This is a genomic window from Georgenia sp. Z2081, from assembly GCF_055326445.1.
The window spans coordinates 1-170,505 of the sequence record NZ_JBUZNK010000008.1 but is presented as its reverse complement, the minus strand read 5'-3'; the positions used below and the strand labels follow the sequence as shown (position 1 = coordinate 170,505).

At 73.0% G+C, this 170,505-nt stretch carries 146 protein-coding genes, 4 tRNA genes, 1 rRNA gene, 3 pseudogenes and 1 riboswitch; of the genes and pseudogenes, 90 read left to right on the top strand and 64 right to left on the bottom strand.

What is annotated here, in order from left to right:
- From rrf to ACZLKG_RS12095, 14 genes are all read left to right on the top strand, one after another.
- Positions 1-79 (top strand): 5S ribosomal RNA (gene rrf, locus ACZLKG_RS12160); the annotation flags it as partial.
- 313 nt (positions 80-392) lie between these two features.
- Positions 393-2,096 (top strand): dihydroxy-acid dehydratase, encoded by a 1,704-nt coding sequence (ilvD, locus tag ACZLKG_RS12155; RefSeq protein WP_425709862.1) that lies wholly within the window; start codon positions 393-395, stop codon positions 2,094-2,096.
- Between the two features lie 133 nt (positions 2,097-2,229).
- A complete protein-coding gene (locus tag ACZLKG_RS12150) occupies positions 2,230-3,642 on the top strand; it encodes a hypothetical protein (RefSeq protein WP_425709861.1) in 1,413 nt (470 codons plus the stop codon).
- Between the two features lie 401 nt (positions 3,643-4,043).
- A complete protein-coding gene (locus ACZLKG_RS12145; RefSeq protein WP_425709860.1) occupies positions 4,044-6,092 on the top strand; it encodes an acetolactate synthase large subunit in 2,049 nt (682 codons plus the stop codon).
- Between the two features lie 10 nt (positions 6,093-6,102).
- Positions 6,103-6,627, top strand: a complete 525-nt coding sequence (gene ilvN, locus ACZLKG_RS12140) for an acetolactate synthase small subunit (RefSeq protein WP_425709859.1) — start codon at positions 6,103-6,105, stop codon at positions 6,625-6,627.
- Between the two features lie 136 nt (positions 6,628-6,763).
- Positions 6,764-7,792: a ketol-acid reductoisomerase gene (gene ilvC, locus ACZLKG_RS12135; protein WP_425709858.1), complete on the top strand. Its 1,029-nt coding sequence runs from the start codon at positions 6,764-6,766 to the stop codon at positions 7,790-7,792.
- A 123-nt stretch (positions 7,793-7,915) separates the two neighbouring features.
- On the top strand, positions 7,916-8,995 hold the full coding sequence (locus ACZLKG_RS12130; protein WP_425709857.1) for a 3-isopropylmalate dehydrogenase: 1,080 nt from the start codon (positions 7,916-7,918) through the stop codon (positions 8,993-8,995).
- A 122-nt stretch (positions 8,996-9,117) separates the two neighbouring features.
- Positions 9,118-10,245 carry a branched-chain amino acid aminotransferase gene (locus ACZLKG_RS12125; protein WP_463648887.1) on the top strand — a complete coding sequence of 376 codons (1,128 nt, stop codon included), beginning with the start codon at positions 9,118-9,120 and terminating at the stop codon, positions 10,243-10,245.
- Between the two features lie 16 nt (positions 10,246-10,261).
- On the top strand, positions 10,262-11,851 hold the full coding sequence (gene cimA, locus ACZLKG_RS12120; protein ID WP_463648881.1) for a citramalate synthase: 1,590 nt from the start codon (positions 10,262-10,264) through the stop codon (positions 11,849-11,851).
- A 118-nt stretch (positions 11,852-11,969) separates the two neighbouring features.
- Positions 11,970-12,548, top strand: coding sequence for a winged helix-turn-helix domain-containing protein (locus ACZLKG_RS12115; protein WP_463648880.1), 579 nt, complete (start codon positions 11,970-11,972; stop codon positions 12,546-12,548).
- A 285-nt stretch (positions 12,549-12,833) separates the two neighbouring features.
- The gene (locus ACZLKG_RS12110) at positions 12,834-14,234 is read left to right on the top strand and encodes an MFS transporter (protein ID WP_463648886.1); all 1,401 of its coding nucleotides are present in this window, start codon (positions 12,834-12,836) and stop codon (positions 14,232-14,234) included.
- Positions 14,235-14,402: 168 nt separating this feature from the next.
- A complete protein-coding gene (locus ACZLKG_RS12105) occupies positions 14,403-15,098 on the top strand; it encodes a DUF998 domain-containing protein (protein WP_463648879.1) in 696 nt (231 codons plus the stop codon).
- A gap of 4 nt (positions 15,099-15,102) precedes the next feature.
- A complete protein-coding gene (locus ACZLKG_RS12100; protein ID WP_425709850.1) occupies positions 15,103-15,759 on the top strand; it encodes a TetR/AcrR family transcriptional regulator in 657 nt (218 codons plus the stop codon).
- 277 nt (positions 15,760-16,036) lie between these two features.
- Entirely contained in the window at positions 16,037-16,657 is a 621-nt protein-coding gene (locus tag ACZLKG_RS12095) for a 2'-5' RNA ligase family protein (protein WP_463648878.1), read from the top strand.
- Here the strand turns inward: ACZLKG_RS12095 and ACZLKG_RS12090 are convergent.
- Complete coding sequence (locus ACZLKG_RS12090) at positions 16,624-17,451, bottom strand: hypothetical protein (RefSeq protein ID WP_463648877.1); 828 nt, start codon at positions 17,449-17,451, stop codon at positions 16,624-16,626. The genes ACZLKG_RS12095 and ACZLKG_RS12090 overlap by 34 nt on opposite strands.
- A 57-nt stretch (positions 17,452-17,508) precedes the next feature.
- On the bottom strand, positions 17,509-18,873 hold the full coding sequence (gene aceA, locus ACZLKG_RS12085) for an isocitrate lyase (RefSeq protein ID WP_425709847.1): 1,365 nt from the start codon (positions 18,871-18,873) through the stop codon (positions 17,509-17,511).
- Between the two features lie 133 nt (positions 18,874-19,006).
- Between aceA and ACZLKG_RS12080 the strand changes: the two genes are divergently transcribed.
- Complete coding sequence (locus tag ACZLKG_RS12080) at positions 19,007-20,593, top strand: helix-turn-helix domain-containing protein (RefSeq protein ID WP_425709846.1); 1,587 nt, start codon at positions 19,007-19,009, stop codon at positions 20,591-20,593.
- 119 nt (positions 20,594-20,712) lie between these two features.
- Positions 20,713-21,765 (top strand): lipoate--protein ligase family protein, encoded by a 1,053-nt coding sequence (locus tag ACZLKG_RS12075; RefSeq protein ID WP_463648875.1) that lies wholly within the window; start codon positions 20,713-20,715, stop codon positions 21,763-21,765.
- A gap of 9 nt (positions 21,766-21,774) precedes the next feature.
- Here ACZLKG_RS12075 and pdxS read toward each other — a convergent pair whose 3' ends face one another.
- On the bottom strand, positions 21,775-22,728 hold the full coding sequence (gene pdxS / locus ACZLKG_RS12070; protein ID WP_463648874.1) for a pyridoxal 5'-phosphate synthase lyase subunit PdxS: 954 nt from the start codon (positions 22,726-22,728) through the stop codon (positions 21,775-21,777).
- A gap of 86 nt (positions 22,729-22,814) precedes the next feature.
- Between pdxS and ACZLKG_RS12065 the strand changes: the two genes are divergently transcribed.
- Positions 22,815-24,176, top strand: coding sequence for an aminotransferase class I/II-fold pyridoxal phosphate-dependent enzyme (locus tag ACZLKG_RS12065; RefSeq protein ID WP_463648873.1), 1,362 nt, complete (start codon positions 22,815-22,817; stop codon positions 24,174-24,176).
- Positions 24,177-24,192: 16 nt separating this feature from the next.
- Here the strand turns inward: ACZLKG_RS12065 and ACZLKG_RS12060 are convergent, their stop codons facing one another.
- Positions 24,193-24,993: a UbiA family prenyltransferase gene (locus ACZLKG_RS12060; RefSeq protein ID WP_463648872.1), complete on the bottom strand. Its 801-nt coding sequence runs from the start codon at positions 24,991-24,993 to the stop codon at positions 24,193-24,195.
- A 64-nt stretch (positions 24,994-25,057) separates the two neighbouring features.
- Here ACZLKG_RS12060 and ACZLKG_RS12055 point away from each other — a divergent pair, with 64 nt between their 5' ends.
- From ACZLKG_RS12055 to ACZLKG_RS12035, 5 genes are all read left to right on the top strand, one after another.
- Entirely contained in the window at positions 25,058-26,155 is a 1,098-nt protein-coding gene (locus ACZLKG_RS12055; RefSeq protein WP_463648870.1) for a type III polyketide synthase, read from the top strand.
- On the top strand, positions 26,152-26,709 hold the full coding sequence (locus tag ACZLKG_RS12050; RefSeq protein WP_463648869.1) for an isoprenylcysteine carboxyl methyltransferase family protein: 558 nt from the start codon (positions 26,152-26,154) through the stop codon (positions 26,707-26,709). The genes ACZLKG_RS12055 and ACZLKG_RS12050 overlap by 4 nt, the downstream gene beginning before the upstream one ends.
- The gene (locus ACZLKG_RS12045; RefSeq protein ID WP_463648868.1) at positions 26,706-27,752 is read left to right on the top strand and encodes an NAD(P)/FAD-dependent oxidoreductase; all 1,047 of its coding nucleotides are present in this window, start codon (positions 26,706-26,708) and stop codon (positions 27,750-27,752) included. The genes ACZLKG_RS12050 and ACZLKG_RS12045 overlap by 4 nt, the downstream gene beginning before the upstream one ends.
- Before the next feature lie 139 nt (positions 27,753-27,891).
- Positions 27,892-28,659: a GolD/DthD family dehydrogenase gene (locus tag ACZLKG_RS12040; RefSeq protein WP_463648867.1), complete on the top strand. Its 768-nt coding sequence runs from the start codon at positions 27,892-27,894 to the stop codon at positions 28,657-28,659.
- Between the two features lie 175 nt (positions 28,660-28,834).
- Positions 28,835-29,098, top strand: coding sequence for a hypothetical protein (locus tag ACZLKG_RS12035; RefSeq protein WP_463648866.1), 264 nt, complete (start codon positions 28,835-28,837; stop codon positions 29,096-29,098).
- Here ACZLKG_RS12035 and uidA read toward each other — a convergent pair.
- On the bottom strand, positions 29,089-30,897 hold the full coding sequence (gene uidA / locus ACZLKG_RS12030) for a beta-glucuronidase (protein ID WP_463648865.1): 1,809 nt from the start codon (positions 30,895-30,897) through the stop codon (positions 29,089-29,091). The two genes, ACZLKG_RS12035 and uidA, sit on opposite strands and share 10 nt — an antisense overlap.
- Before the next feature lie 112 nt (positions 30,898-31,009).
- Between uidA and ACZLKG_RS12025 the strand changes: the two genes are divergently transcribed.
- Both ACZLKG_RS12025 and ACZLKG_RS12020 read left to right on the top strand, forming a co-directional pair.
- Positions 31,010-31,768 carry a hypothetical protein gene (locus tag ACZLKG_RS12025; protein ID WP_463648864.1) on the top strand — a complete coding sequence of 253 codons (759 nt, stop codon included), beginning with the start codon at positions 31,010-31,012 and terminating at the stop codon, positions 31,766-31,768.
- 108 nt (positions 31,769-31,876) lie between these two features.
- A complete protein-coding gene (locus ACZLKG_RS12020; RefSeq protein WP_463648885.1) occupies positions 31,877-34,135 on the top strand; it encodes an alpha-glucosidase in 2,259 nt (752 codons plus the stop codon).
- Positions 34,136-34,225: 90 nt separating this feature from the next.
- Here the strand turns inward: ACZLKG_RS12020 and ACZLKG_RS12015 are convergent, their stop codons facing one another.
- The gene (locus ACZLKG_RS12015; protein ID WP_463648863.1) at positions 34,226-34,987 is read right to left on the bottom strand and encodes a YggS family pyridoxal phosphate-dependent enzyme; all 762 of its coding nucleotides are present in this window, start codon (positions 34,985-34,987) and stop codon (positions 34,226-34,228) included.
- A gap of 93 nt (positions 34,988-35,080) precedes the next feature.
- On the opposite strand from ACZLKG_RS12015, the gene galT reads away from it, so the two are divergent.
- Positions 35,081-36,193, top strand: coding sequence for a galactose-1-phosphate uridylyltransferase (galT, locus tag ACZLKG_RS12010; protein ID WP_463648862.1), 1,113 nt, complete (start codon positions 35,081-35,083; stop codon positions 36,191-36,193).
- A complete protein-coding gene (locus ACZLKG_RS12005; RefSeq protein ID WP_463648861.1) occupies positions 36,186-37,334 on the top strand; it encodes a galactokinase in 1,149 nt (382 codons plus the stop codon). The genes galT and ACZLKG_RS12005 overlap by 8 nt, the downstream gene beginning before the upstream one ends.
- 34 nt (positions 37,335-37,368) lie before the next feature.
- Here the strand turns inward: ACZLKG_RS12005 and ACZLKG_RS12000 are convergent, their stop codons facing one another.
- The 4 genes from ACZLKG_RS12000 to ACZLKG_RS11985 all read right to left on the bottom strand — a co-directional run bounded on the left by ACZLKG_RS12000 (position 37,369) and on the right by ACZLKG_RS11985 (position 44,076).
- Positions 37,369-37,962 carry a hypothetical protein gene (locus tag ACZLKG_RS12000; protein WP_425709831.1) on the bottom strand — a complete coding sequence of 198 codons (594 nt, stop codon included), beginning with the start codon at positions 37,960-37,962 and terminating at the stop codon, positions 37,369-37,371.
- A 122-nt stretch (positions 37,963-38,084) separates the two neighbouring features.
- On the bottom strand, positions 38,085-40,862 hold the full coding sequence (locus ACZLKG_RS11995; RefSeq protein WP_463648859.1) for a DEAD/DEAH box helicase: 2,778 nt from the start codon (positions 40,860-40,862) through the stop codon (positions 38,085-38,087).
- A 157-nt stretch (positions 40,863-41,019) separates the two neighbouring features.
- Positions 41,020-42,240 carry an APC family permease gene (locus tag ACZLKG_RS11990; RefSeq protein ID WP_463648884.1) on the bottom strand — a complete coding sequence of 407 codons (1,221 nt, stop codon included), beginning with the start codon at positions 42,238-42,240 and terminating at the stop codon, positions 41,020-41,022.
- A gap of 105 nt (positions 42,241-42,345) precedes the next feature.
- Complete coding sequence (locus tag ACZLKG_RS11985; RefSeq protein ID WP_463648858.1) at positions 42,346-44,076, bottom strand: heparan-alpha-glucosaminide N-acetyltransferase domain-containing protein; 1,731 nt, start codon at positions 44,074-44,076, stop codon at positions 42,346-42,348.
- A 331-nt stretch (positions 44,077-44,407) separates the two neighbouring features.
- Here ACZLKG_RS11985 and ACZLKG_RS11980 point away from each other — a divergent pair, with 331 nt between their 5' ends.
- Together ACZLKG_RS11980 and ACZLKG_RS11975 are read left to right on the top strand one after the other, a co-directional pair.
- Positions 44,408-47,995, top strand: coding sequence for a metallophosphoesterase (locus ACZLKG_RS11980; protein ID WP_463648857.1), 3,588 nt, complete (start codon positions 44,408-44,410; stop codon positions 47,993-47,995).
- A 377-nt stretch (positions 47,996-48,372) separates the two neighbouring features.
- Entirely contained in the window at positions 48,373-52,092 is a 3,720-nt protein-coding gene (locus ACZLKG_RS11975) for a metallophosphoesterase family protein (protein WP_463648856.1), read from the top strand.
- Positions 52,093-52,520: 428 nt separating this feature from the next.
- On the opposite strand, the gene ACZLKG_RS11970 is transcribed toward ACZLKG_RS11975, so the two are convergent.
- From ACZLKG_RS11970 to ACZLKG_RS11900, 15 genes are all read right to left on the bottom strand, one after another.
- On the bottom strand, positions 52,521-53,369 hold the full coding sequence (locus ACZLKG_RS11970) for a fumarylacetoacetate hydrolase family protein (protein WP_463648883.1): 849 nt from the start codon (positions 53,367-53,369) through the stop codon (positions 52,521-52,523).
- Positions 53,370-53,374: 5 nt separating this feature from the next.
- Entirely contained in the window at positions 53,375-53,752 is a 378-nt protein-coding gene (locus ACZLKG_RS11965) for a RidA family protein (RefSeq protein ID WP_463648855.1), read from the bottom strand.
- Positions 53,753-53,764: 12 nt separating this feature from the next.
- Entirely contained in the window at positions 53,765-54,877 is a 1,113-nt protein-coding gene (locus ACZLKG_RS11960) for an alanine racemase (protein WP_463648854.1), read from the bottom strand.
- A 58-nt stretch (positions 54,878-54,935) separates the two neighbouring features.
- Complete coding sequence (locus tag ACZLKG_RS11955) at positions 54,936-55,781, bottom strand: PIG-L deacetylase family protein (protein WP_463648853.1); 846 nt, start codon at positions 55,779-55,781, stop codon at positions 54,936-54,938.
- A 124-nt stretch (positions 55,782-55,905) separates the two neighbouring features.
- Positions 55,906-57,561 (bottom strand): ABC transporter ATP-binding protein, encoded by a 1,656-nt coding sequence (locus ACZLKG_RS11950; protein WP_425709821.1) that lies wholly within the window; start codon positions 57,559-57,561, stop codon positions 55,906-55,908.
- Position 57,562: 1 nt separating this feature from the next.
- On the bottom strand, positions 57,563-58,468 hold the full coding sequence (gene opp4C / locus ACZLKG_RS11945) for an oligopeptide ABC transporter permease (RefSeq protein ID WP_463648851.1): 906 nt from the start codon (positions 58,466-58,468) through the stop codon (positions 57,563-57,565).
- On the bottom strand, positions 58,465-59,424 hold the full coding sequence (locus tag ACZLKG_RS11940; RefSeq protein WP_425709819.1) for an ABC transporter permease: 960 nt from the start codon (positions 59,422-59,424) through the stop codon (positions 58,465-58,467). Before ACZLKG_RS11940 ends, opp4C begins: the two co-directional genes overlap by 4 nt.
- Positions 59,425-59,428: 4 nt before the next feature.
- Complete coding sequence (locus ACZLKG_RS11935) at positions 59,429-61,048, bottom strand: ABC transporter substrate-binding protein (protein ID WP_463648850.1); 1,620 nt, start codon at positions 61,046-61,048, stop codon at positions 59,429-59,431.
- A gap of 71 nt (positions 61,049-61,119) precedes the next feature.
- A complete protein-coding gene (locus ACZLKG_RS11930) occupies positions 61,120-61,965 on the bottom strand; it encodes a fumarylacetoacetate hydrolase family protein (protein ID WP_463648849.1) in 846 nt (281 codons plus the stop codon).
- Between the two features lie 13 nt (positions 61,966-61,978).
- On the bottom strand, positions 61,979-62,491 hold the full coding sequence (locus ACZLKG_RS11925) for a hypothetical protein (RefSeq protein WP_463648848.1): 513 nt from the start codon (positions 62,489-62,491) through the stop codon (positions 61,979-61,981).
- Positions 62,488-63,501, bottom strand: a complete 1,014-nt coding sequence (locus tag ACZLKG_RS11920) for a Gfo/Idh/MocA family protein (protein WP_463648847.1) — start codon at positions 63,499-63,501, stop codon at positions 62,488-62,490. Before ACZLKG_RS11920 ends, ACZLKG_RS11925 begins: the two co-directional genes overlap by 4 nt.
- Positions 63,501-65,060 carry an N-acyl-D-amino-acid deacylase family protein gene (locus ACZLKG_RS11915; protein WP_463648846.1) on the bottom strand — a complete coding sequence of 520 codons (1,560 nt, stop codon included), beginning with the start codon at positions 65,058-65,060 and terminating at the stop codon, positions 63,501-63,503. The genes ACZLKG_RS11920 and ACZLKG_RS11915 overlap by 1 nt, the downstream gene beginning before the upstream one ends.
- Position 65,061: 1 nt before the next feature.
- On the bottom strand, positions 65,062-66,387 hold the full coding sequence (locus ACZLKG_RS11910) for an aspartate aminotransferase family protein (RefSeq protein WP_463648845.1): 1,326 nt from the start codon (positions 66,385-66,387) through the stop codon (positions 65,062-65,064).
- Positions 66,384-67,283, bottom strand: coding sequence for an amidohydrolase family protein (locus tag ACZLKG_RS11905; RefSeq protein ID WP_463648844.1), 900 nt, complete (start codon positions 67,281-67,283; stop codon positions 66,384-66,386). The genes ACZLKG_RS11910 and ACZLKG_RS11905 overlap by 4 nt, the downstream gene beginning before the upstream one ends.
- Positions 67,280-68,086, bottom strand: coding sequence for an IclR family transcriptional regulator (locus ACZLKG_RS11900; RefSeq protein WP_463648843.1), 807 nt, complete (start codon positions 68,084-68,086; stop codon positions 67,280-67,282). The genes ACZLKG_RS11905 and ACZLKG_RS11900 overlap by 4 nt, the downstream gene beginning before the upstream one ends.
- A gap of 236 nt (positions 68,087-68,322) precedes the next feature.
- Here ACZLKG_RS11900 and ACZLKG_RS11895 point away from each other — a divergent pair, with 236 nt between their 5' ends.
- Both ACZLKG_RS11895 and ACZLKG_RS11890 read left to right on the top strand, forming a co-directional pair.
- Positions 68,323-71,439, top strand: coding sequence for a sialidase family protein (locus tag ACZLKG_RS11895; protein ID WP_463648842.1), 3,117 nt, complete (start codon positions 68,323-68,325; stop codon positions 71,437-71,439).
- 344 nt (positions 71,440-71,783) lie between these two features.
- Positions 71,784-75,788 (top strand): sialidase family protein, encoded by a 4,005-nt coding sequence (locus ACZLKG_RS11890; RefSeq protein WP_463648841.1) that lies wholly within the window; start codon positions 71,784-71,786, stop codon positions 75,786-75,788.
- 407 nt (positions 75,789-76,195) lie between these two features.
- Here ACZLKG_RS11890 and ACZLKG_RS11885 read toward each other — a convergent pair whose 3' ends face one another.
- Positions 76,196-77,107, bottom strand: coding sequence for a 3-methyladenine DNA glycosylase (locus ACZLKG_RS11885; RefSeq protein WP_463648840.1), 912 nt, complete (start codon positions 77,105-77,107; stop codon positions 76,196-76,198).
- 75 nt (positions 77,108-77,182) lie between these two features.
- Here ACZLKG_RS11885 and ACZLKG_RS11880 point away from each other — a divergent pair, with 75 nt between their 5' ends.
- From ACZLKG_RS11880 to ACZLKG_RS11860, 5 genes are all read left to right on the top strand, one after another.
- Positions 77,183-77,941 (top strand): fumarylacetoacetate hydrolase family protein, encoded by a 759-nt coding sequence (locus tag ACZLKG_RS11880; RefSeq protein WP_463648839.1) that lies wholly within the window; start codon positions 77,183-77,185, stop codon positions 77,939-77,941.
- 167 nt (positions 77,942-78,108) lie between these two features.
- Positions 78,109-79,629, top strand: a complete 1,521-nt coding sequence (gene gltX / locus ACZLKG_RS11875) for a glutamate--tRNA ligase (RefSeq protein WP_425708433.1) — start codon at positions 78,109-78,111, stop codon at positions 79,627-79,629.
- Positions 79,630-79,913: 284 nt separating this feature from the next.
- Positions 79,914-79,988 (top strand) — tRNA-Gln (locus ACZLKG_RS11870).
- 42 nt (positions 79,989-80,030) lie between these two features.
- A tRNA-Glu gene (locus ACZLKG_RS11865) sits at positions 80,031-80,103 on the top strand.
- Positions 80,104-80,222: 119 nt separating this feature from the next.
- Positions 80,223-80,295, top strand: a tRNA-Glu gene (locus tag ACZLKG_RS11860).
- Between the two features lie 149 nt (positions 80,296-80,444).
- On the opposite strand, the gene ACZLKG_RS11855 is transcribed toward ACZLKG_RS11860, so the two are convergent.
- Entirely contained in the window at positions 80,445-81,176 is a 732-nt protein-coding gene (locus tag ACZLKG_RS11855; protein ID WP_425708432.1) for an IclR family transcriptional regulator, read from the bottom strand.
- Between the two features lie 81 nt (positions 81,177-81,257).
- Here ACZLKG_RS11855 and leuC point away from each other — a divergent pair, with 81 nt between their 5' ends.
- From leuC to ACZLKG_RS11815, 8 genes are all read left to right on the top strand, one after another.
- Positions 81,258-82,697, top strand: coding sequence for a 3-isopropylmalate dehydratase large subunit (leuC, locus tag ACZLKG_RS11850; protein WP_463648838.1), 1,440 nt, complete (start codon positions 81,258-81,260; stop codon positions 82,695-82,697).
- A 13-nt stretch (positions 82,698-82,710) separates the two neighbouring features.
- Positions 82,711-83,367: a 3-isopropylmalate dehydratase small subunit gene (leuD, locus tag ACZLKG_RS11845; protein WP_425708430.1), complete on the top strand. Its 657-nt coding sequence runs from the start codon at positions 82,711-82,713 to the stop codon at positions 83,365-83,367.
- Between the two features lie 281 nt (positions 83,368-83,648).
- Positions 83,649-84,986, top strand: a complete 1,338-nt coding sequence (gene murA, locus ACZLKG_RS11840) for a UDP-N-acetylglucosamine 1-carboxyvinyltransferase (protein WP_425708429.1) — start codon at positions 83,649-83,651, stop codon at positions 84,984-84,986.
- Positions 84,987-85,298: 312 nt separating this feature from the next.
- Complete coding sequence (locus tag ACZLKG_RS11835) at positions 85,299-86,288, top strand: ABC transporter ATP-binding protein (protein ID WP_463648836.1); 990 nt, start codon at positions 85,299-85,301, stop codon at positions 86,286-86,288.
- Between the two features lie 47 nt (positions 86,289-86,335).
- The gene (locus tag ACZLKG_RS11830; RefSeq protein ID WP_463648835.1) at positions 86,336-87,235 is read left to right on the top strand and encodes an ABC transporter permease; all 900 of its coding nucleotides are present in this window, start codon (positions 86,336-86,338) and stop codon (positions 87,233-87,235) included.
- 145 nt (positions 87,236-87,380) lie between these two features.
- The gene (locus tag ACZLKG_RS11825) at positions 87,381-88,841 is read left to right on the top strand and encodes a sensor histidine kinase (protein WP_463648834.1); all 1,461 of its coding nucleotides are present in this window, start codon (positions 87,381-87,383) and stop codon (positions 88,839-88,841) included.
- Positions 88,838-89,443 (top strand): response regulator transcription factor, encoded by a 606-nt coding sequence (locus ACZLKG_RS11820; protein ID WP_463648833.1) that lies wholly within the window; start codon positions 88,838-88,840, stop codon positions 89,441-89,443. The genes ACZLKG_RS11825 and ACZLKG_RS11820 overlap by 4 nt, the downstream gene beginning before the upstream one ends.
- 23 nt (positions 89,444-89,466) lie before the next feature.
- Positions 89,467-90,264, top strand: coding sequence for a lysophospholipid acyltransferase family protein (locus tag ACZLKG_RS11815; protein ID WP_425708424.1), 798 nt, complete (start codon positions 89,467-89,469; stop codon positions 90,262-90,264).
- 108 nt (positions 90,265-90,372) lie between these two features.
- Here the strand turns inward: ACZLKG_RS11815 and ACZLKG_RS11810 are convergent, their stop codons facing one another.
- The gene (locus ACZLKG_RS11810; protein ID WP_463648832.1) at positions 90,373-91,143 is read right to left on the bottom strand and encodes an AMIN-like domain-containing (lipo)protein; all 771 of its coding nucleotides are present in this window, start codon (positions 91,141-91,143) and stop codon (positions 90,373-90,375) included.
- Between the two features lie 137 nt (positions 91,144-91,280).
- Between ACZLKG_RS11810 and ACZLKG_RS11805 the strand changes: the two genes are divergently transcribed.
- The gene (locus tag ACZLKG_RS11805; protein ID WP_425708422.1) at positions 91,281-92,459 is read left to right on the top strand and encodes a D-alanine--D-alanine ligase family protein; all 1,179 of its coding nucleotides are present in this window, start codon (positions 91,281-91,283) and stop codon (positions 92,457-92,459) included.
- Positions 92,460-92,486: 27 nt separating this feature from the next.
- Here ACZLKG_RS11805 and ACZLKG_RS11800 read toward each other — a convergent pair whose 3' ends face one another.
- Complete coding sequence (locus tag ACZLKG_RS11800) at positions 92,487-93,098, bottom strand: DUF3515 family protein (RefSeq protein ID WP_463648831.1); 612 nt, start codon at positions 93,096-93,098, stop codon at positions 92,487-92,489.
- Positions 93,099-93,136: 38 nt separating this feature from the next.
- Here ACZLKG_RS11800 and ACZLKG_RS11795 point away from each other — a divergent pair, with 38 nt between their 5' ends.
- Positions 93,137-94,219 (top strand): thiamine-phosphate kinase, encoded by a 1,083-nt coding sequence (locus tag ACZLKG_RS11795; RefSeq protein ID WP_463648830.1) that lies wholly within the window; start codon positions 93,137-93,139, stop codon positions 94,217-94,219.
- Between the two features lie 92 nt (positions 94,220-94,311).
- On the opposite strand, the gene rpmB is transcribed toward ACZLKG_RS11795, so the two are convergent.
- Positions 94,312-94,509 (bottom strand): 50S ribosomal protein L28, encoded by a 198-nt coding sequence (rpmB, locus tag ACZLKG_RS11790; RefSeq protein ID WP_425708419.1) that lies wholly within the window; start codon positions 94,507-94,509, stop codon positions 94,312-94,314.
- 363 nt (positions 94,510-94,872) lie between these two features.
- On the opposite strand from rpmB, the gene ACZLKG_RS11785 reads away from it, so the two are divergent.
- The gene (locus tag ACZLKG_RS11785) at positions 94,873-97,062 is read left to right on the top strand and encodes an ATP-dependent DNA helicase RecG (protein WP_463648882.1); all 2,190 of its coding nucleotides are present in this window, start codon (positions 94,873-94,875) and stop codon (positions 97,060-97,062) included.
- Between the two features lie 257 nt (positions 97,063-97,319).
- Here ACZLKG_RS11785 and ACZLKG_RS11780 read toward each other — a convergent pair whose 3' ends face one another.
- Both ACZLKG_RS11780 and ACZLKG_RS11775 read right to left on the bottom strand, forming a co-directional pair.
- Positions 97,320-98,939: a DUF6297 family protein gene (locus ACZLKG_RS11780; RefSeq protein ID WP_463648829.1), complete on the bottom strand. Its 1,620-nt coding sequence runs from the start codon at positions 98,937-98,939 to the stop codon at positions 97,320-97,322.
- A gap of 74 nt (positions 98,940-99,013) precedes the next feature.
- The gene (locus tag ACZLKG_RS11775; RefSeq protein WP_463648828.1) at positions 99,014-99,685 is read right to left on the bottom strand and encodes an ABC transporter ATP-binding protein; all 672 of its coding nucleotides are present in this window, start codon (positions 99,683-99,685) and stop codon (positions 99,014-99,016) included.
- Between the two features lie 117 nt (positions 99,686-99,802).
- Between ACZLKG_RS11775 and rsmD the strand changes: the two genes are divergently transcribed.
- The 7 genes from rsmD (at position 99,803) to ACZLKG_RS11740 (ending at position 104,964) form a co-directional block, all read left to right on the top strand.
- On the top strand, positions 99,803-100,384 hold the full coding sequence (rsmD, locus tag ACZLKG_RS11770) for a 16S rRNA (guanine(966)-N(2))-methyltransferase RsmD (RefSeq protein ID WP_425708415.1): 582 nt from the start codon (positions 99,803-99,805) through the stop codon (positions 100,382-100,384).
- Positions 100,381-100,947 (top strand): pantetheine-phosphate adenylyltransferase, encoded by a 567-nt coding sequence (coaD, locus tag ACZLKG_RS11765; RefSeq protein WP_425708414.1) that lies wholly within the window; start codon positions 100,381-100,383, stop codon positions 100,945-100,947. Before rsmD ends, coaD begins: the two co-directional genes overlap by 4 nt.
- Positions 100,944-101,531, top strand: a complete 588-nt coding sequence (locus ACZLKG_RS11760; protein ID WP_463648827.1) for an ATP synthase subunit B family protein — start codon at positions 100,944-100,946, stop codon at positions 101,529-101,531. Before coaD ends, ACZLKG_RS11760 begins: the two co-directional genes overlap by 4 nt.
- Positions 101,528-102,199: a YceD family protein gene (locus ACZLKG_RS11755; RefSeq protein ID WP_463648826.1), complete on the top strand. Its 672-nt coding sequence runs from the start codon at positions 101,528-101,530 to the stop codon at positions 102,197-102,199. The genes ACZLKG_RS11760 and ACZLKG_RS11755 overlap by 4 nt, the downstream gene beginning before the upstream one ends.
- Complete coding sequence (gene rnc, locus ACZLKG_RS11750) at positions 102,196-103,062, top strand: ribonuclease III (protein ID WP_463648825.1); 867 nt, start codon at positions 102,196-102,198, stop codon at positions 103,060-103,062. Before ACZLKG_RS11755 ends, rnc begins: the two co-directional genes overlap by 4 nt.
- Positions 103,062-103,961 carry a bifunctional DNA-formamidopyrimidine glycosylase/DNA-(apurinic or apyrimidinic site) lyase gene (gene mutM, locus ACZLKG_RS11745; protein WP_463648824.1) on the top strand — a complete coding sequence of 300 codons (900 nt, stop codon included), beginning with the start codon at positions 103,062-103,064 and terminating at the stop codon, positions 103,959-103,961. The genes rnc and mutM overlap by 1 nt, the downstream gene beginning before the upstream one ends.
- Positions 103,962-104,052: 91 nt before the next feature.
- Positions 104,053-104,964 (top strand): helix-turn-helix transcriptional regulator, encoded by a 912-nt coding sequence (locus ACZLKG_RS11740; protein WP_425708409.1) that lies wholly within the window; start codon positions 104,053-104,055, stop codon positions 104,962-104,964.
- 58 nt (positions 104,965-105,022) lie between these two features.
- On the opposite strand, the gene ACZLKG_RS11735 is transcribed toward ACZLKG_RS11740, so the two are convergent.
- Entirely contained in the window at positions 105,023-105,379 is a 357-nt protein-coding gene (locus ACZLKG_RS11735) for an SDR family NAD(P)-dependent oxidoreductase (RefSeq protein WP_425708408.1), read from the bottom strand.
- Positions 105,380-105,439: 60 nt separating this feature from the next.
- On the opposite strand from ACZLKG_RS11735, the gene ACZLKG_RS11730 reads away from it, so the two are divergent.
- Complete coding sequence (locus tag ACZLKG_RS11730) at positions 105,440-106,420, top strand: aldo/keto reductase (protein WP_425708608.1); 981 nt, start codon at positions 105,440-105,442, stop codon at positions 106,418-106,420.
- Positions 106,421-106,520: 100 nt separating this feature from the next.
- Positions 106,521-107,168, top strand: coding sequence for a response regulator (locus tag ACZLKG_RS11725; RefSeq protein WP_425708407.1), 648 nt, complete (start codon positions 106,521-106,523; stop codon positions 107,166-107,168).
- Positions 107,169-107,339: 171 nt separating this feature from the next.
- Here the strand turns inward: ACZLKG_RS11725 and ACZLKG_RS11720 are convergent, their stop codons facing one another.
- The 6 genes from ACZLKG_RS11720 to ACZLKG_RS11695 form a co-directional block, all read right to left on the bottom strand.
- Positions 107,340-107,774 (bottom strand): DUF4260 family protein, encoded by a 435-nt coding sequence (locus ACZLKG_RS11720; RefSeq protein ID WP_463648823.1) that lies wholly within the window; start codon positions 107,772-107,774, stop codon positions 107,340-107,342.
- Positions 107,775-107,971: 197 nt separating this feature from the next.
- Entirely contained in the window at positions 107,972-109,723 is a 1,752-nt protein-coding gene (locus ACZLKG_RS11715; RefSeq protein WP_463648822.1) for a sensor histidine kinase, read from the bottom strand.
- Positions 109,724-109,773: 50 nt separating this feature from the next.
- Positions 109,774-111,699, bottom strand: coding sequence for a thiol reductant ABC exporter subunit CydC (gene cydC / locus ACZLKG_RS11710; protein ID WP_463648821.1), 1,926 nt, complete (start codon positions 111,697-111,699; stop codon positions 109,774-109,776).
- Positions 111,696-113,360: a thiol reductant ABC exporter subunit CydD gene (cydD, locus tag ACZLKG_RS11705; RefSeq protein ID WP_425708403.1), complete on the bottom strand. Its 1,665-nt coding sequence runs from the start codon at positions 113,358-113,360 to the stop codon at positions 111,696-111,698. The genes cydC and cydD overlap by 4 nt, the downstream gene beginning before the upstream one ends.
- Positions 113,357-114,514: a cytochrome d ubiquinol oxidase subunit II gene (cydB, locus tag ACZLKG_RS11700; protein ID WP_463648820.1), complete on the bottom strand. Its 1,158-nt coding sequence runs from the start codon at positions 114,512-114,514 to the stop codon at positions 113,357-113,359. Before cydB ends, cydD begins: the two co-directional genes overlap by 4 nt.
- Before the next feature lie 31 nt (positions 114,515-114,545).
- Positions 114,546-116,057 (bottom strand): cytochrome ubiquinol oxidase subunit I, encoded by a 1,512-nt coding sequence (locus ACZLKG_RS11695; protein WP_425712861.1) that lies wholly within the window; start codon positions 116,055-116,057, stop codon positions 114,546-114,548.
- A 483-nt stretch (positions 116,058-116,540) separates the two neighbouring features.
- Here ACZLKG_RS11695 and ACZLKG_RS11690 point away from each other — a divergent pair, with 483 nt between their 5' ends.
- Positions 116,541-120,512, top strand: coding sequence for an Rne/Rng family ribonuclease (locus ACZLKG_RS11690; protein WP_463648819.1), 3,972 nt, complete (start codon positions 116,541-116,543; stop codon positions 120,510-120,512).
- Between the two features lie 99 nt (positions 120,513-120,611).
- Here ACZLKG_RS11690 and ACZLKG_RS11685 read toward each other — a convergent pair whose 3' ends face one another.
- Positions 120,612-121,994 carry a DUF4921 family protein gene (locus ACZLKG_RS11685; protein WP_463648818.1) on the bottom strand — a complete coding sequence of 461 codons (1,383 nt, stop codon included), beginning with the start codon at positions 121,992-121,994 and terminating at the stop codon, positions 120,612-120,614.
- Between the two features lie 213 nt (positions 121,995-122,207).
- Here ACZLKG_RS11685 and rplU point away from each other — a divergent pair, with 213 nt between their 5' ends.
- The 5 genes from rplU (at position 122,208) to ACZLKG_RS11660 (ending at position 127,366) form a co-directional block, all read left to right on the top strand.
- Positions 122,208-122,525 carry a 50S ribosomal protein L21 gene (gene rplU / locus ACZLKG_RS11680; protein ID WP_425708399.1) on the top strand — a complete coding sequence of 106 codons (318 nt, stop codon included), beginning with the start codon at positions 122,208-122,210 and terminating at the stop codon, positions 122,523-122,525.
- Between the two features lie 83 nt (positions 122,526-122,608).
- Positions 122,609-122,866, top strand: a complete 258-nt coding sequence (rpmA, locus tag ACZLKG_RS11675; RefSeq protein WP_425708398.1) for a 50S ribosomal protein L27 — start codon at positions 122,609-122,611, stop codon at positions 122,864-122,866.
- Between the two features lie 130 nt (positions 122,867-122,996).
- Positions 122,997-124,520, top strand: a complete 1,524-nt coding sequence (gene obgE / locus ACZLKG_RS11670) for a GTPase ObgE (RefSeq protein ID WP_463648817.1) — start codon at positions 122,997-122,999, stop codon at positions 124,518-124,520.
- A gap of 89 nt (positions 124,521-124,609) precedes the next feature.
- A complete protein-coding gene (gene proB, locus ACZLKG_RS11665; RefSeq protein WP_463648816.1) occupies positions 124,610-125,758 on the top strand; it encodes a glutamate 5-kinase in 1,149 nt (382 codons plus the stop codon).
- Positions 125,759-125,974: 216 nt separating this feature from the next.
- Positions 125,975-126,086, top strand: a riboswitch (SAM riboswitch).
- Positions 126,087-126,370: 284 nt separating this feature from the next.
- Positions 126,371-127,366 (top strand): hypothetical protein, encoded by a 996-nt coding sequence (locus tag ACZLKG_RS11660; RefSeq protein ID WP_463648815.1) that lies wholly within the window; start codon positions 126,371-126,373, stop codon positions 127,364-127,366.
- Between the two features lie 236 nt (positions 127,367-127,602).
- Here the strand turns inward: ACZLKG_RS11660 and trxA are convergent, their stop codons facing one another.
- Positions 127,603-127,980 (bottom strand): thioredoxin, encoded by a 378-nt coding sequence (gene trxA, locus ACZLKG_RS11655; RefSeq protein WP_425708394.1) that lies wholly within the window; start codon positions 127,978-127,980, stop codon positions 127,603-127,605.
- Between the two features lie 114 nt (positions 127,981-128,094).
- Here trxA and ACZLKG_RS11650 point away from each other — a divergent pair, with 114 nt between their 5' ends.
- The 8 genes from ACZLKG_RS11650 (at position 128,095) to ACZLKG_RS11615 (ending at position 134,075) form a co-directional block, all read left to right on the top strand.
- On the top strand, positions 128,095-129,381 hold the full coding sequence (locus ACZLKG_RS11650; RefSeq protein WP_425708393.1) for a glutamate-5-semialdehyde dehydrogenase: 1,287 nt from the start codon (positions 128,095-128,097) through the stop codon (positions 129,379-129,381).
- A 177-nt stretch (positions 129,382-129,558) separates the two neighbouring features.
- A complete protein-coding gene (locus ACZLKG_RS11645; RefSeq protein ID WP_425708392.1) occupies positions 129,559-130,167 on the top strand; it encodes a hypothetical protein in 609 nt (202 codons plus the stop codon).
- Positions 130,167-130,967, top strand: a complete 801-nt coding sequence (locus tag ACZLKG_RS11640; RefSeq protein ID WP_425708391.1) for a PspA/IM30 family protein — start codon at positions 130,167-130,169, stop codon at positions 130,965-130,967. The genes ACZLKG_RS11645 and ACZLKG_RS11640 overlap by 1 nt, the downstream gene beginning before the upstream one ends.
- Before the next feature lie 60 nt (positions 130,968-131,027).
- Entirely contained in the window at positions 131,028-131,183 is a 156-nt protein-coding gene (locus ACZLKG_RS11635) for a hypothetical protein (RefSeq protein WP_425708390.1), read from the top strand.
- A gap of 1 nt (position 131,184) precedes the next feature.
- Positions 131,185-131,808, top strand: coding sequence for a nicotinate-nucleotide adenylyltransferase (gene nadD / locus ACZLKG_RS11630; RefSeq protein WP_425708389.1), 624 nt, complete (start codon positions 131,185-131,187; stop codon positions 131,806-131,808).
- Positions 131,808-132,827, top strand: a complete 1,020-nt coding sequence (locus ACZLKG_RS11625) for a hypothetical protein (RefSeq protein WP_425708388.1) — start codon at positions 131,808-131,810, stop codon at positions 132,825-132,827. The genes nadD and ACZLKG_RS11625 overlap by 1 nt, the downstream gene beginning before the upstream one ends.
- Positions 132,828-132,903: 76 nt before the next feature.
- Entirely contained in the window at positions 132,904-133,338 is a 435-nt protein-coding gene (rsfS, locus tag ACZLKG_RS11620) for a ribosome silencing factor (protein WP_425708387.1), read from the top strand.
- Positions 133,335-134,075 (top strand): histidine phosphatase family protein, encoded by a 741-nt coding sequence (locus ACZLKG_RS11615; protein ID WP_463648813.1) that lies wholly within the window; start codon positions 133,335-133,337, stop codon positions 134,073-134,075. Before rsfS ends, ACZLKG_RS11615 begins: the two co-directional genes overlap by 4 nt.
- Positions 134,076-134,078: 3 nt before the next feature.
- On the opposite strand, the gene ACZLKG_RS11610 is transcribed toward ACZLKG_RS11615, so the two are convergent.
- Entirely contained in the window at positions 134,079-134,819 is a 741-nt protein-coding gene (locus ACZLKG_RS11610; RefSeq protein WP_463648812.1) for an SDR family NAD(P)-dependent oxidoreductase, read from the bottom strand.
- A gap of 200 nt (positions 134,820-135,019) precedes the next feature.
- On the opposite strand from ACZLKG_RS11610, the gene ACZLKG_RS11605 reads away from it, so the two are divergent.
- A tRNA-Ala gene (locus ACZLKG_RS11605) sits at positions 135,020-135,092 on the top strand.
- 87 nt (positions 135,093-135,179) lie between these two features.
- Here the strand turns inward: ACZLKG_RS11605 and ACZLKG_RS11600 are convergent.
- Positions 135,180-136,034: a helix-turn-helix domain-containing protein gene (locus tag ACZLKG_RS11600; protein ID WP_463648811.1), complete on the bottom strand. Its 855-nt coding sequence runs from the start codon at positions 136,032-136,034 to the stop codon at positions 135,180-135,182.
- Positions 136,035-136,115: 81 nt separating this feature from the next.
- On the opposite strand from ACZLKG_RS11600, the gene ACZLKG_RS11595 reads away from it, so the two are divergent.
- Together ACZLKG_RS11595 and ACZLKG_RS11590 are read left to right on the top strand one after the other, a co-directional pair.
- Positions 136,116-136,526, top strand: coding sequence for a DUF6157 family protein (locus ACZLKG_RS11595; RefSeq protein WP_463648810.1), 411 nt, complete (start codon positions 136,116-136,118; stop codon positions 136,524-136,526).
- Between the two features lie 66 nt (positions 136,527-136,592).
- Positions 136,593-137,081 (top strand): RidA family protein, encoded by a 489-nt coding sequence (locus tag ACZLKG_RS11590; protein ID WP_463648809.1) that lies wholly within the window; start codon positions 136,593-136,595, stop codon positions 137,079-137,081.
- Positions 137,082-137,116: 35 nt separating this feature from the next.
- On the opposite strand, the gene ACZLKG_RS11585 is transcribed toward ACZLKG_RS11590, so the two are convergent.
- Genes ACZLKG_RS11585 through ACZLKG_RS11575 form a run of 3 tightly spaced genes read right to left on the bottom strand, consistent with a single transcriptional unit; the run spans position 137,117 to position 138,989 of the window.
- Positions 137,117-137,893 (bottom strand): alpha/beta fold hydrolase, encoded by a 777-nt coding sequence (locus ACZLKG_RS11585; RefSeq protein WP_463648808.1) that lies wholly within the window; start codon positions 137,891-137,893, stop codon positions 137,117-137,119.
- Complete coding sequence (locus tag ACZLKG_RS11580; protein WP_463648806.1) at positions 137,890-138,438, bottom strand: hypothetical protein; 549 nt, start codon at positions 138,436-138,438, stop codon at positions 137,890-137,892. The genes ACZLKG_RS11585 and ACZLKG_RS11580 overlap by 4 nt, the downstream gene beginning before the upstream one ends.
- A gap of 2 nt (positions 138,439-138,440) precedes the next feature.
- The gene (locus ACZLKG_RS11575; RefSeq protein ID WP_425710249.1) at positions 138,441-138,989 is read right to left on the bottom strand and encodes an HXXEE domain-containing protein; all 549 of its coding nucleotides are present in this window, start codon (positions 138,987-138,989) and stop codon (positions 138,441-138,443) included.
- Between the two features lie 51 nt (positions 138,990-139,040).
- Here ACZLKG_RS11575 and ACZLKG_RS11570 point away from each other — a divergent pair, with 51 nt between their 5' ends.
- Complete coding sequence (locus tag ACZLKG_RS11570) at positions 139,041-139,646, top strand: TetR/AcrR family transcriptional regulator (protein WP_463648805.1); 606 nt, start codon at positions 139,041-139,043, stop codon at positions 139,644-139,646.
- A gap of 37 nt (positions 139,647-139,683) precedes the next feature.
- On the opposite strand, the gene ACZLKG_RS11565 is transcribed toward ACZLKG_RS11570, so the two are convergent.
- The 3 genes from ACZLKG_RS11565 to ACZLKG_RS11555 all read right to left on the bottom strand — a co-directional run bounded on the left by ACZLKG_RS11565 (position 139,684) and on the right by ACZLKG_RS11555 (position 142,515).
- Positions 139,684-140,493 (bottom strand): hypothetical protein, encoded by an 810-nt coding sequence (locus tag ACZLKG_RS11565; RefSeq protein WP_463648804.1) that lies wholly within the window; start codon positions 140,491-140,493, stop codon positions 139,684-139,686.
- A gap of 81 nt (positions 140,494-140,574) precedes the next feature.
- Complete coding sequence (locus tag ACZLKG_RS11560) at positions 140,575-141,414, bottom strand: PaaX family transcriptional regulator C-terminal domain-containing protein (protein ID WP_425710246.1); 840 nt, start codon at positions 141,412-141,414, stop codon at positions 140,575-140,577.
- A gap of 24 nt (positions 141,415-141,438) precedes the next feature.
- Positions 141,439-142,515 (bottom strand): NADH:flavin oxidoreductase/NADH oxidase, encoded by a 1,077-nt coding sequence (locus ACZLKG_RS11555; RefSeq protein ID WP_463648803.1) that lies wholly within the window; start codon positions 142,513-142,515, stop codon positions 141,439-141,441.
- A 127-nt stretch (positions 142,516-142,642) separates the two neighbouring features.
- Here ACZLKG_RS11555 and ACZLKG_RS11550 point away from each other — a divergent pair.
- From ACZLKG_RS11550 to ACZLKG_RS11525, 6 genes and pseudogenes are all read left to right on the top strand, one after another.
- Positions 142,643-143,176: pseudogene (locus ACZLKG_RS11550) on the top strand (N-6 DNA methylase); the annotation flags it as partial.
- Positions 143,177-143,644: 468 nt separating this feature from the next.
- Complete coding sequence (locus ACZLKG_RS11545) at positions 143,645-144,127, top strand: pyridoxamine 5'-phosphate oxidase family protein (RefSeq protein WP_425710243.1); 483 nt, start codon at positions 143,645-143,647, stop codon at positions 144,125-144,127.
- A 68-nt stretch (positions 144,128-144,195) separates the two neighbouring features.
- The gene (locus ACZLKG_RS11540; RefSeq protein ID WP_425710242.1) at positions 144,196-144,489 is read left to right on the top strand and encodes a biopolymer transporter Tol; all 294 of its coding nucleotides are present in this window, start codon (positions 144,196-144,198) and stop codon (positions 144,487-144,489) included.
- 2 nt (positions 144,490-144,491) lie between these two features.
- Positions 144,492-144,733: pseudogene (locus ACZLKG_RS11535) on the top strand (N-6 DNA methylase); the annotation flags it as partial.
- Positions 144,734-145,030: 297 nt separating this feature from the next.
- Positions 145,031-145,354, top strand: coding sequence for a nucleotide pyrophosphohydrolase (locus ACZLKG_RS11530; RefSeq protein WP_425710256.1), 324 nt, complete (start codon positions 145,031-145,033; stop codon positions 145,352-145,354).
- A gap of 70 nt (positions 145,355-145,424) precedes the next feature.
- Positions 145,425-147,038, top strand: coding sequence for a DNA/RNA helicase domain-containing protein (locus tag ACZLKG_RS11525; protein WP_463648802.1), 1,614 nt, complete (start codon positions 145,425-145,427; stop codon positions 147,036-147,038).
- 63 nt (positions 147,039-147,101) lie between these two features.
- Here ACZLKG_RS11525 and ACZLKG_RS11520 read toward each other — a convergent pair whose 3' ends face one another.
- Together ACZLKG_RS11520 and ACZLKG_RS11515 are read right to left on the bottom strand one after the other, a co-directional pair.
- Positions 147,102-147,662 carry a hypothetical protein gene (locus ACZLKG_RS11520; protein WP_463648801.1) on the bottom strand — a complete coding sequence of 187 codons (561 nt, stop codon included), beginning with the start codon at positions 147,660-147,662 and terminating at the stop codon, positions 147,102-147,104.
- Positions 147,662-148,234, bottom strand: a complete 573-nt coding sequence (locus ACZLKG_RS11515) for a hypothetical protein (RefSeq protein ID WP_463648800.1) — start codon at positions 148,232-148,234, stop codon at positions 147,662-147,664. Before ACZLKG_RS11515 ends, ACZLKG_RS11520 begins: the two co-directional genes overlap by 1 nt.
- 162 nt (positions 148,235-148,396) lie before the next feature.
- On the opposite strand from ACZLKG_RS11515, the gene ACZLKG_RS11510 reads away from it, so the two are divergent.
- From ACZLKG_RS11510 to ACZLKG_RS11500, 3 genes are all read left to right on the top strand, one after another.
- Positions 148,397-148,690, top strand: coding sequence for an antibiotic biosynthesis monooxygenase family protein (locus ACZLKG_RS11510; RefSeq protein WP_425709915.1), 294 nt, complete (start codon positions 148,397-148,399; stop codon positions 148,688-148,690).
- Between the two features lie 95 nt (positions 148,691-148,785).
- Positions 148,786-149,409, top strand: a complete 624-nt coding sequence (locus ACZLKG_RS11505; protein WP_463648799.1) for a ClpP family protease — start codon at positions 148,786-148,788, stop codon at positions 149,407-149,409.
- Positions 149,406-149,993 (top strand): ClpP family protease, encoded by a 588-nt coding sequence (locus ACZLKG_RS11500; RefSeq protein ID WP_463648798.1) that lies wholly within the window; start codon positions 149,406-149,408, stop codon positions 149,991-149,993. Before ACZLKG_RS11505 ends, ACZLKG_RS11500 begins: the two co-directional genes overlap by 4 nt.
- A 100-nt stretch (positions 149,994-150,093) precedes the next feature.
- On the opposite strand, the gene ACZLKG_RS11495 is transcribed toward ACZLKG_RS11500, so the two are convergent.
- The gene (locus tag ACZLKG_RS11495) at positions 150,094-150,528 is read right to left on the bottom strand and encodes a helix-turn-helix domain-containing protein (protein WP_425709918.1); all 435 of its coding nucleotides are present in this window, start codon (positions 150,526-150,528) and stop codon (positions 150,094-150,096) included.
- Between the two features lie 157 nt (positions 150,529-150,685).
- On the opposite strand from ACZLKG_RS11495, the gene ACZLKG_RS11490 reads away from it, so the two are divergent.
- Together ACZLKG_RS11490 and ACZLKG_RS11485 are read left to right on the top strand one after the other, a co-directional pair.
- Positions 150,686-151,375: a GOLPH3/VPS74 family protein gene (locus ACZLKG_RS11490; protein WP_463648797.1), complete on the top strand. Its 690-nt coding sequence runs from the start codon at positions 150,686-150,688 to the stop codon at positions 151,373-151,375.
- A 141-nt stretch (positions 151,376-151,516) separates the two neighbouring features.
- Entirely contained in the window at positions 151,517-152,401 is an 885-nt protein-coding gene (locus ACZLKG_RS11485; protein ID WP_425709920.1) for a fructosamine kinase family protein, read from the top strand.
- A gap of 169 nt (positions 152,402-152,570) precedes the next feature.
- On the opposite strand, the pseudogene ACZLKG_RS11480 reads toward ACZLKG_RS11485, so the two are convergent.
- Both ACZLKG_RS11480 and ACZLKG_RS11475 read right to left on the bottom strand, forming a co-directional pair.
- Positions 152,571-152,954: pseudogene (locus ACZLKG_RS11480) on the bottom strand (RidA family protein); the annotation flags it as partial.
- A gap of 64 nt (positions 152,955-153,018) precedes the next feature.
- Entirely contained in the window at positions 153,019-153,357 is a 339-nt protein-coding gene (locus tag ACZLKG_RS11475; protein WP_425709921.1) for a hypothetical protein, read from the bottom strand.
- 439 nt (positions 153,358-153,796) lie between these two features.
- Here ACZLKG_RS11475 and ACZLKG_RS11470 point away from each other — a divergent pair, with 439 nt between their 5' ends.
- The 4 genes from ACZLKG_RS11470 (at position 153,797) to ACZLKG_RS11455 (ending at position 157,177) form a co-directional block, all read left to right on the top strand.
- Complete coding sequence (locus ACZLKG_RS11470; protein WP_463648796.1) at positions 153,797-154,798, top strand: DMT family transporter; 1,002 nt, start codon at positions 153,797-153,799, stop codon at positions 154,796-154,798.
- A 107-nt stretch (positions 154,799-154,905) separates the two neighbouring features.
- Positions 154,906-156,396, top strand: coding sequence for an NAD-dependent succinate-semialdehyde dehydrogenase (locus tag ACZLKG_RS11465; RefSeq protein WP_463648795.1), 1,491 nt, complete (start codon positions 154,906-154,908; stop codon positions 156,394-156,396).
- A gap of 137 nt (positions 156,397-156,533) precedes the next feature.
- Positions 156,534-156,797: a type II toxin-antitoxin system Phd/YefM family antitoxin gene (locus tag ACZLKG_RS11460; protein WP_425709923.1), complete on the top strand. Its 264-nt coding sequence runs from the start codon at positions 156,534-156,536 to the stop codon at positions 156,795-156,797.
- A complete protein-coding gene (locus ACZLKG_RS11455; protein WP_425709924.1) occupies positions 156,794-157,177 on the top strand; it encodes a PIN domain-containing protein in 384 nt (127 codons plus the stop codon). The genes ACZLKG_RS11460 and ACZLKG_RS11455 overlap by 4 nt, the downstream gene beginning before the upstream one ends.
- A 58-nt stretch (positions 157,178-157,235) precedes the next feature.
- Here ACZLKG_RS11455 and ACZLKG_RS11450 read toward each other — a convergent pair whose 3' ends face one another.
- From ACZLKG_RS11450 to ACZLKG_RS11410, 9 genes are all read right to left on the bottom strand, one after another.
- Entirely contained in the window at positions 157,236-158,231 is a 996-nt protein-coding gene (locus tag ACZLKG_RS11450) for a LacI family DNA-binding transcriptional regulator (protein WP_425709925.1), read from the bottom strand.
- Positions 158,228-159,379 (bottom strand): N-acetylglucosamine-6-phosphate deacetylase, encoded by a 1,152-nt coding sequence (locus ACZLKG_RS11445; protein ID WP_463648794.1) that lies wholly within the window; start codon positions 159,377-159,379, stop codon positions 158,228-158,230. The genes ACZLKG_RS11450 and ACZLKG_RS11445 overlap by 4 nt, the downstream gene beginning before the upstream one ends.
- Positions 159,369-160,106, bottom strand: coding sequence for a 6-phosphogluconolactonase (locus ACZLKG_RS11440; RefSeq protein WP_463648793.1), 738 nt, complete (start codon positions 160,104-160,106; stop codon positions 159,369-159,371). Before ACZLKG_RS11440 ends, ACZLKG_RS11445 begins: the two co-directional genes overlap by 11 nt.
- Before the next feature lie 19 nt (positions 160,107-160,125).
- Positions 160,126-160,872, bottom strand: coding sequence for a sugar isomerase domain-containing protein (locus ACZLKG_RS11435; protein ID WP_463648792.1), 747 nt, complete (start codon positions 160,870-160,872; stop codon positions 160,126-160,128).
- Between the two features lie 72 nt (positions 160,873-160,944).
- Positions 160,945-162,234 carry a TRAP transporter large permease gene (locus ACZLKG_RS11430; protein ID WP_463648791.1) on the bottom strand — a complete coding sequence of 430 codons (1,290 nt, stop codon included), beginning with the start codon at positions 162,232-162,234 and terminating at the stop codon, positions 160,945-160,947.
- On the bottom strand, positions 162,231-162,770 hold the full coding sequence (locus ACZLKG_RS11425) for a TRAP transporter small permease (RefSeq protein ID WP_463648790.1): 540 nt from the start codon (positions 162,768-162,770) through the stop codon (positions 162,231-162,233). Before ACZLKG_RS11425 ends, ACZLKG_RS11430 begins: the two co-directional genes overlap by 4 nt.
- 93 nt (positions 162,771-162,863) lie before the next feature.
- Positions 162,864-163,916 carry a TRAP transporter substrate-binding protein gene (locus tag ACZLKG_RS11420; RefSeq protein ID WP_463648789.1) on the bottom strand — a complete coding sequence of 351 codons (1,053 nt, stop codon included), beginning with the start codon at positions 163,914-163,916 and terminating at the stop codon, positions 162,864-162,866.
- Between the two features lie 184 nt (positions 163,917-164,100).
- The gene (locus ACZLKG_RS11415; RefSeq protein ID WP_463648788.1) at positions 164,101-164,514 is read right to left on the bottom strand and encodes a YccF domain-containing protein; all 414 of its coding nucleotides are present in this window, start codon (positions 164,512-164,514) and stop codon (positions 164,101-164,103) included.
- 104 nt (positions 164,515-164,618) lie between these two features.
- Positions 164,619-168,179: a hydantoinase B/oxoprolinase family protein gene (locus ACZLKG_RS11410; protein ID WP_463648787.1), complete on the bottom strand. Its 3,561-nt coding sequence runs from the start codon at positions 168,177-168,179 to the stop codon at positions 164,619-164,621.
- A 217-nt stretch (positions 168,180-168,396) separates the two neighbouring features.
- Here ACZLKG_RS11410 and ACZLKG_RS11405 point away from each other — a divergent pair, with 217 nt between their 5' ends.
- Positions 168,397-169,110 carry a hypothetical protein gene (locus ACZLKG_RS11405; RefSeq protein ID WP_425709934.1) on the top strand — a complete coding sequence of 238 codons (714 nt, stop codon included), beginning with the start codon at positions 168,397-168,399 and terminating at the stop codon, positions 169,108-169,110.
- Between the two features lie 75 nt (positions 169,111-169,185).
- On the opposite strand, the gene ACZLKG_RS11400 is transcribed toward ACZLKG_RS11405, so the two are convergent.
- On the bottom strand, positions 169,186-169,620 hold the full coding sequence (locus ACZLKG_RS11400; protein WP_463648786.1) for a protein-tyrosine phosphatase family protein: 435 nt from the start codon (positions 169,618-169,620) through the stop codon (positions 169,186-169,188).
- A gap of 189 nt (positions 169,621-169,809) precedes the next feature.
- On the opposite strand from ACZLKG_RS11400, the gene ACZLKG_RS11395 reads away from it, so the two are divergent.
- Entirely contained in the window at positions 169,810-170,385 is a 576-nt protein-coding gene (locus ACZLKG_RS11395; RefSeq protein ID WP_463648785.1) for a hypothetical protein, read from the top strand.
- The last annotated feature ends 120 nt before the right edge of the window (positions 170,386-170,505 follow it).

Here is a 170,505-nt window from a genome sequence, read left to right as displayed (position 1 = left end):
TCCGAACCCGGAAGCTAAGCCCCTCAGCGCCGATGGTACTTCACGGGCGACCGTGCGGGAGAGTAGGACACCGCCGTACACACCATTCTGAAGGCCCCCACCAACACCGGTGGGGGCCTTCAGCCATCCCTCGAGCGCACATCGAGCGGACGAGCACCGTAAGCCTCGCGCGTCAAGCGTGTCGATGACCTGCGTGACCGGTCGTCCAGCCCCGTGCCGGCCCGGAAACAGGTGATGGCGGCGCGTTGAAGACATCGCCGAACGCATCCGTGCGCCGTCGCTGCGCCGCGTCGGACCGAGAGACGTCGTATCGCACCGTCCGCACCCCCGTCGCCCGTCCTCGGTTCCGCGCGCCGAGCGTCTGCTTCGTCTCGCGTCCTAGACTCGCTGGCATGAGCTCCGACGGCGCACCCGACATCAAGCCTCGCTCCAGGCAGGTCACGGACGGCATCGAGGCCACCGCTGCGCGCGGCATGCTGCGTGCCGTCGGGCTGGGCGACGACGACTTCGCCAAGCCCCAGATCGGTGTGGCCAGTTCGTGGAACGAGATCACCCCCTGCAACCTCTCCCTCGATCGGCTCGCCAAGAAGTCGAAGGAGGGCGTGCACGCCGCCGGTGGTTACCCGCTCGAGTTCGGCACGATCTCCGTCTCGGACGGCATCTCTATGGGCCACGAGGGCATGCACTACTCGCTCGTGTCGCGCGACATCATCGCGGACAGCGTCGAGACAGTGATGATGGCGGAGCGCCTCGACGGTTCCGTGCTGCTCGCCGGCTGCGACAAGTCCGAGCCCGGCATGCTCATGGCGGCCGCACGCCTCGACCTGGCCAGCGTCTACGTCTACGCGGGCTCGATCATGCCCGGCTACGCCCGCCTCTCGACCGGGGAGGAGCGGGAAGTCACCATCATCGACGCCTACGAGGCGGTCGGCGCCTGCGCCCGCGGCCTGATGTCCCGCGAGGACGTGACGGCGATCGAGAAGGCCATCTGCCCGGGCGAGGGCGCCTGCGGCGGCTTCTACACGGCGAACACCATGGCCTCCGTCGCCGAGGCCATGGGCATGTCGCTGCCCGGTTCGGCGGCCCCGCCCGCGATCGACCGGCGCCGGGACACCGCCGCCTTCGAGGCGGGCGAGGCGGTCGTCGAGCTGCTCCGCCAGGGGATCACGGCCCGGGACATCATGACTCGTGAGGCGTTCGAGAACGCCATCGCCGTCGTCATGGCGTTCGGCGGCTCGACCAACGCGGTCCTCCACCTGCTGGCCATCGCGCACGAGGCCGACGTGGACCTCGAGCTCGCGGACTTCCAGCGCATGAGCGAGAAGGTCCCGCACCTCGGTGACGTCAAGCCGTTCGGCCGGTACGTCATGAACGACATCGACAAGGTCGGGGGAGTCCCCGTGGTCCTCAAGGCGCTTGACGAGGCCGGGCTGCTCAACCGCGACTGCATGACGGTCACCGGCAGGACGATGGCCGAGAACCTCGAGGCCGTCTCTCCGCCGGACCCCGACGGCAAGATCATCCACCACATGTCCGAGCCGATCGCCAAGCGCGGTGGCATCACCATCCTCAAGGGCTCCCTCGCCCCCGAGGGCGCCGTGGTGAAGTCCGCCGGGTTCGAGTCCGACGTCTTCGAGGGCACCGCGCGCGTGTTCGAGCGGGAGCGGGCCGCCATGGACGCGCTCTCGGACGGCACCATCACCGACGGCGACGTCGTCGTCATCCGGTACGAGGGCCCCAAGGGCGGACCCGGTATGCGCGAGATGCTGGCCATCACCGGCGCGATCAAGGGGGCGGGCCTCGGCAAGAGCGTGCTGCTCATGACGGACGGCCGATTCTCCGGCGGCACCACCGGCCTGTGCGTCGGGCACGTCGCCCCCGAGGCCTCCGACGGGGGGCCGATCGCCCTCGTCCACGACGGCGACCGCATCCGTCTCGACGTCGGCACCGGCACCCTCGACCTGCTCGTGGACGACGACGAGCTCGACCGCCGCCGCGGAACCTGGGAACCAGCTGCCCCGCGGTTCACCACCGGCGTGCTCGGCAAGTACCAGAAGCTCGTCCAGTCGGCCTCCCGCGGCGCGATCCTCGAGTAGACGACGCCGTGGTGCGCCGGCACCGACGGCAGGTGAGAACGCTGTCACTGCGGACTCACTCGCGCGGACTCATCTGTTCCCTAGCGTGGAGGCAGCGCCGGGAGGTTCCCGGCCGACGTGAGGACGCGTAGCCATGACCGACACCCCCGCTCGCCCCGTGCGTTCCGCCGCCGCCCGCATCGCCGCGCGGTACTCGCCGCCGGTCGAACGCCCCACCCGGCCCCTCCGCCCGGTTACCGACGCCCAGGTCGCCACCACCTCGCTCCCGGTTACCGACGCCCAGGCGCCCACCAGCTCGCTGCCGGTCAGCGACCCGAGGGCAGCGACGCCCGCCGAGCCGGACGACGGCCGCGGCGCGGAGCTCGTCGAGCTGTCGCCCCGCGCGGTCGATGTGCCTGTGCGCGGGGACCATGCCACGGCCGCCGAGGGACCTACCGCCGGTCCGACCGCCGCCGACCGGCAAGACCTCGGCCCGTCGGTCGCGCTGCCCCGCCTCGTCGCCGGCGCACGGCTCCTGCACGTGCTCGGTCTCCTCGGGGTCGGGCTCCTCGCCGTCGCGGCCCTCGTGCTCGTCGCCCCCGTCGTCGCTGACCTGACCTCGGCCTCGACGTCGCGTGCGTTCGCCGGCAGCGCCCTCATGGGCGCAGGCGCGATCGCCCTCCTGGGTGTCGCCCGCTGGCTGGACCACCTCCTGTCCGACCGCATCGCCCGCCACTACGCGGAGTCGCTCCTGCACCGGGTGGTCGAGCGGAGCGTCGACCACCCGGCCGCCGTGTCGCGGCTCGGTGCCCACTCGGTCCGTGCGATTCGGGACGCGACCGCCCATCTCCACGCCCGGCTCGTCCCGCTCGCCGTCGTGCTCGTCGGCGCCGCCGTCGCGCTCACGATCGTTCACCGCAGCCTCGCGCTCGTCGCCGCCGCGCCGCTCATCATGCTGGGCGCCGTGGCGGCCGCGACGGCCGCGTCGGCATCCCGCGCCACGCGCGCCGAGCGTCGCGCCAGGCACGAGCTCACCACGGCGCTCGGCTCCGCCCTCTCGCCCCCGGACACCTACGAGGTCGAGCCGGTCGCGTCCCACGTGGTCGTCGCGGGTGCCGAGCACGAGCCGGACGCGGGGGAGGACGCCGTGGCCGACACCCTGGACCCCGACGACGACGAGCTGGCCGGCGCCCGGACGCGCGACCCGGCCGCCCGCGGTGGTGCCGCTGGCGCTGGTGACTCAGCTGGTGCCGAGGCGGACCGTCCCGGCGACCTTCCGGCCGACGTCCGGACCGCGCTCGGGCGGCTCGCCGAGGCCCAGGCCGGGTCGGCCGAGGCGCTGGGCACGCTGCGCGCGGTCGGGCTCGTCGTCGTCGGTTTCGCGCTCGCCGCGGTCGCCGTCGCCGGCCACGCCGCGGGTGTGCCGGTCGGCGAGCTCGCCGGGGCGCTCGTGGTCACCGCTATCGCGGCGACGTCGGCCCTCGACGTCGCCGAGGGAGCCCGGTTCGTCCCGGCGACCGTCGACGCGCGCCGAGCCCTCGGGCGCGCCCTCGCCCACGACGAGTGAGGGCGCCTCGCCCACGACGAGTGAGGGCGCCTCGCTCACGACGAGTGAGGGCGCCTCGCTCACGACGAGTGAGGGCGCCTCGCTCACGACGACGGAGCGCGCTGCCGGCCGGGTGGACGGCCCGCAGGCCCCCGTTCCCCAATTCGTCTCACTGATCGGGAACGTGAACCACGATGCAAGACGACTGGCGTCCGCGCGGGCGGCGGGCGTACAGTGCACGTGTGCTCAGGATCAGCATTCTCGTAGTCGGCCGCGCGGCCGACGCTCGTTGAGAGCTGGTCCGGCCGCGCCCCTCGACACCCGCCGGGTCGAGGGGTTTTTGCATGCCCGGCGACACGGCTGACCCGGACCAGGGTCGTCCACGAACCGGCCCCGCGGGCCGGAGAGGCGAAGGAGGGACCATGACGAGCACGTCGCACAGCGCGCCGAGCCATTCCGCGCCCGACGACGAGGCCGCGCGCCACGACGTCGGCGCGGCCGGGACCGGGACCGACGACGCCGTACTCGGGGACGAGGTCGGCGCGCGGCGCAGGGCCGTGCCCGCCAGGGGAGCCACGCCCGGCATCGACCCGGTCGAGGCCGACATCCTCGCGACGGCGGCCGTCGCCGAGCGCACGCTCGCCCACGGTGGCACGGGCGGGACCGGCGTCGTCCTGCGGGGCGGCCGCATCGAGACAGTCGCCCAGGACGCGGAGATCACCGAGCCCTCGACGGGCGCCCGCAACATCGTCCGCGCCCTCGAGGAGCTGGGCGTCGACACGATCTTCGGGATCCCTGGCGGCGCGATCCTGCCGACGTACGACCCGCTGTTCCAGTCGGACAAGGTGCGGCACATCCTCGTCCGCCACGAGCAGGGCGCCGGCCACGCGGCCGTGGGCTACGCGGCGGCGACCGGCCGGACGGGCGTCTGCATCGCCACCTCGGGGCCGGGGGCGACCAACCTCATCACGGCCATCGCGGACGCCAACATGGACTCCGTCCCGCTCGTGGCCATCACCGGCCAGGTCGGCGCGGCGGCGATCGGGACGGACGCCTTCCAGGAGGCGGACATCGTCGGCGCCACGATGCCGCTGACCAAGCACTCCTTCCTCGTCACGGACCCGGACGAGATCCCGGCCCGCATCGCCGAGGCGTTCCACCTCGCCGCCACGGGCCGACCGGGCCCGGTGCTGGTCGACGTCGCCAAGTCCGCCCAGCAGGCCGAGGCGGACTTCGTGTGGCCGCCGGTGATGGACCTGCCCGGCTACAAGCCGACGGTCAAGCCGCACGGTCGTCAGGTCAAGGAGGCGGCCCGGCTCATCGCCTCCGCCTCGCGCCCCGTCCTCTACGTGGGTGGCGGCGTCATCCGTGCGCAGTCCACCGACGCGCTCGCCGAGCTCGTCGAGGTCTCGAACGCCGCGGTCGTCACGACGCTCATGGCCCGCGGCGCGTTCCCGGACTCGCACCCGAACAACGTCGGCATGCCCGGCATGCACGGCACCGTCGCTGCGGTGGCGGCGCTGCAGAAGGCCGACCTCGTCGTCGCGCTCGGGGCCCGGTTCGACGACCGCGTGACCGGCCGCCTCGACAGCTTCGCCCCGCTCGCGAAGATCGTGCACGCGGACGTCGACCCGGCGGAGATCTCGAAGAACCGTCGCGCCGACGTCCCGATCGTCGGGGACCTGTCCGAGACGATCCCTGCCCTCACGGCGGCGCTGCGCGACGCCCAGGTCCAGCACGGCGAGCCCGAGGTCGCGGCCTGGTGGGACCAGCTCACCGACCTGCGCACCCGCTACCCGCTGGGCTGGGCGCCCACGGCCGACGGCCAGCTCGCGCCCCAGCACGTCATCTCGCGCCTCGGCGAGCTCGCCGGACCGGACGCCGTCTACGCCGCGGGCGTGGGGCAGCACCAGATGTGGGCCGCCCAGTTCATCAGCTACGAGAAGCCGCGCACGTTCCTCAACTCCGGCGGCCTGGGCACGATGGGCTACGCGGTCCCGGCCGCCATGGGAGCCAAGGCCGCCCTGCCGGACACGCCGGTCTGGGCGATCGACGGCGACGGCTGCTTCCAGATGACCAACCAGGAGCTGGCCACCTGCGTGCTGGACCAGATCCCCATCAAGGTCGCGATCATCAACAACTCCTCGCTCGGCATGGTCCGCCAGTGGCAGACCCTGTTCTACGAGAGCCGCTACTCGTCGACCGACCTGCACACCGGGCACGACACGGTGCACATCCCGGACTTCGTCAAGCTCGCGGAGGCCTACGGATGCGTGGCGATCCGGGTGACCAAGGTCGATGAGATCGACGCCGCGATCGAGCGCGCGATGGAGATCAACGACCGCCCGGTGGTCATCGACTTCGTCGTCAGCCGCGACGCGATGGTGTGGCCGATGGTCGCCTCCGGCGTCTCCAACGACGAGATCCAGTACGCCCGTGGGCTCACGCCCGACTTCGAGCACGAGGACTGAGGGGAAGGACATGAGCACCAGGCACACGCTGTCCGTTCTGGTCGAGAACAAGCCCGGCGTCCTCACGCGCGTCACCGCGCTGTTCGCCCGTCGCGCGTTCAACATCCACTCGCTCGCGGTGGGTCCCACCGAGCGGGAGGACGTCTCGCGCATCACGGTGGTCGTCGACGCCGCCGAGCTCCCGCTCGAGCAGGTCACCAAGCAGCTGAACAAGCTGATCAACGTGCTGAAGATCGTCGAGCTCGAGCCGGGGAACACCGTCGAGCGCGAGCTCCTGCTCGTCAAGGTCCGCGCCGACGACGCCTCCCGCACCGCCGTCCTCCAGGTCGTCGAGCTGTTCCGCGCGCACGTCGTCGACGTCGCGCCGGAGGCCGTGACGATCGAGGCCACGGGCGGCGACGCCAAGCTCGACGCCCTGCTCACGGCCCTCGCGCCGTACGGCATCCGTGAGATCGTGCAGTCGGGCTCCGTCGCGCTGGCGCGCGGCTCGCGCTCGCTCACGGACCGCACGCTGGACCGCGTGCGCAGCGCCTGACCGGGCGCCCGGCGCACCGCACGCACACGCGCGCACGCACCACCCGCGCGTGATGCCGGCGCTCCCGCACCGGCGCCCGCACGACCGACGACCTGCACGAACACGACCGAGCACCAACGAACGAAGGAGGGCCCTCGTGGCCGAGCTGTACTACGACGACGACGCCGATCTGTCGATCATCCAGTCCAAGAAGGTGGCCGTCATCGGCTACGGCAGCCAGGGGCACGCGCACGCGCTGAACCTGCGGGACTCGGGCGTCGAGGTCGTCGTCGGCCTGCGCGAGGGGTCCTCCTCCCGCGCGAAGGCGGAGGAGCAGGGCCTCGCGGTCGCCACCGTGGCGGACGCCGTCTCCGGCGCCGACGTCATCATGGTCCTCGCCCCGGACCAGCACCAGCGCACGATCTACTCCGAGGACATCGAGCCGAACCTCAAGGACGACGCGGCGATCTTCTTCGCCCACGGCTTCAACATCCGGTTCGACCTCGTCACGCCGTCCGCCGGCCACGACATCGCCATGGTTGCCCCGAAGGGCCCGGGCCACACGGTGCGTCGCCAGTACGAGGACGGCCGCGGCGTGCCGGTCCTCCTCGCGGTCGAGCAGGACGCCTCGGGCACGGCCTGGGACCTCGCGGCCTCCTACGCGAAGGCGATCGGCGGCCTGCGCGCCGGCGGCATCAAGACCACCTTCACCGAGGAGACCGAGTCCGACCTGTTCGGCGAGCAGACCGTGCTCTGCGGCGGCGTCAGCCAGCTCGCGCAGTACGGCTTCGAGGTCCTCACCGAGGCCGGCTACCAGCCGGAGATCGCCTACTTCGAGGTCCTGCACGAGCTCAAGCTCATCGTCGACCTCATGTACGAGGGCGGCATCGCCAAGCAGCGCTGGTCGGTCTCGGACACCGCCGAGTACGGCGACTACGTCTCGGGCCCGCGGGTCATCACCCCCGAGGTCAAGGACAACATGGTCGCGGTGCTCGCGGACATCCAGTCCGGCGCCTTCGCCGAGCGCTTCATCGCGGACCAGGACGCGGGCGGCCCCGAGTTCGCCGCGCTGCGCAAGAAGGGCGAGCAGCACCCGATCGAGGCGACCGGCCTCGAGCTGCGCAACCTGTTCTCCTGGGTCGAGACCCGGGACGCGGACTACACCCAGGGCCAGGTCGGTCGCTGACCGGCTGCCCGCACGAGGAGCTCGACCCGGCCCGGCCCGTCGCCCCGCGCGGCGGGCCGGGCCGGGTCGGCCCGGCATGATGAACGGGGCCGCCAGGCCCGCACGGACGTGGAGAGGACAACTGTGAGCGAGCAGCGCGAGATCGACCTGGGTGTCGTCGGTGGCGACGGGATCGGCCCGGAGGTGGTGGCCGAGGCCCTCAAGGTCGCGCGCGCCGCGCTGGACGGGTCCGGCGTCACCCTGCGGGAGACCCCGTACGACCTCGGCGCCGCCCGCTGGCACCGCACCGGGGAGACGATCACCGACGCCGAGGTGGCCTCCCTGCGTGAGCACGACGCGATCCTGCTCGGGGCCGTCGGCGACCCCGGTGTCCCCTCCGGCGTCCTCGAGCGCGGCCTGCTGCTGCGCCTGCGCTTCGAGCTCGACCACTACGTCAACCTGCGGCCCGCGAAGCTGCTGCCCGGGGTCGCCACCCCGCTGGCCGACCCCGGTGCCATCGACCTCGTCGTCGTGCGGGAGGGCACCGAGGGCCCGTACGTGGGCAACGGCGGCGCGTTGCGCGTGGGCACGCCCAACGAGCTGGCCACCGAGGTCTCCGTCAACACCGCGTTCGGGGTCGAGCGCGTGGTCCGCGACGCGTTCGCCCGCGCGCAGGCCCGGCCCCGCAAGAAGCTCACCCTGGTCCACAAGCACAACGTCCTCGTGCACGCCGGCCACCTGTGGCGGCGCACGGTCGACGCCGTCGCCGCCGAGTACCCCGAGGTCGCGGTCGACTACGCCCACGTCGACGCGACGATGATCTACCTCGTCACGGACCCGTCGCGGTTCGACGTCATCGTCACCGACAACCTGTTCGGCGACATCGTCACGGACCTGGTCGCCGCCGTCACCGGCGGCATCGGCCTGGCCGCGTCGGGCAACGTCAACCCCGACCGCACCTCGGCGTCGATGTTCGAGCCCGTCCACGGCTCCGCCCCGGACATCGCGGGCACCGGGAAGGCCGACCCGACCGCCGCGATCCTGTCGGCCGCTCTCATGCTCGAGCACGTCGGCCAGGGCGCGGCCGCCGCGCGCATCGAGGCGGCCGTCGAGGCCGACGTCGCCGCCCGCGCCGGCGCCACGCGCACCACGAGCGAGATCGGCGACGCCGTCGCCGCCGCCGTCACCTCCGACGCGCTGGCCACCACCGGGGGCGAGCGATGAACGCCGAGGAGCCCACCGCCGTCGGCCAGGAGGTCGGCGACGCCCAGGTCAGCCAGGGCGAGCCCGGCGACGCGACCACGCCCGGCGGTCTTCCGCTGCCCGCGCGCGGCACCGGCCTGGACATGCCCGGGACGCCGTCGGCCGACCTGCCGCCGGCCGGCGAGCTGGCCGCGCGCGTGGCCGGCGGCCGCAACCCGAACCCCGCCGACGACGCGCGGTACGCCGAGATCATGGGCGACCTGTCATTCGGCACGGCGTTCACGGACCACATGGTCCGGGCCACCTGGACCCACGACGACGGATGGGGGCCCCTGCGCCTCGAGCCGTACGGGCCGCTGCAGCTCTCGCCCGCCGCCTCCGTCCTGCACTACGGGCAGGAGGTCTTCGAGGGCCTCAAGGCCTACCGCTGGGAGGACGGCTCGGTGCGCACCTTCCGGCCCGGCTTCAACGCCGCCCGGCTCGCGCACTCCGCGCGGCGGCTCGCGCTGCCCGAGATGCCGGCCGAGGACGTCGTCGCGTCGATCGCCGCGCTCATGAGCGTCGACGAGCGGTGGGTCCCCTCGGACGAGGGGGCGTCGATGTACCTGCGGCCGTTCATGTTCTCCTCCGAGCCCTTCCTCGGCGTGCGCGCCGGGCGCCAGGTCGAGTACCTGCTCATCGCCTCGCCGGTGGGCCCCTACTTCGTCCACGGGTTCGAGCCCGTCGGCATCTGGGTCTCCTCGACCTACCACCGGGCCGGCGTCGGCGGCATGGGCGACACCAAGACCGGTGGCAACTACGCCGCCTCCCTGCTGCCGCAGGCCGAGGCCTACGAGAAGGGCTTCGAGCAGGTCCTCTTCCTCGATGCCTCGACCAACACGTACGTCGACGAGCTGGGCGGGATGAACCTCGTCGTCGTCGGCTCCGACGGCACCGTCCGCACGCCTGACCTCACCGGCACGATCCTCCGCGGCGGCACCCGGGACGCGCTGCTCACGCTGCTGGCCGAGTCCGGCCGCGAGGTCCGCGAGGAGCCGATCGCCCTGGCCGACCTGCTCGCCGACATCCGCTCGGGCGCCGTCGCCGAGGTGTTCGCCTGCGGCACCGCCGCGGTCGTCACGCCGATCGGGCGCCTGGCGGGGGAGGACTTCGACGTCACCGTCGCCGACGGTCAGCCCGGCCAGGTCACGCGGTCGCTGCACGCCGAGCTGACCGACATCCAGTACGGCCGCGCGGCGGACACCCACCAGTGGATGTATCGGCTCGTCTGAGCAGGAGCGGACCCGAATGACGCACGAGCTGCACGTCTACGACACGACCCTCCGGGACGGCGCCCAGCAGGAGGGCATCAACCTCACCGTCACGGACAAGCTGGCGATCGCCGCGCTCCTGGACGAGCTGGGCGTGGACTACATCGAGGGCGGCTGGCCGGGCGCCATCCCGCGGGACACGGAGTTCTTCCAGCTTGCCGAGAAGGAGCTCGAGCTGACCCACGCGCGGCTCGCGGCCTTCGGCTCGACGACGAAGCCCGGCGTGCCCGCGGCCGAGGACGCCCAGGTCCAGGCGCTGGTGGAGTCGGGCGCCGGCGTGCTCACGCTGGTGGCGAAGTCGGACTCCCGGCACGTCGAGCGCGCGCTGCGCACGTCCCTCGAGGAGAACCTGCGGATGGTGCGGGACACCGTCTCCCACCTCGTGGGTCTGGGCCGGGAGGTGCACGTCGACTGCGAGCACTTCTTCGACGGTTACCTGCACGGCCCCGGGCACGCGCGCGACGTCGTGCGGACCGCGCTCGAGGCCGGTGCCACGACCGCGGTCCTGTGCGACACCAACGGCGGGACGCTGCCCGACGAGGTCGGCCGGATCGTCGCCGAGGTGCACGGTGCGGTCGAGGGGCGGATCGGGATCCACACCCACAACGACGCCGGCACCGCCGTGGCCTCGTCGATCGCAGCGGTCGACGCCGGGGCGAGCCACGTCCAGGGCTGCGTCAACGGGTACGGCGAGCGCACCGGCAACGCCGACCTGGTGGCGGTGATCGCAAACCTCGAGCTCAAGCGGGGAATCGTCGGCATCGGACCGGACCGGCTGCGCGAGGCGACGCGGATCAGCCACCAGATCGCCGAGCTGACCAACATCCCCGCGTTCTCCCGGCAGCCCTACGTGGGGTTCTCCTCGTTCGCGCACAAGGCGGGCCTGCACGCCTCGGCGATCCGGGTGGACCCGGACCTCTACCAGCACGCCGACCCGGCGGCCGTCGGCAACGACATGCGGATGATCGTGTCCGACATGGCGGGGCGGGCCTCGATCGAGCTCAAGGGCCGCGAGCTCGGATTCGACCTCGCCGGCCGCTCCGAGCTGCTCACCCGCGTGACCGAGCGCGTGAAGGCGGCGGAGGCGCGCGGGTACACGTACGACGCCGCGGACGCCTCGTTCGAGCTGCTCCTGCGTGAGGAGCTGGGGGAGGGCGGCGCGGAGGCGTACTTCGACGTCGAGTCCTGGCGTGCACAGGTCACCTCGCTCGACGGTCGGGGACGGACCGAGGCCGAAGCGACGGTCAAGCTGCGGACCGGCCGGGGCCGGATCGTGCGCACCGGGGAGGGCAACGGGCCGGTCAACGCGCTCGACCACGCCCTGCGCGAGGCGCTGGTGGACACCTACCCCGAGATCGAGGCGTTCGCGCTCGTCGATTACATGGTGCGCATCCTCGACTCCCAGCAGGGCACCGACGCGTCGGTGCGCGTGCTCGTGCGGTCGTCCGACGGGGTGCGGTCCTGGTCGACGGTCGGGGTCGGGACTGACGTGGTCGAGGCGTCCTGGGAGGCGCTCGTGGAGTCGTTCGTGTGGGGACTCGTGCACGCCGAGGTCGCGCCGCGCTGAGTCCGGTCCGGGCCACGAGTGCTCTGCGTCGTCGTCGGATCCGGATGCATGTACCGGCGACGGACCCTGATGTGTGTACGGACAACCTCTCGGTAAGACGGACAATACTGTCCGTTTCATGAGAACTCAGCCCCCGTTGATGGCGCCGATCTTCCGGTCCGAGGGCCAGGCGCGGATCCTGTCCGAGATCCTGCTCGGTGACAGGGAGCTGAGCGTCACCGATCTGGCGGCGGCTACCGAGCTCGCCTATCCCACGGTGCACCGCGAGGTCGAGCGGCTGGTGGACGCCGGCATCCTGGCGGAGCGCCGCGTCGGCCGCACCAGGCTCCTGCGCGCCGACGAGGACAGCCCGCTCGTGCCCCCGCTGCGGGAGATCCTGCTCGTGTCCACCGGCGTCGTCGCGGCGCTCGGGCATGCGCTGTCGGCGGTCGACGGGATCGACCAGGTGTTCATCCACGGCCCGTTCGCGGCCCGGGCCCGCGGCGTGGAGGGGCCGTCGCCACGGGACATCGACGTCATGGTGATCGGCCCCGCCGACGCGGAGGAGGTCTTCGAGGTGTGCGAGATCGTCGAGCCGGTCGTCAGGCGCGCTGTCCGCCCCACCGTCATGACCAACTCGGAGTGGGTGGCGGCGACGGAGGTCCGCGCGCGGATCACCGCGGGCCCGGTGCTCCCGCTCATCGGTGACCGGCGCTGAACGTCCCGGAGGGACCGCGGCGCAGGGAACGAGAGAGGGTCGCCGGGTTGGGCGGAACGGCAGGACCGTGGGCAGCGCAGGGGTGGGTCGCGGGCAGGGCGGGGGCGTACCCGCCGCTTCGACGTAGGCTGGCCGGGGCGGCGAGCGGGGGGCTGTGCCTTTCGTCGTCGGGCATGTCCGTGCGGCGCGCGCCCACGGCCAGGAGGAGGGAGCTGATCGGTGCGGGCCGAGACTGAGCCGGACCGGTCGGTCGACGCCCCGGACCCCGCGCGCTGGCGGATCCTCATGGTGGTGCTCGGCGCCATCTTCATGTCGCTGATCGCGGTGAGCATCGTCAACGTCGCGCTGCCGTCGATGCAGGAGGGGCTCGGCGCCTCGGCGTCGGACCTGCAGTGGGTGCTGTCCGGGTATGCGCTGACGTTCGGCGTCGTGCTCGTGGCCGCCGGCCGCGCGGGCGACGTCATGGGCCGCGGCGGCATCTTCCTCATCGGGCTGGCCATCTTCACCGCCTCCTCGATCGCCGCCAGCGCGGCGCCCAGCTCGGAGTGGCTCAACATCACCCGGTTCGTCCAGGGCGTGGGCTCGGGCCTCATCAACCCGCAGGGCGTCGGGATGATCCAGCAGTACTTCCGCGGCGCCGAGCGCGCCCGCGCGTTCGGCTACTTCGGCGCGGCGGTCGGGGTCTCGGTGGGCATCGGCCCGGTGCTCGGCGGCGTGCTCATCAACGCCGGCGGCCCCGAGCTCGGCTGGCGGCTGACGTTCCTCGTCAACGTGCCCGTCGGGATCGCCACGATCGTCCTGGGGCTGCTGTGGTTCCCCAGGCCTCTCATCCGCTCCCGTCGGCACGCCGACCCCGCCACCCGGGCCGAGCGCTCGCTGGACCCCGTCGGTGCGCTGCTCCTCGGCGCCGCGGTCCTCGCGATCCTGCTGCCGTTCATGGAGGGACGTGGCTCGGCGATCCTCTGGCTGCTCGTGCCGGTCGGTCTGCTGCTCGTGCGTGTCTGGGTGTGGTGGGAGCGGCGGTACGCGCGCACCGGGCGCAGTCCGATGGTGGATCTCAGCATCTTCCGCACCCGCAGCTTCAGCAACGGGGCGCTGATGATCACCCTGTACTTCCTGGGGATGACGAGCGTGTGGGTGCTCGTCGCGCTGTACATGCAGCAGGGCGACGGCCGGTCCGCGCTCGAGGCCGGCACGATCGGTCTGCCGTCGGCGGTGCTGTCGGCGATCGGTGCGAACTGGGCGGGCAAGCGCGTGCTGACGTATGGGCGCAAGCTGGTGATCGGTGGCCTGCTCGTGGCCCTGGTCGGCCTGCTGCTGAGCATCGCGGTGGTGATCCTGCATGACGTCGCGGGCCTGAGCGTGTGGTGGCTCTTGCTGTCGCTGGCGTTCATCGGGGCTGCGCAGGGGTGTGTGGTCAGTCCGAACCAGACGCTCACGCTCGCGGAGGTGCCGCTGCGGTATGCGGGCAGCTCGGGCGCGATCATGCAGACCGGTCAGCGGATCGGGACGTCGATCGGGATCGCGGTGATCACGGCGGCGGTGTTCAGCACGCTCGAGGTCACCGACTGGCCGACGGCGGCGTCGGTCGGCTTCGGCCTCGTGACGCTGGTGGTCGTGGCGACGCTCGTCGTGGCGATCAAGGACCAGCGCGACCGGCGGGCGGGTGGCACGCCGACGGTGTGAGGGTGCGGGGCCGGGCCGGTCCTGCGCAGGGCGAATGGACCAGCCGGCCGGGGACACGGGTCGGCAGGTCGCACGAGTTGTCGCGGGCGAGTCATGCTCCGAGCTCGACGAGGACGGCAGCCTGGTCATCCGGCTGGCGCGCACCTGCCCGATCTGTTTTCATACAGCATGCGAAAACACTGGTGGCCGATCGCAGGCATCGTGTGGATCGTCTCCGGCCTGGCCGCCGTCGGGGCGGAGCTCTGGTCGGGCGTCCGCTCGTCCGCCCCGTACTCCTTCGCGGAGCAGGCGATCAGTGACCTCGGGTGGGTCGGCTGCGGCGCGTCCGACGCCTACCCGGACGGGCCCGTGGAGATCTGTTCACCTGAGCACACGGTCCTCAACGTCGCGTGGATCGTCACCGGGTTGGCGTTCGCCGCGGCTGCCCTCGCGCTGCGTCGGTTCCTGCCGGTTGGCAAGCGCGGCGGGATCGGGGCGTGGCTCCTCGTCGCCGGCGGGCTGGGGCAGGCGGGCGCCGGGCTGTGGCCCTCGGACGTGGACCTCACGCTCCACACGATCATCGCGATGATCGGTTTCCTCGCCCAGAGCGTGGCCCTGATCCTCATCGGCTCGGGCTGGCTCCGGTCGCGCGCCGCGCTCGGCCGGACCACCCTGATCGCGGGCATCGTGACGATCTTCGGGCTCCTCCTGCTCATGGCGCCGACGGCATGGTCGCTACCGTTCGGCATCCTCGAGCGGGCCGCCGCGTGGCCGTTCCTCCTGTGGCTGGTCCTGGCCGGTGCCGCGGCGATGCGGGCCTCTCGGGCGCCCGACGCCCGTGGTGCGCGCGGCGGCAGTCCGGCTCCCCGCGCGGCGGGACGGTAGCGCCGTGCCGAAGATCGTCGACCACGGCGCGCGTCGCGAGGAAGTCACCCGTGCGGCGCTCGAGCTCGTGGCCCGCGGTGGGCGGCGTGCGGCGACGGTGCGCGCGCTGGCGGACGCCACCGGCTGGTCCGCGGGGGCGGTGCGGCACTACGTCCCGTCCACGGCAGCCCTCGAGTCGCTCATGCTCGAGCACGTCGCAGGACAGGTGCAGCGCCGCGTCGGGGACGTCGTGCGAAACGGTCGCAACGACGGTCTCGACCCTGTCGAGCTGGTGGCCCACATGGTCGAGCAGATCCTGCCGCTGGACGCCGAGCGGGACGCGGAGCACCGCATCTGGCTCGCGCTCTACGTGGATCCCGGCATCGCGGCCGAGGAACTGAGCTGGGCCTGGACGGGCAAGCGGATGTTCCACCGTCAGCTAGTCCTCCTGCTCGCGGGTGCCGAGACCGTCCCCGACTACCCGGAGGAACTTCCTCGGGAGCAGGAACGACTGGCAGGACACCTCCACGCCTTCATCGACGGACTCGCCCTGCGCCTCGCGAGCGGCTGGGTGGAACCGCGACCGCCGCAGGAGGACCTGAGGGACATGCTGCGCGTGCTGGCCGCGCGGTCCGTCGAGCTGGGGAAGGTGTCCTCGGCGCCGTCGCCCGCGCAGGGCTGAGCTGCGCGTCAGTGACCCGAGACCCGAGCGTGACGCTGACCCGACGGGCCTCCGCGCCGTGATCTGGCCGCAGCGTCGTGACCGTGTGTGTGCCGGCGAGCGATCGCTGCTGACCGCGTGCGCTGCTCGAGAGCCTGGCTCGATGACCGGCCTCGACATCGAGGCGGCCACGCGACGGACCGGCTGACGGACCCCCCACGCCCGTCCACGCGTACGACCCCTTTCAGCCCAACGATTCGGATGGACGCCGGCGCCCGGCGGGGGAGAGGCTGACCCGATGCGCCTCTTCGCTGCGATCCGGCCGCCCGCCGAGGTGCTCGACCACCTCGAGCTGCCGCTGACCAACCTCCGTCTCGGCGCTGGCGCGCCCCTGCGCTGGGTGCCGGTCGACCAGCAGCACGTCAGCGTGGCCTTCTACGGCGAGGTGCCCGACGGCGCGGTCGGCGACGTCGCCGATTCACTCGCCGAGGCCGCCGCCCGGCACGCCCCGCTCGACCTGCGCCTGCGTGGTGGCGGGTCCTTCTCCGGCCGCATCCTGTGGGTCGGCGTCGGCGGGGAGACCGCGCGGCTCACCGTGCTCATGGCCGACGTCGCCGACGCCCCCTACGTCCGCCCGCCCGACCCGGAGGACCAGGACGACGACGAACCGGGAGCGCCCGCGCGCGGCAACGGCCGCGGTCGCCAGGAGCGTCGCCGTGCCCACCTCACCGTCGCGCGCGAGTCGCGCCGATCGCGCGGGACCGACATGGCCGGCCTCGCCTCCGCCCTCGCGGTCTACGAGGGTCCCACCTGGCGGGCGGACGCCGTCGAGCTCGTCTCCTCCCGGCTCGGCGAGGGACCCGCTGGTGGGCCGCTCCACCAGGTTCAGGCCGTGATCCCGCTGGCCGGCCCCGCGTAGCGGCGCCGCCACATCTCGGCGGCCCGCTCCGGGAGACCTCGAACGGACGTCGACGTCGGACCGACCTCCCCGCATCCCGCGTGCACCTGGGCGGTACGCGCGCGGAGGTCGGCCGCCTCCGCGATCAGCGCGTCGACGTCGCCGATCTCGACGGCGGTGGCCCGCTCGCGCAGCTCGAAGAGGATCTCCTCCGCCTCGAGGCCGGCAGCGACGCTGTCGAGGACGATCCGCACCCTGACCGAACCGCGCGCCAGCCCCAGCCGGTCCTCCGCGACGGTCAGCACGTCGTGCCACAGCCGCGCCTCCCGGTGGCACTGGAGACCCGTCGGTCGGATCTCGAGCCCGGGACCGTGGGCGAGGCGGGCACGGGCGTCGAAGACGTGCAGCCCGACGTCGACGAGGGTCGCGGACGCCGGACGGCCGGCGACCTCGAGGCGCTCCTCGACGGCCTCCCAGCCCCGGGGTCGCGCGACGACGGTGGTCCGGCCGGAGGTTTGGCGAACCCGCCACGTCGGGTCCTCGCGCACACGGCGCGCCTTGGGCCCGGGGCCGAGCAGGGCGCCGTCCGCCGCGGACTGCCCGCGGCGCCTCCGCTCGGCCAGGAGCTCGCCCCGCTCGCCGTCGAAGCGCGCGTGGAGGGCTCCGATGAGGGCGAGGGCGTCGGGTGAGGGGACCCGCCCGGAGTCACGCCGCACGCCGACGACGACGGGTGGCGCACCGGTGGTGCGGGTGTTCGCCGTCGGGCGGGGGATCGTGGTGGCGCCGTGTGCGGGCCGGGTGTCGGTGAGGGTCATGGCTGTGGCTCCTTGCGCGTGGTGCGTCGGTGGGGTGTCGGTCGGGCGACGTCGTCGTCAGTGGAACTGCTGCTCCTCGGTGGACCCGCGCAGCGCGAGGGTCTCGCCCGTCGGGTTGAGCGCGGTGGCGACGAGGTCGAAGTAGCCGGTGCCGACCTCGCGCTGGTGCCTCGTCGCGGTGTACCCGTCGGCCTCGGAGGCGAACTCACGCTCTTGGAGCTCGACGTAGGCGGTCATCCCCTCGTGGGCGTAGCCGCGAGCGAGCTCGAACATGCCGTGGTTGAGCTGGTGGAAGCCCGCCAGGGTGATGAACTGGAACCGGTAGCCCATGGCGCCGAGCTCGCGCTGGAAGCGGGCGATCGTCTCCTCGTCGAGGTGCGCGCGCCAGTTGAACGACGGCGAGCAGTTGTACGCGAGCATCTGGTCCGGGTGCTCCGCGTGAACGGCCTCGGCGACCTCGCGGGCGTGGTCGAGGTCCGGCGTGGAGGTCTCGACCCACAGCAGGTCCGCGTAGGGCGCGTAGGCCAGGGCGCGGGCGATGACGGCCTCGGTCCCGGCGCGGGTCCGGTAGAAGCCCTCCGCCGTGCGCTCGCCGGTGGTCAGCCGCGCGTCCCGCGGGTCGATGTCCGAGGTGATGAGCGTGGCCGCGAGCGCGTCCGTGCGGGCGACGATCAGCGTGGGCACGCCGAGGACGTCGGACGCGAGCCGGGCCGCCCCCAGCGTGCGCACGTGCTGCGCCGTGGGGACGAGGACCTTGCCGCCCAGGTGCCCGCACTTCTTCTCCGACGCGAGCTGGTCCTCGAGGTGGACCCCGGCCGCGCCGGCCGTGATCAGCGCCTTGGTCAGCTCGAACGCGTTGAGCGCGCCGCCGAAGCCGGCCTCGGCGTCGGCCACGATCGGGGCGAGCCAGTCGAAGCCCGGGTCCGTGCCCTCGGAGAAGGAGATCTCGTCCGCCCGCAGCAGGGCGTTGTTGATCCTGCGCACGACGCTGGGGACGGAGTTGACGGGGTACAGCGACTGGTCGGGGTAGGTCTGGCCGGCTGAGTTCCCGTCCGCCGCGACCTGCCAGCCGGAGAGGTAGATCGCCTCGAGGCCGGCGCGAACCATCTGCGTGGCCTGGTTGCCGGTGATCGCGCCGAGTGCGTGGACGTAGTCGCGGGTGTGCAGGAGCTCCCACAGGCGGTCCGCTCCGCGCCGGGCGAGGGTCGGCTCCTCGCGGACGGTCCCGCGCAGGCGCACGACGTCCTCGGCCGTGTGGTCGCGCCGCACGCCGGACCAGCGTGGGTTGCTCGCCCAGTCCTGGGCCAGGTCGGCGGCCTCGGAGCGGATGCGGCCCTCGATCGACCGGGGGTGGCCGGTGCGGGGTGCAGCGGCGCCGGTGGTCCCGGTGGTCCCGGCTGTGGTCTCGAGAACGGTGCTCATGGGATGCCTCTTCCTCGTGGCTCTCCGCGGAGATCGGGTGAAATCCGCGATGAGTACACGTTCGCGAGCGGTGGCCGTCCCATCCAGCACGGATCTGTGTAAAGTTCGAGCGATCTTCACCGAGGGAGAAGAGATGGCCGCGCGCACACGCATCACCACGCCCGACGACGCCGGAGCCGCTCGGCGGCCCGCCGCGTCGCCGGCCGGACCGGGGGACCCCGGCGAGCCGGACACTCAGGGGAGCGCGGCCGGGACCGGAGCACGGGCCGAGCCACGCGCCGGCGACGACGGGCTCGACCTCGCCGTCCTCGGCCGGCGCATCCGGCACGCGCGCCAGGGCGCCGGCCTCACGCTCGCCGACCTGGCGGCACGCGTGGACCGGGCGCCGTCGCTGCTCTCCCAGATCGAGAACGGACGGCGCGAGCCCCGCCTCGCGCTCGTCCACGCGATCGCGCGCTCCCTCGACGTGCCGGTCGCTGACCTCATGCGCGCCGAGCCGCCGACCCGGCGCGCCGCCCTCGAGCTCGCCCTCGAGCGCGCCCAGGCCGACCCGACCTACGCCTCGCTCGGACTGCCCTCCGTGCGCGCCACCGCGAAACTGCCCTCCGACGCGCTCGAGGCCCTCGTCGGCCTGCACGCCGAGCTCGCCCGCAGCGCCACGGTCCGCTCGGCCACGCCGGAGGAGGCCCGACGCGCGAACGCCGAGCTGCGCGCCACGATGCGGGGGCGGGACAACTACTTCGCGGAGATCGAGCAGGTCGCGGCGGCGATCTCGGAGGCGGTCGGCCACCGGGGCGGACCGCTGACCGACCGCGGGGTCTCCGCCGTCACCGCGCACCTCGGCTTCACGATCCACCGCACCGACGACCTGCCCCGCTCCACGCGTTCGGTCACCGACCTGCACCACCGCAGGATCTACCTCCCGATCACGGCCCGGGGCGGTCACGACCCGCGCACGATCGTCCTGCAGACCCTCGGCCACTTCGCCCTGGAGCACGCCGACCCCCGCGGCTACGCGGAGTTCCTCGCTCAGCGGGTCGAGGCGAACTACTTCGCCGCCGCCCTGCTCGTGCCCGAGCGCTCCGCCGCCGACCTGCTCACCGCCGCCAAGAAGGAGCGGGACCTCGCGATCGACGACCTGCGCGACGCCTTCGCGGTCTCCTACGAGACCGCCGCGCACCGGTTCACCAACCTCGCCACCGAGCACCTCGGTCTGCCGGTGCACTTCCTGCGCGTCGGGGAGGACGGGGTGATCTACAAGGCCTACGAGAACGACGACGTCACGTTCCCCACCGACGTCACCGGCGCCGTCGAGGGTCAGATCGTCTGCCGGAGATGGGCCTCGCGCCGCGTGTTCGACAACGTCGACCGCTACGCCACCCACTTCCAGTACACGGACATGGGGCGGGGCACGTACTGGTGCACCACGCACGTGGAGCGCACCGACGGCGGGGACTTCGCGATCGACGTCGGCGTCCCGTTCGACCACGCGAAGTGGTTCCGGGGGCGCGAGACGTCCGTGCGGCAGAGGTCGAGCTGCCCGGACCCGGCGTGCTGCCGGCGCCCGCCGGCAGCGCTCGCGAGCCGGTGGAAGTCGCACGCCTGGCCGAGCGCCCGCGCGCACAGTCACCTGCTCGCCGCTCTCCCGCCGGGCACGTTCCCCGGCGTCGACGACACCGAGGTCTACGAGTTCCTCGATCGCCACGCCACCGGCGCGTGAGGCTCTCCCCCATGTCGTCGAGAGTGCGGTTCCTGGTCGTCGAGAGTGCGGGTGACCGCACTCTCGCGGTCGGAGAACCGCACTCTCGACGAATGTCAGGGGGTGCGTAGGCTCGAGTCGTGCATGGTGAGTACAAGGTCCCCGGAGGCAAGCTCGTCGTCGTCGACCTGGAGGTGGCCGACGGACGACTGACGGACGTCCACCTCGCGGGAGACTTCTTCCTCGAACCCGACTCGGCGCTCGCCGAGCTCGACGCGGCCCTCACCGGGCAGCCGGAGTCGGCGTCGTCGGCCGAGCTCGCCGCCGTGGCGGCCACCGTCCTCGACCGGCCGGACGTGCACCCGTTCGGCCTCACCGCCGAGGGCGTGGGCATCGCCGTGCGCCGGGCGCTGGGCCGCGCGATCTCCTGGGACGACCTGACCATCGAGCTCGTCCACGGGCCCACCCTCCACCCGGCCATGCACGTCGCGCTCGACGAGGTGATCCCCGGCGAGGTCGCCGCAGGACGGCGCGGCGCTGTCCTGCGGTTCTGGGAGTGGGACGCACCCCTGGTGGTCATCGGCTCGTTCCAGTCCGTGCGCAACGAGGTCGACGAGGCCGCCCTCGACCGTTACGGCATGTCCGTGGTGCGGCGCGTCTCCGGTGGCGGGGCGATGTTCATGGAGGCCGGCAACTGCATCACGTACTCGCTCGTGGTGCCGACCTCGCTCGTCGAGGGCCTGAGCTTCGAGCAGTCCTACGCCTTCCTCGACGCGTGGGTGCTCGACGCCCTGAAGGAGATCGGCGTGAACGCCCGGTACGTCCCGCTCAACGACATCGCGTCCGACGCCGGAAAGATCGGGGGAGCGGCCCAGAAGAGGTTCGCGTCCGGAGTGGTGCTGCACCACGTGACGATGAGCTACGACATCGACGCGCAGAAGATGCTCGACGTGCTGCGGATCGGCCGCGAGAAGCTCTCCGACAAGGGCGTGCGCTCGGCCGCCAAGCGCGTGGACCCCATGCGCAGCCAGACCGGCATGGCGCGCGAGGCGATCATCGAGTCCTTTCTCGACCACCTGCGGCTGCGGTACTCCACGGTCGAGTCGGGGCTCCACCCCGAAGAGCTCGAGAAGGCGCAGGCGCTCGTCCGGTCCAAGTTCACGGATGACACGTGGACCTACCGCGTGCCGTGACCGGCCCGCTCACCACCCGCGCTCGGCGAGCCGGTGCGGAGCCGGGAGGTCGGTCACGCTGATGCCGACCATCGCCTCGCCCAGGCCGCGCGAGACCTCTGCGACGACCGCCGGGTCGTCGTAGGCAGCGGTGGCCCGGACGATCGCCTTGGCGCGGGCGACCGGGTCCCCGGACGTGAAGATGCCCGAACCGACGAACACGCCGTCGGCGCCGAGCTGCATCATCATGGCGGCATCGGCGGGCGTGGCCACCCCGCCGGCGGTGAACAGCGGGACCGGCAGCCGTCCCGCCTCGGCCACCTTCACCACCAGGTCGTACGGGGCCTGGAGCTCCTTGGCCGCGAGGTAGAGCTCGTCCGCGGACCTCGCGCGCAGCGCGTTGATCTCGCCGATGATCTGGCGGATGTGGCGGGTCGCCTCCGAGACGTCGCCCGTCCCGGCCTCGCCCTTGGACCGGATCATCGACGCGCCCTCGGTGATGCGGCGCAGCGCCTCGCCCAGGTTGGTCGCCCCGCAGACGAACGGGACCGTGAAGGCCGTCTTGTCGATGTGGTGGGCGTAGTCGGCCGGCGAGAGGACCTCGGACTCGTCGACGTAGTCCACCCCGAGGTGCTGGAGGACCTGCGCCTCGACCATGTGACCGATGCGCGCCTTGGCCATGACGGGCACGGAGACGGCGGCGATGATCCCGTCGATGAGGTCCGGGTTGCTCATCCGGGCCACGCCGCCCTGCGCGCGGATGTCGGCCGGGACGCGCTCGAGCGCCATGACGGCGACCGCGCCCGCGTCCTCGGCGATCCGCGCCTGCTCGGGCGTGACGACGTCCATGATGACGCCGCCCCGCAAGGAGTTCGTGAGCTCCTCGGCCAGGCGCGCGGACGTCTCGCGCCCGGCGTGGGTGGTGGTCGCGGTGCTGGTGGTGGTCGCGGTGCTGGTGGCGGTCGCGGTGCTGGTGGCGGTCATGACGAACCTTCCGTGCGATGTGTAGACACGGCCGATGATTGGCCTAGGTCAAAAGCGTAACCCGTCCGCCAGTAGGCTCGGACCCGATGACGACAGGTGAGATCGCCCGGGCCGCCGCGGGGCAGACCTCGGCGGAGATCCGGGGCGGGACGGCGGCGGAGATCGTCGACAGCGTGCGCGACCTCGTGGAGCGCGGCGGCCTGCGTCCGGGCGTGCAGCTCCCCTCGGTGCGGATGCTCGCCGACCGCCTCGGCGTCAACCGCAACACGGTCGTGGCCGCCTACCGACAGCTCGGGCAGGCCGGGCTCGTCGTCACCCGCGGCCGGGCAGGCACGCAGGTGGCAGGTCGCTCCGCCGTCGCGCAGGAGGGCTACGCCGCAGACACCGTCCTGCGCGACGTCGCCACCGGCAACCCCGACCCCGCGCACGTCCCCGACCCCGGTCCGGCGCTCGCCGCCCTGTCGAGCAGGCCCGTGATGTACGGCGAGCCCGTCGTCGACGCCGGGCTCGAGGACCTGTCGCGCGGCTGGCTCGACCCCGACGTCGGGGCCGCGGGGGAGCGCCGCCTCACGGTGACGAGCGGGGCGTTCGACGCCGTCGAGCGCCTCCTGGCGCAGGCGCTGACCCGGGACGACGCCGTCGCGCTCGAGGACCCGTGCTTCCTGGCCACCATCCGCACCGTGCGGCTCGCCGGGTACCGGCCCGTCCCGGTGCCGGTGGATGCGGAGGGGATGACCGTCGACGGGCTGCGGGCCGCCCTCGAGAGCGGCGTCCGCGCCGTCGTGTGCACGCCCCGGGCGCAGAACCCCACCGGCGCGAGCCTGAGCGAGTCGCGCGCGGCCGCGCTGCGCGAGCTGCTCGCGGAGCACCCCTACGTGCTCGTCGTCGAGGACGACCACTACTCGCTGCTGTCCAGGCGGCCGTTCCGCACGATCGTCGGCCCGGACCACCAGCGCTGGGCCCTGATCCGGTCGGTCTCCAAGTTCCTCGGCCCCGACATGTCGCTGGCCCTGACCGCCACGGACCCCGAGACCGCCGACCGCCTCGCGATGCGCCTGAGCCCCGGCACCACGTGGGTCAGCCACATCCTCCAGCGCCTCGCGCACGCACTGCTCACCGACGACGCCGCCCGGCGCACCATCGAGCGCGCGGCCGTCCACTACGCCGACCGCAACGCGGCGTTCACCGCCCGCCTGGCCGCGCACGGCATCGACGTACCTGGCTCCGACGGCCTCAGCCTCTGGGTGCCGCTGCCCGGGCCCGCCCGCGACGTGTCGGAGCACCTCATGCGGCGCGGGTGGCTCGCGCGCACCGGGGACGAGTTCGCGATCGACGACGCCGACCCGTCCTGGCACCTGCGTCTGACCGTGCACCACCTCGACGACGACGCCGCGCAGGCTCTGGCGGACGACGTCGCGGCGGCCTGCGGAGCGGTGGCGGGTCGCTGAGCGGCGGTCTGCTCGGTCAGCTCCGCGCGACGAGCAGGACGACGTCCAGGAGCGCGATGACCAGTGCCGCGCGGAACGGCGCCCGCCCGCCGAGCACGAGCGCGCCGACCGACAGCAGCACGCTCATGGCGAGGACCGCCCATCCCCACCACGGACCGGTGCCGGCGGGCCCGAGCACGACGACCGCCGTGCCGGCGACGAGCGCGACGACCGCCAGCACGCTCGAGCGGCGGGCGCCGAGGCGGTGCGGCAGCCCACGCACGCCGGTGCGCGCATCGTCGTCGAGGTCGGGCAGCGTGTTGAGCAGGTGCGCGCCGAACCCCAGGACCGAGCCGACGACCATCACCCACCACGGCGGCATCGCCGGCGGATCGAGGGCGAGCCAGGAGAACGCGGGTAGGAGCCCGAACGCCACCACGTACGGCAGCCACGACCACACGGTGCGTTTGAGCCCGAGGTTGTATGCCCACGCGGCGGCGACGAGGGTCAGGTGCACGAGTCCGGCGAGCAGACCGACCGCCAGGGACAGCGCGACGCAGGCCGCCGAGGCGAGAACCAGCGCGCGGCGCAGCGCCGCCCGCGTGATCTCGCCGGTGACGAGCGGCTTGTCCCGGCGAGCGGTCGCCACGTCGCGGTCGGCGTCGACGAGGTCGTTCGACCACCCCACCGTGAGCTGCCCGGCGAACACCGCCGCCGCGACCAGCACCGTCATCGACGCCGGGTGCCCGGCCGCGACCGCCAGCAGTCCGGCGAGCACCGTGACGGCCACCGTCGGCGCCGGGTGGCACGCCCGGGCGAGCGCGAGGGCGGTCCGCATGGGGCGAGCGTAGGGCGACGGTGCCCACCGAGCGGCACCAGGCTCGCGGCCCTAGCCTGACGAGATGACCAGCGTCGTCGCTGTCGAACCCGTGCTGCCGGACCACCGCTACGCGCAGCAGCGGCTCGCGGACGCCCTGGTCGAGGTCATCGGCGTCGACGGCGCCACCGAGAAGGTGCTCCGCAGGATCCACGCGAACTGCGGCGTCGACCAGCGTCAGGTCGCTCTGCCGCTCGAGGAGTACGCGGCCCTGACAGACTTCGGCGCCGCGAACGACGCCTTCATCGGCGCCGCGCGGGAGCTCGGCTCCGAGGCGGTGACCGGCGCTCTCGAGCGCGCGGGGCTGCGGCCCGGGGAGGTCGACCTCGTCGTCTCCACCACCGTCACCGGGCTCGCGGTGCCGTCGATCGAGGCACGCGTCGCCGCGCGCGTCGGACTTCGCGACGACGTCGTCCGGGTACCGATGATCGGGCTCGGCTGCATGGGTGGCGCGGCCGGCATCGCGCGCGTGCACGACCTGCTGAAGGGGCGCCCGCGGGGCGTCGCCGTCCTGCTCTCCGTCGAGCTGTGCTCCCTGACGATCCAGCGTGGCGACGCCTCCCCGGCCAACCTGGTGGCGAGCGGGCTGTTCGGCGACGGCGCCGCCGCCGTCGTCATGGTCGGCGACGAGCACCCGCTCGCGTCCGGTCGCGGTGCCGCGCTGGACAGCGCCGCCGGCCCCGTCGTCGTCGACAGCCTGAGCCGCCTGTACGGCGGCACGCAGGACGTCATGGGATGGGACGTGCGGTCGACCGGTCTGCGGATCGTCCTCGGCGCCGAGGTGCCCGACCTCGTCCGCGGCCACGTGGGTGAGGACGTCGCCGCGTTCCTTCGGGACCACCGGCTCGGCGTCCGTGACGTCGGCTGGTGGGTGTGCCACCCGGGCGGCCCCAAGGTCATCGACGCGCTGGTCGAGGCGCTCGGCCTCGGCCCCGAGGCGCTCGCGCTGACCACCGACTCGCTGCGGCGCGTCGGCAACATGTCCTCGGCGTCGGTGCTGCACATCCTGCGGGACACCCTCGACCGGCGACCGCCCGCGCCCGGCTCGTACGGGGTGATGATGGCGATGGGCCCGGGCTTCAGCCTCGAGGTCGTGCTGCTGCGCATGCCGGAGGCACCGTGACCGGGACGAGCCTGCTGCTCTTCACCGCGCTCGTGCTCACTGTCGGCGTGGAGCGTGTGGCCGAGCTCGTCGTCGCCAGGCGCAACGCGCGCTGGAGCTTTGCGCGCGGGGGGCGCGAGCACGGGGTCGGCCACTACCCGGTGATGGTGGTGCTGCACACGGGGCTGCTGCTCGGGTGCCTCGTCGAGGTGTGGACGCTCCGCCCCGACTTCGTGCCCGTCCTGGGCTGGTCGATGCTCGCGCTCGCCCTGGCGGCGCAGGGTCTGCGCTGGTGGTGCATCGCCTCGCTGGGGCACCAGTGGAACACCCGGGTCATCATCGTCCCCGGCCTGACGCTCGTGGCCCGCGGGCCCTACCGGCTGCGGTGGCTCAGGCACCCGAACTACGTGGCCGTCGTCGTCGAGGGGTTCGCGCTGCCGCTCGTGCACACGGCGTGGGTCACGGCGCTCGTGTTCAGCGTGGCGAACGCGGCGCTGCTGACCGTGCGGATCCGCACCGAGAACCGGGCGCTGACCGAGCTCGGCGACCCGACCGGTGTGGCCGGCCCGTCGTGACCCTCGACCTGCTCGTCGCCGGTGGGGGACCCGCGGGCCTCGCGACCGCGCTGCTCGCCGCCCGGGCGGGCCTGAGCACGGTGGTGATCGAGCCCCGGGCCGGCGTCATCGACAAGGCCTGCGGCGAGGGGCTCATGCCGGCCGCGCTCAGCCGGCTGCTCGATCTCGGGGTCGAGCCTGCGGGACGGGAGCTCCGGGGGATCCGTTACTGCGCGGGGACGGTCACCGCCGAGGCGGACTTCGCCGACGGCGCTCCCGGACGCGGGGTGCGTCGCACGATCCTGCACGCGGCCCTGCTCGACGCCGTGCGGGAGGCGGGCGTGCCGATCGAGGCCGGGCGTGTGCGCGACGTCGTGGCGCACCGGGAGGGTGTCGTGGCCGACGGGCGCCCGGCGCGTCACCTCGTCGTGGCTGACGGGCTGCACTCGCCCCTGCGGCGAGCGCTGGGACTGGACGCGGCGGTCCGCGGCCCGCGCCGCTACGGGCTGCGGCAGCACGTGGCGGTGGCGCCCTGGACCGATCGGGTCGAGGTGCACTGGGCCGCCGACGCCGAGGCGTACGTGACGCCCGTCGGACCGGACGAGGTCGGGATCGCGATCCTCACCTCGACGCGGCGACCTTATGCGGAGCACCTCGCGGCGTTCCCGGAGCTGGTCGAACGCATCGGCGGCCCGGGTGCGGGCGGGCGAGGCCCACGTTCGTCCGTGCGCGGCGCGGGCCCGCTCGGGCAAGCCTCGCGGCGCCGGGTGGCCGGCCGGACGCTGCTGGTCGGTGACGCCAGCGGCTACGTCGACGCGCTCACGGGGGAGGGGCTGTCCCTCGCCCTGGCGCAGGCCGAGGCGGCGGTAGGAGCAGTGGTCGACGACGACCCGGAGCGGTACGAGCGGCAGTGGCGGCGCATCGTGCGCCGCCACCGGATTCTCACCCGGGCGCTGCTGACCGCGACCGGCGTGCCGGCCGTCCGACGACGGCTCGTGCCGCTCGCGCGCGCCCTCCCCGGCGTGTTCGGCGCGGCCGTCCGCGAGGTCGGCCGCGTGGGGTGAGCGGCGGCGTCGGTGCTCGGCGCTCGGTGCGGGCCGTGAGCCGCGACGGTGCAGCGCCGGCTCCCGGACGAGACGATGGGAGTGGCGCCGGTCGAGTGCCGGTCGCCGCGTCATCGCCGCCCGACCGAAGGAGACCCCCGTGTCCGAGACAGCTCCCACCGTCGACCTCGACTTCAACCTGGCCGGAAAGGTCGCTCTCGTCACTGGCGGCGCCGCCGGCATCGGCTCCGCGATCGTCGACGCGTATGCCGCCAAGGGTGCGCGTATCGCCGTCCTCGATCTCGACGGCGATGCCGCAGCCGCGAAGGTGGCCGACCTCGACGGCGGCGTGTCCCAGCAGTGCGACGTCTCCGACGAGGCCTCCGTCCGGCGGGCCGTGGACGCCGTCGTCGCCGAGACCGGCCGCATCGACATCCTCGTCAACAGCGCCGGCGTCGCGCTCCTCGGCCCCGCCGAGGAACTCTCCGTCGACGACTTCCGCACGACGATCAACATCAACCTCACGGGCTCGTTCGTCGTCGCGCAGGCCGTCGCCCGCCACATGCTCGAGGCCGGTCAGGGACGCGTCATCAACATGGCGTCCCAGGGCGGGAGCGTGGCGCTCGACCAGCACGTGGCGTACGGCGCCTCGAAGTTCGGCGTCATCGGCCTGACGAAGAACCTCGCCAACGAGTGGGGCGGCCGCGGGGTCACGGTCAACACGATCTCGCCGACCGTCGTCCTGACCGACATGGGCCGCAAGGCGTGGGCGGGCCCGAAGGGTGACGCGCACAAGGCCGAGATCCCGAACGGCCGGTTCGCGTACCCCGAGGAGATCGCCGCGGCCGCCGTGTTCCTCGCCTCCGACGCCTCGGCGATGATCAACGGCGCCGACCTCGTCGTCGACGGCGGGTTCACGATCCGCTGATGCGACGGCGGTCCCGCGAGGCTGGGGAGCAGCGGTGCCCGGCCGCGCCAGACGTGGTCCGGCCCACATCGCCCCGGCGCCGGGACGTTGTCCACAGCCGGGCGGCCGCCCCTCGATCGGGCCCGCGGACGGGGCTACTGTCGTGGGCATGACGTCGACGAGCATCGAGCAGTAGGTGCGCCAGCTGGACAACGACGTCGAGGCCATCTACGAGATGCTCTCGACCATTTCCCTCACCCAGCGGCGTCACACCAACCGCCTGGGCGAGATCAGCAACGACATCACCGCACACGGCGCTCGGCTCGACTCGATCGAGTCCAAGGTCGATGCGGTCGATGGCCGTGTGGGGTCGGTGGAGTCGAAGGTGGGCACGGTCGACACCAAGGTAGACGCGGTCGACACCAAGCTCGATCGCGTACTGGAGCTGCTTCAGCCCTGACGGTCGGCCGCGAGCCAGCGCCTGCGCAGGGCGTGCGCGGCGGTCTTCGGGCGGCGGTCACGGGTGAAGACGCCCTTCTTGTTGCCGCCGACCCGCATGACGCCGGCCTTCGTGGCGAAGTCGGCGAAGTTCCACACGTGCTCGCCGATGACGGCGTCGATCGAGTCGAACACCTTGTGGTTCATCTCCAGGTACGCGACCTGGTACTCCTCGCTCCACGGCTCTGCTGGCTCCGAGTGGAGTCCGGCCAGGGTGTCTGCGCCGTACTCGGTGACGATGATCGGCTTGCTGTCGCCCGCCCAGGCCTCCAGCTCAGCCGTCCATGCGCGCTCGGCGGCCGCCAGCTCCCCCGTGTGCACGTACCACCCGTAGTAACGGTTGAGCATGAGGACGTCCGCGAACTGCGTGACCCGGCACTTCCCGTGGGGCGCGAGCATGACGTTGACGAAACCCACCGGGCGCGTCGGGTCCAGCTCGCGAGCCAGCGCGAACAGCGGCCGGAAGTAGTCCTCGGCCGGCTCCGTGTCCGACTCGGGCTCGTTGGCGATCGACCACAGCACGACGCTCGGGTGGTTCTTGTCCCGGTGGACGAGCTCGCGGATCGCCTGAGCGTGGACCTCGCGGCTCTCGTCGTTGATCGTCTCCGGCGAGAAGGTCGTGCAGCCCTGGTCGCCGAAGATCCCGCCGCCCAGGCCCATGTTCTGCCCGACGGCGGCGACCTCGTCGATGACCACCAGCCCGTGGCGGTCCGCGTGGTCGAGCACGTCCTGGCTGTAGGGGTAGTGGGACGTGCGCAGCGAGTTCGCGCCGATCCAGTGCAGCAGCTCGGTGTCATGGACGAGGTGCGCGTCGGAGTGCCCCTTGCCGATGACGTCGTGGTCCTCGTGCATGCCGAAGTCCCGGACGTAGAAGGGCTCCCCGTTGATGAGGAGCTCGGTGCCGCGCACCTCGACCGTGCGGATCCCGACGCTCTGGTGGTAGCTGTCGAGCACCTCCTCGCCGTCGGCGATGCGCACCTCGAGGTCGTAGAGGTAGCCGTCGCCCGGCGCCCACCTGTGGACGTCGGGCACGGTGAGGGTGCCCGACGCACTGCCGGCGACGAGTGCCGCGTCCCCCTCCTCGACGACTCGGCCTGCGGTGTCGCGCAGGATGGCGGCAACCGTCGGTGTGGCCTGGGACGACGCGCGGACGGACCAGTCGACCGTACCCGTGGAGCCGTCCAGGCCGGTGACGACGGTGACGTCGGTGACGTGGTCGTGCGGCGTCGCGTGGAGCCGGACGGAGCGGTGCAGACCTGCGTAGTTGAAGAAGTCGTGCCAGTAGGTCTGGCGGCGTCCGTCCTCGGTGTCCTCGACGACGCCCGGCGGGATCGACCGGAAGCTCAGCTCGTTGTTGACCACGACCGTCAGGCGGAACGTCCCACCGGGGGTGACGTGCTCGGTGACGTCCGCCTCGAACGGCGTGTAGCCGCCCTCGTGGGAGACGACCTCGACGTCGTCGAGCCAGACGGTCGCGCGGTGCGTGGCCGACTCCAGGTGCAGGACGATCCGCTCGCCCGCCCAGCCGCGCGGCACCCGGACGGTGCGCTGGTACCAGGCGTCGCCGACGTGGTTCTTGACGGCCGGGTCCGGCACAAGGTCGTTGTAGCTGGCGGGCACGGCCATGTCGCGGGCGTCGGGGAGCGGGCCGGCGAACCAGTGCTCGTCCCGGCCGCGGCCGTCAGGGTCGAGGGCGAAGTCCCAGATCCCGTCGAGTCGGCGCGAGTCTCGGGTGGCCGTCTCCTGCGGGCGGATCGTCATGGCGTCCCTTTCGTCGATCGTGTCGTGCCCAGGGTCCCCGCCAGTGTGTCGCGGGGCTGCGCCTGCCGCATGACAGGGGGCGACGCTTGAGCGAGCGGTGCAGGATGGAGAAATGGTGGACGAGCCGCACGACGCCGAGCAGGACGTCGATCGCGAAGTGGGCAGCCGCTTCGTCTGGGCGGAGGACGAGGTCACGATCACCTCGACCGCGCGCTCGATCCAGAAGCGGAAGGGCAGGGTCGACGCCGAGGTCGTGGCGGCAGTCGTACCCCTGTTGTCGCACGAGCGGCGAGTGTTCCACTCGGAGGCGGACTTTCAGCTCGCCCTCGGGATGGCCGTACGGGAGGAGACGGGGGCGCGTGTCCGGCTCGAGGTCGCTGTGAAGCCGGGTGTGCATCTCGACATGATGGTCACCGACTCGCAGACCGGCGCTCAGACGGCGGTGGAGCTCAAGTACCTCAAGGCCGCATGGCGTGGAACTGTCGACGACGAGCAGTATCAGCTGCCTGGTCACGACGCTCGGGACCTCGGCGGCTACGACTGCCTCAAGGACCTACGACGCAACGAGGACTTCGTGGCCGTGGAACAGGGGCGTTCCGCGCTGCTCGTTGTCCTCACCAACGACCCCGGCTACTGGTCGCCCCCTAAGAATGGCGGGACGACGAACGCCGAGGACTTCCGGATCCACGAGGGGGCGGTCATCGAAGGTGTCCGCGAGTGGGGGCCGGGCGCCGGTCCGGGCACGAAGAGCGGCGGCCGCGCAGCACCGATCGAGCTCCGCGGCACGTACCAGCCCCGGTGGCACGACTACTCCCGGCTCGACGGCCCGCGCGGCCTGTTCCGGTACACGACCCTAATCACGCGAACCTGACGGGAGATTGTCGATCAGCAGCGGCGATCCGAGCTACCCCGCCACGTACGATGTCTCGCGGTGCCCGATGGCGGGCGTTCACCGAGAATCGACGGAGCGCCCGTGCAGATGAGCCCACCGCGCAGGCGCATCAGGCGTCGCTGGATCGTCGTCGGTGTTCTCGGTCTGGTCATCGTGCTTGTGACGGCCGGCGTCCTGTGGCGCCTGCCGCCGCCGGCCACCGACCTCGCCGACCCGCCGCAGGGTGAGCTCGACGCCGGGGCCGGTGGCACGTGGGAGGTCGGGGGGTTCACCGTCGTCGTGGACGACGGCCTCACCGTCACGCACCCGGCCGCGGACGGACCGGTCTGGTCCACGCCCGCGGGGGGCGCCTTCCTCACGGCCGCCGACGGCGATGCCACCTACCGCGACGACGTCGGACTGCTGAGGATCGCCGACGAGCACGAGGCGACCTGGACCGAGCAGAGCCTGACCGATGCCACGCTCGACGGCGAGGAGCTCCGGCTCAGCGGGCGGCTGAGCGGCGACGAGGGCGAGATCGGGTGGGAGCTCACGCTCGCCCAGGGGGCCGAGGAACGGCTCGACGTCGATGCCCGCCTCGTGACCCAGGGGCCCGCGCCGACCCGCCTCTACCTCACCGCTGCGCTCGCCGACGAGGAGAGCGTCCACGGCCTCGGTGCCCAGAGCGGCGAGTTCGACCTGCGCGGCCGACGCGTCCCCCTGATCTCTCGCGAGCAGGGTGTGGGGCGCGGGAACCAGCCGCTCTCCTTCGCCGTCGACATGGCCGAGGCGGCCGCGGGCGGGCAGGACACCACCTACCTCGTCAGCGGCGTCAACGTCACGAGCCGCGCGCGGAGCCTGGCCTACCGGGGCGGCCGGATCGCGAGCGTCGACCTCACCGGCGACGAGCTCGTGTGGGAGGTCTGGTCGGAGGAGGCGTCCTTCTCGGTCGCTGCCGCGGGGACGCCGCTCGAGGCCGTCGAGATCCAGTCCGGGTGGGCCGGGGCCGCCGAACCGCCGCCGGACTGGACGCAGGAGGGCGCCGTCGTCGGCCTGCAGGGCGGGACGGAGGAGGTGCGCGCGGAGCTGGAGGTGCTCCGGGGCGCAGGCGTGCCGGTCGCCGCCGTGTGGCTGCAGGACTGGACGGGTCGACGGGTGACCTCATTCGGTGACCGCCTCCAGTGGAACTGGGTGCTCGACGAGGAGCGCTACCCCGGATGGGACGAGCTCGTCGAGGAGCTGGCGGCTGACGGCATCCGCGTCCTCACCTACACCAACGCCTTCCTCTCCGCCGACAGCGGGGCCGCAGCCGCCGACCGTGGCGACCGGGACCTGCACGCGGAGGCAACCGAGCTCGGCCACCTCGTCGTCGGCCGTGACGGTGAGGTCGTCGAGCTCGACCAGCAGGGCTTCACCGCCGCCATGGTGGACCTGACCAGCCCGGAGGCCCGCGAGTGGATCGCCCAGGCGATCGCCGACGAGGTCGCAGGCGCGGGGGCGTCGGGCTGGATGGCGGACTTCGCCGAGGGCCCGCCGCCGGACGCCGTCCTGGCCGGCGGGACCGGCGAGGAGTGGCGGGCCGCATGGCCCGTGCTGTGGCAGGAGGTCAACAACCGCGCGCTCGAGCTGGCCGGTCTCGCCGAGGAGGGCCTCGTCTGGCACCGCAGCGGGCACTCCGCGTCCTCGGGATCCGCCGACGCGCTCTGGCTCGGCGACCAGCTCCAGGACTGGTCGGCCGAGGACGGGCTCGCCTCCGTGCCGGCGATGCTGCACGCCACCGCGGCGAGCGGGATGGCGCAGATGCACTCCGACGTCGGCGGCTACACCAGCCTCGCCCTGCCCGTGGTGCCGGACATCGGACGCGACGCCGAGCTCCTCGCCCGGTGGGGCGAGGCCTCCGTGCTCGGTCCGGTCTTCCGGACCCACGAGGGCAACCGGCCCGCCGACGTGGTCCAGGCCGCCGGCTCCGGCGAGACCGCCGAGGTGCTCGCATCGTCGGCGCGGCTGTTCGTCGCCCTCGGGCCGGAGCGCGCGCGGCTGACGGCGGACGATCCGCTCGGGGCCGCCCAGCACCACCCGTGGATGGTGCACGGCGGCGACGAGCTGCTGGAGCAGGCCGGCGCGGAGCTCGCCATGGGGCCGGACGTGGTGCTCGCCCCGGTGCTGGAGCCGGGGGAGGACAGTGTCGACGTCGTGCTCCCGCCCGGCCGGTGGGTGCACGTCTGGAGCGGCGACGTGTACGGCGAGGACTCAGGTGTTGCCGAGGTCGAGGTCGACGCACCGATCGGTGAGCCGGCCCTGTTCGTGCGCGAGGGGAGCGCGGTGGCCGAGGAGACGGCGGCGTTCGTCGCTGCGGAGCGCGGCTGAGACCTGCGGGACGATCGGCGGGCACGTGCGGGGCAGAACCCCGCTCACTCGCGGGGCGGACCCGCGCTCATTCGTCGGGCGGAACCCCGCTCACTCGTGAGGATCGGGGCGGGCAGGCGCGGGGCGGGGGCCGAAGACCGCCGTGCCGACGCGGACGATCGTGGCGCCGGCGGCCACGGCCGGCTCGATGTCGCCCGACATCCCCATGCTCAGCTCGAGCGCGCCGAGCCCGCCGACCTCCTGACCGATGCGCTCGCGCAGCTCGGCGAGCTCGGTGTACGAGGCGCGCACGAGCCCGGCGTCGGGACTGTTCGCGCCGATCGTCATCAGACCGGTGAGCCGCAGGTGCGGGCGCTCGCCGACGTACGCGGCGAGGTCGACGGCCGACTCCGGGTCGACGCCGTGCTTGGTCGGTTCGCGGGAGGTGTTGACCTGGATCATGACGTCGAGCGGCCGCGGCTGCCGACGCGGGCCGATACCCTCACCGGCGTCGAGGCGGCGCCCGACGGCCTCGTCGATCTTCCGCGCCCGCCTGGTCGACTCGATCGACTGCACGCACGTCGTCCACGGCAGGGCCGCGTTGATCTTGTTCGACTGCAGGTGCCCGATCAGGTGCATCTCGTGGCCCAGCACGTCCGGGGCGGACAGCGCGGGCCCGGAGCCCGCGAGCTCGTCGACCCGGTTGTGGCCGAGGACCGTCGCGCCGGCGTCGAGCGCGGCCAGGATCTCCTCCGTCGGCTGCGTCTTCACCGCGACCAGGATGCGCACCTCCCGCGGGTCTCGGCCGGCGTCGGTCGCCGCGGACACCACGCGGTCGCGCACGGCGCGCATCCGCGCGGTCAGGTCGGTCATCGGGGCACCATATCGCCGCCGGGGCGTCCGGTCCGACGCTCTCCGTCGGCGAAGCGGTAGCGTCGTCGCCCGACACCCCAGGTGAGGACGGGCATGACGACGATGACGCGGACGACGCTCGCGGACGGCCGCGAGCTGATCTACTTCGATGCGCACGGTGCACCCCGGCGGGAGCCCGGCCCGGACCGGCGGCCGCTCGACCCGCGCCCCGCCACGCCCCGGCTGCGACGAGACCCGCTCACCGGCGACTGGATCACCGTGGCGACGGCGCGGCAGGGCCGGGCGCACCTGCCGCCGCCCGAGTTCGACCCGCTCGCACCGCAGGCGCCCACCAACCCGAGCGAGATCCCGGACGACTACGAGGTGGCGGTGTTCGAGAACCGCTCGCCCTCCTTCGGGCCGGGACTCGGCGAGGCGGAGGAGACCCACGGGCTCGAACGGGCGAGGGACGCGTTCGGCAGGTGCGAGGTCGTGTGCTTCAGCCCCGACCGCACGGGTTCGTTCGCCACGCAGACGTCAGCCCGGGCCCGCACGATCATCGACGCCTGGGCGCAGCGCACCGAGGAGCTCGGCGCGATGGAGGGCGTCGAGCAGGTCTTCGTGTTCGAGAACAGGGGGGTCGAGATCGGCGTGACCCTGCACCATCCGCACGGTCAGATCTACGCCTACCCCTACGTCACACCGCGCACGCGGCTGCTGCTCGACCGGGTCCGGGAGCACGGCGGCGACCTCCAGGGCGACGTGCTCGAGCGCGAGCTGGCGGGACCGCGCCTGGTCGCGCAGACCGATCGGTGGGTGGCCTACGTGCCCTTCGCCGCCCGCTGGCCGATCGAGCTCCACGTCCAGCCCCGGCGCAAGGTCCCCGACCTCGCGGCGACCGACGACGTCGAGCGGGACGAGCTCGCCGGGCTCTCCCTGCGTCTGCTGCGAGCGGTCGACGCGCTCTACGAGACCCCGACGCCGTACATCGCCGCGTGGCACCAGGCGCCGGTCCGCGAGAGACGCGACGACGTCCGCCTGACCTGGCAGATCACCTCGCCCAGGCGCGCGGCGGACCGGCTCAAGTACCTCGCGGGCTCCGAGGCCGCGATGGGCGCCTGGGTGGGCGACGTCGTCCCGGAGGACGGCGCGGAGCGTCTCCGGGAGGCTCTGGCGCGGGTCGACGCCGACATGGCGGCCCAGCGCGGGGGTGGGTCGGATGCGTGAGGCGTTCGCCGCCGCGTTCGGGCGGGAGCCGCTGGGCGCCTGGTCCGCCCCCGGGCGCGTCAACCTCGTCGGCGAGCACACCGACTACAACGGTGGGGCCAGCCTGCCGTTCGCCATCGACCGCAGGGCCCGGATCGCCGTGGCCCCGCGCGAGGACCGGGTGGTGCGGGCCGGCACGACTTTCTCCCCGGGCGTCGTCACCCACGACGTCGACGCCCTCGCCGACGGCTCGGCACGCCCCACCGGGTGGGGCGCCTACGCGCTGGGGGTGGTGTGGGCGCTCGGCGAGGTGCGTGCGCTCGACGTCCTGCCCGGGTTCGACGCCTGGATCGACTCCGACGTCCCCGTCGGTGTCGGCGTCTCGTCCTCCGCTGCGATCGAGGCCGCCGTGTGTGTCGCGCTCGACGCGCTCTGGGGCCTGGGCCTCGACCGGCCGACAATGGTGCGCGTGTGCCAGCGGGCCGAGAACGTCGTGGCCGGTGCGCCGACCGGCACGCTCGACCAGTCCGCGGCGTTGCTCACCCGCGCCGGCGCCGGCATCCTGCTCGACTTCGGCCGGGGCACGGTGGCAGAGGTGCCCCTCGACCTCGTCGGGGCGGGACTCGAGGTCCTCGTCGTCGACTCGACGGTGCGGCACGACCATGCCACCGGCGGCTACCGGGAGCGCCGGGCCGAGTGCGAGCGGGCGGCGGCGCTCGCCGGCGTCGAGCACCTGGCGCAGGTCGCTCCCGGCGACGTGGCCGGTTGGGCGGGACGGATGCCCGACGCCGAGTACCGCCGGATGCGGCACGTCGTGACCGACACCGCCCGCTGCCACGAGGTCGCACGCCTCCTGGGGGAGGGGGCACCCCGGGCGGTCGGCCCGCTCCTCACCGAGGCGCACGCCTCCCTGCGGGACGATTTCGAGGTCTCGGTGCCCGCGATCGACGCCGCCGTCGACGCCGCGGTCGCCGCCGGCGCGCACGGTGCCAGGCTCACCGGGGGCGGCTTCGGCGGGGCGTCCATCGCGCTGGTGGACGCGTCCGAGGCCGAGCGCATCGCGTCCGAGGTCGACGAGGCGGTGGTGCGGGCGGGTTTCTCGCGTCCCGAGATCTTCCCCGTCGTGCCGAGCGGCGGCGCGCGCCGGGACGGCCTCGGCTGAACGATCGGTCGACCGCACGAGGCGGGCCGGCGGCTCAGTCGTCGAGCAGCCAGTGGTGGCGCATCCCCAGCGCGCGCTCGAGCGCGGCGAGGGCGCCGCCGATGGTCAGGAGCGTGTTCAGCCAGCCGGGGAGCGACACCGGCGAGGTGAAGTCGAACCATCCCGTCCAGACGCTCACCAGCTGGAGCAGCTGGGGGGCCTGCAGGATCAGCGCGATGACGAGGAGCGTCCACGACGCCGCCACAAGGAGCCGGCTCAGCCCGGGCTGCTGGCGCTCGAGGTCGGCCCGCCAGCGCTCCCCGGTGCCGGGTCGCGGCTCGAGCCGGATCTCGTTCCCCACGGCGTCGACGAGGTGCGCGCGCCTGATCCCGTACATGCTCCAGGCGACCTCGACGCGGTGCCGGGGCGGGATCTCGAAGGTGGACCGACCGCGCTGGATGCGGTCCTGCGTACCGTCGCGGTACAGACGAACCTTTTCGTCGAGGTCGAACAGGTCGACGTCGACGTCCCACGTGACGCCGAAGACCGTGATCCCGAGCTGGGAGCGCCAGAGCCACTGCCACCCGGTCACCCGACGCAGCGCGCTGCCGTCGCCCGGTTGCTCACCCTTCGGTCCGTTCCTCGCCATGGGCCCAGTCAAGCGGCGGGCGGGCGGGTGGTCGTCCGCCCTTCGACGGACCTTGCCCGTGGTCCGTCCGACCGACCCGACGACGAGCCGCACCCCCGTCGGGTGGGGCGTCGTGGCGGCACTCAGCCCGCGGCGGCCACCCGCACGACCGCCAGCACCACGCGCCCCGCCTCGTCGGACGCCGAGAGGTCGACCACCGCGGTGAGCGCCCAGTCCAGCTCCTCGTTCTCGTCGACGAGCCGCTGGACCACGAGCCACCAGCGTCGCTCGCCCGGCTCCGGCGCGACCTCGGCATCGACGCCGGCCAGCTCGAGGTCGGCGTCGTCGGGGTCGATCGTCACGGTGACCACCTGGCGGCTGGTCGCGTCCGGCCCGGTCGACAGCCACTCGTGCGCGTCGTAGAAGTCGTCGAGCACGTGCGTCCAGTCGTCCTCCGTGACCGGCGCCGACGGGGCGAGGCGAGCCCCGCCGTCGGGTGCGTGCCAGCCCGACCCCGACGCGAGGCGGGCGAGCGCGTCCGGGGCGTCGTTGGCCATCTGTCGCACGTAGGCGGTGGTCGCCCGGAGCGCCGCGGACCGGAAGGCGTGGGTGTTGCGGGTGAGCGCCACGTTCCCGTCGGCGTCGGCCCCGAGCCGAGGCTCCTCCAGGCCGCCCTCGGCGCGGGACGCCGCGCTCTCGTCACCGGGGTCGACGGTGCCGTCCGCGAGCGCGGACCACTCGTCGAGCAGGGAGGAGTCGACGGCGCGGACCATCGCCCCGAGCCAGTCGACGATCTCCGTGACGGCCTCGGTGCGGTGCGCGTCGGGGACGACCTGCCGCAGCGCCCGGTAGGCGTCGGTGAGGTAGCGCAGGACCACGCCCTCCGACCTGCCCAGGTCGTAGCGGGAGATGAGCTCGGAGAACGTCATCGCGCTCTCGACCATCTCGCGCACCACCGACTTCGGGGCGACCTCGAGGTCCGCGACCCACGGGTTGGACTGCCGGTAGGTGGCGAGAGCGGCGGTGAGCATCTCCTCGAGCGGCCTGGGCCAGGTGATCTCCTCGAGGGCCTCCATCCGCTGCTCGTACTCCATGCCCTCCGCCTTCATCGCGGCGACGGCCTCCCCGCGGGCGGCCCGCTCCTGCCCGTAGAGGACGGGGCGGGGGTTCTCCAGGGTCGCCTCGACCACGGAGACGACGTCGAGGGCGTGCAGCTCGTCCTCGACGTCGAGCAGGTCGATCGACGCCAGCGCGAACGGGGCGAGCGGCGCAGTGAGGGCGAAGTTCTTCGGCAGGTCGAGCGTGAGTCGCACGTACGGCTCACCGGGATGCGCGCGGCGCCACTGCGCGCCCAGGTGCTCGACGACTCCGGCGAGGCGCAGCGACCGGTAGATCTCGATCGCCCGGCGCACGTGCATGTTGCGGGGCGTGTCGGGCTCGTGGTTGTCCGTGAGCAGCCGGTACGCGGCGGCGACCGGGTCCCCGGGGCGGGCCAGCAGCGACAGGACCATCGTGTGGCTGACCTGGAGCTGGCTCGTCAGCCGCTCGGGAGTGGCCTCGACGAGCCGGTCGTGCGTCTTCTCGGTCCAGTTGACGAGTCCCGGCTCGGGCTTCTTTCGCACGATGCGCTTCTTCTTCGCCTCGTCGTCGCCCGCGCGCGCGAGCAGGCGCGCGTTCTCGATCTCGTGCTCCGGGGCCTGGGTGAGGACCTCGCCGGAGGTGTCGAACCCGGCACGGCCGGCCCGGCCGGCGATCTGGTGGAACTCGCGCGCGGAGAGGTGGCGCATGCGCTCGCCGTCGAACTTCGTCAGCGCCGTGAGCACCACCGTGCGGATGGGCACGTTGATCCCGACGCCGAGCGTGTCGGTCCCGCAGATGACCGGCAGCAGACCCCGCTGGGCGAGGCGCTCCACGAGGCGGCGGTACCGCGGAAGCATCCCCGCGTGGTGCACACCGATGCCCTTGCGCAGCAGGCCGGACAGGGTGGCGCCGAACCCGGTCCCGAAGCGGAAGTCCCCGATGGCGTCGGCGATCGCGTCGCGCTGCTCGCGCGAGGCGATCTTCACCGAGGTCAGCGCCTGGGCGCGGGTGACGGCGTCCTTCTGGGAGAAGTGGACGACGTAGGCGGGCGCCCGGTGCGTGGCGGTGAGCTCGACGAGCAGGTCCTGCAGCTGCTGGACGGACCACGTGAAGGTGAGCGGCACGGGGCGCACGGCGTCGTCGACGACCTCGACGTCCCGCCCCGTGCGGCGGGTGAGGTCCTCCGCGAGCCAGGTGACGTCGCCGAGCGTGGCGGACATCAGCAGGAACCGGGCGCGGGGCAGCTCGAGCAGGGGGATCTGCCAGGCCCCGCCGCGCTGGGGGTCCGCGTAGTAGTGGAACTCGTCCATGACGACGGTGGCCTCCGCCGTCGGACCGTCCGGCCCCTCGCGCAGCGCCGTGTTCGCGAGGATCTCCGCGGTGCAGCAGATGATCGGGGCGTCGGGGTTGATCGAGCTGTCGCCGGTGACCATGCCGACGTTGGTCGCGCCGAACAGGGCGACGAGCTCGAAGAACTTCTCCGACACCAGTGCCTTGATGGGGGCGGTGTAGACCCCGGGGCGGCCCTGGGCCAGCGCGTGCGTCAGCGCCCCGACGGCGACGAGCGACTTGCCCGAGCCCGTCGGCGTCGCGAGGACCACGTGCGCGTCGGTGGCGAGCGCGACGAGGGCCTCCTCCTGGTGCGGGTAGGGCTCCCGGCCGGTCGAGGAGACCCAGTGAAGGAAGCTCTCGAGGATCGAGTCGCCGTCGGGCGTGGCCCCGCCGGCCTCGTCCTCGAGGCGGTCGAGGAGGAGGTTGAGCGGCGGCCCGCCGGGGACCTCGTCCGACGCCGGGGCCTCCGGCGCGGGGGCGGTGGCGGGGGAGTCGGGCGAGGAGATCACCCGCCCAGGGTGTCACGGCGCTCCCACCCTCCGACGAGTGAGGGGATTCTTCGCCACGAGTGAGGGGAGTTCCGCTTCTCGACTGGGCCGACTTCCGCACGCCGGCTCCCCACCGCACTCTCGGTGGGCCCCACCTCACTCTCGACGAAACAGGGAGTCAGCTCCGTCGCGCGACGACCACCGCACGCCCGACCAGCCCGACGGCGAGTACCGCGAGCCCGGCCGCGAGCGAGGTCCACGGCAGCGTAACGACGAGGACGATGCAGCCGGTAAGCCCGAGCATCTGGAGCGCCCGCGGGTACCGGCGCGCGGCACCCCGCTGCGTGAGTGCCGCGATGTTGGCGACGGCGTAATAGACGAGCACCCCGGTCGAGGAGAAGCCGATCATCTCCCGCAGGTCGACGAGCAGGACCGCGACGGCGACGAGCCCGCCGACGACGATCTCCACCCGGTGCGGGACCTTGTGGACGGTATGGACGGCGTCGAGGGGTCCGGGCAGATCGCGGTGGCGCGCCATCGCGAGTGCGGTGCGCGAGACGCCCGCGAGTCCGGCCAGCAGGGCGCCGAGGCACGCGGCCGCCGCGGCCGCCCTGACGGCGGCGCCGGCCCAATCACCGAGCCCGGCTGCGCGGGTGGCGTCGACGAGCGGGGCGGTAGAGGCGGCCAGGTCGTCGGGCCCGAGCGTGGCGAGGAGGGTGAGGGCGACGATCGCGTAGAGCACGACGACGCCGAGCAGCGAGCCGACGATCGCGCGCGGGATCGTGCGGCGCGGGTCGACGACCTCCTCGCCGAGCGTCGCGACCCGCGCGTAGCCGGCGAGGGCGAAGAAGAGCAGGCCCGCGGACTGGAGGACCCCGTAGACGCCACCGGGCGAGTCCCAGGAACCGAGCGCGGCGCCGGGATCCGCCCGGCCGCCGAGCCACATGGCCGCGACGACGGTCGCGAGGATCGTGAGGACCAGGCCGGCGACCACCGCCGCCGCCCGGGCGGTACGGGTGATCCCGCGCAGGTTGACCGCGGTGAGGGCGAGGACCGCGAGGGCGGCAGCCGGACGGGACCACTCCGGCGGCACGGCGTACGCGGCGAACGTCGTCGCCATCGCGGCGGCGGAGGCGGTCTTGCCGATGACGAATCCCCAGCCCGCCGTGAAACCGGCCCACTCGCCGAGGCGCTCACGACCGTAGACGTACGCGCCGCCCGAGGTCGGGTAGGCGGCGGCGAGCTGCGCAGTCGACGTCGCGTTGCACAGCGCGACGAGGGTGGCGAGGGTCAGCCCGACGATCAGGAGCCCGCCGGCGGCCGTGGCGGCCGGTGCGAACGCGGCGAAGACCCCGGCACCGATCATCGAGCCGAGGCCGATGGCGACGGCCCCGGGCAGGCCGAGTCTGCGGTCGAGCGAGCCGTGGCCGGCAGGTCCGCCGGCTGCGTCGACGGGTGGCCGGCCTGACGGTGGCGGTCCTACGGGCGGGGTCACGCCTGGAGACTACGGACGCCGCGCCCCCGGCGCGCCGGGCGACCAGGCGTGTGCGGCGGACGACCCGCCTGGGTGACCTGCACCCGGGTGGGCGGACCCACCGAGGTGAGGTCCGGCGTCGGGGGAGTCTGTCCCGGGTGGTCCCGCGTCCGTCCGCGCGGCCCGGACCGAGAGCCCGTGCATGAGTCTCTCCAGCGGCCCGCGGCCCAGGGTGAGGTACCAGGCGAGGCAGCCGATCGCGAGACCGGCCGCGAGGATCGCGAGCGCCCGGTTGCTCTCGCTGTAGGTCGCGAACGTGTCCGGCCACCAGTCGATCGCCACGACGTGCGCGGAGTAGGCCGTCAGCGACATCGTTCCGATCGCCCGGATCGGCAGGAGCGCGACGTGGGCGACTCGGGGCAGCAGCAGGCACGCGGCGAGGATCGCCAGCGCCACCCCGCCGGAGCCGAGCATCTCGACCAGGGAGGCGCTGTGCGCGTCGGCACTGGCGTGGTCGTTGACGGACGGCCAGACGAGATCCGTCTTGAAGCTGAGCCCGGGGATGCCCGGGACGTGCCACGGGTCGTCTCCGACCGATCCCTCGGGCATGCCGGTGGAGCCGATCTCGGTGTCGATGACGGCGGGCGGGTTCGCGCCCGTCCAGCCGAACTGGACGGACGACTGCTCGCCCGGGTAGGGGTCGTCGGCGGTCTCGCCCGCGAACGAGACGGAGTCCGAGGCCGCATCGCGCAGGAGTGCGCCGCCCCCGTAGCCGACGCCCGCCGAGACGAGACCTGCGCCGAGCAGGATGAGCAGGACCTTCCAGCTGCGCAGGTCGAGCCGTGCGACGCCCATGCCGACCAGCACGAGGCCGTACCAGACCAGCCCCGGGTAGAGGCCGAACATGGCGTCGAGGACGGCGCCGTTGGCGCCCCACGAGTCGGTCACCATCCCCGCGCCCTCGAGCACGGTGAACAGGTAGGGCATGCCGACGGCGGAGACCACCAGCCAGACGCCGCCCGTGACGAGGAGCCGTCGTGCCCGCCACCGGTGGAACGGCAGGGAGAACATGAACCAGACGGCGTAGAAGCCGAGGATGAGCGCGACGAACGTGTCGAGCATCGCCAGCGCGGCGGCGATGGCGAGCAGGAGCACGGCACGGACGAGGACCCGGGTGCGCGACTGCAGCGCCCTGACGCCCGTGTGGGGCGTGCGGCCACCGGTGAGTATGCCGAGCGAGACGCCCGCCAGGAGGCAGAAGAGGATCGAGCTGCGACCGTGCGCGAACCCCAGCCAGCCGGACAGGGTCGACAGGTCGTCGGTCGTGTACCCGACGTGCGCCGTGACCATGCCGAGCACCGCGAGGCCGCGCGCGAGGTCGAGCCCGACGAGGCGGGCGGTGCCGCGCGGGGCGGCAGGCCCGTTCGCCCGGGTGCCGTCGTCGGCGGTGGTCCCGGGCGGGGAGCCGGTGCCCGGCGGGGCGTCGGTCCGGTGCGCGCCGCGCCAGGACGGGAGGGTGCCACCCCGTGCCGGCAGCCCGTTCGAGGAGGCTGGACCCGGGTGTGACGGCGCGGGACCCGGGTGTGACGGCGCAGGCCGGTCGGTCGGGGGTGCCCACGGGCTCCCGGCGTACGGGTCGGTCGTCGGTCCGCCCGCGGGGGCCGGCGAGCTCGCGCCCGGGTAGGGCCAGCCGGACGCAGCCGCGGGGGGAACACCCGCGGGCGAGGTGGCGGACGTGTGTGCCGCAGGCGTCTGGCTCATCCTGCGAATCCTGCCGCTCGAGGGCCCCGCGCACGACCTCTGGGGGTGCCTCGCGCGGGGGAGCGCTCCCCATGTGCTCCCCCTCACGGGCGGGTGAGCGGACGTCGGCCCGGCGAGCGAGCGCGTTTCGGCGTCGCGGGCGAGCACGGGTCACGCCCGGCGGGTGAGCACCACCGGGTCCTCGCGACCCGCCCCACATATTCGCGTTCTTCGTGTTCTCCCAGGTCAGTTCATCTCCACGTCACTCGTACGACGTCGGCGAGACGCAGTCGAGGTGCACCGTGCTGGGGCCGGACGGTGACGCCCGGCTCACCCCTCAAGGAGATGCTGTATGAATCACGTCAGATCGCGCCGCATCGCGGCGGCCGCGCTCGGCACCGCGCTCGTCGGTGTCGCGCTGCCCGCCGCGGCCGTACCCGGCCCCGCCGTGCTCGAGCCCGACGAGCCGGCACTGGTGGAGGGCGAGGTCGACGGACCCGTGCTCCCTGCCGAGTGGGAGGCCGCGACGGCCACCCCCGAGCAGGAGGCGTCCGGCGCCCCCACGCTCACCCCCGCCGACGGCACACGGATCTCCGGCACGCAGACGCTGGTGGCCTCCCGGACCTCCGCGGACGACCCGGTCGAGGAGATCGCCGTCGACGGCGAGAGCGTTCCCGCCGCCCCGACCCTCGGGGGCGAGGACGACGCCCTGTTCCAGGTCGACATCGCCTCGAACTCCATGGACCGCAGCTACGGCAACTACCTGGTCGTCAACGGCACGCGCATCACCATCCTCGAGACGTGGGTCGACGCGACGACGCAGATCCCGGTCCCCTACGAGCTGCTCGTGCACGGCGAGAACACGATCACGCTGGGCACCGGCACGCGCGCCAGCAGCTGCGGCATCAACCACGACGACTTCGACGCCGACGACTTCCGCCTCACCCTGGCGGACGGCACCGAGGTCCGGGACGACGCGAACCCCGACAGCATCATCCTCGGCGACGGCAACTGCGGGTCGAACACGACCCGTGCCCGCTCCGTCGACCTCACGTTCACCATCGACGCCGAGGAGGGCGCCGAGTCCGGCCTCCTGCACGCCCTCGACACCACGGCGCTCGAGGACGGGGAGCACGAGGTCACCGCGACCAGCGCGACCGGCGCGGACACCACGCACACCTACACGGTGGACAACACCGGACCGGCCCTGGTCTCCTCGACGCCCGAAGCGGGCTCGACCCTCGTCGGGGACGCCGTGATCGCGGCCGAGGTCGCCGACGACGCCGGCGTGCGGGGCGAGACGACCCTCACCCTGGACGGCGAGCCCGTCCGGGTCGGGCAGACCCTCTCCTCGGACAGCCTCGCGGCCGGTGAGCACGAGCTCGTCGTCGAGGCGACGGACGAGCTCGGCAATGCCTCCCGCCACGTCGTCCCGTTCACGTCGGCGCCCAACGCTCCTTCCGTCGGGGCGATGAGCCCCGAGAGCGGCACCGCGGACGTGGGCGACGCCGTCGAGCTGTCCGTCGACGTCGTGGACCCCAACGGCGCCGACGTCGAGACGACGTTCTACGCCGCCGAGCCCACCGCCCCGACCGCCGCCGCCCAGGGAACGGTCCGGGAGCTGCCGCTCAGCCAGCTCGACCTCACGGGCCAGGAGGAGGCGCCGGTCGATGCGCTCCTGCCCGGCGACGGAGAGGTGCTCCGCAGCCCGGCCGGCGCGGACGTGACGTTCCAGCGCTTCGACGTGCCGGTCGAGGCCTCCGAGGACGACGAGATGGTCGTGTCCTGGTCCGGCGAGGTCGACCCGGCCCGCGGTGCTCGCCTGCACGTCTGGGACACGGCCGAGCAGGGCTGGCAGCAGGTTGACGACGTCCGCGGCGCCGACGAGGGTGAGACGCACCTGAGCGGTGCCGCGCAGGCCGCGCACGTCGACGACGGCGAGGTGCACGTGCTCGTCGAGGGCTACGACCCGTTCGCCGACGACCTCTCGGACGCGCCCGACGACGCGTTCCGCGACCCGGAGACCTACGACTTCTCCCTCGCGCACCTCACGGACACGCAGTACTACGCCGAGGGCGCCTCGGAGCGGGAGACCGAGGAGGAGCGTGCGCTGTTCGCCGACTCCTACCGTGGCATCGCCCAGTGGATCGCGGACAACGCCGACGAGCACAACATCGCCTATGCGTTCCACACGGGCGACATCACGGAGAACAACATCCTCCTGACTGACGACGAGGCCTGGAACGCCCAGGTGCGTGCGGAGTTCGAGTTCGCCGACGAGATGCAGGCGATCATCGACGACGCGGGCGTGCCGAACGGCGTGCTGCCCGGCAACCACGACAACGTGTACGGGGCGAACCACGACCTGTTCAACGAGTTCTTCGGGCCGGAGCGGTACGAGGCCCTGTCCGAGAGCTGGGAGAACGCCGAGTACGGCGGGCCGTGGCGCGAGGGCGACAACTCCGCGCACTACGACCTGTTCACCGAGGGCGGCCTGGACTTCATCGCCGTGCACCTGCCCTACTTCGCCACCGAGTCCCAGCTCACCTGGGCGCGTGAGCTCCTCGCCGAGCACCCGGACCGCAACGGGATCCTGGCCTCGCACGAGTACCTGAACGCCTCGTCGGCACCCGACGGCCGTGGTGGCGCCTACGGCGGTACCGACGGTCAGCGGATCTACGACGCGGTGGTCTCGCAGAGCCCGAACGTGTTCCTCACCCTCGCCGGGCACATCCACGGCGTGGCGACCAACGTGCGCACCGACGTCGCCGAGCCGGGCCACAACGTGGTCGAGATGCTCGCCGACTACCAGGCGTTCGAGGTCGACGGCGAGCGCACCACCGGCTTCTTCCGCCTGCTGCAGTTCGACGTCGACCGGTCCGAGATGACGGTGGACACCTACTCGCCCCGCCTCGACGAGCACGGCGCGAACGAGTACGACACGGGCGAGCGGTACGACGCGACGGCGGACGAGTTCACCGTCCCGGTCGACCTCAGCTCGCGCACCACCTCGATTGCGACGGACGCCGTCTCGGTGGCGGTCCTGAGCGACGAGGCGATCGCCACGGACACCGTCGAGGGCGAGGGCACCGCGACCGCCGAATGGACGGGCCTGGCGCCCGGCACGACGCACGGCTGGTACGCGGTGGCGGAGAACGCGACCGGTGGTCGCGCGGTCTCGCCCCTGGCGACCTTCACCACCGCGGGCGAGCCGGGTGAGGAGCCGGAGAACCCGGAGGAGCCGGGACCGACGCCGCCGGCGGCGGGCGTGGGCTTCCACCTCAACGACGGGTGGGACGCAGCGGCCGAGCACGAGTTCTCCTACGGCCGCACCGGTGACGAGGTGCTCGTGGGGGACTGGGACGGCGACGGCAGTGACACGCTCGCGGTGCGCCGCGGGAACGCCTACTTCCTGACGAACTCCCTGTACGGCGGGAACGCGGACGTCGAGCTGGCCTACGGCCGTGCCGGGGATGTCGTGCTGGTCGGTGACTGGGACGGCGACGGCGTGGACACCTTCGCCGTGCGCCGTGGCAACAGCTACTTCGTGTCCAACAGCCTTCAGAGCGGCTGGGCGGACGCCGAGCTGGACTACGGCCGGGCCGACGACGCAGTTCTCGTGGGTGACTACGACGGCGACGGCGTGGACACCTTCACGGTGCGGCGTGGGAACACGTACTTCATCGCCAACTCGCTGACCGGTGGTGACGCCGATGCCGAGCTGGACTACGGCCGGGCCACGGACGAGGTGTACGTGGGTGACTGGGACGGCGACGCGACGGACACGTTCGCGGTCCGTCGGGGGATCACGTTCTTCGTCTCGAATTCGCTGACCTCGACGACGGCGGAGATCGAGCAGGACTACGGCCGCACCGGCGACGAGGTCTTCGTCGGCGACTGGGACGGCAACGGCACCGACACCCTCGGCGTCCGCCGCTGACCACCTCTCACGAGTGAGGGGAGTTTTCCGCGGGTGAGCGGACGTCCTCCCCGCAAGTGAGCGACGTCCGTCGACAGCAGTGAGCGCCGCCCGGACCACGGTCCGGGCGGCGCTCACCCGTTCGTCATCGGGCGGAGCGGACCGAACCCCGCTCACTCGCCATCGGGAGCGACGAGCCGGGCATCGACCGTGTGGGCCTGGCCCCTCAAGAAGGCCTGCGGTACCATGCGCACTCGCCTGATCTCTGTCGATATCGGTGCACCGGCAGGTCAGTTCACGAGTTCTACACCGGGCGGTCGGCACGGGTTGTCCATCGGCGGGCAGCCTGGTTGTACCGGTCGCTAACCACGGTTTCGCCTCCGAAGGAGTTCCGACCGATGGCTACTCGCAGACCGCGTCGCCTCACGGCGATCGCCCTCGCCTCACTGATGGTGGGTGCCGCGCTTCCTGCGGCGGCTGGCCCGGGCGCCGCTCTCCCCGCGGCGGCGGCCCCGGGCGCCGTACGGTTCGAACCCGCCGAACCCGCCGACGACCAGGGCGGGTCGGCCGGTCCCGTCCTCCCGCTCGAGCACGAACCGGCGACGGCCGGCCCGGAGCAGGAGGCGGCCGGGGCGCCGACGCTCACGCCCGCCGACGGCACCCGGCTCTCCGGGCGGCAGACCCTCGTCGCGAGCCCGACGTCGGGGACTGACCCGCTCGAGTCCATGTCGATCGACGGTGAGGACGTCCGGGCCCGCACGACGCTCGGCGGAGGCGAGGACGCGCTCTTCCAGGTCGACGTCGGCAGCAGCTCGATGTCGCTCGGCTCCGCCAGCTACTTCGTCGTCAACGGCACCCGGCTGACGAACGTCGAGACCGACGCGGGCGAGCCCACCCGCGTGGAGGTCCCGTACGAGCTCCTCGTCCTGGGCGAGAACCACATCACGATCGGCGCCGTCCCACGCCCGGGCGCGTGCGGCATCGACGTCGATGACCTCGTCCTCGACGACTTCCGGCTCGTCCTCGCCGACGGGACGGAGATCCGGGACGCCGCCAACCCGGACGACGTCACGCTCGACGTCGGCAGCTGCATGTCGACCACCGCTCGGAGTGCCACCCAGGACCTGACCTTCACCATCGGGGGCGAGGCGACGCCCGGCTCCGGCCTGCTGCACATGTTCGACACGAGCGGCGTGGGCGACGGCAACTACGCGGTCACCGCCACGACGGCTTCGGGTGCCATGACCACCCAGAGGCTGATCGTCGACAACACGGGACCTGCGCTCGTCTCCTCGACTCCCGCAGCCGGCGACGTCGTCGTCGGCGAGTTCACGATCGGTGCGGAAGTGGCTGACGACGCCGGTGTGCGTGGACTCGTCGAGGTCTTCCTCGACGGCGACCCCGTGCAGCTTGGCCAGACGATCAGCACCGACGACCTCTCGGCGGGCGAGCACGAGCTCGTCGTCGAGTCCGGCGACCAGCTCGGCAACGCTTCGCGTCACGTGGTGCCCTTCACCACCGCGCCGGGCTCGCCGACGATCGGGGCGATGAACCCGCACAGCGGTGCGGTCGTCGACGGTCCGAGCGCCGACCTGTCGGTGGAGGTCACGGACCCGAACGACTCCGACGTCGCCACCACCTTCTACGCCGCCGACCCCACGTATCCGGACGCCGCATGGCAGGGCGTGGCCGACGAGCTGCCGTTGGACCAGCTCGACCTCACCGGTCAGGAGGAGGCAGCGACCGACGCACTGCGCCCCGGGGACGACGAGGTGCTGCGCAGCCCGGCCGCCCAGGGCGTGACCTATCAGCGCTTCGACGTGCCCGTCGAGGCCACCGACGATGACGACCTGCTCGTCTCCTGGTCCGGTCAGGTCGACCCGGCCCGCGGTGTGCGTCTCCATGCATGGAACGTCGAGGACCACGAATGGGAGGAGCTCGCCGACGTGCGCGGCCAGGTCGACGGGGACACCCACGTGTCCGGCTCCGCCACCTCGGACCACGACGACGCCGGCGAGGTCCACCTCCTCGTCGAGGGCTACGACCCCTTCGACGACGACAGCGACGATGCCCCCGACGGCGAGTTCCGCGACCCGTCGACCTACGACTTCTCGCTCGCCCACGTCTCGGACACCCAGTTCTACTCCGAGGGCGCGGTCGGTGCCTCCGGCGGCGAACCGGGCACCGTGCCCGAGGACGAGCGCGAGCTGTTCGCCGACTCCTACCGTGGCATCGTCGACTGGCTCGTGGAGAACGAGGACGAGCACCGCCTCGCCTACGCGTTCCATACCGGCGACCTCGTGCAGAACCACACCGTCGCCACCGACGACGAGGAGTGGATGGGGCTCATCCACGACGAGTACCGGTTCGCGAGCGAGATGCAGTCGATCCTCGACGACGCCGGAATCCCGAACGGCACCCTCCCGGGCAACCGCGACAGTATCTACGGCGCGAACAACGATGTGTTCAACGAGTACTTCGGTCCGGAACGGTACGAGGCGCTGTCCGATGGCTGGGAGAACGCGGAGTACGGCGGACCCTGGCGGCCCGGCGACAACTCCGCCCACTACGACCTGTTCACGGCCGGGGGCCTGGACTTCATCGCGGTCCACCTCCCGTACCTGACCTCGAACGCCCAGCTGACCTGGGCGCGAGAGATCCTCGCCGAGCACCCCGACCGCAACGGCATCATCGCGACGCACATCTACATCCGCTCGTCGTCGTCACGCGACGGGCGCGGCGCGGCCTTCGGCACTCCCGACGGTCAGCGGATCTACGACGAGGTCGTCTCGCAGAGCCCGAACGTCTTCCTCACGCTGAACGGCCACATCGGCGGGGTCGGCACGAACGTTCGGACGGACGTGGCCGAGCCCGGGCACCACGTGGTCGAGCTGTTGGCGAACTACCAGAACTACGAGGTCGACGACCTGCGCGCCACTGGGTTCTTCCGGCTGCTGCAGTTCGACGTCGACCGGTCCGAGATGACGGTCGACACCTACTCGCCGCGCATCGATAACCACGGCGCGACCGAGTTCGACACCCACAACCGCTACAACGCGACGGCGGACGAGATGACGCTCCCCGTCAACCTCACCTCTCGGACGACTTCGATCGCGACGGACGCCGTCTCGGTGGCCGTGCTGTCGGACGAGACCATCGGTGCCGACGAGGTCGCCTCGGGCGAGACGGCGTCGGTCGAGTGGACCGGTCTGGCGCCCGGGACCACGTACGGCTGGTACGTGGTGGCGGAGAACGAGAACGAGAACGAGAACGAGGACTCGGCCGTGTCGCCGGTGGCGACGTTCACGACGACGGGTGACGCCGGTGAGCCGGGGGAACCGGGGGAACCGGGGGAACCGGGGGAGCCCGGGGAGCCGGGTGAGCCGGGTGAGCCGGGTGAGCCGGGGGAGCCGGGGCCGGGTGAGTCGGTGGTGCCGGCGCCGGGGATCGGGTTCTTCCTGAACAACGGTTGGGATGGCGTTGCGGACGTGGTGTTCGAGTTCGGCCGCGTCAGCGATGAGGTGTTCGTGGGGGACTGGGACGGGGACGGGACCGACACCCTGGCGCTGCGCCGGGGGAATGCGATCCACGTGACCAACGACCCCGCCGCGGCGACCGCGGAGCCGGCGTTCACGTACGGGCGTGCGGGTGATGTGCTGCTGGCGGGGGACTTCGACGGCGACGGCACGGACAGCTTCGCCGTGCGGCGGGGGAACGAGTACCTCGTGCTCAACACCCTGGTGTCCGGCGACGCGGACGTCGAGGTGGCCTACGGGCGCGCCGCCGACGAGGTCTACGTGGGTGACTGGGACGGGGACGGCCTGGACACCTTCACCGTGCGGCGGGGCAATGAGTTCTTCGTGGCCAACGAGGTGCGGGACGGGTGGGCCGACCAGGTCATCTCCTACGGTCGTGCGGGTGACACGGTGCTGGTCGGTGACTGGGACGGGGACTCGGTGGACTCGTTCGCGGTGCGTCGGGGGAACGCGTACTTCGTGAAGAACCAGATCGCCGGCGGGAACGCGGACATCGAGCTGACCTATGGCCGCGCCGGCGACCAGGTCCTCGTGGGCGACTGGGACGGCAACGGCACCGACACCCTCGGAGTCCGCCGCTGACCACCTCTCACGAGTGAGGGGAGTTTTCCACGAGTGAGCGGACGTCCGCTCCACCGATGAGCGCCGCCCGGACCGTGGTCGGGGCGGCGCTCATGTATCGGGCGGGCCCCGCACCCATCAGGATGCGGGGCCCGCCCCTCGTCGTCGTGCCCGGCGCCGGCGCCGTGTGGTCGCCGAGGCAGTGGGATAACCACCGAGGCAGTTCCCCGGGGGGACTGCCTCGATGGTTACCCGATTGACTGGGCGACGGCGAGACCGCGCGACACCGCGACCCGCTCCCGAACGAGCAGAAGTCCGCTCACTCGCCACTCGCCACCCGGAACGCACCGCGCTCACTCGTCAGGTGGAGCGGACCGAACCCCGCTCACTCGTCAGGTGGAGCGGACCGAACCCCGCTCATTCGTCATCCGGAGCGGACAGAAGTCCGCTCAGTCGTCGGAGACGAGGCGGGAACGCTGCTGGCCTAGGCCGGACACCCCCATCTCCATGACGTCCCCGGCCGCGAGGTAGGGGAAGCGACCCGACAGCGCGACGCCCTGCGGCGTTCCGGTGCTGATGAGGTCGCCGGGCTCGAGCCGGACGTACTGCGACAGCTCCTGGACGATGGTGGGCACGTCGAAGATGAGGTCGGCCGTGGTCGAGTCCTGCCGCGCCTGCCCGTTCACCGTCGACCAGATCCGCAGGTCCCCCGGGTCCACCTCGTCGGCGGGGACGAGCACGGGCCCGACGGGGCAGAACGTCGGCGCGGTCTTGCCCTTGGACCACTGTCCCAGCGAGGTGACGAGCTGGTGCTCCCGCTCCGAGACGTCGTTGCACACGACGTACCCGGCGATCGCGGCCTCGGCCTCCTCGCGCGAGGTGAGCCGACTCGCGGCGCTCCCGATCACCACGCCGAGCTCGACCTCCCAGTCGACCTTCTCGGCGCCCGGGGGGATGACGACGTCGTCGAAGGGCCCGACGACGGTGTTGGGGTGCTTGAGGAAGACGATGAGCTCGCTGGGCGGCTCGGACCCGGACTCCGCGGCGTGCGCCGCGTAGTTCTGGCCGATGCAGAGCACCGCGGTGGGACGGGCGATCGGCGCACCGACGCGTTCGCCCTCGACGTCCACCTGGGGCAGCTCCCCGGCGGCGAGCGCGCGGGCGACGCGGCCGATCCCGTCGTCCGCGAGGAAGGCGCCGTCGATGTCTGTCGTGAGGCCGTCCAGCGCGTAGGTGGTGCCGTCCTGCCGGACGACGGGCCGTTCGCTGCCGGCCGCGCCGATGCGCATGAGCTCCATGCGCGTCACGCGCCCGGAGACAGGGCGACGACCGCATCGATCTCGACCAGGAAGCCGCTGAGGTCGGCCTGGATCGACGTGCGCGCCGGGTAGGGCGTGCCGAGGAGCTCTTTCGAGACCTCGTTGAACTCGGGCCAGTCGGCCATGTCGTTGAGGTAGACGCCGATGCGGACCGCGTTCGTCATCGACGTGCCCGCCGCATTGGCTACAGCCTCGAGGTTGGCGAACGTCTGCCGGACCTGGTCCGCGAACGTCTCACCGACCAGGTTGCTGTCGGCGTCGAACGGGCCCTGCCCCGCGAGGAACAGGAAGCCGCCGCTGACGATGCCGGACGAGTAGGGACCGGCGGGTGCCGGTGCGGTGGGTGCTGAGATCTGCTGCAACGTGGTTCCTTCCTAGTGGCGGCCCAGGACGGGCCAGACGTCGACGACGATGCCGCCGTCGACGGCGAGGACGTGGTGGTGCATGTTCGTGAGCCCGCAGGCGTGGTTCGGGCGGATCCGGACGAGGTCACCAACCCTCAGTGGCGATGCGCCGCGGAGCACCCCGTGCTCCTCGTAGCCGGTCGCCAGCACACCCCCCGAGTCGGAGACGACGGTGCCGATCCTCCCGTCGCCGTGCAGGGAACCGTCCGAGCTCATGGCCTTGATCCCGGCGTCGACGACGACCGGCTCGTCGCGCTGCGTGCTGATCACGCGGCTGAGCACGGTCGAGGCGGTGTCGGCCGGGTCGACCGTGCCGATGGCGACCTGGTTCTCGTCGCCGTAGACGTAGGTGCCCGGGCGGGCCTCGGTCACGCCCGCCGCGCTCGGGGCGGAGCGCGCGCCGGCGGTCGAGCCGACCGAGACGCTTTCGGGCGCGAGCCCGTCCGCCCGCAGACGCTCGGCGACCTCCGCGAGCAGCCGACCCGCCGCCGTGCCGACCTCCATGCGGCGCTCGGGGTCGGCGCCGAGGCCCTGGACGTGCCCCTCGTGCGTGAAGACCCCCTCGAGCACGAGCCCTGGCAGGGCCGCGAGGCGCCGGGCGACCGGCAGCGCGTCCTCGGGGGCGACCCCCGTGCGCCCCAGCCCGGTGTCGACCTCGAGGCGGACCTCGACGTCGATCCCCTCGGCGGCGGAGGCCTCGGCGAGCGGCCGGGCCGACTCGAGCGAGTCGACCCCGACGATCAGCCGCGTGCGCCGGGCGGCGCGCAGCGCCGTCCCGACGCGGTGGGGACCCACGGGCGGGTACGCCCAGAAGACGTCCCCGATCCCGGCGTCGACGAGCGCCTCGACCTCCGCTGCCGTCGCCGCCGTCAGCCCGACCGCCCCCGCCTCGAGCTGCATGCGCGCGACCTCGGCGCACTTGCTCGTCTTCCAGTGCGGGCGCAGAGCGACGCCGAAGTCGCGCGCGACCTGCGCCATCTGCGCGATGTTGCGACGCACCGTGGGCACGTCGATCAGCACCGCGGGGGTCGGCAGCTCGTCGATCGGGCGCCCGACGAGGTCGGGCAAGGCGGTCGTGGTCACAGACACTCCAGGGCTGGTGGTCGTGGTCGTGGTCGCGGTCGCGGTCGCGGTCGGACGATCAGTCGACCGGGAACTCCCGGCGCACGTCGAACTGGGAGTACGCGATGTGGCGCGTGAGCGGGTCCGCGGCCTCCGCGTACTCCGTCAGCGGCAGCAGCGACCTGGTCTCGCCGCGGAACCGGACGTAGGGCTCGGCGAGCGCCACGCCGGCCGAGCGTCCGAACTCGCCGTTGCTCGCCTCGATGAGCTTGCGGGCGAACGGGCCGTCGTAGCCCTGGCTGGTGAAGCAGTCCATCGCCGCGATCTTGCGACCGACGACCGAGCTGATGTCGATGAAGAGGTCGTTGCGGACGCCGTAGGTGGACAGGGCGTCGCTCGCCATGACCGGGAGGCCGCCGAGGAACACCTGCTTGACGTTGACCTCCTCCTTGCCGTCGATGTTCTTGAGGAACTGGGACGCCCGGTCGAGCGCGGCGATGAGCGTCATCGTGGCGATGGTGTGGGCGGAGTTCGTCACCGCGGGGTTCTGCGGGTAGTCGGCGATGATGACGTCCGGCCGGTGCTTGGCGATGAGCTCGGCGACCTCGTCGACCATGTCCTCGCGGACGACGCTGATGGCGTCGTCGTGGTCGAGGAACTCGATCGTGCCGATCCCGACGAACTCGGCGGCGCGGCGCAGCTCGCCCTTCTTGTTCTCGATGATCTCCGCCCGGTCGGCCGCGAGGAGCGCCTGGTCGGCGTCCGACTTGCGTGCCTCCTCGGCGTAGACGTTGGGGTGGATGCGGCCGCCGTGCGTGAGGATCACCGCGACGATGTCGTCACCGGCGTCGGCGTGCAGCGCGAGCGTGCCTCCGCAGTTGGTGATGGTGTCGGCGGGATGGGCGTAGACGGTCATGACGCGCATGGGTGTGCTCCTTGGTCGGACTGCTTGGACTGCTTGGACTGCTCGGACCGATCAGGCTGATCGGACTGCTCGGGTGGATCGGCCAGCTCGAACTGCGCCGGCCGATCGGACTACTCGGACGGTGCTAGACGGTGACGGTGTGGCGGGCCCGCTGACGGGCGGGGTCGGGGATCGGCGCGGCGTCGATGAGGCGGCGCGCGTACGCGGTCTGCGGGTCGTTGAGGACCGAGCCCGCCTCGCCCTGCTCGACGATCTGCCCGTGCTGCAGGACGACGACGCTCTCCGAGAGCAGCTCGACGACCGCGAGGTCGTGACTGATGAAGAGGCACGAGAAGCCCAGGCTCTGCTGGAGCTCCTGGAACACGTCGAGCACGGCGGCCTGGACCGAGACGTCGAGCGCGGAGGTCGGTTCGTCCGCGATGAGCAGCTCGGGATCGAGCGCCAGTGCGCGGGCGATGCCGACGCGTTGCCGCTGGCCGCCGGAGAGCTCGTGCGGGAAGCGCGTGCTCCACGCGGCGGGCAGCTGCACCTGCTCGAGCAGCTCGACGACCCGGGCGCGGCGCTCGGCGCGGGACATCTCGCGCCGGTGCGCCACGAGCGGCTCGGCGACGCACTCGCCGATCGTCATCCGTGGGTTGAGGGACGACGCCGGGTCCTGGAAGACCATGCCGTAGTTCGCGCGTGATCTGCGCGCGGCACCGCCTCGCAGGTCCTTGAGGTCGACGTCGCCGACCCGGATGCTGCCGGACGTGATCGGGGCGAGCCCGACGATCGCCTTGCCGATCGTCGACTTGCCCGATCCCGACTCGCCGACGAGCCCGACGACCTTCCCCTCGGGCACCGAGAAGCTGACGCCGTCCACCGCGGTGATGCCATGCTTGCGCCAGCCGCGTCGGTACTGCACGACGAGGTCCCTCACCTCGAGCGCGGTCGGTTCCGCGCTTTCCGGCCCGCCGTGCTCCGCCACCTCGCCCGACGGCTGGGGGACGGCGTCGAGCAGCTTGCGCGTGTACGGGTGCTGCGGGGAGGCGAAGAGTGCCTCGGCCTCGCCCGTCTCCACGACCTTCCCGTCCTTCATCACGACGATGCGGTCGGCCATGTCGGCGATCACTCCCATGTCGTGCGTGATGAGCATGATCGACAGGCCCCGTCGCTCGCGGAGCTCGCGGAGGAGGGTGAGGATCTCCGCCTGGATCGTCACGTCGAGGGCCGTGGTCGGCTCGTCGGCGATGATGAGGTCCGGGTCGTTGATGAGCGCCATCGCGATGACCGCCCGCTGGCGCATGCCGCCGGACCACTGGTGCGGGTACTGCTTCGCCCGGTCGGCGGGGTCGGGCACGCCGACCCGCTCAAGGGTCTCGACCACGCGTGCGCGTGCCTCCGACCGGGAGGCACGCGGGTGGTGGATCCGGTACGCCTCCGCGATCTGCGCGCCGATCGAGATCACGGGGTCGAGGGTCGTCATGTGGTCCTGGAAGACCATGGCGATGCGGCGTCCGCGGATCCTGCGCATCCGGCCCGAGCCGAGCGTGGCGAGGTCGACGCCCTCGAAGTCGATGCCTCCGCCGACGATGCGCGCGCCGGGTGGCAGGATCCTCAGCACGCTGAGGGCGGTCATGCTCTTGCCGGAGCCGGACTCGCCGACGACGCCGACGATCTCCCCCTCGTTGACCTCGAGCGCCACGTCCTCGAGGATGCGCGCCTTGCCGTGCGGGGTGGCGATGTCGAGCGTGAGGTCGCGCACGGCGAGCAGGGGCCCGGATGAGGTCTCGTTCGTCATGTCAGGTGTTCTTCCGCGGGTCGATGGCGTCCCGGACGCCGTCCCCGACCGCCATGGCCGACAGGACGGTGACGGCGATCATGAGACCGGCCGGCACCCACAGCCACGGCATGGACGACAGGACGGTGAGGGACTGCGCCTCGTTGAGCATGTTTCCCCAGCTCGACTCCGGCGGCTGGACGCCGGCGCCGAGGAACGACAGGGAGGACTCGAGCAGGACGGACTCGGCCACGAGCAGGGTCGCCGCCACCACGATCGGGGGCAGCACGCCCGGCACGAGGTGCCGGAAGAGGATGAACCCGGTCCGCGAGCCGAGCGCGCGGGCGGCCTGGACGAACTCCTCCTCGCGCAGGCTGAGGACCACGCCCCGGGCGATGCGGGCCGGCGTCGGCCACGCGAGTCCGGCGATGACGATGATGAGCATCGGCACGCTCGGGCCGATGACGCCGGCGAGGACGATGATCACCAGGACCGGCGGCACCGACAGCATGATGTCGATGACGCGGCTGATGATCCCGTCGACGATCCCGCCGAACCACCCGGCGACGACGCCGGCGAGCGTGCCGATCACCACCGCCATGAGGGCGGCGAGGAAGCCCACCATGAGGGAGATCTGACCGCCCGCGAGCAGGCGGCTGAAGACGTCGCGGCCGGTCGAGTCGGTGCCGAGCCAGTGCTCGCCGGACGGCGCCTGCCGGGTGTTCGTCAGGTCGATCTCGTTGGGCGGGTACGGGCTGATGAACGGGGCCAGCGCGCTTGCCAGCACGATGATCACCAGGGCGACCACGCCGATCACCGCGGCCGGGTTCTTGAGGAACCGACGCAGGGCGAGCTTGTCCGGCGAGGACTCCTGCGGGGTCGGGGCGAGGTCGACGGTCGAGGCGGGGAGCTGGTCGTTGCTCGTCATCGTGCTTTCCTCACCCTCGGGTCGATGATCGTGTAGGACAGGTCGGCGATGAGGTTGCAGATCAGGACGAGCACCGCGATGTACAGCCCGAACCCGATGAGGACCGGGTAGTCGCGCTGCCCGAGGGCGTCGATTGCGAGCTGCCCCATCCCGGGCCACGAGAAGATCTGCTCGAGCACGACCGCGCCGGACAGGGCGACCGGGATCGTCATCGCCAGCACCGTGACGAGCGACATGAGGCTGTTGCGCAGCGCGTGCCGCAGCGCCCGCGCCTGGGTCCCGCCCTTCGCGATGATCGTGCGGACGTAGTCCTTGTTCAGCTCCTCGAGCACGCCGCTGCGGACGTAACGGATGAAGTTGGCCGCGTTGGCCAGCGCGAGCAGGCCGACCGGCATGACCATGTGGCGCAGCAGGTCGCCGATGTCGTCCCGGCCGCTGCTGTACATCCCCGAGGAGGGGAGCCAGCCCAGCTGCACCGCGAAGACGTAGATGGCGAGCATGCCGAGGAAGAAGCTCGGGACGGCGATGGCGACGACGCTCACCGAGCTGATCGTGTAGTCCGCGACGGTGTTGCGTCGCACGGCAGCGATGACGCCCGCCGGGATGGCGACGATCAGGCCGATGGTCATCGCGCTGCCCATGAGCAGGGCGGTCGGGCCGAGCCGGTCGGCGAGCAGCTCGCCGACCGGCCGGCCACCGTTGTACGAGTATCCGAGATCTCCCGTCATCAGCCCGCCGAGCCAGTGCCAGAACTGCACCACGACCGGCTGGTCGAGACCGAACCGCTCGCGGACCGACGCGATGTACGCGTCCCGCTGGGCCCCCGCCAGCTCCGGCGGCACCATCATCTCGATGGGGTCACCGGGCGCGAGCCGGGTGAGGGCGAACAGTCCGACGGCGATGAGCAGGAAGACGGCCACGCTCGAGAGGAGACGTGGGACGAGAGCTCTCAGCATGCAATCAGTCCGTCACGGTCCACTCGGCGGCGTTCCAGAAGCCGTTGGCGAAGTCGCCGTGCGGCTCGAAGCCCTGCAGGCGGTCACTCACCGCCCAGGGGGTGTCGGGGACGTAGAGCCACAGGTAGGGCACCAGCTGGTTGTCGAGGCGGACGGCGTCCTGGTAGATCGTCTCGCGCTCGGCCTCGTCGGCCGTGACGGCACCCTGGTTGAGCAGCTCGTCGAGCTCCTCGTTGCAGAACAGGGACGTGTTGCCGCCGGCCGGGAAGATGGCGTCGCAGCGCAGGGCGTTGGCCGAGACCGTCGGGTCGGGGGTGTACGTGCCGCCGCCCGAGATCATGAGGTCGTACTCGGCGTTCTCGATCATGCTCAGCTGGTTCGCCTCCTCGATCTGGTTGGCCACGACGTTGATGCCGATCGCGCCGAGGTTCTCGATGACGACCTGGACGGCCGCGTCACGGTCGGCGGTGCCCGGGATCCAGCTGATCCGGAGCTCCTGGTCGAAGTCGAAGCCGGCCTCCTCGAGCAGGGCCGTGGCCTCCTCGGGGTTGTAGTCGTAGGTCTCGAGGTCGTCGGGGATCGCCCAGGGCGTCATGATCGTGCTGTTGAGGACCTCGCCGTGGCCCCCGAGGATCCCGTCGATGATGCCCTGGCGGTCGATGGCCATGAGGAGTCCCTGGCGGACCCGCTCGTCGTCGTACCGCTCGAAGTTGACGAGCAGGCGGAGGAACCCGGGCGACGGCGCCGAGCTGACGGTGACGCCGTCGAGCCCCTCGACCGTCTCCAGGTCCTGCGGCGCGATCTGGACGAGGTCGGTCTCGCCCGTGGCGAGCTGGGCGGTCGCGACGTCGCTGGTGAGCATCTGGAGGTAGAGCGTGTCGATGCCGACCTCTGTCCAGTAGTTGGGGTTCGCGTCGAGGACGACGTTCTGGTCGACGTTGAACTCGCGCATCACGTAGGGCCCGGAGCTGACGGGGGGCAGGTCGAAGAACTCGTCCTCCATGATCGAGGCGGGCTCGACGTCGCCCAGGACGTGCTCGGGGAGGATCCCGAAGCCGCTGCCGAACAGGGCGAGGAAGCCGGGGGTGGGCTCGGTGAGGTTGATCGTCACGGTCTGGTCGTCGTCCGCCACGATGCCCTCGAGCGTGTCGGCCGCGCCCTCCTGGACCTCGTCGAAGCCCACGACGCCCTGGAAGGGCGCGGTGTTGGGGCTGGCGACGTCGGGGTTGGCGAACAGGTTGTACGTGAAGACGACGTCGTCCGCGGTGATCTGCTCTCCGTCGCTCCACTCGAGCCCGTCGCGCAGGTGGAAGGTGTAGGACGTGGCGTCGTCGTTCACGTCCCACGACTCCGCGATCCGGGGGACCGGCTCGAAGTCGGGTCCCACGTTGAACAGGGCGTCGTACACCAGCGTCATCGTCAGCTGCTCGGCACCCTGCCCGGGCGCCAGCGGGTTGAACTGGACGGGGGACTGGTACAGGTAGAGGTTGGCGGACGTCGGGTCGCCCCCGTCCGATCCGGCCTCGCCGCCGCCGTTGCCGTCGTCGCCACCTCCTCCGCAGGCGGTCAGCAGGGCTGTGGAGAGGCCGACTGCGACGGCTGTCCTGGCGATTCGTGATCGCATGATTGCTCCTCGTGGTGGGGGGTCGATCGGGCTGATCTGCGTCGATCAGGTCCTGCGGGTCGGGGCGGCGACTAAGCCGCCACGACGGGGGTGGTGAGGGACCCGAGTCCCTCGACCGCGGCGACCATGGTGTCGCCGGGCTTGAGGAAGACGCCGGTGGTGGCACCGACGCCGGACGGTGTGCCGGTGAGGATGATGTCCCCCGGGTTGAGGGTCATCAGCCGCGAGCTGAACGACACCAGCTCGGCGACGGTGTGGACCATGTCGGACGAGCTGCCTCGCTGCATGACCTGGCCGTTGAGCTCGAGCGTGAGCCCGAGGTCCTGGGGGTCGGGCACCTCGTCGCTGGTGACGAGGTAGGGGCCCAGGGGCGCCGAGCCGTCGAGCCACTTGCCCTCGAGCCAGTCGAAGAAGCCGGTCATGGCCTCGCCGTCGCGGGGCACGCCCAGGTCGAGGCTGCGCGCCGAGATGTCGTTGCTCGTGGCGTAGCCGAACACGTGGTCCAGCGCCTTCTCCACGGGCACGCCCCGTGCGCGTCGGCCGATCACCGCGGCGATCTCGACCTCCCAGTCGAGCTGGGTGGTGATCGGGTTGAGCACCACGGGTGCGTCCGGGCCCGTGATCGACGTGTCGGGCTTGAGGAAGAGGCGCGGCGTCGCGGTGCCCTGGTCCCGGGCGTCCTTGCCGGCCTCCTTGACGTGCTCCTGGTAGTTCGCGGCGACCGCGAGCACCTTGCCCGGCGCCAGCAGGGGGGCGAGGATGCGCGCTCCCTCGAGCGGACGGCGTTCCGTCGACCCGGTGCCGCCCTCGCCCCGGACCACGGCCGTCAGGTCGCCGTCGCCGGTGACGACGATCTCGCCGCCCTCGACGTAGCCGTGCCGGACGGTGCCGCCCTCGTCGAACGTCAACCACTTCATGTGCTGTTCTCCCTCACCAGTTGGTCGTTACCGTGCGGCCCGACCGCGCGGAGTCGGCGATCGCGGACAGGGCGTCGGCCGTGTCCTGCGGCGGGACCTCCGCGCCGGGGACGCCGAAGGGCACGTGGGTCGTCCCGGTCGCGGTGCGGACGTCCAGCAGCGGGCGCAGCAGGTCCACGACCACGGAGCCGTGCGTGCCGACGAGCCGGATCGCCGCGTAGAGGTGCTCGCCGCCGTCGCCGTCGACGAGCGAGAGGTGCGCGCTCACGGCGATCCCGTGGCTCGCCCGCCCGAGGAACGTCGTCGCGCCCCCGTCCGCGGCGGAGTGCGCCTGGAAGTCGACCGACGTCGGGCCGGTCGCGGCGCGCAGGACGCCGATCGCGTCCGGGCCGAGCACGCTCAGCGCGTCCCCCTCGCCGACCGCGACGACGTCGAGCGCCGCTGCCCGCAGGAGCCCGAGCTCGCCGGAGTGCATCGCCGCGAGCGCGCGGACGAGTCCGGGCCGGGTGGTGAGCGTGCCGGTCATGCCGTTGCTCCGATCGTCATCGTGCGGCCCTCGCGGAGCGAGGCCTCGGACGCGGCGGCGACGTCGACGGCGTGGATCGCCGCCGACACGGGTGGGACGACCTCGACCTCGCCGCGCGCCGCGGCGGCGAACGCCTCGAGCTCGCGGACGAAGGTGCGGCCGCCGGAGCCGTCGACGCCCCACGCCGTGAGGCCGGTGTCGGTCCAGGCGAGGACGCCCTCGGCGTCCCACGAGCGTGAGAGGACGCCCTCGGTGCCCACGACGGTGAGCTCCAGGTAGCCGGCGCTGCGGGGGAGCTCGCCGCGGCTGATCTCGCACACCCCCGAGGCACCGCTCGCGAAGCCGAGGCCCATGACCAGGTAGTCGTGGATCTGGAGCGCCTCGCTCGTGGCGTGCTGCCCGACCGAGAAGACGCTCGTCGCCGGCTCGCCGATCCACCAGCTCGCGAGGTCGATGAGGTGGACGCCGTTGTGCAGCGAGTGACCGCCGGAGAGCTCGGGGTCGAGCACCCAGGCCTGCCAGCCGGGCCAGATCCAGCCGCCGTTCATGACGACGCGGACGAACCGCGGCGTGCCGATGTCGCCGGAGTCGATGACCTCGCGGATCGCCAGGCTCTGGTCGGTGAACCGGTGGCTGTGGCCCACGGCGAGCGCGAGGGCGCGTGCGTCGGCCTCGGCCGCGACGCGTCGCGCACCCTCGGGCGTCAGGGCCAGGGGCTTCTCCATCAGCAGGTGCCGACCCGCCGTGAGGACCTGGAGGCCGAGCGCCTCGTGCGTCATGTTCGGGGTGCAGACGATGACGGCCTCGACGGCGTCGTCCGCGAGGAGCTCGTCGACCGACCCGTAGCCGGCGCACCGTTCCGTGTGTGCCACCTCGGCGGCGCGGCCGGCGTCCACGTCGCACACCGCGACGAGCCGTGCGCTCGTCATCGCGCGCAGCGCGGCCATGTGGGACAGCGCGATCCCGCCGACGCCCACGATGCCGACGCCGAGCGGCGTCCTGTCCTTCATCACTGCTGGCCCTTCCTGATGAGTGCTCCCGGACGCGCACCGGTGCGTCGTCCGGATCCGACGACGGCGGTGCCGCCCACGTACACGTGGTCGAGCCCGACGGAGGGTCGCGCCGGCTGCCCGAACGTCGCCGGGGAGTCGAACGTGCGGTCGTCGAGCACGACCAGGTCGGCGCGGCGCCCCTCGGCGATGCCGCTGGGGATGCCGACGCGGGCCGCCGGTGCGGTGGTGAGGCGTCGGACGGTCTCGCCGACGGGCGTGCCGCGTCGCCGCATCCGCCGGTAGCCGGCGGAGAAGGCGCCCCAGGAGCGGGGGTGCGCGACGGACGACAGGTGCGTGCGGTCCAGCGCCGTGCCGTCGGAGGCGACCGAGATCCAGGGGGTGTCGAGCGCCAGGTCGACGTCGCTCCACCGTCCGCTCTCCACGGCGACGTCGACGAGCCCGTCGTTGGCCACCAGCAGGTCGGCGAGCCATACCCAGGGGTCGCCGTCGATCTCGGTCAGATCCTTGCCCACGGCCTCGGGCGTCGCCGTCGCCTTCATGACGAGGATCTGGTGGAGGGCGTAGCCGGCGGCCGCGAGGAGGTCGGCGATCGCGCCCGGAGAGGTGAGGCAGGCGTCGACGACCGCGTCCGGTCCGGCCGCGCGCAGCTCCGGAGGCAGCAGCTGGATGAGCGTGGTGTGTCCGTGGACGTACGGGTACGCGTCGGCCGCGATGTCCGCCGTCCCCTGCAGCGTCTCGACGTGGTCGAGCACCTCCGGGAATCCGTCCTCCCCGCCGATGCCCCGCAAGTGCGAGATCTGCAGCCGCGGTCCGCCGTCGCGCACGGCGCCGGCCACCTCGTCGATCGACCCGCGCAGGGCGCTCGTGCGGTAGTCGCGCAGGTGCGCCGACAGCAGTCCGTCATGGGCGGCGACGATGCGCGCCACCGAGGCGAGCTCGTCGGCGCGCGCCGACTCGCCGGGGGCGTACATGAGCCCGAGGCTGACCCCCACGACGCCGGCCGCGAAGGCGCCGGCGACCTCGCGCTCGAGCGCGGCCAGCCCCGCGCCGTCGAGGGCGTCCGTGCTGGTGCCGGCCACGGCGAACCGCGCGGACCCGTGGCCGACCTGGGCGGCCACGTTGGTCGCCGTGGGGCAGTCGTCGAGGGCCTGCAGCCAGCCGGCCACGTCGCTCCAGGTCCACTCCAGGTCGGGCACGACGTCGATCGGTCCGATGACCCGCCGAAGGCCGGTGGCGTCGACGCCCACCGGGGCAGGTGTCATGCCGCAGTTCCCGACCACCTCGGTCGTCACGCCCTGAAGGATCCGGCTCTCGTTGTCCGGGTAGGCGAGCAGGCTGAGGTCGGAGTGGCAGTGGATGTCCACGAAGCCGGGGGAGACCACCCGCCCCGCGCAGTCGACGATCTCCGCGTCGTACCCGCCGCCGGGCCGCGCGCCCGCCGGGACGACGGCGGCGATGCCCTCCTCGGCGATCAGCACGTCGCCGAGGAAGGGCTCGCCGCCGAGCCCGTCGGCCACGAGGCCTCCGAGCAGCACGGTCGTGGAGCGGGGGGACACGTCAGACCGCAGCCTTCGGGGTCGTGAACAGGCCCTCGCGCGACATGGCGACGAGGACCTCCTCGGCCTGCGCGAGGGTGCGGTCGACGTCCGCCTCGGTGTGCGCGAGCGAAATGTGGTTCCGCTTGAGCGCCATCGGGTACATGAACGAGCCCTTGTCGATCATGCGGCGCTGGAACGTCGCATAGGCCTCGTCGTCGTTGCGCAGCAGGTCGCGGTACCCACGGACCTCGCCGTCGAGGAAGTAGGGGATGAACACGGACCCGAGCCCGGTGATGCGCGCGGCGATGCCCTGCTCGTCCGCGATCGACTGGAGCCCGGCGCGCATGCGGTCGCCGAGGCGGCCCACGTGGCCGTAGAAGTCGACCTCGGGGTCCTTGAGCACCTCGATCGTGGCGATGGCGGCGGCCATCGATGCGGCGTTGCCGTTGAACGTGCCCGCCAGCATGACGGTGCCGCCCGACGGCGTGAAGTGCGACATGACCTCGCGGCTGCCGGCGAGGCCCGCGACCGGGAACCCGTTGCCCATGGCCTTGCCGAAGGTGGTGAGGTCCGGCGTGACGCCGCACAGCTCCTGGTAGCCGCCGAGCGCGTGGCGGAAGCCGGAGATCACCTCGTCGAAGATGAGGACGCTCCCGTGCGTCCGGGTGAGAGTGCGCAGGCCCTCGAGGAAGGACTGCTCGGGCAGGAGCGCGCCGACATTGTGCGGGACGGGCTCGAGGATGACGGCCGCGATCTGCTCGGGGTGCTGGGCGAACAGCTCCTCGACCGAGGCGAGGTCGTTGAACTCGGCGACGAGCGTGTGGTCAATGGCGTCGTCGAGGATCCCGGACGAGTTCGGGTCGCGCTTCCACGCGAGCTCGGGCGCGGAAATGACGTTGCGGGCGAGCGCGTCGTAGGACCCGTGGAAGTTGCCCTGGAACTTGAGGATGTACGGGCGCCCCGTCGCGCCGCGCGCGAGGCGGACCGCCTGGAACGTCGCCTCCGAGCCGCTCATGGTGGAGATGGTCATCTCGGCGCTCGGGATGGCGTCGACGACCAGCCGTGCCAGCTCCACCTCGAGCTCGGTCGTGCCGACGCCCACGAGGTCGATGTCGGCGATGGCGCGCGTGACGGCGGCATTGACCCGCTCGTCGCTGTGCCCGAGGAGGATCGCGCCGAACGCGGCGTGGTAGTCGGTGTAGACGCCGCCGTCCATGTCGGTGATCGTGGCGCCGTGCGCGGATCGCCAGGCCCAGGGGGCGCCGATGCTGCGGGTGGCGGAGTTGACCCCGCCCGGGATGAGGCGCTCTGCCGCCTCGGCGAGGCCGCGGGAGACGGATGTCACGTGGTGCTCCTTGGTGTCGACGACCGGGCGTCGACCTGGTCGGTGCTGGTTCGGGGGTCGGCGAGCCCGAGCATCTGCAGGGCGTCGCAGTGGATGATCCGTTCGACCGTGTCGTCATCGACGAACGGCAGGTTCCCGGCGCGGAACGTGGCGATCGAGCGCAGGTTCGCGAGGGCTTCGACGGGCGTCCAGAGCGGGTAGTCGGAGCCGAACACGAGCTTGTCGACCGTGCCCCACTCCTGGGCCCCGACGAGCGCGAAGAAGGCGTCCATCGGGCGCGAGGGGACCCCCGAGACGTCGGCGAACACCCGCCGGTTCTTGCGCAGCACCACGTTCGTGTCGCGCTGCCACGGGTGACCCATGTGCGCCATCACCTGGGTGAGGTCCGGGTGCCGGCGGGCGACCTCGTCGATCACCATCGGCTGGCTCACCGCGAGACGGCCGACCGGGCTCGGTGTGGCGCCCATGTGCCACAGCGCGACCATGCCGTGGGACCTCAGCGTGGTGTAGAACTCGTCGAACTCCGGGGCGAGCGGGTCGAACAGCGAGAGCACCGGGTAGAGCTTCACGCCCTGGAACCCGAGGCCGATCGCCTCGTCGAGCTGGTCGCGCCAGTCGGTGTCGAGCGGGTCGATCGAGCAGAACGGGATCGCCGGTGTCCGCATCCGCGAGACGAAGTCGGCGACGAAGGCGTTCGGCGTGCGCACGCCGGCCTGCGACGCCGCGAGCCCGAAGACGACCGCGACGTCGACCCCCGCGTCCTGCATCACCTGGTCGTACGACTCGGGCGTGACCACCGGGTACGGCTCGCCGCCGTAGGCGCCCTGCCAGTGGTCCTCGTGCTCGCGGCCCCAGTGCTCCGGCTGGTGGCAGTGGCTGTGGACGTCGACGATCATGCGACGGTCATCCTGGTGCGCAGCGGATCGAGCGCCGCGTCGAACCCCGGCCGGGCGACGAGCTCGGTCGCCGCCGCCCTCAGGACGGGCAGGAGCTGCTCGCGGGCGGGATCCTCGAGCTCGGCGCTCGGGGCGGAGACGGACAGGGCGAGCGTGGGAGCGCCGTGCGTCGGCAGCAGGACGGCCATGCAGGTGACGCCGCGGTTGCGTTCCTCGTCGTCGACGCTGTAGCCGGCCTGCCGGATCCGCTCGAGCTCGGCGACCATGCCGGCCCGCGTCGTGATGGTGCTCGCGGTCCAGCTCGAGTAGGGCTCCGACTCCGGCAGGTGCGCGTCGATGTCGTCCTCGGGGAGCACGGACATGAGCAGCTTGCCGAGCCCGGTGCAGTAGGCGTAATCGAGTGTGCCGCCCGTCGCGAACCGGAGCGCACGTTGCGGCTCGGCCACGTGCAGGTGGAGGACCGAGGGCCCTTCGAGCACGCCGAGGTTCGCCGTGAAGCCCACCTCGTCGGCGAGCCGGGTGAGGACGGGAGCCGCGACGTCGGACATGCTCGGCGGCCGGTAGCCCTCGGCGATCTCGTGGACGGCGTGCCCGATCGAGTAGGCGGGGTGCTCGCCGGACCTGCGCACGAACCCCTCCTCCTCCATGACGAGCAGGAGGCGCACGGCGGTCGACTTCGGCAGCTCGAGCTCCGAGGCGATCGCGGCGAGCGTCAGCGGGGTGCTCGCCTTGCCGAGGAGTCGCAGAATCGCAAGGGCTCGGTAGAGCCCCTGCGAGTGATACGACTTGGCACGCTGTTCCATGTCGGGGAACGTAGCAGTCGACCGCTGACATGGAAAGTCATTCCATGTCACGAAGCGATCACGCGACATGGCACGCTGCCAGGCCCCAGGCGCGGCGCTACGCCGGATCGGCGGGAGGTTCGGAGGGTCGATTGGCCGGCGAACGTCACGATCAGATCACGCAACATGGGACTCTCGACATGGAACGGCGGTCCATGCTGATAGTTGCACCTCAAAGGTCGGCAAAGGAGCCACTCGTGATCACCCATCCTCTGGACAGTGACAACCATTCGAGCCGGCACCGGCCCGGGCGCCGGCGCCGGACGCCGGGCATCGCCACCGCCGCGCTCCTCGGCCTGGCCCTGACGGTGCTGCCGGGCGGTGTGGTGCCGGGCTCGCCCGCCGCGGCAGCGCCGGCCGACGGCGCCGTGCGCACGTTCGATGACGAGCCGTTGGGGGAGCCGCCCGCGGACTGCCGGATCATCGGCGACGTCACCGTCGCCGAGGCCGAGTTCGGTGGGGCGGCCGAGGGCAACCGCGCCATGCGCGTCGTCGACCAGAGCAGCGCCGTCTACACCCGCGCATGGTGCGACTATCCGCAGACGGCCGAGCGGTCGGTGTCCTACCGCTTCTCGCCCGCCGAGTTCAACGCCGGCCCGTACGTGGCGATCCAGGGCGCGCCCGGAACCAGTGCCAACGGCGTCTGGCGGTTCACCTTCAACCGTGACGGGGACGACATCCGGATCGCGGCCTACGACGGGTCGAGCTTCGCCGACGTCGCCCGGGTCGCGGGTGGTGCGGCGCTGAACGAGTGGGTGGACGTCACCATCAACGCCACCACCGACCGCGCGGAGATCATCGTCAACGGGGTCCGGTTCGAGACCGACCGGCGCAACGCGGAGTCGCCCACGATGGGGGAGATCTTCTTCGGCTCGGCGGGTCAGAGCGCGGTCGGCGTCGACTACTACATCGACGACCTCGCCGTCTCGGGCGAGCTGCCCGACGACGCGTTCGCCGGCCTCACCATCGAGCCCCTGCTCGACGACTTCATCGACGCCGGCGAGATCGTGGACCAGCCCGTCGCGCGCTTCCAGCTCCCCGAGGGGGCGGACGTCGCGGACTATACGGCGGAGGTGGAGTGGCAGGGACAGGCCATCGCGGCCGAGCTCACCGGCCCCGACGCCGACGGCTGGGTGACGGCATCGGTCTCGCACACCTTCGAGGACGAGGAGCGCGGGATCCTGCGCACGACCGTCACCGGCCCCGACGGGACCGAGTCGGTGGCCGCGCAGTCCGTCGGCGCGAGCTCCAGGATTCAGCCGGACGTCATCATCGCGGAGGGCGACGGCGACGAGCGGCCCTTCTTCCCGGAGGTCGCACGCCTCGACGACGGCCGCCTGGTCACCGTCTACTACTGGTCGAACGGGCACTCGCCGGGCGACGGCGGTGATCCCGGTCAGATCCGGTGGACCGAGAGCACCGACGGGGGGCTGACCTGGTCGGATCCTCGGGTCATCATCGACTCGGCCCACGACGACCGCGACCCGCAGATCACGCAGCTGCGCGACGGGACCATCGTGCTCACCTGGTTCCAGACGGACTGGACCGACTACCCGGCCGAGGGCGCCACGATCGACACCTACGTGGCGCGCTCCGAGGACGGGGGCCAGACGTGGTCCGATCCGGCCCTCGTGGAGTCGTCGATGAGCTGCGGCTGCGGGCCCCGCAGCGGCCACTACCTCCTCGGCTGGGCCGCCGAGTCCGGCAACGTCGTCGAGCTGGACAACGGCGACCTCCTCGTCCCCCTGTACGGGACGCGCCCCGACGCCGCGCTGGGCCGCGCCAGCGTCGTGCGCAGCACGGACGGCGGGCGGACCTGGCCCGTGGAGAACGAGGTGATGATCCCCGCGGAGCCGGGCGTCGGCCTCTCCGAGACGGAGGTGGCGGTCCTGTCCGACGGGCACCTCACCGCAGTCATCCGGCCCGGCCTCGTCAGCGAGTCGTTCGACCACGGTCGCACGTGGTCCGTCGCGAGCCCGGTCCCGTGGAGCATGCAGGCTCCCGACATCCTCACGCTGCCCGGCGGCCGGATGCTGCTCACGTACGGCGGCAACGACTACGGGTCCAGCGAACCCGTCGTCGGCCGGCTCGCGCACCCGGGGCAGGCCTGGACCGACACGACTCCCGTGCTCCTGTACATGTCGCGGCAGAACGTCGACCAGGGCGATCCGAGCTCCGCCGTCGTCTCCGGCGACGAGTACCTCACGGTGAGCTACGACACGAACATCAACGCCGTCGTCGGCACCTTCAGCTCCCTGGGTGACTATCCCGCGGACCCGAACGAGCCCGAGCCGGTGGACGGCACGGTGACCGCGTCCGTCCAGGACGTGGACGGTGCTGCCGTTGCGGGTGGCGCGATCACGGTCGCAGGATCCGAGGACGGGGACGAGGTCACGGTGGCCGACGGCGACGAGGCGGACCTGGCCGAGGACGGCGGAGTCGTCACGGTGGCTGTCGAGGGCGCCGGGGACTACGAGGTCACGCTGACCGGTGTGCCGGAGGGCTACGAGCACGAGGCGGTGGCCCTGACCGCGACCGTCTCCGAGGAGACGCCGGACGTCACGCTCGAGCCGTTCGTCGTCACGCTGATCGACGACGAGGAGCCGGGTGAGCCTGGTGAGCCGGTGCCGCCGTCGCCGGGTCGTGGGTTCTACCTCAACGACGGGTGGGGGATCTGGGCGGATCACGAGTTCAGCTTCGGTCGCCCCGGGGACGAGGTCCTGGTCGGTGACTGGGACGGCGACGGGTCCGACACCCTGGCGGTGCGCCGCGGGAACGCCTATTTCCTGTCCAACACCCTGTACGGGGGCAATGCGGACGTGGAGCTGACCTTCGGCCGGGCATCGGACACGGTGCTGGTGGGTGACTGGGACGGCGACGGCGCGGACTCGTTCGCGGTGCGTCGCGGGAACAGCTACTTCCTCACCAACAGCCTCTCTGGTGGGAATGCGGAGGCCGAGCTGGACTACGGCCGCGCGAACGACGAGGTGCTGGTGGGTGACTACGACGGCGACGGCATCGACACGTTCACCGTCCGTCGTGGGAACACCTACTACGTGTCCAACTCGCTGACCTCTGGTTGGGCGGACGCGCAGTTCGACTATGGGCGGTCTGGTGACACGGTGCTCGTGGGTGACTGGGACGGTGACGGGGCGGACACGTTCGCCTCGCGTCGCGGGAACCAGTACCTCGTGTCCAACAGCCTGACTGGTGGTTGGGCGGACATCGAGCAGTTCTACGGCCGCGCCTCGGACGAGGTGTTCGTCGGCGACTGGAACGGCGACGGCTCCGACACCCTCGGAGTCCGCCGCTGAGCAGGGTCCCCTCCGACCGACGACGCCCCCACCGCCTCCGGGCGGGCCCACCCCCGTGCATGAACGAACGTGCCGCCACTCCGTGCCGGCCGCATCACCGAGGAGGAAGTGGAAGAGATGAAACTCCGCCAACCGCGTCCCCGACGCGCCGCGCTCGCGGCCGCCGTGGCCGCCTGTGCCCTGACGCTGGTGTCGGGCGCGGCCCTACCGAGCTCGCCCGCCGCGGCAGCTCCGGCCGACGGCACCGTGCGCACCTTCGACGACGAACCGCTCGGCGAGCCACCCGCGGACTGCCGCATCATCGGCGACGTCACCGTCGCCGAGGCGGCCTTTGGAACCGGGCGATGCGCGTGGTCGACCAGGACAACTCTGTCTACACGCGCGCCTGGTGCAACTACCCCCAGACCGAGGAACGCTCGGTCTCCTACCGCTTCTCGCCCGCCGAGTTCAACGCCGGCCCGTACGTGGCCATCCAGGGTGCCGAGGGCACCAGCGCGAACGGCGTCTGGCGGTTCACGTTCAACCGCGACGGCGACGACATCCGCGTCGCCGCCTACGACGGGTCGAGCTTCGCCGACGTCGCCACGATCCCGGGAGGTGCCACCCTCAACGAGTGGGTCGACGTCACCATCAACGCGACCACCGAGCGCGCCGAGCTCGTCCTCAACGGCGTCCGGTTCGAGACCGACCGGCGCAACGCGGAGTCGCCCACGATGGGGGAGATCTTCTTCGGGTCCGCTGGACAGAGTCCCGTCGGCGTCGACTATTACATCGACGACCTCGCCGTCTCCGGCGAGCTGCCCGAGGACGCCTTCGCCGGCCTCACCATCGAGTCCACCTTCGACGACACCGGCCTCGCCGTCGGCACGGAGGTCACCGACGAGCCCGTCGCCCGGTTCGTGCTCCCCGAGGGCGCGGACGTCGCGGACTACACGGCGGTCGCCGAGTGGCAGGGCGAGACCATCCCGGCCGTGCTCAGCGGGCCCGACGAGGACGGGTGGGTGACGGTGTCGATCTCGCACACCTTCGCCCAGGCCGGCGTCAACACGCTGCGCACGGTCGTCACCGACACCGCCGGCAACGAGTCCGACAGCACCCAGGAGGTCACGGTCGCCGGCGAGTTCGACACGCTCACCTTCGAGAACGACGACGTCGGGTCCGTGCCGGCCGAGTGCTCCACGCTCGACGGCTACGACCCGGCGCTCGTCAGCGACGAGGCCGCGTCCGAGGGCGAGCGCTCGCTCCGTGTGCAGGACACGAGCTCCGAGGCGGCGGTGGGCATCTCGTGCCCGGTCGCCCCCCAACAGGGCGCCTACCTCTCCTTCGACGTCAACCCCACGGCACTCGAGGGATTCACGTTCGACATCGTCGGCGACTCGCTGCTCCCGACCGGCCACCCGGCCAACTCGCTCTTCCGCCTACGAGTGATCGACGACGGCAGCATCGAGTGGTACGAGCAGTGGACCCGGACCTGGCGCGAGCTGGCTCCGGCCGGCAGCGTCCCGCTCGGCGAGTGGTCGCAGATCGAGGTCGCGGTGCCGAGTGACAACGCCGCCGCGCGGGTGAGCGTCGGAGGCGAGTACGTCGGCTCCGCGGGGTCGACCATCGGCAACAACTCGGGTGTGACCAACGAGGTCACGGCCATCACCGGGCTCGCCTTCACCACGGGCTCGACCGGCGTCGGGGCTGCGGTCGACGATCTCTTCATCGACGACGTCACGTTCGGCACGGCCGAGGAGACCCCGGCCGAGGCGGTCGGCACCGCGCCGTTCACCATCGGCGACACCGTGACGATCGACGACGACGGCGAGGATCTCGGCTTCCCCCTCGGCGGGATCCTCGTCCCGACCGACGACGGCGGACGTCGCATCATCTTCCCGTACTCGGCCAGCCCGGACCGCATCGACGCCTCCGGCTTCCTCTTCGGGATGTCGGACGACGACGGCGCGAGCTGGACCCCCGCCGTGGACCTCAACCCCATGCCGGACGCCTCGGGCATCACCGTGTCGAGGCTCCGCAACGGCGACATCATCGCGGTCGACTTCAACACGTTCATGGTGGAGGGCAGCGACAACCGCCAGGCCACCGTGGAGACCGCGGTCTCCTCCGACGGCGGCACGACCTGGGAGTACCGCGACGGTGTGCTCGACACGCCCGAGCCGATGCGGCCGATCGGCGCCACCTCACCGCGGCCGGGGACGACGCTGGGCGGCTTCGTGCTGCTCCACACCCTGCTCGAGGACCCCGACGGGACGCTGTACATCTCGGCCTACGGGTACTACGAGGGCGACGAGAACTACCGCCAGCTCCTGCTCGTCTCCGAGGACGGCGGCATCAACTGGGACGTCGCGGGCACGGCCGCCGAGCCGGACCCGGAGCTCGCCGACGTCACCGCCTACGACGGACCGAGCGAGGGCGCGGTCGAGCGGCTCGCCGACGGTTCGCTGTACATGGTCATGCGCACCGGCTGGCACCTGCCGATGCTCCACTCGCGCTCGACGGACGACGGCGCGACCTGGAGCGAGCCGGAGCCGATCGACGTCGGCCCGGCCGGGCAGGACCTCGAGAGCGTCCAGCCCACGATGGAGATGCTCCCCTCAGGCCAGCTGCTCCTCATGGTGGGGCGGCCCGGGCTCGTGCTCACGATGTCCGAGAGCGGGCGCGGGGACGACTGGAGCGTCCCGGTCGGCGTCGACTACAACAACTCCGAGAACGGCGCCTTCACGGTGCTCGACTCGATGAACGTCGTCGTCGCCGGTGACCGCGGGCGTGTGGCGCCGTGGGAGGTCTGGTCGAGGAACGTCTCGATCGCTCCGCCGTGCGAGCAGACGATCACCGGCGCCCACGACGGATCGGTCACCGCCGGCGCGGGCGGGCTCTGCCTCGACGACGCGAACGTCTCGGGCGACATCACCGTCTCCGACGGGGGCCGGCTCATCGTGCAGGACTCCGAGGTCACCGGTTCGATCACCAGCGACGGCGCCTCCGTCGTCGCGATCTGCGGATCGATCGTCAACGGGCCGGTGAGCATCGCCGGCACCACGGGATCCGTCTCGGTGGGCGACACGACCGCCGGGTGTGAGCAGTCGACGATCGGGGGCACGCTCAGCGTCACCGGCACGGCGGGCCCTGTCGTCATCGACCGCTCGGAGGTCGCCGACGACGTGACGATCGCGGACAACAGCGCCCGGATGGCGACCATCCTCGCCGGTCTCACCGTCGACGGCTCGCTGGCATGCACGGGCAACGCGGTCGTGCCGACGGACTCGGGCGTGCCGATCGCAGGGGACGGTCCTCGCTACGGCCAGTGCGGCGACGACGAGGAGCCCGGGCCGGTGGCGGGCTCGATCACGGCGTCCGTGGAGGACGCGGACGGCGAGCCGGTCGCGGGTGGCGCGATCACGGTCGCGGGTCCCGAGGACGAGGTCACGGTGGCCGACGGCGACGAGGCGGACCTGGCCGAGGACGGCGGAGTCGTCACGGTGGCTGTCGAGGGCGCCGGGGACTACGAGGTCACGCTGACCGGTGTGCCGGAGGGCTACGAGCACGAGGCGGTGGCCCTGACCGCGACCGTCTCAGAGGAGACGCCGGACGTCACGCTCGAGCCGTTCGTCGTCACGCTGATCGACGACGAGGAGCCGGGTGAGCCTGGTGAGCCGGTGCCGCCGTCGCCGGGTCGTGGATTCTACCTGAACGACGGGTGGGGGATCTGGGCGGATCACGAGTTCTCCTTCGGTCGCCCGGGCGACGAGGTCCTGGTCGGTGACTGGGACGGCGACGGCAGCGACACGCTCGCAGTCCGCCGTGGGAATGCCTTCTTCCTGTCGAACAACCTGTACGGGGGTGCGGCGGAGGTCGAGCTGACGTTCGGCCGTGCATCCGACACGGTGCTGGTCGGTGACTGGGACGGCGACGGCGCGGACTCCTTCGCCGTGCGTCGCGGGAACAGCTACTTCCTGACCAACTCCCTCGAGGGTGGGAACGCGGAGGCCGAGCTGGACTACGGCCGCGCGGACGACCAGGTGCTGGTGGGTGACTACGACGCCGATGGCGCGGACTCGTTCGCGGTGCGCCGTGGCAACACCTACTACGTGTCCAACAGCCTGAGCTCGGGTTGGGCGGACGCCCAGTTCGACTACGGGCGGGCCGGTGACCAGGTGCTCGTGGGGGACTGGGACGGTGATGGGGCGGATACGTTCGCCTCGCGTCGCGGGAACCTGTACCTGGTGTCGAACTCCCTGACCGGTGGGTGGGCCGACATCGAGGTCCGCTACGGCCGGGCCGGCGACGAGGTCTTCGTCGGTGACTGGAACGGCGACGGCTCCGACACCCTGGGAGTCCGCCGCTGACCAGCAGGCTGATGCTGATAGTTCGCGAGTGAGCGGACTTCCGCTCCACCGGTGAGCGCCGCCCGGATCTCGGTCCGGGCGGCGCTCATCTGTCGGGCGGGCCCCGCACCCTGATGGGGTGCGGGGCCCGCCCGTCGTCGTCGTCAAGCTCGGCGCCGGCTCGGACTGGTCGGTGAGTCAATGGGGTAACCATCGAGGCAGCGCCCCCGGGGGACTGCCTCGATGGTTACCCGATTGACTGGGCAACGGCAACGGCAACGGCAACGGCAACGGCGACGGCGACGGCGCGACGGCGCGACACCGCGACCCGCTCCGCAACGGGCAGAACCCCGCTCACTCGCCACACGGACCGCAACGGGCAGAAGTCCGCTCACTCGCCACACGGACCGGAGCGAGCAGAAGTCCGCTCACTCGTCCGGGCCGACGGAGCCGAGCAGCGTCGTCGTGACGTCGAGGAGCCGGGCGCGCAGGGGAGCGGCCCGCTCGGCCATGTCTCGTTGGCGGCGGGCGTACTCGGCCCGCCCGGACGGTTCCTCGATGCGCACCGCCTCCAGGCCGTAGGAGGAGACGTCGTACGGGGCCGCGGCCATGTCGAGACGGCGCACGTCCAGCGCGAGGTCCGCGCAGTCCAGCAGGAGCTCCCCGGGCACCGCCGGCCCGAGCGTGAGGCCCCATCTGAGCAGGTCCATCGTCACGTGCAGGCAGCCGGGCTGGTCGAGCTCCAGCTGCCGCTCGCGGGTCGGGCTGATCGTGTTGAGCGGTTCGGCGTCGGGGGTGAAGAACCGGTACGCGTCGAAGTGGCTGCAGCAGATCGTCGCCGACTCGACGGCGGCGTCCGTGCCGGCCTGCCCGAGCCGGAGCGGCAGCGGGTGGCGGTGCTTCTCCTGCCGGTAGACCATCGCCCACTCGTGCCAGCCGAAGCAGCCGAGCGTGGGCGGGCGTCCGGCCGTGCGCTCGAGCAGGGCGTGGACCCAGCGCACGCCGTCGCCGCGGTCGGCGAGGAAGGACCCGGTGTCCAGCACCACGCCACCCCGCTGCGTCGCCCGGTGCCAGCGCCAGGCCGCCCGCTCGCTGAGGTCGGGAGCGTGCTGCGCGGCGTCGTCGGGGAGGAGCTCGACGCCCACGCCCGGGTGCCACCGGCGCGCCTTTCCCGGCTTGAACGGGTAGTACTCGTAGAGGAAGTCCTCCACCGCGTGCTTCTCGTGGCGGGAGCGCCGCGCGCGGTGCCCGGCGGTGAAGGCGTCCGCGCGGGCGGCGTGGTCTGCCGCGCGCGCCCGCCAGGTCGTCGCCGTCAGCTGCACGGCACCCAGCGTAGGCATGGGAACCCGGGTCCTCGACGACGGCGAACCGCACGCTCGACGACCGAGCCGCGGCGGGGCTCATAGGATCGCCTCATGCGCATCGCCCGCTTCGTCACCGACGGCAACCCCCGATACGGGATCCTCGACGAGGACTCCGCCGAGCTCGTGGTCCTCAGGTCCGACCCGTTGTTCGCCGGGTTCGACACCACCGGGGAGCGGGTGGCGCTCGACGACGTCCGACTCCTCTCGCCGGTCATCCCGCGCTCGAAGGTCGCCGGGCTCGCCCGCAGCTACCGGGTCGACGGCGGACCGGACCCCGATCCGGTGGTGTTCCTCAAGCCGAACACCTCGGTCATCGGCCCGGACGACCCGGTCGTGCTCCCGCGCTGGAGCCAGGAGGTCTGGTACGAGGCCGAGCTCGCCGTGGTCATCGGGCGGATGGGCAAGGACGTCCCCGTCGAGCGCGTGGACGAGATCGTGTTCGGCTACACGGCGGCGAACGACTACACCGCCAAGGACCAGCTCGCCCCCGGGGACCCGTGGGCGCACGCCAAGGGCTGGGACACGTCCACGCCGATCGGCCCGTACCTCGCCGTCGACCTCGACCCGGACGACCTCGCGGTCCGCGCCTCCGTCGACGGCGTGCGCACGCAGGACGGTCGGACCTCCCAGCTGGTCACCGGCGTGCGCGAGATCGTCGCCCAGGTCTCCGAGATCTTCACCCTGCTGCCCGGCGACCTCGTGCTCACCGGCACGCCCGCGGGCAACGGGACGGTCGAGGCCGGGCAGCGGGTCGAGGTCGAGGTCGAGGGCATCGGGTCGTTCGTCAACCCGATCCTGCGCCGGGACTGAACAGGACGGAGCGGACTGAACAGGACTGAGCGGGACTGAGGAGGAGGGCTGCCGGCGGGGCCCGCCGGCCGACGCCGTCGCGTCGGCCGGGACCGGTCGCCTCCCGGACGGGGCCGGTCGCCTCCCGGCCGGGGCCGGCCGGGCGCCCGACTACCCTGGGACGCACCATGACTGAGTCCTCCTCCGGCGCCGCCCGGTCCGACGTCCGCGTCCGCTTCTGCCCCTCGCCGACCGGCACGCCCCACGTCGGGCTCGTGCGCACGGCCCTGTTCAACTGGGCGTGGGCCCGGCACACGGGCGGAACGTTCGTGTTCCGCATCGAGGACACCGACGCCGCGCGCGACAGCCAGGAGAGCTACGAGCAGCTGCTCGACACGATGCGGTGGCTCGGCATGGACTGGGACGAGGGCGTCGAGGTGGGCGGTCCGCACGGCCCCTACCGGCAGTCGGAGCGGTCGGAGATCTACGCCGACGTCGTCGCGCGCCTCACCGAGGCCGGGTACCTCTACGAGTCCTTCTCCACGCCGGAGGAGGTCGAGGCACGGCACCGCGCCGCGGGCCGCGACCCCAAGCTCGGCTACGACAACTTCGACCGCGACCTCACCGACGAGCAGCGGACCGCGCTGCGGGCGGAGGGGCGCGAGCCCACCCTGCGCATGCGCATGCCGGACACCGACGGCACCTTCACCGACCTCGTGCGCGGCGAGATCACCTTCACCGCCGGGTCCGTCCCGGACTTCGTGGTCGTCCGCGCCAACGGGCAGCCCCTGTACACGCTGGTCAACCCCGTCGACGACGCGCTCATGGGCATCACGCACGTGCTGCGCGGCGAGGACCTGCTCTCCTCGACGCCCCGCCAGCTCGCCCTGCACGCCGCGCTCGTCGAGCTCGGCATCTCCGAGCGGGTGCCGGAGTTCGGGCACCTGCCGTACGTCATGGGCGAGGGCAACAAGAAGCTGTCCAAGCGCGACCCGGAGTCGAACCTCTTCCTCCACCGCGAGCGCGGGATGATCCCCGAGGGCCTGCTCAACTACCTGGCCCTGCTCGGATGGTCCATCGCCCCGGACAACGACCTGTTCACGCGCGAGGAGATGGTCGAGGCCTTCGACATCCGCGACGTCCTGGCGAACCCCGCGCGCTTCGACAACGACAAGGCCACCGCGATCAACGCCGAGCACGTGCGACGGCTCGACGTCTCGGACCTGGCGCGTCGCCTCGTGCCGTTCCTGCACGCCGGCGGGTTCGTCGGGGCCGAGTCCTACGACGGCCTGGGGGAGCGCGAGCGCGAGGTCCTCGACGCCGCGGCACCCCTGCTCCAGACCCGCATGCAGGTCCTCGGCGAGGTCACCGACCTGGCCGGCTTCCTGTTCGTCGCACTCGAGGACCTCACCTACGACGAGAAGGCGGTCGGCAAGCTCGCCGACACCGCCCCCGACGTGCTCGCCGCCGGTCGCGCGGCCCTCGCCGCGCTCCCGACCGACGGTTTCACGACGCCGGAGATCGAGGCCGCTCTGCGGGCCGCGGTCGTCGAGGGGCTGGGGATCAAGCCCCGGCACGCGTTCGGGCCGCTGCGCGTGGCCGTGACCGGCAGGGCGATCTCCCCGCCCCTGTTCGAGTCGATGGAGATTCTCGGCCGGGACGAGACCCTCGCCCGGATCGACCAGCTCGCGGCGCGGCTGGGGGAGTAGCGGGGTCGGGCGCCCGGCGGCGGGCGCGGGCTCGGGCGCGCGAATCGTCCCGGCCACGCGCGGGGGCCGGTGGCTCCTCGGCGGCGACGGCGGAGAACCACAGGTGGCCCTGCCGCTCCGCGGGGGACCGGCGTCACGGCGGGCCCGTGAGGTCCCTCACCGCGGGCCCGATCCGGTTGGCCCGCCCGGTTCGAGAGGGTAAAGTTCAACGCCGGTACGAGGTCGTGGATGCGCGCTCGGGGAAGCCCCCGCAGCACGCGTCGGAGGACGACCGACTACCCCCTTGGGGTATGGTGTAATTGGCAACACGACTGGTTCTGGTCCAGTTATTCTAGGTTCGAGTCCTGGTACCCCAGCCATCCGGCGCCTCGGCGTCGGGGACACCGCTCACGCGGTGGTAGGCCCCCATCGTTTAGCGGCCTAGGACACCGCCCTCTCACGGCGGCGGCGCGGGTTCGAATCCCGCTGGGGGTACGCGGTGACTGACCTCACCGCCCCGTGGTTCGCTCAGCGAGTGACGACGGGGGTGCCGGTCCGGTAAAGTCTCCCGGGCGCCGCGGCGCACAGCACGACCTGACAACAGCACAACGCAGGCCCCCATCGTTTAGCGGCCTAGGACACCGCCCTCTCACGGCGGCGGCGCGGGTTCGAATCCCGCTGGGGGTACAGATCGACGGCCCCGGACCATCTGGTCCGGGGCCGTCGTCGTGCCCGGTCCCGGGCAGTCCTGCGGCCGCGCCTGCTCGGCAGGCCTGCGGCGGCGTCCGCACCGGGAGTCGCGGGCCCCCTGGGCCCGACGCCGGGCCCGACCCGACCTAGTCCTCGGAGTCCTCGTCCGTGCTGCGCACGACCTCGCTCAGCCGGTTCCCCGCGGCGATGAGCGCGGGCGCGAAGTGCCGGCCGGGCTGGCGTCCCATCCGCTCGATCGGGCCGGAGACGGACACCGCGGCGACGACGCGGCCCGACGGCCCGCGCACGGGCGCCGAGACGGAGGCGACCCCCGGCTCGCGCTCGCCGACGGACTGGGCCCAACCCCGGCGTCGGACCTGGGAGAGCATGGTCGCGGTGAAGGTGGCGCCGTGCAGCCCGCGGTGGAGCCGGTCCGGCTCCTCCCAGGCCAGCAGCGTCTGCGCGGCCGAGCCGGCGAGCATCGACAGCGTCGCGCCGACCGGGATCGAGTCCCGCAGGCCCACCGGGCGGTCGGCGGCGGCCACGCAGATGCGCTGCTCGCCCTGGCGGCGGAACAGCTGCGCGGACTCGCTGGTGTGGTCGCGCAGGGCGAGCAGCACCGGCCCGGCGGCGGCGAGGAGGCGGTCCTCGCCGGCGGCGGACGCGAGCTCCCCGAGGCGCGGGCCGAGGACGAACCGGCCCTGCATGTCCCGCGAGACGAGACGGTGGTGCTCGAGCGCGACGGCGAGGCGATGTGCCGTCGGTCGGGCGAGATGCGTGGCCGAGACGAGCTGGGCGAGGGTGGCCGGCCCCGACTCGAGTGCCGCAAGAACAGCCGCGGCCTTGTCAAGGACGCCGACTCCGCTAGAGTTGTCCATGGATCAAGACTACTATCTCAGACCCTGAGATGCACGCGCTTCCCCGTGAGACGCGGGACGGACCGGACGAAGGAGCTATCGATGAGCGGCACGCTCGCCGAGAAGGTATGGCAGGAGCACGTGGTGGCACGTGGTGACGACGGCGCCCCCGACCTTCTCTACATCGACCTCCACCTCGTGCACGAGGTGACCAGCCCGCAGGCGTTCGAGGGCCTGCGGCTCGCCGGTCGCCAGGTGCGCAGGCCGGACCTGACGATCGCCACCGAGGACCACAACACGCCCACGGTGAACATCGACCTGCCGATCGCCGACCGCACCTCGCGCAAGCAGATCGACACGCTGCGGGCGAACGCCGAGGAGTTCGGGGTCCGCATCCACTCGCTGGGGGATGCCGAGCAGGGGATCGTGCACGTCGTCGGCCCCCAGCTGGGCCTGACGATGCCCGGCATGACCGTGGTCTGCGGCGACTCGCACACCTCGACGCACGGTGCCTTCGGCGCCCTCGCGTTCGGCATCGGCACCTCCGAGGTCGAGCACGTCCTCGCCACCCAGACCCTGCCGCTGGCGCCGTTCAAGACGATGGCGATCAACGTCGAGGGCGAGCTGCGCCCCGGCACGACGTCGAAGGACATCATCCTGGCCGTCATCGCCAAGATCGGCACCGGTGGCGGGCAGGGGTACGTCCTGGAGTACCGCGGCGAGGCCATCCGCTCCCTGTCCATGGAGGCGCGGATGACCATCTGCAACATGTCGATCGAGGCCGGCGCCCGCGCGGGCATGATCGCCCCCGACGAGACGACCTTCGAGTACGTCAAGGGCCGCCCGCACGCCCCCCAGGGCGCGGACTGGGACGCGGCCGTCGAGCACTGGCGCACCCTGCGCACCGACGACGACGCCGTGTTCGACGCCGAGGTCACGCTGAACGCGGCCGACCTCGAGCCGTTCGTCACGTGGGGCACCAACCCGGGCCAGGGCCTGCCGATCTCCGGCCTGGTCCCGGACCCCACGGACATCGCCGACGAGAACTCGCGCAAGGCCGCCGAGCGCGCCCTGGAGTACATGGCGCTGACCCCCGGCACGCCGCTGCGGGACATCGCCGTCGACACGGTGTTCATCGGCTCGTGCACCAACGGGCGGATCGAGGACCTGCGGTCCGTCGTCGAGGTGATCAAGGGCCGGAAGAAGGCCGAGGACGTCCGCGTGCTCGTGGTCCCGGGCTCGGCCCGGGTGCGGCTGCAGGCCGAGGCGGAGGGCCTGGACGAGGTCTTCGCCGAGTTCGGCGCCGAGTGGCGCAACGCGGGCTGCTCGATGTGCCTGGGCATGAACCCCGACCAGCTGGCGCCGGGGGAGCGGGCGGCGTCGACGTCGAACCGCAACTTCGAGGGACGCCAGGGCAAGGGCGGCCGCACGCACCTGGTCTCGCCGCTCGTGGCCGCCGCCACGGCGATCCGCGGCACCCTGTCCACGCCGGCCGACCTGGAGCCGGTCGGCGCCCCCGAGCCCGTCGCGGCCGGGGTCTGAGGAGGAGCACGCCATGGAGAAGTTCACCACCCACACCGGCGTCGGCGTCCCGCTGCGGCGCAGCAACGTCGACACCGACCAGATCATCCCGGCCGTCTACCTCAAGCGCGTGACCCGCACGGGCTTCGAGGACGCCCTGTTCGCCGCCTGGCGCGGCGACCCGGACTTCGTCCTCAACCAGCCGGCCTACGCGGGCGCCTCGGTGCTCCTGGCCGGCCCGGACTTCGGCACCGGCTCCTCGCGCGAGCACGCCGTGTGGGCACTGAAGGACTACGGGTTCCGGGTCGTCCTGTCGACGAAGTTCGCCGACATCTTCCGCGGCAACTCCGGCAAGCAGGGGCTCGTCGCCGGTCAGCTGTCCGAGGAGGACGCCGAGCTGCTGTTCAAGGTCCTCGAGGGCGACCCCGGCACCGCCGTGACCGTGGACCTCGAGGCGCGGATCGTCACCGCCGGCGACGTCACGGTGCCGTTCCAGATCGACGACTACACGCGCTGGCGCCTGATGGAGGGGCTGGACGACATCGGCCTCACCCTCCAGAAGGAGGACAGCATCACCGCCTACGAGCAGACCCGCGCCGACTGGCGCCCGAAGACGCTCCCGGCGCGCACCCTCGGCCCGGGCGAGGTCACGCTGGCCCGCCCGGTGGGCGAGGAGGCCGCGCTCGGCTGAGTGCGGGGGCCGTGCAGAACGGCAGGTCGCGTGCGGCGCGGCACCGCGCGGGGCCGCGCACGGCACGGCACGCCGACCGAGCGCGATCCCCGGTCGTCGATGAACCCGGCGTGAGAGGTCTCTCCCGCTGACGCACCGGTGAGCACGCTCACCGCGCCCGGCGGCGCCCGGACGTATCCTGAACGCCGTCACGCACCGCCTGGTGCGCGGCCACGGCCCCGGGGAACCGACGGGGTGACCTGAGTCCGGGGTCCGCCGGGCGGCAAACGAGCGGAGGCTCGATGAGCGACGTGCTCACGAAGAACGACGTCCTGACGATCGAGGGCGGACGCCCGCTGACCGGGGAGATCACCGTCCGGGGCGCGAAGAACTTCGTCTCCAAGGCGATGGTGGCGGCCCTGCTGGGCGAGTCGCCGTCGGAGCTGCACAACGTCCCCGACATCCGGGACGTCGAGGTCGTCTCCGGCCTGCTGAGCATCCACGGCGTGGGCATCCAGCACGACCACGAGGCCGGCGTCCTGCACATGGACCCGAGCAACGTGGAGTCCGCCCACGTCGCCGACATCGACGCGCACGCCGGCTCCTCACGCATCCCGATCCTCTTCTGCGGCCCGCTCCTGCACCGCCTCGGGGAGGCGTTCATCCCCGACCTGGGCGGCTGCCGCATCGGCGACCGCCCGATCAACTACCACCTCGACATCCTGCGGGAGTTCGGGGCCGTGGTGGACAAGCAGCCCTCCGGCATCGCGCTCACCGCGCCGCGCGGGCTCCGCGGCTCGGTCATCGACCTGCCCTACCCGTCGGTCGGGGCCACGGAGCAGACGCTGCTCACGGCGGTGCGCGCCGAGGGGCGCACCGAGCTGCGCGGCGCCGCGACCGAGCCCGAGATCATGGACCTCATCGCCGTCCTGCAGAAGATGGGCGCGATCATCTCGGTCGACACCGACCGCACGATCCGCATCGAGGGCGTCGACCGGCTCGAGGGCTTTAGGCACCACGGCATCTCCGACCGCATCGAGGCCGCCTCCTGGGCATCCGCCGCGCTCGCGACCGGTGGCGACATCGTCGTCAAGGGCGCGACCCAGCCCGAGATGATGACGTTCCTCAACACCTTCCGGAAGGTCGGCGGGGCGTTCGACGTGCGCCAGGACGGCATCCGCTTCTGGCACCCCGGCGGAGCCCTCAACCCCATCGTCCTCGAGACGGCCGTGCACCCCGGCTTCATGACGGACTGGCAGCAGCCCCTCGTCGTCGCACTCACCCAGGCCGAGGGCCTGTCGATCGTCCACGAGACCGTCTACGAGAACCGCTTCGGCTTCACCGAGGCGCTGCGCGGGATGGGCGCCGAGATCCAGGTCTACCGCGACTGCCTCGGCGGCTCGCAGTGCCGGTTCGGCCAGCGCAACTTCTACCACTCCGCCGTGGTCTCGGGCCGCACGCCCCTGAAGGCGGCGGAGATCATCGTGCCGGACCTGCGCGGCGGCTTCTCCCACCTCATCGCGGCGCTCGCGGCCGAGGGATCCTCCCGGGTCCGCGGCATCGACCTCATCAACCGCGGCTACGAGCACTTCCTCGACAAGCTCACCGCGCTCGGTGCCGCCGCCCGCATGACCGACTGACGACGCGGCCGGGGAGCCCGCGCGCCCGGTACCCACCTCCGGCGAGGTCGTGCCTCACGTGGCGAGGTCGTGCTTCCGACGCACGACCTCGACGCTCCAGGCACGACCTCGGTGGTGGCCAGATCCCGCCCGACGCCGGTGCGCACCTTCGCGCACCGGCGTCGGTCGCGTCCGACGGCGAACCGCACGCCCGGCCGCGAACCGCACGTCCGACGGCGATGACAAACCTCATGCCCCGGCCGTGACGGCAGCAGGTGAACCGGTGCGCGTACGCACGTGAGGGGGCGCTGATCGGGCGGCATCGTTGATGCCATGACACCGACGACCTCCTCCACCGCACCCGACCGTCACTCCGCCGCACCCGCGACCGACGCCGTCATCGAGGCGGCCGGCCTGCGCCGTTCCTACGGCAGCCGTTCCGAGCGCTTCGAGGCGGTGCGCGGCATCGACCTCACCGTCCATCGCGGCGAGCTCTTCGCCCTGCTCGGCACCAACGGCGCCGGCAAGACCTCCACGCTCGAGGTCCTCGAGGGCCTCGGCCGGGCCAGCGCCGGCACCGTCCGCGTGCTCGACGGCGACCCCGTCGCGGACCGCGCGCGCATCCGGCCCCGCACGGGTGTCCTCCTCCAGGAGGGCGGGTTCGTCTCCGAGCTCACGGTGGCCGACACCGCGCGCTCCTGGCACGGCACGCTGCCGAGCTCCATCGGGCCGGAGGCTGCACTGTCGATGGTCGAGCTCGACCACCGCGCCGACGTGCGCGTCCCGTCCCTGTCCGGCGGCGAGCGCCGCCGGCTCGACCTCGCGCTCGCCCTCATGGGTGACCCGGAGCTGCTGTTCCTCGACGAGCCCACCGCCGGCCTCGACCCGCAGTCTCGCGCGGTCCTGTGGGACATCGTGCGCGCCCGGCTGGCGAGCGGGACGACCGTGGTCCTCACCACCCACTACCTCGAGGAGGCCGAGTCGCTCGCCGACCGGATCGCCATCATGCACGGCGGCGAGATCGTGCGCGAGGGCACGCTCGCCCAGATCGTCGCCGACGAGCCGGAGCGGATCTCCTTCACCACGGCGGGGACCGAGGACCTGCCGGTGGCGGGCCTGCCGCACCTGCTGGCCCGGCCGAGCACCGCGGCCGGACGCACCGTCCTCGAGACGCACGACCTCCAGGCCACGCTCACCGCGCTGCTGACCGCGGCGGCGCAGGCCGGGGTCCGGATCGACAACCTCGACGCCCGGCACGCGTCGCTCGAGCAGGTCTTCCTCGCGATCGCCGGCTCCGAGCTCGACCAGGCGGCCGCCGCGTGAGCGGGCGGCCCACCACCGACCGTCACCACATCCCTGAGGAGCACCCCATGACCACGCAGCAGACCACCACGACCGCCCCCGACGTGGCAGGCCGGCCCCCGGCGGCCGGCTCGACCCAGCGGCGCGAGCTGCCGCCCGCCACCCCGCGGCGCAGCGGGCCGCTCGGCCGGATCGCCTCCCTCGCGGCTGCCGAGCTCAAGGTCCTCGGCCGCAACTCCGTGGCCGCGTTCTACGCCGTCCTCATGGCGCCGGCGATGGTCCTGCTGATGACGACGCTCCCGATCTGGGAGGACATCGCCGGGACCGCGGGCCCCGCGATGTCCGTGCGCGTGCTGGGGATGCTCGTCGTGTTCGGCATCGTCATGGCGATCTACTACAACCTCACGACGGCGGCGGTCGCCCGGCGCGAGTCCCTCGCCCTCAAGCGGCAGGTCTCCGGCACGGCACGCCCCTGGGAGGTCCTGACCGCGCTCGCCGTCCCGAACGTCGCGGTCTTCCTCGCACAGGTCGTCGTCGTCCTCGGCGTGGTGATCTGGCGGATGGAGATGCCGGCGATGACGAACCCGCTGATCGCCGTGGTCGGGATCCTGCTCGGCGCTGTCGTCTTCGCCCTGCTGTCCTACGTCACGACGATCGTCACCCGCACCGCCGAGTCGGCTCAGCTGACGACGATGCCGATGATGCTGGTCGGTCTCGTGATCTCCGGTGCCCTCGTCCCGATGTCCGTGCTGCCCGACCGGGCCCAGACCGTCGTCGAGCTCCTCCCGGTGCTGCCGGTCACCGAGCTCGTGTCGATCGGGTTCGGCGGTACGACCCTCGCCGGCCAGGACCTGTCCCTCGCGCAGACCTTCGCCGAGGCCGGGCGGCCCGTCGCGGTACTCGCCGTGTGGGCCGTGGTGCTCGCGGCGGTCGTCTCGCGGAGGATGCCGTTCGAGCCGCGCCGCTGACCCGGCGCCGCCGGCACCGCGCCGCTGACCCGGTGCGGCCGGCGTCACGCAGCAGCCGGCACCACGCCGGCCCCCGGGCCGGGCCCGCCGCCGACGGTGGCGGGCCCGGCCTGGAAGACTGACCGCCTCGGGAGAAAGGACGACGATGAGGGTGCTGGATCGCTGGCGGAGCTCGACCGACGCCGCCCGGTTCGAGGCGTACACGTGGTGGTCGATCGCGGTCCTGCTGTGGATCGTCCCGTTCTTCGCCCTGGGGGTCGCGGGCGCGTCCACCGCGGACCTCGCCGCCGCAGACTCCGACGCACGCCTCCCGCTCACCCGGACCTGGACCGTTGTCGTCGTCGTGGGGGCGGCCGCCCTGCAGACCTGGTCGGCCATCCGCACAGCGCGGGAGTCCTGGTCCGTCCGTCTCGGACGCGGCACGCAGAGGCCGTCCACGCTCGTCCTCCTGCTCGCCTCGACCGTCCTCCTGGTCGCCGTCTCCGCGCTCGTCGTGCCGAGCTCGGACTCGTGGGTCAGCAGCGCGGAGTTCCTCGCCCTGGTGGCGATCACCGCGGGGGTGGCCGCGTACGGCGCGCGCTGGACCTTCCGGAAGCTCGTGATCGCCGTGGTCCCGGCCGCGATCGTCAGCGCCCTCACCAACCTGCTCATGAGAGAGATGGGCGTGCGGGACCTGCTCGTCATGGCGGTCGCCAACGGCCTCGTGATCCTCGGGTTCGGCGCCTCGGTCTGGCTGTCGGCCTGGATGGTCGAGGTCGTCCGCAGGCTCGAGCAGGCCCGACACGTCGAGGGGCGCCTCGCGGTCGCCGAGGAGCGCCTGCGGTTCTCCCGCGACCTGCACGACACGGTGGGCCGGTCCCTGTCCGCCATCGCCGTGAAGTCCGAGCTCGCCGCCGAGCTCGCCCGGCGGGGGAGGAGCGAGGCGCCCGAGGAGATGACGAGCGTGCGGGACCTCGCCCACGAGGCGCTCGCCGAGGTCCGGTCCGTCGCCGCCGGCTACCGCACGGTGAGCCTGACCGACGAGCTCGAGGGGGCCCGCTCGCTGCTGCGCTCCACCGGCGCGGTGACGACGATGACCGGCGACGCCGACGGCGTGGGTCCCCTCGCGCAGGACGTGCTCGCCTGGGTGGTCCGCGAGGGCGTGACCAACGTCGTCCGGCACTCCTCGGCCCGCGCGGTCGGGCTCACCCTTGTCCGTGAGGAGGACGACGCGGTCCTCACGCTCGTCAACGACGGCGCCACCCCGGCGCCGGGCGCGCAGGACGCCGGGCACGAGAACGGCGAGGCCTCCGACGACGACGATGCCGCCGTCGTTCGCGGCAACGGCCTCGCGGGCCTGGCCGAGCGCCTCGGGCGGATCGGCGGCACCCTGCGCACCGAGCGCTCGGGGCGCCGGTTCGTCCTCGTCGCGCGCGTGCCGGCCGATGCCACCGGAGGTGGTTCCTCGACCGCCGGGAGCGCGCCGTCGCCCACCGAGGCAACCGTGCCTGCGGAGACGACGGGCGGCCCCGCCGAGGCGGCCGCGCGTGCAGCGTCGTCGTCCGTGGGGACGGCGTCGTCCCCCGGTACCCCGTCGTCCCCGAACGCCGCGGAGGTGGCGCGATGATCCGGCTCCTGCTCGCCGACGACGAGACCCTCATCCGGGACGCCCTGGCCTCGCTGCTGCGCCTCGAGGACGACCTCGAGGTGGTCGCCGTCGCCGCCTCGGGCACGGAGGCACTCGACGCCGCCCGCAAGCACGAGCCCGACGTCGCCGTCCTCGACCTGCAGATGCCCGGCCTCGACGGCATCGAGGCATCCGAACAGATCCAGGCGGCCGTGCCCGGCTGCCGGTCGATCATCGTCACCAGCCACGGACGGCCCGGCTACCTCAAGCGCGCGCTGTCCGCCGGCGTCGCCGGGTTCCTGCCGAAGACCGTGTCCTCGACCGTGCTCAGCCAGGTCGTGCGGCAGGTCCACGGCGGGGGCCGCTACGTCGACCCCCAGCTGGCCGCCGAGGCCATCGGCGCGGGCGACTCACCGCTCACGCCCCGGGAGGCCGACGTCCTCGAGCTCGCCGAACAGGGGGCGCCCGTCGAGGAGATCGCCGAACGGGCGCACCTCTCGGCCGGCACGGTGCGCAACTACCTGTCCTCGGCGACCAGCAAGCTCGGTGCGGCCAACCGGCACGAGGCGGCGCACCGCGCCCGCGAGCACGGCTGGATCTGATCCGCGCCGCGTAGCATCGGCCGGTGCCCCGACCCGTCCCGCCCGCGCTCGGCGCGATCGCGGCGCTCCTCCTGCCGCCGCTGCGCACGCTGGTCGGCCGCCGCTGGTCCGGCACCCGGAACCTCCCGCGATCCGGCGGTTTCGTCGTCGCCGCCAACCACGTCTCCAACCTCGACCCGGTGCTGGTGGGCGACCTCCTCCTCACGCACGGTGCGCCGCCCGCGATCCTCGCCAAGTCCGAGCTGTTCGCCCGACCGGTGCTCGCGGCGATCCTGCGGGCCGCGGGCCAGGTGGAGGTGCGCCGTGACTCGGCCGACGCCGCGCGGGCCCTCGACGACGCACGGGCCGCGCTGAGGTCCGGCCGGTGCGTCCTGGTGTTCCCCGAGGGGTCCTTCACGCGGGACCCCGACCTGTGGCCGATGACCGGACGCACCGGGGCTGCCCGACTGGCGCTGGAGGCCGGCGTCCCCCTCGTGCCGGTCGTCACCTGGGGCGGCCAGCGTGTGCTGCCCCCGTTCACCTCGCGCTTCCGGCCCTGGCCCCGGGTGACGGCCGAGGTCGTCGTCGGGCGGCCGATGACCCGCGAGGACCTCCTGCCCGACGCTCCTGCGGCTCCGGAGGCGGCACCGGGTGCGGGGCCCACACCGGGGGCGACGCCGGGTGCGGACCTGACCGCGGACGAGCTCGCCGGGGCGACGGCACGGATCATGGACCGGCTCGCCGCGATGCTCGGGGTCGTGCGCGGCGAGACGCCGCCACTCCGCCTGTGGGACACCCGCGTCGACGGCGACCCCCACCCCCGGCGGCGGCGCGGACGCTGAGGCGACCGCTCGTTCCCGCCCTCGACGTCCCGGCGGAGCGGGGTCGACGCCCCGACATGCCGACCGGCCGGACCCGTCCTCGGGTCCGGCCGGTGGGGTTCGGGGTGGTCAGCCGGCGATCTCGATGTCGATGACCAGTCGCAGCGGGTCCGGCAGGACGAACACGCGGTACGGGCGGGCCGAGTCCACGCCGAGCACCACCTGGATCTGCCCCTCGAAGGGGGAGGACACGTACGCCTCGGTCACACCGGTGCCGGTGACCGGGACCACGCCGTCGACGAACTCCTCACCCTCCTCCGGGTACCGGAAGCCGGTGACCGACACGTGGAGGAACGCGTTGCCCTCGATGTCGATCGGCGCGCCGGAGCCGTCCTGGACCGGGTCGCCCGTGTAGTCCGCGTACCAGCCGGGGTTGCCGCCCTCGCCCTCGAGGTCCACGACCACACGGTCGTAGTACGGGTGGATGGCGGATCGGACGTCCACCGCCAGCAGCGGGCCGCCGGCCAGGTCGCCGGCGCCCTCGTCGGAGCTGCCGGGGGAGATCCACTGCGCGTCGGTGCCGCCGGGCTCCTGCTCGTCGCTCGCGCCCTCGTCCGGCGCCTGGGCACCGTCCTCGGACCCCGCCTCACCGTTCCCGGTGCTCGTCTCGGGTGGTTCGTCGCCACCGGTGGCCGCCTCGTCGTCGTTGGTCGAGGACTCCTCGTCCGCCCCACCGGGGGCATCCTCGGTGGTGTCGGTGCCGGCCGTGGGCGCCTGCTGGGAGGGGGTGTCGACGTTCGCGCTGTCGTCCGTGCCCTGGTCGTCCTCGGACGAGCAGGCGACGAGTGTGGCGAGGAGGGCGGCGGTGGCGGCAGCGGCTGCCGCGCGACGTGCGCGCACGTGTTCTCCTTCGTTCTCGGGAGGGGGGCGGTCGGGGGCCCGCCGGGTCGGCATCGATCCTGCCCCACGTCAGGCGCTCGTCCGTCACGGCGTGGTCACAGGACAGACGCGATCGGGCGGCCGTTAGGCTTCGGGCGATGACTATCGAGAGCCGGGCCACAGACCGCAGGATCCGCGTCGCGCTGGTGTTCGGCGGGCGCAGCGGCGAGCACGAGATCAGCTGCGCGACGGCCGCCGGTGTGATGCGTGCGCTCGACCCGGATCGTTACGAGATCGTGCCCGTCGGTATCACCCGCGAGGGCCGCTGGGTGCTGGGACCGGCGGACCCGGCGGCGCTCGAGCTCGCCGCGCACGGGGCCGTGACCGAGGGCGCGGACGTCCTGCTCCGGCTCGACGGCGGTCGTGAGCTCGTCGTCGCCGACCAGCCGGACGCGGTCGCCGCCGCGCAGGGTGGCGTGCCGGGTGGTGACGACGCCCCCGTGGCGGTGGACGGCCTGCGCGCGCTCGGTGGCGTCGACGTCGTCCTGCCTCTCCTGCACGGTCCGTTCGGCGAGGACGGGACCCTCCAGGGGCTGCTCGAGATGGCGGACCTGCCCTACGTCGGCTCCGGGGTCCTCGCCTCGGCGGCAGGGATGGACAAGGACGCGATGAAGGCCATGCTGGCTGCGAGCGGACTCCCGGTCGGCCCGTACGTGTCGGTGCCTGCGCGTCGGTGGGAGACCGAGCAGGAGGCGGTCCGCGCGGAGATCGCGGACCTCGGGCTCCCGCTCTTCGTCAAGCCGGCCCGCGCCGGCTCCTCGATCGGCATCAGCAAGGTCGAGAACCTCGCGGACCTCGACGCCGCGATGGCCGAGGCCCGGCGGCACGACCCGAAGGTCGTCGTCGAGGCCGGCGTCCCGGGGCGCGAGATCGAGTGCGGCGTCCTCGGCGGGCACGGCACCGACGCGCCCCGGCCCTCCCTGCTCGGCGAGATCGTCCTGTCCGAGGCGCCCGCGGGCTTCTACGACTACGACGCGAAGTACGTCGACACCGACGGCCTGGAGATGTCGGTCCCCGCCGACCTGCCGGGCACCGTGGCCGACCGCGTCCGTGAGCTCGCGGTCCGGGCCTTCGAGGCGCTCGGCTGCGAGGGGCTCGCCCGCGTGGACTTCTTCGTCGACGGCGAGACGATCGTCGTCAACGAGATCAACACGATGCCGGGCTTCACGCCGTTCTCCATGTTCCCGGTCGTGTGGGAGGCCACGGGCCTGCCCTACGCGGAGCTCCTCGACGAGCTCATCGCTCTCGCGCTCGAGCGGCCCGTCGGTCTGCGCTGACGCGTGCGCGCGGCGCGCGCGGGCGGGTCACCGGCCGTCGTCGGTGACCGTCTCGTCGATGCCCGCGTCGTCGGTGGCCGTGTCGCCGGTGCCCGTCTCGCCGGACCGGGCACCCGCGGAGCCCGCCTCGGCGGACTCGACCTCGGCCGCGCCCACGCAGCTCGCCACGTGCTCCGTGGCCTCGACCGCGCCGTCGAGGTCGACGAGGACCGCGGAGGCCTGGTCGGACAGCTCCGCCGGAACCACCACCTCGATCGCGGGCCGGCGACCGTAGGACACCCAGGTCGACTCCACGCCCTCCGGCGCACCGTCCTCGAGGACCGCCCCGGCGTCGGTGTGGATCCAGTCGTGCACCCGGTCGTCCGGCAGTTCGATCGACAGGCACTCGGCCGTGGTCGGCGGCGGTGGTTCTACCCCGCAGCGCAGCGTGATCGCGGGTTCCCCCCACGCCGTGGAGGCCTGGGAGTCGGTGGACCGGCGCTCGCCGTCGGCCAGCACGTCGGGGGTGGCCTGGAGGACGTCGCCGCAGTCCGGTGCGGCGGCCGACGGCGCCGGCTCCAGGGAGACGGGCGTGCCGCACGCGCCGAGGAGAAGTGCGGTCGCGGTGGCCGTCAGGACGAGCGGGCGACGGCGAGGCATGCCCGAAGGGTACGTCCCGCCCTGGGTAGCGTGGCCGGGTGACCACCGATCCCGCGAGCCCCGGGCCACACGTCGACACCGACGCCACCAGCGCCGACGACCCGGGCGGGCACGCCACCACCGTGCGCGACGTCGGGGAGGACGGGGTGCTCGCCGTCCTGCTCCCCGAGCTCCCGGTCGGGGACGGCACGCTCGTCGGCCCGGGCGACGACTGCGCCGTCGTCGCCTCCAGCGACCCCCGGCTCGTGGTCAGCGCCGACATGCTCCTCGAGGGCCACCACTTCCGCACCGACTGGGGCACGGGCATCGACGTCGGGCGGCGGGCCGCCGCGCAGAACCTCGCCGACGTCGCGGCCATGGGCGCCGACCCGCTCGCCCTCGTGGTTTCGCTGGGGCTGCCGGGGGACACGCCGCTGGCCCGGGTGCGCGACCTCGCGCGCGGGCTGGCCCTGGCCTGCGGACCGATCGGCGTCGGCGTCGTCGGTGGGGACCTCACCGCCTCCGAGCGGCTCGTGATCTCGGTGGCGGTGCACGGCGACCTGCGCGGCGGCGAGCCCGTGCTGCGCAGCGGCGCCCGACCCGGCGACGTCCTCGCGCACGCCGGCGTCCTCGGCCGGGCCGCCGCCGGCTACGCGCTGCTGTCCGCCGGTCGGACCGGTGGCGACGGTACCGACGCGCTCGTGGCGGCCTTCCTCAGCCCCGATCCGCCGATCGCCCTCGGTCCCGTGGCCCGGGAGGCCGGCGCCACGGCCATGATCGACGTCTCCGACGGCCTGCTGCGGGACGCCGGCCGGATCGCCCGGGCCTCCGGCGTCGTCGTCGACGTCAACTCCCGTGCGGCCGGCGAGGCGGACCTCGACGCGCTCGGCCCCGTGGCGGCCGAGCTGGGTACCGACCCCATGGAGTGGGTGCTGCGCGGCGGCGAGGACCACGGGCTGCTCGCCACCTTCCCGGCCGGCGCGCCCCTGCCCGAGGGCTTTCGGGCCATCGGGCGGGTGCGCGCGCTCGACGACGTGAGCGGGATCGAGGCGCCGACGCCGACCGTGGACGGCCTCGGCGCGTCCGTGCTCCTCGACTCCGGGCCCGTGGGCGGGATCGGCGGCTGGGACCACTTCGTGTAGCCGCGGGTCCCGCGCGCCGGGGGAACGACGAAGGACCCCGCCCGACGGGCGAGGTCCTTCGCGGCGGGGCCGGCTGCGCGCCGGCGCGGGGGTCAGCTCTTGACGTAGCGCGTGACCTTGTCGGCCTTGAGGCACGACGTGCACACGTTCATGCGCTTGGGCGCACCGTCGATGTTGGCGCGGATGCGCTGGATGTTCGGGTTCCAGCGGCGCGACGTGCGCACGTGCGAGTGCGACACGGTCTTGCCGAAGCTGGGGTGCTTGCCACAGATGTCGCAGGTCGCAGCCACGGTGGATCTCCTGAGCTCGTACGGGACGGCCGCGACGGGAGCCGCGGGCCGATGGTCGGCACGCCCATACGACGGCCGAGGGCCGGACGGGCAACCGGGACAGCGTACCCGAGTGGCTACCGCGGCCCCAAGGGGCGGCGGCGCCCGGTCGCGTGCGTTGAGACACAGACCTCGCCACGTCGCCGGACCCGGACACGCAGGTCCCGGGGCAGGCAGGCGCTGTGGAGGAGCAGGTCCGGGCGGAGGTGGGGACACGCAGGTCGCGGCGTCGGTGGCCGGACGTAGCCTGGCCCCGTGACCAGTGCTGCGGACGAGCGGGGCGGCCCGGACCCGGCCGGCCTCGAGGCCCCCGTCGGCCGACTCGTGCGCAAGGCCGCCGCGGACAAGTTCGCCCGGCTCGGCGTGCGCACGCAGCGCGACCTCCTGCGCCACTACCCCTTCCGATGGGTCGCGCCCGGCCGGCTCTCCTCGCTGGCCGACCTGCACCCCGGTGAGCAGGTGACGGTCGTCGCCGAGGTGGTCGGCGCGGAGACCCGGGTCTCGCGCGCGGGCGGGCGCGGGGGCTCCCGCCTGGTCGTGACGATCACGGACGGCTCGGCGTTCCTCACGCTCGTGTTCTTCGGCTCGAGCCCCCGTTCCTTCTGGATGCACACGCGACGGCTCCGCGCGGGAGTGCGCGGCCAGTTCACCGGCGAGGTGTCGGTGTTCCGCGACGAGCTCCAGCTCACCCACCCCGACTACCAGACCTTCGAGCCCGACGCCGAGGGCGCGGCCGCCGAGGCGCTCGCCGCCGAGGAGGCCCTGCGCCCCACGCCGATCTACCCGGCCACGCGCGGTCTGCCCTCATGGGTCGTCGCCGGCACCGTGCGCTCGGTCCTCGACCCCCTGCGCCCGGGCGACCTGCCGGAGCCGCTGCCCGAGGCCTACCGAGCCGAGCACGGGTTGCTCGGCTCGCTCGCGGCGCTACGCGCGATCCACCACCCGACCGACGAGCGGGAGGTCGCCGCCGGCGCGCGCACGCTCCGCCACGAGGAGGCGTTCCTCGTCCAGACGGCGCTCGCCCGGCGCCGGGCCGTGGCCGCCGGGGACGGGGCCGAGCCCAACGCGCCGGTCGACGACGGCCTGCTCGCCGCCTTCGACCGCTCCCTGCCGTTCACGCTCACCAGCGGTCAGGACGAGGTCGGCGCCGCGGTCGCCGAGGACCTGGCCGGCACCTCGCCGATGCAGCGACTCCTGCACGGCGAGGTCGGATCGGGCAAGACCGTGGTCGCCGCCCGTGCCATGCTCCAGGTCGTCGACGCCGGGGGGCAGGCGGCGCTGCTCGCCCCCACCGAGGTCCTCGCCCAGCAGCACCACCGCGCGCTCACCGAGCTCCTGGGGCCGCTCGCGCGGGCCGGCCGGCTGGACGCCCCCGACGGGCCGGCCACCCGGGTCGGCCTGCTCACCGGCTCCCAGCCCGCGGCCGTGCGGCGCGACGAGCTCGCCCGGCTGGCCTCGGGCGAGACCGGCGTCGTCGTCGGGACGCACGCGCTGCTCACGGACACGGTGCAGATCCCGTTCCTGCGCCTCGTCGTCGTCGACGAGCAGCACAAGTTCGGGGTCGAGCAGCGCGACGCCCTGCGCACGCGCGGCGAGGCCGTGCCCCACCAGCTGATCATGACGGCGACGCCGATCCCACGGACCGTGGCGATGACCGTCTTCGGTGACCTGGAGACCTCGGTCCTGGGGGAGCTGCCCGCGGGGCGCTCGCCGATCGCCACCACGCTCGTCCCGGCGACCAACGAGAGGTGGATGGCACGCGTGTGGGAGCGCGTGCGCGAGGAGGTCGACGCCGGGGGGCGGGCCTACGTCGTCGTGCCCCGGATCGATGCCGGCGACGACGACACGCCCGCCGTGGGAGCATCCGGCGCAGCGCCCGACGACGCACCCCGCCCGCTCCCGTCCGCGTCGGTCGAGGAGACCTCGGCGCGACTGGCCGCGGAGCAGGCGCTGGACGGCGTGCGGGTCGGTGTCCTGCACGGGCGGATGGCCGCCGAGGACAAGGAGGCCGCGATGGCGGACTTCGCCTCCGGGGCGACGCCGGTGCTCGTGGCGACGACCGTCGTCGAGGTCGGTGTGGACGTGAGCGAGGCGAGCATCATCGTGGTCCTCGACGCCGACCGGTTCGGCCTGTCCCAGCTGCACCAGCTGCGCGGACGGGTGGGCCGCGGCTCGCGGCCCAGCCTCTGCCTCGTCGTCAGCGCCGCGGAGCCCGGGACGCCCGCGTGGGAGCGCCTCGAGGTGTTCGCGTCGACGTCGGACGGCTTCGCGCTCGCCGAGGCCGACCTGTCGATGCGCCGCGAGGGTGACGTCCTCGGCACCGCTCAGTCCGGGCGCACGAGCGGGCTGCGGCTCCTTCGCCTCGCACGCGACGCCGACGTCATCGCCGCCGCGCGGTCCGCGGCGCGCGAGCTCGTGGCGGACGACCCGGACCTCGATCGCCATCCCGGTCTCAGGGACGCGATCGCGATCGAGCTGGCCGACGGCGAGGACGAGTACCTCGACAAGACGTGAGCAGTCGTGGGCTCCGTGCTCAACGCCATTGCCATAGCGTTGAGCACAGCGGCGTCGCGCCTGCGCGCGCTCGCCGGGAACGGTGCGGCCCGCAGCGCGGTCCGGTCGGTGAGGCAGCGGGGTAGGTGCCCGGTCAGCGGCCCCGGGGCGCTGACTCGCCGCATACCTTGCTGACTCGGCGACGGCGCTTCGCGGGGTCACCGCACCGCACCGCACGGGGCAGAACCGCGCTCACTCGTCACCGTTGGGACGGGCAGCTAGTGCTCGTACGGGGGTGGCGGGGAGGTCACCACCGCCGCCACGAGGAGCGAGACGGCGAGCGCGACCGCGGTGAGGAGGCCGAGCGGCGTGCCCGCCCAGATCGCGAGCCCCACCGCGACGGAGGCGACGACGGCGACGTCCGGTCCGGTGAGGAGCAGCATGATCGACCCGACCGGGACGGGCCCCATGGGAGAGGGGGCCACCGGGCCGGTGCCGGTGTCGTCCTTGCGGTAGGCCCAGCGCAGTGCGGCGCCCGCCCAACCGAGCGCCGCGGCGGCGAGGACCGGTACCCACATCAGGACGTCGAGGACCGGCCCGCGGCCGCCTGGCGCGTGCGTACCGAGCACCACGGCGGCCCCGACGACGAACGGCGCGAGCGCCACCCACGACCACACGAGGCGGGTCACCCGGTGCGCGCGGGCGCTCATCGGCAGGTGCGCGTCGAGGCCCTCGTGCGTGCGGGCGATGCGGGCGCCGGTCGCGCTCGCGCACGCCGAGACGTAGCCGAGCGCCCCGACGGCGACCGGCAGGACCCAGCCCGGCGCCGCGCGGACGTCGGCGACGAGCGCGAGCGCGAGCACGGCGAGCAGGGGCCGGAGCGCAAGGGAGGGGCGCCGCAGGGTGGCGACAGCGTCGGCCGCGACGAGCGCCGCCGGCGCTCGGACCGCGCGAGGCAGGCGGGCGAGCAGGCCCCACCCGGCCCGGCGACGCACGACCGTGGCGCCCTCTCCGACGGCCAGGGCGCCGAGCGTGCGGGTGTCGAGGGTGGTGAGCGCGAACCCCGCGGATCCTGCGACCCCTCCGCCGCGGGCGAGCTCGGCGTCGGGGATCCGGGCGATGCTGCGCCGTGCGAGCACGCCGGCCACCACCGCCGCCGCGAGACCGAGGCCGGCGACGGCGAGCAGCACGGGCACCGGCGGCAGGGCCGGGACGTCAGGCGCCGCCACGAGCACCACGAGCGCACCCGCGACGACGACGAGAAGAGCCCCGCCCGTGGCGACCTCGACCGCCCGGCCCGTGGCCCGGCGTCGGAAGCGAGACTCCGGTGCGGACGCGTGACCGCCACTCGGACCGCCGTCGGCCTCGCCTGCGGTGTCGGCGTGCGCGGCGGGCCCCCGGGCCTGGGCCGGGACGAGGGCGAGGCAGCCCGCTCCGGTGAGCGCGGCGGCGAGCGCGGCGGCGGCGGCGACCGGCCCGGCGGCGACGTCCTGCCCGCCGAGGGCAGCCGCCGCGACGGCACCCAGCCCACCGCCGACGACCGCCCCCAGGGCGGGCCAGCGCCACGCCGCCGGACCGATGAGCGAGAGCCGGTCCACCGGGAGCGGCAGCCACCACCGCACCCGCTCGCGGTCGAGCCCCACCGGGCCCAGGCGGCGCGAGAAGCGGACCACCGAGAGCAGGGCGGCCGCCAGCGCGAGCAGCCACACCCAACCGGCGTCGATCCGCCCGGCGCCGCCTCCCGCGCCCGCCGAGAGCGCCCCGGCGTCCCGGGCCGCGTAGAGCGCGGAGGCCAGGGCAATCACCGCTGCCAGGACGCCCATGTAGACGTCCGCCAGGGTGTCGGCGAGCGTCGTCGACGCCCCCAGGGAGCGCCGCCGGTCCGTCCAGCGCCGCACGGCACGGCCCGCAGGCGCGGGGCCCGACGCGGGGAGGCAGGGCGCCGGGTGGCCGGCCCCGGGAGCGGGCGTCGTCACAGGCCGGCCACGACGTCGGCGCCGTCCTCCGCGTCGGTGAGCCGCACGCCGTCGTCGGACAGCACGAGCACCGAGGTGGCGGCGAGCTGCACGGTGGCCGGGTCGTGGGAGGCGAAGAGCACCGTCCGCCCGGCCTCGCGCTCGTCGGCGAGCCGGTCCGCCACCCGGTGCCGGGCCGCGGTGTCGAGCCGGGACTCGGGCTCGTCGAGGACGAGGAGCTCGCGCGGCCGGGCGAACGCCGCCGCGAGCAGCAGGCGGCGGCGCTGCCCGGAGGACAGCGCGGCCGGCACGGCCCGGGAGCGCTCGGCGAGCCCGAACTCCGCCAGCAGCTCGGCCGTCAGCGTCCCGGGGTCCGAGACCCCGTGCCCGAGCGCGGTGAGCTCGAGGTGCTCGGCGGCGGACAGGCCGGGGAAGAACACCTCGTCCCCCAGGTCGTGGGAGACGGCCGCCCGCTGGCGGGCCGAGCGGGGGTCCGGCAGCCCGTCGTCGATCCGGGCCTCGCCGCCGAGGGCAGGCAGCATGCCGAGCACCGTACGCAGGACGGTCGACTTCCCCGTGCCGTTGACGCCGACCACCGCGAGCGCCTCGCCGGGTCCCACCGAGTACGACACGGGCGGACAGACCGGGAACGCGTAGCCGACCTCCAGGTCCGTGGCCTCCAGTCGCATCCGTGCAGGTTACGGCGTGCGGGCATCTCCGCGGGTGTGCGGTCACGCAGGTGCGTGGGCCCGCGGGTGTGGCGACCGTCGGCCGGACGGCACCGTCGTCGGACGTAGGGTGCTGACGTGACTCGGATCGTGGCGGGCAGCGTCGGCGGACGCACGCTCAAGGTCCCCCGTTCGGGCACCCGCCCCACGTCGGAACGGGTCCGCGAGGCCCTCTTCTCCTCCCTGGGCTCGATGGGCGCGCTCGAGGACGCCGTCGTGCTCGACCTGTACGCCGGCTCCGGCGCGCTCGGGCTCGAGGCCGCCTCCCGCGGCGCCCATGGCGTCACCCTGGTCGAGCGTGCGGCACCGGCCGCCGCCGTGATCCGGGACAACGTCCGCACCCTCGGGTTCGCCGGCGTCACCGTCGTCACGGCCGACGTCGCCGCCTTCGCCGCCGCTCCGGCCCGCGCGTCCGCCGACCTCGCGTTCCTCGACCCGCCCTACGACCTGGCGGCGGCCGACCTCGACGCCGTCCTCGCCGACCTGACCACCCACGGCCACCTCGCGGACGGGGCGATCGTCGTCGTCGAACGGGACCGGCGGGCGCCGGAGCCGACCTGGCCGGCCGGGCTCGCCGCCCTGCGCACCCGCCGCTACGGCGACACCACCGTGCACCTCGCCGTGCACGAGCCTGCGGCGGCTACCGTGGACGCACCATGAGTCTTGCCGTCTGCCCCGGATCCTTCGACCCGGTCACCCTCGGTCACGTCGACGTCGTCCGGCGGGCCCGAGCGATGTTCGACCACGTCGTCGTCGCCGTCGCGACGAACGCCACCAAGCGGTACCTGTTCACCGACGCCGAGCGCGTCGACCTCGCGCGCAGCGCGGTCGCCGACCTCGACGGCGTGCGGGTCGAGCTCGTGCCCGGGCTGCTCGCGCAGTACTGCGCGGACGTCGGCGCGAGCGCCATCGTCAAGGGCCTGCGCGGCGCCGCCGACGTCGACGCCGAGCAGGCGATGGCCCTGATGAACCGGCACCTGACCGGCGTGGAGACCGTGTTCGTCATGGGCGACCCGCGGCTCGGCCACGTCGCCTCCTCGATGGTCAAGGACGTCGCCCGCAACGGCGGCGCCGTCGACGACCTCGTACCGGCCGACGTCGCCGCCGCGCTGCCCCACGCACTTCGCCGATCCGCCGGTGGTCCCGGCGCGCGGCCGGTCCCCGCCTCCGGCGGCTCCGGTCCCGACGCCGCGCCGCCCCGACACCCAGGAGTCCAGGTATGACCTCCGAGCCCATCGACGCCACGCACGACGCCGGGGAGTCGCTCCTTGCGATCCTCGACGAGCTGCGCCGGATGGTCACCCAGGCGCGGTCGATGCCGATGTCCTCCTCCGCGATCGTCAACCGGGCCGAGGTCCTCGACCTCATCGCGTCGGCCAGGTCCGTGGTCCCGGAGTCGATCGCCGCGGCGGACACGATCGTCGCGGACGCCGACGCCGTCCTCGAGCGCGCCCGCACGCAGGCCGAGGAGATCGTCGCCGAGGGCGAGCAGCAGGCCGCGCGCCTCGTCCAGGACGAGCCCGTCCTCGCGCAGGCGAACGAGCAGGCCCGGCGCATCGTCGCCGAGGCCGAGCAGCAGGCCGCCCGCCGGGCCGCGGACGCCGACTCCTACGCCGCCGAGCACCTGAGCCGGTTCGAGAAGGAGCTCGACCAGCTCACCCAGCAGGTGCGCGCGGGCCGCCAGTACCTCGCCGGCGGCGCCGGCCTGCGCCAGGAGTCGCGTGGGTCGGGGGACGCCGAGCGCACCGCCGAGCAGGGTGAGCGTCGCGAGCACCGGCCCGAGCACGGACGGCCGGAGAGCCGATGAACGCGCCGCTGACGATCTCGGTCCGCGACCTCGCGCGGCGCCCGGGGTCCGTGCGTCAGCTCGAGCTGACCGCGCCCGCCCCGGAGGAGATGGGCACCGCCGTCCTGCAGGTCGCGCCCGGCTCCGACCTCGACCTCGACCTCACCCTGTCGGCGGTGTCCGACGGGATCCTCGTCACCGGCCCCGTGCGTGCGCGCCTGACGGGTCAGTGCGCGCGGTGCCTGGACCCGATCTCGCCCGAGATCGAGGTCGAGCTCACCGAGCTCTTCTACCACCCGGACGTCCGCGCCCGTCTCGTCGAGGACGGCGACGAGGACGCGGAGGACTACCCGGTGGTCACCGGCGACGACCTCGACCTCGAGGCCGCCGTGCGTGACGCCGTCGTGCTCGATCTGCCGTTCACGCCGCTGTGCCGGCCCGACTGCCAGGGTCTGTGCTCCGTGTGCGGCATCCGGCTCGACGACGCCGAGCCCGGCCACGCGCACGAGGACCTGGACCCGCGCTGGGCGGCGCTCGCCGCGCTCTCGAGCGAGGGCACCGAGGGCGGGGCCGCCGGTGGGTCCGATGCCGACGCCGGGGCCGCCGGAGAGGCGACGTCCGACGCCGAGGGTGGGGCACACGGCGCTGGGTCCGACGCCGACGCCCCCGACCGGCGAGGCAGCGAGTGACCCGGAGCAGGTCCAGGCGTACTCCCGACGAGGGCCCGGCCCGCCGCTCCGACGTCGAGCGACTGACCGAGGCCCTCGGCGTCGAGATCGATCCCGAGCTGCTCGTCCTCGCCCTCACGCACCGCTCGTTCGCGCACGAGGCAGGCGGTCTGCCGACGAACGAGCGCCTCGAGTTCCTCGGCGACTCCGTCCTCGGCGTCGTCGTCACCGAGCACCTGTACCGCGGCCACCCGGACGTGCCCGAGGGGGACCTGGCCCGCATGCGTGCGGCCAGCGTGTCCCAGAAGGCGCTCGCCGTCGTCGCCCGGGACCTCGGCCTGGGGGACTACGTCCTGCTCGGCCGGGGCGAGCGGACCTCCGGCGGGCGGGAGAAGGACTCGATCCTGTCCGACGCCGTCGAGGCGCTCATCGGCGCGGTCTACCTCGGGCACGGTCTCGAGCGCACGCGCGAGGTCGTCACCCGGCTCGTCGGCCCGATCCTCGACCGCGCGAGCTCGCTGGGTGCCGCCCTGGACTGGAAGTCCTCCCTGCAGGAGGCCGCGGCCGCCGCCGGCCTGCCGGCCCCGACCTACGAGCTGAGTCACGTGGGTCCCGACCACGCTCGGGTCTTCACCGCCGTGGTCACCTTCGACGGCGCGGTCGCCGGCACCGGTGGGGGAGCGTCGAAGAAGGTCGCCGAGGCCGAGGCCGCCGAGGCCGCCTACGGCTGGGTGACCGCACGGGGCGCCGGGTCGACCGGCGGAGAGGATGCCGCGACACCCGACGACGGCGGACCGCTCGACGACGCCGAGACGACCCGCGACGCCGGACCCCACGATGCCGGAACCCCGTCGGACGACGCGCCCGAGGAGCCGACCGCGTAGTGCCTGAGCTGCCCGAGGTCGAGGTCGTGCGTGCGGGCCTGGTCCCCGCGCTCGTCGGACGGGAGATCGCCGACGTCGAGGTCCGCCACCCGCGTGCCGTGCGGAACACCGCGGGCGGGTCCGCCGCGTTCGCGGCCCTGCGGGGCCGGGAGGTCGTCGGCGTCGTCCGCCGTGGCAAGTACCTGTGGCTGTTGCTCGACGACGGCAAGGACGCCCTGCTCGCCCACCTCGGGATGTCGGGCCAGATGCTCGTCCAGCGGCCCGGGACCTCCCTGGAGCCCGGCCCCCACGTGCGGGCCCGGCTCGTCACCGACGACGGCGGCGAGGTGTGGTTCGTCGACCAGCGCACCTTCGGCTACGTCGACCTCACCCCGACCGTGGCGACCCCGGACGGCGGCCCCGGTGGGCGAGGCTCCCCGGCGCGCGTGCTGCCCCGGCCGGTCGCCCACGTGGCCCGCGACCTGCTCGACCCCGACCTGGACATGGCAAGCCTCGTGGCGCGTACCCGGCGGCGCCGCACCGAGGTCAAGCGGGCGCTGCTGGACCAGACGCTGGTCTCCGGCGTCGGGAACATCTACGCGGACGAGGCCCTGTGGCGCGCCCGGCTGCACGGGACGCGGGCCACCGACGCCCTGCCGCCCGCCCGGCTGCGCGAGCTGTACACGGCGGCCGGCGACGTCATGGCCGAGGCGCTCGCCCAGGGCGGCACGAGCTTCGACGCGCTCTACGTCAACGTCGCCGGCACGCCCGGCTACTTCGCGCGGTCGCTGCACGCGTACGGCCGAGCGGGGGAGCCGTGCGACCGGTGCGGCACCCTGCTGCGAATCGAGCCGTTCATGAACCGGCGCTCCGTCTCGTGCCCCAGGTGCCAGCGGCGGGCGCCGCAACGATCGGGCTGACGACGAGCACGTTCGCGCCGGCTGAGGTCGCGCTCGAGAGGGGTACCGCGCAGGTCTCCTTCGGCGCAGCGGGCTCGCCTACCGTGGACCGATGGACAACCGAGCAGAAGTGAGGGAGTTCCTCACCACACGGCGCGCACGGGTCACCCCGGACGACGTCGGACTGCCCCCCGGCGGGAACCGCCGTGTGGAGGGCCTGCGCCGCACGGAGGTGGCGACGCTTGCCGGTGTGAGCGTGGAGTACTACACGAAGCTCGAGCGCGGTGCGATCAGCGGCGCGTCGCCGGAGATCCTCGACGCGATCTCGAAGGCGCTGCGCCTCGACGACGCCGAGCGGGCGCACCTGTTCGACCTCGCCCACGCGGCCGGCCCGGTCGCTCGGCCGCCGCGGCGACGCAGTGTGAGGTCCTGGCGGCCGCACCCGAGCCTGCAGTGGATGCTCGATGCCGTGACCGGTGGCCCGGCATTCGTCCGCAACGGCCGGATGGATGTCCTGGCCACCAATGCGCTGGCGCGGGCGTTCTACACGGACGTCTACGACATGCCCGGCCGCATTCAGGGGCAGCCGCCGAACATCGCCCGGTTCACGTTCCTCGACGAGCGGGCCCACGACTTTTACCCGGACTGGGACATGTTCGCCGATGTGACGGTGGCAATCCTGCGCACCGAGGCGGGCCGCGACCCGCACAACAAGGAGCTGCACGACCTGATCGGTGAGCTGTCCACCCGCAGCACCGAATTTCGGACCCGGTGGGGCTCGCACAACGTCCGCCACCATGGCACCGGCTTCAAGTCCTTCCGCCACTCGGTGGTCGGTGAGATGACCTTGGCCTTCGAGGGCATGGAGATGGAGTCCGAGCCCGGGCTGTCGGTCACGGTCTACGCCGCCGAGCCGGGCTCGGAATCAGCGGAGAAGATGCAGCTGCTGGCCTCCTGGTCCGCCGTCGAGGACCCCACGGCGTCCCGGGAGCCCGCGCGCGAGGCGGAGAGCTCCGAGCGCTGAGTGCGGGCCCCGGACGGTGGTGGTACTACCAGGGACTCCCTCGTGCGCGCTCGCGTGCCTAGCGGGGGTGGGCCGGGCGCTGCCTGCTGGACCACTGTCGACGGAAGAGGACTCCATGCCCACGATCGCCATCATCGGTGCCGGCCCGGTAGACGCCGGACGGGCCCATGACGCCGGCGTTGTGGATGACGGCGTCGAATCGGCCGTGCTCGTTCGCCTGCACGGCGACCAGGCGGGTCTCGTCGTCACGGGCGAGGTCGCCGAGGACGGAGCCGAGCGCCCCGGGTATGACCGATTCCTCGAGCCGCTCGCGGCCACGTGCGTGCACGACGACCTCGTGGCCCCGTTCGACGATTGCCTGCGCGGTCAGCCGCCCGAGGCCGGCCGCCCGGGAGACCCTCGGGGTACCCCTCACAGACGGGACTCCCTCGGTCGAGCCGGCCGACGTAGCGTCGAGCGCATGACCGACACCACGATGGAATACCGCCACCTCGGACGCTCGGGCCTGCTGGTCAGCCGGATCGGACTCGGCTGCATGAACTTCGGCGACGCCACCGGCAAGCAGGAGGCGTTCGAGATCATGGACCGGGCCATCGAGCTCGGTGTGAACTTCTTCGACACCGCCGACGTCTACGGCGGCCCCCAGAAGCCCGACATGGAAAAGGGGTACGGGACGTCGGAGGAGATTGTCGGGAACTGGCTGAAGGCGTCCGGCCACCGCGACGACATCGTGCTGGCCACCAAGCTGTACCAGCCCATGGGTCTCGGTCCGAACGACCGCCGGCTCTCCGCCTACCACATCCGCCGGGCCGTCGATGCGAGTCTGCGGCGGCTGCAGACCGACCACATCGACGTCTACCAGATGCACCACGTCGACCGGGCCACCCCGTTCGACGAGATCTGGCAGGCCATGGAGCAGCTGGTCGCCGCAGGCAAGATCAGCTACGTCGGCTCCTCCAACTTCGCCGGCTGGGACGTGGCGACCGCGCACCTGACCGCCCAGCACCGGAACTTCTTCGGGCTGGTGTCGGAGCAGAGCCTGTACAACCTCGCCAACCGGGCCGTCGAGCGGGAGCTGATCCCGGCACTCGAGCACTTCGGCATCGGCCTGATCCCCTGGAGCCCGCTGGCGATGGGCGTGCTCGCCGGCCGTCCTGAGGCGGGGGAGAAGACCGAGCGGCGCGCCCTGCAGGGTGAGGTGTATGACGCCGTGTCCGACCAGCTCGACGCCTTCGAGGCGCTCTGCGTGAGGCTGGGTCACAGCCCGGCCGCGGTCGCCCAGACATGGCTGCTGCACCAACCGGTCGTGTCGACCCTGATCGCCGGCTCCCGCACGAAGGCCCAGCTCGAGGCGGCTGTCGACGCCGTAGCCGTGTCGTTGGACGCCGACGCGCTGGCCGCGATCGACCGCATCTGGCCCGGCCCGGGTGTGGCCCCGATGTCCTACGCCTGGTGAGCGTGGGAGCTCGCGTAGAAGCAGCGCAGTCGTGCGACGTCTGTCCCGGTGAGGATCTGCTGACCGGGCCCGTCACCGGGCGACGGATACGATCGGACGCATGACGAGCGAGGCGACCGGTGACGTCCGCGTGATGATCGTCGACGACCACGAGGTCGTCCGCCGCGGGATCGCCGAGGTGGTCGAGCGGGCCGAGGGGCTGACCGTGGTCGCCGAGGCCGGGTCGGTCGCCGACGCGCTGCGGCGCGCCGAGCTCGTCCGGCCCGACGTCCTCCTCGTGGACCTCCAGCTCGGCGACGGGTCGGGCATCGACCTCATCAGGACGCTGGGGGAGCGGCTGCCCGGTGCCCGGCCGATCGTGCTGACGAGTTTCGACGACGACGACGCCCTTGCCGCAGCCCTCGACGTCGGGGCCAGGGCCTACCTGCTCAAGACCGTCCGCGGAGCAGAGATCGCCGACGTCGTGCACGCCGTCGCCCAGGGACGCACCCTGCTCGACGCCCGCACCGTCACCCGGCGCCGCGCCGCGCACGACGACCCGACGGCGGACCTCACTCCCTCGGAGCGCAAGGTCCTCGAGCTCATCGGTGACGGCCTGTCGAACCGGGAGATCGGCGAGAGGCTGGGCGTGGCGGAGAAGACCGTGAAGAACCACATCACGAGCCTGCTGAGCAAGATGGGCCTCCAGCGGCGCACGCAGGTTGCCGCGTGGGTGGCCGGCCAGCGCGCCGCCGGCTGGCGCGGCTGAGCGATGGTTGGCGGCTCATCGCCCGGGCCGCCGGTCGCACGGAGGCGCCCCGGCGCTGCTCGTCGAGCTCCTCGGCCACGTCCGTGCGGGAGGAGGGGTCGGTCGTCGGCGGCTCCCGGAGCATCCGTTGGGTCGGCGGACGACGACGAGACTCTCACGTCCGGCCGGTCATCAGTCCTCGGAGGAGTCGGGGACGTCCCGGGATCGGACGTCGGATGCCTTGTCCTTGCCGATGACGCCGAGATGGGTGCTCCGGAACGAGTCCGGCAGCTTCAGCCCGTAGCCGAGGGCGCGGTCGACGCCGACGTGGAAGGCCCATGCGCAGGCGACGACGCCGATTGCCGTCGAGGCGACCGGCGACACCGGCTCCAGAGCCAGTGCCGTCACCGCTGCCAGGGCCGGGAGCGCGTAGTTGTGGACCGTGTTGTAGGACGCCGCCCCGGCTGCGGGCGACCGCGCGTAGCCCAGCATCGAGAGGTCGAAGACGAGGAACGCTGCGAGAACCACCCACCACCATTCGGGATAGAGCACGAGGATCGCGATGAGGGCGAACAGGGCGATGGCCCCTCCCTCGATCCGTTGGATGGCGTGAGTCTGTCCGGTCATCGGACGCTCCTTGGTCGTCGAGCGGCGTCGGGTTGTCCGGCCTGCCGGTGAGCGTCCTCGAACTCTACGGGCGGTAGGTGCGCGATCGCGGGCGGGTCGATGGTGGGAGTACCCGTGGATCCATCGGGCGATTCGCCAGGGCTCTCACCCGGGGGGCCGATCATCAGACCGTGAGGCGCCGAACGTTCAGAGCCCGGCTAGCCCCGCCGCGCCGTCGGCACCTGCCACCGCAGCAGCGTGCCGCGCCCCGTCTCTGTCCGGCCCACCGAGAACGTGCCCCCGTGCCGGCGCGCCCGCTGGGCGAGGTTGCCCAGGCCGGAGGACCGGGTGCTGTCGGCGGGTATGCCGCGTCCGTCGTCGATCACCTCGACCAGCACGGTGCCCGACGGGCCGGAGCCGCGCACGCGCAGGTGCACCGACACGGAGGAGGCGCCCGCGTGCCGGGCGGCGTTGGACACGCCCTCGCGGACGACCGCCACGACGTCGTCGGCGACGTCGGGGTCGACACGCTCGCGGAGGGTGTCGGACATCGGTCCGCCGAGGTCGTCGTCGGCGAGCAGCCTGCCGTCGACCTCGACGAGCAGCGACGGCGCGAACCCGAGCGTCGTGCGCGCGAGCGAGGCCTCCCGGCGCAGCCGCTCGGCCAGCAGGACCGCCTGGTCCGGCTCGCGCAGGTTGTGGACGATGGACCGGATCTGTCGCACCGAGGAGTCGACCGCGTCGACGGCGGAGTCGATGAGCTCGGTGAGCTCCCGCGCCCCGGTCGATGCGTCGGCCGGCCCGGATCCGTCGGCTGCCCCGGAACCGCTCGCCGTCCCGGATCTGCCGACGCCCCTGTTCTCCAGGTCCTCGGCCCGTGCCCGCGCCTGGGTGAGCTGCATCCCCGTGGCGAAGAGCTGCTGGATCGCGAGGTCGTGCAGGTCCCGGGAGATACGGGCTCGCTCCTCGACCATCGTCGCGACGTCCTCGACGTGCCGGGCCCCGGCGATCTGCAGTGCGAGCACGGCCTGGGAGGCGACCTGCTGGGCGATCTCCAGCTCGAGCTCGGTGAACTCGGGCCGGCCGTGGTGGCGCAGGAGCAGCAGCACGCCCTCGGCCTCGCCGCTGAGCAGCATCGGCGCGTACAGCGCAGGTCCGAACGACGCGAGCTCGGGGACGCGCATCGTGCGCGACCGGGTCAGGGAGTCGACGATCAGGCCGGAGCGCTCCCGGATGACGGTCTGCGCGCGGCCCTCCGACGGGAAGACGACGCCGAGCAGCTCGCCGGCCCGGTCGCCGCGGACGATCTCGGCCACCCAGGTGTCGCCGACCGACGGCAGCACGAGGATCACCGTGTCCGCCTCGGCGACCTCGAGCAGGCGCGTGGCGACGAGCTCGAGCGCCTCGTCCTCGTCGGACCCCTCGAGCAGGGCGGTGGTGATCTCGTTCGCGACGGCGGTCCACCTCGCCCTGGTCTGCGCAGCCCCGTAGGTGGTCGCGTTCGCCACGGCGACGCCGGTGGCGCGAGCGAGTGTCAGCGCCGTCGTCACGTCGGCGGGCGTGAAGTGCCCGCCCTCCTTCTCCGCGAGGTAGAGCCGCCCGTAGAGGCGGCCGCCGGCGCGGACGGGCACGCCGAGGAACGAGTACATCGGGGGGTGCCCGGGCGGGAACCCGCCGAAGTCGGGATGCTCGGTGAGGTCGTCGAGGACGAGCGCGCCGTGCGCGGGGATCGCGCCGAGCACGCCCGTGCCGCTGGGCGGGTGCCCCAGGACGCGCATCTCGCCCTCGGTCATCCCGACCTGGATGAAGGTCTGGGTCTCGCCGTTGGAGTCGAGCACGCCGAGCGCCGCGTAGCGGGCCCCCGTCAAGGCGGCCACGGAGGCGACGAGCCCGTCGAGGGCGCCGCGGACCTCGAGGTGACCGGTGAGGGTGAGCGCGGTGCCGAGCACCTCGTCGTCGAGCTCGTGCACCGGGTGCTCCCTCCTCAGGTCGTGGCGCCCGCTCAGGTCGTGGCGCCCGCTCAGGTCGTGGCGCCCGCGTGGGCCGGGCGGTCCCCACGCTCGGCCCGCCACGCGTCAGCGTACGGCGGGTGGCCGGCGATCAGCTCGGCGTGGGTGCCGCGGGCGAGCACCCGCGCGGGTGCGGCCGGCGCGCCGGCATCGTGCGCGCCGGGTTCGCGTCCGAGGACGATGACCTCGTCGGCCGCGGCGAGCGGGGCCAGCCGGTGCGTGACGAGCAGGACCCCGCGCGGACCTCCCGCGTCCGTCGCCCCGGTCCGCGGGGTCGTCAGCAGGTCGGTGACGAGCTCGTCGGCCAGCTCGGGGTCGAGATGCTCCGCCGGCTCGTCCAGCAGGACCAGCGGTGCGCGCGACGCGAGCGCGCGGGCGAGCAGGAGGCGGCGGCGTTCGCCGCCGGAGATCGTCGTCGCGTCGCTGCCGAGCCGGGTGGCGAGCCCGTCCGGCAGCCCCGCGAGCCACTCGCCGAGGCCGACCTGCGTCAGCAGCGCGGCCGCCTCGGTCGCGGTGACGTCGCCTCGGCCCACGCGCAGGTTCTCCAGCACGCTCGTGGCGAAGACGTGGGCGTCCTCGGCGGTGAGCGTGACGGTCGCGGCGCGCAGGTCCGAGGTCAGGCCGGCCGGGTCGCGCTCGTCGATCGTCACGGCGCCCGCCGTCGGCTCGAGCAGGCCGGCGAGCGTGGCGAGCACGGTGGACTTGCCGATCCCGGAGGGGCCGACGACGGCGACCGACCGGCCCGGGGTGAGGTCAAGGTCGACGCGCGCGACCGTGGGTCCGCCGGGCCAGGCCACCTCGAGGTCCTGTGCGAGCAGCCGGGGAGCGGGTGCGCTCCTCGTCGCGGTGGTGGCCGAGGGCGCGGCTGTCGGGGGAGCGCCGGTCGGCGCCGACCCACGAGCCTCCACGGTCGGCGACCCGCCCGCCGGTGCGGACGCCGTGGATGTGCCCGCCACACCGGTGGGCGCCCCCGCCGCGTCCACGAGGGAGAGCACCCGCCGGGCGGCGGCCGCGCTCGTCACCCGCTGGACGGCCGCCTGGCCGAGGATCGCGGTGCCCTCGAAGCTGGCGAGCGGCGTGAGCACGACGACGCACAGCCCCACCTCGGACAGCTGCCCGGCGCCGACGGCCGGGATGCCCAGGACGAGTGCCCCGACGACCGCCACGGCCATCCCCACGAGGTCGAGCCCGGCGGCGACCGCCCGGGCGCGGCCGATCACGTCGCGCTCGCGGGCGAGGCGGTGCTCGGTGACCTCCAGCGCGGCCATGGCCGCCCCGACTCGGCCCGCGGTCTGCAGCTCGACTGCGCCGTCGACGAGCGCGCCGGCGTGCGCCGTGAGGTCGGCCCGCGCGGCGACCTGCGCGGTGGCCGCGCGCCGTGCCGCGGTGGCCGTGATCGCCGGGGAGACCACGCCCGCGAGCAGCAGCCCGGCGGCGAGGGCCGCGCCGGCTGCGGGCAGCAGGAGGCCGACGATCGCCACGGACACGAGGCCGACGCCGAGGGCGACCGCGCGGGGGACGGTGGAGCGGACGACGAGGTCGCCGATCGCGTCGACGTCCTCGCCGGCGCGGGCCAGCAGGTCGCCGCGCCGCAGCCGGGCGACGACCTCCGTGCGGCCGCCGGCGAGCGCGCGGTAGGTGCGCTCGCGGAGCGTGGCGACGCCGTCGAGGGCGACCCGGTGGGAGGCGAGGCGCTCGAGGTAGCGGAACAGGGCCTTGGAGATGCCGAACGCGCGTACCCCGACCGCCGCGACGGACAGCGTGAGCACGGGTGGGTGCTGGGAGGCCCGGGCGATGAGCCATGCCGAGACGGCGGTGAGCCCGACGCCGGCGCCGACGGCGAGCACGCCCAGGAGCACGGCCCAGGCCACCCGCCACCGCCGGACGCCGAGCATCGCGGTCGCGCGCCGCAGCACGGTCCGGTCGCTCCTGGTCATGCCCACGTCCCGACCTCCGCCGAGGCGACCTCGACCACCTGGTCGGCGACCGAGACGAGCGCGGGCCGGTGGGCGACGACCAGCACGGTGCGCCCCGCGTCCCGCAGCGCCCGCACGGCGTCGAGGACGTGGCTCTCGGCGTCGGCGTCGAGGTGGGCCGTGGGCTCGTCGAGCACCACGAGCGCGGCGCCGGTGACGAGCGCGCGCGTGAGGGCGAGCCGCTGGCGCTGCCCGACCGACAGGCCGACGCCGCCGTGGCCCACGACCGTGTCCCAGCCGTGCGGGAGTCCGGCGAGAACCTCGTCCAGGCCGGTGGCGCGGGCGGCGGCCGCGAGCGCGTCGGCCTTCGCGCCCGGGGCGACGTTCTCGGCGACCGTGCCGGGCAGGATCGTGGGGCGCTGCGGCACGTAGGCGACCTGCTCCCACCACGAGTGCCGGTCGACGTCGGCGAGGTCGGTCTCCGTGCCGTCGGCCGACCGTACGAGGGCCCGGCCGGCGTCGGGGGCGAGGACGCCGAGGGTGGTGAGGGCCGTCGTCGTCTTGCCCGACCCCGACGGGCCGACGAGCGCCGTGACCTCCCCGGGTGCGATCTCGGCGTCGAGGTGGGCGGGGGCGAGACGGTCGCGGTCGCCGGCACGCACGCCGAGGCCCCGCAGGAGCAGGGTCGCGCCCCGCAGGTCGGGGGCGGGGGCGGTGCCGGACCCGGCGGCCGGGGCGTCGAGCACGGCGAACGCCTTCTCCGCGGCGGCGACACCGTCGGACGACGCGTGGAACTGGGTGCCGACCTCGCGCAGCGGCCGGAAGACCTCGGGCGCGAGCATGATGCACACGAGCGCGCCCTCGAGGCCGACGAACCCGTAGACGAGCCGCATGCCGACGCTGACGGCGACGAGCGCCACGCAGATCGAGGTGAGGAACTCCAGCACGGCGCCGGACAGGAACGCGAGCCGCAACGTGCGCATGGTGGCGGCCGACCATGCTCGTCCGAGCTCCCGCACGCGACGCGCCGGCCCGTGCTCGCGGCCGAGCGCGGCGAGGGTGGCCAGGCCGGCCATGAGGTCCACGAGCTGGGCGCCGAGGCGGGACATCGCGGCCAGGCGGGCGTCGGCGAACTGCTGCGTGAGCCGCCCGATGAGGATCATGAACACCGGGATCAGGGGGATCGTTACGGCGAGGAGGATCGCGGAGGTGAGGTCCGCCCCGAGCACGACGGCGAGCGTGGCGGGCGTGACCGTCGCGGCCAGCAGCAGCTGGGGCAGGTAGCGCACGAGGTAGGGCTCGAGGTCGTCCAGGCCCCGCACGGCGAGCGTGACGGTCTCGGCGCCGTGCTCCGCCCGCCAGCGGGGCCCGAGCGCGAGCGCGCGGGTGAGCACGCTCGCGCGCAGCTCCGCGACGACGTCGGTGGCCGCCCGGTGCGCGACTGACTCCTGGGCGCCGTGCACGAGCGCGCGGGCGACCAGGACGACGCCGAGCCAGATCAACGGCGTGCGGACGTCGGTGAGGGTGGCGCCGCCCTCGATCGCCGCGGCGAGGATGCGCGCGAGGAGGAGGACCTGCGCGATCACCAGCGCCGCCGTCGTGGCCCCGGCCAGGGCGACGACGACGACGTAGCGCCGCGCCGCACGGGCGTGCGCGAGGAGGCGGGGGTCGAGCGGCTTCACGCTGTCGGCGCAGCGTCGTCGTCGGACCCGGCGTCGGACCCGTCGTCGGACCCGGCGTCGCCCCTGTCCGACCTGGCGGCGACCCGGACCGGGACGGTGACCCGCCGGTCGAGGCCGGCGGGCGTGTCGGGCAGGACGTCGGCGTTGATCCGGCGGCGGAAGACCCAGTACGACCACGCCTGGTAGGCGAGGACCAGGGGGACGAAGACGAGCGCGACGATGCTCATGACGACGAGCGTCGGCCCGGTGGCCGCGGCCTCGCGGAAGGTCAGCGAGTACGCGGGGTCGACCGAGGAGCGCATGACGTCGGGCGCCATGGCACCGAAGATCAGCACGACGGCGGCGACGATCGTCACGGCGGAGCAGACGAACGACCGCCCCTCCTGCTCGCGGTGCGCGAAGAACGCGGCGCCGACCAGGCCGACCGCGGCGACGACCAGCGGTGCCCACGTCCACACGTGGGCGGAGTGGGCGAGCTGGGCCCACAGCCCCCAGGCGGCGCCGACCACGAGGGCGATCAGCGAGAGCGGCTTGGCGGCGGCGACGGCCTGGTCGTGCACGGTTCCGGCCGTCTTCCAGGCGAGGAACACCATGCCGTGGGCGAGGAACAGCACCGCTGTGAGCAGGCCGCCGAGGATGGTGAACGGGGTGAGGAGCGAGAGCAGGCCACCGGTGAGCTGGGCGTTGCCGGCGTCGTCCCGGACGATCTCCATGCCCTGGACGAGGTTGGCGAACGCGACCCCCCACAGGACGGCGGGCACCCAGGCGGAGATCGTGTGGAGGAGGTCCCAGCGCCGGCGCCAGGCGGGGTCGGTGACCTTGCCGCGCCACTCGATGGCGCAGATCCGCACGATGAGCGCGACGAGGATGACCAGCAGCGGCAGGTACATGCCCGAGAACATCGTGGCGTACCACTCGGGGAACGCCGCGAACATGGCTCCGCCCGCGGTGATCAGCCACACCTCGTTGCCGTCCCAGTGCGGGCCGATCGCGGACAGCATGGTGCGCCGCTCCTTGTCGCGGCGCTGCGCGTCGCCGCGGGGCAGGATCGTCAGCAGCATGCCGACGCCGAAGTCGAATCCCTCAAGCACGAGGTAGCCGGTCCACAGGACCGCGATGAGGACGAACCAGACGAGGGGAAGCGCCTCGGTCATGTCGATCGGTCTCCTTGTCGGGTCGGGCGGTTCAGTAGGCGAAGGACAGCGGCTGGTCGTCGTCGGCGGGGTCCGGCTCGGGCGCGGGGGCGGGGTCGATCCCCTCGCGGACGTACCGGCGCACGAGCCAGAACCAGACGACGCCGAGCGCCGCGTACAGCAGGGTGAACGTCACCAGCGAGGTGAGGACCGTCGTCGAGGTGACGACCGTGGACACGCCGTCCGCCGTGCGCAGCCAGACCTGGTCGACCGGGTTGTCCGGGTTCGGGTGGACGACCCACGGCTGTCGGCCCATCTCGGTGAAGATCCAGCCGAACGAGGAGGCGAGGAACGGCATGGGCAGCGAGACCAGGCACAGGCGGGAGAACCAGCGCGAGCCGGTCACCCGTCCTCCGCGCAGCGCCCACAGACCCCACACCGCCAGGGCGGCGGAGAACACGCCGAGCCCGATCATCAGGCGGAAGCTCCAGTACGTGACGACGAGGTTGGGGCGGTAGTCGACCCCCTCCCCGTAGAGCTCCTCGTACTCGGCCTGGACGTCGTTGACGCCCGGCAGGTAGCTCTCCTCGCCGGCGAAGCTGTTGGTTCCCATGAACGAGGTGACGCCGGGCAGCTCGAAGAGGTGGATGGCGTTCTCGCAGTCGTTCGACAGGTCGCCGATCGCGAGGATGGACAGGGGGACGGACTCGCCGCCGTCGCAGACGGCCTCGGCGGAGGCCATCTTCATGGGCTGTTGCTCGTACATGAGCTGGCCCTGGTGGTGGCCCGTGAGGATCACGGCGACGCCGGAGATCACCACCGTGATCAGGCCGACCATCGCGCCCGGTCGCCACACGTGCCGCGCCTCGGCCTCGGCCTGGTCGCCCTCGTGGGCGAGGCCGGAGGCGGGGGAGCCCGCGCCGCGGACGGTGCGCACGATCCACCAGCCGCACACGCCGGCCACGAGCGTGCCCGCCACGAGGAAGGCGGCCGCGACGGCGTGGCCGAACGCGGCGATCGCCGTGTTGTTCGTGATGACCTCGAGGAAGCCGCCGATGCCGTCGAGCTCGGCGCGGCCCGTCTCGGCGTTGTAGACGGCCCCGACGGGGTGCTGCATCCACGAGTTCGCCGCGATGATCCAGTACGCCGACAGGTTGACGCCGATCGCCACCATCCAGATGCACGCCAGGTGCAGGCCCTTGGACAGGCGTTCCTTGCCGAAGAGCCACAGGCCGAGGAACGTCGACTCAAGGAAGAAGGCGGCCAGCGCCTCGATGGCGAGCGGGGCGCCGAAGATGTCGCCGACGAACCGCGAGTACTCCGACCAGTTCATGCCGAACTGGAACTCCTGGACGATGCCGGTGGCCACGCCGAGCGCGAAGTTGATGAGCAGGATTTTGCCGAAGAAGTTCGTCAGCTTGAGCCAGTGATCCTTGCCGGTGCGCCACCAGAACGTCTGCATGAGCGCGACGAGCGGGGCCAGGCCGATCGTCAGCGGGACGAGGATGAAGTGGTAGACGGTCGTGATGCCGAACTGCCACCGGGCGAGCTCGAGGGCTTCCACTTGGCTGTCCTTCCGGGCAGGGCTGTCGCACGGGTGAGCGCGGCTGCCGCCACGGTAGGAAGCGACACCGCGTCAGTGCCGGGACCAAGGTCCTGCGAGGTGACGCGACGTCGCGATCTGTGGGCGGGGGCGGGCGGTGCGCTGGGATGCGGGACGTGGGCGAGGTTGCAGGGTCCGGACGGCCTCCGTGTGGGATACTCGCCGGGACCCTGCCGCGGGGCCGTTCCCCCGCGCGGGGTCCGACGACGAGTTCCACGTCGGTGAGCAGGACCGGTTCGCGCCGCCTCAGAGCGCCGCCGCGACCGTACTGCGCAGCCGACAGGCCGCCGGGCGCCACCGTCCGCGCGGGTGAGGGGCGCGCCGTCGGTGCGCCGGCCGTTCTCCGGTAGGTGCGCGACCCAGGACTTCCGTCCGCGCACGCCGCGGACGAACCGAAGGCCCGCGAGCCGAGGGACGGCCGGCGCGTCGGGCGGAAGGAACTGCATGACCGAGAGCTCCGAGCCCACGGCAGAAGCAGCAGAGCAGACCCCCGAGGCACCTGCGACGAAGGCTCCGCGCAAGCGGGCGCCGCGCCGGGCCACCACGGGCGCGGCAGTCCCGGAGGCGACCTCGGCCGAGGACGCCACCGTAGCCACCGAGGACGTCGCCTCCACCGGGGCCGGCTCTTCCGCCGAGACCACCGCGTCCTCCGGTGCAGCCACGGCCGCCGACGACGCGACCCCCACCACGAGCGCCACGTCCGACGAGAGCGCCGCGTCCGCCGCGGACGAGACCGCCGCGCCCAAGGCCACGCGCACCCGTGCGACCCGCACCCGCGCCGCCTCCACGCGGTCGACCAGCACCCGGTCGACCACCACCCGCACCTCCCGGGCACGCAAGGCAGCGCCCGCCGCCGATGCAGACGCCGCCGTGCAGGCGACGACCGACGCTCCCACCGACGCGACCGCAAGCGCCGCCGCAGGCGCGTCGACCTCCACCGACGAGCCGTCCACCACGGACTCCGGCACGGCGACGAACGACGCCGCCTCGGCGACGAACGACGCCGTCACGGCCGCGGACCCCGCGTCGACGACGAACGACGCCGCGACCACCGAGGACACGGACGGCGCGCCCGCGGCAGCGAGCACCGACCTCACGGCCGACCTCGAGGCGCTCAGCGCGTCGCGAACGGGTAGCGCGGGCACCGCCGCAGCCGCCGGTACCCCGAGCACGACCGGAACGTCCGGTCGCGGCACGACCTCCGGCACGCGTCGCGCCACGTCGCGCCGACGTGCCGCCACCAGCGCCCCCACCACGCCGGAGCCCGCCGAGGCGCCCGCGCCCGCGTCCACCGCCCCGGCGTTCACCGCGCCCGGTGCAGACGCCGTCGCAGCCGAGGCTGCGCCCGCCGAGACCGGGTCGGCCGATCTCACGGACGCCGCCAAGGAGACCTCCGCCCCTGCGCAGAAGCCGCGCCGGAGCCGACGCGCGACCGCCCCGACCCGCGAGCCCGACCAGAACCTCGACGTCCTCGCCGAGCTCGGGGTCGCCGATGACGAGTCCGCGGCCACGGCCGGGGCACCCGGCCAGGGCACCGCCGAGGACGATCGTCCGAGCACGATCGCGCAGGACGCCGACCAGAAGAGCGGCGACCAGCAGGACTCCGACCGGCGCTCGGACGAGTTCGCGCCGGCGCGCGGCGCCACCGACGAGAGCGCAGAGCCCGACGAGAGCGCAGAGCCCGACGAGGACGACGCGAACGACGAGGAGTCCGCAGAGGCGCGCCTGCCCGCGGCAGCGCTCCTCTTCCAGGCGCCGGACCCGGCCCGCGCGCGGCCCCGGCGCCGCGCTGTCGCTCCCGCCGGCACGCCGGAGATCCGCTTCGGCGGGCCGGGGACCGGCGCCGACGACCAGGCCGACGACGATGTCGCGGATCAGGCGGACGACGACGAGTCCGACTCGTCGACGGGCTCGGGCGGGCGCGGCGGCTCGGGCCGGCGCGGCTCGGGACGACGCTCGGGCAGCCGCCACGGCGGCGCTCAGGCGCAGGACGACTCCTCCCGGGACCGCGCGGACGACAACGGTTCCGAACCGGGCGACGGCAACGACTCCGACGACTCGGACGACTCGGACGACTCCTCCGACGACGGGCAGAACGGCGAGGGTGGCGGCAACCGACGCCGACGCCGGCGGGGCGGCCGCGGCCGACGCAACCGGTCCGGCTCGCGGGGCTCCGGCGACGGCTCGAACGACTCGGCCGACGACGGCTCGGACGACTCCGCCGGTGGTGACTCGTCCGGGTCCCGCCGGGGCGGCCGCGGCAGCCGGGACGACGCCGACGGCGACGACACCAACGGTGACGTCACCTCCGGCGACGACGCGAACGGCAACGGCTCCAACGGCGACGACGGGCACGACGACAAGCACCAGGACGGCTCGAGCTCGCGCCGCCGGCGTCGTCGGCGCCGCTCCGGCGGTCAGGGCGACGACGACGGGGGTGCGGCGCGCGCCCGCAACGAGGTCACCGCGCTCAAGGGCTCGACGCGGCTCGAGGCCAAGCGCCAGCGCCGCCGCGAGGGACGCGACGCCGGACGGCGTCGCACGACGATCTCCGAGTCGGAGTTCCTCGCCCGCCGCGAGTCCGTCGAGCGCACCATGCTCGTGCGCGAGCAGGACGGCCTCAACCAGATCGCGGTGCTCGAGGACGGCGTTCTCGTCGAGCACTACGTCGCCCGCCACACGCAGACCTCGATGGTCGGCAACGTCTACCTCGGCCGCGTGCAGAACGTCCTGCCCTCGATGGAGGCCGCCTTCATCGACGTCGGGAAGGGCCGTAACGCCGTCCTCTACGCCGGTGAGGTCAACTGGGAGGCCGCCGGGATGGAGGGCCAGCCCCGGCGCATCGAGCAGGCACTGAAGTCCGGCGACCACGTGCTCGTGCAGGTCACCAAGGACCCGATCGGCCACAAGGGCGCCCGCCTGACGTCGCAGATCACGCTCGCGGGCAGGCACCTCGTGCTCGTCCCGTCGGGCGCCATGACCGGCATCTCCCGCAAGCTCCCCGAGGGTGAGCGGAACCGGCTGAAGAAGGCGCTCAAGGAGATCGTTCCCGCCGGCGCCGGCGTCATCGTGCGCACCGCCGCGGAGGGCGCGACCGAGGAGCAGCTGCGCAGCGACGTCGAGCGACTGACGAAGATCTGGGACGACATCACGAAGAAGTCCTCCGGCAACGCCAAGGCGCCCGCGCTGCTCAAGGGCGAGCCCGAGCTCGCGCTGCGCGTGGTCCGGGACGTCTTCAACGAGGACTTCAGCAAGCTCGCCGTCTCCGGCGACACCGCATGGCGGACCATCAGCGAGTACGTGGGCGACATGTCCCCGGACCTCGCCGAGCGGCTGCACCACTGGACCGACGAGAAGGACCTGTTCGCCGAGCACCGCGTGGACGAGCAGCTCGCCAAGGGCATGGACCGCAAGGTCTGGCTGCCGTCGGGCGGCTCGCTCGTCATCGACCGCACCGAGGCGATGACGGTCGTCGACGTCAACACCGGCAAGTTCACCGGCTCGGGCGGCACGCTCGAGGAGACGGTCACCAAGAACAACCTCGAGGCCGCGGAGGAGATCGTCCGCCAGCTCCGGCTGCGGGACATCGGCGGCATCATCGTCATCGACTTCATCGACATGGTGCTGCCCGCCAACCGGGACCTCGTCGTGCGCCGCCTGCTCGAGTGCCTCGGGCGCGACCGCACGCGCCACCAGGTGGCCGAGGTGACGAGCCTCGGACTCGTCCAGATGACGCGCAAGCGCGTCGGCCAGGGCCTCGTCGAGGCCTTCTCGACGCCGTGCGAGCACTGCCACGGACGCGGGTTCGTCGTCCACGACCATCCGATCGAGCGCGGAGACGCCGCCGAGGCGCAGATCGCCGACTCCTCCGACCAGGGCGGCAGGCGACGTCGTGGGCGCGGCGGTTCCGGCCGCGGCTCGGGCGGCGGCTCCGGCAACGGGGGCGGCAACGGCGGGTCCGGCGGCAAGGGATCGGGCTCCAACGGCTCCGGCAAGGGACAGGGTGAGAGCTCCGAGGAGTCGAAGCCCGAGCCCGATCGCGAGGCGGTCCGGCTCACGCTCGCGCAGATCGCCGCCGCGGCGGCCCACGCGCATGAACGCGAGGGTTCGGCGTCGTCGGCGCCGGAGGCGGACGGCGGCGCGTCGGACGACGCGGCCTCGAAGGGACGAACCGAGGCGGACGGCGAGTCGCCGATCGGCGAGGCGTCGGAGAGCGCGACGTCGACGAGCAGCCAGGAGGACGCCGCGTCCTCGTCGGCCGACGACGGTACCGGCTCGCCGGAGCATGCTGCAGCGGTCGCCGAGCCGGCCGAGGACCCGAGCGACGCACCGGCCACCACGCCGGCACCGCGGCGTCGTCGGGGCTCGCGCCGCGCGACGAGCGCACCGGTGAGCGATCCCGCGACGTCGGAGTAGCCGCCGGCGTCGACGAGTGAGGGGGCGGTGGTCGCGAACTCGCGACTGCCGCCCTCGCTCGTGGGCCACGACCCGCACGCTCGACGAGCTCGGGCGGGGTCAGCGGACGAGCGGGTGGTAGCGCAGGGGATTGGGCCGGCACTCGGCCTCGGTCGCGATGCGCATGTCCGCGGCGATCCTCCCGTCGTCGCGCAGGGTGTAGAGCCGGTCGACGATCCGGTCGCGCAGCGTCCACGGGTCGATGGTGTTGAGGTAGATCTTCGTGCCGCCCTCGAACCCCGCGAGGGTCGAGACGCGCCACTTGAGCATGATCCGCCACGGCATCGGCTGGTCGACGTCGGCGGGCTGGTGGTGCCACTCCTCGTTGGAGGGCACGAGCGTGCCGGTCGCCGCGTGGGCGGCGTGCACGAGGTCGGAGACCGCGCGGAGCTCCTCGTCGGAGTGCTCCCAGGGCGCGGTGCGTGCCGAACGGGAGTAGATCTCGACGGTGGGGTAGCGGTGGCCGAACCCGGCGAACGCGATCGCGTGGTCGTTCTCCGCCACCACCAGGTTCTGGTACTGGGCGTAGTTGACGGCCGCCTCGTTGAACAGGTTGGGGTTGGCGCGCAGCCGCTGGAGCTCGAGCTCGGCCTGGGTGCCCCGCTCGTCGATGGCCACGAGCTGCTTGTGGAGGTGGTCGAACGATGCGCCCGCGGGCTTCAGCCAGTTCTGGAACACCGCGACGTAGCGGGCATACCGGTTGGCCTCGTAGAGCGAGTGCAGGGCGTCGACCGTGAACGCCGTGTACCGGTGGTGCTCGTCGGGGGTGAGAGTTCCCGAGGAGGCCAGGTCGGTGTCCGTCGTCGCGTCGTCGGTGAAGTGGCGCCTCGCGACGACGACGTCGTGCCCGCCCCCGAAGAACGCCGTGGCGTGGCTGAGGCGCTCGGCGGCGTCCATCGACTGCCAGGTCGTCGTCGTGTCCCCGGCGGCCCGGAGGCGCTGGCCGACCACCCGGGCGACGTGCTCCTCGCCGTCGGGCGTCGCGAGGTACGCCTCTCGACGACGCGCCACGTCCTCGGGCACCTCGTATCCGTAGTTCTGGTGCCAGTAGTCGAAGGAGAGGATCTCGAACAGGTTGGGGATGCGGCGCAGCTCCGCGACGGTGTCGAACATCCGTGCCGCCGGGAGGCCGCGGAGGAGCTCCCAGTCGTCAGGGTTGCCGCCCTTGCTTCTCCTGGCTCCCGCGGCGCCCGGCCCCGCTCGACGCACGAGCCGGGCCTTCTCGGGCGGCGTCTCGTCGTAGCGCAGGTGGCAGAACGCGCAGTGCCGACCGTGCAGGTCCGGGTCCAGCGCGACCGGCTCGGTGGCCGGCTGCCCGACCGGCCGGTGCGCACGTCCTGGGACGGTCCAGACCTCGGTGCCCGTGAACGGGGAGACCTGCTTGATCGTCCCGTCGGTCATCCTGGTCAGCGGTGCCGCGCCGGGTGCGTAGGGCTGGGGCATCCCTCCACGGTAGTGCGGCGGGCAGGCGCCTGTGCGGGATCACACAGGCGGTACGGGCCGTCGCCGCACGTCTCAGCCTTGCCGCCGGGCGGGGCGGTGCGTAACCTGGGGCGTCGGCGCGCGCTGCGCCGATCGAGAAGAACCCCCGAGGCCGACAGGCCGAGGCGCGCCCGCCACCGGTGGGCGGCAGGTTCCCCCAGCAGCGATACAGAGATGAGCAGCAACGTGGTCTACGCGATCGTCAAGGCCGGCGGCCGGCAGGAGAAGGTGTCCGTCGGCGACATCGTCGTCGTCAACAAGATGGCCGGTGCGCCCGGCGACACCGTCGAGCTGACCCCGATCCTGCTCGTCGACGGCGAGAAGGTCACCACCTCCGCCGACGGCATCTCCGCCAAGGTCACCGCCGAGATCGTCCGTGCCGAGAAGGGCAAGAAGGTCACGATCCTGCGGTACAAGAACAAGACGGGCTACAGCCGTCGCCAGGGCCACCGCCAGTCGCTCACGCGGCTCAAGGTCACCGGCATCAGCTGACCCAGCGACCGGCCCCGGCCGGTCACCCCACCACGACGCACGCGCGCGAGCGCACCACCTCTACCGAAGAGAGAGCAGACGAGATGGCAACGAAGAAGGGCGCCAGTTCCTCGAAGAACGGCCGCGACTCCACCGCGCAGCGACTGGGCGTCAAGCGCTTCGGCGGTCAGGTCGTCAAGGCCGGCGAGATCCTCGTCCGCCAGCGCGGCACCCGCCTCCACCCGGGTCTCGGCGTCGGCCGTGGCAAGGACGACACGCTGTTCGCCCTCGAGGCCGGCACCGTGCAGTTCGGCCGTCGTCGCGACCGCAGCGTCGTCAACATCGTGCCCGTGGAGGCCTGAGCACCACCCATCCACGTCGACGAGGGGCGGACGGCATGATGCCGTCCGCCCCTCGTCGTACCCGGCCCGCCCGGCCGACCGCACGTCGTCCCTCGTTCCTCGCCCGCTCCCGTCCCATCCGGAGGACCCCATGGCCAGCTTCGTCGACCGGGTCGTCCTGCATGCCGCCGGCGGCAACGGCGGGCACGGCGTCGCCTCGATCCGCCGCGAGAAGTTCAAGCCCCTGGCCGGGCCCGACGGCGCGAACGGCGGCAACGGCGGGGACGTGGTCCTCGTCGTCGACCCCCAGATCCACACGCTGCTCGACTACCACCACTCGCCGCACCGGCGCGCGCCCAGCGGCGGCCAGGGCGCGGGCGACATGCGCCAGGGCGCGAACGGCGCGGACATGATCCTCGGCGTCCCCGACGGCACAGTCGTGAAGTCCGCCGACGGCGAGGTCATCGCTGACCTCGTCGGCGCCGGCACGTCGGTCGTCATCGCCGCCGGCGGCCGCGGTGGACTCGGCAACGCCGCGCTGGCCTCCCCGCGCCGCAAGGCGCCCGGCTTCGCCCTCCTGGGCGAGGAGGGGGAGGAGCGCGACGTCGTCCTCGAGGTCAAGTCCGTCGCCGACGTCGCGCTCGTCGGGTTCCCCTCCGCCGGCAAGTCCTCCCTCATCGCGACCGTCAGCGCCGCGCGGCCCAAGATTGCGGACTACCCGTTCACCACGCTCATCCCCAACCTGGGGGTCGTCATGGCCGGGGAGGAGCGCTTCACCGTGGCCGACGTCCCCGGCCTCATCCCGGGCGCGTCCTCCGGCAAGGGCCTGGGGCTGGAGTTCCTCCGCCACGTCGAGCGGTGCGCGGTGCTCGTCCACGTCCTCGACTGCGCCACCCTCGAGCCCGGCCGCGACCCCATCTCCGACCTCGACACGATCGAGTCCGAGCTCGCCGCCTACTCCGCCGACCTCGACATCGCCGGCTCGGGCGTGCCGCTCATGGAGCGGCCCCGCGTGGTGGTGCTCAACAAGATCGACGTGCCCGAGGCGCGCGAGCTCGCCGAGTTCGTCCGCCCCGACCTCGAGGCGCGCGGCCTCAAGGTCTTCGCCGTGTCCACGGCCACGCACGAGGGCCTGCGCCCGCTGACGTTCGCCCTGTCGGAGATCGTGGCCCGGGCGCGCGCCGAGGCGGGTCCGGCGGTCGCGCCGCGCGTGGTGCTGCGGCCCACCGCGGTCGACGACGCCGGCTTCACCGTCACGCGCAAGGGCAGTGCCGACGAGCCGTTCTTCCAGGTGCGGGGCAGGCGCCCCGAGCGCTGGGTCAAGCAGACCGACTTCGGCAACGACGAGGCCGTCGGCTATCTCGCTGACCGTCTCGCGCGGCTCGGCGTCGAGACCGAGCTGATGAAGGCCGGGGCCGTTCCAGGCGACACGGTCGTCATCGGCCCCGCCGACGGCGGCGTCCTGTTCGACTGGGAGCCGACGATGACCACCGGCGCCGAGCACCTCGGACCGCGCGGCACCGACCTCCGGGTCGAGGACGAGCGACGCCGCCCCACCCGCGCCGAGAAGCGCCGCGAGTTCCACGAGTCGATGGACGCCAAGACCGCCGCGCGCGAGGAACTGTGGACCGAGCGCAGGGCCGGCCACTGGGCCGACCCCTCCGACCACGAGTGAGCGCGGTTCTGCCCCGCGAGTGAGCGCATATCGGTCCGGGCGGCTGGACGCGCGCCGGGAGCCCCCGGCCCCCGCGGCACAATGTCCCGGTGAGCTTCCCGACCGTCCACCGACCCCTCGCGAACCGTGCGCTCCTCGCGCGGGCGGGGTGCGTCGTCGTGAAGATCGGATCGTCCTCCCTCACCAGGAGCGACGGCGCGCTCGACCTCGAGCGCATCGGCCAGCTCTCCACCCTGCTGGCCACGCGCGTCGCGCCGGGCCGGCAGGTGGTGCTCGTCAGCTCGGGCGCCATCGCCGCCGGCATCGCGCCGCTCGGGCTCAGCGCCAGGCCGAAGGACCTCGCCACGCAGCAGGCCGCCGCCTCCGTCGGTCAGGGCATGATCCTCGCCCGCTACACGGAGGCGTTCGCGCGGCACGGGCGGCGGGTCGGTCAGGTCCTGCTCACCGCCGAGGATCTCGTGCGCCGCCAGAGCAACGTCAACGCCGCGCGTGCCCTCGACCGGCTCCTCACCCTCGGCGTCACGCCGATCGTCAACGAGAACGACGCCGTGGCCACCGACGAGATCCGCTTCGGCGACAACGACCGGCTGGCCGCACTGGTGGCCCACCTCGTGCGGGCCGATGCGCTCGTGCTGCTCACCGACGTCGACGGTCTCTACGACGGCCACCCCGCCTCGCCCACCTCCTCCCTGATCCCCGTGGTGTCCGGGCCCGAGGACCTGGCCGGCGTCCAGGTCACGGCCCGCGGCTCGGCCGTCGGCACAGGGGGCATGGTGACGAAGCTCGAGGCGGCCGCGATCGCCACCGGCTCGGGCATCCCGGTCGTCCTCACCGACGCCGACCACGCCGCCGACGCCCTCGCCGGCCGGCCCGTCGGCACCTGGTTCTCGGCACGTGGACGCCGGATGTCGGCCCGGCGCCTCTGGCTCGCCCATGCGGCCCGCCCGCGCGGCAGCGTCGTCGTCGACGCCGGGGCCGCCGCCGCCGTGGGGGAGCGCCAGCGCTCGCTGCTGATCCCCGGCATCACCGAGGTGGTCGGCGACTTCGAGGCCGGGGACGTCGTCGAGATCCTCGGTCCGGACGGGCTCGTCGCCCGGGGCGTCACCGGGTACGACGCCCGCGAGCTCGCTGCGCTCGTCGCCGCGCCGGCCGAGGAGCGGGCGAAGCTGCGGCCCGCCGTGCACCGCGACGACCTCGCCGTCATGCGGGACGTGGGCGGGCGCGCGCAGGGCCGCTGAGGCGGCTGCTCCGCCGCCATGGGCCGCGTCCTGGCAACGAGTGCGGGGACAGGTGGACGAGGTCGGGGATCTAGTCCCCGCACTCATGGTCTTTCCCCCGCACTCGTCGCGGTGGGCGTCGCCTGTCCCTTCACCACAACCGCCCGACGTCCGACAGGTGAGACGTGACCGCTCCCTCGTTGACGGACGCCCGTTGCGGTGCCTACGGTCCATCCAGGTCTTGAGAACCAGTGCGAAGCCCCGGCTCGCTGGTCGGCAACCCCCCTCGTGTGGCGGGGGTGCTCCGGGTGATGACCTGGCTCCACGTCCGTGGAGCAACGCCCGGCGCAGCAGGCGCCCTTGCACGAAGGATCCGGACATGATGCAGCAGGTGAGCACCCACCGATCCAGCTCCACCCTCCTCCCGGCGATGATGTGCATGCGCCCGGGCTGTCGGCGAATGTCGGCCTGACAGCCCGGAGACACCAGCGACGCCGCGCGCCCGCGCCGCGTCAGACCGGTCGAGGTGCGGCCCACCGGGACGAGTGACACGTCCCGCCCGCACGACTCCCGGTCATCGCACAGCCGTCGGCGCAGCCGCCGACGGCGGGAACCCGTGAGGACCCTCCTGCCATGAGCACCACACTGATCTCTGCCCGAACCGCCACGTCCACGACGACGAACGGCCCCGTGACGACCAGCCCGACGACCACCCCCGCGACGACGGGCACCGCGATCCGCCGGACCCCGGCTGCGCAGGCGCGGCCCACGACGCCGACCGCTCCGGCTCCGTCCGGCGCCCGCCCGGCATCGGGACGGATCGGCGGCGCGATCGTCGTCGACCTGTCGGGCCTCGGCGCGGCCGTCACCGACCCCGAGGCCGACCTGCCCGTCGACACCGCCGACCTGCCCCGGCTCGCCCGGCATGCCCACGCGGCGCGCCAGACGGGCCTGACCGAGGTCGCGCTCTCGCCCGCGTTCCACCTGCGCTCGGACGCGCCGTGGCGCACCGACGCCGGATCCGACGCCCGGCGCACGGGCGAGCGCCTCACCGATGCCGGCGTCGACGTCCTCCTGCCCGGAGGCACGGACGCGCACGGCGCCGGGTCCGTGCCGGCCGGCGCGGGCCTCACCGCCGACTCGGCGCGCCACGCCGCCGCGACACGGGCCTCCGCGAGCCGTGCGCGCACCGCGGGCGTCACCCGGGCGCCGGCCGGTACCCGCGTGCGTCCCGCGCCCTACGTCAACGCCGTGGACGAGGGCCTGGCCGCGGGGCGCGCCGGCGGCACGGTCGTCGTACGGGCCGTCCACCACGAGCGGGTGCGCGAGTTCGTCGCCGCCGTCCGGCGTGGCGCGGCCGAGGCCGGCGCGGAGGTGCGCGTGCTCGTGGAGCTCCACGTGGCGATCGCCGAGAGCCGCGAGCGGGCGCTGGCCCGGACCGAGCTCGTGGCCGACATCGCCGCCGTCGAGCAGCGGGACCTGCCCTGGACGGGATCCGCCGCCATCATCGGCTCGCCCGAGGACGTGCTGGCGGAGGCGCGCGGCTTCGCCGACCTCGCCGATGGCCTGGTCCTCGTCCCGATCTCGGTGCCCGCCGACCTCACGGCAATCCTCACCCACCTCGCCTGATCGGCATCCGCCCGCCCTGTGTGGCGAGTGAGCGGAGTTCTGTCCGGTGACGGGCGTGCCGAACTTTGCTCGGCGAGTGAGCGCGGTTCTGTCATGTGTGCCGCCGCGGTGGGACAGCTGTCCGTCCGACGAACGACGAAGCGCCGTCCCTCCGGTCGTGGAACCGGAGGGACGGCGCTTCGTCGTCAGGTCGGTCGCGCGGCAGAACCGCGCTCACTCGCCAGGCGGAACCGCGCTCACTCGTCGGAGTGGCCGGCCTCGTGCTCGGCGATCTGCTTCCTGATCTCGTCCATGTCCAGCTCACGGACGGCGGTGAGGATCTGCTCGAGGTTCTTCGCGGGGACGGCGCCCGGCTTGTTGTAGACGAGCACCCCGTCGCGGAACGCCATGAGCGTGGGGATCGACGTGATCTGCAGCTGGGCGGCGAGCTCCTGGTTCGCGTCCGTGTCGACCTTTGCGAAGGTGACGTCCGGGTTCTCCTCGGAGACCTTCTCGTAGACCGGGCCGAACTGCTTGCACGGCCCGCACCAGTCGGCCCAGAAGTCCACGAGCGTGATGCCGTCGCCGGTGATCGTGCTCTGGAAGTCGTCCTGCGTGATCTGAGTGGTCGCCATGTGGCGCTCCCTTCGTCCGTGGGCGTGCCCGCCGCGGGCGGAGCACGTCTTCCACCCCGTCCAACCGAGGAGACCCCCGGGCCATTCCCGGGCCCTCGGAGGTAGTTTGCGCACATGACTTCTCCCACCGACGTCGACGTCCGCGAGGCCGTCCGCGCGATCTGCGCCGAGGCGAAGGAGGCCGGTCGTGCGCTCGCCACCGCGACGCGCGCCACCAAGGACGCCGCGCTCGACGCCATGGCCGACGCCCTGGTCGCCGGCTCCGCCCGGATCGTCGCCGCCAACGCGACCGACCTCGAGCGCGGCCGCACCTCCGGCATGAGCCCGGGCCTCCTCGACCGCCTCGCCCTCGACGAGACGCGCATCGCCGCGATCGCCGATGCCCTGCGCGAGCTGGCCGCCCTGCCCGACCCGGTCGGCGAGGTCGTCCGCGGCTCCACGCTGCCCAACGGACTGCGCCTGCGGCAGGTGCGCGTGCCCATGGGCGTGGTCGGGATGATCTACGAGGCACGCCCGAACGTCACGGTCGACGCCGCCGGGCTGGCCGTGAAGTCTGGCAACGCCGTCGTGCTGCGCGGCGGCTCGGCCGCGGCGTCCTCCAACGAGGTCATCGTCGAGATCCTCGGCGAGGCGCTGCTCGCGGTCGGCCTGCCCGCCGAGGCCGTGCGGTCCGTCGACGCCCACGGGCGGCAGGGCGCCGTCGAGCTCATGCGCGCCCGCGGCCTCGTCGACGTCCTCGTCCCGCGCGGGGGAGCGGGCCTCATCCAGACCGTCGTCGCCGAGGCGTCCGTGCCGGTCATCGAGACCGGCGTCGGCAACGTCCACGTCTACGTCGACGCGAGCGCCGATCTCGACCAGGCCGTGCCGATCATCCTCAACTCCAAGACCCAGCGGGTGGGCGTGTGCAACGCGGCCGAGTCGCTCATCGTCCACCGCGACGTCGCCGAGGAGCTCCTTCCCACGCTCTACGCGGCGCTGGCGGAGAAGGACGTCACGGTCCACGGCGACGAGACAGCGCACCGGCTCGCGGAGGGCGGCACGGTGCGGTACGAGCCCGCCACCGACGAGGACTGGGGCACGGAGTACCTCTCGGCCGACCTGGCCGTGCGCGTGGTCGACTCCCTCGACGAGGCCCTCGACCACATCCGGCGGTGGTCCTCGGGCCACACGGAGGTCATCCTCACGCGAGACACCACCTCGGTGCACCGCTTCACCACGGAGCTCGACGCCGCAGCCCTCATCGTCAACGCCTCCTCGCGGTTCACCGACGGCGGCCAGTTCGGCCTCGGCGCGGAGATCGGGATCTCCACGCAGAAGCTGCACGCCCGCGGCCCGATGGGCCTGGGCGAGCTGACGACGACGACGTGGATCGTCGAGGGCCAGGGCCAGATCCGTGAGTAATGGCCAGGGCCAGATCCGCGAGTAGCAGGCCCGGCCAGCAGGCCCCGGCGCGTCGGCGTCGTCGGCCGTCGGCGAATCCGGCGGCCGCGGGCGACGCCGTCCCCGTATCCTGGTCGGGCAGCCGTCCGGTCACACGCCGTCGGCCGTCCCGCCCACCCGCAACGTGCAGGAGATCAGATGCCCGAGGTCGTCGAGGTCCTGCTGTGGATCGCCGGCATCGGCGCGGCCACGACCGCGGTCGGGGTGGGCAGCGTCTGGTACGGCGTGCGGCGGCTCTCACGCAGCAAGGGCATGCGGCGCCGCATCGAGCAGGGCGAGCTCAACGTCCGGGCACTGTCCTCGGACCCGACCGTGCGCGAGGTCGCCAAGCACCGCCTCGCGATGCGCCGCTCGACCGACGCGACCGACCGGGCCCTGGAGGCCGCGCGCGAGGCGGGCCGTACCGTCGGGGACCTCCCGCAGGTCGCCGCGGACCTCGAGCGCGCCTACCGGGAGATCGACGACGACCTGCGGGTCGTGGAGAACGAGCCCGACGCCGGCATGCGGCACCGCCTGCTCACGGACCTCCTGCCGGACATCCGGACGCACGAACGACTCTCCGGGGACCTGCGCCGCTCGCTGCTGCACTCGCGCTCGTCGTCCTCCACCCCGGCCCTGCGCCGCGCAGCCGACGACCTCATGCTCGAGGCCCAGGCGCTCGGCGCGCTGGGCGACGGCGAGGAGCGCCGCACCGAGCACGAGTCGGACCGCGTGCGGCGCTCGCGCCGCCGCTCCGAGGACGACTGATGGGCGTCGGCCGGCGGATCTTCGGCATCGGCCGGGCCGAGGGCAACGACCGCCGCCGGCGCCGCCGTGAGGCGAAGAACCCGCCGCCGGACCCCGCCACCGAGATCGCCGAGGCCGTCCGCCGCCAGCGCGCCGCCGTCGACGACGCGCGTCGGGCCGTCGGCGAGCTGACCGTCCAGCGCCGCCGCACCGAGCTCCTCCACGAGCGTGCCGAGCTCGAGGTCGAGGGGCACGAGCGGGCGGCGGCCATCGCCGTCGAGCAGGGTGACGACGCGGCGGCGCGGGCTGCGCTCGGCCGCGCGCTCGAGGCCGCGGCGCCGCGCGACCGGCTGGCCGACCAGCTGGCGGTGCTGCGCAACAAGGAGGAGGACCTGCGGGCCGGGGTGGGCCGGCTCGAGGCGCAGGTCCATGAGGTCGAGTCCCGGCGTCGGGCGCTAGCGGCCGACCGGGAGGCTGCCCGCGCCTCCGCGACCATCGCGCAGGCGATGCGCACCGACGTGCCCGGCTCGACGGCGGAGGCCGTCCGCGCGGCCGAGCGCGAGGTCCACGAGCTCGAGGGTCGCCAGGCCGCGTACGAGGAGCTGGCCTGGACGGACTCCGGCTCGCACCAGGTCCACGACGCCTTCGACCGGCTCGGCCGCGAGGCCCGGATCGAGGCCGAGCTGCGGCGCCTGCACGGCTGGGACCACGGGGGAGACCGCAGCGGCGACCACGGCAGCGACCACGGGCCGGGCCACGGGAGAGACCGCGGCGGCCAGCGCGGGGGAGGGCCGGGCGAGATCGGCCGAGGACCCGCCTGACAACCCCGCGCGAGCTGCCGTGCGACACTGGCTCCCGAACTCGAACGAAGGAGACCTCCGATGGCCAGCTCGCTGGTGCGCACGTCCGCCCACACCGCTGCGGAGCCGATGGCGACCGACCTCAACGCCTACGTCGGCGGCGTGATCATGCTCGCGATCCTGCTCATGCTCCTGCTCGTCACCTGGGCGTTCCGCTCGATCAGGACGCGCCACTGACGTGAACGCCCGCTCCCACCGGGGACGCCGACGCCGCGTCGGCCTCATGGGCGGAACGTTCGACCCGATCCACCACGGCCACCTCGTCGCCGCCTCGGAGGTCCAGCACCTCCTCGACCTCGACGAGGTGCTCTTCGTGCCGACCGGCGTGCAGCCGTTCAAGCGGGACCGCAAGGTCACCGAGGCCGAGCACCGCTACCTCATGACGAACATCGCGACGGCGTCGAACCCGCGATTCACCGTCTCGCGCGTGGACATCGACCGCGGCGGCGACACCTACACGATCGACACCCTGCGGGACGTGCACGCGCAGATGCCCGACGCCGAGCTGTACTTCATCACCGGCGCCGACGCCCTGTCCCAGATCCTGGCCTGGAAGGACGCGGACGAGCTGTGGGAGCTCGCGACGTTCGTCGGCGTCACCCGGCCCGGTCACGACCTCGTGGCGGAGGGCCTGCCCGAGGATCGCGTCAAGCTCCAGGAGGTGCCAGCCATGGCCATCAGCTCCACCGACTGCCGCAGGCGGGTCCAGGAGGACAAGCCCGTCTGGTACCTCGTGCCCGACGGCGTGGTGCAGTACATCGCCAAGCACCGCCTGTACATCGACCCCTCGACGGTGGCGTGATGAACGAGGGACCGGTCACGCGTCGCTGGCTGCGCGAGCAGGCCGCGCGGGAGGCCGCACAGATGGCCGAGGACGCCAAGCGGGACGCCGCGGCGCAGCGCACCGGCAGCCCGGAGGACCGCGCGCGGGCCGCGCTCGACGCCTCGGCCGCGAGGGCCCCGGCCGGCCGGGAGGACTCGGAGCGTGGCACCGCTGCACACGGCTCAACCGGGCCGACCGACGCCGAGGTGCAGCCGGCGGGCACCGACCCCGGCGCGACCCACGAGCCCGAGGGCAGGCACGACCTCGGGGCCACGCACGAGCCCGAGGACACCTGGACGCCGGGACCGGCCGTGGGTGCCGGCGCCGGCCACGGGACCGCGCCGGCCCAGGGCCAGGCCGCGAGCCGGGTGCGCGCCGCGGACGGCGAGAGCGCGGCCGACATGCCCGTCACCGCCGGACCGGAGGGAACGGCGGTGCGTCCGTTCGCCGCCGTCCCGCCGGAGCCCGCGCCCTCCGACGGGGCCAGCGGCGATGGGGCCCGCGGCGACAAGACCCCCGGCGATGAGGCCCGCGGCGACGGGGCCGCCGCGGCGGCGCCGCCGCCCCCGCCGGCTCCGGAGGACGAGGTCCTCGCGACGGCCGTCCGTCCCGCCGTCGCCGGAGGCGCCGCGGGTGCTGTGGGTGCTGTGGGTGCCGCGGCCGCCGGTGCGGCCACCGGCACGAGGCCCGACGACGTGCGCGCCGACGCCGGGCCGGCCGGCGGCGGGCCTGGCCGCGATGCGCCTGGCGGTGACGAGCAGGCCGGTGACGAGCCGGTGAGCGGCAGCGACGAAGGGACACCGGTGGCGACCACCCAGCGCGGACGGGCCGCCGGTGCAGCGCCGGCGACGAACGGCCGTACGACGACGAAGGGCCCGCGCGGCAAGCGCCCCGTCCGTCGCGTGCGGTGGTGGCGCGGGCTCGCCATCATCGTCCTGCTGGCGGCGATCTTCTTCGGCGTCGGTGCCGCCGTCGGGCTCTACCTGTTCGGCCGCTGAGGGACGGGCGGGCGCAGCCCCGCGCAGCGCCGACACCGTAGGATCGGGGCCACCTGTTCCCGAACCGAGGAGATCCGTGGCCGCCGACGAGCGATCCCGCCACCTGGCGAACGTAGCCGCACGAGCCGCCGCATCGAAGAAGGCCGAGGAGATCATCGCGCTCGACGTCTCCGAGCGCCTCGTCCTCACCGACGTTTTCCTCGTGGCCTCCGGCTCGAACGAGCGCCAGGTGCGCGCCATCGTCGAGGCGATCGAGGAGGCACTCGCCGCCGAGGGGGCGAAGCCCGTCCGCACGGAGGGTCTGACGGAGTCCCGCTGGGTGCTCGTGGACTACACCGACGTCATCGTCCACGTGCAGCACACCGAGGATCGCCAGTTCTACGCGCTCGAGCGCCTGTGGGGCGACTGCCCGGTCGTGCCCGTCGACGTCGAGGACGTCGTCGTCGACGAGACCACCCCGGGAGCCGAGGACGGACCGTACCGGGCGACCGGGCTCGGGACCGGCCAGTGACCGCCCGCGCGCTCGTCCTGCTGCGGCACGGGCAGACCGACTACAACCACGCCATGCGCATGCAGGGCCAGATCGACATCCCGCTCAACGACACCGGGCGGCAGCAGGCCGAGCGTGCCGCCGAGGTGCTCGGCGGCGCGGACCTCACCCGGATCGTCAGCTCCGATCTGTCGCGCGCGCTCGAGACCGCACAGATCCTCGGGCGGGCGGCCGGGCTGGACGTCACCACCGACGAGGGCTTCCGCGAGCGCGGCTTCGGGCTGTGGGAGGGCCACACGCACGAGGAGCTCCAGGCCGGCTGGCCCGAGCAGTACGACCGCTGGCGGGCGGGCCGGGATCCCGAGGGGATCGGCGTCGAGTCCCGGGCGGGCGCGGGGGAGCGGGTCGGGCTCGCTCTGCGCGCGGTCGCCGAGGCGGCCGACGACGGCGAGATCGTCGCGGTCGTCGCGCACGGCGCCGCGATCACCCTCGGCATCGCCCACATCCTCGACATGGGTGCGCACTCGTACTGGCTCGGCGGCATGGGGAACTGCCACTGGTCCGTCGTGGCGCAGAACCCGGGGCGCGAGCCGGCGTGGCGCCTCGGCGTGCACAACATCGGCGTCGACCTCGTGCCGCGGCCGCACCGCACGATCCTCGACCGCGCCTCCGAGACCAAGGACCACGGGGACCAGCAGGTCACCGGCGGCTCCGGCCGCCCCACGCAGGCCGACCAGACGGGCGTGCCCGGGCGCTGAGCGTCAGCCGGCGGTCCGGGCGCCGTCGATCACCCAGAGCTGCCCGGACACGTGCGAGGCCTCCTCACTGGCGAGGAACGCCGCGACGTTCGCCATCTCCGACGCCTCGCCGACGCGCCCCTGCGGGACCTGCGCCGCGAGCGTCGCGTTGAGCTCGTCGCCGAGACCGTCGAGCCACGGGGTGCGCGTGACGCCGGGGCCGATGGCGTTGACGCGGATGTTCTGCTGCGCGTACTCGAGCGCGGCCGTCTTCGTCATCATGACGACGGCGCCCTTGGAGGTGATGTAGGCGGCAGCGGACGGGGTGGCGAGGACGCCGCCGATCGAGGCCGTGTTGACGATCGAGCCGCCGCCGCGCTCGACCATGAGGCGCAGCCCGACCTGCAGCACGCGGAAGAACTGGCGGACGTTGATGCGCATGACGCGGTCGAAGTCCGCCATCGGGTACTCGTGCGTGAGCAGCGCGGGTCCGTTGACGCCGACGTTGTTGGCCAGCACGTCGATCCCGCCGTGCTCCTCTCGGAGGTAGGTCTCCAGCGCGTCGATCGCGTCGTCGTCGTCGACGTCGAGCTGGTAGGGGAGAGCGAGCTCGCCCAGGCGCGCCGCGACCTCGTCCTGCCGGCCGCTGACGTCCGCCAGGACGACCGTCGCGCCCTCGGCGACGAACTTCGTGGCGATCGCCTCACCGATGCCTGATCCTGCTCCCGTCACGAGTGCGGTCCTGCCCTCGAGCCTGCCGGTCATGATGCCGTCCCTTCGTGGAGTGGTAGCTCCAACCTATGCCGCTGACCTGGTCGGATACCGGGACGAACGACCCAACCCGGGGCTGACCGACCGCGCGTGCGCCTGACGGCGGCGTGCGCGGGATCACGCGCCGAGGGGACGTCGTGATTGGCTCGCCGGCCGGGCGGTGACATAGACTCGTCCTCGCCCTTCGGGGCCCCGGGGCTATGGCGCAGTTGGTAGCGCGCTTCCATGGCATGGAAGAGGTCGGGGGTTCGAATCCCCCTAGCTCCACCCGATCGCTTGAGCCGCGACACCGTCGACAGACGGGGTCGCGGCTCTCGTTGTTCCACGACGTGCTCGTCGCCGGGGCCGCGCAGATCAGGCGGACAGCTCGCCGGCCGCCCGTCGGTAGGCGCCGGGCGTGATGCCCGTGGCGGCGCGGAAGTCGCGGGTGAGATGCGACTGGTCGGTGTAGCCCAGATCGCCGGCGATCATGGCCAGATCGTCACCGGGCCGGGTCAGCAGCGCGCGGGCGACCTCCTGGAGCCGGATCCGGCGACTCAGCCATTTCGGGCCGTGCCCCAGCGTGTCGACGCAGGCGCGCTGGATCGTGCGCTCGCTGCACGCGAACCGCTCGGCGAGGGTGGCTCCCGTCGTGTGGTGGACGCGCTCGCGCAGCTCGTCGAGGACGTCGTTCGCCAGCAGGCCCGCCGCGGTCGGCGCTCGATCCGTGAGCGCCCGCCTGATCGCCTCGTCCGCGGCCCGCGCCTGCTCGCGCGGAGCGGTGCCGCCCGCGATGCTCCGGGCCAGCGCGTGCAGGCGCTCGTCCAGCTCTGCCGTGAGCGGCACCGTCGCGTCCGCCACCAGCGCGGGGGAGAAGTCGCCGAGCACACCGAGCCCGGCCGGTCGCAGCCTGACCGCGAACACCCGCCCTGTTCCGCGGATGGTGCGCCGCCACGCACCACCCTGCACCCCGGTGACCACGAGCGGGGCAGGCACGTCGCCCTCCTCGACGGTGAGCGTCACTGCCGGCAGGTCGATGATCGGCTGATCCAGCTCCTCGCGCTCGTCCAGCGCCCAGGAGACGTGCCAGTACTGGTCGGCCACCGCCGACACGGCCGGATCCGGCGTGATCCACCCCGCCGCATAGCGCGCCAGCCGGTCCGGGTAGAGCACGCCGGACCGCTCCGAGGAGGCGATCGGGTCCTCCCGTGGATCACCCGCGACGGTCATGGCGTCCATCCTCCCAGGCAGCCCCCGGAGTCTGTCGCTTTCCTGCTATCGCTGCCCGTCCGTGCCGACGACACTGACGCCATGGGAAGCACCAACTACGCTGGCACGTTCATCCAGGTCGCGGACGACTGCCCGGTCGAGACGGCCGAGCGACCCCCGTCGGGCGGCCGGGCGCCGACCGTCGCGGCACTGCAGTACGAGCTAATCTCCGAGCATCCGTACGAGCTCACCAGCGACGATGTCGTGTTCGAGGTGCACGGGATCCGGCAGTCCGTCCCCGCCGAGTCGCGCGCGGAGGCGCGGGCCGCGTTCTTCATCAAGGGGCAGCCGTGCCTGCGGTCCTCCCCGCTGGGCAAGCGCTACGGGTGGGGCATCCACCACGACGCCGACAGCCGCGTGGCCCTCGTGCCGCTCGGTTCCGACGAGTACGCGGCCCTCGCCGCCGACCCGGCGCTGAAGCAGGTCAAGGCGATGCGTTCGAAGCGTGCCTGACCCTGCCCTCATCGGTGGGCCGCCCCGGTGCCGCCTACTGTGGGGCGGAGCGATCGAGGAGGCCGCATGACGCACCATGTGCCGGAGACCGAGGCGACCCGCACCGGCGGGCCGGTGCCGGGTGGAAGCTCGGGGCGGATGACACGGGACGACGATGAACGGCCCGGTCGGCTGATCCGGCCGCTGGAGCCCGCGCGTGACTTCGACTCGCCCCTCCACAGTCAGGGCGCGCTGGTGGTGGGCGCCGATCGCCTGGCGTTCGTGTCGGGGCAGGTGGGTGTGCGGCCGGACGGCTCGATGGGCGCGGACCTCACGGAGCAGACACTCATCGCGTTCGAGAACGTCGAGCGGGTGCTGGCGGAGGCGGACCTCGGCATGCCCGACGTCGCCTCGTTGCGGATCTACCTCACCTCGCACGACGCGATCCCCGAGTTCACGGAGACGGCGCGAGGCTGCCTCTGTGGGCACCGGCCGGCGTCGACGCTCCTCGTCGTCGAGCACCTGGCGAACACCGCGCTGCTGGTCCAGGTCGAGGCGATCGCGGCCGGCCGCTGACCGGTTGCCCGGTCGCGCGCCCGGTCCGCCACCGGCTACGCGATCTCGCGGACGGCGTCAGCGACGGCCGCGGACTCCCGCCGCAGGATCTTGGCGTGGTTGGTGGGCACCGTCGCGAAGACAGCGATGTTCGGCCGACGGTCCAGCACCGGGTCGAGGGTGGCGCGCACCTGTGCCATCTCCTCGTCGTCGGTGCCGAGGTGACCGCCGGTCGCGACGACGTACCTCACGGGAGCCTCGATGCCGTCCAGCACGGGCTCGAGGGTGCCCAGCAGCTCGTTGACCTCGATGGTGACCTCGGCGTGCTGCTCGGCGCTCATCCGCGCCGCGAGTCCCATCCGGCTCGCGACCGGGAGGATCCACCGCATGCGGCGGAAGAGCCGGCGGAGGCGGGCACGTGCCTCGTCGTCGATCCAGTCGTAGGGCATGGCCCCGTCGACGGCGACCACCCCGGCGGTGCGGTCCGGGTGGCGATGCGCCCAGTGCACGGCCAGCGTCGCCCCGTAGGACCATCCGGCCAGCACGGGGCGTTCCACGCCGGTCGCGTCGAGCACGGCCTCGAGGTCGCGCAGGCAGGCCTCGAACGAGTAGTCGGCGGAGCGCCGCGAGCGGCCGCGTGCCCGCTCGTCGTAGCGGATGTGCCGCCAGTCCGTGGTCCCGAGCTCGGCGACCACCCGGTCCCAGTGGCGCAGGTCGGCGTACGCGCCGTTGAGGTAGACCACCGGCGTGCCGGGTCCGCCGGTGTCGGTGGCGAACAGCGCGGTGTCCTCGACCGGGATCATGCCGGTCCACGGTGCGTCCGGGCGCGTCATGAGCGGTGCTCGTCGTCGTGGGTGGGTGCGTGGACCCGGGTCGGGACCGAGCGACGGCGGTGCGCCCGCAGGAGGCCGTCGAGGCTGTCCCAGATCGCGACGACCGCGACGAGGAGCAGGAACAGCTCGGTGAGGTCGGACAGGTCGCCGAGGCTTTCGTCGCTCGCCCCGAACCGCCCGGGCGGTGTCGGTGCGAAGAGGGCGCCCGCCACCGCCAGCCCGATGAGCGCCGCGGCCCCTGCGGCGTTGACCGCGGTGTTGACGAGGGCCACCGGCATCGTCCACCGACGTCGCGCCCAGGCCACCGCGCTGCAGGCGATGCTGCCGGCGAGCGTGGCCACGAGGACGGCCTTCCAGACCGGGTGGAGCTCCGGGTCGAGGACCTGGAGCTGCTGCCCGTCGTCGGCGACACCGACGAGCTGCCACAGGAGGACCGCCAGCACGGCGGTGCCGAAGACGATCGACATCACGAGGCCGGGCGGACGCGGGTCGATCTCGACGGGGGACCGGCCCGACGGCGGGGCGGGGTGCTGCGTCGTCCCCATCGTCACGCCACCGTCCCGGCAAGAGCGGTGAGCGCGGCCGCCAGGGCGAAGGCCCCGGCCGTGAGCCCGACGGCCGCCAGGACCGTCAGCACGACGGTCGACGCCGTCCAGCTGACCGGGGGAAGAGCCCGGGCCAGGACCACCCCGAGGGGCACGAGCAGGGCGACGCCGGTGACGACCCCGGGCATCGGGCTCCACGAGAGGAGGCTGAGCAGGGCGTGGCTCGCGCCGTTGACCGCCAGCGCGCAGGTGAGGCACACGAGGGCGGTGGCGCTCCATCGCGGCCGGGTGAGGACGGCGACGGCGGCGAGCCCGAGCACGGCGAGCGTGACGAGGGCGAGCACGAGTGCGAACTCGGCTCCGTCGCCGTGCAGCGATCGTCCTGGCAGCCAGGGATGACCGGCGATCCACCCGGTCATGTCGAGGTACCACTCCTCGGTGTTGTGCAGCACGACCACGAGCGCCGTCGTGATCCACGGCAGCGTCAGGCGGTGCTGCCCGACCTCGGTGGGTGCGTCCTCGGGTGCAGGTGCGGCGAGCATCTGTCTCATGAGCCAGCCTTACGTTTGTATGGGTAGGTCGTACGACTGTAAGGTGGTGGCATGGCAGATGCAAGGGACGGCAGGGAACGCCTGGCCGAGGCGCTGACCCGGGTGGTGGCCCGGGGCGGTGTCGCGGGGGTGAGCGTGCGAGCCGTGGCGTCCGAGGCCGGCGTCAGCGGCGGCACCGTGCAGCACTACTTCCGCACCCGCGCCGAGATGATCCGGTACGCGATGGAGTGGATCTCCGGCCGGGTCGAGCACCGCCTCTCCGGGGTCTCTCGCTGGGGGGACGTGCGGGTGTGGACCCGGCAGATCCTGCTCGAGCTGCTGCCGTTGGACGAGCAGCGGCAGCGCGAGCACGCGGTGTGGCTGGCGTTCGTCGCGCACTCCGGGACCGACCCCTCGCTCGTCGGGCTGAGGCGCCGCACCGACGAGAAGCTCGTCGAGCTCTACGCCCGCATCGTGCGTGCACGGCGCTCGCTCCCGCCTGCCGCCGACGTCGGGGCCGAGGCGGCTGTCGCCCAGGACGCCGTGCTGCTGCAGGCGTTGCTGGACGGTCTCTCGCTGCGCCTCACCGTGATGCCGCCCGACGAGGCGCGGCGCCGCGGTCCGGTCCTTCTCGACCGCTACCTGGAGCTGGCCGTCGACGTATCGGAGCAGGCCTGAGCCGGCCGGCCACGCCGTGCCCGGTGCAGGCCGCCGGCTACGGCCAGATCCAGCCCTGCGTAAGGACGATGTTTCCGGCGACGAGCGCGGCCAGCAGCACGAGCCCGCCCACCGGCGGCCAGCCGATCGCGGACGGGGTCTCGGCGTCGGCCCGCTTCGCGCGGAACATCATCGACATCGGTGCGAACACCCCGAGCGACACCGCGGCAGCCAGGACGGCGACGACCGTCGCGGGGTCGTCCACCGCTGCCAGCAGGACGTAGCCCGCCATGAGGACGAGGAAGCCGCCGGTGCCGATGAGCCAGGGCCAGACCGTCATGTCGGTCCGGTCCTGGACCGTGGCGGCGAGCCCGCGGATCGGCACGGAGAAGGCCCAGGCCGTCAGGGGCAGGCACGCCCACCCGACGACCGTCGCGGCGACGTAGGCGGCGGGCGGTGCGTTCAACAGCTCGAACGCCTGCGCGGTGTCCCCGACGTCGAGGATCGCGGTGACCTGCAGGTATCCGAAGGCCTCCTGCAGGCTGGTGAACACCGTCCACAGCCACACCAGGCGCCAGAACGGCCGCGTGCGGAACGGGGTGTAGACCCGGTCGACGACGACCCCGGCTACCCCGGTGAGCAGGCTGAACGCCGGGCCGGCGAGCAGCTCGACGACGGCCTGGTTGGTCGACAGCTCCGGGGTGAAGCCGACGGCGAACGGCAGCTGGGTCGGTCGGCTCCCGTAGAGGGCGCCCACGACGGCGTGGCTGGTCTCGTGCAGGGCCACCATGATCGTCGTGCCGATGACGAACGCGAGGCTGGTGCCGAGGATGAGGTGGGCGCGGCTCACGGTCCGGGCTCGATCCATGTCGAGATCCTTGCACGTCGGAGACGCAAACGACACAGGTTGACGGACCAGGATCGTGAGGGCCCTGGATCTCGCGCAGGTTCAGCCGGCCTCGGACAGGCGTGCGTCGAGGTGGCGCCGGGCGGGCGGGCCGAGCACCTCGTGGACCTGGCCGAGGAGCGAGGTGAGCTCGGGCTGACGCCACCCCTCGGGGAGCAGCTCGGCCGGCAGCGGCGGCACGACGACGAGTGCGCGGTAGACCGGCAGCGTGAGCCCGGCCAGCCGACGCATCGCCGCCGCCCCCGTCGGCCGGCCGTCCCGGTCGCGGGCAAGGGCGTTGCTCAGCCGCGTGACCTGCCGGCCCAGGTGACGGTCGAGGGAGGCCAGCTCCCACGCCTCGGCGGCGGCCGCGCGCGCCTCGGCCGGGCGGAGCCGGAGCGTGACCGGGTAGACCGTCATCGCCTCGGGCAGGGTCGCGGTGAACGGCTCGAGGGTCTCCCACCGGTCGTCGACGCCGATGAGCAGGCCGGGCCGAAGGGTGGCGTAGCCGGCGAGCACTGCCTTGGTGCGCAGCCTGTCGCGGTGGTTGCGCAGCCGTTCGGGCGCGCTGTAGAGGATTCCGGCGAACTCGCCCGTCCACTCCCGTTCCGCCGGCCCATGACCGGGGTGGCCGAGGCTGCGTGCGTGCCGGAACCCGCTCGCGGTCAGCCCGGCCAGTCGGTAGTCCGTGATGCGACCGGTGCGCGCTCCCGTGATCTCGCCGGCGGCCCGCATCCGGGCGATCGCGCTGCGCGTGGCGCTCGCGCCGATGCCGAGGTCGGCCAGCAGCGCGACGAGCGCCGGGCCGGGGAGCGAGTCGCGGGCCGAGAGCCCGAACAGGAAGCTGATGAGCGAGGCGATCGACGGTGCGCGCTGCGCGGGCAGCCCTCGCCGGTCGGACATCCGCCCACTGTATTCGGGGCGCGCCTACCGGTAGGCGCGCTCGTAGGCCCCGGGGACGAGGCCGGCGTCGTGCCCGAGCTCGTGCGCGGCGCGGATGGCGAAGTTCGGGTCGCGCAGCATCTCGCGGGCGAGCAGCACCACGTCGGCCTGCCCGGTCGCGAGGACGTGCTCGGCCTGGACGGGGGAGGTGATGAGCCCGACCGCACCGGTGGGGATGCCGGTGCGCTCGCGGATCCGGGCGGCGAACGGCACCTGGTAGCCCGGCCCGATCGGCACCCGCGCCGGCAGGTTGCCGGCGGTCGAGACGTCGACGAGGTCGACCCCGTGCTCGCGCAGCCGGGCGGCGAGCCAGGTGGTGTCGTCGATGTCGAGGCCGCCCTCGGTCCAGTCCGTGGCCGAGACCCGCACGAGGACGGCTACGTCCTCGCCAGCCTCGGCCCGCACGGCGTCGACGACCTCGAGCAGGAACCGGGCGCGGTTCTCCGGCGAGCCGCCGTAGTCGTCCGTGCGGTCGTTGCTCAGCGGGGAGAGGAACTGGTGGAGGAGGTAGCCGTGGGCGCCGTGGATCTCGAGGAGGTCGAACCCGGCGTCGAGCGCCCGCCGGGCGGAGGTGACGAAGGCGGCCGTGATCTCCGCGATGCCGGCCGCGTCCAGCGCCCGGGGAGCGGTCAGGCCGGGATACGACGACGACGACGGGCCCACCGTCTCCCAGCCGCCCTGCTCGAGGGGGAGTGAGCCCCGGTGCTCCGTGCCCCATGCGGGCCACACCGACGCCTTCCGGCCGGCGTGGGCGAGCTGGACGCCGGCGAGAGCGCCGCGCTCGTGGACGAACCGCACGATGGGTGCCAGGGCGTCGCGCTGCTCGTCGTTCCACAGCCCCAGGTCCTCCGCCGAGATGCGGCCCTCGGGCGTGACAGCGGTGGCCTCGGTGAGGACCACCCCCGCGCCGCCCCTGGCGAAGGAGCCGAGGTGCACCAGGTGCCAGTCGGTGGCGACGCCGTCGTGGGCGTGGCAGGAGTACTGGCACATGGGCGCGACCCAGATGCGGTTGCGGGCGGTGGCGCCGCGCAGCGTGAGCGGCGTGAACAGCTCGTGGGACACGGGCGAAGGTCCTCCTCGTAGGGGGCGGTGGCCGGTGGCGCGCTCGCGCGTGCACGCGGCGGGACGGCACCCGCGGGTCGATCGGGTTCGCGGCCATCCTCGCACCGGTGCACCGGCGTCGATCAGCGAGTACCTCACGCGGATGTGTGCCTCGCAGGCGGACAGGTCCGGCGGTGAGCACTGCACGGCGCAGGAGGTCTCCGAGGTGCTGGCCCGGAGCACGGTCCACGGCAAGGCGCGTGTGCGCAAGGTCGACGCCCCGGCCGCCGGGTCAGCGTCGTTGCTGCTGAAGTTCGCGACGGTGCTCGGGCACTGCAACGCCGGGCGCTTCCGCGGTCAGGAGATCAACCTGACGACGTACGACCTCGCGCGGATCAACATGTTCCCGTACGACGTCACCTTCGAGTCGTTCAGCATCGCCCTCGGCGACACCCTCACCGATCCCCAGCACCGGGACGACGAGCCGTTCGAGGCGCTCGTGTCCACCCCGCCCTACTCGATCAGGTGGGCCGGGGACGCCGACCCGCTGCTCATCCACGGCGAGCGGTTCGCCCCCGCGGGCGTGCTGGCGCCGAAGTCGAAGCCAGACCTCGCGTTCACCATGCACATCCTGTCCTGGCTGGTCGTCGACGGCACGGCACCGACCGTTCGCCACCCTGGCCATCACGCGCCACCTCACCGAGGTCTCGGCCATGTCGACCGAGAAGCTCGTCCGCACCCCACGAGCCGTCCGCTCAGCAACCATCGAGATCAACGGCGAGAAACTCACCCTCGACCAAGAACCAGCACTCGAGATCCGCGCGCTGCTCGTCCGACTCACCAGCAGTCACGCAACCACGTGGCACGAGTCAGGCGGGCTGGCCGCCGCGCCCTTGCGGGTCCGGTGCGGCACGCAGGCGATCCGCCTCGTCCTCCTCCGGGCGCGGTGCGACGTCCTGATCGAGCTCGATCACCGGCACGACGGAGGCCCACCTGACCTGCACGTCGCCAGCCGAGTCACCCGCGACCTCGTCGCGGGCTCGGCCCGACCTGCGGTGCGCCGCTCGACGCGCGACGAGCGGCGCTTGCCCGTACCGTCGGGACGTTCGCCATCGATCGAGTGGACGCACCTACCCGGAAGGACAGCGCCATGGCTGAGATCTCCGACCTGACCCAGGCCGACGTCGTCAAGCTCCTCCGCGGCAGCCGAGTCGTCATGCTGACGACCGCTCTCGCCGACGGGAAGCTCCTGGCCCACCCGATGTCCCCGCAGGAGGTCAGCGACGACGCCGACGTCTGGTTCTTCCTCAGCCTCGCGAGCGGTCAGGCCGACGCGCTGCGGCGCGGGCCGAACGCCAACATCGCGGTCGCCGAGGCCGGCTCCTGGCTGTCCGTCGCGTGCCGCGTCGAGCTCGTCGAGGACCGCGCCAAGGTCGAGGAGCTGTGGAGCGACGGCGCCGAAGCCTACGTCGAGGGAAGGGACGACCCGAACCTGACTCTCGTCAGGGCGGTCGGGGAGTCCGCGCAGTACTGGGGCGTCCCCGGCGGGAAGGTTTCCGCTCTCGCGCAGCTCGTCAAGGCGAAGGTGTCCGGCGAGCGGCCCGCGGGCGGCACATCGACGACCGAGCTCTGAGCCCGGAGATCGGCCCGACGCCAGGCACGCACACGCAGGCCGACCCTGCCGGTCGCGGGAGCACAGAGGTGACGGACACCGAGCGCTACGTCGTGGTGCGGGGTCGGCGGTGGCGCCGTGCCGACCCGCGGCTGCCCGAGGAGGTGCGCGCCGCGCTGGTTTCCGCGCTCGGCCGCGCACGCTCTGCCGTCCGTACCGCCCCCGACGACGACGCCCGGACCGCGGCCAGGCGTCGTGTGCAGGCAGCGAAGGAGGGGCTGGGGGAGCGGGGCACCGCGTGGTGGGACCTCGGTGAGCACGAGGCGATCGGCCGGGCGAGAGACCGGCTGGCGCGATTGCGTGAGCTCGAGGACGAGGCGTAGAGGCGGGGCCGTCCATGGGTGCTCTGCACCACTACCCGCCGCAGGAAGTCTCCGAGGGACTGGCCCGGATCACGGTCCACGGCAAGACGCGCGTCCGCAAGGTCTACGACCCCGCCCCAGGGTCGGGTTCCCTGCTGCTGAAGTCCGCCAAGGCGCTGGGGCGCCGCTCGGGGGCTTCTGCGGTCAGGAGATCAACCTGACGACGTACGACCACGCTCGCATCAAGAAGTTCCTGCACGACGTCGCACATGCGCAACATCTACGCCGGAGTGCGAGCTCGACGAGGCGGTAACTCACAAGGATCTCTTTTCGGTTCGACGTGAGGGCACGCGACGTCCACCGTCCCCTCACGTACTGCATCACTGGCGCGGGCTGTTGGAGCGCATCCGCGCGCCCCCTCGTGTCTGCGGCCGGCGGCGCGCTCTGGTCGGGGCGCTTCGCGACCATCCGCGCACCGGCGCGACGAACCAGGTGAGTGGCGTGGGAGACGGCGCTCTCGCGCGGAATTGTGTCGTCGTCATCGTGCTACGGTCGCCCGGTGATGAACGACCGTGCGATTCATGTCCTGCGCGAGTTCGTCGCCGAACGCGAATGGACGCAGTTCCATTCGCCGGAGAATCTTGCGAAGAGCATCAGTATCGAATCGGCAGAGCTGTTGGAATGCTTTCAGTGGGGCGCCCCGGGGGAGTTCGATGGGGTGCGTGACGAGCTCGCCGACGTCTTGACGTACTGCTTGTTGCTCGCGGACGCGCTGGGCGACGAACCGGAAGATCTTGTGCTCCGAAAGCTGGCCAGGACCCGCGAGAAGTATCCGGTCGACAAGGCGCGAGGAACGAGTCTGAAGTATGACCAGCTGGAGGATTGAGCGACTCGATTTCGACTCCGGCTCCGTGGATGAGTGGAGCCGGGTCGATCCTCGTCACAGCAACTGGCCGGTGGTCTACAGCATCAACGGGCCACGCTCGATCTACGTGGGCGAGACCGGCAACGCGATGGGCAGGATGCGGCAGCACCTGGGCACCAAGGACGGCCTCGACACGGTGCGGGTGGTCATCGACGAGACGTTCAACAAGTCCGTCTGTCTCGACCTGGAGTCGACGCTCATCAGGCTGCTCGGGGGCGATGGCAAGTTCGAGGTGCTCAACAGGAACGACGGGATCACTGACGCCGAGTATTTCGACCGTGCGTGGTACCGGTTGCGGTTCGATGAGATCTTCGACGAGCTCCGCGCGGCGGGGTACTTCGACCGCAGCATCCCCGAGATCGTCAACAGCGACCTCTTCAAGTTGTCCCCGTTCAAGGCGCTCACCCATGATCAGGCGATTGTCGTCGAGAGCATTCTCGATGGTCTGTTCGAGGACCTCGCCGCCGACCTGTCGAGCGCGAGTCTCGTCGAGGGGCACCCGGGAACGGGTAAGACCATCCTTGCCATCTTCATCGTCAAGCTGCTCGTTGACATCCAGGTCGCCGACGACGACGAGCTGTCCTCGGACTCGTTCCTGTCCGACTACTTCACGCCGGGCCATCGCGAGCACCTTGAGGGATTCCGGATCGGTCTCGTCGTCCCGCAGCAGTCGCTGCGGGACTCCATCCAGAAGGTCTTCAGGAAGACACCCGGGCTGCGACCGGACATGGTGCTCACACCTTTTCAGGTCGGTCGGAGCAAGGACGACTTCGACCTGCTCATCGTCGACGAAGCTCACCGGCTGACGATCTACTCCGCTCAGGCGATGGGCACGCTGACCAAGCAGTACCGGGAGATCAGTCAGGGGTTGTTCGGGGAAAGCTGGCAGACCAAGACCCAGCTCGATTGGATCGCCGCACGCAGCAGGCACCAGATTCTCCTGGTGGACGCCGGTCAGCGGGTCAGGCCGGCCGACATCCCGGAGGAGACGTTGCACGGGCTGGTCGCCAGGGCGGGCGACGATGATCGACACTACCGGTTGCTCACGCAGATGCGCGTCGGCGCAGGCATGGACTACGTCGGGTACGTGCGCAACGTCCTGGCGGGAGCGCAGGATCAGCGACTCACCTTCGACGACTACGACCTTCGGCTCTTCGACGACTTCGACGCGATGTACGAGCTCATCAGGACGAAGGACGCCGAGGCCGGGTTGGCGCGGCTCGTCGCAGGCTATGCCTGGAGATGGAACAGTCGCAGCGGCGCGGTCGCGCACGACATCGAGCTCGGTAGTCACCGGCTGCCGTGGAACCGGCAGACGCGCGACTGGATCAATTCTCCCGGATCGCTGGGCGAGGTCGGCTCCATCCACACCGTCCAGGGATACGACCTCAACTATGCGGGCGTCATCATCGGCAATGACCTGCGCTACGACCCTGACGAGCGACGCCTCTACATCGACCGCGACTCGTACGTCGATGCGAAAGGGAAGGCCAACAATGGTCTGCTCGGCATCATGTACACGGACGACGACCTTCGTCGACTCATCACCAACATCTACGGTGTGCTGCTGACGAGGGGAATGCTCGGGACGTTCGTGTACGTCTGCGACGACGAGCTCCGTGAATATCTTCGGAAGTACTTCTGAGGCCGGCGAGAACATGGCCAACCCGAACATGGCCGGGGACCTGCGGCGGCGTCCCGCGGTCCCTCACGCCAGGTCGGCCAGGCACTCCTCGTCGCCGATCGTGAACGGCACCTCGACGGTGCGCAGGTCCGAGCCGTAGTCGCTGTCCGGGCTGTAGTCCACGAACGCGATGAAGTCCCCGCACCCGTCCGTGTGGTGGAAGCCGAAGCCCGTGGTCAGCGACGTCCCCGCCGGGACGTGCGCGGTGCCCAGGCTGTACTCCAGACTCTGCCGGAGGATGAACGGATCGCCCGGGTCGGAGACCTCGGTCACCCGCACGTCGTACCTCCGCGTCACAGGCTCATCGCTCTCGTTCTCGATCGTCAGCTCGAGATCGAGCGCGTACGGCTCGCTGGGCCAGTCCGCCCGCCAGCCCCGGTCGCGCAGCTCCCCGACGAGCGTCACCCCGACCCCGTCGACCAGCTCGGCACGGACCTCCTCGCCGCGGACGGTCGGCCCCTCGCCCCCGCCGCGCGGCAGCAGGACCAGCCCGGTGCTCAACGTCGCGAACATCGCGACTCCGGCGACGCCGAACACCGCCCGCGCACCCCTGGGCGGGACCAGGGCCCGCGAGAGGCCGGCCATCACCGGCCACCTTCCGTGAGGACGAACGTGTAGTCCGCGCCGTCGACCGTCAGCTCGAGCTCGTAGTGCTCGACCTGCCCCTCGCCGGGCTCGTGGACGAGCCAGAACTGGTAGGGATCCCGGCGCTGGATCGTGCCGCCGATCCGGTCCGCCGCCCGCTGGCCCCGTTCCGTGAGCGCCAGCTCGGTGCGGGCGCCGTCGGCGTCGACGGCGAACAGCGTCGTGTCCAGGTCGGACAGGTCGATCGTCTCCCGGCCGTCGTCGCCGTCGGCACCCCACGTCCAGGTCAGGCTGCCGGTCAGGGAGACGTACCGGTCGCCCCAGGGGGAGGCGAGGGACGGTACCGCGGAGGGCTGGCGCACGTCGTAGACCCAGAAGCCCACGGTGCGCAGGTCGCCGGTGCCCGTGGTGTCGGACAGGCCGTAGGTCGTGACGAGCGGTTCGGCCGCGTCGCGCCGCAGCAGGCCGACCGCCCCGACGAGCAGCACGGAGGCGATCACCCCGAGCAGGGCGCCCTGCACGAACCATCGTCGTCGGGAGATCGGTGGTCTCGGGGGAGCGTCGGGGGACATGACCGCACGCTAGGACGAGCGCGCGCCCCGGACCAGGGCAGGAGTACCCCTGCCCGGGACCAAGGGCTCAGCCGGACGACTCCGCGCGTGCTTAGGCTGGCCTTACCGCAACCGTCACCCGTGCATCGCGCCGGCGCGCCCGCGCCGCAGGAGGAGATCACCATGGCCTTCGTCAACATCACCGCCCTGACGTTCCCCGAGGGCGCGCAGGCCGAGATCGAGCAGCGCTTCGCCGCCCGTAGGAAGGCCGTCGACGCCTCGCCAGGGTTCCTCGGCTTCGAGCTGCTGCGCCCCGTCGTCGGGGAGTCCCGCTACTTCGTCGTCACCCGCTGGGAGAGCCGCGAGGATTATGAGGCCTGGTCCGCCGCACGGCCCACCGGCGGGCACGAGAACGACCAGCGTCGCGGCATGGACGTCGAGGTCCTCGGCTTCGAGGTCGTCCAGCAGGACGGCTGACGCCGCACGCGGTTCTTCACCCGCGCTGCCGACGGCCGATCTGCCGGCGGCAGATCCCGGCTCCCCGGCCACCTCACCGGGCGCAGGGTGCCTGCATGAGCGATCAGCCCCGACCACCACTGTTCAGCGAGTCGGCGCGCCGCGACCTGTTCGAGCGCCGCGTCCTCGTCCTCGACGGCGTCCTCGACGACGACAACGGCACCCTGCTGGCCACCCAGCTCATCGCCCTGTCGGCCGAGGACCCCGCCGCGGGCATCGCCCTGTGGATCCACTCCCCGGGCGGATCCGTGCCCGCGATGCTCGCCATCCGTGACGTCATGCGGATGATCCCGAACGACGTCGCGACCCTCGCCCTCGGCATCGCCTGCAGCGCCGGCCAGTTCCTCCTGTCCGCAGGCACGCCCGGCCACCGGCGCGCGCTGCCGCACGCGCGGATCCTCATGCACCAGGGATCGGCCGGCATCGGGGGTTCCGCCGTCGACGTCGAGCTGCAGGCCGACGACCTGCGGCACACGCGCGACACCGTCCTGCGGCTCGTCGCCGAGGACACCGGGCAGAGCATCGAGAGCGTCTTCGAGGACTCCCTGCACGACCGCTGGTACACGGCACGCGAGGCGCTGGAGTACGGGTTCATCGACGAGATCGCCGACTCCTTCGACCAGATCCGGCCCCGTGCCCGCACCGCGGCCGGGTTCGTCGCCGTCGGAGGTTCGCGATGACCAGCTACACGGTTCCCAACGTCATCGCCCAGCACCCGCGCGGAGAGCGGATCATGGACGTCTACTCCCACCTGCTGACCGAGCGCATCATCTACCTCGGCACGGGCATCGACGCCGGCGTCGCCAACACCCTCATCGCCCAGCTCCTGCACCTGGAGTCCGACAAGCCCGACGGCGACATCCACCTCTACGTCAACTGCGAGGGCGGCGACCCGAGCGCCATGCTCGCCGTCTACGACGCGATGCTCTACATCCGACCCGAGGTCGCGACCACCTGCGTCGGTCAGGCGGTGGGGCCGGGTGCCGTCCTGCTCGCCGCCGGTGCCCCGGGCAAGCGCGCCGCCCTGCCGCATGCCCGCATCGTCCTGCACCAGCCCACCGCCCAGGGGCGCGGCACGATCCCGGACCTCATCCTCCAGGCCGACGAGGTCGTCCGGATCCGCTCCGACATGGAGGAGGCGCTGGCGCGGCACACCGGCCAGAGCGTCGCGCGGCTGCGAGCCGACACCGACCGCGACCGCGTGCTCACCGCCGCGGCGGCCCGCGACTACGGCCTGGTCGACCACGTCATCGATGGCCGCTGAGCTGTCTGGCTGCGCGGGACGGGCCGGGTGGGAAGGGCGTCGCGCGGTGGCGTGCCGCACCGTCCGTTGCCCGCGAGGAGCCGGCGACGGTGCCGCGACGTCAGGCGGCGAGGGCGAACGCGCCGCGGCACGTGGCCCCGTCGCGCGTCGACCCGGCGTGGGGGAGCGCGGCCGGCGTGGCGCCGAGCCGCTGGGCCACGGACAGCGCGAGGTCGACGAGCGTGAGGTCGAGGGCACCGCCGATGGCGGCGATCATCTCGCTCGAGGGCTCCTTCCGGCCGCGCTCGACCTCGGAGAGGTACTGAGGTGACAGGCCGGCACGCTCGGCGACGTCGGTCAGCCGCTCCCCGCGCTCGTGCCGCGCGACCCGCAACCGGTCGCCGACCATGTGCCGCCACAGCGGCTCGGGCACCCCCGGAGGCGTACGGTCGCGTTGTCCGGTGACGCCGGACCTCCAGGCGGGTCGTCCGACGTCGTCGCCCGGTTCCGCGTGCGTCGTCGCCTCGTCGTCCCCGGCGCTGCTGCTGTCGGTCATGTCCGCGAGCGTAGGGCGCCCCGCTGCGCGCGGCCCAGCCGATCCGCTCTCGGCAGAGCGAGCCGGTGACGCTACCGTGGTGGACACGCGCGTCCTGCCGACGGACCGGGCCGGACCCGGACCGCGGCGCCGCCCGCCCCACCGAGAGGCCCGACCGATGTCGTCGACCACCACCAGCGCCGAGCTCGTCGTCGAGGACCTGCTCCTCGTCCTGTTCGACGAGCGCCACCACCTCTTCCGGGGCGAGGGGCAGCGCCTGTTCCATGCGCTCGCCGGCGCACTGCTCGTCGACCTGGCCGAGCAGGGACTCATCTCGCCCGACGCCGAGGTCTCGCGCGACTCGGTCCGGGCGGCGTCGGAGATCCCGCCAGGCGACGAGCTGCTGCGCATCGGCTGGGACGTCGTGGCCCGCCGCCCGGTCACTGCGCAGTCCTTCGTCCTCCAGGTCGGGCCGCGCCTGCGGGCGCCCGTCATCGACCGGCTCGTCGACCGCGGCCACCTGAGGAGCGAACGGCGCAAGGTCCTCGGATTCGTGCCCTCCACGCGGCTGACGGCGGGGGAGACGACCCGGCGGGAGCAGCTGGTGGACACGATCCGCGGCGTGCTCGTCGACGGCGAGCAGGCCGGCACGCACGACTCGGCCGTGGCCGCGATCCTCTTCGCCGCCGGCGCCGCGCCGCTCATGCACCCGGAGATCCCCTGGTCGGGTGCCGTGCACGCGCACGGCACCGAGCTCGTGTCCGCGAGCCGCGCGGCCACGGGCACGGCCGAGGTGGTCCACCAGATGATCGCCACGCTCGTGTCGACGTCGGTCTTCGTCTCCCTCGCCGCAGGATCGAGGGACTGACCCGGATCGGCCGGGCCGGCGGGGCACCTCCGGCGAGTCTGGCGGCGTGACCCGGGCATGGCCCGGCCTTCCGCCCGCCTCCAGGGGACGATCACCCGACCCGCCCTCGCGGGATCCGGCCCGCGTTGCGACCATGGCCGGATGGCGACGCACCGCAAGACCGACGAGCCGACCACCCTGGCGTTCGAGACCGCGGGCCTGCGCTGGCTCACCGACGCTGAGTCCGACGGCGGAGCACCGGTCGTGGGGATCCTCGCCGAGGGGGAGGGCTGGGTCGACCTCGACCGCCTCGAGCACGCCCCCGCGACGCCCGACGCCGCGGCCGCCTTCGGCAGGGCGCTCGCCCGGACCCACGCGGCCGGCGCGCCGTCCCTGGGCTGTGCGCCGCCGGGCTGGTCAGGCGAGGTGCCCCGCAGCTCGGGGGTGATGCCGCTGCACGGCCACGACGACGCGCCGGTCTTCTCCTCGTGGGGCGAGTTCTACGCCGAGTACCAGATCCGGCCCTACGTCCCGCGGGCGCTCGCGAACGGCTCGATCGACGAGGGCGGCGGCCGGGTGCTCGAGCAGCTGGCCGACCGCCTCGCGGCGGGGCAGTTCGACCACGCACAGCCCGCGCTCGTCGGCGACGGCGACGGCACTGGCGACGGCGCCGCGCGCCTGCACGGCGACCTGTGGGGCGGCAACGTCGTGTGGACCGGCGGGCCGCGTGGCTCCGAGGGGCGTGGTGCGGCCGGAGCCGGCCCCGGTCGCGGCTGCCCGGAGCGCGGCGGCCCCGGCGTCCGAGGTGTGCTCATCGACCCCGCGGCGCACGGCGGCCACGCCGAGACCGACCTCGCGGCGCTCGACCTGTTCGGGATCGCGCACCTGCCGGAGATCCTCGCCGGCTACGACGAGGTCTCGCCGCTCTCCGACGGCTGGCAGGAGCGGGTGGGCCTGCACCAGCTGACGATGCTCGTCATGCACGCGGTGATCTTCGGCGGCTCCTACGGCCCCGAGACGGTGCAGGTCGCGCGACGGTATCTGTGACCGCTGTGTCCGAGGGCGTCGTTCAGGCGACGGGTCCGCCGCGGCCGCCCGGGTCCGGACGGGCACGCAGCTCGTCGGCGACCTCCTCCTCCGGGCGCGGCGCCACGCTCTGGTCGTCCTCGAGCTCGGGCACATCCGGCCCGCCGTGGCCCGGGACGTCGCCGGGCCCGTCGACGACCGCGGCGACGGCCTCGATCTCGACGAGCTGGTCGTCGTACCCGAGCACGGTGACGCCGAGGAGGGTGCTGGGCACGTCGTGCTCGCCGAACGCGTCGCGCACCACCTCCCACGCGGTCACGAGGTCGGCCTGCCGTGACGAGGCCACGAGGACGCGGGTGCTGACGACGTCGGTGAGCCGCGCGCCTGCGGCCTCGAGGGCCTGCGTCAGCGTCAGGACGCACTGCCGGGCCTGGCCGGCGTAGTCGCCGACTGCCGCCGTCGATCCGTCGATCTCCAGCGGGCAGGAGCCGGCGAGGAAGACGAGCCGCGAGTCGGCGGGGACGGTGGCCGCGTAGGCGTACTCCGCGGCGTCGGACAGCGAGGCCGACCGGATGAGCCGGACGGCGCTCTCGCGGCTGTCCGCGTTGCCGGACGATCCCGGGCCGGCCGTGGGCTGCTCAGGACCTGGGTGGGGCATCGGTCTCTCCTCGTCGCTCGGCGTTCTTCGGGGAGAAGCGCTGCTGCGCCCCCTGCTTGGTCAGGCCGTAGACGGCGCCGATCTTCGACCAGGAGACCTTGGCGGAGCGGGCCGCGCGCACGGCGTCGGACTCGATGGCCTCGGCGGTCTCCCGGAGACGACGGGCGCCGTCGAGCACCTCCAGCGGCTCCGTCGCGGAGGTGAGGGCCGCGAGCGCGGTCCGCGCATCCTCGGCCGCGCGGGCTCGCTGCCTCTCGCTGCTCGCGTTCTGCGCGGCGCCGGGATCGGCGGCGTCCACCACGTCGCTGCGCTTGCCCATGCGGCCATCGTATCGAGCGTCGGGGCGGCGTTCGGCCAGGTGCCCGCCACGCCGGCGTCAACGACAGGTTGACACCCCGCGTCAACCGATGGTTGACTTCGTGTCAACATCCAGTTGACGAACGAGGAGGTGCACCGTGGCGAAGAAGTCGGAGAAGGACAAGGACGACAAGAAGAACAAGAAGGCCAAGAAGAACAAGAAGAAGTGACTCCTGGGTGATCACGGGGGCGGGGTGCCGATCCGGCGCACCGCCCCCGAGTCGTGTTCGGGACCGGCGTGGCCCGGCGCGCGCGTCGGGACACAGGGCGGCCGCGGCGCGGCCCTGAGGGGTGGCCGCGGCCCGAGCCGACGGGCCGATGGGCCGGCCCCATCGTTCCCGCCGTTCTGACCGGTGGACACCGTGGCCTCCCGCGGCGCGCCGCCGTGGCCGGGTGCAAGCATGACCTCCGTGCGGATGGCGGTGGTGTGCGCGTTCGGGGCGACGGCCCTGTGGGGGCTCGCCTTCGTCGCCCCCGAGCTCGTCGCCACCGACGGCACCGAGCTGGCCCTCGGCAGGTACCTCGTCTTCGGCCTCTCCTCGGTGCTCGTCCTCGCGGCCCGAGGTTTCGTCGCGGTCCGCGACCTGCGGGCCCGCGACTGGCGGCGCATCATCCTCCTCGGCCTGCTCGGCAACTCCCTGTTCTACTCGCTCATCTCCGCGGGCATCGTCTCCGCGGGTTCCGTTCCCGTCGCCCTGGTGTTCGCCGTCCTGCCGCTGATGATGGCCGCCGTCGGCAACGTGCGACGACCCGTCTTCCGCTGGCGCAGCGTGCTCGGGCCGTTCGTCCTCGTCGCCGCCGGCCTCGCGGTCAACGCCGCCACCGCGCTCGCCGGCGACCTCGCCGTGCTCGGCCCGAGGCCGGTCCTGGGCCTGGTCCTCGCCGTGCTCGCGCTGCTCAGCTGGCTCGTCTACGGCATCTGGAACAGCGAGTACCTGCACGACCGGCCGCTGACCAGCAGCGTCTCCTGGGCCTCGCTCACAGGCCTGGGCACGCTCATCACGCTCCCGGCGATCCTCGCCGTCGACGTCCTGGTCCGTGGCCGCATCGACCTGCCGGCGGCGGGGGACCTGCCCGCGCTCGTGGCGTGGTCGATCGTCCTCGGCATCGGCGCGTCCTGGGTCGCCACCTGGCTGTGGGCGCGGGCGAGCATGAGCCTGGGGGCCTCCGTGCTCGGGCTGCTCATCGTCACCGAGGCGGTGTTCGCGGTCCTCTACTCCTGCCTCGTCGACCGGCGGCTGCCGAGCCCGGTGGAGTCCCTGACGGCGGCCCTGACCATCGGCGGGGTCGCCTGGGGACTGGTGAGCATCATGCGGGCGCGGGCCAGGGCGCGCGGCCGCGTCGCGGCAGCCCGACCGCGACCGCACGACCACGACCCACGACTCACGACCCCTGACCGCTGACCCCTGACCCCGGTAGTACCCGCACGGGGCCTGGTACCGCCCGGACGGCCGGTGCACAGTGCGACGAGGCCCCCGTGCGCCTCGCGACCTCGACCAAGGAGACGACGATGACTCAGACGACCACCCACCCCGCCGCCGTCACCGACCTGGTTCGGTCGATCGATCCCGAGCGGGGCGTGTGGATCGACGGGCGGGGTGCCGCGGCATCGTCGGGTGCGACCTTCTTGGTCGCCGACCCGGCCACGACGTTGGAGATCGCCGCGATCTCGGACGGCACCCCCGACGACGCACGGCGCGCCGTCGACGCCGCTGCCACCGCTCTGCCGGCCTGGTCCGCGACGGCCCCGCGCGCCCGGGCCGACGTCCTGCACCGGGCGTTCGAGCTGATGACGGGGCAGAAGGAGGCGCTCGCCGGTCTCATCGCCGCGGAGAACGGAAAGGCCATGGCCGATGCCCGGTCCGAGGTGACCTACGCGGCGGAGTTCTTCCGCTGGTACGCCGAGGAGTGCGTCCGTGGTGCGGGGGAGTACACGGTGGCGCCCGCGGGCGGGGTGCGCACCGTGGTCACGCACCGGCCGATCGGAGTCGCCGCGCTGGTGACGCCGTGGAACTTCCCCGCCGCGATGGCCACGCGCAAGATCGCCCCCGCCCTCGGCGCAGGATGCACGGTCCTGCTCAAGCCCGCCTCGGAGACTCCGCTGACCGCGCTGGCGATCGCGCGGATCCTCACCGAGGCGGGCGTGCCCGACGGCGTCGTAGGCGTCGTCCCGACGTCGTCGGCCTCCTCGGTGGTCACCACCTGGCTCAAGGACGAGCGCGTCGCGAAGATCTCCTTCACCGGTTCCACCGGCGTCGGCAAGATCCTGCTCGAGCAGGCGGCGAAGCGGGTCGTGAGCGCGTCGATGGAGCTCGGGGGGAACGCCCCGCTCGTGGTCGCCGCCGACGCCGACCTCGACCAGGCGGTCGCGGGCGCGATGCTCGCGAAGTTCCGCAACGGGGGCCAGGCATGCACCGCGGCGAACCGGTTCTACGTCCATGCCGACGTCGTCGAGGAGTTCACCGAGCGGTTCGGCGCGAAGGTCGAGGCGCTGCGGGTCGGCCCTGCGCAAGACGACGCGACCGAGATCGGCCCGCTCATCAGCGCGAAGGCGCTCGCGGGCGTGACCGAGCTGGTCGACGACGCGGTGGCCGCCGGCGCGCGGGTCACCCAGCGCGCGGATGTCCCCGGCGGCCTCGAGGGGCATTTCTACGCGCCGACCGTGGTGCGCGACGTGCCGGCCGACTCCCCGCTGGTGAAGAACGAGATCTTCGGCCCGGTCGCGCCGATCGTCACCTGGACCGACGACGAGGAGATGCTCGCGCAGGTCAACGGCACCGAGCTCGGCCTGTCCGCCTACCTCTTCTCCCGTGATCTCGGCTGGGCGATGCGGATCGCTGAGCGCTTCGAGACGGGGATGGTGGGGCTCAACCGCGGGCTGGTGTCCGACCCTGCGGCGCCGTTCGGCGGCGTCAAGCAGTCCGGCCTCGGCCGCGAGGGCGGCCACGAGGGCATCCGCGAGTACCAGGAGGTCCAGTACCTCAGCGTCGACTGGAGCTGAGCTGAGCTGAGCCGACCGGCCGGCCGGTCGGCGGGCGAGGGCCGTCTCGGCGACGACGCGACCGACCCCGGTCACCATCCACCGGCCTGGACAGCACGCGCAACCGTGTAGATAATTGTCTGGACCCGGAGGTGTGTATGAGCAAGACCATCAGCATCGGTGAGTTGCGCCAGAATCCGACGAGAATGCTGCGCGAGGTCAAGGGTGGTGCGACCTACACGATCACCGATCACGGCGAACCGGTGGCGGAGGTCGCAGGCCATCGCAGGCCACGCTGGGTCGCCAGCGAAGCGATCGACTCGTTGCTGCGAGAGTTCGGCGCCGACGACGCCTGGGCGCGAGAGATCGCAATCGACCGTGCCGCAGTCGATCCCGCCGACCCGTGGGAGCAGGCGGAGTGAGGGCGATTCTCGACACCAGTCTGCTGGTGGCGGAGTCGCTCTCGCACCCCGGTTACGACGTCGCCGTCTCGTCGCTGTCGTGGGCCGAGCTCGGCTACGGTCTCCGAAAGACCGTCGACCCGGTCGAACGGGCGCGTCGCGAGGCACGGATCACGCGGCTTCGAACGGTCCTGGGCGCTGGAATCCCGTTCGACGACGCAGTGGCGGATGCGTACGAGACCGTGTGCGGACTTGTGCTGACCGGCGGACGCGACGTTCGAGGCCGTGTCATCGACCTCATGATCGCGGCGACGGCCGCGGCACACGGTGCCGCTGTGATCACCCACAACACCGACGATTTTGCCGGTCTCGACGGACTCGTCACCGTCGTGGCGGCCTGACCTCCCGGACAGGATGGCCCTGCTCGGGCGCCGGAAGTACGCCGGCTCACGGCGGCCCCTACGTCGTCTCGCCCTTGCGGTAGGAGCCGCTGACGACGACCTGCCGGGCACCCGCACCCGCGTCGTCGGAGAGCAGCAGGTCGATCGCCGTGCGCGCGGCGGTACGGGTGTCCAGGTGCACCGTGGACATCGCGGGCTGGGTGCTGATGGGTAGGGCGTCGTCGCAGCCCAGGACCCGGAAGTCGTCGGGTGCTCGCAGGCCGCGGGCGGCCAGCCCGTCGAGGACGGCGTGGGCGACGATGTCGTCGAAGGCCACGACGAGCTCGCCCTCGCGGACCTCGAGGTCGCCGACGAGCAGTCGCGCGGCGTCGTAGGTCGGTTCGTCGAGCTCGAGGTACCGGTAGGGCAGGGAGTGCCCGGCGGCCTCCGTGCGGGCGCTCGTCTCCCGCTCCATGTTCGGCCACCAGCGTTCCTTGCTCCCGATGTAGGCCACGCCCGACGCCCCGGTGCGCACGCCGTCGGCGACGGCGTCGGAGATCGCCTGTGCGGCGGAGACGAGCACGGATGACAGGCCGGTGACGCGGGCGTTGATCAGCACCGTCGGCACCTGGTCCGCGACCGAGAGCACGTGCGAGCGCGACATCCGCGTCGAGGCGAGGACGAGCCCGGCGACGTCGCGGCTGACCAGGGCGGCGAGCTGCTTCTCGCGGGCCACGCTGTGCTCGCTGCTGAGGATGTAGAGCGAGTACCCCTGCTCCTCCGCGGCGAGCTGGGCGGCGTGCACCAGCGGCGGGAAGAACGGGTTGGACAGGTCGGGGACGATGAGCCCCAGCGCGGAGGACCTGCCCGTGCTCAGCGCCTTCGCGTACCTGTTGTGGCGGAAGCCGAGCCGGTCGGCCGCCGCCTTGACCCGGGCGACCGTGTCCTCCCGCAGCAGGTGCGGATGGTTGAACGCGCGCGAGGCCGTCGACGTCGACACCTCGGCCGCCCGCGCGACGTCGGTGATGGTCACGGGCGCCGGGCGCGGGGCGCGAGGACTCACGGGTCGGCTCATGCGTCGATCGTGCCGCCGGCGGGCCCCACGACCTTCAGCGAGGCGAGGTCCGTGTCCCAGAGGACGAGGTGGGCCTGCGCGCCCGGTTCGATCCGGCCGACGCCGCCCGAACCGGCGAGGTCGGCGAGCAGCCTCCCGGGTACCCGGGTGGCCATGGCGAACACGTCGGGCAGCGCGAGCTGGGTGCGCGTGGCCGCGAACCGGACGCAGTGCGCGAGGGAGACCGCGGAGCCGGCGAGCAGCCGGTCGTCGTCGGCGAGGGCGAGCCGACCGTCGTCGGACAGGACGACGTCGCCCCCGACCGGCGTGGTGTACCGGCCGGCGGGGGAGCCCGCGAGCGCGACCGAGTCCGAGACGAGGTAGCAGCCCTGCGGTCCCTTCGCGCGCACGACGCTCTCCAGCACCGCGGCCGGCAGGTGGTGCCCGTCGGCGATGAGCCCGGCCGACAGGGTCGGGTCCGCGATCTGCTCCCACAGCAGGTTGGGGTGCCGGGGGAGCTCGGCGCGCACCCCGTTGCCCAGGTGGGTCGAGAGGGTCGCGCCGGCGACGGAGGCCGCGGCGACCTGCTCGGCCGTGGCGTGCGTGTGGCCGATGGCCACCGCGACGCCGAGCCGGCGCAGCGCGGAGATCTTCGCCGGGGCGTCCTCGCCGTGCGGCGAGACGGTGAGGTAGCCGATCGGGAACAGCTCCTGCCAGCGCCGCACCTCGTCGACATCGATCTCCCGGACGAGGTCCCGGTCGTGCGCCCCGCGCGGCCCGTCGAGCGGCGAGATGAACGGCCCCTCGATGTGCGCGCACGGCACGGACGCGGCCACGACCGGGTCGCTCGCCACCGCGTCGGCCAGTACCGACAGGGCGTGCGCGACGCGCTCGTGGCTCTGCGTGACGATCGTGGGCACCCAGTGGCTCGTCCCCTGCGCCGCGAGGCTGCGCGCGAGGCGGCCGACGTCGTCGACGGTGAGATCGGCCGCGTTGACGTCGGTGCCGCCGAACCCGTTGACCTGCAGGTCCACCAGGCCGTGGCTGAGCCAGGGCAGCCCGTCGGACGTGTCGAGCAGCGCGACCTCGTCGATGACCCCCGCGCGCACGGCGACCCGCACGGGGCGGCCGGTGAGGACGTCACGGCCCTCGTACGTCTCACGCGACACGGCTCAGCGCCTCCAGGTCCGCCAGCACCGTGACGTCCGGGTGGTTCTTCAACGCGGTCGCGGGGACCTCGTTGGTCACGGCGTTCTCGAGCATCGCACGCATCGCCTCGGCCTTCGCCGCCCCGAGGACCGAGCAGACGATGGTGCGGGCGGCGAGCATCCGCGGCACGGTGACCGTGATGGCGTGCCGGGGCACGGCCGTGAGCTCGGGGAACAGCCCCTCGTCGACCTGCTGCGTCCGGGAGGCCTCCGCGAGCTCGATGTGGCGCACCGGCTCGGGGTCCTCCAGGTCCGCGCCCGGGTCGTTGAACGCGAGGTGGCCGTTGACGCCGATCCCGCACAGCACGAGGTCGAAGTCGCCGTCCGGCAGCCGCGCCCCGTAGTCGCTCGCCGCCGCCGACGCCGCGCCCGAGGCGTCGATCCGCTCGAAGACGTACGGGCTGCCCTGCGGGAGGCGGGCGAGGTAGGTGTCCTCCAGCCACCGGCCGAACGCCTGGGGCGCCGCTGCGGGCAGCCCCACGTACTCGTCCATGTGGAAGTACCGCACCGGTCGGGAGTGGACGTCCGCCCCCAGCAGCGCGTCGAGGACGGGGACCTGGCTGGGCGCGGCGGCCAGCAGGACCGTGGCCTCCCGCCCCTCGTCGTGCGCCCGGGCGATCGCCCGCGCCGCGATCCGTGCACCGTCGGCGCCGAGCTCGGCGAGGGTGTGGTTCTGGATGAGCTCCATCGTCTGTGTCCTCCGTCGCTCAGAGCAGCTTGATGCGGCCGGTGAACCGGTCGACGAGCCGGGCGTTCGCCTCGTCGCCGCCCGGAGCGTTCCCGCTCGTCCACACGGCCGGCCGACCCCCCTCGGCGAGGACCCGCTCGATGGTGAGCATCTGGATGGCGTTCATGAGGAAGGCGTTGGCGAACGTCGACACGGCCCCGGCGTTCGGGACGTCGGCGTCGAAGGAGACCACGGCGTCCCCGACCGGCACGTGCGAGTCCAGGAAGAGGTCCGCCAGGTCGTGGAGGTTCTGCTTGGACGGGTGCCGGGCCGGGTGGTCCGGTCCGATGGTCTCGGCGTGCTCGCGGGAGCTGACGCCGACGACCGTGGCCCCCAGCTCCTTGGCCCGCAGCGTGGAGTCGACGACGGCCGAGTTCATGCCGTAGGAGTTGACGATGAGGATGAGGTCGCCCTCACCCAGGCCGGAGTGGTCGATGACGACGCGCCCGTAACCCGGGGTGCGCTCCATCGCCATCGACCGCCGCGCGCCGCTGGACAGCATCGTGCCCTCGTCGAGGATCGCCGAGATGTTCATCAGCCCGCCGGCACGGAAGAACGCCTCCTGGCTCGCGATGTTCGCGTGCCCGCCGGGTCCGTAGACGTAGATGAGGCGGTCCTCCGTCACGCGTCGCGCGGTCTCGTCGATCACGCGGGGCAGGACCTCGGCGTTGGACTCGACGACCCGCCCCAGCATGCCGGTGACGTAGTCGAGGTACTTCTCGAGCACTGGATGTCCTTTCGTCGGTGCGGGGCCGGGTCCCGGCGCCCGCGTCGGTGCGGTGTGAGCAGGGGGGCCGGGTCAGAACAGCAGGCCCGGCAGGGCGGTGGTCAGGGCCGGCACGAGAGTGGTGAGGAGGACCACCGCGAAGTAGACGCCGATGAACGGCGCGGTCTCCTTGACCAGCGGGACGAAGGAGACGCGCGCGAGCTTCGTCGTGACGAAGAGCAGGGCGCCCACCGGAGGGGTGATGAGGCCGACCATGAGGTTGACGACGACCATCGCCGAGTAGTGGATCGGGTCGATGCCGAGCTCGATCGCGCTGGGCAGCAGGACCGGGACGAAGATGAGGATCGCCGGGATCGCGTCCATGATCATGCCCATGACGAGGAAGAACAGCATCGTCAGCAGGAGGAACGTCAGCGAGCCGAGCCCGGCGTCGATCACGAGCTGGTCGATCCGGTCACCCAGCCGGGTGAGCGCGACGATGTAGGTGAACCCCGCGACGGCGGCGAAGATCATCATGATCGTCGACGCGAACTGCGCGGTTCGGGTGAACACGTCGAACAGCGACCTCAGGTCCAGCGTCCGGTAGACGAGCCCGAGCACGAGCACGTAGGCGGACGCGAGGATCGAGATCTCCGTGACGGTCGCGAATCCTCCGATGACCCCGGCGATGATGAGCACGGGCGTGAGCAGGGCCGGCAGCGCGCGCAGCGTGACGGCGAGCAGCCCGTCCTCCCGGTACGGGTTGACCGCCTCCGTGTCGGGGATCCGCTCGGTGCCCCGGCTGCGCAGGGCCACGACGACGACGAGGCCGACGATGAGCAGGATGCCCGGGCCGATGCCGGCGATGAACAGCTGTCCGACGGACAGCGAGGTCACCAGCGCGACGAACACCATCGGGACGCTCGGGGGGATCACCGGGCCGAGGATCGCGGAGGACGCGACGACGGCGGCGGAGAACTCCTGCCGGTACCCGGACCGCCGCATGATCGGCAGCATGGCCGAGCCGATCATCGACGCGGCGGCCGGGGCGGACCCGCTGACCGAGGAGGCGAAGGCGCTCGACCCGATGACGGTGTGCGCGAGCCCGCCCTTGATGCCGCCGATGAAGTACATGAGGAAGGCGACGATCCGCTCGGTCAGTCCGGCCTGGGACATGAGCGAGCCCATGAGGACGAAGAACGGGATGGCGAGCAGCTCGTAGGAGTCGACGCCGGCCGCCACCTGGGTGGGCAGCACCGTGGCCGAGCCGAGTCCACCGGCGAACAGGGTGACGAGGACTGCCGCGAGCATGGCGACGAAGATGGGTGTGCCCAGCGCCATGAGCGCGAACATGGTGACGAAGAGGACGGCGATCTCGGTCATGACGCCGCACCCGCGTCGGCGGTGGCCAGTGCCGGTCCCTCGGGACCGCGGACGCCCCGCAGGACGCCGAACAGCACGAGGAAGAGGCCGAGCGCGGGGACGGCGAGGTACGCCCACCCCGTGGGGATGCCCAGCTGGATGTACTGGATGCTCATGCGGTCCAGCGCCACGATGGTGCCGGAGACCAGCAGGACGACGCCGATCGCGAGCTCGATCACACGTGTGAGGTAGGCGCACGCCGTGCGGAACGCCGCCGGCACGCGGTCCACGACGAAGTCGACGACGAGGTGCTCGCGCAGCCCGACGGCGGCCGACGCGCCGATCATGATCACCCAGGTGATGAGCAGGCGACTGAGGTCGTTGACCCAGATCCAGCCGCCCATGAGCGGGCGTGCGCCGATCTGGACCACGTTGACGACGAACAGGACGAGCAGCAGCCCGCCCGCGATCGCGGCGAGGCCGTGCGAGGTGGCCCTCACGAGGGCCTCACGCCTCGTCGGTCCTCGGCCCGGTGGTGTCGGTGCGTCGGAGTCCATGGTGTCTCCTTCTGGGGGTCTGTTCGTGCAAGCGGTTGCACCGCGAGGCAGGCGGCTCGAGGGTGTGCGGGCCGCCGCCCCGGTCGCGGTGCGTCAGGCGGCGTCCGCGTGCTCGGCGGCGAGCTCCTCGACCATGTCGAGGGTGCCCTCGGGCCACATGTCGCCGTCGAACTGGTCGAACTCGCCGTCGAGCTCCTCGCGGAACGCGTCGACGTCCACGTCGACCACGGTCATGTTCTCCTCGATGACCTCCATGGCGGCCTCGAGCTCGTCGCGGGTCGACCCGGTGACGTCCTCGCCGGCCTGATCCATCTCCTCGGAGAGGATCGTGCGGTGCTCCTCGCACATGCCCTGCCACAGATCGTCGTTGACGTACCAGGCCCGCACGTCGCGGATGTAGTCCGTCGGCATGTAGTAGTCCTGCACCTCGAAGATGCTGTTGTTGACGACGGCGATCGACCCGGTCTCCTGCGCGTCGACCACGCCCTGGCGCAGCGAGAAGTACAGGTCCGACAGCGCGATGACCTGCGGCTCGGCGCCGAGCGCCACGGCGAAGGCCTGGGGGATCGGGGCGTCCGCGATCCGGATGCTCAGGCCGGCCATGTCCTCGGGGGTCTCCACCGGACGGTTCGCGGTCAGTGCCCGCGGCTCGTTGTCCCCGGAGGCGTTGACGACCCGCACCCCGGTGGCCTCCGCGGCCTCGTCGAAGAGCTCGGCGAACTCCTCGGTCTCGAGGACGGCCGCGAACTGCTCGTAGCTGTCCCACAGGAATGGCACGGTCAGGGCGGTGAACGCCTCGGCACCGCTGAGGGTCGAGTACGTCGAGATCGTCTCGTAGTAGGCGTCGATCTCCCCGCTCGCGACGCCCGCGTAGGCGTCGTTCATGTCGCCCAGCTGGCTGTCCGGGTAGATCTGCACGTCGACGTCGCCGTCGGTGCGCTCGGAGACGCGGTCTGCCAGTTCCTGCGCCGCGATCGTGCCGGGGTCGTTGGCGGTGCGGATCATGGCGACCCGGAGCGTGGTCGGCTCGCACTCGCCGCCGTTCGCCCCGGAGTTCCCGCCGCCGTCGTCGCCGGTGAGGAAGCCGCAGCCGCCCAGGACGAGCGCACCGCCCGTCGCCACCGTCAGAGCTCGTAGTCGTCGCATGGTGTCCCTACCTCCTTGTCGGGTGGGGGGAACCTCGCATGCAAGCGCTTGCACGTCAAGGGGCGACGCGCGATCCGGACCGGGTGGGCGGTCGGCCGCCTCCGGAGTGCCGCGGCCGCGCGCAGGCGACCGAGGCGCGATCCGGGCACTGGCGAGCGCGGCCTACCGGCCGGGCACGCGGGGCCTACCGGCCGGGCGCGGCGGCGAACGGGTCGTCGGCGCGGCTGCGCACCGGCACGATGTGGGTCCCGAACGGGAGGAAGGCGAGCGGCACCATCTTCCAGCAGGCGATCCCCAGCGGGATGCCGATGATCGTCAGGCACAGCAGCGCACCCGCGACCAGGTGGACGAGTGCGAGCTCCCAACCGAGGAGGACGATCCAGATGATGTTCGCGACCACGTGCAGGATGCCGAAGTCCCGCCGGATCTCGGCGCGACGCCCGAACGGCCAGACCGCGTAACCGGCAAGCCGGAAGGACGCGAGTCCGAACGGGATCGTGATGATGAAGATGCAGGCGATGATTCCGGCGGCGACGTAGAACAGGAAGAGCCAGAACCCGGCCAGGACGATCCACAGGACGTTGCCGAGGATGCGCATGGGCCCACGGTAGAGGTCGGCCGGCTACGCCCCGGTCCCCGGACGAGGGCGGTGGAGGTCGGCGGACCGCGCGCTCGACGACTCGCAACCGCACGCTCGACGAACTAGGGCTCGCCGTAACCTCCGCCGCCGGGCGTCTCGACGACGAGGACGTCGCCCGGCCCGACCTCGGCCGTGTCGACCCCGCCGAGCTCGACCACCTCGCCGTCCGCGCGCTCGACCCGGTTGCGGCCCAGCGCCCCGGGGCGCCCGCCGGCCATCCCGAACGGCGTTACGACCCGGTTGCCGGTGAGCAGGCTGACGGTGGAGGGCTCGAGGAACCGGATCCGACGTACCCCGCCGTTGCCCCCGCGCCACCGGCCCTCGCCACCGCTCCCGCGCCGGACGGTGTAGGACTCGAGCAGCACGGGCAGGCGCCACTCGAGCACCTCGGGATCGGTCAGCCGCGAGTTCGTCATGTGCGTCTGGACGGTGTCGGTGCCGTCGAACCCGTCGCCCGCCCCGGAGCCGGAGGCCAGGGTCTCGTAGTACTGGAACCGCTCGTTCCCGAAGGTGACGTTGTTCATCGTCCCGGCGCCCTCGGCCATCACCCCGAGCGCCGCATACAGTGCGCCGGTGACGGCCTGCGAGGTCTCGACGTTGCCGCCCACCACCGCCGCGGGGTGCGTCGGAGCGAGCATCGACCCGTCCGGGACCACGATCCGCAGCGGCCGCAGGCACCCGTCGTTGAGCGGGATGTCGGCGTCGACGAGCGTGCGGAAGACGTACAGCACCGCCGCGGTGGTCACCGCCGTCGGGGCGTTGAGGTTCGTGGCCAGCTGCGCGGACGTGCCCGTGAGGTCGATCGTCGCCGTGCGCGCCGCCCGGTCCACCTCGACCCGCACCCGGATGCGGGCGCCGGCGTCGGTCGCGTAGTCCCAGGTCCCGCCGGTCAGGCGGGCGACCGCGCGCCGCACCGACTCCTCGGCGTTGTCCTGCACGTGCCGCATGTAGGCCTGCACGACGTCGAGCCCGTAGCGGTCCACCAGGGCGCGCACCTCGGCGACGCCGGTGGCGTTCGCCGCGACCTGGGCGCGCAGGTCGGCGAGGTTCGTCGCCGGGTCGCGCGAGGGGTAGGGGCCGGACGTCAGCAGCTCCTCGGTCTCGTCCTCGAGGAACCGCCCGTCGTCGACGACGAGCCGGTCGTCGAACAGGATCCCCTCCTCGTCGACCGTTCTCGAGGTCGCCGGCATGGACCCGGGCGTGAGCCCGCCGATCTCGGCGTGGTGCCCGCGCGAGGCCACGAGGAAGAGCAGCTCGGTCCCGTCGTCGTCGAACACGGGGGTGACGACGGTGACGTCGGGCAGGTGTGTCCCGCCGTGGTACGGGTCGTTGACGGCCACGACCTGCCCGGGGCGGAGCTGCTCACCGCGCCGGCGCAGGACCTCCTGGACGGTGGCGCCCATCGAGCCCAGGTGGACGGGGATATGCGGGGCGTTGGCCACGAGGTGCCCCGTCGGGTCGAACAGGGCGCAGGAGAAGTCGAGTCGCTCCTTGATGTTGACCGACTGCGAGGTCGCCTCCAGCCGGGCGCCCATCTGCTCGGCCACCGACATGAACAGGCTGTTGAACACCTCGAGCATCACCGGGTCCGCGACCGTGCCGGCGGTGGGCGCCGCCCGCGGCGTCGACCGCTCGAGCAGCATGGCGCCGTCCTCGAGCACCCGCGCAGTCCAGCCGGCCTCGACCACCGTCGTCGAGTCCGGGTCCACGACGATCGCCGGACCGGCGAGGACGCCGTCGACCCCTGCCCGACGCCGGAGCGGCACCCTCCGTGCCTCACCACCCGTGTGCATGGCGACCTCGGCGGGTTCCGCGTCGGCGCCGAGGTCGGCGGCGATCGTCGGCCGCCCGGAGCGGACCAGGGCCTCCACCGCCACGGCCTCGACGACGACCGGCCGGTCGAGGAGGAAGGAGTAGGTGCGGCGGTGCTCCTCCTCGAAGGCCGCCCGCATAGCACCGGGTGGGCCGAGGGGCACCTGCACCGCGGTGTCGGTGCGCTCGTAGCGCAGGTGCGCGCGGGCGAGCACCTCGACCGGGCCCTCGGCATCCGCGAGCTCGGCACGGGCCTCGGCCGCCAGGTGGTCGGCGACGTCGGCGAGGAGGGGTTCGGCGTCGTCGTCGAGGATCGTCTCGACGGACTGCTCGCGCATGGCGGTGACGTCTGCGAGCCCCATCCCCAGGGCGGAGAGCACGCCGGCCATCGGCGGGACGAGCACGGTGGAGATGCCCAGCGCGTCGGCGACCCGGCAGGCGTGCTGGCCGCCGGCGCCGCCGAAGGTCGTCAGGGCGTGGTCGGTGACGTCGTGGCCGCGGGAGACGGAGACCTTCTTGATCGCGCCGGCCATCGTGGCGACGGCGACGTCGAGGAACCCCTCCGCCACCTCCTCGGGCGAGCGGTCGACGCCGGTCTCGTCCCGCAGGCGGTCGGCGAGCTCGGTGAAGAGGCGGTCGACGATGTCGGTGTCGATGGGCTCGTCGCCGCCGGGGCCGAAGACGTGGGGGAACGAGGCGGGGTCGATGCGGCCGAGGTGGACGTTGGCGTCGGTGAGCGTGAGCGGGCCGCCGCGCCGGTAGCAGGCGGGACCGGGGACCGCGCCGGCGGAGTCCGGGCCGACCGTGAACCGGCCGTCGGTCACGTGCAGGACCGAGCCGCCCCCGGCCGCGACGGTGTGGATCGCGAGCATCGGCGCGCGCAGCCGGACCCCGGCGACCTCGGTGTGGAAGTCGCGCTCGAGCTCGCCGGTGTGGTGGGAGACGTCGGTGGAGGTGCCGCCCATGTCGAGGCCGACCACGCGGGTGAGCCCGGCCCGCGCCGAGAGCTCGGCCATCGAGACGATCCCGCCCGCGGGGCCGGAGAGGATGGCGTCCTTGCCGCGGAAGGCGTGGGCCTCGGTCAGGCCGCCCGAGGACTGCATGAACAGCAGCCGCACGCCCGGCAGGTCTGCCGCGACCCGGTCGACGTAGCGGGCGAGGACGGGGGAGAGGTAGGCGTCCACGACCGTGGTGTCCCCGCGGGGGACGACCTTCATCAGCGGGCTGACCTCGCTGGAGATCGAGACCTGACCGAACCCGAGACGTCGGGCGAGGTCGCCGACGGCCCGCTCGTGGTCCGGGTACAGGTGACTGTGCAGGCACAGCACGGCGACGGCGTCGATCCCGTCGGCCCGCGCCCGGCGCAGCTCCGGCTCGAGGCTGTCGAGATCGGGGGGCGTGAGGATCTCGCCCCGCGCGGTCACCCGCTCGTCGACCTCGATCACCCGCTCGTAGAGCATCTCGGGGAGCACGATGTGGCGGTCGAAGATGCGGGGGCGCTCCTGGTAGCCGATCCGCAGCGCGTCGGCGAAGCCGCGGGTGACGACGAGCGCGGTGGGCTCCCCGGTGCGTTCGAGCAGGGCGTTGGTGGCCACGGTCGTGCCCATGCGGACGACGTCGACCTGCTCGGCGGGGACGGGCTCGTCGGGCGCCAGCCCGAGGACGTGCCGGATGCCGGCGACGGCGGCGTCCGCGCGCCGGCCGGGGTCGTGGGAGAGCAGCTTGTGGGTGACGAGCGAGCCGTCCGGGCGGCGGGCGACGACGTCCGTGAAGGTCCCGCCGCGGTCGATCCAGAACTGCCATCCGTCCATGCGTGGACACTACGGGGAGGGGCGTGCGCGGTGCGGGGTGCGGGTCGCGCGGTGCGGGGTGCGGGTCGCGCGGTGCGGGCACGGGACTCGGGGACGCGCGCCGCGGGTGGGCCGCCCCGGGCAGAGGTCTCCGACCGGGGCGGCCCTCGGCCGGCGGCGGGGCCCTACCGTGTGGGGTGGTCGGCGACTGGTGCCGTCCCGCGACGGAGAGGGAACCATGACGCGCAGGACCACGAGGATCATGACGGCGGCCACCGGAGTGCTCGCGCTGCTCGCGGCAGCCGGGTGCTCGGGCTCGGGTGCGGACGCGGTCGGGCCCCAGCTCGACGCCGACGGTCTCGCCTCCTACGCGTGCGCGCTTGCCGTCGACGCCGCCGCCGGCACGCCGATGGAGGAGATCGAGGGGTACATCGGGCCGGACACCGCTCCCGAGCTCATTGCGGCCGGCGGGGCGGCCGGACTGCTCGGAGCGACCACCAACTCACCGCTCGAGGGCTACGAGGACCTGCTCGAGCCGGCGACCACCATGATGCAGAGCCTGCAGAGGATCGACCTGGAGAGCCTGCAGCAGAGCCTCGACGACCTCGTGACCGCGTGCGAGGGGCACGATCTGCCCGAGGGGGACCCCGACGTCACCGAGGAAGGGCGCCTCGCCCAGGCGTGCGCGCTCGTCACGTCGGTGGACGGCGACGACCGGCCGGCCGAGGAGTGGCTCGAGATCCAGGCGCCGGCGGGCAGCGCCGAGAGCCTGATCATGGCCCGCGCCGGAGGGTTCTCCGGGCTCGGCGGTGGGCTCAACGCGTGGACGATGCCCGGCCACGAGCCGCTCTCGGAGGCGTCGACCAGCGTGGTCGAGGGCCTGATGCGGCTCGACACCGAGGCGGTCGACGAGGGCGCCGCCGCCGGCGCGGAGTACTGCGCGACCCTCTGACCGAACCGGGCGCACGCCGGGTGGGTGTCTGGCCGCGGTCGGTTGCTCCCTGGTCGGGCCCTGGACGTCCCCGGCTCAGGTCAGCCGGGCGGCGACGGCCCGGATCCACTCGCGCTGCCGCCGGGTCTCGACGGCGCGCGGCCGGTAGGCGGAGCGGACCCACCCGACCGCGTCCTCGGCCGGGACCCCGCTCATGACGGCGAGGACCGCGAGCGCGGTTCCGGTCCTGCCCGTTCCTCCGTGGCAGGCGATCTCCACCCGCTCGTCGGCGGCTCTCGCGTGGGCGTCCCGCAGCGCGTCCAGGGCATCCTCGGTGGAGGCGGGCAACGAGAAGTCACGCCACCGGACCCAGCGGTTCGGCCAGCTGGTCTCCTGCGGGTCGCGGGCCAGCAGGTAGACGGCGTGGTCGGGCGGCGAGGCGTCGTCGCGGGCCACTCTCCGACCGGTGCCGCGCACCGTGCGACCGTCCGGGAGGCGTACCACCCCCGGCTCGGCGTCCCACGTAGGCATGTCGGTACGGTACGCGGGGGCGGTGGGCGCCGGGCCGGCGCCGCAGCATGACGGGTATCCCGGCCATGACAGGGGTTTCATCTGTTTGTCCTCGCCCTCACAGAAAGCCCGGGCATCGTGGTGGTCATCGTGGAGGACGGCCCCCGGACCTCCCAGGAACGGCCCCAGCGGGCCACGAGAGGACACGCCATGAGCAAGAAGATGTGGATCACCACCGGGACGCTGGCCGTCGCCGCGATCGTCGCCGGCAGCTCGGTGGCCATCGCCGACGGCGAGTCGCCCTCCGAGCCCGGCTCCGACGCCGCGAGCTCGAACGGGGACGGCCGCGAGCTGCGGGTGCTTCCGCACCTGTCGACCCCGATGCTCTCCGCCGCCTCGGCGCCCGCCGCCGTCGACCCGTCGGACCCGCGGACGAATACCTCGGCCGTCACCGCGACGTCGGCGGACCAGACGCCCAGCGCACCGTCGACCGACTCGCCGGTGTCGGCGCAGTCGCCGGTCTCCGCGCCGTCGCCCGTCTCGCCCCAGTCGCCCGCCTCCCCGGCGAGCCCGGCCTCCGCGCCGTCGGCGCCGAGCCCGGCCCCGGCCCCGCGCACGCAGGCACCCGCGCCGGCTCCTGCTCCGGCGCCAGCTCCCGCGCCGGCGCCGGCACCGGCTCCCGCGCCGAACCACTCGGCCGACTCGGGCTGGTCGGCCCCGTCGGGTGTCTCGGCCCAGTCGGGCTGGTCGGCGGACTCGGGCTGGTCGGCCGACTCGGCGGACTGACACGGCCCGTCGGGTCAACTGACCGCTCGGCTCGGCGCACCGCCCCGCTGGACCGACGCGGGTCGGCGACCCGGCGCAACGAACGCCGCGACACCGGTGGCCCGGTCCCCCCGACCCGAC

Bases quoted from the DNA above. Each gene is read 5' to 3' on its own strand.
- ACZLKG_RS12000 (WP_425709831.1), bottom strand. From the start codon at position 37,962: ATGGCGAGGAACGGACCGAAGGGTGAGCAACCGGGCGACGGCAGCGCG.
- leuD (WP_425708430.1), top strand. From the start codon at position 82,711: ATGGAGAAGTTCACCACCCACACCGGCGTCGGCGTCCCGCTGCGGCGC.
- ACZLKG_RS11505 (WP_463648799.1), top strand. From the start codon at position 148,786: ATGAGCGATCAGCCCCGACCACCACTGTTCAGCGAGTCGGCGCGCCGC.
- trxA (WP_425708394.1), bottom strand. From the start codon at position 127,980: ATGGCGACCACTCAGATCACGCAGGACGACTTCCAGAGCACGATCACC.
- ACZLKG_RS11825 (WP_463648834.1), top strand. From the start codon at position 87,381: ATGAGGGTGCTGGATCGCTGGCGGAGCTCGACCGACGCCGCCCGGTTC.
- ilvD (WP_425709862.1), top strand. From the start codon at position 393: ATGAGCTCCGACGGCGCACCCGACATCAAGCCTCGCTCCAGGCAGGTC.
- ACZLKG_RS11730 (WP_425708608.1), top strand. From the start codon at position 105,440: ATGGAATACCGCCACCTCGGACGCTCGGGCCTGCTGGTCAGCCGGATC.
- ACZLKG_RS11400 (WP_463648786.1), bottom strand. From the start codon at position 169,620: ATGCCTACGTGGGACGCCGAGCCGGGGGTGGTACGCCTCCCGGACGGT.
- ACZLKG_RS11950 (WP_425709821.1), bottom strand. From the start codon at position 57,561: ATGACGAACGAGACCTCATCCGGGCCCCTGCTCGCCGTGCGCGACCTC.
- ACZLKG_RS12150 (WP_425709861.1), top strand. From the start codon at position 2,230: ATGACCGACACCCCCGCTCGCCCCGTGCGTTCCGCCGCCGCCCGCATC.
- ACZLKG_RS11510 (WP_425709915.1), top strand. From the start codon at position 148,397: ATGGCCTTCGTCAACATCACCGCCCTGACGTTCCCCGAGGGCGCGCAG.
- ilvN (WP_425709859.1), top strand. From the start codon at position 6,103: ATGAGCACCAGGCACACGCTGTCCGTTCTGGTCGAGAACAAGCCCGGC.
- ACZLKG_RS11885 (WP_463648840.1), bottom strand. From the start codon at position 77,107: ATGCCTACGCTGGGTGCCGTGCAGCTGACGGCGACGACCTGGCGGGCG.
- ACZLKG_RS11820 (WP_463648833.1), top strand. From the start codon at position 88,838: ATGATCCGGCTCCTGCTCGCCGACGACGAGACCCTCATCCGGGACGCC.
- ACZLKG_RS11800 (WP_463648831.1), bottom strand. From the start codon at position 93,098: ATGCCTCGCCGTCGCCCGCTCGTCCTGACGGCCACCGCGACCGCACTT.
- ACZLKG_RS11940 (WP_425709819.1), bottom strand. From the start codon at position 59,424: ATGCTGAGAGCTCTCGTCCCACGTCTCCTCTCGAGCGTGGCCGTCTTC.
- ACZLKG_RS11425 (WP_463648790.1), bottom strand. From the start codon at position 162,770: ATGGACTCCGACGCACCGACACCACCGGGCCGAGGACCGACGAGGCGT.
- ACZLKG_RS11520 (WP_463648801.1), bottom strand. From the start codon at position 147,662: ATGGCCGGCCTCTCGCGGGCCCTGGTCCCGCCCAGGGGTGCGCGGGCG.
- ACZLKG_RS11545 (WP_425710243.1), top strand. From the start codon at position 143,645: ATGGCTGAGATCTCCGACCTGACCCAGGCCGACGTCGTCAAGCTCCTC.
- ACZLKG_RS11625 (WP_425708388.1), top strand. From the start codon at position 131,808: ATGAACGAGGGACCGGTCACGCGTCGCTGGCTGCGCGAGCAGGCCGCG.
- ACZLKG_RS11660 (WP_463648815.1), top strand. From the start codon at position 126,371: ATGAGCACCACACTGATCTCTGCCCGAACCGCCACGTCCACGACGACG.
- ACZLKG_RS11530 (WP_425710256.1), top strand. From the start codon at position 145,031: ATGAACGACCGTGCGATTCATGTCCTGCGCGAGTTCGTCGCCGAACGC.
- ACZLKG_RS12095 (WP_463648878.1), top strand. From the start codon at position 16,037: ATGCGCCTCTTCGCTGCGATCCGGCCGCCCGCCGAGGTGCTCGACCAC.
- ACZLKG_RS11690 (WP_463648819.1), top strand. From the start codon at position 116,541: ATGACCGAGAGCTCCGAGCCCACGGCAGAAGCAGCAGAGCAGACCCCC.
- ACZLKG_RS11725 (WP_425708407.1), top strand. From the start codon at position 106,521: ATGACGAGCGAGGCGACCGGTGACGTCCGCGTGATGATCGTCGACGAC.
- ACZLKG_RS11460 (WP_425709923.1), top strand. From the start codon at position 156,534: ATGAGCAAGACCATCAGCATCGGTGAGTTGCGCCAGAATCCGACGAGA.
- ACZLKG_RS11560 (WP_425710246.1), bottom strand. From the start codon at position 141,414: ATGTCCGACCGGCGAGGGCTGCCCGCGCAGCGCGCACCGTCGATCGCC.
- ACZLKG_RS11975 (WP_463648856.1), top strand. From the start codon at position 48,373: ATGGCTACTCGCAGACCGCGTCGCCTCACGGCGATCGCCCTCGCCTCA.
- ACZLKG_RS11595 (WP_463648810.1), top strand. From the start codon at position 136,116: ATGGGAAGCACCAACTACGCTGGCACGTTCATCCAGGTCGCGGACGAC.
- ACZLKG_RS11565 (WP_463648804.1), bottom strand. From the start codon at position 140,493: ATGGATCGAGCCCGGACCGTGAGCCGCGCCCACCTCATCCTCGGCACC.
- ACZLKG_RS11930 (WP_463648849.1), bottom strand. From the start codon at position 61,965: ATGAAGTGGTTGACGTTCGACGAGGGCGGCACCGTCCGGCACGGCTAC.
- ACZLKG_RS11645 (WP_425708392.1), top strand. From the start codon at position 129,559: ATGCCCGAGGTCGTCGAGGTCCTGCTGTGGATCGCCGGCATCGGCGCG.
- aceA (WP_425709847.1), bottom strand. From the start codon at position 18,873: ATGAGCACCGTTCTCGAGACCACAGCCGGGACCACCGGGACCACCGGC.
- ACZLKG_RS11920 (WP_463648847.1), bottom strand. From the start codon at position 63,501: ATGAAGGACAGGACGCCGCTCGGCGTCGGCATCGTGGGCGTCGGCGGG.
- ACZLKG_RS11600 (WP_463648811.1), bottom strand. From the start codon at position 136,034: ATGACCGTCGCGGGTGATCCACGGGAGGACCCGATCGCCTCCTCGGAG.
- ACZLKG_RS11485 (WP_425709920.1), top strand. From the start codon at position 151,517: ATGGCGACGCACCGCAAGACCGACGAGCCGACCACCCTGGCGTTCGAG.
- ACZLKG_RS11985 (WP_463648858.1), bottom strand. From the start codon at position 44,076: ATGAGCCAGACGCCTGCGGCACACACGTCCGCCACCTCGCCCGCGGGT.
- ACZLKG_RS11440 (WP_463648793.1), bottom strand. From the start codon at position 160,106: ATGGAGCTCATCCAGAACCACACCCTCGCCGAGCTCGGCGCCGACGGT.
- cydC (WP_463648821.1), bottom strand. From the start codon at position 111,699: ATGACCAGGAGCGACCGGACCGTGCTGCGGCGCGCGACCGCGATGCTC.
- ACZLKG_RS11685 (WP_463648818.1), bottom strand. From the start codon at position 121,994: ATGCCCCAGCCCTACGCACCCGGCGCGGCACCGCTGACCAGGATGACC.
- obgE (WP_463648817.1), top strand. From the start codon at position 122,997: ATGGCCAGCTTCGTCGACCGGGTCGTCCTGCATGCCGCCGGCGGCAAC.
- ACZLKG_RS11495 (WP_425709918.1), bottom strand. From the start codon at position 150,528: ATGACCGACAGCAGCAGCGCCGGGGACGACGAGGCGACGACGCACGCG.
- ACZLKG_RS11980 (WP_463648857.1), top strand. From the start codon at position 44,408: ATGAATCACGTCAGATCGCGCCGCATCGCGGCGGCCGCGCTCGGCACC.
- ACZLKG_RS12090 (WP_463648877.1), bottom strand. From the start codon at position 17,451: ATGACCCTCACCGACACCCGGCCCGCACACGGCGCCACCACGATCCCC.
- ACZLKG_RS11575 (WP_425710249.1), bottom strand. From the start codon at position 138,989: ATGAGACAGATGCTCGCCGCACCTGCACCCGAGGACGCACCCACCGAG.
- ACZLKG_RS11430 (WP_463648791.1), bottom strand. From the start codon at position 162,234: ATGACCGAGATCGCCGTCCTCTTCGTCACCATGTTCGCGCTCATGGCG.
- ACZLKG_RS11830 (WP_463648835.1), top strand. From the start codon at position 86,336: ATGACCACGCAGCAGACCACCACGACCGCCCCCGACGTGGCAGGCCGG.
- ACZLKG_RS11650 (WP_425708393.1), top strand. From the start codon at position 128,095: ATGACTTCTCCCACCGACGTCGACGTCCGCGAGGCCGTCCGCGCGATC.
- ACZLKG_RS11635 (WP_425708390.1), top strand. From the start codon at position 131,028: ATGGCCAGCTCGCTGGTGCGCACGTCCGCCCACACCGCTGCGGAGCCG.
- ACZLKG_RS11900 (WP_463648843.1), bottom strand. From the start codon at position 68,086: ATGGAACAGCGTGCCAAGTCGTATCACTCGCAGGGGCTCTACCGAGCC.
- rpmA (WP_425708398.1), top strand. From the start codon at position 122,609: ATGGCAACGAAGAAGGGCGCCAGTTCCTCGAAGAACGGCCGCGACTCC.
- ACZLKG_RS11890 (WP_463648841.1), top strand. From the start codon at position 71,784: ATGCGCGTGGTCGACCAGGACAACTCTGTCTACACGCGCGCCTGGTGC.
- ACZLKG_RS12025 (WP_463648864.1), top strand. From the start codon at position 31,010: ATGGTGGACGAGCCGCACGACGCCGAGCAGGACGTCGATCGCGAAGTG.
- gltX (WP_425708433.1), top strand. From the start codon at position 78,109: ATGACTGAGTCCTCCTCCGGCGCCGCCCGGTCCGACGTCCGCGTCCGC.
- cimA (WP_463648881.1), top strand. From the start codon at position 10,262: ATGACGCACGAGCTGCACGTCTACGACACGACCCTCCGGGACGGCGCC.
- ACZLKG_RS12005 (WP_463648861.1), top strand. From the start codon at position 36,186: ATGCGTGAGGCGTTCGCCGCCGCGTTCGGGCGGGAGCCGCTGGGCGCC.
- galT (WP_463648862.1), top strand. From the start codon at position 35,081: ATGACGACGATGACGCGGACGACGCTCGCGGACGGCCGCGAGCTGATC.
- ACZLKG_RS11450 (WP_425709925.1), bottom strand. From the start codon at position 158,231: ATGAGCCGACCCGTGAGTCCTCGCGCCCCGCGCCCGGCGCCCGTGACC.
- coaD (WP_425708414.1), top strand. From the start codon at position 100,381: ATGAGTCTTGCCGTCTGCCCCGGATCCTTCGACCCGGTCACCCTCGGT.
- ACZLKG_RS12110 (WP_463648886.1), top strand. From the start codon at position 12,834: ATGGTGGTGCTCGGCGCCATCTTCATGTCGCTGATCGCGGTGAGCATC.
- ACZLKG_RS11760 (WP_463648827.1), top strand. From the start codon at position 100,944: ATGACCTCCGAGCCCATCGACGCCACGCACGACGCCGGGGAGTCGCTC.
- ACZLKG_RS11610 (WP_463648812.1), bottom strand. From the start codon at position 134,819: ATGACCGGCAGGCTCGAGGGCAGGACCGCACTCGTGACGGGAGCAGGA.
- ACZLKG_RS11570 (WP_463648805.1), top strand. From the start codon at position 139,041: ATGGCAGATGCAAGGGACGGCAGGGAACGCCTGGCCGAGGCGCTGACC.
- leuC (WP_463648838.1), top strand. From the start codon at position 81,258: ATGAGCGGCACGCTCGCCGAGAAGGTATGGCAGGAGCACGTGGTGGCA.
- ACZLKG_RS11500 (WP_463648798.1), top strand. From the start codon at position 149,406: ATGACCAGCTACACGGTTCCCAACGTCATCGCCCAGCACCCGCGCGGA.
- ACZLKG_RS11905 (WP_463648844.1), bottom strand. From the start codon at position 67,283: ATGATCGTCGACGTCCACAGCCACTGCCACCAGCCGGAGCACTGGGGC.
- ACZLKG_RS11585 (WP_463648808.1), bottom strand. From the start codon at position 137,893: ATGACGCGCCCGGACGCACCGTGGACCGGCATGATCCCGGTCGAGGAC.
- ACZLKG_RS11475 (WP_425709921.1), bottom strand. From the start codon at position 153,357: ATGGGCAAGCGCAGCGACGTGGTGGACGCCGCCGATCCCGGCGCCGCG.
- ACZLKG_RS11395 (WP_463648785.1), top strand. From the start codon at position 169,810: ATGAGCAAGAAGATGTGGATCACCACCGGGACGCTGGCCGTCGCCGCG.
- ACZLKG_RS11640 (WP_425708391.1), top strand. From the start codon at position 130,167: ATGGGCGTCGGCCGGCGGATCTTCGGCATCGGCCGGGCCGAGGGCAAC.
- ACZLKG_RS12145 (WP_425709860.1), top strand. From the start codon at position 4,044: ATGACGAGCACGTCGCACAGCGCGCCGAGCCATTCCGCGCCCGACGAC.
- opp4C (WP_463648851.1), bottom strand. From the start codon at position 58,468: ATGACGAGCAACGACCAGCTCCCCGCCTCGACCGTCGACCTCGCCCCG.
- ACZLKG_RS12015 (WP_463648863.1), bottom strand. From the start codon at position 34,987: ATGACCGACCTGACCGCGCGGATGCGCGCCGTGCGCGACCGCGTGGTG.
- ACZLKG_RS11955 (WP_463648853.1), bottom strand. From the start codon at position 55,781: ATGCGCGTCATGACCGTCTACGCCCATCCCGCCGACACCATCACCAAC.
- ACZLKG_RS12055 (WP_463648870.1), top strand. From the start codon at position 25,058: ATGACCAGCGTCGTCGCTGTCGAACCCGTGCTGCCGGACCACCGCTAC.
- murA (WP_425708429.1), top strand. From the start codon at position 83,649: ATGAGCGACGTGCTCACGAAGAACGACGTCCTGACGATCGAGGGCGGA.
- ACZLKG_RS11415 (WP_463648788.1), bottom strand. From the start codon at position 164,514: ATGCGCATCCTCGGCAACGTCCTGTGGATCGTCCTGGCCGGGTTCTGG.
- ACZLKG_RS11740 (WP_425708409.1), top strand. From the start codon at position 104,053: ATGGACAACCGAGCAGAAGTGAGGGAGTTCCTCACCACACGGCGCGCA.
- ACZLKG_RS11855 (WP_425708432.1), bottom strand. From the start codon at position 81,176: ATGGACAACTCTAGCGGAGTCGGCGTCCTTGACAAGGCCGCGGCTGTT.
- ACZLKG_RS12080 (WP_425709846.1), top strand. From the start codon at position 19,007: ATGGCCGCGCGCACACGCATCACCACGCCCGACGACGCCGGAGCCGCT.
- cydB (WP_463648820.1), bottom strand. From the start codon at position 114,514: ATGACCGAGGCGCTTCCCCTCGTCTGGTTCGTCCTCATCGCGGTCCTG.
- ACZLKG_RS11755 (WP_463648826.1), top strand. From the start codon at position 101,528: ATGAACGCGCCGCTGACGATCTCGGTCCGCGACCTCGCGCGGCGCCCG.
- ACZLKG_RS11935 (WP_463648850.1), bottom strand. From the start codon at position 61,048: ATGCGATCACGAATCGCCAGGACAGCCGTCGCAGTCGGCCTCTCCACA.
- ACZLKG_RS11470 (WP_463648796.1), top strand. From the start codon at position 153,797: ATGACCTCCGTGCGGATGGCGGTGGTGTGCGCGTTCGGGGCGACGGCC.
- ACZLKG_RS12020 (WP_463648885.1), top strand. From the start codon at position 31,877: ATGAGCCCACCGCGCAGGCGCATCAGGCGTCGCTGGATCGTCGTCGGT.
- ACZLKG_RS11515 (WP_463648800.1), bottom strand. From the start codon at position 148,234: ATGTCCCCCGACGCTCCCCCGAGACCACCGATCTCCCGACGACGATGG.
- ACZLKG_RS12105 (WP_463648879.1), top strand. From the start codon at position 14,403: ATGCGAAAACACTGGTGGCCGATCGCAGGCATCGTGTGGATCGTCTCC.
- ACZLKG_RS11490 (WP_463648797.1), top strand. From the start codon at position 150,686: ATGTCGTCGACCACCACCAGCGCCGAGCTCGTCGTCGAGGACCTGCTC.
- ACZLKG_RS11405 (WP_425709934.1), top strand. From the start codon at position 168,397: ATGACGCGCAGGACCACGAGGATCATGACGGCGGCCACCGGAGTGCTC.
- ACZLKG_RS12065 (WP_463648873.1), top strand. From the start codon at position 22,815: ATGACGACAGGTGAGATCGCCCGGGCCGCCGCGGGGCAGACCTCGGCG.
- ACZLKG_RS12115 (WP_463648880.1), top strand. From the start codon at position 11,970: ATGAGAACTCAGCCCCCGTTGATGGCGCCGATCTTCCGGTCCGAGGGC.
- ACZLKG_RS11420 (WP_463648789.1), bottom strand. From the start codon at position 163,916: ATGCGACGACTACGAGCTCTGACGGTGGCGACGGGCGGTGCGCTCGTC.
- ACZLKG_RS11925 (WP_463648848.1), bottom strand. From the start codon at position 62,491: ATGACCGGCACGCTCACCACCCGGCCCGGACTCGTCCGCGCGCTCGCG.
- uidA (WP_463648865.1), bottom strand. From the start codon at position 30,897: ATGACGATCCGCCCGCAGGAGACGGCCACCCGAGACTCGCGCCGACTC.
- ACZLKG_RS11590 (WP_463648809.1), top strand. From the start codon at position 136,593: ATGACGCACCATGTGCCGGAGACCGAGGCGACCCGCACCGGCGGGCCG.
- pdxS (WP_463648874.1), bottom strand. From the start codon at position 22,728: ATGACCGCCACCAGCACCGCGACCGCCACCAGCACCGCGACCACCACC.
- ACZLKG_RS11805 (WP_425708422.1), top strand. From the start codon at position 91,281: ATGACTATCGAGAGCCGGGCCACAGACCGCAGGATCCGCGTCGCGCTG.
- ACZLKG_RS11580 (WP_463648806.1), bottom strand. From the start codon at position 138,438: ATGGGGACGACGCAGCACCCCGCCCCGCCGTCGGGCCGGTCCCCCGTC.
- ACZLKG_RS12060 (WP_463648872.1), bottom strand. From the start codon at position 24,993: ATGCGGACCGCCCTCGCGCTCGCCCGGGCGTGCCACCCGGCGCCGACG.
- ACZLKG_RS11880 (WP_463648839.1), top strand. From the start codon at position 77,183: ATGCGCATCGCCCGCTTCGTCACCGACGGCAACCCCCGATACGGGATC.
- ACZLKG_RS12125 (WP_463648887.1), top strand. From the start codon at position 9,118: ATGCCCGGGACGCCGTCGGCCGACCTGCCGCCGGCCGGCGAGCTGGCC.
- ACZLKG_RS11970 (WP_463648883.1), bottom strand. From the start codon at position 53,369: ATGGAGCTCATGCGCATCGGCGCGGCCGGCAGCGAACGGCCCGTCGTC.
- rplU (WP_425708399.1), top strand. From the start codon at position 122,208: ATGAGCAGCAACGTGGTCTACGCGATCGTCAAGGCCGGCGGCCGGCAG.
- ACZLKG_RS11775 (WP_463648828.1), bottom strand. From the start codon at position 99,685: ATGCGACTGGAGGCCACGGACCTGGAGGTCGGCTACGCGTTCCCGGTC.
- ACZLKG_RS11835 (WP_463648836.1), top strand. From the start codon at position 85,299: ATGACACCGACGACCTCCTCCACCGCACCCGACCGTCACTCCGCCGCA.
- ACZLKG_RS11410 (WP_463648787.1), bottom strand. From the start codon at position 168,179: ATGGACGGATGGCAGTTCTGGATCGACCGCGGCGGGACCTTCACGGAC.
- ACZLKG_RS11720 (WP_463648823.1), bottom strand. From the start codon at position 107,774: ATGACCGGACAGACTCACGCCATCCAACGGATCGAGGGAGGGGCCATC.
- ACZLKG_RS11465 (WP_463648795.1), top strand. From the start codon at position 154,906: ATGACTCAGACGACCACCCACCCCGCCGCCGTCACCGACCTGGTTCGG.